Below are 175,345 nucleotides of genomic sequence, written 5' to 3'. Positions count from 1 at the left end.
CACTTGGATCGCCATCGCGTACTATTCCCTGATCGCCACCGCTGGCGCCTATCTGCTTTACTACCGGGTTCTGGCCATGGCCGGCAGCGGCAACCTGATGCTGGTCACGCTGATCATTCCGCCGGTCGCCATCGTTCTCGGGGCTGTTCTGCGCGACGAGGCGCTCGGCCCACAAGCCTTTGTGGGTTTTGGCCTTCTCGCCCTCGGCCTTGTCATCCTCAACCGTTCGGGCCGCAATTGACGCCGCCTGCCCCCCGAATTAGCAATGACGCAAAGGAAAGGTGGGGCATGATCTACGGCTCGGCGAAGGATTGGTGCGACGCGGCGCGCAAGAAGGTGCTGTTCTTTGGCATGTCGGGGCTGGGCAAGACCTATGTCTCGAACATCCTGCGCGACCAGGGCCAATGGTTCCACTACTCGATCGACTACCGCATCGGCACCCGCTACATGGGCGAGTACATCACCGACAACGCCAAGGCCGAAGCCATGAAGGTGCCGTTCTTGCGCGATCTGCTTCTGTCGGATTCGATCTACATCGGCTCGAACATCTCTTTCGACAATCTGACGCCGGTCTCGACCTATCTCGGAAAACCGGGCAACCCCGCGCGGGGCGGGCTCGAGATCGCCGAGTACCGCCGACGGCAGGAACAGTTCCGCATGGCCGAAATCCACGCCCTTCTGGATACCGAGTATTTCATCGACCGGGCGCGGCGCCTTTATGGCTACCCGCATTTCATCTGCGACACCGGCGGGTCGATCTGCGAATGGGTGGATCCCGACGACCCCAGGGATCAGGTGCTGTCGGAATTGTCGCGCCATACGCTCATGATCTGGATCAAGGGCGACGACGCCCATACCGAACGGCTGATCCGGCGCTTCGACAAGGCGCCCAAGCCGATGTCCTATCAGCCGGAATTCCTGACCCGCGTCTGGGACGAATACCTTGCCCGGAACGGTTGTGCCGAGAACGAGGTCGATCCGGACGCCTTCATTCGCTGGACCTATGCCAAGGCCATGGCGCACCGTCAGCCACGATACGAGGCGATGGCGCGCAACTGGGGCGTCACGGTCACGGCGGATGACATGGGGAATGTGCGCGATGCCTCGGATTTTGACGAATTGATCGAGCGCACCCTTGAGGCCCAGCCCCTCCGCCCCTAGTTTCCCAGGTTCACCCGCAGCGAAGAAACCCCGACAGATGCCCATCAAGATCCCCGCCGACCTGCCCGCCTATGACGTCCTCACGCGTGAGGGCGTCATGGTCATGTCCGAGGATCAGGCCATGCGGCAGGACATCCGTCCGCTGCATATCGGCCTGCTCAACCTGATGCCCAAGAAGATCCAGACGGAAAACCAGTTCGCCCGTCTGATCGGCGCCACGCCCCTGCAGATCGAGTTGAGCCTGATCCGCATGACCGAGCACCAGACAAAGAACACCGCCGCCGAACACATGGAGGAGTTCTATCGCCCCTTTCAGGAGGTGAAGGGCGAGAAATTCGACGGTCTCATCATCACCGGCGCGCCGATCGAGCATCTGGAATTTGCCGAGGTCACGTATTGGGACGAACTGCGCGAGGTCTTCGACTGGACCCAGACCAACGTGCATTCCACCTTCGGGGTCTGCTGGGGCGGTATGGCGATGATCAACCATTTCCATGGCGTCCGCAAACACATGCTGGATGCCAAGGCTTTCGGGTGTTTCCGGCATCAGAACCTCGCGCCCGCCTCGCCCTTTCTGCGCGGGTTTTCGGACGACTGCGTCATTCCCGTCAGCCGCTGGACCGAAATGAAACAGGCCGAGATCGACGCGGTTCCGGCTCTGCGCACGCTGCTCGGCAGCGACGAGGTCGGCCCTTGCCTGGTCGAGGATCTCGCGCATCGCGCGCTCTACATCTTCAACCACTTCGAATATGACAGCGACACGCTGAAACAGGAATACGACCGGGACGTGGCGAATGGAACGCCGATCAACGTGCCGATCAACTACTACCCGGGCGACGACCCCACCCGTACCCCGCAGAACCGGTGGCGCAGCCACGCCCACCTGCTCTACGGCAACTGGATCAACGAGATCTATCAGACCACACCTTTTGCCCTGGACGAAATTGGCCGGTAAGCTGCTGATATTCCTGGCCCTGGCGATCCTGGGCCTGACCGTGCTGACGCTCTGGCGCGCGGCCCGGCACGAAGCCCGCGCCGAAGCCGAATTTCCGCCCGAGGGGCAACTGATCACGGTGGACGGTACTCAGGTTCATGCCGTCGTGATGGGCGACGGACCCGATGTGGTTCTCATCCACGGATCGTCCGGCAACACGCGGGACATGACCTTTGCGCTGGCGCCGGCTTTGGCCGAAAACTATCGCGTCATCGTCTTCGACCGTCCCGGCCTGGGCTATTCCGAGAGTTTCAATCCCGATGGTGAGACCATCTGGGAGCAAGCCGACATCCTGCAGAAGGCGGCGGCACAACTGGGGGCCGAGAAACCCATCGTCGCGGGCCAAAGCTATGGCGGCGCCGTGGCGCTGGCCTGGGCGGTCGAACACCCCGACAAGGTGGCCGCGCTGGTTCCCATCGCGGCGGCCTCGAACCCGTGGTCAACGCCGCTGGATCTCTTCAACCGTGTGGCCTCCAACCCGGTCGGGTCCAGACTGGTGCCGCCGCTGGTCACGGCTTTTGTCCCGGACTCGTTCGTCAGCAGCGCCCTCGCCTCGGTCTTTGCGCCTCAGGCCGTGCCCGAAGGCTACGCCGACCATTTTGGTCCCGGCCTGACGCTGCGCCGCGAGTCAATGCGCGCCAATGCCCGGCAGCGGGCAAACCTGCTGGACGAAATCATCGCGCTGCAACCGCGCTATGGCGAAATCACCGTGCCGGTCGAAATCATCCACGGAACCGCCGATGACACGGTCGATCTGAACCTGCATTCGGACGCGCTGGCCCGCCAGATTCCCGGCGCTCACCTGACCGTCGTCGAAGACATGGGGCACATGCCGCAGGTGGTTTCGGTTCCCGAAACCGTCGCGGCCATAGATCGCGCCGCGACACGTGCGGGTTTGCGTTAATCGGATTCACATCCCATAGTAAGATACGGAAATCATTGGGAGGCACCCCATGGCCCGGCCAAAACACGGCGCGATTGCAACCTACTACAAGAAAAAGGCCCCGGCCGATGTCAGAAAGGCCATCGACCAAGGTGGAAAGGACGACATCCTGTCGGAAACCTATCCCTATCGCGAAGAGATGAAGGGCTCGGACTACGACGACGAGATGGAGGCCCTTCAGATCGAACTCGTCAAGATGCAGTCCTGGATCAAGGAAACCGGCCAGCGCATCGCCGTCATTTTCGAAGGTCGCGATGCCGCGGGCAAGGGCGGGACCATCAAGCGGTTTCGCGAGAACCTGAACCCGCGTGGCGCCCGCGTCGTCGCGCTCGCGAAACCCTCGGACGCCGAGCGCACGCAATGGTATTTTCAGCGCTACATCCATCATCTGCCCTCGGCCGGCGAGATCGTGTTTTTTGACCGCAGCTGGTACAATCGCGGGGTGGTCGAGCATGTCTTCGGCTTTTGCGAAAACGACGAACGCGAACGATTCTTCCGTCAGGTTCTGCCCTTGGAAACGGGTCTTGTGAACGACGGAATCCGCCTTTTCAAGTTCTGGCTCAACGTCGGCCGCGCCGAGCAGCTCCGCAGATTTCTCGCGCGCGAAGAAGATCCTCTAAAACACTGGAAACTCAGCCCTATTGACGTGGCGGGCCTGGAGAAATGGGACGAATACTCCGCCTCCATCGCAGAAACCCTGACCCGGACCCATTCCGAGACCTGCCCATGGACCGTCGTGCGCTCGGACGACAAGAAGCGCGCCCGCCTTGCCGCGATCCGAACCGTGTTGCACGCCATGGACTATGACGAAAAGGACGCGAAAGCGATCGGTGCGATCGACTCCAGGATTTGCGGAGGACCGGAAATCTGGGATGTCTAAACGCGGCTACCACCACGGCAATCTCAAACAGGCCTTGATCGACGCGGCGCTGAAGCTGATCGAAGAAAAAGGGCCGACGGGTTTCACCCTTTCCGAAGCGGCCAAGACTGCGGGCGTGACGCCGGCTGCGGTCTATCGCCATTTCGAAGGGCGCGAAGACCTGATCGCCGAAGCCGCACGGCAAGGGTTCGAGATGTTCGCCGACCTGATGCAATACGCCTATGACAAGGGCCAGCCTTCGGCGCTGGCCGCTTTCGAGGCCACCGGTCGCGCCTATCTGGCCTTTGCCCGCAAACACCCAGGTCATTACATCGCCATGTTCGAAAGCGGCGTTTCCTTCAACCGCACGCCGGAGCTCGCCGCGGCGGCTAACCGCGCCAGGAATGTGCTGGAAAAGGCGGCCGCGGACCTGTCCGAACACATCCCGCCGGAAAAACGCCCCCCTGCGTCGATGTTCAGCGCGCATATCTGGGCGATGAGCCACGGTGTGGTCGAGCTTTATGCGCGCAACACCGGGACCGCCTCGCCGTTCCCGCCCGAAGACCTTCTGGAAACCGGGATCGGTATCTATCTGCGGGGTTTGGGCCTGATCCCACCCGACGGATAGAGCTTGCCTGCCCGATTTGGTGCCTAGAAGCGCGAACCCGGCTGCGGCGACCGCAGCGGGGCGCTGACGTTGATCAATTCCACCTCGCCCATGCCCTTGATGTCCACCGCCCCCAGGTCAGACACCTGGAACTCGTCGATCAGGGCGAATTTCATTTCTTCCGGGGCGACGATGTTCATCGGATTGGCGAACACCTGCAGGCGCGAGGCCATGTTCACCGCCGGCCCGAACACGTCATAGACGTATTTCTGAATCCCGACGACGGACCCGACCGCCGCGCCGGTCCCCAGGCCGATGCGCGCCCGCCACTTGTGCGGATGGCTTTCGTTGCGGCGTTCCAGATAGCGCAGGAAGCGGATCGCGCAATGCGCCACGGCCGTGGCGTGGTCCGGCGTGGGGTCGGGCATTCCCGACACTGCCAGATAGGCGTCCCCGATGGTCTTGATCCGTTCGCAGCCATATTGCTCCACGATCCGGTCGAACGCCGTGAAGATATCGTTCAGTTCCCCCAGCGTGATCGTGGGGTCGGTTCTTGCCGCGAAGTCGGTGAAATCGACGAAATCCAGCATCACCACCGACACGTCCTTGTAGAGCTGCGGCGTCACGACGCCGAAGGTCTTGAACTCCTCATAGACCGATCTGGGCATGAGGTTGAGCAACAGCCGCTCAACCCGCTCCTTTTCTCTCTCCAACTCGCGCGTGTTCCGCTCGACCATGGTCGAATAGCTGTCGATCATGCTTTCGAGTTCGCGGATGCGCGTGATGTTCTGGCACTCGATGACGAGGATCTTTTCATCCAGGGAATTGGCCAGCGAAATGGTGATCGCAAAGATCAACGTGCGCCGTTTCGGCTTGATCTGCAGTTCTGCCGTGTACCGCAAACCGGTGTTGCGGACATTGTCCAGTTCCGCCTCATCCAGACCTTCGATCACATCGATCAGGGTTGCGCCGACTTCCGGCGTGCCGAACCACTCCGCGAAGGGTTCGTTCTGGAACACGAAACTCAGGTCCGAGGCGCGAACGACCGCAATACCGACCCCGATCGCACGAAGAAGGTGTTCGTTGATGGCGGAAATGCTCATGCCGCGTTACGAACGACGATGATGGAGCGCTTTTCCTCGATCGCAGCCAAGGCGCTTCGGATATCCTCGTCGGCCATGCCATGCTGCTTCAGGGCCTCGGCGAACAACTCGGCCATTTCGTCGAAGTCCGCGTGGCTGATGTTGAGATGACGATGAACCGCCTCGATCCGATCATCGCTGAACGAGGCAGGACCGCCGACCAGCGAAGAAATGAACTTGGTCTGGTGATCGATCAGCCGCGGCAGGTCGATATCGGCGAAATAGTCTCCTATCTGTTCGGAATCCAACGCCATTTCGTAGAACCTCATGACGATGCGGCTGATCGTCTTGAAGCCGCCGTACTTCTCGTAAATCGTCTGGCCCATCGCCCTCAGCCGCTTTGTTTCCAAAATTTCCAAGCAACATAATGCAATAAGCATGGATTGTTAACTAAATTACGGGCGAGCCCGAGCGACCGGCCGAACAAGATGCCAAGTTCAATGCATCGCGAATTCCAGAGCGGTTACACCCGCAGGTCTTCGGCGCAGGGAATGTAGCCCGCGTGTCCACCGTCGCGGATCAGACGGCTTTCGGCGCCCAACCTCCACCGCACCTTGCGGCCCGCAGCCAGAAGCTCCCGGCGCAGGCGGAACCAGATCGGGCCCTTTTCGAGACCGCGATTGAGGGCCGGATCGGACTCCCGTTCGCTGGTCCTGATGACCTCGGCGGACTCGCTGCCGGATTTCGACCAGATCAGTTGCACGCCGACCGCCGGAAAGACCTGATACATGCGCCAACCGGCACGAGGGAGAGAGATGAAATCATCCAGATGGTCCGAATAGCGCACCGACCAGTCCAATAGTTTGCGGCATCCCTGCTTCGACAGGACGTAGGCCGCGGCACTTGGGGCCATCTCCAGCATCGGGCGCAGCGTGACGCCGTTCAGCACGGTTTCAGGACCGAACCGCAAAGCGCGCGGTGAATAATCCAATTTGACCAGATCGAAACCGTCCGATGCATCCAAGACCCGCACCAGCACCCGGCCCAATCCGGACGACATCTCAACGTCGTCCTCAAAGACCGCTACCGCAGCAAGCCCATCCGCGAGCGCGCGCTTCCATATGGCCCGATGGCTTTCAAAGACCGCGATCTCGCTGCGCTTGAGACCCCACCGAGCACCACTGCCGGGCACGTAGCCACTGGCGTCAAGGGCTCCGGACTGGCTGGCATCCACGGCGGCGAAGCGGACCGCGTTCACACCCTGGGCGCGAAACTGCGCCTCCATGTAATTCCGCCGCTCCGGCACACGGTCGAGATTGATGAAGAATATGCCCGGTTTCGATCCTGCTGCGTCTGATTGCACAACCATCCCCTTAGCGGCCTGACGATCGGCCCGTCTGCGGTTTCGCCTGACTGCATAGCCGCACCCGCCGTCCCCTGTCGATAGAGCCGCGGACAAAAGAAAGGGCCGCGAAAACCTCGCGGCCCTTTCGGAATTGCCGGATTCGAACCTTAACGCTTCGAGAACTGGAACGAGCGGCGGGCTTTGCGCTTGCCGTACTTCTTGCGCTCCACGACGCGGCTGTCGCGGGTCAGGAAGCCGGCGGCTTTCAGCGCGCCGCGCAGGTTCGGGTCGTACAGTTGCAGAGCCTTCGAGATGCCGTGCTTGACCGCACCGGCCTGACCGGTCAGGCCACCGCCCTTGACGGTTGCGACCACGTCGAACTCGCCTTCGACGCCGGCAACCTGGAACGGCTGGCGCAGGATCAGCTGCAGCACCGGGCGCGCGAAGTATTCGTCCTGGTCCTTGCCGTTCACGGTGACCTTACCGGAACCCGGCTTGATCCACACGCGGGCCACGGCGTCTTTCCGCTTGCCGGTTGCATAGGAGCGGCCAAGTTCGTCACGCACGGGCTCGCGCACGACGGTTTCTTCGGCCACGGTTTCAACGCCTGCGACGGCGCTCAGCTCTTCGAGAGTGTTGATCTGATCAGCCATCGGTCATTAGCTCCGGGTGTTTTTCTTGTTCATGGATTTGACATCCAGAACTTCGGGGGCCTGGGCTTCGTGCGGGTGCTCGGCACCGGCATAGATGCGCAGGTTGGTCATCTGCTTGCGCGACAGACGGTTGCCCGGCAGCATGCGCTTGACGGCCTGATAGACCACGCGCTCGGGATGCGCACCTTCCAGGATCTGCTGCTTGGTGCGCGACTTGATGCCGCCCGGATGGCCAGTGTGCCAGTAGAAGTTCTCTTCGCGCTTCTTGCCGGTCATCTGGATCTTGTCGGCGTTGATGACGATGACGTTGTCGCCCATGTCCATATGCGGGGTGAACGAGGGCTTGTGCTTGCCACGCAAGCGCATGGCGACGATCGAGGCAAGACGGCCCAGAACAACGCCCTCGGCGTCGATCAGGATCCATTTCTTGTCGATGTCTGCAGGAGTTGCAGAAAAGGTTTTCATGTCAGGACAATCCTGTTTGATGTGAAAGACCGGCCTGAGGGCCAGACCGGTCCGAATTCGATGCAGGGGTTTTATTTTTGTCACGCGCTCACGTCAAGTGCGGTTTGAATAGATTATCTATGCTGTTTCAATAACTTAACAAATAGGTATCATTTTACCCCACGCCAGAACCCTATACGCTGATCTGTTCGGGCGGGTTGTCGAGCAATCCGCGCAGCCGCAGCATCGCGTCTTCGAATACGTCCAGCGGGACATGCCCGTTCATGGCGATGCGCACGGCATTCGGCGCGCGCCCATCGCGCAATGCAAATTCGTCGGCCGACCGCAACTGTATGCCCTCGCGTTCCGCGGCACGGCTGAAGGCGGCCGAACGCCAGCCCGAAGGCAGTTTCAGCCAAACGAACGGCACCTGCGGATCCCAGATCAGATCGAATCCGCCCAAGGCGTTGACGGCCACGCGAACATAGTCGGCCATCCTGTCGCGCACGTCCTGCGCCAGTTGTCGCGTCCGCGGATCACAGAGCAGCAGGCGGGTCAATTCCGCCAGGGGCTGCGCCAGCCCGAAATACCCGTACTCCGCCGAGCGGCGCAGATCGGCGCTGCGACCCTGCGGCGCGATGGCGAAACCGACGCGCAGCGCCGGTGTCAGGGTCTTCGAGATCGACGAGACATGCCAACCCCGCTCGGGCGCAAGGGCGCGATAGCTCGGTGCGCGCGCGTCGCCCATCCGATAGCAGTCATCCTCGATGATCTGCAGACCGTGGCGGCGGGCGACTTCGACCACCTCTTTGCGCCGCTCCAGCGGCGAATGGCTGCCGGTCGGATTCTGGACTTCGGGCGAAACACAGACGGCTTGGGCCGGCGTTTGACGCAGAGTCCGGTCCAGATCGCCGGGTTCGATACCCCATTTGTCCATCCGGATGCCAACGACTTCGGCCCGCATCAATTCGCCCGCGCGGCGGAAGCCGGCATAGGACAGATCCTCGACCAATACGACGGGCTTCGCACCGCTAAAAACGGTCTGGAACACCACGCACAGCCCGTTCTGGCCGCCATGGGTCAACACCACGTCTTCGCTGGTCAAAGGCCCCAACGGCAGATCCGACAGCCAGTCCACCACCGCCTGCCGGACCGGTTGGTAGGCATCCCGGGTCGGGTAGTTGAGAAACAGGTTCGGATCGCCCTGCGCCACCTTCTGCAGGCATTCCCGGATCAATGAAACCTGCCCCACATCGGCCAGGCGCGGGCTGAACAGGCTCACGTTTGCGTCATACTTGTCATCCCGCAGGTGCAGCTGGCGCGACCAGACATCGTCCAGCAGCGGTGCCTTTGGCGGCGCCACGAATGTGCCACGTCCCACTTCGGCGTGCAGAACGCCTTCATCGGTCAGGATGGAATAGGCCCGCGCCACCGTGCCCGGCGTTATACCCAGCCGATAAGCGAGTTCCCGCACCGGCGGGAGCCGCGCCCCCACCTCCAGCGTCTTTTCCTGCACGGCTTTTCGAATTGCATCGGCGACGAGCGTGTATTTCGGCCCCTTGGATTTCGGTAAGGCATCCGGCCAAATTGTACCCATTACAATTCTTCCTTTGATCGCGATATTATTCAGAGTGTATCAGGTGCGTGTATCAATATCACGCATATTGTGTCAATACAATTTGGAAAGGACATCCGTCATGACACGCGCAATGCACACCACCGCTCTGACCCTGCTGAACGCCAGCCCCCGGCTGCCGTTGCTGGCTGCTGTGGCCGTGCGTTTTGCCGCGGCCGTGACCAGATGGGAGCAACGTCGCCGTAGCCGGATAAACCTGAGCCACCTGGACGACCGGTTGCTCAGGGATGTCGGCCTGACCCGCATGCAGGCGCGGCAGGAATCCGCGCTGAAGTTCTGGCAGATCTAGGGTTCCCCTGTCCCGCTTCGGGACCGCTTCCTGGGCCGGGGTCTTCCCCGGCCTTTTTTCAACCCGCCGCCGCAGCCGCCGATCCGGCAGGCGGGATCGAATAGGTCATCGTCGCCCGGGCCACGGGTTTGTCGGATCCGTCCGAATACATCAGGATATCCCCCACCGCGAGAGTTCGTCCGAGCTTGAGCAGCCGGCATTCCGCGATCATCTGCGCCCCACCCAATGGCTTGCGCATGAAGTCCATGGAACAGCTTGTCGTGACCGCCAGCGCCATGCGACCCAGCCGCGCCAGAACCATGGCGTAGACGCAGACATCGGCCAAGGCGAACATGGCCGGCCCGGACACCGTCCCGCCCGGCCGCAGATGCCGCTCGGCGGTCAACAGCCGCATGGTCACGGCGTCCTCGGTCAGTTCTTCGATGGCGAAATCCTCTTTGACCTGCGGAAACACCTCGGACAGGTATTCGGCCAGTTCCTCCTTGTTCATCGCCAACGTCATTCTTTTCCTCCTGCGCTGCTGGGCTTAGAGTTGTCCCGAGATTCCGGGGGAGAGCAAGATGACAATATTGGAACGTCACGACACCGGCGCGGTGCGCCATCTGCGCCTGAACGCGCCCGAGCGCCTGAACGCGCTCAGCGACGAGATGCTGGCCGCGCTGCAGTCGGAACTGGACGCGCTGCGCGACGACAGATCCGTGCGCGCGGTGATCCTGTCCGGTGCCGGCAAGGCTTTTTGCGCGGGCCACGACCTGAAACAGATGACGGCCGGGCGCCAGGCCGAGGATCGCGGTCGCGCCTATTTCAAGGATCTCTTCGACCGGTGCGCCCGCGTGATGATGACGATCCAGCAGATACCCCAGCCCGTGATCGCCCAGGTGCACGGAATCGCCACGGCGGCCGGATGCCAGATGGTCGCCACCTGTGATCTGGCCATCGCCGCCGAGGGCACCCGGTTTGGTGTCAACGGCGTCAATATAGGCCTGTTCTGTTCGACGCCCATGGTGGCGCTCAGCCGCAACATCCCCCGCAAACAGGCTTTCGAGATGCTGACCACCGGACAGTTCATCGATGCGCGGCGCGCCGCCGAACTCGGCCTCATCAACCGCGCAGTTCCCGCGGATGCCCTCGAAGAAGAAACCCGCACCCTGGCCGATACGCTGGCGGACAAGCTGGGCAGCGCCGTGAAGATCGGAAAACAGGCGTTCTACCAACAGGCCCAGATGCCGCTGGAACAGGCGTACGCCTATACCGGAGAGGTCATGGTGGAAAACATGCTGAACCGCGACACCGAAGAAGGAATCGCCGCTTTCATCGAGAAACGCGACCCGAATTGGCGCCAATAGGTCAACGTTTTTGGCGAAAAGCTACGATTGTCGGCAGTTTTTCCTTTTCAAACCGGCAATACTGTGGCAGTCGTTTGTTCAGGCAATGGCCTTGACGACACTTTTGGGTCGCCGTGGGCGGAAGGTCCCTCCGACCGGTTTCTCTCACCGGCAACGACATTCCCGCAGCGGCGACCCCAAGTTCCCCGAACCGCACAGACTCTCCGCCTCCCTCTCCGCCTCCGGCGTTGCATGAAGCGTTGCGCTGTCCTATTTGGCACGGCATGAGCGAATCATTGCATATCGTGGGCGGCGGCATGGCCGGGTCCGAAGCGGCCTGGCAGGCCGCCGAGATGGGCGTAATCGTGGTCATTCACGAAATGCGGCCAAAGGTCGGCACCTTTGCGCACCAGACCGGCAACCTGGCCGAAATGGTCTGCTCCAACTCGTTTCGATCCGACGATCACGAGCAGAACGCCGTCGGGCTGCTGCATTGGGAGATGCGCGCCGCCGGCAGCCTGATCATGAAGACCGCCGATGCCCACCGTCTTCCGGCGGGCGGCGCCCTTGCCGTGGATCGCGACCCCTTCGCCGAGACCGTCACCGCCGCGCTCCGCTCTCATCCCCGGATCAGCGTAGCCGAGGAAGAAATCACCGGGCTGCCGGAAACGGGAAACTGGATCTTTGCCACCGGCCCCTTGACCTCGACCGCGCTGGGTGAAGCGATCCGTGCGCAGACCGGCGCCGAGGCGCTCGCCTTTTTCGACGCGATCGCACCCATCGTCTATGCCGATACGATCGACATGAGCAAGGCGTGGATGCAGTCGCGCTATGACAAGGGCGAGACCGAGGAAGAGCGCACAGCCTATCTGAACTGCCCGATGGACCGCGACCAGTACGAGGCCTTCATCGACGCCCTGCTGGCCGCCGACAAGACCGAGTTCCACGAGGGCGAAACCGCCGGCTATTTCGACGGCTGCCTGCCGATCGAGGTGATGGCCGAACGCGGCCGCGAAACCCTGCGCCATGGGCCGATGAAGCCGGTGGGTCTGACCAATCCGCACCAGCCGGACATCAAACCCTATGCCGTGGTGCAGCTGCGCCGCGACAACGCCTTGGGCACGCTGTTCAACATCGTGGGCTTCCAGACCAAGATGAAATACGGCGCGCAGACCGAGGTGTTCCGGATGATCCCTGGGCTGGAGAATGCCAGCTTTGCCCGGCTGGGCGGCATTCACCGCAACACCTTCATCAACTCGCCCACCTTGCTGGATGCACAGATGCGGCTGAAATCCAGGCCGAACATCCGCTTTGCCGGGCAGATCACCGGGGTCGAGGGCTATGTCGAAAGCGCGGCGATGGGTCTGCTGGCCGGACGCCTTGCCGCGGCCGAATTCCTGGGCCACCGCCTGCCCCCGGTTCCGCAGGACAGCGCCATGGGTGCGCTGATCCACCACATCACCGGCGGGGCCGAAGCCAAGACATTCCAGCCGATGAACGTGAATTTCGGCCTGTTCCGGCCGGTCGATGGGTTGAAAGGCGGGCGGCGAGGCCGCAAGGACCGGTACAAGGCCTATACCGACCGCGCCAAGGCCGCCTGGTCCACCTGGCTTGCGCATTCCCGACTGGACGGAATTCCAGCACCCGCCTAACATGCCTGCATGAGCGACAAATTTCTGAAAGACACCTACAATCTCGAATCCCCACAGGCGACCAAGGCGCATTACGAAAAGTGGGCGGGCACGTATGACGACGAGGTCGGGGAACAGGGCTATGCAACACCCGGTCGCGTGGCCGAGGCGTTGTGGTCGAAACTGCCCGAACCGGACACGCCGATACTCGATTATGGCTGCGGCACCGGGCTGTCGGGCGCGGCGCTGTCCCGCGTGGGATACCGCGTCATCGACGGCATGGACCCGACGCCGCAGATGCTGGACGGCGCCCGTGACAAGGGCGTCTATCGCAACCTCGCCAGCTTTGAAATCACCGATCCGGAACCGCTGACCGAGGGCGCCTACAAGGCGATCACCGCCATCGGCGTGATCGGGGTCGGCGCCGCGCCACCGGAAACCTTCGACCTGCTGATGAAAGCCCTGCCAAAGGGCGGTTTGCTGGCATTCTCCTTCAACGACCACGCCCTGGCCGACCCCGCCTATGTCGGCCGGTTGAACGAGTGGCTCGATATGGGCGCCGCGCGGCTGCTGTTTCGGGAACACGGGCCGCACTTGCCGGGCATGAACTTGAAGTCCGACGTATACGTTATTGAGAAAGCGTGACTTTCACCACTCGGTTTGCGCCATCTCCCACCGGTCCGCTGCATCTGGGGCATGCCTTCTCGGCGCTGCTGGCATCTGACATGGCCGCGGATGCGGGCGGCAGGTTCATGTTGCGGATCGAGGATATCGATCAATCCCGCGCACGCCCCCAATGGGAGGCGCAGATTTTCGACGATCTGCACTGGCTGGGTCTGACATGGCCCGAACCGGTGATGCGCCAGTCCGAACGCCTGCCGCGATACCGCACGGCGGTGGACCGCCTTGCAAGGATGGGCCTTGTCTATCCCTGCAAATGCAACCGGGCCGATATCGAAGCCGCCGCCGGTGCTCCGCAAGAGGGGGTGCCGCAATTCGGTCCGGACGGGCGCATCTATCCCGGAACCTGCCGGGCCCGGTCCCTGAGCGATGCAACGCCCGACGACTCTCTGCGGCTGGACATGGGCAAAGCCCTCGCCCGCGTCGGAGAGCTTTCGTTTCACGAGACCGGCCCTGGCCATGCCGGGACGCACCAATTGGACGCGGATGCGCTCGCTTGCGCCGTGGGCGACATCGTTCTGGTGCGCCGGAACATGGGCGGTTCCTATCACCTTTCGGTCGTCATCGATGACGCCGACCAGGAGATCACGCACGTCACGCGCGGCGAGGATCTGTTCGACGCGACCGCGATTCACGTTCTGCTTCAGGCACTTCTCGGCCTGCCCACGCCGGTCTACCACCACCATCGCCTGATCCGCGACGAAAACGGCAAACGCCTGGCCAAACGCGACGACGCCCGCGCCATCGCGAAATACCGTGCCGACGGCGCGGCGCCTGGCGACATCCGCTCGATGGTGGGGCTCTGACCCCTCCGGGCCTTGGTTCAAAAAGAGTGGATTCCCAAGCACCCTGACCTTGGCGGTCACGTCATCGGTTTCATCAACTCGACTTCGTCGCCTTCCCGCACCGCGGTATAGAAGCAGCTCCGCCGATTGGTGTGGCAGGCCGGCCCGGTCTGGCGAACCCGCAGCAACAGACAATCCCGGTCGCAATCCACGCGCAAATCCACCAATTCCTGCACATGGCCCGAACTTTCGCCCTTGATCCAGAAGGCCCGCCGCGACCGCGACCAGTAAGTGACCCGCCGCGTCTCCAGCGTTTGCGCCACCGCTTCGGCATTCATCCACGCCATCATCAGCACCTCGCCCGAGGCATCATCCTGTGCGATCGCCGGGATCAGCCCAGCATCGTTGTACGTCAGCGAAGAAGGGTCGAAGGGCATGGGAAAAACCTTTTGCATCCCGGAACTCGGCCACTATGTATTGGGAACAGCCATCGAGGGAAACCCATGTCCGGCGAGACCGACCTGATCAAGCTCTATTCCGGCCGAATTCTGGCGCTTGCGGCGGATATTCCGCATCTCGACCGGCTGGACGATGCAGACGCAACGGTCAAGAAACGGTCGCCCCTGTGCGGTTCGACCGTCACCGTGGATGTCAAGGTGCGGGACGGCCGAATCGTCGATTACGGTCAGGATGTGAAAGCCTGCGCGCTGGGTCAGGCTTCGGCATCGGTGGTGGGCGGCGCCATCATCGGCGCCACGCGCGAGCAGGTCGAAACCGCGCGCGATCAACTCAAGGCCATGTTGAAGAATGACGGACCGGTTCCCGACGCGCCTTTCGACGGGCTGGAAGTACTGATGCCCGCGCGCGACTACAAGAACCGGCACGCCTCGATCATGCTGACCCTCGAAGCGACGGCCGAGGCCATGGAAAAGGCGGAACAGGCCAACTGTGCCTGACCATGGCATTTTCGTCTTGAGTTTCGTAGACTTCCCTCAAGTCATGAGGGGGCAGTCATCTTGGCGCATCTGCTGGAATCCTTTGTCACGCTCTGGGTGGTGATCGACCCGATCGGCACCGTTCCCGTCTTTGTCGCAGTCACGGCTTCCCTCGATGCCGCCGCGCGCCGCCGCACGGCGATGCAGGCCGCCCTGGTCAGCGCCGGCATCCTGCTTTTCTTCCTGGTTCTCGGTCAGTTGCTGATCGACGCGCTGGACATCGGGCTGAATTCGTTCCAGGTCGCCGGCGGGATCATTCTGTTCCTGTTCGCGCTGACCATGATCTTCGGAGAAAGCAAGCCGAGCGCGGATCAGCGTCAGGTCGCCGAGGACACCGCCGAGGACCAGCACAAGCCCAACCCCGCCATCTTTCCGCTGGCGGTTCCGTCGCTCGCATCGCCCGGCGCCATGCTTGCCATCGTGGTGCTGACCGACAACAGCCGGTTCTCGCTCGTCGATCAGGGCATCACCGCATTGGTCATGTTGGTCGTACTGGCCGCGGCCTTTGTCCTGATGCTGTTGGCCGAGCCGATCATACGCCTCATCGGCCATGCCGGTTCGGCCATCATCAGCCGGGTCATGGGCATGATTCTGGCCTCGGTCGCGGCCAATTCGGTACTGTCGGCAATGCTCGACATCATCCAGACCGGGCAACTCTGACAAAAAAACCGCCGCTCCTCCCGGGCGGAGAGGGCGGCGGCAGGTTGTGCGTGTCTCGTGAGGGATCCGGATAGCCGTTCCGGGGCCGAGGCATGGCCCCTCAAGGGTCTTGGGACAGGTCGTCACCCTCGCATCACATGGGGAAAAGATGCAGGCGGGCCGGCACGAGATCGCAGGCAGAAACCGTCAGAATCCTCCGGGCAGGTGCAGTACGACCATCAGCATGACCGCCAGCGAGGCAACACCCACCGCATCCTGCAGCAGCGTGCCCTGGCACCGCGACATCACCGTTTTGATCTGGGTCAGCATGGTCTCACCTCCGGTCAGGGTTCAATACTTTGTTGACCTTTTGTTCTCATGTTTGAGCGAGTCTGTAAAGAACTTTTTAGGAACATTTGCGAACTTTTCGTGCTTTTTCGTTCAACCGACTGAAATCAAACGGATCGCCTGGTCCTGTTTCATCAGCCAGAGAAGAACACGCGCCGCCCTGCCCCGGTCCGAGGTCAGCGTGGGATCGGCGGCCAGCAGCGCACGGGCGTCGGATTGCGCCACCGCCATGAGACCGGCCTGCCGTTCGAGGTCGGCAATACGGAACTTGGGCAATCCCGATTGCGCGGTGCCGATCAGGTCGCCCGCGCCGCGCATCTCCAGGTCGGTCTCTGCGATGCGGAACCCGTCTTCGGTCTCGCGCAGCACTTCCAGCCGCCGGCGCCCGCCCTCGCTGAGCGGCGGCTGGTACATCAGCAGACAGGTCGATTCGGCATCGCCCCGCCCGACTCGCCCTCGCAGCTGATGCAGTTGCGCGAGGCCAAAGATCTCGGCCCGCTCGATCACCATGATGGTGGCGTTGGGCACGTTGACGCCCACCTCGATCACCGTCGTGGCCACCAGCACCTGGGTCCGGCCCGCCTGAAACGCGGCCATCGCCGCATCTTTTTCCGCCGGCGGCATCTGGCCGTGAACCAGGCCAACCACCCCCTCTCCCAGCGTGGCCCGCAGCCGCTTGAACCGCTCCTCTGCCGCAGTCAGGTCGGAAACCTCGGATTCGTCCACCAGCGGGCACACCCAGTAGCATTGCCGCCCCGCCTCGATGGCGGCGCGCAGATGCGCCACGACTTCGTCCATGCGCTGCGTGCTGACAATGGCCGTCTTGACCGGCTTGCGCCCCGGCGGCTTTTCGTCAAGCACCGAAACGTCCATGTCGCCGTATTGCGCCAACGCCAGGCTGCGCGGGATCGGCGTGGCGGTCATCACCAGAACGTCGGCCGCGACGCCTTTTTCGGCCAGTTCCATCCGCTGCCGTACCCCAAACCGGTGCTGTTCGTCGATGATGGCAAGGCGCAGATCGTGAAACGTCACATCGCCCTGGAACACCGCGTGCGTGCCCACCAGAACGTGGATGTCGCCATTCCTCAGGGCCGCCAGCTTGGCCTTGCGCTCGCTCCCCTTGTCGCGCCCGGTCAGGATTTCCAGCACCACCCCCGCCTCTTCGGCCAGCGGACGCAACCCTTCGAGATGCTGCCGCGCGAGGATCTCGGTCGGGGCCATCATCACCCCCTGCCCGCCCGCTTCCACGGCGACCAGCAGCGCCATGAACGCCACCAGCGTCTTGCCCGACCCCACGTCCCCCTGCAGCAAACGGTTCATCCGCGCATCCGAGGCCATGTCGGCGGCGATCTCCTCGATGGCGCGCACCTGCGCGCCGGTCGGGCGATAGGGCAAGCTGCCCAAAACCTTCGATTGCAGGGCGCCAGTACCGACACTGACGATCCCGCGCGCCTTGCGCTCGCGCAGACGCGCCAGCGCCAATGTCAACTGGTGCGCAAACAGCTCGTCATAGGCCAGCCGCGCCCGCGCGGGCGCCGTCGCGACCACATCGTCAAGCCCGCGCGGCGCGTGGGCCGCCCGGATCGCCGGCAGCCAGCCTGGCCAACCTTCGCGGGCGATCTGGGCCGGATCGATCCATTCGGCCAGATCGGGCGCCCGCGCCAGCGCACTTTGCGCGGCCTTGTAGGCGGTCTTTTGCGTGACCCCTTGCGTCAGGTGATAGACCGGCTCGAAATCCGGGATGCTGCCCGCCTCTTCCACCGGCAGCATGTGATCGGGATGCACCATCTGGGCCATCCCGTCGAACAGTTCGATCTTGCCCGACACCACCCGGCGCGCGCCCTGCGGCAAGACGCGTTTCACATAGTCGCCGCGCGCGTGAAAGAACACGAGCTGGAAATCCGTCTGCGAGTCCTCCACGAAGACCCGATAGGCCCCGCCCTTGCTGCGCGGCGGTCGATGCGCGCCCACCGTCACCTCCACCGTCAGGGTGGAGGGTATGTCGGCACCCTTGATCGTGTCCCGCCGACGGCGGTCCACCACCGCATAGGGCAACGCGAACAGCACGTCGCGCGGCGTTTCGATATCAAGCTGGGCCATCAACCGGGCGGTCTTTGGCCCCACGCCGTCCAGCGTTTCCAACCCCGCAAACAGCGGGAAAAGCTGTTCCGGCCGCCCCTTCATGAGTCCCCGATCAGCCGCAGCCACTCGTCTTCGTCAAGCGTCTCGATTCCCAAGTCAGCCGCCTTTTTGGCCTTGGAGCCGGCCCCCGGGCCGGCCACCACCAGATCGGTGTTCTTGCTGACCGAGCCGGCGACCTTGGCGCCCAGGGCCTCGGCCCTCGCCTTGGCCTCGGCCCGTGTCATCCTTTCCAGGGTACCGGTAAAGACCACCGTCTTGCCCGCGACCGGGCTGCCCTCGGTCTCGGGCCTGCGCGCCTCTTGCACCGTCAGCTGCGCGACCAGAGCGTCGATGCTTTGACGTTCGGCTTCCTGTGCAAAGGCAGAGACCAGCGCGCGGGCCATCACTTCGCCCACGCCGTCGATGCTCAGCAGGTTTTCCCAATCCGGACCTTCGAAGTCGCGCGCGGCGGTGATCGCGCGTTCGAATTCTTCCCAAGTGCCGTAGTGGTTCGCGATCAGGTTCGAGGCGGCCTCGCCCACATGCCGAATACCCAAGGCGAAAAGCAGGCGGGCAAAGGGAATGGTGCGCTTTTCCTCGATCGCCGTCCAAAGATTCGCGGCACTTTGCGCGCCCCAGCCCTTGCGGTTCGCCAGTTTGGTCAGGTTGGCGGCGTCCCGCTCCCGCAGGGTGAAGATGTCCACCGGCGTTTTCACCGGCAGGTCGGGATCGTCATAGAACATCTCGATCTGCTTGGCCCCCAGACCTTCGATGTCGAACGCCTTGCGCGACACGAAATGCTTGAGCTTCTCGACCGCCTGTGCCGGGCAGATCACGCCGCCGGCGCAACGCCGCACGGCATCGCCCTCTTCACGGATGGCATCGCTGCCGCATTCCGGGCATTTGGTCGGAAATTCATAGGGCACGGTATCCTGCGGCCGCTTGCTTAGGTCCACATCCGCGACCTTGGGGATCACGTCGCCCGCGCGATAGACCTGCACCCAGTCGCCAACGCGGATGTCCTTGCCGTCGCGGATCGCATTTCCCTTGGCATCGCGGCCGGCGATGTAATCCTCGTTGTGCAGGGTCGCGTTCGACACGACCACGCCGCCGACGGTCACGGGCGACAGCCGCGCGACCGGGCTGAGTGCGCCGGTGCGCCCCACCTGGATGTCGATCGCCTCAAGCCGGGTCCAGGCCAGCTCCGCCGGGAACTTGTGCGCGATGGCCCATCGCGGAGTCGTGGAGCGGAACCCCAGACGCGCCTGAAGGGCCAGATCGTTGACCTTGTAGACCACCCCGTCGATGTCATAGCCCAGGGTCGCGCGTTGTGCCTCGATCTCGCGGTAATGGGCGATCAGATCCGGCAGCGAGTCGCACAACACCGTCAGAGGATTCGTCGGGAACCCCATGTCCCGCATTCGTGCGATGGCGTCCATCTGGGTGTCTGCCAGCGGCTCGGATACCGCACCCCAGGAATAGGCGAAGAATTTCAACGGCCGCGACCGCGTGATGTCCGCATCCAGCTGTCGCAGGGATCCTGCGGCGGCGTTGCGGGGATTGGCAAAGATCTTGCCGCCGTTCTCGGTCTGGCGTGCATTCAGCGCCTCGAAATCCGCGTGCGCCATATAGACTTCGCCACGCACTTCCAGAATGCCCGGAGCGCCGTCGATGCGATCCGGAATATCGGCAACGGTGCGGGCATTGGCGGTGACGTTTTCCCCCACTTCGCCGTCGCCCCGCGTTGCCGCCTGGACAAGCGCGCCGCCTTCGTAGCGCAGGGACAGGGACAGACCGTCGATCTTTGGCTCGGCGGTGTAGGCCAGCGGCGCGGCATCGTCCAATCCAAGGTACTTTCGCACCGAACGGTCGAAATCTGCCACGTCCTCTTCATCGAAGGCGTTGCCCAGCGACAACATGCGAACCGCATGGGTGACTTTGGCGAATCCGTCGGCCGGGCGCGCGCCGATCTGGTCGGACGGGCTGTCGCCGCGTTTGAGATGGGGAAACCGGACCTCGATCTCGGAATTGCGACGCTTCAGCCGGTCATACTCGGCGTCTGATATCTCCGGTGCGTCGTCGATGTGATAGCGTTTGTTCGCCCGCTGCAACAGCGCCGCAAGGCGCGCCAGTTCGTCTTGCGCCTGCGCTTCGGTCAGTGCCGCCACCGCCAGTTCGTCGTTCATGGCCTCGCCCTGTCGCTCGATCTCATCCCTCAGTGATAGGGCGAGGCCATGTGCAGGTCCAGATGTGCTGTCTCGTGAGTGGTGGATGCCGTCCCGGACCCCCGACGGCCGAATATCGCCGGCTCAGGCGCCGATGGCCATGCGTGCGCCATCCATCGACTTGGGCTGCGGATCGCGCAGGACATAGCCGCGTCCCCAGACCGTTTCGATGTAGTTCTCGCCACCGGTTGCGTTGCTGAGTTTCTTGCGCAGCTTGCAGATGAAGACATCGATGATCTTCAGTTCCGGCTCGTCCATGCCGCCGTAAAGATGGTTCAGGAACATTTCCTTGGTCAGCGTCGTACCCTTGCGCAGGCTCAGAAGCTCCAGCATCTGGTATTCCTTGCCGGTCAGATGCACCGATTTGCCGTCCACCTCGACAGTCTTGGCGTCCAGGTTCACCGCGATGCGCCCGGTCTGGATCACCGATTGCGAATGCCCCTTGGACCGGCGGATGATGGCGTGAATGCGCGCCACCAGCTCCTCGCGGTGGAACGGCTTGGTCAGATAGTCATCCGCGCCGAAGCCGAATCCCTTGATCTTGCTTTCGGTGTCGTCGGCCCCCGACAGGATCAGGATCGGCGTTTCGACACGGGCGATCCGCAATTGGCGCAGAACTTCGTGACCGGTCATGTCGGGCAGGTTCAGGTCCAGAAGGATCAGGTCATAGTCATACAGCTTGGCAAGGTCGATCCCCTCTTCCCCGAGATCGGTCGCATACACGTTGAGGTTGGCATGCGTCAGCATCAACTCGATGCTCTTGGACGTTGTTGGATCATCCTCGACAAGAAGTATGCGCATTTTCAACTCTCCGCTTCAATCGCAGTCCAGGTTTCAAGGCGAGCCTGAACAAGAATGGTTAATCTCACGTTACCGCTGAATCGAATACTATTGTTCTACTTTAGGTTGTCTATATTTTTTTAGACTCGTCACCTTCAGCGCCTCCACACCGTGGTCCGCGACGGCGGCGATCCAGCCATTGAGTTCCTCGTCGCTCAGCCCATAACGTTTCTTGGCTTCCGACAGCGTCATCAAGCCATACAAAACGGCCCGAACGACGATGGCCTTGCGCGAGGCGACCCAGCGCGTCGTGTCCGACGGAGGCAGATCGGCGCGCGTCAGAATCGTGCCGTCGGGCAGCGTGACGGATCGGGGGCCATCGACCTTGTGCAGATACATCTGCCTGCTCCTCATTCTGAATTAATGCAAGATTTGGCCAGCCTACTTAATGTCCGGTGAAACGGCCCCTTGAGAGTGTCTAGGATTTTCCTATATTCTGCCGGTCTTTCTTAACCCGGACCGGAACCTCGCCCATGGCCCTCGCTACCGAGACACCGCTCAACTCGCTCGGCTTTGCCAAACTGCCCTCGGAAACGCGGGTGGTGGTGGCGATGTCGGGCGGTGTGGACAGTTCCGTGGTCGCCGCGCATCTAGCCGACCAAGGCTATGACGTTGTGGGAGTCACGCTGCAGCTTTACGACCACGGCGCGGCGCTGGCCAAAAAGGGCGCCTGCTGCGCCGGGATCGACATTCACGACGCGCGCCGCGTCGCCGAAGAGCGCGGTTTTCCACACTATGTGCTGGACTACGAAAACATCTTCAGGGACGCGGTGATCGACGAGTTTGCCGACAGCTATCTGGCCGGCGCGACACCCGTGCCATGCATCCGCTGCAATGAACGGGTCAAATTCAAGGATCTGCTGGAAACCGCCAAGGATCTCGATGCCGACTGCATGGCCACGGGACACTACATCCAGCGCAAGGCGGGTCCGAACGGGCCGGAACTGCATTGCGCGACCGATGCGGCGCGGGACCAGTCCTATTTCCTGTTCTCGACCACGCCGGAACAGCTGGACTATCTGCGCTTTCCCCTGGGCCATCTGCCGTCCAAGGACGCGACCCGAGAAATGGCGGCGCAGTACGGCCTTTCGGTCGCGGACAAACCGGACAGCCAGGACATCTGTTTCGTACCAAACGGCAACTATGCCAGCGTGATCGAAAAACTGCGGCCGGGCGCTGCGGAACCGGGCGAGATCGTGCATGCCGATGGCCGCGTTCTGGGCCAGCACGAGGGCGTGATCCACTACACGATCGGCCAGCGCCGCGGGCTCGGCATCGGCGGGCTGAGCGAGCCGCTCTATGTCGTCAAGCTGGACGTGGACAAAAAGCAGGTCGTCGTTGGCCCGAAAGAGATGCTGGCCACCCGCACCGTTCCCGTGCGCGAGATCAACTGGCTGGGCGACCAGCCCTTCACCTCGCGGACGGAATGGCACCTTTCGGTCAAGGTCCGTTCGACCCGTCCGCCGCGCGAGGCGATCGTCCGACCCCTCTCGGAAACCACGGCCGAGGTGGAGCTGCTGACACCCGAGGAAGGCGTTTCGCCCGGTCAAGCCTGTGTCTTCTACGAGACCGGCGGCACCCGCGTCTTTGGCGGCGGCTGGATCTGGCGCGGATTTTAGACCGCGTCGGTCGAGGAGTTGCTCAGAATGTACAGGCCGGCGCAGATCATCACATAGGGCACCAGTTTCTCCAACCGCCGGGCCAGTCCTCCACTCACGAACGGTGCCTGCGTGCCGAACATGGCTGCGGCCGCCATGCCGATCGCGGCCAGCACGGCACCGATCACGCCTGCCAGGCGAAAACTCGGCGCGGAATCGGCAAGCAATGGCGCCAGAATCGCGAACGTGTCCATCGACAGGCTCAGAAACAGCAGCATGGTGACAAGGACGGACGCGGAGGAGGAGGCAGGCGCGGCAGCCGCGTTTTGGTCGTTGCGGAACTGGCGCAACACGCCCAAGGCGCCCAAGGTCAAGGGGACCAGGCCCAGATACCCGGCCCATTGCGGAACGACGTCGTCGACACCCATGGCAACGGCGACCGACGCGACGATCACGGTCGTCTGTGCCAGCAGAAACCCCGAAACCGCACGGCCTGTGCCCGCGACGAGCATCAACGCAACCAGAGCGGCCAGATTGTCGAGATTGGTCAGGATCTGGGCCAGAAAGGCTGAAAAGGCAAAGACCGCGTGATCGGCCATGATCACCGCATCCGGCTCAGGACGGCGCGCGCCGCGCGAAGCCCCGGCGCTTCGCCGCCGCGGCCGAGCCTCTCCATGGTCACACGCATCGCCTCTTCCTGCGCAGCCGGAGTGGCCTGAACCCGGGCCAGAGCCTCCGAGATGGGTTCGGGTCGGCAATCCGGGCCTAGGCATTCCGGCACCGCCCGCGTTTCGCTGACCAGATTGACAAGCGTCACGGTATCCAGCTTGACGAGCCGTTCGGCCATCTTCTGGGTCAGCCAGCTGAGCTTGTAGGCGATCACCATCGGCGTGGCTTGCGCGGCGAGTTCCAGCGACACCGTGCCGGAGGCCGCCAGCGCCAGGTCGCCCACCGCAAAGGCCGCGCGTTTCCACGCCGCCGCCTGCGCGGGAACGATCCCGCGCGGATCGACGATCACCGGGCGGCCCGGCCAATCCCGCGTCCGTTCGGTCACGTGATCGGCCATATGCGCGACCGTCGGCACGACGACACGCATCTCCGGTCGGTCACTCAGATACTGCGCAAGGGTCTGTCCGAAGACCGGAGTCAGCCTGTCCACCTCCCCTCTCCGAGACCCCGGCAGAACCAGGAGAACCGGTGCGTCGCCCAACCCGAATTCCGAGCGGAACGCAGCAATCTCGTCTTGCGTCGCCACCGGCTCGCTGACCACGGGATGACCGACGAAATCGCATTCCATACCCGCGCGTTCCATGTAGGGCGGTTCAAACGGCAGCAGGGCCAGCACGTGATCGATGACCTTGGCCATCTTGTCAGCGCGACCCGGACGCCAGGCCCAGACGCTTGGGGCCACGTAATGGACCGTTCGGATGCTGCTTTGAGATTTGACGATCTTTGCCACCCGCAACGAAAAATCCGGGCTGTCGATGGTGATGAGGACATCCGGTTCGGTGTCCAGAACCGCCTGCGCCGTTTCGGCAATCCGGCGCTTGAGGTGAAAATAGCGCGGCAGAACCTCGACCAGCCCCATGATGCTGAGTTCGGACATGGGAAACCGGCTGACCAGGCCCTGGGCTTCCATCATCGGCCCGCCGATCCCGTCGAACTGCGCATCCGGCACCAGGGTTCTGAGCCCTTCCATCAGCGCCCCGCCCAGCCGGTCGCCGGAGGGCTCGCCGGCCAGCAGGAACACCCGCATCAGACCGCCCGCTCCCGCACCAACAGAAAAAGACCCAGCCGATTGCATTCCGCAACCACCGTGTCGCGGTCCAGAACGATCACCCCGCCCTTTTCGATCACGATGCCCGAAAGCCCCGCGGCGACGGCACCAGTGACCGTGTCCGGGCCGATCACCGGCAGGTCGGCGCGGCGGTCCTGACCGGGTTTCGGCGCCTTGAACAGGATACCACCCCCGGCGTCCGGTCGCTGGCTGAGCGATGCCAGCATCCAGGCGGTCCCGAATACCCCCTCGATGGCCAGCGCCTGACCGCGCAGGACCACGCAGGCCTGACCGATATCGGCATCGCTCATGGCGCGCAGGATCCCGGCGGCGCGGTCGGCATCGGCCAGATCGGCCTCGACGGGTTTCGCCTCGGTCAGGCAGCCGAGCGGCGGCAGGATGTCCGGTGCCAGATCCTGCGCGGCGCGCACCTGCAACCCGGCCTCTTCGAAAATGCCGATCACCGCCCGCAACGCCCCGTCATCACCGGACAGGATTGCGCGTTGCAGGATCGGAACCAGCGGCATCGTTTCGGCATCGATGCGCTGCGGGTCGATTGTCGGCCGGCGCACCGTCCCGACCATGCAGATCTCGGTAACGCCGCGGGACTTGAGATCGGAAATGAAGCTGCCCAGGTTTTCCAGCGGAAAGGCGCGATCCACCGCGAGCCTGTCCGGCTCGAACCCTTCCATCGCGCAGATCAAAGGGCGTTCGGGAAGCCGTGACACCACCTCGTCCGGCAGCGCGCCGGTTCCGGCGATCAGAGCCAGCATCGGATCAGCGCCCCGGGGTCAGAAACGACCGGTCGGAGTCGCCGGTCACGAAATCGACGATCCGGCGCACATAGTCGCTGTCTGCCGTCTCGCCCAGACGCTTGGCGCGCTCCATGAATGTGCCCTCCCCTTCGGACAGTTCGCGAAACGCCGCGCGCAGGGCCGCGATATCCTCGCGCGAGACACCGCGCCGTTTCAACCCGACCAGATTCAGGCCATCCAACTCGCCGCGCGGACCCTGAACGAGACCGTAGGGTATCACGTCATTTGCGACCATGGTCAGCGCACCGATGATCGCGCCGCGCCCGACGCGCACCCATTGATGCAGCCCCGAGATGCCGCCGACGATCACGTCGTCCTCGATGATGCAGTGGCCGGCCGCGCCGGCATGGTTCACCATGATCACGCGGTCGCCGATCTGAACGTCATGCGCCACATGCACGCCCGCCATCAACAGACAGTCATCGCCGATGCGGGTCACGCCGCCGCCGCCGTCCGTACCCGTATTCACCGTGACATGCTCACGGATCCGGTTGCGTTCGCCGATTTCCAGGCGGGTGTTCTCGCCCTGGAATTTCAGATCCTGCGGAATCTCTCCGACGACCGCGAAACTGAAGATAACCGTGTCCGCGCCCACCGTCGTCTGTCCGGTAACGACCACGTGCGACTTCAGTTCGACCCGCGCGCCGAGTGTCACCTGCGCCCCGACGTAGCAGAAGGGGCCGATCACGCAATCCGGCCCGATGTTTGCCCCGTCTTCGATGATCGCACTGGGGTGGATTCGACTCATGCGCTCTTTTCTCCGGTCAGATCGACATAGGCCGAAAACTCGGCCTCGGCGGCAACATCCCCGTCCACGGTTGCGCGCCCGTTGAACTTGAAGATCTTGCCACCCATCTTGCCGCGCACGGTTTCGACATGCATTTCCATGACGTCGCCTGGCACCACCTTGCGACGGAACTTGCACTTGTCGATATTCATGAAATAGATCAGCAGTTCGCTGTCGATGATGTCCATACCCACACCCAGCATGACACCCGCGGTCTGCGCCATCGCCTCGACGATGGTCACGCCTGGCATGATCGGAGTGCCTGGGAAATGGCCTTGGAAATGCGGCTCGTTCATGGTCACGTTCTTGATGCCCACGGCCGAGTGATAGCCCTGAATATCGACAACCTTGTCAACCAGCAGAAACGGGTAGCGGTGCGGAAGAATGCGCTGAATCAGCTGAATGTCGGCACTCTTGGATTCCGTGGTCATCGTGCGGGTTTCCTGTCCTGATTGGTCTTTTCTTGAGTGGTTAACAATCCCGCCCGGTCAGGGCAAGCTTGCCTAATCCGTGTCGCCGTTTTCCAACGCGCGCCCATCGCCGATCGCGGCGTCGATCCGGGTGATGGCCAAATCGGTTATATCGGTGGAATCCGAACTCAGAAAGACGCTCGAGCGTTCCAGAATGACGCCCGCGCCGGTTTCCTGCATCAGCGCCGCCAGAACCGGGCGCACCATTTCGCGAAACACCGCCCGCGCGCGGTCCGAGCGCGCCGTCAGCGCATCCAGCTTGGCCCGCTGACTGTCGCGATGCGACTGAACCTTTTCGTCGAAATCATCCGCCAGCGCGCGAAACTCGTCAGGCGACATCTCGGCGCGGCGCTCGGTCAGTTCCTTTTCTTCCCGGCTAAGGTCGGCGATGATCCGTTCGTTCTCCGCGGCCAGAACCGCACCCTCCGCCTCGATCTCGTCGATCACCCGGCGCCCAAAGGCGGATTCGGCAAACAGCTTTTCGCTGGAGATTGTAAGGATTTCGCCCTGCGGCAGGCCAAGTTGCTGGGCCGTTGCCGCAAGCGGCGCGCAAAGGAACAAAACCGCACACAGGGCCCAGACCGGACCCTGTGGCAGGACGAACCGGAGGCAAGGGCTCATTCGCCCTCAGAACCGCGCCTGAATGGTCAGGTCAAAGCTCTGTTCCTTGTCGAAGTCTTCCTTGACCAGCGCCTTGGAGAAGTTGAAGCGCAGCGGGCCGAAGGCCGTGGTCCACAACAACGAGAATCCGACGACCTGGCGTACCGATCCGTCCGCACCGACGATGTTGCCGCCGGCCGTGTTCACGTTGTCGAGATTCCACAGGTTGCCGATGTCATAGAACAGACCGCCGCGCAGGCCGATCTCTTCGGGCAGACCCAATGGGAAATCGGCCTCGAACCGCGCAACCCAATAATAGTTGCCACCGATCGCGTCGTCCTGACCGTTCGACAGGTCGCGCGGGCCCAGACCGGCCGGCTCGAACCCGCGGAAGGTGCTGGGGCCCAGCAGGAAGCGGTCGATGGTCCGGCTGAAGTCGTCGCCGGTCCAGGACAGAGCGCCGACTTCCAGATCGGCCCGCAAGGTCACTTCCTCGTTCAGAATGCGCTGCTGGGCAATCGCCCGCGCGCTTGTCTTGATGAATTCGTTGTCCCCGCCGAGACCGGCCGCATCGACACCCAGCGACAGAAGCACGCCGGCATTCGGATTCAACCCGCCGATCCGGCTGTCATAGGTATAGGACAGGCCCAGGGAACTCGTGGACCGCTCGCCCTGATCGATCTCGGACTGAATCACCGATCCAACCGCCTGGTTTTCGCGGGCGATCATCTCGCTGTTGTCCCAGTTGTAACGCAGCGACAGCGTCGAAAGCTCGCCGATGGCGTAGGTCAGCTCGGGATTGAAGAACACCCGCTTGGTGTCGTAGTTGGCAAAGCTCGAATTCCGGCGGGCCAGACCCAGCCCCAGATCGAACCGCAGGCGACGGCCCAGCAGGTAAGGTTCCGAGAAGTTGATGACATACTGTTCGCTGTCCTGGGCGGTCGACAGCGTCAGGCCCAGTGTCTGGCCACGGCCAAGGAAGTTCGACTCCTGCAATCCGACCGCGACACCGAAGCCGTCGGCGATCGAGTAGCTGCCGCCGAGTTGCAGCGACCCGGTGGGCTGTTCCTCGACATCGACATCGACGATGACCTGGCTGGGGGATGACCCTTCCCGCGTTTCGATATCTGCGGTCGAGAAGAAACCGAGCGCCCGAATGCGTTCCGCGCTCTGCCGGATTTCACGCGGGTTGAACGGATCGCCTTCCACCGTGTCGAACTGACGGCGGATCACCCGGTCGAGCGTCGTGGTGTTGCCTTCGATGTCGATGCGCTCGACGAAGATCCGCGGCCCCTTCACCAGAGCAAACTGCACATCCAGCGTCAGATCGCGGTTGTTGCGCGTGATGCGCGGTTCCACCCGCAGGAAGTCGACACCCTGACGGATGCCCAGCCGCTCCATCCGGGTCAGCGAGTTCTCGATGAGCGACGGCGAATAGACGACGCCGGGCCGGATCTTCAAGGTTTCCTGATAGGGTCCGGGGTCAACGCCCGGTATCTCGCTGACCGTCGTGATGTTGCCGAACTTGAACTGCTGGCCTTCGGTCACGTTCATGACCAGAAAGAACGCATCCCTTTCGCGGGTGAATTCGACATTGGCGCTGTTCACGCGGAAATCCACATAGCCGCGCGACAGGTAGAAATCCCGCAAGACCTGCTTGTCGAATTCGATGCGGTCGCCGATGAAGGTGTCCGAGCGGATGAAGGTGCGCAGGATGTTGGCTTGCTTGGTTTCGAGCACGCGGCGCAACCGGCGGTCGGAAAAGACGCGGTTGCCGACGAAACTGACCCGTTCGATCTCGATCGTGTCGCCCTCGGAGATCTCGAAGACAAGATCGACGCGGTTGTCGCTGCGGCGGATGATCCGCGGCACCACCGTTGCCGCGACCCGGCCCTGGGCCGAGTAGATTTCGGCGATGAGGTTGGCGTCCTTCTCGGCCTGTTCGGGCGTGAACACGCGGCGCGATTCCGAGACGATCGCATCCTGAAGCTGTTCGTCCTTGATCCGGCGGTTGCCCTCGAAACTGATCCGGTTGATGGTCGGGTTCTCCTGGACGGAGATCACCAGTGTGCTGCCGCGCGGCGTCAGTTCGACTGTCTCAAAAACACCACTGTCAAGCAGACGTTGATAGGCGTCGTTCAATTGACCGGCCGTGATCTGCTGACCCCTTTGGATTCCGGCGCGCGAGATGATCGTACCGGTATCGATCCGCTGGTTGCCCTCCACCTGTACCGAATTGAAGGTGTATGTCTGCGCCTGTGCCGGCCGCGGTGCCGTATAGGCAGCCACTGCAAAAACAAGAAAAATCGAAAATATTGCTCGAAACAAGATATAGCCTTGCGAATTGCCGTCGCCGCAGGATGTGCCCGCCCCTCTGCCGTCACTCATGTTATCAACCCAAGTTTCTTATGGCCTCAGAAAGGTCACTAACGGCATACAGGCAGGTTGTCAAAAGCGCAAAAACACAGCGCGGCCAAAAGACCGCGCCGAACATGTTCAAAACTGTGTCGAAAGAATCACAGAGTCAGGATGTAGGCCCCCGCAACTAGGGCGAGCGCAATGGTTCCAAGGCTCAGGAACCGGTCCCAGTTGAGGGTCATGATCAGGCTCAGGCCCCGGTAGGAATGTTGCAGATTCTCAAGCATGATCCGCCCTTGGAAGTCTCATTCTGTCCGGGCCGAACATAGGCGCGAATTGTGACCGCACTTGGGCAAGACTTTGACAAACCCTTGCCACAATTCCCGGTCAGCAGAAGAGATCGTTGCTGAGCGAAAAGACCATCAGCGACAGGATCAGGGTTATTCCGACCGCCATGAGAACCCGCAGCGCCGCATCGCTGGGCGGGCGGCCGGTCACGGCCTCGTAGGCGTAGAACACCAGATGTCCGCCATCCAACGCCGGGATCGGAAACAGGTTGAGCAACCCGACCGCCGTGGACAACACGGCGATGAACCAGATGAAGCTCTGCGCCCCCTGGCTCGCCATCGCCCCCGAGGTTTCGGCGATACCGATCGGACCGGAAATGTTGCACGTGCTGATGGCGCCGGTGATCATGTGCCAGATCCCGGACAGCGACCCTTCGACGATGCGCATCGTCTGCGCCGCACCGCCAGCTAGCGCAGTGAAAAACCCGGTGGGTTCGGTCGCCGGTTCCAATGCCATCCCGCCGACGATCCCGATCCGCCAGTGGGTCACGAACCCGCCTTCGGGGCGCGGCTCGTCGGTGCGGCGCGGCGCGAGGGCGAATTCCAGGGTCTCTCCGTCCCGCCAAATGTCCAGCAGCAGTACCCGCCCGTCCGACGCTTCGACCCGTTCCTTGAGCTGTGCGAAGGCAAAGATCGGATCCCCGTCTACTGCCGAAATGACATCCCCCGGCGCAAGCTGGATGTCCATCGCTGCGCTGCGCGGCGCGATCTGTTGAATCAGCGGTGGAAACAGCCATGGTCCCCTGACCGTCATTTCCTGACCGTCTCGCAAGATCGAATAGTTCAGAACCGGCGCGACCGGCAGCTCCTCGATGAAGGCCGCCCATTCCGTGCCCTCGTCGAAATCGGGTGTCGCGATACCGTTGATGGCGCGAATTTCATCGCCTTCGCGCAGTTCCTGGACCGCGCCCGGAAGGGGAAACAGCTCACCAACCGTCAGTGGGCTTTTGGCCTGGCCCTGAAACATGAAGATGAGCCCGAAGACGGCGATCGACATCACGAAGTTGAACACCGGTCCCGCGGCCACCGTCGCCGTTCTGGCCCAAAGCGGCGCGCCATGCATTGTGTGACGCAGATCCTCGGGGTTCTTGCGATATATCTCGGCCATGGTCTCGCCATCCTTGCCCGAGGCGGCGTTCGCATCGCCCAGAAACTTGACATAACCGCCAAAGGGCAGCGCCGCGATCTGCCAGCGGGTTCCGCGCTTGTCCACGCGGCTCCACAGAACCGGTCCGAAACCGATCGAGAAGACCTCGGCATGGATCCCGGACCAGCGGCCGACGATGTAATGGCCGTATTCATGCACGGCGACGATGACGGACAAGGCCACGATGAAAGCCAGAATCGTGTATACGAGGCCGCCAAACTGCGGGATCAGTGAAATAAAGTCCAAACTGCTATCCTGCTCGCTGCATTATGACGTCATCCGTCCACTTACGTGCCAGATGGTCCGTTTGCCGCACGTTATCAAGGGTCATTGGGGCATCAATGAGACCGGATGCGCCCTCGAATCTGTCCAGAACCATCTCGACGATCGCGGACATTTCGACAAAGCCGATCCTGCGCGCGATGAATAGGTCCAGCGTCCGCTCTTTCGCGGCGTTGAAGACCGCTCCTGCCAGACCGCCACGCTCCATCACCGCCCGTGCAAGCCGCAGCGCCGGATAGCGGGCCTCGTCCGGCGCATGAAAGTTCAGCCGCCCGAGCCGCGCCAGATCCAGACGTTCCACCGGCAGATCGCGCCGTTCGGGCCAGTGGAGGGCGTATCCGATGGCGTGGCGCATGTCCGGCGCACCAAGATGCGCCATCAGTGCCCCGTCGCGAAAACCGACCAGCGCATGGACCATGGATTCGGGATGGACCAGCACCTCGATCCGGGATGGTTCGACGCCAAAAAACTCTTTTGTCTCTATCAGTTCCAGGGCCTTGTTGAACATGGACGCGCTGTCGATCGTGATGCGCTGCCCCATGTCCCAGTTCGGGTGGCGCGAGGCCAGTTCGACCGTCGCGCGTTTTAGATCCTCCAGCGGCCAGTCGCGGAAGGCGCCGCCGCTGGCGGTGATGATGATGCGCTCGACCGCCGCGATGTCCTCTCCGGTCAGGGCCTGAAACACTGCCGAGTGCTCGCTGTCCACCGGCAACAGGCGCGCGCCGTGCGTCTCAGCCGTTTGCAGCACCAGCGGCCCGGCGCAAACCAGAGTCTCCTTGTTGGCGAGCGCCAGAGTCGCCCCCTGCTTGAGCGCTTCGAGGCCGGGAGCGAGGCCCGCCGCGCCCACAATGGCGGACATGGCCCAATCGACCGGGCGCGCAGCCGCCTCGGCCAGGGCCGCCTGCCCCGCCGCCGCCTCGATGCCGGTGCCGGAAAGCGCCGCGCGCAGGTCGTCAAGCCGGTCGTCATGGGCCGTCACCGCGATCTGGGCGTTCAGCCGTCTTGCATCCGCCGCGAGTCGAGCGATGTTTGCGCCGCCGGTCAGCGCGACCACCTCATAGGCATCACGATCGCGGTATATGAGATCGATGGTGTTCTGCCCGATCGAACCGGTCGCGCCAAGGATGGAAACTCTGCGCATCATTGGGCTCCGGGGGCGTAGAACAGGCTGGCAAACAGCACGAACAGCGCCGCACCCATCATCCCGTCGAACCGGTCGAGCACGCCGCCATGCCCAGGCACCAGGTTCGAGCTGTCCTTGACCCCCAGCCGGCGCTTGACCGCGCTTTCCGCGATATCGCCGGCCTGGCTGGCCATCGAGGTAAAGACCGAAATGATCACGAATCCAAATCCGTATCCCAGATGAATGGCGAAACCCAAGCCCACCAGAGCGGCCGCGAGCCACCCCCCGGCAGTGCCCGACCACGTCTTTTTGGGACTGACCCTGGGCCAGAATTTAGGGCCACCGAGCGATTTGCCCACGAAATACCCGGCCACATCCGTCGCGACGACCACAAGGATCAGCCAGAGCATCCAGTCAAAACCCATGTTCTCGCGGATCAGGATGAAGCCGAGACCCGCCGCCGCAATCCAGAAGGCAAACACGGCATATGTGCCCCGCTCGCGACTGACCTGCCCTGCCCCCACCAATGCCGGCGCCAGCAGGACGGGCAGCCGGAAAAACGGCGGCAGATGATAGCTCAGAAAGACCGCAAACCCGGTCAGGATCGCCAGCTGTATCGCCACGGCGGAACGGTCCGGTTCGATCATCCGGGCCAGTTCCCAGATCATCAGGGCGCAGGCCGCCGCGATGAAGGTTTCGAACCAGATGCCCCCCAGCCAGACCTCGATCGCACCAATTGCGACCAGAACGACGGCCGAGACCACGCGCGTGGTCAGGTCAGACCATCGCCCCTCGGTCATGCCTTGACGGCCCCGAAGCGGCGGTCCCGGGCTCCGAAGCTCCGGCACAGGCGCGTCAGTTCTGCCGCGGTGAAATCGGGCCAAAGCGTGTCTATGAACTCGTACTCGGAATAGGCCGACTGCCAGAGCAGGAAATTCGAGATCCTGGCCTCGCCGCTGGTGCGGATCACCAGATCCGGATCGGGCAGAACGCGGGTGTCGAGGTATCTGGGCAGGGTTTCCTCGTCAACGTCCTCGGGCTTGAGCCGTCCCGCGGCCACGTCCCGCGCCAGTCGCTTGGTCGCGCGGGCAACCTCGTCCCGCCCGCCATAATTTATCGCGATGGTCAGGTTCACGCCGTCATTGTCGCGGGTCTTTTCCTCCAGCCCGTCCATCAGCGCGATCAGCTTCTCGTCCAGGCGAACCCGGTCGCCGATGAAGCGCACACGCACGCCTTCGGCATGCAAGGCCATGGTTTCCTTGATGATGTAGCGCCGGAAGAGGCTCATCAGACCAGCCACCTCGACCTGTGTCCGCTTCCAGTTCTCGGTGGAGAATGCGAAGATCGTCAGATACTTGATGCCGAGTTCCGGACAGGCCTCGACCACCTCGCGGACCCGCCGCGCGCCGGCATGGTGGCCGTAGAGGCGCGGCCGCCCCCGCGCCTGCGCCCAACGTCCGTTGCCGTCCATGATGATGGCAACGTGGCGCGGCCCTACGGGCGGTTCGCTGAAGGGATCCTTTGGCATCCGCCGCTCAGACCTGCATGATTTCGGATTGTTTGTGCTCCAGCGCCTCATCGACGGACTTGATCATCGTGTCCGTGAGATCCTGCACTTCCGACTCCCAGAATTTCTGGTCGTCCTCGGACACCGTTCCGTCGCTCTTGGCCTTCTTGATCTGATCCATCCCGTCGCGACGCACGTTTCGGATGGCGACCCGCGCATGTTCCGCATACTGCCCCGCAACCTTGGTGAGTTCGCGGCGTCGCTCCTCGTTCAGCTCCGGGATCGGCAACATGATGATCGTGCCGTTGAGTTGCGGATTGATGCCCAGGCCGCTTTCGCGGATCGCTTTTTCCACCTTTCCCACCAATGACTTGTCCCACACATTTACAGTGACCATGCGCGGTTCGGGTACGTTGACGGTGCCGACCTGGTTGATCGGTGTCATCGCGCCATAGGCATCGACCATGATCGGGTCTAGCATCGATGCCGAAGCCCGGCCCGTGCGCAACGAGGCGAATTCGGTGCGAAGATTGGCCATTGCACCTTCCATGCGGCGCTTCAAATCGTCGGTATCCAGTTCGAAATCGTCAGACATGCTGCTCACTCCCCGTAATCAGGTGCTGTTCGGATGGGTCATAAGCCATCGAAAAAGGGTTGTATAGCAGTCTTGGCCCGGAAATCAGGCAAAGGCGAGACCGGTTTCGCCGGTTTTGGTGAAATTCCGTGGCAGGCGGCCGCGACCCATGCGGTGACACGGGGTCCGGACAGGTCGCGCCGCCTGGCGGGTCGTCAGGCGTTCACATCCACGACCACGCGCCCTTTGACCTTGCCCGCAAGGATGTCGGCGCCAAGCCCCGGCAGATCGGTCAGTTTTGCTGGCTGAACCATCGCCTCGAGTTTATCCATAGGCAGGTCGGTCGCGATGCGCTGCCAGGCCCGCACGCGGTTGTCGTAGGGCTGCATCACGCTGTCGATGCCCAGCAGGTTCACACCGCGCAGCAGGAACGGAATCACCGAGGCCGGCAGCGCCGCGCCGCCCGCCAACCCGACGGCGGCGACGGACGCCCCGTACTTCATCTGACCCAGAACCCGCGCCAGCATCGCGCCGCCGACGGCATCCACGCATCCCGCCCAGGTTTCGCTTTCCAGCGGCCGCTTGGTGGTTTCGTTGAGTTCCTCGCGCGGCACGATCTGGGTGGCGCCCAGCGACTTGAGATAATCGGCGGTTTCCGGCCGTCCCGTCACCGCCGCCACGTCGTGACCCAGCTTGCCCAGAATGGCGGTGGCGACAGATCCGACCCCCCCGGCGGCGCCCGTCACCAGCACCGGTCCGTGGCCCGGTACAAGGCCGTGATCCTCCAGCGCCATGACCGCCAGCATCGCGGTGAACCCTGCGGTCCCGACCGCCATCGCCTGCCGTGTGTCCAGCCCATCGGGCAGCGGCACCAGCCAATCGGCCAGAACGCTGGCCTTTTGCGCATAGCCACCCCAATGCGCTTCGCCCACGCGCCAGCCGGTCAGAACGACCTTGTCACCGGGTTTGTACCGGTCGTCGTTGGACGACTCGACCGTTCCGGCAAAGTCGATCCCCGGAACATGCGGGTACTTCCGGACCAGACCGCCGCCGCTGGCGCTCAGGCACAGCCCGTCCTTGTAGTTCACGGTCGAGTACTCGACGGCCACGATCACTTCGCCATGCGGCAGTGCATCCACGCCGATCTGCTTGACCGAGGCGCTGGCCTTGCCGCTGGCCTCATCCTTTTCCATCACCAAAGCATTGAACATCCTGTCACTTCCCTTGCTTGAATTCAGTCCCGATGTCTTTCCTCACCAACTCGCCGGGCGGTCGTGCAACGGAACAACCACAGCCCCCGCAGCCGATCACCGCCAGAACCGGTCCTGCACGACGGCCCAGCGCATGCCGTGTTCGGTCAGAACCTCGACCCGCGTGCCCGGATCCCAATGCGACCGATCCACCATGCCGATGGCGACATTGACCTGAAACTCCGGGGAAAACGCGGCCGACGCAATCTGTCCGACTTGTGTGCCGCCCGCAAGCAAAGGCCACGAGCCGGTGCATGGTCCGATCTCGCCCTCGATCACCATCGGCCGGATCTGTCGCGGCGGACCGTTCCGGGCCTGATCCGCCAGGGCGGCCTTGCCGATGAAATCGACCGGCGAATTGCAGAATTTGCCCAAGCCGCATTCATAGGGGGTGTTCTCCCGCCGCATGTCCGACCCAAAGCTCAACAGCCCGCTTTCGATCCGCTCGATGCCGTTCGGGCAACCCGCGCGTACTTTCAGATCGCGGCCTTCCGCGAACAACGCGTTCCAGAGCGGCATCCCGTAGTCTTCGCCCTCCACATAGATCTCGAAACCACCCTGCTTGGACCAGCCGGAACGGGCCACCACGAAATCCCGATCCTCGAACCGCAGCCGCTTGTAGCGAAAGAACCGGATGTCGCGTACCGCGTCGCCGAACACACGTGCCATCAGATCCTCGGCCTTGGGGCCTTGCACCGCCAACGGCGACACGTCGGGCTCGCCGATATCCACGTCCAGGTTCAGGGCGACGGCGATGCCAAGCGCGAACTGCCACAGATCGCCATCGGCCACCGACAACCAGTAGTGGTCGTCGGCCAGCTTGATGGCCACGGGGTCGTTGAGCATACCGCCGTTCTGATCCACCACAGGCACGTAGTAGCACTGATCGGCCGCCATTCGGCCCATGTCACGCGGACTCAGCATCCTCATCAGGCGCAGCGCATCGGACCCCTTGATTTCCACCTGCCGTTCGCAGGACACATCCCAGACCTGAACGTGCTGTTTGAGATGCGCGCAGTCGGCCTCGACGCTTTCAAAGACCGTGGGCAGAAGCATGTGGTTGTAGACGGTGTAACCCTTTACACCCTCGGCCTCGACGCCGGGAGTGAAGGGGGTCTTGCGGACGCGGCGGTTAGGAACGATGACGGCCAAGTCACTCCTCCTCGGGCATGAACACAAGGTCGCTGACCGGTGCTCGGGAGCCGGTTTCGGTCAGCATCTGGTGAAGTTGTCCCCGGTGATGAGTCTGGTGGTTGAAGAAATGCATGACGCATTGAGCATAGCTGCGCGTGACTTCGCGCCCGAGGGCCGAAGACGTCCAGGTGAACGCGTCTTGCAACGTGGCGTCCTCCAACCGGTCCGCCCATTCGCTGATCCGGGCGTCGGTCTGGCGCCGCATCGGCAGCCAGGTGTCCAGACCGTCGCAGATCGCGATGCTGTCGGGGATGCCGCCATCGGGTTCGGGGCCGCCGTCGAAACGTGCGATCCAGATCCAGTCGCCCCACAAGAGATGGTTCGCTGTACCCAGGATGGATCCGAAGAACGCCCCGCGGTCACGGGTTAACTCCGCAGCCGGCAGCGCCGAAAGAAATCCCGCCAACTGGATGTTCTGCCAGTGATTGTAACGCGCCATCTCGCGGGCATAGGCGGCGGTGATCATCACTTTGGCCCGTGCCAGTCGATCTGGCAGATCTCGGCCGAGCGGCCGTCGAAATCCCAGACCCGGCCAAAGGCGCGCACCTTGCCCTTGGTCGCGGTGGCCACGGTGATGTCGGGGCCCATCCAGTATTCGGTATTGGTGACGACGATATCCTTACCGTCCTTGCCCTCAACCGGAACAACCGAACCCTGGATCTTCTTGCCGACCATCAGGCGACGTTCCTTGCCCACGGTCTCGAACTGCACCGGAGACCGCTCGGCCCCCAGAAATTCACTGACCAGCAGCGAAAACAGGCCCGTCGTGCCCCGCGCCGCGCCCGAGAAGATGTTGACCAGTCCCTCGTAGGCTGCGTCGGATGCGCGATCGTCGATGAAGGCCGCGGCCTTCCAGTTGCCGCGCCCCATGTTGCCGGGGATTTCAAGGAACAGGCCGACGTTCAGACCCGACAGATCCTCGTCGCCATATTGCCCTTCGTCGATGCGAATGCCCGCCCAGGCCTGGCAATGGCCCTCGGTCGGGGGGTGCTTGCCCAAGCTGACCACGCAGGGACAGAACACCGTGCAGTTGCAGTTCAGGATCAACTCGCCCTTGATGGTCCAGGGCACCGTGCCCACCGTATCCAAAGCCATGTCTGTCTCTCCTCTTGTCAGACTGTCGCAAGCGCGACCCAGGCAGACCCGACCAGCAAGGCCACGCCCAGCGGGCGTGTCACCAGTCGGCCCAGGTCGGGCAGTTTCTCGAAAACCATCAGCAGCGTGGCCAGCCCCATAAAGGCCAGGTTCATCACGCCGCCCACGAAGGCCAGCAGCATCAGCGCCCAGCAGCAGCCAAGGCAGACCAGCCCCAGCCGCAGCCCGTTGCGCCAGGGGCTTTCCTCCCAATGCTGGATGAAGAAGGTCAGCGGATGGCGGCACCTGCTCAAGCAGGCCTCCTTGATGGCCGAAAACTGGTACAGACCGGCCACCGCCAGCAGTCCGGCCGACAGCACACCCGACACGCTTTCGCCCAGCCCATCCACTGCACCGATCCGATAGAGCCCCATCTGTGCCAGCGCGGCCAGCACGGAAAAGCCCAGCCAGACCGTCAGATACCCCGACAGCAGGTGGCCGAGCCGGGTACCATGCGCCGCATGGGAAAGGTCGTCATAGGTGGCAAAGGCCGGCAGCGCGGTCGGTGCCATCATCGCCGCGGACATCAGCGCCCACATGGCCACCATCTTGATCAGGCCCGCCGCATCAGGGGTGACGGTGCACAGGCTGCGCCAGAAATCCTCTCCGTAGACCGCGCCCAGGGCACGCACCTCGGCCGGCACCGCCATGAGGTACAACATGATCCAGGCCGACAGGATCGTGGCAAACAGAGCCAGCCAATGCGGCGCTGTCATGGCTCTTATCCTGTCCACGGTCACGGCCCTCCCTGCGACTCACTTCTTGCTTTTCAAATGTCAGACTTTTAAATGTCAGACAAATAAAAAGTGGCCGGCAATGAAGATTGATCCCCAAAACCCCGCCGACCTGTCGGCCCAGATCGCCCAGGCGATCCGGGACGCGATCGTTTCGGGCGAGTTGATCGTCGATTCGCGCCTGCCCTCCGAGGCGGAACTCGCCGACCAGTTCCGGGTGTCGCGCCCGACGGTGCGCGAGGCGCTCAAGCGGCTGGCGGCGCAATCGCTGATCCGCACCCAGCGCGGCGCGTCGGGCGGCGCCTTCGTCAACCGGCTGAGCTTCGAGGACGCCTATTCGCAGCAGATTACCACCTCGACTCTTCTGCTGTCGATGAACGCGGTCAGTTTCGACACCGCCTGCGAAGCGCGCTATGCCCTGGAACGGGCCTGCGCGCCGCTTGCGGCGCAAAGGCGCACGGCGGACCATCTGGCAACCATGCGGACCGAGATCTTTCGGCAAGCGCAGCCTGGACTGACGGACGAGGCGTTCTGCGCCTCGGACGTGGCGTTCCACCGGGCGCTGGTCGACGGAGCGGGGAATCCGGTTCTGTCCTATCAACTGGCCGGTGCGGTCGAAGCGATGCAGCCGCTGATGAACATGATCACCTTCTCGGCGCGCTCGCGCGAGGCGATCATCGCCCTGCACAGCCGGATCGCGGATGCGCTGGACGCGCAGGACGCTCCGGAGGCCGACCGGGCGCTGGTCGAACTGGAGGCGTACACCCGCCAGCTTGCCCGCGATGTAGTCGAACGCCGCCGCAACCGGCCAAGATGAGAGCGCACCACAGAACAGGCTTGACGCGACCGTTCCGTGGACCCGACACTCAGACAGGCAGCACCCGCCCGGCGTCAAGACCGGTTTTCCCAATAAGTATTGCGTATCAATTCCTTACGGGAGGAACCTATGAATCTCAGACCGGACCCGACCTTTTATCCCTCACCAAGGATCGCAATGGAGGCTCCGGCGGAAACGCTGGCCTTCACTCTGATGCTCAGCCCGGACTTTTCCCAGCCTGACGGGTTGGCGGTTGTGAATGTCGATCCGAAATCCGACGATTACGGCAAGATCGTCCACAGCGTCATCATGCCGGAAAAGGGCGACGAGTTTCACCATTTCGGGTGGAACGCCTGTTCGTCGGCCCTGTCGCCGCTCTCGGGCCATGCCTTTCTGGAACGGCGTTATCTGATCATTCCCGGCATCCGCTCGAGCCGGATCTACATCATCGACGTGAAAGACCCGCTGAACGCGAAGATCCACAAGATCATCGACCCCGAGGAAGTCTTTGCAAAAACGGGATATTCCCGCCCGCACACCATCCACTGCGGTCCCGAGGGCATCTATGTCAGCACCCTGGGCGGCGGCGGGCCGGACGGCACCGATGGCCCACCCGGCATCTTCATCATGGATTGCGAAACCTTCGACATCATCGGCCGCTACGAGATCGAGCGCGGCGTGCAGGACAAGCACTACGACTTCTGGTGGAACCTGCCGCGCGACTACATGGTGAGTTCGGAATGGGCACTGCCGCCGCAATTCGAGAACGGCCTCGTGGCCGAGGATCTGCTGTCGAACAAGTATGGGCACCGCATCCATTTCTGGAACCTGCGCGAGCGCACCAACATCCAGACCATCGACCTGGGCGAAAACCATCAGATGGCGCTGGAAATCCGCCCGGCGCACGACCCGGTCAAGCAGCACGGGTTCTGCGGCGTGGTGGTGGACACGACGAACCTGCAAGGTTCGGTCTTTACCTGGTGGCGCAACCCGGACGGCACGTTCGAGGCCAAGAAGACCATCACCATCGACCCGCAGCCGGCCGACCCCGACGATCTGCCCGACCTGCTCAAGGGTTTTTCGGCGGTGCCGCCGCTGGTCACGGATATCGACCTGAGCCTAGATGACAGGTTCCTCTATGTCTCCTGCTGGGGCATCGGCGAGATGCACCAATACGATGTCTCGGACCCGATGAAGCCGAAACTCGCCGGCAAGGTTGAGATCGGGGGCATCGTCAAAAAGACCAAGCATCCCAATGGCAAGGATTTCGGCTATGGCCCGCAGATGGTGGAGATCAGCCGCGATGGCAAACGCGTCTATTGGACCAATTCGCTCTATTCGACCTGGGACGATCAGTTCTATCCCGGCGACCGGGGCGGCGCGATGGTCAAGGCGGATGTGGGAGAGAACGGCGGGCTGACGCTCGACCCGAACTTCTGGGTCGAGTTCCCCAAAGGCTATCGCTCACATCAGATCCGACTGGAGGGCGGCGACTGTTCGACCGACAGTTTCTGCTATCCGTCGGCCTGAATTGGAAAGCCTGATGACAACGACGGCCGGCCTTTGGCTGGCCGTCGTGCTGAGCGGGCTTTATCACGGCCTCAATCCCGGCATGGGCTGGCCGCTGGCGGTTTCAGCCGCCCTGATGGAGCGCAAGCCGGCCGCCCTGTGGCGCGCGCTGGCGGCGCTGGGCACGGGGCATTTCCTGGCGATGCTCGCCATTCTGTTGCCCTTCGCCCTGCTGGTCGCCCTGGTGGATTGGCAACGCGAGATCCGCATCGGCGCGGCGCTGTTGGTGATCGCAATGGGGCTCTATCTGGTCGTCACCCGCCGCCACCCGCGATTTCTGTCTCGGATCCCTCCGGCTCGGCTGGCGCTCTGGTCCTTTCTGGTGGCGCTGGCGCATGGCGCGGCGCTGATGCTGGTTCCGATTTATCTGGGTCTTTGCAACCTTGCCGAAGAAGACGTCGGGCATCAGGCGGCGGCGGAACTGATGAGCGGCACCATGGGACTGACCCTGACCGTCGCGCTTCTGCACACGGCGGCCATGATCGGCGCCGGCGGAACACTGTCCTTCGCCGTGTATCGCTGGCTGGGCCTGAAATTCCTGTCCAAAGGCTGGTTCGATCTGGAACTGGTCTGGGCGCTGAGCCTGGTTCTGGTCGGTGGTCTGAGCCTTTGGGCCGCGTCCTGAGCGCCGTTTGAAACGAGAGAATTTTCGCAGCTTCGCTCTTTGCATCGCTGGGCGAACCTCTTATATTTACCTCGTTCCTTTCGGAACTATGGACATAAACGCGCTCGTAATAAGCGGATCGGACCCGGGGGCGGTACCCGGCGGCTCCACCAGACTCCCTTCATTGGCGGGAAGACGGGGCCGAAACAGGATCGACGGACGTCTAAAGGAGTTTGCTTTGTCTCGGTGAGGTACCACCGTTATCGGTCCGACAAGCATAATTGCCAATGACAATCGTGCTCCGGTGGCAGTCGCTGCGTAAGCAGTGCCTAATACCGAAAACTAAGTCCTTCCGCCTAGCCGCGTAAGGCGGGGTTCGCAGGTACCTGGCAACAGAAACCTGCATCTTTTCCGAAAAACTTGCATCGCCTGGGCAAACCTGTCGAAAAGCTGAACCCGTTGCCTTCGGATTCAGCAAATCTTCACCGTTCCGACCCAAGCTCAAGGCACAGGACGGAGATCTGAACATGAACAAATCCGAAGTGCTCAAAGCCTGGTATCGCGAAGTCTGGGAGCAGGGTGATACCGACGCGATCGACCGCTACTTTGCGCCCGACACGATGGCCGACGGCCTGATTCCCGAAATGCAGGTCGGGCCGGACGATTTTCGCGATCTGGTCATGGCCTTCCGCTTCATGCTGGGCGAGATCCGTGTCGAACTGCCCAAGATCATCGAAGACGGCGAATGGCTGGCGGCGATCCTGCACGTTCACACCTCGCGCGCCGACAATGGCGCCCCGATCGAGGTGACGGGCCAGGTCATGGCGCGGTTTCGGGACGGCAAGATGGTCGAAGCCTACAACCAGTTCGATTTCGTGTCGTTTTTCGAACAGCTCGGCCAGTTCCCCAGGGACACGCTGCCGGTTTGCATGACCGGCCAGCGTCTGGAATTCGCCTGAACCCGACGCCCCGGAGATTGACCGGCATCCCGATTTCGCGCTAGCAAGAGGGTAAGGGGCCATGTTGCGAACGCCCCGTGAGGCGCCAGCCCAAGGTTCGCATGTATCCACAGAAAAGGGATTCATGCCATGGCCGCACCCAATGCAATCACCGTTACCCAACTGCTGCGCCTCATCGGCACGCCGCAATGTCCCGCCATTATCGACATAGCGACGGATGAAGATTTCACGGCCGACCCATTTCTGATCCCCGGTTCGGTCCGCCACCCTCATACCGACCTGGACGGTCTCGACCGGGTCGTTGCCGGACGGCACGTCGTCGTTGCTTGCCAACAGGGCAAAAAGCTCAGCCAGGGTCTGGCGGCCTGGTTGCGAAACGATGGCCATAGGGCGGAATACCTGGAAGGCGGGATGTTTGCCTGGCGCGATCACCCGGCGGCTCCGCGGGTGCCCGCGGCCGCCATCCCCGCCCGGATCCAGGGCAGCACGCTGTGGGTGACGCGACACCGGCCGAAGATCGATCGCATCGCCTGCCCGTGGCTGATCCGCCGTTTCGTCGATCCGGGGGCGCGAATCCTGTTCGTCGCGCCTGCGGAAGTGGCCGGCGTTTCCGAACGGTTCGGGGCAACACCCTTCGATGTCGAAGGCGCGTTCTGGAGCCATCGTGGCCCCAATTGCACATTCGACACGATGCTCGACGAATTCCAGTTGCACACCGCGGCCCTGGACCGTCTTGCCACCGTAATCCGCGGAGCCGACACCAATCGCCACGACCTGGCGCCCGAAGCGGCCGGACTGCTTGCGGTTTCGGTCGGGCTGTCGCGCCAATTCCGCGATAACCAGGAGCAATTGCAAACCGGTCTGCACCTCTATGATGTGCTCTACCGGTGGGCCCGCGACGGATATGACGAAGGCCACGACTGGCCCGCGGACCGCAACGCATGACCCCGTCCTATCAAGAGCTATTCCGGGTCTTTGGCGGCATCGGCCTGATGTCCTTTGGCGGGCCGGCCGCGCAAATCTCGCTGATGCACCGGGAACTTGTCGAACGGCGCCCCTGGCTGGACGAGCAAAACTATCTGCGCGCCCTGTCCCTTTGCATGCTGCTGCCCGGTCCCGAAGCGATGCAGCTTGCAACCTATGCCGGCTGGCGGCTGCGCGGCGTGCCCGGCGGGTTGCTGGCCGGCGGGCTATTCGTCTTGCCCGGTGCGCTGGTCATCGCGGTTCTCGTCGGTCTCTACGCGGCTTTCGGCACGCTGCCTTTGGTCCAGTCGGCGTTTCTGGGGGTCAAGGCGACGGTGATCGTCATTGTCCTGCAGGCGCTTCTGAAACTGTCGCGCCGCGCGCTCTCCGGCACCGGCGCTCGGGTGGTCGCGGCCTTGGCCTTTGTCGCGATCTTTGCACTGAACCTGCCTTTTCCGCTGATCATCGCCTTGGCCGCGATCTGGGGGTTCGCCACCTCGACCCGGTCAGCACCGCAGGCCGTCCCCGCCCCCCCTGCCGTCCATGCCACTCCGCTGCGAACGGCAGCACTCTGGGGCACGCTCTGGCTGTCGCCGCTGGTCGCTCTGACGCTCGCGGGCCAGCAGCTGCTGAGCGATCTTGGCTGGTTCTTCGCAAGACTGGCGGTCGTGACCTTTGGCGGCGCCTATGCGGTTCTGGCCTACATGACGCAAACCGTCGTGGACAAGTATCAATGGGTTTCGACCGGCCAGATGATCGACGCCCTCGGCCTGGCCGAAACCACCCCCGGACCGCTGATTCTGGTCACGCAATTCGTGGCCATGCTGACCGGGCAGATCCAGGGCGGTGCGCCCCTGGCGATTGCCGCAGGCATCGTTGCCCTGTGGGCGACCTTCGTGCCCTGTTTTCTCTGGATCTTCCTGGCCGCGCCGTATCTCGAACAGTTGGCGGCGCGCCCCCGTCTGACGGCTGCCCTGAACGGCATCACGGCGGCCGTGGTCGGAGTGATTCTCAACCTCTCGGTCTGGTTCGCCCTGAACGTCCTGTTCGGATCGGTGCTGGCATACGCGTTCGGTCCGTTTTCCGTTCCGGCGCCACAGATCGACAGCCTCGACTTCAAGGCCCTCATCCTCACCGTTGTTGCCGGGCTCTTGATCCTTGTGGGCAGGGTCGGCATGGGTGTCAGCCTGGTGCTGATGGCGGTCCTTGGCGCAATCCTGCATTTCTTCTGACAATAATGCGTGGGAAGCCCTTTTGTTTCCTTCCGAATCCCGTATGCTGAGACCAAGACACTTCGAGGAACAACCATGTCGCGAGACATCGATTACGGAAACCTGATGCACGCCGCGATGCGCGGGTTGATCAAGACCGTGCTCGCGGATGTTGCGCGCAACGGTCTTCCGGGCGCGCACCATTTCTTCATCACCTTCGACACGAAACAACCGGATGTTGAACTGGCCGATTGGCTGAAGGACCGCTATCCCGAAGAGATGACGATCGTCATGCAGCACTGGTTCGAGAACCTGATCGTCGACGAGGACGGGTTTTCGATCACGCTGAACTTCGGCGACTCGCCCGAGCCGCTGTATATTCCCTACACGGCGATCAAGACCTTCGTCGATCCTTCGGTCGAGTTCGGACTGCGATTCGAAACGACCGAGGACGATGGCGCCGAAGAAACTGCGCGGCCCGCACCGGAACCCGTTCCGATCCCCGAAGATCAGCCCGAAATCCATCACGACGCGGACATCGTCTCGCTCGACAGCTTCCGGAAATAACGCGCACCGCACAGTTCAAAAGCGTGATCCGGAAAGCGGCGGAGCTATTCTCGGGTCAGAAAGGTCTCGACCGACCGCGACTGTTCACCGTTGCGAAACCGGCTGAAAGACAGGCTCAGACCGCCCTCGGCCAACGTCCTGTCGAACTGCTGCATTTCGTAGCCGCCGACATCGTCAATGAACAGCGAATAGACCGTCAGCGTGTCGCCAGTGATGCGGCCCCAGACAAACGGCTCACCCTTCATCGGATCGAGTTGAACCTCATGCCCAAAGACATTTCGGCGCATGGCGGCGGAAAAGACGTTGGGGCGGTCCGTCGGCACGAAATCGACGGAATATTCCTGCTCTTTCACGCGACCGTCATCCTTGTAGGTCGTCGTCTTCCAACTGACGTTGAATCCGTTCCTGGTCTCTTCGATCGTGACGCTCATGTCGCGCGGTGTCGTCGTGCCGTCCGCATCGACCAGTTCGGCCGACCCGCTGTAGGCCCCGACGAAAGGCGCGATCTCGGTCGCAAACGCCGGAATGGCAAGGGAAATCGTCAGAAGAATGGCTGCCGCCAAGTGCCTCATGACCGGAACTTGTCGGAATTGGACCAGCGGTTCCATTCGGTGTCTCCAAACCTCATTCGAACTACATTCTACAGGTGGAGGGGGCCGGCACAATCTCACACTGCCGCCCGACCACGAAAAATTGACGCGGCCGCCCGACTGTACCCGGCAGCGCAGGACGCCTATGGTGCGCGCAACTGGCCGATTGCGTCACGGCCATGACCCGGCTAAACGGCATACAACCGCATACAAGACGGAGTGACAGATGTCTCAGACCCGCACCGAATCCGACAGTTTTGGCCCGCTCGAAGTTCCGGCCGAGAAGTATTGGGGCGCCCAGACCCAACGCTCGATCATGAACTTCCCCATCGGCTGGGAAAAGCAGCCCGTCGCCATCGTGCGCGCGCTGGGCGTGGTCAAAAAGGCCTGCGCCATGGAAAACAAGGCTACCGGCAAGCTGGACGCGCGCATCGCCGATGCCATCATCCAGGCCGCAGGCGAAGTGATCGAGGGCAAGTTCGACGACAACTTCCCCCTGGTCGTCTGGCAGACCGGATCGGGCACTCAGTCGAACATGAACGCCAACGAGGTCATCGCCAACCGCGCTATCGAGATTCTCGGCGGCGTCATCGGCTCGAAGGATCCGGTGCACCCGAACGACCATTGCAACATGGGCCAGTCCTCGAACGACACCTTCCCGACCGCCATGCACATCGCCACCGCGATGAGCGTGCGCGACGTTCTGCTGCCCGGTCTGGAGAAGCTCGCCGCCGGGCTCGAACAGAAATCCGAAGAGTTCAAGGACATCATCAAGATCGGCCGCACCCACACCCAGGATGCGACCCCGCTGACCCTGGGCCAGGAGTTCAGCGGATATGCCCATCAGATCCGCCAGGGCATCGAGCGTGTCATGCTTGCAATGCCTCACATCTACGAATTGGCCCAAGGTGGAACGGCCGTGGGCACCGGCCTGAACACCCAGAAAGGCTGGGCCGAGGCCGTTGCCGCCAACATGGCCGAAATCACCGGCCTGCCCTTCGTCACCGCGCCCAACAAGTTCGAGGCGCTGGCCGCCCATGACGCGATGGTGTTCCTGTCGGGCGCCTTGGCCACGGTTGCGGGCAGCTGCTACAAGATCGCCAACGACATCCGCTTGCTGGGTTCCGGCCCGCGCTCGGGTCTGGGCGAGCTGATCCTGCCGGAAAACGAACCCGGCTCGTCGATCATGCCCGGCAAGGTGAACCCGACCCAGGCCGAGGCGATTACGCAGGTTGCTGCCCACGTGATAGGCAATGACGCAGGGATCAAGTTTGCCGGCAGCCAGGGCCATTTCGAGTTGAATGTGTACAACCCGATGATGGCCTACAACCTGCTGCAATCGATCCAGTTGCTGGGCGATGCGGCCGACAGCTTTACCGAACGCATGCTGCTGGGCATCAGGGCCAATGAAGAGCGTATCGAAAAGCTTATGCAGGAATCCCTGATGCTGGTCACAGCGCTGGCGCCCACCATCGGCTATGACAACGCCACCACGGTCGCCAAGACCGCGCACAAGAACGGCACCACGCTGAAGGAAGAGGCCATCAAGCTGGGCTTCGTCGACGAAGAGACCTTCGAGGCCGTCGTGCGCCCCGAGCACATGATCGGACCCAAGGGCTGATGGGCAAGCCGGTCAATCTGAACCGGTATCGCAAGGAGAAGGCGCGGGCCGAGAAAAAGGCCTGTGCCGACCGGAACTCGGTGGCGTTCGGGCGCAGCAAGGCGGAAAGGCAGCTGGACAAGGCCCGCGCCGACAAGGCCCGCGCCGACAAGGCCCGCCTCGATCTGGACAATCACGAGCTGGATGAATGAGCGGCCCGCCCGTGAAACGCTCGCTGACCCTCAAGGGGCACCGCACCTCGGTCTCGCTCGAGGATGAGTTCTGGCAGGCGTTCCGGGAAATCGCCAAGGAAAAAAGAATGCCAATCAATGTCTTGGCATCCGAAATTGATGTGGCGCGCGATCCGGAAACTGGGCTGGCTTCGGCCATTCGCGTCTTTGTCCTGAACTGGTACTGGTCGCCGGACCGCAACCCTTGATCTGATCGCTGTCGGTATCTAGGCTGACAGTGAACAAAAAGGGTACATTTCATGCGCGATCTTGTGACCGGCCCCGATGGCCTACCGCGATGTGGCTGGTGCCAGGTAGCGCCGGAATTCTTTGACTATCACGACAATGAATGGGGCTATCCGGTCGGAGACGACCAGCGCCTGTTCGAGAAACTGTGCCTCGAAAGCTTTCAGTCCGGCCTCAGCTGGCGCACCATCCTGGCCAAGCGCGAGAACTTTCGCAAAGCCTTTTCCGGTTTTGATTTCAACGTCATGGCCGGTTTTTCCGAAGGGGATGTGGAGCGGCTCTTGCAAGACTCAGGCATCATCCGCCACCGCGGCAAGATCGAAGCCGTGATCAACAACGCCCGCCGCGCGCAAGAGCTGGTGGCGGAAACCGGCTCTCTGGCCGCCTATGTCTGGCGGTTCGAGCCCGAACACTCGCCCGCGCCGCAGACGGCTTCGATCTCGCCCGAGTCGGTCGCCATGTCCAAGGATCTAAAGAAGCGCGGCTGGAAATTCGTCGGCCCCACCACCGTATTCGCTTTCATGCAGGCGATGGGGCTGGTGAATGACCACGCCACAGGCTGCGCCATGCGCGAGAAAGCGGCGCAGTTGCGCCGCTCGTTCACCAAACCGGTCTGACCTCAGACCGAGGCGCGGTAGATCTTGTCGATATTGCTGCCCAGGGCCGCGTTGAACTCGGCATCCGACTGCTGTTTCGAAAGCCCCTCGGTCAGCGCGCGCGAGAAGGAGGCGATCATCTTGCCGTTCTGCGCCAGCAGCGCACAGGCCTCGTCGGTCGAATAACCGCCCGACAGCGCCACGACCCGCAGAACGCGCGGATGGTCGGCGGCCTCGTCATACAGGTTGGCCTTGCTGGGCAGGGTCAGCTTCAGCATGACGTCCTGCCCCTCGCCCAGATCGTCGAGGTTCTTCAGGATTTCGGCCTTCAGGATCTCTTCGGCCTCGGCCTTGGTGTCCGACTTGATGTTCACCTCGGGCTCGATGATCGGCACCATGCCGGCGGCGATCACCTCGCGGGCCACGTCGAACTGCTGTTTCACCACGGCGGCGATGCCTTCGGCATTGGCCTCGTGGATGACCGAGCGCTCCTTGGTGCCGAACACGCCTTCGGCCTTGGCCAGCGTCTCGGCCAGGCCCGGGATGGGCTTCATCAGCTGCACGCCGTTGGCGGTGTCCTCAAGCCCCTTGTCGATCTTGAGGAACGGCACGATGCCTTTGACCGACCACAGGTAATCGGCCACCTTGCGGCCCTCGATTTCCTCGCCAAGCGTGCGTTCGAACAGGATCGCGCCGATCACCTTGTCGCGGGTGAAGTCATCGGCCAAGATGATGCGCGCACGCATCTTCTGGATCTCGGCAAACATCTCTTCTTCGGACGTGTAGTCCGAAGCATCCACCCCGTACAGCGCCAGCGCCTTGGGCGTCGAACCGCCGCTCTGATCCAGAGCGGCGATGAACCCCGCCCCGTTCTTCATCTGTTCGCGCTGGTCTGCCTTGGACATATCACTTTCCCCGTTCACTCTGATTCCGTTTTCAGCAACCGCATACAGCAAGCCGTTGATCGATGGTAGTTTGTTAGCGCTCAAGAACCCGGAGCCAGATGCCGTCGCGCGCCCGCACCGTCAGATGCGCGACCGGCACCGGATCGCGGCCCTCGATGCGGTCGAACCGGAAACGACGCAGAAGCGTGGACAGGATCAGCGGCCCCTCGACCATGGCGAATCCGGCCCCGGTGCAGACCCTCGGACCGGCGGAAAACGGGATGAAAGCCTCGCGCTGGCATCGCTGGCCGTTCTCGCTCTGCCATCGCGCGGGGTCAAAAGCATCGGGCCTTTCCCACAGCCGTTCATGGCGATGCAGATGCCAGGGGCTGAGAACGATCTGGGCGCCTTTCGGAATATCGCGGTCGCGGAACCTTTCCGCACGAGTTGCCTCACGCACCATCATCGGCACCGGAGGGTAGAGGCGCAACGCCTCGCGGAACACATCCTGGCTGAGCTTCAGGCGCGACATGACGGCAAACCCGCGGTCCTCCTCCAGCGCCCGCGCCTCTTGTGCAACCTTGTCCTGCCAATCCGGATACAGCGCCATCAGATACAGCGTCCAGGCCAATGCAGAAGCGCTGGTTTCATGGCCGGCCAGAAAGAAGATCGCCACCTGATCGACCATCTCGGAGGTGTCGAACCGCCGGCCGGTTATCGGATCGGCCGATGTCATGATCTTGGTGGCCAGATCGTCGGGGGCGTGCCCGGCCTCGATCTCGGCCATGCGCCGGGCCGTCAACGTCTCGATCAGCGCCCGGATCGCGGCGGCATTTTCCCGCGTCTGCCGTGCGTGAAACCGGGGAAACCAGCGCGGCACCGGAATGAAAGCGGCGAGGTTCAACAGTGGCTGCGCCCGCTGATAGGCGCGAAACCGGTCGAACACGCGCGTGGCGATCTCGTCGTCGATGGGAATCGAGAACAGGGTGCGAAATATCACATCCGCCGCAGCATGGCTCGTGACCTCTTCGATCTCGGTTTCCTGCCCGACCGCGTCCTGCAACCGCGCGGCACAGGCATCGGCCGCCGCCCGCATCGCCGGAAATGTGTCCTTCAACCGTCCCCCTTCAAAGGCAGGGTCGATGATGCGGCGCTGGCGTTTCCAGGTCTCGCCGTTGGTCACGAAGACCGAGTTGCCCAGCAGCGGCTTCAAGCCTTCGCGTATCCGGTCTGACTTGGGGAAATCGTCCGGCCGTTTCTTGAGGACGGTCTCGATCAAGTCCGGCTGGTTGACAAGAAACGACCGAAAGAACGGCGTACGAAACTCGGCCATCCAGGCGCGGTAGAGGCGCTGCGGCTGGGCCGACAGCAGATCCTGCCGGAACAGCCGCAGATACCGCCAGAGTGACACCCTGTCTGGCCGCGCGGGCGGTTTTGGCGGGTTCATGCCGCCACCGACGTGTATTTGGACACCGGCTCGTCAATTCGGGATTTCGACGCCGCGCGCCCAGCGAACCGCGCCCCGAGGGTCATGGGGCCGGCGGTGATGCGAAAATAGTCGTAGTCGCCCGGCCGGTCGAAAGCGCAGAGATACTGGAAATGCAGCCGGAAGAACCGCCAGCGCAATTCTGCCCAGCGCGCCGGCGATAGGGTCCGGGAAAAGGCAGCCGACAGAACCAAGGGCCAGCGCTTGCCTTGCGCCGCGACGCCGCTGACCGTCACGGGATCGCACAGGGCAAAGGCGCATCCGTCGCCCGGGGCCGACACGTCGATCCAGGTCAATTCGTCCCGGGCGCAAAGGTAGTGCAGATCGGACCGCAGACGGTGCGCCTGCGGCAGGAACGACACCATCGGCATGACCTGCCCCAGGGTCAGAAAGCCCAGCGCCGGTCCATCCTTCGAAACCCGCCCGCTTCGGATCAGATCGGCCAGAACGGAGACGCCCAGATGCGCGCCCGAACTGTGCCCGACCACCAAGACCTCGTCCACATCCTCCCGCAAGGCTTCGGCGATCTGCGCGGCGAAGGCGGACAACCGCGCCTCGAGCTCGGGCGGGTTCGCACCCCACAGCTGCGCCGAATAGATGTAGTTGTGCAGCAGGTAGTACACCAGCAGCCGGTTGTCCAACTGTCGGAACCAGTGGAGCATCGCCCCGGCAACGAGCAGCCCGGGGACAACGCCGAACCAGCCCAGCAACGGCCGGGACACCATGGCGATCCCCCACGCCGCGGCGATTGCAAGCGCCAGTTCCAGGGTCAGCATCCCCACCGGATAGAGCGCCGCGATCACCGGCCCCTTTCGCAGGCGCATCAGCCGCCAGAGCGTACCGGAGGCGATATAGATCCACGCCATCCGAACCGTGCGCAGATAGGTGGCGAAGATCGAACTGGCCATGCTCTCGCGCACGATGTCCGACCAGACCAGGACTTCGACCCGCGTCTCGACCCGCTGTCCTTCCTGCGTCGAGTCCACCTCCCAACCATAGGGGCCATCTCCCGACTTGGCCCGCAAGCTGATGTCATAGCCCGAGATGCACGCCTGCGCGGCCGCTTCCTTGCGGTAGAGTTCCCGATACCGTCTGGAATGCATGGGATCGTAGCCGGGAATGTAGAACACCCGGCGCCTTCGCACCTGTTTCTGCGACGGTTTGCTGCTCATGGCCTCGACCTCTGCGCTCAGACTAGCGCAGGTTCGCGGCGAGCGTAAGGCCGGTCCGGCCAAGGTTTTGACGCAAGTCCGGTGGCAATTTGCGGAACGATCAGCCCAGCGTGGCGAGCGCCGGGAATGTCTCCAGCAGCCACCAGCTGAATTCTGTGAACAGCCCGGTGATCAGCATGATGCCGACGAACAGCAGCAACCCGCCCATGACCTTTTCGATGGTGCCCATGTACGGCTTGATCCGGTTCATCACCGACATCGACCGGTTCAGGAACATCGCCGCCAGCAGGAAGGGAATCCCCAGTCCTGCGGCGTAGAGTCCCAACAGCAGAGTGCCGCGCGCGACCGAAGCTTCGGATGCGGCCAGAGACAGGATCGCTCCCAGTTGCGGACCGATGCAGGGGGTCCAGCCAAAGGCAAAGGCCAGCCCAAGAATGTAAGCCCCGAATACCGACCCGCCCGCATCGCCGGTTTCCATCCGCGCCTCGCGGTCCAGAATCGGAATGCGGAAAACGTTCAGGAAATGCAGCCCGAACACGATCACGACGGCGCCGGAGATCTTGGCGAACAGCACCTGATTGGACAGAACGAAGGCGCCGAAGGCCGACGCTGTGAACCCCAGCAGCAGAAAGACCGTCGAGAGGCCCAGAACGAAGAACAGCGCCGCCAGGGTCGCCCGCCGCCGCGCCTGCGCCTGGTCCTGCATTTCGTGGATCGTCACCCCGCTCATATAGGCGAGGTAGGGCGGCACGATGGGCAAGACGCAGGGCGACAGGAAACTGATGATCCCGCCGAGCATCGCGATGAACATGGCGGGCAACAGCCCCGCGTCGATGATATCGATTCCGAACATGCCTCAGCACATATGTCATGATTGCGGCAACGTCACGAGGCCATGCGGTCACATCCCCGTGCCCAGGCCGCGGGCTGGACAGAGGTGAAACATCGGAATATCTCGCCTTCATGACCGACGTCACCGATACTCTGGACGCATTGGGGCTGTTGTGCCCCCTGCCCGTTCTCAAGGCCCGCAAGCGGCTGAAATCCCTGCCCGAGGGCGCGATTCTGCGCGTTTTGGCAGATGATCCCGCCGCGATCGTGGACGTGCCGCATTTCTGCGCCGAAGCCGGGCACGCCCTGGTCTCGCGATCGGATGCCGATGGCCATCAGGTCTATCTGATCCGCAAGGGCGGATAGCAAAAGGGCGGGATGCTTGCTCCCGCCCATTTCGCTTGCCTCAGTTGCCCAGCGACCACCAGCCGCGCCGTTTCGGCTTGGGTGGCTCTGCCGCCTGTGCGGGTTCCTCCGCAACGATTTCCAGAACGGATCCTGCCGCGGTGTCTTCGGCCTGCTGCGGAACCGTGGCGTCGTCATCCGCGCGTTCTCCTTCGTCCTCAGCCGTCTCCGGCTCGGCCGATGCCATCACGGGCTCGGCCGGTTCCGGGACCACTTCGGTTTCGGGTGCCTCGACGGGTTCCGGCGCAGGGGTGTCTACAGCCTCTTCGACAGGCGCGGCCTCATCATCCGGCACATGCGCCTCCGCTTCGGCCGCGGTCTCCTCCGCCACTACGGCCTCCGTCGTTTCGGCCAGTTCATCCTTTTTCTTGCGCCGTGGCGCGCGGCGCTTCTTGCGCTTGGGCGCCTCTTCTTCAGCGGTGGCTTCTGCAGGCTCCTCAGACACCGCTTCCGCCTGCGGCTCCTCGGTCGCGTCACTCTCGGACGGCTCAGCAGACGTTTCCGTTCCTTCCGTCACCTCCGGCGCGTCGCCATTGTTGCCGCCCTTCTTGCGCCGCCGACGGCGACGCTTGCGCTTGGGCTTCGCCTCTTCTTCGGTCGAAACGGGGTCTTCCGTGATGTCGTCCTCGTCGATCTGATCCATCAGCGCGGCATCGGCCGAAACCACCGGAGTTGCGGGTTCGGGCACCACACGGCTGGCTGTCTTGAACTTCTCCATCGAGAAGTCCGGGCTGACCAGATGCACGTCGCCTTCGATGCGTACCGAGAGGCCGTAACGCAGCTCGATCTGGGCGATGTGCTCGCGTTTCTGGTTCATCAGGAAGTTGGCGATCCCGACCGGGCAGCGCACCAGAACCTCGCGCGACCGGCGGCGTGTGCCCTCCTCCTCGATCTGACGCAGAATGCTGAGCGCCATGTTGTCGTCCGAACGGATCAGACCGGTTCCGTGGCAGGACGGGCACGGCTGGGTCGTCGCCTCGATCATGCCGGGGCGCAGACGCTGCCGGCTCATCTCCAGCAGGCCAAAGCCCGAGATCCGGCCGACCTGAATGCGCGCCCGGTCGGTCTTGAGCCGGTCCTTCAAACGTTTCTCGACCGCGGCGTTGTTCTTGCGCTCGTCCATGTCGATGAAATCGATGACGATCAGCCCGGCCAGGTCACGCAGACGCAGCTGGCGCGCCACCTCCTCGGCGGCCTCCAGGTTGGTCTTGAGCGCCGTTTCCTCGATCGAGCCTTCTTTTGTGGCCCGGCCCGAGTTCACGTCGATCGCCACCAGCGCCTCGGTCACGCCGATCACGATGTAGCCGCCGGACTTCAGTTGAACCGTCGGGTTGAACATCGAACTCAGATAGCTTTCGACCTGATACCGCGCGAACAGCGGCAGCGGGTCTTCATACCGTTTCACGTTCTTGGCGTGCGACGGCATGATCATCTTCATGAAGTCCTTGGCGATGCGATAACCGGCTTCGCCTTCGACCAGAACCTCCTCGATATCGCGGTTGTAGAGGTCGCGGATCGACCGTTTGATCAGATCGCCTTCTTCGTAGATCCGCGCAGGCGCGATGGATTTCAGGGTCAGTTCCCTGATCTGTTCCCACATGCGCTGCAGATATTCATAGTCGCGCTTGATCTCGGACTTGGTGCGCTTGGCGCCGGCGGTGCGGATGATCAGGCCGGCACCGGCCGGCACGTCGATCTCCGAGGCGATTTCCTTGAGCTTCTTGCGGTCGGCCGCATTGGTGATCTTGCGGCTGATGCCACCGCCCCGCGCGGTGTTGGGCATCAGAACGCAGTACCGGCCCGCCAGCGACAGATAGGTGGTCAGCGCCGCACCCTTGTTGCCGCGCTCTTCCTTGACGACCTGCACCAGCAGAACCTGGCGCACCTTGATGACTTCCTGGATCTTGTAGCGGCGCGGGCGCGGTTTGCGCGGCGGACGGATGTCGTCGCTGTCATCCTCTTCCGCGACCGACTCGATCGTGTCGTCCTTCTCGGCCGCGTCAAAGGCGGCTTCACCGTCCTCGTCGTCGGACTCGGGTGCATCCTCGCCGTCCCCTTCGCGGTCTTCGTCCAGAGTGTCCTCGGCTTCCGGCGCCTCGGCGGCGGCGATGTCTTCGCCCTCCGGCTGCTCGGGGGATTCGGCGGCGCCTTCTTCGGCCGAGTCATCCTCAAGCGTGTCCTCCGGTTCCTCGACCGGCGTCTCGGCGACCAGTTCCATGGGCGACGTGCCTTCGGGCACTTCGGCGTCCTCGTCCTCGTCGCCCAGATCGATGGTCTCCATGCCCGTGGGCTCCGAGGCCAGGTCCCTGGTCTCGACCGGATCGTTCGACTTCAGATCCTCAGCCTTGCTGCGCGACCGCGACCGACGCTTTTTGGGTTTGCTTTCCTCGGCCTCGTCCCGCGCCCTCATCGCCTCGGCATAGGCGCGCTCTTCTTCCATCAGCGCCTCGCGGTCGGCGACCGGGATCTGGTAGTAGTCCGGATGGATTTCGGAAAAGGCCAGAAACCCGTGCCGGTTCCCGCCATAATCCACAAAGGCCGCCTGCAGCGACGGTTCGACCCGTGTTACCTTTGCGAGATAGATGTTGCCGGCAAGCTGCCGTTTGTTTTCGGATTCAAAGTCGAATTCCTCGACCTTGTTGCCGTCCACCACCACGACGCGGGTTTCCTCCGCGTGGGTGGCATCGATAAGCATCTTCTTGGCCATGTGTCCTTCGTGCACCGCGCCAAAGGCGTTGTCCTACCCGATCCGGGCGGACGGGCGCTTTTGGGGTGGTGTCTTGTCAGGGCGATATCGGACGGCGCACGGCAGGGTGCGGCGCAATGGCCCCCTGCCCGTTCACTCAATCGTTGCGCGCGCGTCATCGCGGTTCTTCTCCGACAGACGCGGCCTGGCCGGCGCCTGCCCATTCATTCCTTTCACCCGATTGCCCGGGCGAAGGCATTCCAGCACCCCTGAAAAGGGGCTCAATCAGCCTGCATTGCCTCGTGGGGATCATCGCCATCCGCGGCAGTGCAGCGAAACTCAAAGATTCGGGGCTTAGGGGCGCAGAAACGGCCCGGCCCGTCCCGCCACAATAAATGCAGTCCGGTGGAAAAGACAATGGGCAAACTGCACGGCAACCCCGGCGCGCCCCGCCAAGCACTTCATCTGGCCCGAAATATCCCGGGGGTGAATTGGCCTGAAAGGCCAAGAGGGGGCTGGCCCCCTCCCCGCTACAGGTAGTCCGAGCGCTGCAACCCGTATTTGGCCATCTTCTCGTTCAGCGTCCGGCGCGGCAGGCACAGCTCCTCCATCACCGACGCGATCGACCCCTTGTGGCGCCGCATCGTGTTGTCGATCAGCATCCGCTCGAAGGCTTCCACATACTCCTTCAGCGGCTTGCCCTCGGTGGTCATCACCGGTTGCATCTCTTCATGATCCGACATCAAGAGCGACGCGATGGTTCCCGACCCGCGCCGCGACTGCAGCACCGCGCGTTCGGCGATGTTGATCAACTGGCGCACGTTGCCCGGCCACGGGGCCTGCAACAGCTGCGCAGCCTCCTGCGCGCTGACCTGGGGCGCATCACAGCCATATTCCTCGGCGAACTGCTCGCTCAGGCGGGTGAACAGGGTCAGAATGTCTTCTCCGCGCTGGCGCAGCGGCGGCATCGTGATCCGCAGCGCCGCCAGGCGATAAAACAGATCGGGGCGCAGCACGTCCTCGCTGGTCTTGCCCGCCTCCTGCAGGTTCGAGATGGCGACGATCCGCGTTTCGGCCGGCGTCCCCTGCTCGTTCATCACGCTCAGCAACCGTGCCTGCAGCGTATCGCTCAGCGCCTCGACATCTTCCAGAACCAGCGTTCCGCCGCGCGCCTCCTCGATGGCCGGAAGCTGGGTGTCCTCGGGCAGCATCGGGCCGAAAAGGCGCTTGGACAGGGCCTGTTCCTCCAGCGCGGCGCAGGAGACCAGAACGAATTTCTTGCCCGCACGGCTGCCCACCGCATGCAGCGCGTGGGCCACCAGCGTCTTGCCGGTGCCTGTCTCGCCGTCGATCAGCACGTGCCCGTCCGCCTGTCCGAGATCGAGGATATCCTCGCGCAGGCGTTCCATGACCGGGCTCGCGCCGATCAGCTTGTTCATGATCTGGGTGCCGCCCGACAGTTCCCGGCGCAGAGCGCGGTTGTCGAGCGTCAGGCGGCGCATGCTGCTGGCCCGTTTGGCCAGTTCCGACATGCGGTCCGGGTTGAACGGCTTTTCCAGGAAGTCGAAGGCACCGACGCGCATCGCCTCGACCGCCATCGGCACATCCCCGTGACCGGTGATCATGATGACCGGCAGGGTGCTGTCCGAGCCCATCAGCTTCTTGAGGAACTGAATCCCGTCCATGCCGGGCATCTTGATGTCCGAGATCACGATCCCCGGATAGTCCGGCCCCAGAACCTTGAGGGCCTCCTCGGCGCTTGCGAAGGTTTCCGTGTCATATCCTGACAGCGCCAGCCATTGGCTGATCGACTGGCGCATGTCCTGTTCGTCATCCACAATGGCGATCTTCATGGCCTGTGCCATAGTCATTCCTCGTCATTCGGCGGCCTCCAGGCCGTCCTTGTCCAAAATCGGCAGCTGCATCTCGAACACCGCGCCGCCGTGCTGCCCGTTGCGGGCCGTCAACCGTCCGCCGTGGTCGTTCACGATCCCGGACGAGATGGCAAGACCCAGACCGACCCCGTCGCCCGGCTGCTTGGTCGTGTAGAACGGCTCGAACAGGTTCTCGATATCCTCGATCCCGTGCCCGTTATCGCGCACCGTGAGAACCGCCATGTCCCCGGCCGCAAGGATGATTTCAACGTCCGGCTCAGGCACTGATTTGGTAGCGTCGAGCGCATTGCGCAAGAGGTTCACCATCACCTGCTCGATCCGCATCCGGTCGCCCATCACCAGGACCGGCTCTTCGGGCAGGATCTGGGTGATCTTGACATGCCGCTGACGCAGTTGCGGCTCCATCATCGACAGGGACGAGGCCAGCGCATCGCCAAGATTTACTGGGCTGAACGCATCTGCTCCCTTGCGCGCATAGGACTTCAGCTGGCGGGTGATCGCCCCCATCCGTTCGATCAGGCCATCGATGCGGCCAAAGCTGGCCAGGGCCTCCTCGGGACGGTTGCGCCGCAGTAAAAGCCGGGCGCCGGCCAGATAGGTCTTCATCGCAGCAAGCGGCTGGTTCAGTTCGTGACTCACCGCGGCCGACATCTCGCCCAGCGCGGCCAGTTTCGAGCTCTGCGCAAGGGTTTGTTCGGCCACTTCCAGGGTTTTCTGGACCCGTTCCCGTTCAGCAATTTCCCGCTGCAGCCTTGCGTTCAATGCGCGAAGCTCCGCCGACTCGCGTTGGAACAAGGCCATGCGCAGCGCCGTGCGGCGGCTCAGCGCATAGAAGGCCAGAGCCAGCAGAATCGCAAATCCCATGATCTCGAGCGCCAGAACGCTGTTCACCCGCTCGCGGATCGAGGAATAGGTGGTGAAGGATGTCATCTGCCAGCCGCGGAACGGGATGCGCGTTTCCATCCGCATCACGGCTTCACCCTGCAGATAGGCATCCGGAGGCAGCCCGGTCCAATCGGTCGTCGCCCGGATGGCGCGCTGAATCGCCGATTGGGGCGGCTGACGCAGCAGCGCCTCGTCCTCGTTCAGCCCGCGCCAGCGCGGCTCGGTGGACAGAATGATCGTGCCCGTGCTGTCGGCCACCATCACCGCATCCGAAATGCCTGCCCAGGCGCGTTCGAATTTCTGCAAGTCAACCTCGACGACGATGACGCCCAAGACCTCGGGTCCGGCATCGATTCGCCGGGAATAGGCAAAGCTGTATCCGCCGGCCTCGCGCGGGATCACCGAGAAAATCGTCGAGTTCGAGCGCAAAGCTTCCACGAAATAGGGCGAGCTGCGGTGTGTTTCGCCCAGCCGGTTGCGATCGGTCGCCGCGACCGAGCGGCCATCGCGGTCCAGCAGCATCAGGGACGCCGCGCCGATCTCCTCGACGAATGAAATCAGGCGCTGGGTGGACAGAGAGAAATCGTTCGACTGCAACGCCGCGATCAGGGTCGGATCGCGCGCCAGAAGCTGCGGCACGATGGCGTTTCGGCGCAACTCGCTCAGCAGGTTGCCGGAATAGAGCGCCAGCCGCAACTCGGCGCGGTTGCGGGTGCTTTCGGTGAACCGCTGGGTCAGCAGGTGGTTGGTGATCCAGACCGTAAAGACCGCAAGAACCAGCAGCGCCAGGATGACGGTGCGCAGACGCCACCCGATCGAACTGGATTGCACCCAGGACTCGGTCGCGGCGCTCTTCTTTCGGCCTTCGGAACTCATTTCCAGAAGCTACGCCGCCTTGTGCAGCGACTCAAGTCAAGCCGGCGTCAGAACGCCCGCCAGTGCGCGGAAGAGCGCCGCACCGTCCGTGCCGCCATGACCTGGATCGGCGGCGCGTTCGGGATGCGGCATCATTCCCAGAACCCTCCGGTTTTCCGACAGGATTCCGGCAATGTCGGCGCGCGAGCCGTTGGGATTCTCGCTATAGGTGAAGGCCACCCTGTCCTGATCGCGCAAGGCCGCAAGGGTGTCATCGTCGGCAAAGTAGTTGCCGTCGTGATGCGCGATCGGAATGTCGATCACGTCGCCCGCGTTGTACCCCTGCGTGAAGGCGCTGTCGCTGGTGGTCACTTTCAGCCCGACGGTCCGGCAGATGTACTTGAGGCCGGCATTGCGCAACAGCGCCCCTGGCAAAATCCCGGTCTCGGTCAGGATCTGGAACCCGTTGCAGATCCCCAGGGCATAACCGCCGCGTTCGGTATGTTCCACGACGGCCTTGCAGATCGGCGACTGTGCCGCAATGGCGCCGCAGCGCAGATAGTCGCCATAGGAAAACCCGCCGGGCACGCCGACGATATCGACACCTGCGGGCAGCGCCGCGTCCTTGTGCCAGACCATGTCCACCTGAAATCCCGCCCGTTCGAACGCCACCGCAAGGTCTCTATCGCAGTTCGATCCGGGAAAAACGACAACGGCTGCACGCATGGCGGCGTCTCCTAGTTTGCAAAATCGGTGATGACGGCCACGCCCGGAGGCGCGGGGCGGTCAAAGGCGGCAAGCTCGTCGCTTGCCTGGCTCAGGGCGATGGTTCGGGTCACGAGCGGGCCAAGTTCCACTTGCCCGCCTGCGATCAGGTTCAGAAGCGACGGGTAGCGCCAACTGGGCATGCCGCGGGTTCCGTGAATGGTCAACTGGCCGGCATAGAGCGCATCCATCGGCAGCGTCATTTGCGCATGATCGCCGGCTGGCATCCCGATCTGGACCATCCGGCCCAGTTTTCGCAGCGACCGCAGGGTGGCGACCGTTGTGGTTTCGATCCCCAGCGCCTCGATCGCCACATGCGCCCCGCCGCCGGTGATCTCTCGCACCGCACCCGGCGCGTCGGCGGTTTCGGCGTTCACGACCGCATCTGCGCCGAGCGCGCGGGCATAGTCCAGTTTTTCATCGCTGACATCCACGACCACGACGCGGGCACCAAGCGCCCGGCCCAGCAGCAGCGCCGAAATCCCGACGCCACCTCCACCGAACACGGCCAGCCACTCGCCCGGTCCGATCCGCGCCCGACCCACCAGCGCCTGCCAGGCCGTGGTCACACGACACCCCAGCGCCGCGGCGATTTCGGGCGCAAGCGTGTCGGGCAAGGCGGTCAGATTGGCATCGGCATGCGCCACGGCGATCAACTCGGCAAAGGCGCCGTCGCAGGTGAAACCGGGCACGACCTGGTCGGTGCAGACCGTCTGATTACCAGCCGCGCAGTCGCCGCAACGGCCGCACGCCAGGATGAAGGGCGCAATCACCCGGTCTCCGATCCGCCAGCGCGTCACGTCCCTGCCGACGGCGACCACTTCACCGCAGAATTCGTGGCCCGGCGTGATCGGCATGACGACATCCGGGTCCGACCCCGTCCAGGCGTGCCAGTCCGACCGGCACACGCCGCAGGCCAGCACCCGCAGCACCACGCTGTTGGCCTCCGGCTCAGGGTCCGGCACGGTCGTCAGGTCCAGCGGCTGACGGTAGGCGATCAGACGCGCGGCCCGCATGAGTCAGCCAAGCTCGATCTCGTAGCGTTCGATCACGGTATTCGCCAGCAGCTTTTCGCACATCTCGGCAACGTCCGCCTCGGTCGTGCCCTCGGCCAGTTCCAGGTCGATCACCTTGCCCTGCCGGACCCCTTCGACCTTGTCGAAACCCATGGCGCCCAAGGCGTGACGCACGGCCTCGCCCTGCGGATCGAGCACCCCGGTCTTGAGCATCACATGCACCCGTGCCTTCATTTCCTGCAACTCCACTATCGCCCGCCCCAAACCGGGCTTTTCCGTTGCGCGGGGGATACCCTGCTTCCCTCCCGTGAACAAGCCTTCGATGGCGGCACGGGCGGTCGTTCGCGGCGCAGGGATCCGGCCGCGCTAGCTGGATGGGGAGACCTGAAACGAGGTGGAGAGCCCCGGATACCGGGCGTCGATCGCGTCGAACACGCCGGTCAGCACCATTTCGATGGCGACCGCCACCAGAATGATGGCCATCACCCTCGTAATCACGCTGATCATCGTCGTTCCCAGAAACCGCGAGATGCGATCCGCAAAGATGAGGCCCAGGCCGACAAGAGCGCAGGCGATCAGAACGGCCGAACCCAACGTCACGATTTCGGCCCCGTCCGGCAGCATATGGGCGAAGACGATGGCGGTCGCGATGGTACCCGGACCAATCGTCAGGGGAATGGCAAGCGGTACGACGGCGATGTTGCCCTTGCCGGCGTGACCTTCGCTGACTGCCTCTCGATCGCCTTGGGAACGGTCCGAGGCGTTCAACATCGTCAACCCGACGCCCAGAATGACGATCCCGCCGGCGACACGGAACGACGGGATGTCAATTCCGAAGATCGCGAGAATCTCTTCTCCCACGCCGACTGCGATCAATGCGACGACCGTCACGGTTGCCGTCACGATCAACGCCACCCTGCGGCGCTCGGCCGCGGAATAGCCCTCGGTCATGCCGAGGAAGATCGGGATTCCGTACAGAGGATTGAAGATCGCCAGCAAAGCCGCGAGAAACTTGAGGAAAATCGCCTGATCGAAAAGCTCGCCCATGTCTTCCTGGCCTCCAGACGGCAGCATCCGTCCATCGTTGAACCAGGCCAGCCGTGCCGCGGATCATACTGCACCAAGCAGCCAAGAAAAGCCCGGTGCAAGCCGAACCTGAGACAAACGCGGGATACGCGACGACTTTCGGACCGGGCCGCAATTCACAAAGGCTCCGATGTCCCGCCCACGCGTGTACCGCCCACGCGCGCAAGGCAAGGCCATGGCGCGCCGCCCTCTGGCTCAGTTGATCAGGGTTGGCTTGGCCACCGCGCTCTTGGGCAGAACGCCAAGGCGGCGCGCGACTTCGGAATAGGCGTCCGTCAGATTGCCCAGATCACGGCGAAACACGTCCTTGTCAAGCTTCTGACCGGTTTCGATGTCCCACAGACGGCAGCTGTCAGGGCTGATCTCGTCCGCCACGATCAGCCGCTGGAAGTCGCCGTCATAGACGCGGCCGATCTCGATCTTGAAATCGATCAGCCGGATGCCCACGGCCAGCATCACGCCGCTCATGAAGTCGTTGACCCGCAGCGCCAGGCTCACGATGTCGTCCATGTCCTGCTGGCTGGCCCAGCCGAAGGCGGCGATATGCTCCTCGGTCACAAGCGGATCACCCAGCGCATCGTCCTTGTAGCAGTATTCGATGATCGGTCGCGGCAACTGGGTGCCTTCGGCGATTCCCAACCGTTTGGACAGCGATCCGGCCGCATAGTTGCGCACGATGACCTCCAGCGGAATGATCTCGCAGCTGCGCACAAGCTGTTCGCGCATATTAAGGCGGCGGATGAAATGGGTCGGGACGCCGATCTGGTTCAGGCCATTCATGAAGAATTCGCTCAGACGGTTGTTCAAAACGCCCTTGCCCTCGACCACGTCTTTCTTTTCGGCGTTGAAGGCCGTGGCGTCGTCCTTGAAATACTGAACGATGGTCCCCGGTTCCGGGCCTTCGTACAGGATCTTGGCCTTGCCTTCGTAGATTTTCTTGCGACGCGCCATGTGCGACCCTTTCAGACTGCGGCCAGGGATCGACTCCCTCAGCCTTGGCGCCCTCTTAAGCCAAGCCCCCCTTTCCCGCAAGTTCATGCGCCCCGAGAGGCTTTGTCACAGCGCAAACACCTTGCACCCGGCGTCGCGTATGGTCATATCATCAACAAAGACACCGTTACTGGAAGAGGCCCAACTCCGATGACCACGTTCGACGAACGCGAAAACGCCTTTGAAGCAAAATTCGCCCATGACGAGGAAATGCAGTTCAAGGCACAAGCCCGGTGTAACAAGTTGCTGGGCCTGTGGGCAGCAGAAAAGCTGGGCAAGACCGGAGACGAGGCCGCCGAATACGCCAAGGCGGTCGTGATTGCCGACTTCGAGGAAGCCGGCCACGAGGACGTTGTGCGCAAGGTCGCAGCCGATCTGGGCGACCTGTCGAGCCCGGATGAAATCCGCGCCAAGATGGCCGAGCTGTTGCCGCAGGCGAAGGCAGAGGTTCTGAGCGAGACCGGATAAGGCTCTGCTGGAAACCTCATGATCTTCATGAGTTTTATGAGTTTGATTTGACGCCCCGTTCGTGAGACACGGGGCGTCTCAGTTTTGGTCCCGGACCATGTTCAACGGATCCCATAGATGACGAACCCGCTTTCCGAACTTCTCGCGCGCAACGGCGTTCTGCTTGCCGACGGCGCCACTGGCACCAACCTTTTCAACATGGGGCTGCAATCCGGCGATGCTCCGGAATTGTGGAATACCGACGCCCCGGACAAGATTCGCGCGCTGTATCGCGGTTCGGTCGATGCGGGCAGCGATCTGTTTCTGACCAACACCTTCGGCGGCACCGCCGCCCGGCTGAAACTGCATGATGCGCAGGATCGGGTTCGTGAACTGAACCGCATCGGCGCCGAACTGGGACGAGAGGTTGCCGACGCCGCGGATCGCACGGTGATCGTTGCAGGCTCGGTCGGGCCGACGGGCGAGATCATGGAGCCGGTCGGCAGCCTGTCGCACGCCGCCGCGGTCGAGATGTTCCACGAACAGGCCGAGGGGCTGAAGGAAGGCGGCGCCGACGTGCTGTGGCTGGAAACCATCAGCGCGCCCGAAGAGTTCCGCGCCGCCGCCGAAGCCTTTGCCCTCGCCGACATGCCCTGGTGTGGCACCATGAGCTTCGACACCGCCGGCCGCACGATGATGGGCGTCACCTCGGCCGATCTGGCGCAGCTGGTCGAGACCCTGCCCAACCCGCCTATCGCCTTCGGCGCGAATTGCGGCACCGGCGCATCGGACATTCTCCGCACGGTTCTGGGGTTTGTCGCGCAGGGCACCGAAAGACCGGTGATCTCCAAAGGCAATGCGGGCATTCCGAAATACGTGGACGGCCATATCCACTATGACGGAACGCCGGAATTGATGGGACAGTATGCGGCCATGGCGCGCGATGCCGGCGCCAGGATCATCGGCGGCTGCTGCGGCACCATGCCCGACCATCTGCGCAAGATGCGCGAGGCCCTGGACACCACCGCCCCCGGTGATCGCCCGACGCTGGATCAGATTACGGCAGCGCTGGGTCCGTTCACCTCGGCCTCGGATGGAACCGGCGATGCCGAACCGGGCAGCGAGCGCCGCACGCGGCGCAGGCGGCGGGCCTGACCGGCAGTACCCCTACTGGCTGACCGGAGGCGCATCGAGCAGCGCACGCAGCTGCGCCACCGGAACCCCGAAATTCGAACCGCCGAATTCGGGAATGATCGCCGCATTCACCGCCACCACTTCGCCCTGCAGGTTCAGGACCGGGCCACCGCTACCCCCATGCGTGGTCTCGGCGTCATAGACCACGGCGGCGGCCGTCGTCTGCCCGACGATCCCGCGGCTGGACAGCGGCGACATGAGGCCCGCCTCGGACAGGCGCGCCGCGACCTGCCAGAACCCGGTTTCCCCCCGCTCTCGCAACTCTTCGACGAAAGCCTCGCCGGATTGCGCCAGCAGCGACATCAAGCCAGTGGGATAGCCCATGACCAGGATTTCCTGTCCCGGCGCGGGCGGCGCATCTGCCAGCGCGATGCCGGCGGGCAGCGTCGTGTCGTCGGCCGGCACCAGCAGCGCCAGATCCGCCGTATCGCTGACGGACTGGCTCGCCAGGTCGATCGGGCCGATGCCACCGGGAAAATAGGCGACAAAACGGATCATGACCGGCTCCATCACCTCGCCGCCCATACGCACGCCCGGCTCGTCATCCCAGGGCACGGCCACGTGACGGTTGGTCACGATCACGCCGTGGTCGCGCAGCACGAACCCGGTGCCGTTGAACTGAACCTCGGCCACGGGCCCGTTCCCGTCGAGCGAGAGCATCGGCTGCCCGTTGGGCAAACGTATGGGCACATCATCGGCATCCACCACCTGGCGCAGCATCCGGCCGCTGTCGCGGTGACGCAGCCCGTACCCGCCCTGAAGGAACCCCACCGAAGCCGCTGCCTCGCGCACCACGCGCATGGCGGCGCCCGACCGCGCCTCGAGCGTCTGTAGCCGCTCGGTATTGACGGACAGCCGGTTGCGCAGCTCCTCCTGCAAGGCCGCAAGGTCGCCGGGGCGGATGGCCTCGCGCTGCGCCTCGTTCAGGGCGGCCGCCACCGAATCGATCTGCAACTGGCCGCTTTCGAGCTGCGCGCGAAGCGTAACATCCGCCCGGAACTGCAGAACCACCGCAACCGTCAGCGCCGCCAGCGCCGCCAGAACGCCCGCACGGAACAGGAGCGTCGTATCGGTGGCAATCCGGCGCACCGCACCCGCGACCGCCCGGCTGGCTCGGCTCAACAGAGGCCGCCGACTGGTACGCAGATAGCACAGTGCATCGTCGAGGATTTCTCCGAAGGTGCTCTTGGGCCGGGTCCGGTCATCGTAGACCCGAAACCGGGACAGCGGCCCGGTCTCGCCGAACTCGATCATGTCGCCCTGTTTCAGAGCGCAATCACGCACTTGCTCCCGGTTGACCCAGATCCGGGCATCCGCCGCTTCGACCGAGAATCGATCGCCATCGCGGAGAACGCGCGCGGCGAACACGCCATCCGGCAGTTGTGCGCCCGGAGGCAGAACCCGCAGGGTTCCCGCCTCGTCCAGCCAGATGTCCATGGCATCGGCGGTGATCCAGGAATAGTGGCCGCGATTCCGTCCCGTGAGGTGTTCCAGAACCGCAGCGCAGGGGCTGGGCGTCGGAGCGGTCATGCTCCGATCATGACGCCGCACCGCCCCCGTGTGTCAATGGGTCAGCGCCCCTCGAACCGCGCCGGACGCTTTTCCAGGAACGCCACGACACCCTCGGCAAAGTCGCGGGTGCGGCCACATTCGCCCTGCAGATGGGCTTCGGCCGCCAGCTGTTCGGTCAGGCTTTTTCCATAGGTGCCGCGGATCGCCTTCTTGATCGCGGCAAATCCTGCGGTGGGACCGTTCGCAAGATAGGCCGCGCGTTTGCGCCAATGCTCCTCGAAGGCGTCGTCGGCAACCGCTTCCCAGATCAATCCCCAATCATCCGCCTGCCGGGCGCTGATCTTGTCGGCAAACAGCGCCGCGCCCATGGCCTTGGCAAACCCCATCTGGCGCGGCATGAACCAGGTGCCGCCCGCATCGGGCATCAGCCCGATCCGGGCAAAAGCCTGCAGAAAATAGGCGCTTTCGGTCGCGATCACCACATCGGCGCAGAGCGCCAGGTTGGCCCCCGCCCCCGCCGCCGGACCATTCACCGCCGCGATCGTCGGCACCGGACAGTCATAGACCGACTCCAGCATGGGCTCATATTCGTCCCGAAGCGCCCGCTCCAGGTCGATCTTGCCGGTGCTGGAGGCGTCGCCCAGATCCTGGCCCGTGCAGAACGCGCCCCCCGCGCCGGTCAGCACGATGGCGCGGGCGTTGCGGGCGCCGTGCTTCATGGCATGCGTGATCTCGGCGCGCATCTGGGTGGTCAGCGCGTTCATCTTTTCCGGCCGGTCCAGCGTCAGAACGGCCAGATTGTCGGTGATGTCGAATGTGATCGTTTCGTACTGCATGAAGATGCCCCTCGCCCGCGTTCCGCTTCGACGCAAATTGGCGCAAGCCGACCAGCAGGAAAAGCGAAACCGCGCGTCACTCTTCCAGAATTCGGCGCAAGCGTTCCTTTTCCTCTTCGCTCAAGGCCGCTTCGGCGGCGGCGGTCCGGCTGGCCGAGCGGTTGCGGACAAATCGCCATCCCACAAAACCGGCCGCCAGCAGCATCGCCGGCCCCGCCAGCCACAGCATCCAGTTCGCGCCCGTGGCCGTCGGCTTCAGAAGGACGTATTCGCCATAGCGGGCCACGATGAAGTCGATCGCCTCTTCATCCGTGTCCCCGGCCACCAGGCGCTCGCGCACCAGGATTCGCAGATCACGCGCCAGTTCGGCATTGCTGTCGTCGATGCTTTCGTTGCGGCAGACCAGACAGCGCAACTCCTTGCTGAGTTCGCGCGCCCGTTCTTCCAGCACCGGATCGTCCAGCACTTCGTCGGGTTGCACGGCCCAAACCGGCGCGGCCAGCAACAGCAGGGTCACAAGCAGCCTTTTCATTCCGCCGGCACTCCCCCGCTCGGCGCCTTGCGCGCACCGGCGGCGACGCGGAACCGACGGTCCGAAAGGCTCAGAAACCCGCCCAGCGCCATCAGGATGGATCCGCCCCAGATCCAGTTGGCGAAGGGTTTGATATAGGTGCGCATGGTCCAGCTGCCGTCCTGTTGGCGGTCGCCGATCACCACATAAACGTCCCTAAGAATGCGATAGTCGATGGCGGCCTCGGTCGTGGGCATGCGCGCCACCGGATAGTCGCGTTTTTCTGGATAGAGCGTGTCCACCGGACGGCCGTTTTTTTCGAGCGTCACGGTGCCCATCGTCGAGAAATAGTTCGGCCCTTCAACCCGCCGTACCTCTTCGAGAGTCAGGGTGAACCCGCCCACGTCAAACGACTCGCCCAGACGCGCGACGCGGATATCCTCGACTTCCCACGCCAGGAGCCCGGCAACGGCGAACATGGTCACACCCAGTCCGGTATGGGCGACCGCCTTGCCCCAGTCGGCCCGCGGCAAGCGCATCAGGCGCGCGAAGCTGCGCGACTTGCCGGTACGGCTCCAAAGATCGATGACCGCGCCAAAGGTGACCCAGGCGCCCAGGAACAGCCCCACCGGCCCCAATGCGCTGCGCCCGGTCTGCATGGCCCAGACCAGCAGAGCCAGCGCCAGCGCCAGCCCAAAGGCATAGCGCAACGACCAGGCAACCCGTCCCAACCGGCCGCGCTTCCACGGTAGCATCGACCCCAGCGGCAGTGCCAACCCCAATGCGACCATGAACGGCGTGAATGCCGCGTTGAAGAACGGCGCACCGACCGACAGTTTGCGGTCGAACGCCATCTCGGCCACGATTGGCCAGAGAGTGCCGAAGAAAACCACGAAACAGCTCACCGCCAGCAGCACGTTGTTCACCACCAGCGCGCTTTCGCGGCTGACGAGCCCGAACACGCCCTTGGCTTCCATCGCCTGAGCACGAGCCGCAAACAGCGTCAGCGCGCCGCCGATGAAGAACGCGAGAATGGCCAGGATGAACACGCCGCGCTCCGGATCGGTGGCGAAGGCGTGAACCGAGGTCAGGATGCCGGACCGGACGATGAAGGTTCCGATCAGCGAGAACCCGAACGCGATGATGGCCAGCAGGATGGTCCAGCTTTTCAGCGCCTCGCGCTTTTCCACCACGATCGCCGAATGCAGCAGCGCCGCCGCCAGCAGCCACGGCATGAACGACGCGTTCTCGACCGGATCCCAGAACCAGAACCCGCCCCACCCGAGTTCATAGTAGGCCCACCAGGATCCCAGCGCGATGCCGATGGTCAGAAACACCCACGCGGCCAGCGTCCAGGGTCGCACCCAACGGGCCCAGGCCGCGTCGACGCGCCCCTCGATCAGGGCGGCGACGGCAAAGCTGAACGCCATGCTGAGACCCACATAGCCCAGATAGAGAAAGGGCGGGTGCAAAGCCAGTCCCGGATCCTGCAGCAGCGGGTTCAGATCCTGACCGTCGAAAGGCGCCACGATCAGACGCTGGAACGGGTTGGATGTGAACAGGATGAAGGCAAAGAACGCGACCGCGATGGCCGACTGAACGGCCAGAACCCGGGCCTTGAGGGTTGGCGGCAGCCCGCCCCCGAACCAGGCGGCCATGGCTCCGAACAGGGTAACGATGAGAACCCAGAGCAGCATCGACCCTTCGTGGTTGCCCCACGTGCCGCTGATCTTGTAGATCATCGGCTTGGCCGAGTGGCTGTTCTGCACCACGAGGCGCAATGAGAAATCCGAGGTGACGAAGGCCCAGACAAGCGCTCCGAAGGCAAAGGCCGTCAACAGGAATTGCGCCATGGCGGCGGGCTCTGCCATCGCCATCCAGCCCGACCAGCGTTTATGCGCACCGATCAGCGGGATGACGGATTGCAGGATCGCCACCATGAAGGCGAGGACCAGGGCAAAGTGACCGAGTTCAGTAATCATGCCCCGAGGTATAATGCGCCACCGGGGCGGGTTCCAATCACTTTCGTTCGCCCCCCGCGCACATAGTGTCGCGGCTCACCACTGTCGAAGCTTGCGCCAGTGCTCCAGCGCCGGATTGTCTTCGTGGTCCACTGCGTCAGGAATTGCCGCCGCATCGCCGCCCGGGTCGGCGGCACCGGGGTTGTCGGTGCGCAACGATTTCAACGCCGCCACATTGTCCATCACCAGCGGGGCGCGGGCGACGACACCGGCGATTTCTTTCTGGAAGTCCTGGGACTTGGCTTGATGCCGCGCGCCGAAATAGAAGGATACGATGACGCCCAGCAGCCACCACAGCGGCTCGGGCACCAGCGCGATGCCCTGCATGCGTTCCGCAAACCATAGCGGATCCACCATCGCCGCGGTGAACAGACCCAAGGTGGCCAAGGCCATGGCCGGGCGCGGCAACCGGTTCAGCCCATCCATGAATCGGTCGAATCGGCCCTTTCGGGACACGGCGAATTCTGCGCCGAACTGCGCCATTGCCTGGGCGCGCGCGGCGGCCACCCGTCCGGCCTGCGCTTCGGCATTCTCGCGAAACACCTCGGCGGTTTCGATGACCGCGTTTCTGCCGTTGCCGAACAGCAGACCAAAAAGCGTTGAAATCAGCCCCATGCCGCGACCCTCTGCTGGAATGCGTCGTCATCGAGGTGGTAGCGCGGCGAGATGAAATCCTCCGCCCTCCGGATCCACCCCCCCTTGCCACCGGCGCGCGTGCGCACGTACTTGCGGGACGCGGGTCGCCGATCGGCCAGGCGAAAGTAGAAGTTGCGCCGCGCGATCCCGTAGGCGTCCCGCAACACGACGGGATCGGGCCGGCCCGCAGCCTGCGCGGCCGCCACGGTCTGTGGTCCGATCACCCCGTCCACCACGATGTCGAACCCCATGTCGCGCAGGAGTTTCTGCAAAATCCGGACGGCCTGCGCACCGGCATTAACATACATGTCAAAAAGCGGAGCCCACAAGGATTCGGGCAATTCTCCGATCCGGGGTCGCCTGAAATAGTGTTCCAGAAAGATTTCGACCGCTTGTGGGCGTTGCAACGCTTTCACGTCGGCCTCGTCAACCTGCCCGTCCCCGGTCAGGTCCAGCCCCAACCGACGCAAGGTGTGGATCGTCACACCATGTTTCGTCGCTCCGCCCGGATCGTCCGGATCATCGACAAACCCACCCTCGCGCGCCACGATTTCTTCGGCAAACTGTTTGACCGACTGCATGTCCGAACCCTCCGCATAGGTGCGGAAACGCTCCGTCAGACCGGTTAACATCGCCAAAGCAGAAGGAGCGCTGCAAGTGCAACGCCCGCTTCACTGCGAAAAACAGAAGACGGGTATGGCCCCGGCAGGCGGTGGTCAGCTTTCGCCGGGTTCCTTGTAGACGCCCTGTTCCTTCAGCGCGTCCATCACCTCTTTCGGCATGTAGGTTTCGTCGTGTTTCGCAAGTATTTCAGTGGCTTCAAAGACACCGTTCACGTAACGCCCGGTGCCGACCATACCCTGGTTCTCGGCAAAGAGATCCGGCAGGACGCCGGTATAGACGACTGGCACGCTCTCGCCGCCATCGGTCACGGAAAAGCGCACGGTCTCTCCCTGCCCGCGCACCAAAGAGCCCTCTTCGACCAGACCTCCGATCCGGAACACCTCTGTCGGTTCGGGCGGTTCGGCGATGATCTGGCTCGGCGCACGGAAGAAGTTGATGCCGTCGCGCATGGCATAGCCTATCAACCCGGTCGCAAGGACCAGGGCCACGATGGCCACCAGGATTACTTGAATGCGACGCCGTTTCTTGAGCGATTTCATGTCGTCCTCACGGGAACAGAGGGGCCATCATGAGCCCCGTCGTTTCGGTTTCACCTAACATCAGGTTTGCATTCTGCAAGGCCTGGCCGCTGCTACCTTTCGTCAGGTTGTCCAGTGCACCCACCACGATGGCGCGTCTTTCGATCCGGTCGCCGGCCACGCCCAGATGGCAGTAGTTCGAGCCGCGCACATGATGGGTCGAAGGTGTCTCTCCATAGGGCAGGACATGAACGAAGGGTTCGGCCTCGTAGGCCTGGCACAGCGTTTCATAGACGCTGCGCGGGTCGCCCTTGACATAGGAAGTTGCCAGAATGCCGCGATTGGCGGGGATCAGGTGCGGCGTGAACTGCACGTGCACCGTCTGCCCGGCCAGTTTCGAGAACTCCTGGTCGAACTCGCCCAGATGCCGATGCGTGCCGCCGATGGCATAAGCATGGTAGCCCTCGCTCAACTCGGCATGGAGCAGGTTTTCCTTCAGCGACCGCCCCGCCCCCGACACCGCGCATTTCAGGTCGAGGATGATATCGTCCAGATCGATCACGCCCGCAGATATCAACGGGCGCAGCACATATTGCCCGGTGGCCGCGTTGCAGCCGGTTCCGGCCACCAGCCGCGCGGCCCGGATTTCGTCGCGATAGAACTCGGTGAGGCCATAGACCGCCTCTTTCTGGTGTTCCAGCGCGACGTGGGGGTTGCCGTACCATTTCTGGTAGGCTTCAGGATCCTGCAGCCGGAAGTCGGCGGACAAGTCGATGATCCGCAGGGTCTTTGGCAGGGCGCGGATCACTTCCTGGCTGGTCTTGTGCGGCAGCGCGCAGAAACAGAGATCGACCCGCGCAAAGTCGATGTCCTCGATCCGGCACAAATCCGGCAGGTCCAGATGCCGCAGATGTGGAAAGACCTGCGCCATGGACTGGCCCGCCTTGCGTTCGGCGGCCAGCGCAACGATCTCAAGGTTCGGGTGCCCGGCAATGAGCCGCACCAGTTCCGCGCCGGTATAACCCGAAGCGCCCAGGATTGCGATCTTGTGGGTCATATCAGACCTCTTCCTTCGTATGTCACTTGTCTTGACCGCCCGTGTGACGGTCAGGGGAATAGAAAATGGGGTGGGAACCGTCCTTGACCGAAGTCAGGCGGCCTCAAAGGCGATCCGTCGTCGGAGGAACTGCGTCGCCCGGTCGGAGACCTTTCCGGGTTGCCCGGTGGTCAGATACCCGCCGGGACCGTTGCCCAGCATGTTGGGATGGCGTTGCAGATAGTCCGCCAGGCTGTCGGCCACCAGCGCGCCCTGGCTGAACACCTTGACCTCGGCGCCCAGCGCCGCCTGAAAGGCGTCTTCGACCAGCGGATAGTGGGTGCAGCCCAGGACTGCCGCCTCGGGATGCGGCATCTTGCGTTTGAGCGCATCCACATGCGACCGAACCAGCGCCTCGGCGAGGATCATGTCTCCTTCCTCGATGGCATCCACCACCCCGCCGCAGCTTTGCGCCTCGACATCCACGCCGATGGCCCGGAAGGCCAGTTCGCGCTGGAACGCGCGGCTTGCGACGGTGGCCGGGGTGGCGAACAGCGCCACATGCTTGACCGCAACCTCGCGCGGGGGCGAGTTGTCGCCCCATTGCCGCTCGGTCAGGGCCTCGATCAGCGGCACGAACACGCCCAGCACGCGCTTGCCGGTCGGCACGCCGGCCTCCTGCATCCGGCGCAGCGCGGCGGCGCTGGCGGTGTTGCAGGCCAGAATCACCAGATCACAGCCGCGATCCCACAGATCCTGCACCGCCTTGCGGGTCAGCTGATGGATATCGTCGGCATCCCGAACGCCGTAAGGCGCGTGCGCGCTGTCGGCGTAATACAGGAAATCCACGTCCGGCAGACGTTTCTGCGCGGCGTCCAGGACGGTCAGTCCGCCCAGACCTGAGTCAAAGATACCTACTGCCATGTGCCCCTTCAGGCGCGATGCCGTTCCTCGAATTCATAGCCGTAGTCATAGGACTTCAACGGCTTCGGGGACAGCTCATACGTGGCTTTGCGCAGAAAATCCATCATCCTGCGCGAATCCCTCGACAACGGGTCCAGCACGTCGCGTCCGATGGGTTTGCCGACGACGATCCTGACGGGGGTATCGACACGCTTCTTGAACTCCTTGATCAGAAGCCCCATCCGCAACGTGTAGTGCAGATGGCTTGCAATCTGGAACAGGCGCGACGTGTGACCATCAAAAAACACGGGCACCACCGTCGCCCGCGACTTTCCGATCATGCGCGCGGTGAATCCGCGCCAGCCGGGATCCATGGGATGCGAGAAAGGCTTGGCCGCGGTGCTGACGGTTCCGCCCGGGAAGATGCCGATTGCGCCACCCTGCCCCAGATAGTCGAGCGCGGTCTTGCGGGTTTCCAGATTCAGCTTCATCGCCTCCTTGGTCTCGTCGAACGAGATCGGCAGGATGATGCGGTTCAGATCCTCGGCCTTGCGGAAGACGCGATGGGCCAGAATGCGGAAATCGCCGCGGGTCTGCGACAGTATATACCCCATCATCAGCCCGTCGAGGATGCCGTAGGGATGATTCGCGATCAGGATCAGCGGACCGTCCTTCGGGATGTTCGACAGCGATCCGCCCATCACATCCAGCGTCAGACCATACCGTTCGGCCATCACGGCCCAGAAGTCGCGGCCGTTGGCGACTTCTTTCTCATAGCCATCGGCCCGCTTGATCAGACGCAATCGGCCGGTGGTGTTCTCCATCAGCTTGATGACGAGCCTGCCGCTCTTGGTTTCCGCGGAATAGGCGTAGGTTATGTCACGTGCAACATGTCGGCGCGACGGCATGCGAGTCTCCGAATTGGTGCCTGCTAAATAGGGGCAGGCAACAATTTTGCATAGCTTTCGTGACGCGCATGTGACGAATTATTCCGCAGCCTTCCTGATCTCCGGCCCGCCCTGGCGAATGACCGCCAGAAGCTCCTCGCGCCGTTTCGCGGCCTTGCCCTCGTTGGCCGCCTTCACCGGACCAAAACCGCGAATGTCGAGCGGCAGTTGCGCCAGGGCAATGATCGCGTCGCGCGTTCCGGAGGCGAGTTTCGGCAGAACCTCCTTCATGTCCTTCTCATATTGCCGGATCAGCGCGCGCTCCATCCTGCGCTCGGCGCTGTAGCCGAAGACGTCGAACGGCGTGCCGCGCAACCCCTTCAATCGCGACAGAAGCTTGAGCGGCCCAAGCATCCACTCGCCGAATTGCCGTTTCCTCGGACGCCCGTCCGGCCCCGTCCCGCCAAGAATCGGAGGAGCGAGGTGGAAGGTCATCTTCATTTCGCCATCGAATTCGGCCTCTGCCTTGTCGCGGCTCGACAACAGCAGCCGTGCGACCTCGTATTCGTCCTTGTAGGACAGCAGCTTGTGATACCCCTTGGCGACAGCCTCCTTCAGGGCCGCATCCTCGATCCCGTCCAGCATCCGGCGATACCGCTTGGCGAGCCGCTTGCCCTGATAGGCGACCAGATGGTCGGTACGGAACGCGATTTTTTCGTCCGGGGTTTTCGGCAGTTCCGCGACGTTCGGTTTCAGGATTGCGGCCACCTCGTCGGGGTGCAGCACCGCCCAGCGTCCGACTTCGAACGCACGCTTGTTGCGCTCCACCGCGGCGCCGTTCAATTCGATGGCCTGCAGGATCGCCTCGTGGCTGATCGGCAGCAGGCCCCGCTGCCAGGCGGCGCCAAAGACCATCATGTTGGAATAGATCGAGTCGCCCATCACCATCCGCGCCAGGTCGGTGGCGTCGAAAAGGTCCAGCTTGTCCTTCAGCCGCGCCTCCAGCGCCAGCGAAAGCTGGTCGGCGGGGATTCGGAATTCGGTGTCGCGGGTGAAATCCCCGGTGATGATCTCGTGGCTGTTCACGACGCCCCCGGTCTTGCCGGTCTGGGTCAGGCCCAGCGTCTTGGCGCCCGCCGACACGACCAGATCGCCACCGATCAGGGCGTGGGCCTCGCCGGTCGCCACCCGGATGGCGCTGATGTCCTCGGGCCGGTTCGCCAGACGGCAGTGGATATGCACCGCCCCGCCCTTTTGGGCCAGGCCGGCCATCTCCATCATGCCTGCGCCCTTGCCGTCGATCTGCGCCGCCTGGGCCAGAACCGCACCGATGGTCACGACGCCGGTGCCGCCGACACCGGTGATGACCACGTTGTGAGTGCCGTCGATCTGCGGCAAGTCCGGGCTCGGCAGGTGTGGAATGTCGATCTCGGTCGTCGCCTCCTTGCGGATCTTGGCCCCTTCGAGCGTGACGAAAGACGGGCAGAAGCCTTTCAGGCAGGAAAAATCCTTGTTGCAGCTGGACTGGTCGATGGCCCGCTTGCGGCCCAGTTCGGTTTCCTTGGGCACGATCGAGACGCAGTTCGACTGCACCCCGCAATCGCCGCAGCCCTCGCAGACATCCGTGTTGATGAAAACCCGCTTGTCCGGATCCGGAAAGGTGCCGCGCTTGCGCCGGCGGCGCTTCTCGGCGGCGCAGGTCTGGATGTAGACGATGGCGGACACGCCTTCGATCTCGCGGAATTTCTTCTGCACGTCCATCAATACGGCGCGCTCGTGCGTTGCCACGCCGGACGGCAGCGCCTTGAAGTTCACGTCCTCCTTTTCGTCATAGACGACCGCGATGTGCCGGACGCCCATGGCATCCAGTTCCCGCACGATGCGCTCGGCGGTCAGGCCGCCCTCGTTGGTTTGGCCACCGGTCATCGCGACTGCGTCGTTGAACAGGATCTTGAAGGTGATGTTGGTGCCCGCCGCCAGCGCCGCCCGGATCGCCTGCACTCCCGAGTGGTTGTAGGTACCGTCGCCCAGGTTCTGGAACACATGCTTGGTGGTCGAAAACGGCGCCTCGCCGATCCAGTTGGCGCCCTCGCCGCCCATCTGGGTGAACCCGGTCGTGTTGCGGTCCATCCACTGCACCATGTAGTGGCACCCGATTCCGGCATAGGCCCGGCTGCCGTCCGGCAGCTTGGTCGAGCTGTTGTGCGGGCACCCGGAACAGAAATACGGCAGGCGCGCGGCGATTTCCTGCGCGTTGTCGGCACGGCGCGCATCGGCAAGCTTGGCCAGGCCGGCCCGGATTCCGTCGGTGTCGTGGCCTTCTTCGATCAGGATCTCGCCGATCCTTTCGGCAATCATCACCGGGTCCAGCGCGCCGCGGGTCGGGAACAGCTCATCGCGGTGCATGGTCCCGGCCCCGCCCTTGTACCAGCCATAGACGCGGCGCCCGCGGCGGTCGTCGAAAATCGCTTCCTTGACCTGCACCTCGATCAGCTTGCGCTTTTCCTCGACGATGATGATCAGATCGAGTCCTTCGGCCCAGTCGTGGAACCCCTTCATGTCCAGCGGGAAGGTCTGGCCGATCTTGTAGGTGGTGATGCCCAACCGCTCGGCCTCGGCCTCGTCGATATGCAAAAGCGACATGGCGTGGACGAGATCCAGCCAGTTCTTGCCCGCCGCCGCGATGCCGATCTTGGCGCCGGGCTTGCCCCACATGCGCTTGTCCATCTTGTTGGCGTGCGAGAACACCTCGGCCGCGAAACGCTTGAAATCGATGATCCGCGCCTCTTGCGCGTGCGGGGTGTCGCCCAAGCGGATGTTCAGACCGCCTTCGGGCATGTCGAATTCCGGCACGACCAGTTGCATCCGTTCGGGCCGCCCATCCACGACCGAGGTCACTTCGATCGTGTCCTTCATCGTCTTGAGACCCACCCAAAGGCCCGCAAACCGGCTGAGCGCGAATCCGTAAATCCCGTAGTCCAGGATTTCCTGCACCCCGGCCGGGCTGACCACCGGCATGTACATGTCAACCAGAGACCATTCCGATTGGTGCAGCACGGTCGAGCTTTCGCCGGTGTGGTCATCCCCCATCGCCATCAGCACGCCGCCATGCTGCGCGGTGCCCGCCATGTTCGCATGGCGCATCACGTCGCCCGAACGGTCCACGCCGGGGCCCTTGCCGTACCAGAGCCCGAAGACGCCGTCATACTTGCCGTCGCCCCGCAGCCCGGCCTGCTGACTGCCCCAAAGCGCAGTGGCCGCCAGATCCTCGTTCAGCCCGTACTGGAACAGGATGTCGTTTTCAACGAGCTGTTTCTGAGCCCGGCTCATCTGCAGATCCACGGCACCCAGCGGCGAACCGCGATACCCGGTGACCAGACCGCCGGTATTCAGGCCCGCCTGCCGGTCGCGTTCCTTCTGCATCAGCATCAGACGCACCAGCGCCTGGGTTCCGTTCAGCAGAACCGGGCTCTTGTTCAGATCGAAGCGGTCGTTCAGCGATATTTTCGGCTGACTCATCTGACGTCTCCCCTCGTCAGGCTAGTGTGCGATAAATTGCCTCAATATTAGGTCATAATTTCTGACCTGTATAGGCATATTTTGTTGTTTTCGTTTCGTCACCCTCGTTTGAATGTGGAAATTGTTACCTCTTTCATATAGGGCTGCTGGCTCATAACGAAAGTTGCGGCGATGGATTGGGACAAGCTCAGAATCTTTCACGCGGTTGCCGACGCGGGCAGCCTCACCCATGCGGGCGACAAGCTGAATCTCTCGCAATCCGCGGTCAGCCGGCAGATCCGCGCGCTTGAGGAATCGCTGAATTCCACCCTGTTTCACCGCCATGCACGCGGGCTGATTCTGACGGAACAGGGCGAATTGCTGTTCGACGCCACCTCCGCCATGACCAAGCGGCTCGATGCCGCCGCCGCCCGTATCCGAGACAGCGAAGAAGAAGTGTTCGGCGAGCTTCGCGTGACCACGACATTCGGCTTCGGCACCTTGTGGCTGGCGCCGCGCCTGCCGAAACTCTACGAGAAGTTTCCCGAACTGAACATCGATCTGATGCTGGAAGAACGTGTACTCGACCTGCCGATGCGCGAGGCGGACGTGGCGATCCGGATGAAGGAACCCAGCCAGGCCGATCTCGTGCGCAAACGCCTGATGACAGTGCAGATTCAGCTCTATGCAACTTCCGAATACCTGATCGCCAAGGACGGGCCGCCCGAAACCCTCGACGACATCAAGCACCACCGCCTGATCTGCCAGAGCCCCTCCTCGGCCCAGGTCGGTGCCGGCGCGTCACTGGTCCAGCACTTGATGACCTACAATCCCGGCTCTCTGCTGACGGTGAACAACTATTTCGGCGTATTGCAAGGCGTCCTGCACAATCTCGGCATCGGCGTGCTCCCCGACTACGTGACCGAGGATTTTCCCGATCTCGTGCGCGTCCTGCCCGACATCGAAAGCGCCGATGTGCCGGTCTACCTCGCCTATCCCGAAGAACTCCGGCACTCGCAGCGCATCGCGGCGTTCCGGGACTTCGTTCAAGACGAGATCATCGCCCACCGCAAACACTTGAGACAGATGGGAAAACTCTAGCTATGCGCGCAGGTCATATCGGACTTGAACTGAGCGCACCCTAGTTTTTCTTGAACGCACCGGAACTGAACCCTAAATGAGCACTCGAAGGCGATGATGCTGAAACGCTCATCATCTTCATACCTCCCTGTTGGACTTCGGCCGAGCTTAGTGCTCGGCCTTTTTTTGTCTCGCCCTCTGTGCGAGGGGGCGCCTGCCCCGGGGGAAAGTTCTGGAAAATTGATCTCACGCCCTTATGATCGCGGAAAACAAACACATTTCCGATGTCGAGGGCGCATTGATGTTCCACCTACTCCGCCTTTTCACGGCCGCCGTGCTGCTGGCACTGATGGCCTCCATCTCGGTCGCACAGGAAAGCGCGGAATCGTCGTCAGGTGCGGTCGCGGCTCCGGTCGTCCCCGAAGATCTCACGCCCGAACAGGTTGACGACCTGGTGGCGCGGATGTCCGACGATCAGGTGCGCGCCCTGTTGCTGGAGCGTCTCGACGCGGTTGCGGCACAAGACAGCGAAGCTCAACAGTCCCGACGGGGCTTTGTCGCCTCCTTGACCGATACCGCCAATGCCATGATCGCATCCTGGCTGGATGTCATCCGCAAAGTCCCCACCCTCGTCACCAAACAGATCGAGGCGTTCGCCAATTTCGGGGCCGCCTTCGGAGCCGCCGGTCTGGCCACCTTGTTCGGTTACACCTTGCTGGCCCTTGCCATCGGCTATGCCGCCGAAAAGGCAGTCGGTCTCTGGACCAGGCGCTGGACTCGGGCCGAGCCGGGCGACGCCAATACCGACCTGCGCGGCGCCGTGACCTTTCTGTTTCGCCGCTTCTGCCGCGAGTTGCTGGGTCTGATCGTGTTCTACTACGTGCTGGTCTTCGTGGGCCGGCGCCTGCTGGACGAACAGCAGATCGCGCAGGTCGCGCCGTTTGTGTTCTACCTGATCTGGATTCCGCGGGTGGGAGCCGCGATATCCCGGTTCGTGCTGGCGCCAGAACGGTCGTCCCTGCGACTGGTGAACGTGAATGACCATTGGGCCAAGTATTTGCACCGCAACCTGATCGGGCTCTTCCTGCTGATCGGGTTCACCTTGTTCATCATCCGGTTCAACACGCTCAACGGCGTGCCGATGGAAGAAACGCGGATCGGTTTCTGGCTGAACACCTCGATCCACATCTACATCGCGCTGATCGCCTGGACCGCGCGCGAGGGACTGAGCGCCATGATGCGCGGGACCGACCCGGACCGGACCGAGTTCGATGAGCGGGTGGCGGATTACTATCCGTATTTCGCCATCGCCGTGTCGGTCGTCATGTGGCTGGTCGTCGAGTACATCGCCGCCACGAAAAACGCGACCATGCTGGCCGCTGCGGCCGGGGGCGCGCATTTCGAAACCATGTTCTGGCTGCTGATCGCGCCGGCGCTCGATACGCTGATCCGCGGCCTCGTGCGCCACCTGCAGCCGCCGATGATGGGCGACGGGCCGATTGCCGAGCGCGCCTACAAATCCACCAAGCGCAGCTATATCCGGATCGGCCGAGTCGTCGCCGGGATATTTGTCATCCTGATGATCGCCAATGCCTGGGATCTCGACCTTCAGGAAATCGCCGGCGCCGGAACCGATGCGGGCGGCAAGGTGATCCAGTTCTTCATCATTGCCGCGGTCGGTTACATCCTCAACGAAGTCGTGTCGCTGTGGATCAACCGCCGCCTGGCCAAGGAACAGACTGCCGCGGAGCAAAGCCCGGACGAGGAAGCCGGCGAAGGCGGCGGCGCGGGCGGATCGCGCCTGGCGACGGTGCTGCCGCTGCTGCGCGTGACTGCACAGGTCGCGATCGCGGTCATCTTCGGCCTGCTGGCGCTTGGCGCGCTCGGGCTCGACATCACCCCGCTTCTGGCCGGTGCCGGTATCCTGGGCCTGGCCATCGGCTTCGGCGCGCAGAAACTGGTATCGGACATCGTGGGCGGCATCTTCTTCCTGATAGACGATGCCTTCCGCGTGGGCGAATATGTCGATGTGGGCGGCACCACCGGCACGGTCGAGAAGATCTCGATCCGCTCGATGCAGCTGCGCCACCATCGCGGGCCGGTGCACACCATTCCCTATGGCGAGATCCAGAAACTGACCAACTACAGCCGCGACTGGGTCATCATGAAGCTGAAATTCACCGTGCCCTTCGACACCGACCCGAACAAGGTCAAGAAGATCTTCAAGAAGATCGGTGCCGAGATGATGGAAGATGAAACCCACAAGGACGGGTTCCTCCAGCCGTTCAAGTCGCAAGGCGTGTTCGACTTCGATGACGTAGGAATGATCATCCGCGGCAAGTTCATGGCCAAGCCGGGCAAGCAGTTCACCCTGCGCAAGGAAATCTTCAACCGGGTCAAGGCCGCCTTCAAGGAAAACGGCATCGACTTTGCCCGCCGCGAGGTGCGCGTTGCGATCCCCGGCCTGGACGAGGCCGAGCATCTGAGCGAAGAACAAAAAGCCTCCATCGGCGCGGCGGCCGCCGAAGCGGCCAACCAACAGGCTGCTGCGGAAGAAGGAAAGAAATAGCCGTTTCCACCCCGTCAGGCGGGAGCCAAAGGCGTGTTCAAAACCTTTATTCGAAGTGCCGCTGCAACCTGCCTGATCGCACTTTGCGGCACTGCGTATGCGCAGGACGCACATGGCGTCGTGGACACGCAGGTCGGCGATCTGGGCAGCAGCCCGGAAACCGAAACGGTCGGTTTTAGGCGCGGCTCGTTCGTCGTGGCCCCGATCCCGTTTTCCAACCCGACGATCGGATCGGGCCTGATCCTGGGCGCCGGGTACCTGTTTCAACTCGACGAGGGGTCCGACCCATCGGTCATCGGCGCGGGCGGGCTTCGGTCCGACAACGGGAGCAAGGCCGGCGGGGCCTCGGTGAGCTTCAAGTTCAACGACAATCGGTGGATCATCAAGGCGTTCTACGGCAAGGCCGACGTGCGCTATGACCTCTACACCGATGTCGGCATCCTGCCGATCCGCCAGGATGGCGTTCTGGGCCGGTTGAGCCTGTCCTACGGTGTCACGCCCGACCTGTCGTTCGGGGCGTCGGTCCGCTATCTCAACACCACCATCAACCCGGTCTTTCCCAACCTCCCGCCGATTCCGCCTCCGTTCAATCAGTTCCTGAACACCGAAATCGGCAACCTGGGGGTCGTCTCCGACTGGGACACGCGCGACGACACGATCTATCCGACCAGCGGCCACAACCTGCACTTTGAAGCCTACAAGGGATACGCGCTGAGCGGACTGGTCGATGACTATTCCAAGGCTTACGTGAATTTCACCAAGTATTTCAGCCTCGGTGCGAAAAGCGTTGTCGCCGGGCGCGTTTCCGTCTGCGGCTCTTCTTCGGAAACGCCGTTCTTCGACCAATGCGGCCTTGGTCCCGTGGACGCGTTCCGCGGTTTCTCGGCCACGCAATTCCTGAACCTGAACTCCGCGTCGCTGCAGGTCGAGTTCCGACAGCGTGTGACGGAGCGTATCGGCCTGGTCGCCTTCGGCGGCGCAGGTCAGGCCGGCCCGAGTTTCAGCGAGCTGAACGACGCCGGCACCCATGTGGCCTATGGCGTCGGCGCGCGCTATCGCGTCTCCAAGAAGTTTCCGTTGGATTTCTCGGTCGATCTCAGCCGCAACGACCAGCAGGAAAACAACCTATACATCTATGTCGGCCAACGGTTCTGACGCGTCTGCGCGTTCTTGCCACTTTCCCCCGGCGCGGCCATGGCCTAAAAGGCGCGAAAATCGGCCAGCTTGGGGACAGGACAGACGATGCAAGAGCCCGCGATCACACCAGACCTGATTGCCGCGCACGGGTTGAAGCCCGAGGAATACGACATGATCCTCGAAATCATCGGGCGCGAACCCACCTTCACCGAGCTCGGCATCTTTTCGGCCATGTGGAACGAGCACTGCTCGTACAAGTCCTCCAAGAAATGGCTCCGCACCTTGCCCACCTCGGGCCCGCAGGTCATCTGCGGCCCCGGTGAAAATGCGGGCGTGGTGGATATCGGGGACGGCCAGGCGGTCGTCTTCAAGATGGAGAGCCACAATCACCCGTCCTACATCGAGCCCTACCAGGGTGCGGCGACCGGTGTCGGCGGCATTCTGCGCGACGTGTTCACCATGGGTGCCCGCCCCATCGCGTCGATGAACGCGCTCAGTTTCGGCGAGCCCGCGCACCCCAAGACCCGACGGCTGGTCAACGGCGTGGTCGAAGGGATCGGCGGCTATGGCAACTGTTTCGGCGTGCCCTGTGTCGGCGGCGAGGTGCGGTTTCACCCCGCCTACAACGGCAACTGCCTGGTCAACGCCTTTGCGGCCGGCCTCGCGGACAGCGACAAGATCTTCTATTCCGCCGCCTCCGGCGTCGGCATGCCGGTCGTCTACCTGGGCGCCAAGACCGGGCGCGATGGCGTCGGCGGCGCGACCATGGCCAGCGCCGAATTCGACGACAGTATCGAGGAAAAGCGCCCCACCGTTCAGGTTGGCGACCCCTTCACCGAGAAACGCCTGATGGAGGCCTGCCTCGAACTGATGCAGACCGGGGCCGTGATCTCGATCCAGGACATGGGCGCGGCGGGACTGACCTGCTCGGCAGTCGAGATGGGCGACAAGGGCGGTCTGGGCATCCGGCTGGATCTGGACTCGGTGCCTCAGCGAGAAGAACGGATGACCGCCTACGAGATGATGCTGTCCGAAAGCCAGGAACGCATGTTGATGGTGCTGAAGCCCGAGAAAGAGGCCGAGGCCCGCGCGGTGTTCGAGAAATGGGATCTCGACTTTGCCATCGTCGGCGAAACAATCGCCGAGGATCGTTTCCAGATCATGCACAACGGCGAGATCAAGGCCGATCTGCCGTTGTCCAAACTGTCTTCGACCGCGCCCGAATACGACCGCCCCTGGGTGCCGACGCCGCCTGCCGCGCCGCTGGCCGAAGTGCCGCAGATCGACCCGATCGACGGCCTGCGCGCCCTGCTCGCCTCGCCCAACTACGCGGGCAAACAGTGGGTCTATGAACAATATGACACCATGGTCATGGCCGACACCGCCCGCACGCCGGGTCTGGGCGCCGGCATGGTCCGCGTGCACGGCACCGACAAGGTGCTGGCCTTCACCTCGGACGTGACCCCGCGCTATGTGCGGGCCAACCCCGAGGAAGGCGGCAAACAGGCGGTGGCCGAAGCTTATCGCAACCTGACGGCGGTGGGAGCCAAACCGCTGGCCACAACCGACAACCTGAACTTCGGCAACCCTGAAAAGCCGGACATCATGGGCCAGTTCGTCGGTGCCATCAAGGGCATCGGCGCGGCCTGTGCGGCTCTGGACATGCCCATCGTGTCGGGCAACGTCTCGCTCTACAACGAGACCGACGGTCAGGCGATCCTGCCCACACCAACGATCGGCGCCGTGGGCCTTCTCGATCACAGCGACCACATCATCGGCAACGAGGTGCGCGAAGGCCACGTCGCCTTGATCGTGGGCGAGACCCGGGGGCATCTGGGCCAGTCCGCTCTGCTGGCCGAGGTCTTCAACCGCGAGGACGGCGATGCCCCGCATGTCGATCTGGACGCCGAAAGGCGCAACGGGGACTTCATTCGCGCCCATCGCGACCTGATCAAGGCCTGCACGGATCTGGGCGACGGGGGACTGGCCCTGGCGGCCTTCGAACTGGCCGAGGCATCCGGCGTCGGCGTTCATCTGGACGATGCACCAACTGAAGTCCTGTTCGGAGAGGATCAGGCCCGATACCTGGTCGCCTGCAATTTCGATCAGGCCGAAGCCCTGATGATCGCGGCCGGACGGACCGGCGTGCCGATCGCCGCCGTCGGCCGGTTCACGGGCGACACCGTGCGCATCGGCGGCTCCGAAGCGCCCCTGGCGGAGCTGAGCCAGATCTTCCGCACGAGTTTCGCGGCGGCGGTGGCCTGATCGCGCGATCTCTTTTGGCCATTGGAAACACGGATGCCCTGCGGCGAAATACGCGCGAGGGCATTTCGATTTGCGACAGGCGCGCGCCCTTGCGCGGTCTGCCGCATCACTCTACATCTTGCTCAAGACATCAGGAGACACCCCACATGGCCATGGAAGCCCATGAAATCGAAAAGCTGATCCGGGAAAGCTTTCCACAGGCGAAGATCACCATCACCGATCTGGCCGGCGACGGGAATCACTATGCCGCCGAAGTGATCGATGAAAGCTTTCGCGGCAAGAACAGGGTCCAGCAGCAGCGCGCGGTCTATGCCGCCCTCAAGGGCAAGATGGATGGCAGCAATGGTGAGTTGCACGCGCTGGCCTTGACGACGAAAGTGCCTGAATGACCCCGTCGGTCTGGATGGCCCTGACCTGCGGCCCAGTTGCCGCGACAGGCTCGATCCGGAACTTTCGCATGGCGCTTGACCTGGAACGACACGCGGCGCCGATCCGTATGGCACTGTTTCTCGGGGGCTACCGGCCAAGACCGGCGGCGGCCATCCCAGGGTAACTGGTGCAACCCGCGACCGCCCGCACGACTCGAAAGGCATGATTCCGAAACAATGATGACCTGGCCGATCTGGATCGGTGCTTCGCTTGCGGCCCTTGTGGTTGCCGCCGCCCTGATCGAAGCCTATGTGAAATGAAACGCCGGACGCCCCCTGTCGGACATGCGCCCCGATCTGGAAGATGTGCACAGGGTTGCCGGGGTGGAACGCTCGGATCTTGACCCCGTTACACGGAAACGGGCAGAAGATCTGGGCTTGACGACTGTAACTGGCGGACCCTCAGCCGACCGCGATGACGAGCCGCCGCAGCGCAAAGGACAAGGAAACGCGAGATGACCGACGCAAAGAACCGGATCGACGAAACCGTCAAGGCCAATGACGTGGTGCTCTACATGAAGGGCACCAAGGAAATGCCGCAATGCGGGTTCTCTTCCCGCGTGGCCGGCGTGCTGAACTACATGGGCGTCGAATATGTGGATGTGAACGTTCTCGCCGACGACGAGATCCGGCAGGGCATCAAGGACTATTCCGACTGGCCCACGATTCCGCAGCTCTACGTCAAGGGCGAATTCGTCGGCGGCTGCGACATCATCACCGAAATGACGCTCTCGGGCGAACTGGACACCCTGTTCGAGGAAAACGGCGTCAGCTACAGCAAGGACGCGGCCGACAAGATCCGCGAGGCGAACGCCTCCTGACCCGGCCTATTCAGGACTCACGCAATCCTTCAGGACGATCTGCTCGCCGGTGTTATCGCCGGCGGGTTCATAACTGATCGTCGCGTCCCGGCCCTTGGAACGCAGCACATACCGCCCGCCGTCCCCGGCCGACACATACCGTATTCCCGAACCGCTGGGCGCCTGTTCGAGCACCACAAGCTCGCCGTCGATCATCATGAGGGCCAACCCGGTGCCGGAACCTGCTCGGACATATGTCACCGGCACGTCAACGCCCCGTTCGCAGGTGAACGTGACCGAGATGTAGTCCGGTTCGGCCTGCGCGTAGGACGCAGCGGCCAAGGCGGCCGCTCCCATCGCTGCCCGGGCCATCAAACCCTTCATCCTGACGCCTTCTCCTCGACCAGCGCGGCCAGCGCCTCGGCCCGGGCGGCAAGTTCGGCCAAGGTCTCGGTGACCAATGGCGGCACAACCGCCACCTCGATCCGCTCCGGTTGCGGCGCGGGCGCATTGCGGAGCTGCTGCAATTCGGCATCCCGTTCGGCCAGCTTCGCCTCGACCGCCTTGATCCGGTCCTCGGCCGCCGCCGCCTTGTCCGCCAGCATCAGGCCAGCCATCAGCAGCATCCGCGCCTCGGGCATCCGGCCGATCTGATCGGACAGAACCTGGGCCTCGTCATCCAGCATCTTGGCCGCTGCGAGCAGATAGGATTCCTCGCCATCCTGACAGGACACCTCAAAGGCCCGCCCGCCGATGTGAATGGTCACGTCGGGCATTATTCCACCTCCCCTTCCGCCAGATTGGCATTGGCCAGCAACGGCTCCAGCCGCGCCAGCACGGCGCGCGCCTCGGCGGCATCCGTGGCACGGACGGCCCGCAGCGCCTCCAGTTCCGTTTCGGTCGCGCGATTGAGCAGTTCGGGATCGGTAAGGCCGGATTCGGCGGCGGCCTTGAGTTGCGCGATCGTTTCGCGCAGTTGCTCGTTGGATTTGCGCAACCGCTGCAAATCGCCGTCCAGCCGCGCCATCGCCTCGCCGTGGCTCACCCGCTCCGCCCGCAGCATTTCGAGTTCGGCGCTGAGTTCCGCGACACGTTCCGAATTGGCCAGTTCCGCCTTGAGAGCGGCGATCTCGGCCTTGAGAGGTTCTGCATCCTCCACTGCCTCGAGCTTCTGGCGCAGCGCCGCGTTTTCGGCGGAAAGCCGGTCATTGTCGCCATTGTCCTCCAGCGCGGCTTCGGCGGCCCGGAGCCTCGCCGTGGTCTTGGCCAACTGCTGCTTGAGCTCGCCCACGTCCTCGCCCGCACCGATTTCGGCGCGCAGCGCCTCGATCTCGGCGCTGTGACGCTCCTTGAGGGCCTTGAGCCGTTCTTCCAGCTGGGCATTGGCAAGCTTTTCCTCGCGCAGTGCCTCTCTCAGCCCCGGATCCTGGCCGTCATTTGCCGGCATCTGTCCACCCAGCGCCTCGACGCCCGTGCTGATCCGCTCCATCGCGGCGGTGATGCGCCGGTGCAATTCCTGGATCTGGCTCATGCCTCTGCCACCTTCTGCCCAGAGTTGGTTTAGTTGGTACCGGGGTTCCGAATCGGAGCCGGCCGCCCATAGCACTAGTCTAACCAAACGGGGCGGAAAATACCCCCCCTTTGCTTTCAACGGCTTGCAGCGCACAGCTGACGCGTGTGCCGGCCACTGCGCCGGGTTCCGCTTGCACTTTGAGGGTTGAATGGTATTGAGCGCGCAATCCGCCGTAACTCAAAGGAACATCGCCCGTGGACCTGACTGCGCTGCGCAATGCCAATCCCGAACACTGGGACAAGGCTGCGGCTATCCGCACCCTGACACTCGACGCTGTCGCCGCCGCCAATTCCGGCCATTCCGGCATGCCGATGGGCATGGCCGACGTTGCCACCGTCTTGTTCGAAAAACACCTCAAGTTCGATGCCTCGGCCCCGAACTGGCCTGACCGGGATCGCTTCATCCTTTCGGCCGGGCACGGTTCGATGCTGATCTACTCGCTGCTCTATCTGACCGGCCATGCGGATGTGACGCTGGACGAGATCAAGAACTTCCGACAGCTTGGCGCCCGTACCGCAGGCCACCCCGAGAACTTTCTGATCGACGGCGTCGAGACCACCACCGGCCCGCTGGGCCAGGGCATCGCCAACGCGGTCGGCTTTGCCATGGCCGAGGAAATCCAGCGCGCGCATTACGGCAAGAAGATCGTCGATCACTACACCTACGTGATCGCGGGCGATGGGTGCTTGATGGAGGGCGTCAGCCAGGAGGCCATCACCCTGGCGGGTCGCCATGAACTGAGCAAACTCATCGTGTTCTGGGACAACAACAACATCACCATTGACGGGCCGGTGGACCTTGCCGACCGCACCGACCAGGTGAGGCGCTTTGCCGCCTCGGGCTGGCACGTCATCGAAATTGATGGCCACGACCCGATTGCGATCGACGCAGCCATCGCGCAGGCCAAGGCCTCCAGGAAGCCCACGATGATCGCCTGCGAAAGTCACATCGCGCTGGGTCATGCCGCGCAGGACACGGCAAAAGGCCATGGCGCACTGACCGATCAGGAGCAACTGAAAGCGGCCAAGGCAGCCTATAACTGGCCCCACGGCGCCTTCGAGGTTCCGGCTTCGGTCAAGTCCGCCTGGGAGGACATCGGCGCCCGCGGTGCAGCCGAGCGCAAAGCCTGGGAAGAACGCTTTGCCCAATTGTCCGAGCGCAAACAGGCCGAGTTCAACCGCGCCTACGCCTTCGAAGCGCCCAGGAAACTCGCCGGCGTGATCCGCGCGCTCAAGAAACAGGTTTCGCAGGAACAGCCCAAACTCGCCACGCGCGCCTCGTCCGAAAAGGTATTGAGCGTCGTGAACCCGGTAATGACCGAAACCGTCGGCGGCTCGGCCGATCTGACCGGCTCGAACAACACCAAGACTGGCGATCTGGGCGTCTTCGCGCCGGAAAACCGCAAGGGGCGCTACATCCACTACGGCATCCGTGAACACGGCATGGCGGCGGCGATGAACGGCATGGCCCTGCACGGGGGCATCCGCCCCTATGGCGGCACGTTCATGGCGTTCACCGACTATGCGCGCCCCTCGATGCGCCTGGCGGCCCTGATGAAGATCCCCAGCGTTTTCGTCATGACGCATGATTCCATCGGCCTGGGAGAAGACGGGCCGACCCACCAGCCGGTCGAGCACCTTGCCATCTCTCGCGCAACACCGAACACCTATGTGTTCCGCCCCGCCGACACCGTGGAAACCGCCGAAGCCTGGGAACTGGCGCTGACCTTCAAATCCAGCCCGTCGGTCCTGTCGCTGACGCGCCAAGGCGTTCCGACCGTCCGGACCGAGCACAAGGCCAAGAACCTGGTCGCGCAGGGCGCCTATGTTCTGGCCGAAGCCGAGGGCAAGCGTCGGGCCATCCTGATCGCCACCGGGTCCGAGGTCTCGATCGCGCTGGAGGCGCGCGCAGCCCTTCAGGCCGAAGGCATCGGCACCCGCGTGGTCTCGATGCCCTGCATGGAGCTGTTCGCCGAGCAGGACGAAGCCTATCGCAAACGCGTGCTGCCGGCCGGTCCCGTGCGCGTCGGCATCGAAGCGGCGGTGCGCGCCGGCGGTTGGGATCGCTGGCTTCTGGGCGAGCGCGGGCGCGAGGCCAAGGCAGGTTTCATCGGTATGTCGAGCTTCGGCGCGTCAGCACCGGCAGGCGATCTCTACAAGCATTTCGGGATCACCGCCGAAGCCACGGTCGCCAAAGTGAAAGAACTGTTGGGCTGACCGGCACTACCTGTCGAAAAACAAACGCCGATCCTGAAGGGGTCGGCGTTTTCTGTCTCAATCCGCAGAACTATCCCGGAGGCGAATAGACCTCTTTCACCTTTTCGAACGTCTCCAGCGCGTCCTTGAAATCGTTCCAGTCATAGAGCGGGATTGTCTTGATGTCCTCGTTGGACCCCAAGACGTTTGCGACCAATTCGACAGCCAGGTAATCGCTCGTCTTCGGAACATCGCAGATAAAGGCGATGTGATGGTCCTGTCCGATCAGGCCGTAAAGCCCCACCAGTTTCCCGCCCGCGGCCTCAACCGCCTTGCGCGCCATCTCTTCGCGGTTGAGTTCTCCTTCGACAATTGCCGTCAAGGCGTCCGGTGTGTACCGGGCCATCAACATGAACAGTGCCATACGCTCCTCCCAAAACGGAACCGTGCGACGCTCACCAAACTTCGCGCACACCCGATCATATCATCGAAGCGCGGATGGCGCACCGATGCGCCGGACCTGAGAGCCCAGCCCGCGTCAGTGCGGAGATTTCTCCGACCCGAACCTTGCAACAAGCGGTGCGACCGCATTGGTCGCGACAGGGATCAGGAGCAGTCCGAGGGCAAGTCCGAAAACCCCATCCATGGTCGCCTTCGCCAGCCATTCCACGACGGACGCCCATTGTTTCGGCACCGCGTGCCCCACGGCATAGGCCCAATCGTGAATGAGATGTCCCAGCCAGCCATAGCCCAGTTCCTCCAACCCGTGCACCACGATCGATCCGCCGACCCACAGCATCGCCGCGGTTCCGATGATCGTCAGCAGCCGCATGAAACCTGGCATGGCCCGCACCACCCCGCGCCCCATCGCGCGGGTGAAACCGAACCGACCGTTCTGCGCGACGAACAGCCCGACATCGTCGGCCTTCACGATCAGTGCAACGGACCCGTAGACCGCCACCGTGATGCCCACCCCGGCCACGGCCAAGGTCGCCGCCTCCATCCAGAAACTGCTCTGCGGAATCGCGGCGAGGATGATGGTCATGATCTCGGCCGACAGGATGAAGTCTGTCTTGATCGCCCCCGCCGCCTTCTTTTCTTCCAGATGCAGGGGATCGCCCGGTTCGTCCTCCTTGAACACGTGGGTGTGGTCATGAGGCACCAGCGCATGATAGACCTTTTCCGCCCCCTCAAAGCACAGATAGGCCCCCCCCAGCATCAGAAGCGGCGCGATCAGCCAGGGCGCGAAATTCGACAGGGCGAGCGCCACCGGCAACAGGATCAGCAGCTTGTTGCGGATCGAGCCCCGGGCGATCTTCCAGATGATCGGCAGCTCGCGCGCCGGCGCGAAACCTTGGACGTATTTCGGCGTGACCGCCGCATCGTCGATCACGGCCCCGGCAGCCTTGGCGCTGGCCTTGGCCGCGTTTGCGGCCACGTCATCCACCGACGCCGCCGCCACCTTGGCGATGCCCGCCACATCGTCCAACAAGGCCAGAAGACCGCTCATCCTCACATCCTTCCGTTCAACCCGCCGCCCTCGAACCCTACCCGATCCAAAGCTTAGCGCAAGCGTTAGCGCAACCGGACAAGGTTTGCGCTAACATGTTCATTTTGCGGCCTTTTTGCCCTTTTTGCCGGCGCAAGGCCCGTCTATACGGCCAGCAAGTTTTTCGTCTTTCGGAGTCGCAATATGACCATCAAGGTTGGCATCAACGGTTTTGGCCGTATCGGCCGCTGCACCCTCGCTCATATCGCCGCATCGGGCCGCGACGACATCGAAGTGATCAAGGTGAACGCCACCGGCCCCTTGGAAACCGCCGCTCACCTGATCAAGTATGACAGCGTCCATGGCCGCTTTCCCGGCGACGTCACCATCGGCGACGGCACCATGAACCTGGGCCGCGGCGACATGCAGATGTTTTCGACCTACGATCTGAACGAGCTGGACTGGGACGGCTGCGACGTGGTGCTGGAATGCACCGGCAAGTTCAACGACGGCACCAAGGCCAAGGTGCATCTGGAACGCGGCGCGAAAAAAGTGCTGCTGTCCGCCCCAGGCAAGAACGTGGACAAGACCATTGTTTTCGGCGTGAACGAGGATCGGCTCGAACCCGGCGACCGGATGATCTCGAACGGTTCCTGCACCACCAACTGCCTGGCCCCTCTGGCCAAGGTTCTGGACGAAGGCATCGGCATCGAACAGGGCATCATGACCACGATCCACGCCTATACCGGGGACCAGCCGACGCTCGACCGGCGCCACAGTGACCTCTATCGCGCACGGGCCGCTGCCATGTCGATGATCCCGACCACCACCGGCGCGGCGAAGGCGCTGGGCGAGGTGCTGCCGCGTCTCAAGGGACGGTTGGACGGATCGGCCATCCGCGTTCCGACCCCGAATGTCTCGGCCGTCGATCTGACGTTCCGCGCCGCCCGCGACGTCACCGTCGACGAGGTCAACGCGATCGTCCGGGAAGCGGCCGAAGGTCCGATGAAGCGCGTCCTGGGTTATGAACCCGCGCCGCTGGTCTCGACCGACTTCAACCACACCGAGGAAAGCTCGATCTTCGCCCCGGACCAGACCCGCGTGGTCGAAAACCGTTTGGTGCGCGTACTGGCCTGGTACGACAACGAGTGGGGGTTCTCGGTCCGCATGGCCGACGTGGCCGTGGCCATGGGCAAACTCGGCTGAATTTCATCCAACTCCTTGAAAGAAAACGCCCGCTCGGGTTATCTGGGCGGGCGAAACCTGTTCCGGACCCCCAATGACAAACCAGATCGCCATTTGGTTCCTGGTTCTCCTGCTCGGAGCGGTCATGCTCGACTATGCCCTGTTCGGTCCCGAACACCTTCTGTTTCTCGGCAAAAAGCTCTTCGCCCTGCTCGACTGGCTGGCGTTCTGGCGCTAGCCGGAGCTTTCGCTTGACTTTTTGCCAATAATCCTCATGTTAGCGCTAACCTTCCACGGCGGAAAGATACGAAGGAGCGGGCCATGACACTCAATCTTGCGATCAACGGATTTGGACGCATCGGACGCGGAGTGTTGCAGGCCGCCATGGAAAGCCGCCGCGACGATGTTCGGATCGTGGCGATCAACGATTTGGCGCCGGCCGAGACCAACGCGCATCTCTTCGAATTCGACAGCGTCCATGGGCGCTATGCCGGACCCGTGGAGTTGACCGCGGACCATCTGGATGTCGGTGGCGGCCCGATCCGCCTCAGCAGCCAGCGCAACCCCGAAGACCTTGCCTGGTCCGACGTGGATGTGGTTCTGGACTGCACTGGCGTGTTCCGCACATACGAGACCGCCGCCCGCCATTTCGAGAATGGATCGGGCAAGGTGCTGATTTCGGCTCCCGCGCGGGGCGATACGCCGGTCAAGACCGTGGTCTTCGGGGTCAACGATGCCGAACTGACCGCCGAGCACCGGATCGTATCCAACGCGTCCTGCACCACCAACTGCCTGGCTCCGGTTGCGGCAGCGCTGGATGCCGGGCTGGGCATACGGCACGGATCGATGACGACCGTGCACGCCTATACGGTCAGTCAGCCGGTGCATGACACGGCGACGAAAGACCCCTACAGATCCCGCGCCGCGGCCTTGTCGATGATTCCCAGCACCACCGGCGCGGCAGCCGCGGTGGGTCTGGTTCTGCCGCAACTCGCGGGCAAACTCAGCGGGCAGGCGATCCGCGTGCCGACCCCGAACGTCTCGGTCGTCGATCTGGTCGTCGAAGTGGCCCGTCCGACATCGGTTGACGAAGTCAACGCCTTGCTGACCCGGACGGCCGAACGCATTCCGGCCGTGCTCGCGGTCGAGACCCGCCCCCTTGTGTCGGTCGATTTCAACCACGATCCGCACAGTTCCATCGTGTCTTTGTCCGAAACCACCGTGACCGACGGCACCCTTGTGCGCGTGCTCGCCTGGTACGACAACGAATGGGGGTTTTCCAACCGGATGCTCGACACCGCCGCGCGGATGGGCGCGCTATCCAAGCCGGTCGGTCAGAGCCTGGTTAACGCGCGGCGTGACGAATTTCGACACATCCCCGCCTAGGCGCGCAATCTCCTTGACCAGTTTCGAGGCAATGGCCTGACGCCGTGCATCGGCCATCAGGAACACGGTTTCCACCGTATCATCCAGCGCACGGTTCATGCCGACCATCTGGAACTCGTACTCGAAATCCGCCACGGCGCGCAGACCGCGCACGATGATCTGCGCGCCCACGTCGTGGGCGCAGTCGATCAGCAGATTTTCGAACGGATGCGCGACGATCTCGGTTCCGGTCTGTTCCGACAGATGCACGCTTTCCGCTTCGATCATCGCGACACGTTCTTCCAGCGTGAAGAGCGGACCCTTGTCCCGGTTGATCGCGACGCCGATCACCAGCTTGTCCACCAGAGCGGCCGCGCGGCGGATGATGTCGATGTGGCCCAAGGTGATCGGATCGAAGGTGCCGGGATACAAACCCACCCGCATGACGCTCTCCTGCGCAAGAATATTTCTGCGGAGGCAAACACATCTTTGCTGCGGGTGCAAGGGCGCGCCCCGGCCGGCGCGTCCCGGGTTTTCGGTCGGGAGGGGTCAGTGCCCCATGATCATGCCTTCCAGCGCGTCCTTTTCCATGGCGAGTTCAGTCAGTTGCGCCTTGACCGCGTCGCCCAGCGTCACGATGCCGACCAGCTTGCCCTCTTCGACCACGGGCATGTGGCGGAAACGCCCCTCGGTCATCTGGGACAGGATGTCCTGAACGCTGGACTGCGTGGTGCATGTGACCAGTTCGCTGGTCATGTAGGCGCTGACCGGCTGCGTCAGACAGCCGCTGCCGCTGGCCGCGAGTTCCCGGACGATGTCGCGCTCGGACAGGATCCCGGCGGCCGTCTGCCCGTCGTCATCCGAAACCACGACCGTGCCGATCCGTTTCTCGGCAAGGATCCTTGCGGCCTCGGATACGGTTGCCGAAGAGCCGACGGTAACCACCTCCGAGGTTGCCTTGGATTTCAAAATGGCCTGTACGAGCATATGCCACACCTCCGGAATATCATTACCTTTAACAAAGCGTTGCCGGATTGCCCCGCCCTGTCAAGCAGAAGCGAGCGCCTCGAGCCGCGCAACCTCGTCGCGGATGCCACGGCTCAACGCTTCGGCAAATCGGTTGAGTCGTTCGTTGCGTTTGTCCCCCAGGTGCCGGACCAGATAGAAGCTGCGCGTCAGGCTGATCTCCCGCGTCAGAATCCGCGCCAGCTCGGGATGAAACGGCAACGTGAAGTCATGCGCGACACAGACGCCCGAACCAAGCGAGACCTGCCGCAACTGGACCGAAACCGAGTTCGAGGACAAGGCCACCCGCTCGATGCCGATGTCGTTCAAGTAGTCCAATTCCCTGTCAAAAACCATGTCGGGGATGTAACCGATCATCCGGTGCCCGCTCAGATCCTCCAGCGTCGCTATCGGCGGGAACGCGGCCAGATAGCCGCGCGTCGCGACCATGTGCAGCTTGTAGTCGGTGATCTTCTGGACCAGCAACTGCCCGGCCGTCGGCGCGCTGACGGTGATCGCCATGTCGGCCTCGCGCCGGGACAGGTTGATGATCCGCGGCAGCGCTAGGATCTGAATGTCGAGGTCGGGATTGGAGTCGCTGATTTTCGCGCAGACCTGCGGCAAAAGGTAGTTGGCGCTGCCATCGGGCGCACCGATGCGGATCTGGCCCGACAGTTTTTCCGCCGGCCCGGCCATTGCGCCCGCAGCGGCGCGCATCGCCTCTTCGGCCTGTTCCCCGTGCGTCAGCAACCGCTCCCCGGCGGCCGTCAGCACATATCCCTGGGGCGATCTCGTGAACAGCGGCGCGGCCAGGGCGGATTCCAGCCGTGAAATGCGCCGTCCGACCGTGGCCGGATCCAGTTTCAACTGCTTGCCCGCCCCCGACAGGCTTTCCTGCCGCGCGACGGCCAGAAATACCTTCATGTCGTCCCAATTCGGCTCCATCCCCGACGCACCTGCAATTCTGCAAAACCACTTTGGAATATTGCCTCTGTTCAGTTGATTTCTGCAAGCCTATGGTGCGCGCAAAGTCACCGGAGGAGTCTGAGATGCAGGAATTGACCCATTTCGTGAACGGCAAGCAGGTCGCTGGCGCGTCCGGCCGGTTTTCCGACGTTTACAACCCCGCGACCGGCGAAGTGCAGGCGAAATGCCCGATGGCCAGCGCGGCTGAAACCACCGCCGCCATCGAAAAGGCCGCGGCGGCGCAACCCGAATGGGGTGCGACCAACCCGCAGAAGCGCGCGCGCGTGATGATGGCCATGGTCGGTCTCATGAACCGCGACATGGACAAGCTGGCCGAGGCGCTGTCCCGCGAACACGGCAAGACCCTGCCGGACGCCAAGGGCGACCTGCAGCGCGGGCTGGAAGTGATCGAATACTGCATCGGCGCCCCGCAGATGCTGAAGGGCGAGTTCACCGACAGCGCCGGCCCCGGCATCGACATGTACTCCATGCGCCAGCCGCTGGGCGTGGTTGCCGCGATCATGCCGTTCAACTTCCCGGCCATGATGCCGCTGTGGCATGTCGGCCCGGCGCTGGCCTGCGGCAACGCGGTGGTTCTGAAACCGTCCGAACGCGACCCCTCGGTGCCGCTGATGCTGGCGGAACTGTTCGTCGAAGCCGGACTGCCCGAGGGCGTGTTCCAGGTGGTGAATGGCGACAAGGAAGCGGTCGATACCCTGCTCGACAGCGAGATCATCCAGGGCGTGTCCTTCGTCGGCTCGACCCCGATCGCGCAGTACATCTATGCCCGCGCCACCGCGAACGGCAAACGCGCGCAGTGCTTCGGCGGGGCGAAGAACCACATGATCGTCATGCCCGACGCCGATCTCGACCAGGCCGCGGACGCGCTGGTCGGAGCCGGGTTCGGCGCGGCGGGCGAACGCTGCATGGCCGTGTCCGTCGCCGTGCCGGTGGGCGAGGAAACCGCCGATGCGCTGATCGAGAAACTGGTGCCGCGCATCGAAAAGCTCAAGGTCGGCCCCTACACCGCCGGCGATGACGTGGACATGGGCCCGGTGATCACCGGCGCCGCCAAGGAGCGCATTCTCGGCCTGATCCAGTCCGGCGTCGATCAGGGCGCGGACCTGGTGGTGGACAACCGCAACTTCTCGTTGCAGGGCTACGAGGACGGCTTCTTTGTCGGCCCGCACCTGTTCGACAAGGTGACGCCCGACATGGACATCTACAGGACCGAGATCTTCGGCCCGGTCCTCAGCACCGTCCGCGCCGGTTCCTACGAAGAGGCGCTGGGACTTGCCATGAACCATGAATACGGCAACGGCACCGCCATCTTCACCCGCGACGGCGATACCGCCCGCGACTTTGCCAGCCGCATCAACATCGGCATGGTGGGCATCAACGTGCCGATCCCTGTCCCGCTGGCCTATCACACTTTCGGCGGCTGGAAGAAGTCGATGTTCGGCGATCTGAACCAGCACGGCCCGGACAGTTTCAAGTTCTACACCCGGACCAAGACCGTGACCGCCCGCTGGCCCTCGGGCATCAAGGAAGGCGGCGAGTTCAACTTCAAGGCGATGGACTGAACCCGCCGCGGCACCGTCGCCCGCGACCATCGGAGACACCCCGGCCGACCGGCCGGGGTTTTTCCCCTTCTGGTGCACCGATGCCAGTCCCCGGCGGCAACTTCGCCCGCTCACGCGGATTTCAGTTGCGAAATCTGGAAAACGGCGGTTTTACGACCTAACTATCCTCGCGGATAGGGTAACGAGCAGATCACGACGGAGGCATCTTTGTCCAATTCCCGCATGACCCGGCGCAGCGCCCTGATCGGCGTTGCCGCGACATTGGCAACCCCGGCCCTCGTCCGGGCGCAGAGCGCGTTTCCGACCGACGAGCCCGAAATCGAAACCAAGGTGCCGGTGCGGCGCAACATATCCTCGTTTTCGCAACAGCGCTGGCAGGACCATTTCGCGACGCTCGGCGTCGGCTGTCTGCTGGCGGACACGACCAGCCGTGCGGTTCACTACTGGGGCGGCGACGGCGTGACCTATCGGCTGTATCCCTCGTCCGTGCCGATGAGCGAGGAACTGACCAAGCGCGGCTACACCAAGGTGGTCCGCAAGGCCGAGAACCCCAGCTGGACGCCCACCGCCAACATGCGCGAACGCGATCCCACGCTGCCGGTTCGCATCGAAGGCGGCGATCCCGGCAATCCGCTGGGCACCCGTGCGATGTACCTGACCTGGCCTGCCTACCTGGTGCACGGCACCCATGACACCCGCAAGATCGGCCGGCAAAGCTCGTCCGGCTGCATCGGCCTGTACAACAGGCATGTGGAAGAACTCTATGAACTGGTCCAGATCGGCACCCAGGTACGCCTGATCTGAAAAAAATGCCCCGGCCACGACGGGCCGGGGCGGTCGCCTGAATACCGAGGTGATTATTCGGGCAACAGCACCGCGTCGATGACGTGGATCACCCCGTTCGACGCTTCGATGTCGGCCTGAACCACCTCGGCCTTTCCGACCTTGACGCCGTTGCGCCCATCGACGCTCAACCGGTCGCCCTGGACCGTCAGGACCTGGGTGCGCTTGTCCGCGATTTCGCCGGACATCACCTTGGCCGGCACAACGTGGTAGGTCAGGATCGACACCAGCTGGTCCTTGTTCTCCGGCTTCAGAAGGGTCTCGACGGTGCCTTCGGGCAGAGCCGCGAACGCTTCATCGGTGGGCGCGAAGACGGTGAACGGGCCATCGCCCTTCAGCGTTTCGACAAGCCCGGCCGCCTGTACCGCGGCCACCAGCGTGTTGAACGACCCCGCGGATACGGCGGTATCCACGATGTCCTTGTCCGAACCGGCCTTGACCGGCATTGCACCCATGGCCACCACGGCCAGGGCAGTCGTCAGTCCCAGAAAATTGCGACGAAACATAGCAGCGAACTCCTCTCCCGCTTGTTACGGAAAGAGGTACGGCGTCCGCGCGCAACCGGATCACATTTCGGTTCTTGCGTCGATCTTGCGCATCCAAAAGCTCTGTGCCCGGCCCTTCCTTAGGAATGGCAGGGACGCCACCGCATCCGGGCGGGCCTGCTGCAGATAGTATCCCGGCCAGAGGATTTCGTACCCGCCGGATTGCAGCAAGGCGTGCAGCACATATTGTTCGGCCCAGCCGGGGCAGTCATAGAAGAACCGCTTGGGATATTCATAGGGCAGAAAGACATCGTGGACGTGGATCACCACGCCCGGCTTCAGCGCCGGGATGATCCGGCAGAATAGGTGTGCCACGTCATTGCTCATCCGCACGACATGGCTCGAGTCGATGAACAGGATGTCGCCCGACTCGAGATCGGCAAAGACCTCGGGATCGACCTCCTCCAGCCGCTTCTGCTCGAACCGGTCCACCACATCGGCGATGTCGGCGCGCGGATAGGGGTCGATGGCGGTGATCCGTGTTTCGAGCCCCCCGTCCAGAACGGCTTGGCGCGTGACGCGGGTGGAGTTTCCGCAGCCGACCTCGATGACCTGCCGCGGCGCATGACGCCGGACCATCAGATACAGCGCCTCGGCATCCGGGCTGTCGAAATAGCCGTTGTTCGGACGGAATCCGGTCCGGTTGCGTTCGGGATCGTGCAACGCGTTCAGCGCGTCGGCATGGATGCGGTGCTCGGCCACCAGAGGCGAAACGTCGAACCCGTCCATTCCCGGCGACAGCGCATAGGCCGGGCCGTCCAGCCCGCCGGCGCGCTCGAACGCTTCCAGCCTGGCCCGCTCTTCGTCCTCGCCTGTCCTGTCACTCAACCTCACCCCAAATGGCGCCAGAAGGGCGTTGATCCGGGGGAACTTTCTGGGCTTCACGGAATTCGTCCTTTCACATCTCATCCAGGCGGCCCGAATGGCCGTCGCGGACCTGCTTCCGCAAGAACCAGACCCTCAACCCCTTGGCAAGGTAAACTTTTCCGTATTGACTGTGGGGAAATCCAGGCGGAGGTGCGGGATGCAGCAGGAATTCACGCTGGGCATCGAAGAGGAATACCTGCTGGTCGACAAGGACTCGCTGCAACTGTCCGAAGCGCCCGAGGCGCTGATGCAGGCCTGCCAGGCCGATTTCGAAGGTCAGGTCAGCCCCGAATTCCTGCAATGCCAGATCGAGGTCGGCACCCGCCCGCATGTCACCATCGCCGGTGCCCGCGAAGACCTCAAACGCCTGCGGTCCGGCGTGTCCAAACGCGCGGCCGAGCACAACCTGGCACCCATCGCGGTGTCCTGCCATCCCTTCGCCAACTGGAAGGACCAGCACCACACCCGCAAGGAACGCTATGACGCCTTGCACCATGCGCTTGGCGGCGTCGCGCGGCGGATGCTGATCTGCGGAATGCATGTACATATCGGCATCGAAGACTCCTCCTTGCGCGCCGATCTGATGCCGCAACTCTGCTATTTCCTGCCGCATCTTCTGGCCCTGTCCACGTCATCGCCCTACTGGAACGGAGAGGATACCGGCCTGTCCTCCTACCGCCTCACTATCTTTGACAACCTGCCCCGCACCGGCCTGCCGCCCATCTTCGGCAGTTGGGCCGAGTATGAACGCACCACCGGCGTTCTGGTCGATCTTGGCGTGATCGAGGACACGACCAAGATCTGGTGGGATCTGCGCCCCTCGCACCGGTTTCCGACCCTCGAAACCCGGATCATGGATGTCCAGCCCCGGATGGAGCACACGCTGTCGCTGGCGGCGATGAACCAGGCCCTGGTCCGGATGCTGTGCCGTCTCAAGGCGCGCAACCTGCGCTGGCGGCAGTATGACCGGCTGCTGATCGGCGAGAACCGCTGGCGCGCGCAACGCTATGGCGTGGGTGAGGGCCTGATCGATTTCGGAGAGCGGTCCATCAAGCCGATGACCGAATTGATGGATGAACTGATGGGGATGCTGGCCGAGGATGCCGAGGCATTGGGGACGCTCACCGAAATCGCCCGCCTGCGCCAGATCGCCGAGGGCGGCACCTCTTCCACCCGGCAGCGCCGCGCTCATGCCGAAGCCACGGCAAGGGGCGACGATCCCGGCCAGGCGGTGGTCCGCCACTTGATCGACGAGTTTCACGAGGATCTTTGATCCGACCTTTGCCGTTTCCCCGGTTGCAAAACTCCTGTAAGAATTCATAAATAAACAGTCGTTCAATTCAGCACGCCGGAGGGAGACAGGCCATGGATTTCGCACTGACCGAGGAACAGACAGCCATCTTCGACATGGCCTATGCCTTTGGGCAGGAAAACATCGCGCCCCACGCTCGCCAGTGGGAGGCCGACGGCACCATTCCCAAGGATCTCTGGCCCCGCATCGGTGAATTGGGCTTTGGCGGGCTTTATGTTTCCGAAGAAAGCGGCGGATCGGGCCTGACACGGCTGGACGCCACCTTGGTGTTCGAGGCGCTGTCGATGGCCTGCCCTTCGGTCGCGGCCTTCCTGTCGATCCACAACATGTGCGCCAAGATGCTCGACAGTTTTGCCGGTGACGCGCTGAAATCCCGCATCATGCCGGATGTGCTGAGCCTCAATACGGTGCTCAGCTATTGCCTGACCGAACCGGGCTCGGGCTCGGACGCGGCGGCGCTGAAAACCCGCGCCGAACGCACCAACGAGGGCTACACTCTGAACGGCACCAAGGCGTTCATCTCGGGCGGCGGCTATTCCGATGCCTATGTCTGCATGGTCCGCACCGGCGAGGACGGGCCGAAAGGCATATCGACCGTCTATGTCGAGGACGGCACCCCCGGCCTCAGCTTTGGCGCGCTGGAGCAGAAGATGGGCTGGAAAAGCCAGCCGACCGCGCAGGTCCAGTTCGACGACTGCAAGATCCCGGCCGAGAACCTTGTAGGCGTCGAGGGCGACGGGTTCAAATATGCGATGATGGGTCTGGACGGCGGGCGGCTGAACATCGCCTCCTGTTCGCTGGGCGCCGCGCAAACCGGGCTGGACATGACGCTGCAATACATGTCCGAGCGCAAGGCGTTCGGCAAATCCATCGACCAGTTCCAGGCGCTGCAATTCCGGCTGGCCGACATGGAGATCGAGTTGCAGGCCGCCCGAACCTTCCTGCGGCAGGCCGCATGGAAACTGGATCAGGGCGCGCCGGACGCCACCAAGTTCTGCGCCATGGCCAAGAAATTCGTGACCGAAACCGGCTCGAAAGTGGTCGATCAGTGTCTGCAGCTGCACGGCGGCTACGGCTATCTGGCCGATTACGGGATCGAAAAACTGGTCCGCGACCTGCGCGTGCATCAGATTCTCGAAGGCACGAACGAGATCATGCGGGTGATCGTCGCCCGCCACATGCTGGCCAACCGCTGAGGGAACCATGCCTGACATAGACATCCGCGTCACGGGCCGTGCGGGCCGGATCACCCTGACCCGCCCCAAGGCATTGAACGCCATGAGCTATGACATGTGCATGGCCATCGACACCGCCCTGCGCAACTGGCGCGAGGATGATGCGGTCGATCTCGTCATCTTCGATGCCGAAGGCGAAAAGGCGTTCTGTGCGGGCGGCGACATTGCCGAGCTCTACGAGACCGGCACCAAGGGCGACTATGACTATGGCCGCACCTTCTGGCGCGACGAATACCGCATGAATGCGCTGATCTTCGAATACCCCAAACCGGTGGTCAGCTTTCTGCAGGGCTACACGATGGGCGGCGGCGTGGGCATCGGTTGCCATGGCACACATCGCGTCGTGGGCGAAAGCTCGCAGATCGCCATGCCCGAGTGCGGCATCGGCCTGATCCCGGATGTGGGCGGCACGCTGATGCTGGCGCTGGCGCCGGGCCGGGTGGGCGAGTACCTGGGCCTGACCGCCGGGCGCATGGGGCCGGACGATGCCATCCTTGCCGGGTTCGCGGACCATTTCATTCCGCAGGACAAGTGGGGCGCGGTAATCGAAATGCTCGAAGCCTCGGGCGATCCCGGCCATGTCGAAACCCACGCCGAAACGCCGGAACCGGGTCCGTTGCGCGCGGCACGCGATGAGATCGACAGGCATTTCGCAGGCGAGGCGCTGGGCGACATCCTGACATCCCTGCGCGGCGACGACGGCGCGTTTGCGCAGGCGGCACTCAAGGCGATGGGGCGGAACTCACCGATCTCCATGGCCTGCACGGTCGAAATGCTGCACCGCCTGCGCGGACCATCGCTGACCATCCGCAAGGCGCTGGAGATGGAATACCGCTTCACCTATCGCGCGATGGAACATGGCGATTTCCTGGAAGGCATCCGCGCCCAGATCATTGACAAGGACCGCAATCCGCAGTGGCAATATGCCGACATGAACGTGCCCGCCGTGACCGTTTCCGGAATGCTGCAGCCGCTGGGCAAGGATGCGCTGACTTTCGAGGAGGAATGAGAGATGAAGATCGGGTTCATTGGCCTGGGCAACATGGGCGCGCCGATGGCCGCCAACCTCGCGAAGGCGGGGCACGACGTGACCGGATTTGACATGGCGGAGGTCTCGGTCGAAGGCGTCGCCATGGCCGGCTCGGGCGCCGAGGCCGCGGCGGGGGCCGATGTGGTCATCACCATGCTGCCCAACGGCCAGATCCTGCGCGCCGTCGCGGACCAGGTGATCCCGGTCATGACCGAGGGCGCCGCATTCGTCGATTGCTCGACCGTCGATGTGGACAGCGCCCGCGCGGTCGCAAAACAGGCCGCCGCAGCCGGACTGCTGCCGGTCGATGCCCCGGTGTCGGGCGGGGTCGGCGGCGCCACCGCCGGAACGCTGACCTTCATGGCGGGCGGCAGCGCCGAAGCCTTTGAAAAGGTTCGCCCGCTGTTTGAGATCATGGGCCAGAAGGCGGTGCATTGCGGCGACGCGGGGGCCGGGCAGGCCGCCAAGATCTGCAACAACATGATCCTCGGCGTCACCATGATCGCCACCTGCGAAGCCTTCGCGCTGGCCGACAAGCTGGGTCTGGATCGGCAGAAGATGTTCGATGTGGTCTCGACCTCGTCGGGATACAGCTGGACGATGAACGCCTATTGCCCCGCCCCCGGCGTCGGTCCGCAAAGCCCGGCCGACAACGACTACAAGCCCGGCTTTGCCGCCGAACTGATGCTCAAGGATCTGCGCCTCAGCCAGCAGGCGGCGGAAAGCGTCGATGCCGACACGCCCATGGGTCAGGCCGCCGCCGCGCTCTATGAACAATTCGTCGAGGCCGAAGGCGGAAAAGGCATGGATTTCAGCGCCATGCTGCCGCGGTTCGAAAAACGCGGGCGCGGCTGACCCGGTCGGATGGGCGGGTTCTTGCGCAGGGGTTGAATGCGAAGGCGCATTCGGCCGCCTGATGCGGTAAAGCGGAACCGACGGACCGGAGAACACCTCAAAGGAGCGCCCATGAAGCGGCTGGCCTGCCCCATCACGATCCTCGCCCTGGTATTGGCACCATCGTTAGCCATGGCCGGAAACGGCAAGGGCAAGGGACACAAGAAGAGCGGCATTCAGGTCGAGCGGGTCGCGCCGGGCTATGGCCGCGTCGAAACCCGCGCCGTCGGACATTGCCCGCCCGGCCTGGCCAAAAAGGCGGTGCCCTGCGTGCCGCCCGGTCAGGTCAAGAACCGCTATCGCGTCGGCGACTACATCTATCGCGATTATGTCTGGATCGACGAACCCTACCGTTACGGGTTGCGCCGCGACGGGTATTACGTGCGCGCCGGCGATTACGTCTACAGGGTGGACCGAGAAACCCATGAGGTTCTGAACCTCATCGGCGCGGTTGCCGACATCCTGAACTGAAGTCAGCCGTAAGGATCCTTGGGCTTGCGATCCTCCGACAACGAGTCCTGCCGCCGCACCACCAGCTCCTCGATCGCGTCTGCCAGGTGGGTGCGGTCGATGTTGTAATCGCCGCGTTCCACCCGCAGCCGGTGCGCGCGGATCAGCACGTCCGCATGCGTGCAGCCCGCCGGCGGCTCGAAGCGATAGCTGGCCAGTTCGATCAGCAGGCCCAGCGGATCCTTGAAATAGATCGAATCCATGAACCCTCTGTCCTTCGGCCCGGAATGCTGGATGCCGCGTTGGTCCAGCCGCGCGACCGCCTGCCAGAAGGTCGCCTGCGAGACGTTGAAGGCCAGATGGTGCACGCAGCCCGGCTCGGTCGGCGTACGGTCGGGCGTGCCCTTGCGCGCCTCGTTGGTAAAGACGGTGATCAGCCGCCCGTCGCCCGGATCGAAATAGACATGCCCCTCGTCCGGGTTGTCCAGATTGGGCTGATCGAAGACAAAGGGCATGCCCAGCACGCCCTCCCAGAAATCGATGGTGCTTTGCCGGTCGGCGCCGGTCAGCGTGATGTGGTGCACGCCTTGGGTCTGCAACTTGCGCATGTCCGCCTCCCTCCGCGGTGTCAGCGATGCCCGGCCTCCGAACCGCCAAGGGCGATGACGGCCTGCCGCGTCGCGTCGTCGGCGGGAAAGAACATTTCGATCTTCAACTCCGACATCGCGATATCGCCGGTCGCCCCAAACTGCGCGATCGTGGTGAAAAAGGAAAGCACCGCCTCGCCCACCCGGTAGCGCGCCGGGATCACCGCCGGCATCTGGAAACCTTCGGGATCGCCCTGGCGCGCGACACGCTGGGCCAACTGCTCCACCGCCCGCTCCAGAACCGCGTCGCGGCCGAAATGGGCAAGTTCCGTCCTGAGCCGCCAGAGGCTGTGCCGCTCCACCTCGTCCAGGTTGTCGATGGCGGAGCGCATCCTGTCGTTCCCCAGAAGCGCGTCGATCAGGCTGGTGCCCACGCCCACCCCGACCACGCCAAAGATCGATCCGGCGGGACCGTTCATGGCCTGAATGCACCAGTGCCGGTCGATCGCGATTGCCGGATAGGGCGCGTGCCGCTCAAGAATCCAGTCCACGGCCCGTCGCAACGGCGCAAGCTCGGGCGCGGATTTCGGATGCGTGCGATAGGCCGGCGCCAATCCGGCAGCGGCGAGCATCTGGTTGCGGGCGCTTCCGGGCACGCTCAGTTCCTCGCATAGCCGCAGCACCATCCCCCGGCTCGGCTGCGACCGGCCGGTTTCCAGAAACGATATGTGCCGCGCCGAAACCCCGGCCGTCAGCCCCAGTTCCATCTGGCTGAGCCGACGGAGCGACCGCCATTCCCTGAGTGCCGCGCCGAATTCCATGGTCATGCCTCCCGCTGGTCATGGTCACTATACCCCCGGCTTTCGCACAGGCACTTACCTGGCAGGTAATTGTTTTGCCGAACTCAGGCGCGTTACCCAAAGGCCGGCACACCAACCGGAGGATGACCGATGACCCTGTTCCAGACCGCTCCCCTGATTGTCCTGATGGGCTTTGTCGCATTTTTGGCCCTGCTTCTTTCGGGAAAGCGCATCGCAGGCCGCAATCGATGGATGATCCCCGCCGCCTTGTCGGCCGCCTACCTCGTGTGGACGCTGATTGCCGCGGCAACCGAGGGCCTTCTGGGTTTCTGGCCGGTCCTGACACAAGACTTCTGGGGCAATCAGGTCGCGTTCGATCTGATCTTCGCCATCGGGATCGCGCTCTGCTTCCTCGTGCCGGCGGCGCGGGATTGCGGTGTGCGGGTTCTGCCCTGGTCGCTGTTTGTGCTCTGCACCGGCTGCATCGGCCTGCTGGCCTTCCATGCCCGCGTTCTCTATGTCCGCGACCACGCCGCAGGCCACGCAATGGCTTGACCGATCATTCGGCGGCGACCCGTTCGGCCTTCAGCATCGGCTTCAGATAGCGCCCGGTATGGCTGCGCTCGACCGCCGCCACCTCTTCCGGCGTTCCCTCGGCCACGATCCGGCCGCCGCCGTCGCCGCCCTCGGGGCCGATGTCGATGATGTGGTCAGCGGTTTTCACCACGTCGAGATTGTGCTCGATCACCACGACCGTGTTGCCCTGATCGACCAGTTCATGCAGCACTTCCAACAGCTTGCGCACATCCTCGAAATGCAGCCCCGTGGTGGGTTCGTCGAGAATATACAACGTTCGGCCCGTGGACCGCTTGCTGAGCTCCTTCGACAGCTTGACCCGCTGCGCCTCGCCGCCCGACAGCGTGGTGGCCTGCTGTCCGACCTTGACATAGCCCAGCCCCACGCGCGCCAGCGCATCCATCTTTTCCCGGATCGCAGGCACCGCCTTGAAGAACTCCTGCGCATCTTCGACCGTCATGTCCAGAACGTCGGCAATGGACTTGCCCTTGAACTTGATCTCCAGCGTCTCGCGGTTGTAGCGGGCGCCCTTGCAGGTTTCGCAGGTGACATAGACGTCTGGAAGAAAGTGCATCTCGATCTTGATGACGCCATCGCCCTGGCAGGCCTCGCACCGGCCGCCCTTGACGTTGAAGCTGAACCGCCCCGGCTTGTAACCGCGCGCCTTGGCTTCGGGCAGTCCCGCGAACCAGTCGCGGATCGGAGTGAAGGCCCCGGTATAGGTGGCCGGGTTCGAGCGCGGCGTGCGCCCGATGGGCCTCTGGTCGATGTCGATCACCTTGTCGAGATGTTCAAGCCCCTTGATCGTCTCGCAGGGCGCCGGTGTCTGGCGGGCCCCGTTCAGCCGCATCGAGGCGGTCTTGAACAGGGTCTCGACCGTCAGGGTCGATTTTCCGCCCCCCGACACGCCGGTGACGCAGATGAACTTGCCAAGCGGAAAACCGACGGTCACGTCCCTGAGGTTGTTGCCGGTGGCCTTGACGACCTGAACGGATTTGCCGTTGCCCTCGCGCCGTGTGCCCGGCACCGGAATCTTCCGCGCCCCGGACAGGTACTGGCCGGTGATCGAGGCCGCATCCGCCGCGATGTCCCCCGGTGTGCCCTGGCTGACGACCTGTCCGCCGTGCACCCCGGCCCCCGGACCGATGTCGAACACGTAATCGGCCTCGCGGATCGCTTCCTCGTCATGCTCGACCACGATCACGGTATTGCCCTGGTCGCGCAGGTTCTTGAGCGTGCCGAGCAGACGGTCATTGTCGCGCTGGTGCAAGCCGATGGAGGGTTCGTCCAGAACATAAAGCACCCCGGTCAGGCCCGAGCCGATCTGCGATGCCAGGCGGATCCTCTGGCTTTCGCCGCCACTTAAGGTGCCACTTGAACGTGACAGCGTAAGATATTCCAACCCCACGTTATTCAGAAATCCAAGCCGCTCGCGGATTTCCTTGAGGATGGCCCGCGCGATTTCGTTCTTCTGCTCACTCAGATGGTTCGGCGCATCCTCGATCCAGTCCAGCGCCTCGCGGATGGACATCTGCACCACGTTTCCGATGTGACGGCCCGCGATCCTGACCGCAAGCGCCTCTTCGCGCAGACGGTGCCCCCGGCAGGTGCCGCAGGGCCGGTTGTTCTGGTATCGCTCAAACTCCTCGCGGATCCAGGCGCTGTCGGTTTCGCGGTACCGGCGCTCCATGTTCGGGATCACCCCTTCGAAGCTTCGTGTCACCTGATAGACCCGGCCGCCCTCGTCATAGCGGAACTGGATCTCGTCGTCGCCCGAACCATACAGGAATACCTGCTGCACATGCGCCGGCAAGTCCTTCCACGGGGTGTTCTTGTCGAACTCGTAGTGACGCGCGATGGCCTCGATCGTCTGCAGGAAATAGGGCGACTTACCCTTTCGCCAGGGCGCCAGCGCCCCATCGTACAGCTTCAGTGTCTGGTCGGGCACCACCAGCCGTTCGTCGAAGAACAGCTCGACCCCCAGCCCGTCACAGTCCGGGCAGGCTCCGAACGGCGCGTTGAACGAAAACAGACGCGGCTCGATCTCGGGGATGGTGAAGCCGCTGACCGGGCAGGCAAAATTCTCGGAGAACGTGATGCGTTCGGACTCGCCCTCTTTCGGCGCGGTTTCCAGGATCGCGATGCCATCCGCCAGATCCAGCGCGGTGCGCAGGCTGTCGGCCAGGCGGGTTTCCATCCCTTCGCGCACCACCAGACGGTCCACCACCACGTCGATGTCGTGGCGGAACTTCTTGTCCAGGGTCGGGGGTTCGTCCAGTTCATGGAACTGGCCATCCACCTTCACGCGCTGGAACCCCTGTTTGCGCAGCTCCAGGAACTCCTTCCTGTACTCGCCCTTACGATCCCGGACGATGGGCGCCAGGAGATAGCCGCGCGTCCCCTCCTCCATCGCCATGATCCGGTCCACCATGTCCTGCACCTGTTGCGCCTCGATCGGCAGGCCGGTCGCCGGGCTGTAGGGCGTTCCGGCACGGGCAAAGAGCAGCCGCAGATAATCGTATATTTCCGTGACCGTCCCGACCGTGGAACGCGGGTTCTTCGAGGTCGTCTTCTGCTCGATCGAGATGGCCGGCGACAGACCGCTGATATGGTCCACATCCGGCTTTTCCATCATGTCGAGGAACTGCCGCGCATAGGCCGACAGGCTTTCGACATAGCGCCGCTGCCCCTCGGCATAGATCGTATCGAAGGCCAGGCTGGACTTGCCCGAGCCGGACAAGCCCGTGATCACCACGAGCTTGTCGCGCGGAATGTCCACGTCGATGTTCTTGAGGTTGTGCTCGCGCGCGCCGCGCACCTCGATGTTCTTCTGTTCGCCCATGGCCCACCTCGGCAGCAATTCCTAACAGATAGTTGATGGCGGCTGAGTCTCCAACCAAAAAATGAGAACTTTTGGTGAACATTTGGGGCGATCACGGAACGGAATGCCGCGACCCCACCGCTGATCCAAGCGCCGGTGAAATGCCCGCAACACCTGCCGACCGAAAGCGCATCCACCGCAGGCACCTGCCCCGACCGATTGACCAAAAAAGCCGCACCCGCCGGGCACGGCCTTGTGCATTGCAGCCGACCGGAACCGGTCACATGTGGATCACGCGGCCATAGGCGTCCAGAACGCTTTCGTGCATCATTTCGCTGAGCGTCGGATGCGGAAAGACGGCTTGCATCAGGTCTTCCTCGGTCGTTTCCAACTGCCGGCCGACCACATAGCCCTGGATCAGTTCGGTCACTTCGGCACCGATCATGTGGGCGCCCAGAAGCTCTCCGGTCTTGGCGTCGAACACGGTCTTGATGAGTCCCTCCGGCTCGCCCAGGGCAATCGCCTTGCCGTTGCCGATGAACGGGAAACGGCCCACCTTGATGTCGTAGCCCAGTTCCTTGGCCCTCGCTTCGGTATAGCCCACCGAGGCGACCTGCGGCTGGCAATAGGTGCAGCCGGCGATGCTTTCGGGCTTCACCGGATGCGCATGTTTGCCCGCGATCAGTTCCGCCACCATGACGCCCTCGTGACTGGCCTTGTGCGCCAGCCAAGGCGCGCCCGCGATGTCGCCGATGGCATAGAGCCCCTCGACCCCGGTGCGGCAGAACTCGTCCGTCACCACATGGGTGCGGTCGATCTTGACGCCAAGAGCTTCAAGCCCGAGGTTCTCGACATTGCCGACGATGCCGACGGCGGAAATCACCGTGTCGAACGCGTGCTTCTCGACCTTGCCCTTGACCTCGATATGCGCGGTGACCTTGCCCTTGGCGCGGTCCAACTGCTTGACCGTCGCCTTTTCCATGATGGTCATGCCCTGCTTGGCAAAGGCTTTCTTGGCAAAAGCGCTGATCTCGGCATCCTCCACCGGCAGGATCCGGTCCATCACCTCGACCACGGTCGTATCGGCGCCCAGCGTGTTGAAGAAACTCGCGAATTCGATCCCGATCGCGCCCGAGCCGATCACCAGCAGTTTCTTCGGCATCCGCGGCGGCATCAGCGCGTGCTTGTAGGTCCAGACCAGATCGCCATCGGCCTCCAGACCCGGCAGTTCCCGCGCCCGGGCGCCGGTGGCCAGCACGATGTTCTTGGCGCTCAGGTCTTCGGTGCCCTTGTCGGTCTTGACGCTGACCTTGCCCTTGGCGGGGATGGTCGCCTCGCCCATGAAGACGGTGACCTTGTTCTTCTTCAGCAGATGGCCGATGCCACCCGAAAGCTGCCCGGCCACCGCGCGCGACCGCTTGACGACCGCATCCAGATCATAGCCGACCTTTTCCGCGCTCAGGCCGAAATCCTTGGCGCGTTCCATCAGGTGGAACACTTCCGACGACCGAAGCAGCGCCTTGGTCGGGATGCAGCCCCAGTTCAGGCAGATGCCGCCCAGATGCTCGCGCTCGACCACGGCGGTCTTGAGGCCCAGCTGGGCCGCGCGGATGGCGGCGACATAGCCGCCCGGGCCCGCGCCGATTACGATCAGATCAAAGGAATGTGCAGCCATGATACCCTCTCGGCGCCGGTCGTCCAGAAATTAGTTTACCATTAAACTATCTTTTTCCCCACATCAACAGCAGCCCCCCGCGACAAATGCGACGCAGGGTCAAAGCGCGTGACGGAAACCGATTGCAGCCTATACGCGGCCATCCGGTTTGGCTAGAAAAGAAGCAATACCGAACCGCTTCCGACATCCACATTCATGAACGAGGGGCTGAAATGGCCAAGACACTCAAGGACTTGTTGCTCGCCATGATCAATGCGACGTTGATCCTGGTGGCGCTTTGCCTGTTTCTGGGATGGAAGCTCGTCTCGACGCTCGACGATTTCAAACAGGATTTCGCGCAACGGCTGGACCAGCTGCAACCGCTGCGGGCACAGGCCGACGAAGTCACGGACGAATTGAAAGGGCTTCGGCAGGATCTGAAGGATCTGGGCGCCGAAGGTGGCGAAATCACTCCCGCCGTCGCGCAGCGGATTCTGAGCGTGCTGGCCCGGACGAATGTCATCGAGCAAAAGCTCGAGGCCACCCAGGCAAGGCTGGCCGAACTGGCCGAGTCACCGGATGAGCTGATCGATCACGCCATCACCACCTCGGCCGAGGCGTTTGCCACCAGCCTCAACGACCTTCGCGGGTGCAGACCCGCCTCCTAGATCGCCGCCTGGATCTCGCGCACGGTCTGGCCGTAGCCGCCGTTGCTCACATAGTCGGCTTCCTGCTCGGTCATGTCGCGATGCAGGGCCTCGTTGCGATACGGGAACCGGCCGAACTTGCGGATCACTTCGCGATGCGCCTTGGCGTGCAACAGGTTCGCGGCGCCGGCTTCGGGCATCCGCTGGTGCATGAGACGCACGCACCGCTCCTGATCGCACAGGTTCTCCGAATGCATCAACGGCATGTAGAAGAACTGTCGCGCAGGTTCATCGATCTTGAGATCCCATCCCTTGTCGATCGCGCATTTCGCCGCCGCCAGCGCCGCCCGATCCGAGGCAAAGGCCCGGCCCTCGCCGCGGAACATGTTGCGCGGGAACTGATCCATCAGAATGATATAGGCCAGTGTTCCGCTGGGATATGTCAACCACAGCGAAAACCTGCCCTGACAGGCCGCGTTCCAGGATTCCTGAAATTTGTCACGGATCTGCGCATCCAGCGCGTCGTCCTGCTTGTACCACCCTTCGGGGCCAACCTCGTCCAACCAAAAACTCAATACAGCTTCAGGACCAACCATTGCCCTTACTCCACTTCAATTCCCCCCCAGGGGCACCTTGCATTAAAATGACTTTTACATTCCTGTTACAGTAACATATTGCAACATTGGCGACACAAATCCAGTCTCTAGGCGACATCGTGCGCCTGCTGCTCCTCCTGATCGGCTTCGATCGCGAGTTCCTGCGCGACCTCCAGCGCCACCGGAGAGGCCGTGGGATAGACCGGCGCCATCGTGCCGGTCTCGTCCACAGGGACCGATGCGCGCTGGGTCATCCGGTACAGCGCATAGCCGCCCATGACGAACATCAGCGCCGCGATGAACAGGAAAAAGCCCGCCGGGCCAAAGGCCGTATCGCCCATCAGCCAGCCCGTGATCACCGGTCCGGCGATCGCGCCCAGCCCGTTGATGAAGATCAGCCCGCCCGATGCGGCGGCCATGTCCTCATGCGCAAGATAGTCGTTGGTATAGGCGATCAGCAGCGAATAAAGCGGGTTGGTCATGCCGCCGATCAGGAAGGCGGCCGCCAGAAGTACCGGAAAACTCACGCCAAATAGCATCCCGATCAAGGCGCCGCACCCGCCGATCACCGCGACCGTCAGGATCAGGAAACGCCGGTCCATGCGGTCCGAGAACCAGCCGATCGGATATTGCAGGATGATCGCGCCGATATAGAAGGACGCGATGAAGGTCGAGATTTCCGGCAGGCTCAGGCCCGCCTGCGCGCCATAGACCGCGGCCATGCCGAACTGCGCCGAGAACACGCCGCCCAACAGGAACAGGCCGACGCAGCCCAGCGGCGACGTCTTCATCAGCTGCTTCAGCGTCATCGGCTTGGTCCGGTCGAAGGCCGGGGTCGGCGAAATCGACAGAAGGATCGGCGCGAACGAGATCGAGACCAGAATCGAGGCGATCACGAAAGTCTCGTAGCCGGCCGGATCTCCGACCAGCATTAGTGCCTGAGCTGCAACAATCCCCAGGGTCTGAACGATAATGTAGAGCGAAAGCGCCTGCCCCCGGTTCTCGTTGTTGGCCGCATTGTTCAGCCAGCTTTCGGCGGTCACATACACGCCGGAAAAGCAGAACCCGATCACCACCCGGCCCAGCGACCACGCGATCGGATCGGTCAGCATGGGATACATGATCATCACCGCCGAGATGAACGAGGCCAGCGCGGCGAACACGCGCACGTGCCCGACCCGGCGGATCATTTCCGGGGCCAGGCGCGAGCCGCCGAGGAAGCCCACGAAATAGGCCGACATCACAAAGGACATCTCAAGCGTCGAAAACCCTTCGATCTCGCCGCGCACGCCCAGCAGCGTGCCCTGCAGGCCGTTGCCCACCATCAACAGGCCCATGCCCAACAAGAGCGCCCATGCGCTGGAAAGAACCTGAAGCATTCGACGTCTCCGACCTCAGCCTTCGTGTGTTGCCGCCATGCCCGATCAGACACCGCCCTCAGGGGGCTTTTCCACGACTCGCGCAGACACTTACCCGAGAATCGCGCCATTCAGGGAATCAAAAGCGACGCATCCCCGTACGAGAAGAACCGGTATTTCCGTTCGATCGCGTGAGCATAGATCCGCCGCACCCGGTCCTGCCCCATCAGTGCCGAGACCAGCATCAGAAGCGTGGATTTCGGCAGGTGGAAATTCGTCATCAGGGCGTCGGTGACGTGGAATTCGAAACCGGGATAGATGAAGATGTCGGTCTCGCCCTCCCAGGCTTCGATCCGGCCGCCCCGGGCCGCGCTTTCGATCAGGCGCAGCGCGGTGGTGCCGACCGGCACGATCCGCCCGCCCGCCGCCTGGGTGGCCCGGATTTCCGCCGCCGCCGCCTCGGTCACGCGGCCCCATTCGGCGTGCATCCGGTGCGTGGTCACGTCCTCGACCTTGACCGGCAGGAACGTGCCCGCCCCCACATGCAGCGTGACATGGGTGAACGACACCCCCCGCGCGTCCAACGCTTGCAACAGCGCCGCATCGAAATGCAGCGATGCCGTCGGGGCCGCCACCGCGCCGGAATGGCGTGCCCAGACGGTCTGGTAATCCGACTTGTCCCTCTCGTCCGCGGGCCGCTTGGCGGCGATGTAGGGCGGCAGCGGCATCGCACCGGCCTCGTCCAGCGCCCGGTCGAAATCCTCTCCGGTCAGGTTGAACCGCAGATGGGCTTGCCCGTCCTCGACGCGCTCCAGCAAGGCCGACAGCGCCGGCGAGAACACGATCTCCTCTCCGGGCCGCACCTTTTTCAGCGGTTTGATCAGCGCCGCCCAGGTTCCGTCCGCCTGCGGGTCCAGCAGGGTCGCTTCGATGGCGGCCGAGACCGGCCCCTGCGCGCTGTCCCGGTGGCGGCGGCCGTTCAGACGCGCGGGGATCACGCGGGTGTCGTTCAGGATCAGCCGGTCGCCGGGCCGCAGCCAGTCCGGCAGACGGATCACGGTGGAATCGGATATGTCGTCGCCCTGCGCCACCAGCAGCCGCGCCGACGACCGCGGACTGGCCGGGCGCGTGGCGATCAGGTCTTCGGGCAGGTCGAAATCGAAGTCGCTCAGTTTCATGCGCGCGCCTTAGCGCGAAGCGAAGGATTCGGCCACAGCCGGATCAGCGGTTTTCGACGCCGGTCCCGAACGAGCGTTCCTGGCGCGGCGGGTCCGGCACGACGATGCGGCTGCCGCCGCCCGGCACGGTCGGTCGCGGCTTGCGCAGCAGGTCGCGCAGGAACACCGGCGCAAGCCCGGACAGCGGATTGACGGCAACCTTTGGGTCGGCGATCGGACCGGTCAGGGTGTAGTTGAACGCGAACACCCCTTCGCCCTTGCGGGTCAGCACGCTGCCGATGGCGTTGACCAGATAGATCGGCGAGACCGCGCCACGCAGATCCAGCCAACCCCGGTCGGTGTTCACCCGACCGTCGAACGACAGGCCGATCGACGGCCCGACCGCGCTGCCGCTGAGTATTGTCACCTCGCCGGGCGCAATCCGCATCTGGCTGTCGATGGCGGTGAAGTTGATCCCCTGCCCCGACATTTCGTCGATCAGGCCGACCACACTGATCGCGTTCAGCAGCGCCGCCATGACCGGCGCATCCTTGATGCGGGTGTTGCTGATCTTCATGGCCGCGTCATAGACCCCCGGCCCCTGCACCGGCTCCAGAACCACGTTCAGATCGCCGCCATGCGCTTGCGGCAATATCCCGGCCGCGCGCAGGACCGAACCGGCATTCTTCGATTGCAGGGTGACACTGCTGCGCGCGCCCCGCGGCGTGACCTGTCCCGAAACCGGCGCCGCCCCGTTCACGTTGGCGGTGAAACCGCCGCGCAGCCCGCCTGCGGTCTCGAACACGCCCTGCAGCCCGGTCATCGCGATCGTTTCGGTGATCTGCAACCGGTCCAGCCGCACGTCGAGCCGCGGGCTGCTGCCCGGCGCTACCGGTCCGGCCTGGCCGTTACCGGCCCCGAAGGTCGAACGGCGCATGTCCAGGGTGCCGCCCAGAATCCGGATGTCAGGCGCCCGGCTGCCGCGCGCCACCAGTTCCGCCGGAACCGCCAGCCAGTTGCCGAGGTCGAAGGAAGACAGGCTGACCCGCTCCATCGTCCCGTCCTCCGCGAACGAGATGGTACCGGTGGTGCGCAGCCCGGCGGCCTCGACCTTGAGTTCATCGACGCGCAACTCCGACCCCAGCGTGGCCGCGACGGTCAAGGCGCCCGGCGTGTTGCTTGCCTTGCGCCAGCCCAGCTCCGGAATGGCCAACCCCACCCCGACCAGATCGGACTGCGCCACAAGCGCGGGCGGCTGACCCCCGCCCAGATCGACGGTCACATCCGCCAGCCCGGCGCCGGTCAGCATGCCCTGCGGCAGTCCCGCGCGTATCTCCGTCATCAGCCGCGGAGACAGTTCGATCTGCCCGGTCAGCCGGCTGCGGGTCGGTTCCGGACGCCCGATGGGCTGCTGCCACCGCCCCTCCATCGGCACCGCGCCGAACAGGCCGACGCCATGGATCGTCACCTGCGTCTGATCCCCACTAAGGTGCAGCAGGTCCGCGCTGACCGGGATTCCGGGCACCAGCTTGTCGCTGCGCATGTCTCCCAGGCTGCCGGTGAAGTGGTATTCCATGTCCTCCAGCATCACCCGGTCCTTGAGCGGCAGGGCCAGCGATCCTTCGACCACCACGTTGCCTTGGCCCAGATCGACGGGCAATCCGGCCTTGGTCATCACCTCCAGCGGCGGCCGATCCAAAAGCGACAGCGCCGCGGTCGCGCTGCCGCTGGCGCGAATGCGGGCGATGCCCGGCGCGGCCTTGGGGATGCCGACATCCGGAATGATGAAGGACGTTCCCGCCGCATCCACCGGCCCGCCATGATCCGGGGTCACGAACCCCTGTTGCGCCGTGACCGAAAAGCGGCGCCCGACAAGGCTCGCCTGCCCTTGTGCGTCGATCAGCGGCGGCAGGGTCTTGGCGAACTTGATGGTGGCCTGATCGAAATCGAAATCCGCATAGAGGTCGGGCGGTTCGTCCGGCCGGATCCTCACCGCCAGGTCGAGATCTTCCAGCACCCCCTCGGTCAGGTTCTCCGTCACCCATTCGCGCGGCTTGATCGCCGCCCTCTCGGGCCAGTAGTTCAGCAGCTGCGCCGGTGTCAGCCGGTCGATCTGCGCATCCAGCCCGACATGCCATCCCTCGGGCGAGCCGGTCAGGCTGCCCCAGGCGCGCAGGCGGCGGTCCGCGTCCTCGACGATGATCTGCCCGATCTGCAACCGGAACGGCGCCAGCTTCATCTGGAAATCGACCGAGGCACGGGAGAATTCGAGCGGCGCGTGATAGACACCGGCCGGATTCGCCTTGATCCCGGACGATTGGAACTGCGCGGTCAGGTTCCGCAACTCGCCCGTGTCCACGCCCTCCAGAAAGGCGTCCCCCTCGATCAGGGCCGAGCCCCAGGCGGAGTCGATCGAGATCTCGTCGAAATCGATCTCCTGCCGGCTGGGGTGATAGGTGAAATAGGTGCGCGCGGTCTCGAACGGGATCGGGCGCGTCTCGGTGGTCGGCTGCACGACGCCCTTGCCGATCTGCAGCGTGGCAAAGACCGGGCCGATGGCCGCCTGCGCATCGACGCTGCCGCGCAGCGCCCCCGAGATCGGGGCGCGCAAGACCTGCAGCCAGGCCAGTGCCGGGGTCTGCAGCGCAATGTCCTCGGCCGGCAGATCGGCGACGTTGACGCCGAAACTCGCCTCGGGCGAGCCCAGTTGACTGGTATAGTTCATCTCCACCGTGCTGGCATAGTCGCGCCCGCCCAGCAGCGAGAACCCGGTCGCGATCCGAATCTCGCCGGTTCCGCGCGTGATCTGGATATGTCCTCCGTCCAGCGTCCAGGACCGCCCCTGCCGCAGGTCGGTGTAATCCAGCGTCACCGAGGTCAGTTCGAACGAGGTCAGCGCCGACAGCGACGGCGCCAGGAACACGTTGTCGGCTTCTTCGATCAGTTCGCGCAGGCTGGGTGCCCGCTCGACCGGCGCGCTCTCCGAACCGACGGTCAGCGAGATATGACCGTTCACATCCCGCTGCAGAACGATATGCGCCCCGCTCATGATGATGCGCTTGGGCCGGACTTCACCGCGCAGCAACGGGCGCATCGCCAGGCTGGCGCGCATGTCCGCCAGCTGCGCGATCTGGCGGCCATCGGCATCGCTGAGCGTCACATCCTGCAAGCGCAGACGCGGACGCCAGCCTTCGTGGATGATGAAACTGACATCGCCGAACCGGATCTGCAAACCGCCGGTGATCTCTTCCAGCCTGCGTTCCACCCGGTCGCGCACCCATTCCGGCGCGTGCATCCTCTGGCCGACGACCATCAGGGCCGAAAAGACCGCCAGGATGATCAGGATGAACACACCCCGCATCGCCCACAACGCAGCCGCCCTTCGGCGCGACCGGCGCCGCGCGGGCCTGGCCCCTTCGGGCCGCGCCTCCGCCTGTCCTGACGGGGCGGAATTTTCCTCTGCGTCTTTCAACTTGCCCGTCCCGGCCTAGTATGGTGAGCAACGAGGTGAACAATCTGCCGGAGTACGCTCATGCCCGAAATTTCCGATCCCGCCCCAGACTTCACTCTGCCCCGTGACGGCGGCGGAGAAGTGACGCTGTCCGACCTGCGTGGCAGCGCGGTTGTCCTGTTCTTCTATCCTCGCGATGATACTCCGGGCTGCACCAAGGAATCCATTGGATTTTCCGAACATCTGGCCGAGTTCGAGGCGGCCGGCGCCAAAGTCTTCGGCATTTCCCGCGACAGCGTGGCCAAGCATGACAAATTCGTCGCCAAACACGGCCTGACCACGCCGCTTCTGTCGGACGAAGGCTCGACCGTGTGCGAGGATTACGGCGTCTGGGTCGAAAAGAACATGTACGGCAGGAAATCCATGGGGATCGAACGGTCCACCTTTCTGATCGACGCCCAGGGCCGCGTCGCGCGCATCTGGCGCAAGGTCAAGGTGCCCGGCCACGTGGAAGAGGTGCTCGAAGCGGTGCGCGCGCTGGCCTGAGGCCCGGCCGCTCTCGACCCGGGCACGGCCAGCGTCTATGACACCGGTCCGAGGTACACCGAGCGGAGGCGGCACATGGCCCAGACCCTGACCGAAATGGCGACCGAGGTTCTCGAAACCGCCGACGGGCGCGCCAAGGCCGCGCTGTCGCAGAAACATGCGGCGGCATGGGCCGCCGCGCGTCAGGGCGCAGGCCCCGCCATCGACGTCGGCACCGCCGAACCGCCCCTGCATCCGGCCCGGCCTGATCGGCCCGCTCTGTTGTCGCCGCGCGAGGTGCCGAAACGGCGGCCCGGCTCCGAGGCGGGGCGGATCGCCCTGCTGCACGCAGTGGCGCATATCGAACTCAACGCCGTCGATCTGCACTGGGATATCATCGCGCGATTCGGACACGTGCCGATGCCGATGGGTTTCTATGACGACTGGGTGAAATGCGCCGCCGAGGAATCGCGCCATTTCGAGATGGTCTGCGACTGCCTCGAAGCGATGGGCAGCCATTACGGCGCTCTGCCCGCACATGCCGGCATGTGGCGTGCGGCCGCGGACACGGCCGAGGATCTCATGGGCCGGCTGGCGGTCGTTCCCATGGTGCTCGAAGCACGCGGACTGGACGTAACCCCGGGCATGATCGAGATATTCCGCAAGGCCGGGGCGCAGCAGGCGGTCGCGGCGCTGGAGGTGATCTATGCCGAGGAAGTCGGGCACGTGGCCTATGGCTCCAAGTGGTTCCACTTTCTGTGCGGCCGGGACGACGCGGACCCCAAGGATGTGTTCCACGCCCTCGTCCGGCGCTACTTCCACGGGGCGCTGAAGCCCCCGTTCAACGAGGAAAAACGCGCCGAAGCCGGCCTGCCGCCCGACTTCTACTGGCCCCTGGCGGAAGACCTGCCGCCCCCCGGCGACACCGCGCGCTGACTGGCTGCAGCGGCCCGGAACCTGAGGTTTTCGGCAAAATCCCGCTCATCCTGCGCGCGAAATTCCCCGCTTCCCCGACCGGGCGGTTAACGAACTTGCCCCGCGGCGTCGGCGCGGTTATGCAGGCGCCCCAAGGGACGGACACTCACTCACGACCGGTCCCGACCAGGGGAAAAACGAGGAAAGGCGCGTGCGGACACGTCTTGCGATCAGAATACACGCTCTGCTGGAAAAGCACTTTCCCGAGCGCAGGGTCTTTCTCAAATCGGACACCGACACCCGCTTCATCCGGCTCCGGCCGGAAACCCAGATCGTCGCCGTCGCCGGCGTGGCCGTCATGGTCGGCTGGACCATCGTGGCCACCGCGATCATCCTCATGGACAGCATCGGATCAGGCAATTTCCGCGAGCAGGCAAAAAGAGACCAGGCGACATATCAGGAACGGCTCAACATCCTGTCGCAAGAACGGGATGCCCGCGCCGAAGAAGCCTTGGCCGCGCACGAACGGTTCAACGCCGCCCTCGAACAGATTTCGGCGATGCAGTCGGAACTGCTGAAGTCCGAAAACCGCAGGCGCGAGCTGGAAACCGGGATCGAAGTGATCCAGACGACTTTGCGCGAAACCATGAAACAGCGCGAAGAAGCCCGTGCGGCACTGGCCAAATACGAGCAGAATGCAGGCGAAGACGCGGCCGGCCCACGGCTGGCCGCGTCGGCCCCCGTCCAGATGGCCTTCATGTCGGACGCTCTGCTGCGCACGGCGCAGGAGCGCGACTCCATCGCCGCCAACGCCCGGGCGGCGCTGGATCAGCGCGCCGAGCTCGAGCTGGAAATCCAGCTCATGCGCGAGCGGAACGACCAGATCTTCCGCCAGCTGGAAGAGGCGATGACCATCTCGGTCGAACCGCTGGACAAGATGTTCCGTCAGGCCGGGATGCCGACCGACCGGATCATCGAAGAGGTGCGGCGCGGCTATAGCGGCCAGGGCGGTCCGCTGACCCCTTTATCCTTCAGCACGCGCGGTGAGGAACTGTCTGCCGACGAGATCCGCGCGAACAATCTGCTCCAGCAGATGGATCAGCTGAACCTGTACCGGATCGCGGCGGAAAAGGCGCCGTTTGCAAGCCCGGTCCACGCCACGGTGCGCTACACCAGCGGCTTCGGCTGGCGCCGCGACCCCAAGACCGGCGGCCGGCGGATGCACAACGGCTCGGATTTCGCCGGCGCGCACGGGACGGATGTCTTTGCCACGGCCGATGGCGTCGTCACCCATGCCGGCTGGCAATCGGGTTTCGGCCGCCTCGTCAAGATCAAGCACGCCTTCGGGATTGAGACACTTTACGCTCACAACACCAATATCCGCGTGAAGGTCGGCCAAAGGGTCTCGCGCGGAGATCACATAGCTGATATGGGTAGCACCGGACGGTCCACCGGCACGCATCTGCACTATGAGGTGCGCGTGAACGGAAAACCTGTGAATCCAATGACTTACATCAAGGCTGCGAAAAATGTTTTCTAAGAGCAAAGTCACCGAGCCCGCCTCCAAGGCCCCCGAAGCGGCCAAGCCGGCCGCGACCCCGGCGCCTGCCTCTCCTGCACCGTCGGACACCAAGCCCAGCACCGCGCCCAAGCCCAAGCCGCCGGCATCGGTTCTGTCGTCGGATCTGCACATCACCGGCAACCTCAAGACCTCGGGCGATATCCAGGTCGAGGGCACCGTCGAAGGCGACATCCGTGCGCATCTGCTGACCATCGGCGAAACCGCCACCATCAAGGGCGAAGTCACCGCCGATGACGTGGTTGTCAACGGCCGGATCGTCGGCCGCGTGCGCGGCCTCAAGGTGCGTCTGACCTCGACCGCGCGGGTCGAAGGCGACATCATCCACAAGACGATCGCCATCGAAAGCGGCGCGCATTTCGAAGGGTCGGTTCAGCGTCAGGACGACCCACTCAATCCCGGCCGTTCGAATGCCAAGGCCGCCGGCAATCCGGCAGCGGCAACCGCCGAAGTCAAGCAATAAACGCCCGCGGCCCGCTTGAGCCGCACCTGTTGCAAAGCGCCCGGCCCGGTCTGCGGCGCTTTCTTTTTGCGCTCCCGCCCGGTTTGCCCGCTCCGACCGGCGGCGCGCCGAAAATCTTCTTCCCAAATGAAAGACCCGCCGCCTAAACTCGGCCCATCGCATTTGGGAGGATTGTTGATGACTTCAAAGCTTTTGGCGGAGTTTCTGGGCACGTTCTGGCTGGTGCTGGGCGGCTGCGGCAGTGCCGTGCTTGCCGCCGGCGTGGCCGATGTCGGGATCGGCTGGCTCGGCGTGTCGCTGGCCTTTGGCCTGACGGTGCTGACCATGGCCTATGCCGTGGGGCACATCTCCGGCGGACATTTCAACCCCGCCGTCAGCCTTGGTCTGATGGTGGCGGGCAAATTCGAAGGCAAGGATCTGCTGCCCTATTGGGTGGCCCAGGTGGTCGGCGCGATCGCGGCCGCGATCGTGCTTTACGTGATCGTTTCCGGCGCGCCCGATTTCACCGGCGTCGGCAGTTTCGCCTCCAACGGCTATGGCAGCGCCTCGCCCGGCGGGTATTCGATGATCGCCGGATTCGTGACCGAGGTGGTGATGACCGCGTTCTTCCTGCTCATCATTCTCGGTGCCACGTCGCGCGGGGCGCCCGCGGGCTTTGCCCCGATCGCCATCGGCCTGGGGCTGACCCTGATCCACCTGGTGTCGATCCCCGTCACCAACACCTCCGTCAACCCGGCCCGTTCGACCGGCGTGGCGCTGTTTGCCGATGCGCCGGCGCTGGCGCAGCTCTGGATGTTCTGGGTGGCTCCGCTGATCGGCGGCGCCATCGGCGGGCTGATCTGGAAGGCGCTGTCGTCGGACGACTGAGACCCGGCAATTCGGACAGCACGCAAAGCAATGGGGCGCCGCCATCGGGGCGGCGCCCGGCTGTCTTGCATTGACCACATCCGGCCATGATTTCGCCGCCCGTCGGCATGGCCGGTTGATCTCCGGGGCGTTTCCCCGAACAGTGCGGCAACCGCAACAAAGACGCAAACCATGCTGGCACGGCCCAAGTTCAAGCGCCCGAAATCCTCCATTCCGGCCCTGACCGGGCTGATCGCCGTGGCCGCGATCCCGTCGGTCCACTATCTCTGGCCCGAGATGCCGGACGTGTCCTACCGCGACCAGGCGGCCCTGTTCGCGCTCTGCATCTTCGCGCTGCTCGCAGCCTCCGAGATCGCGTTCTCGAAGGTCCACAGATCCCTCGGCACCGGGCTGGTCTATCGCGCCGCAAATGTCACGAACCCGCGGTACATCCAGGATTTCCAGATCAAGCTGGTCGGTCTGGCGGTCAGTTTTCTGCTGCTGGCCGGATACTATCTTGCCGCCGATCTCTATCGCGACGCGTGGTATGCGCCGTTTTTTTCGTTCCTGTCGGATTATTGGCCGATCATCCTGGCGGCCACCCTGATCAATGTCACGGTGGTCCATTTCGCCATGCGCCACCCGCGTGACGGGCTTTGGCACCTTGGGCATGCGGTGCTGACCCTCGGGCGGCAACCGGTGCGGGCGCGGGAACTCAAGACCTATCTCCTCAGCCTGGCGATCAAGGGGTTCTTCCTGCCGCTGATGTTCTGCTATCTGGTCGAGGACTGGACCTATCTGGCCTCTGTCTCGCTCTGGGCCTCGGCCGATTTCGCCGAGGTCTATCAGTACCTGTTCCGGTTCTCCTTCTTCTTTGACCTGACCATCGTCGTGATCGGATACGCGATGGCGACCCGGCTTCTGAATACCCACATCCGCTGGACGGAAACCACGGTCGGCGGCTGGCTGGTGTGCATCATCTGCTACGCGCCCTTCTGGCAGCTGCTCTCGCGGGACTACTTCAACTATGTCGAAGACGGCTTTGCCTGGGGCGTCTGGCTGTGGGACCATCCGGTGCTCTACGGGCTGTGGGGCGGCGCCATCCTGTTTCTTCTGGCAATCTATTCGCTGGCCGAGGCCCGCATGGGGCTGCGGTTCTCGAACCTGACCTATCGCGGCCTGGCCTGCGCCTTTCCCTACAGCGTCAGCAAACACCCCGCCTATCTGAGCAAGAACCTGACCTGGTGGCTCATATCCATTCCCTTCATCGCGACGGAGTTCTGGGTCGGGCTGGCCAACTGCCTGGCGCTGCTGGGCGTCAACCTGGTCTATTTCCTGCGCGCCTGGCACGAGGAACGGTGCCTGTCGGCGGCCCCGTCATACCGCGCCTACAAACGCCACATCAACCGCCATGGCCTGTTGGCGCAGATCCGCAGCCGGATGCCCGGCGGCAACCGCAACGTCCCGGCCCGGACGAACTCGCTTTCGTGAAAATCGGATCGGACGCGAAGGGTCAGTCTCCCAGCATCCATCGCCCGTCCGGCCAGAAGGCATGGAAGGCAAAGGCGAACATCACGTCATGCGCCACGTCCCGCCCCTGCCCGTCGCGAACCCGGATCGAGCCCACGTCGCGGCCCTTGCCGATCGATCCGGTATCCAGCGCCGAGGCCTGGCCCGCCGTCCAGGTGATCCGCACCCCGGCCTCGCGCACTTCGCCCTGCGCGCTCAGGCGCGTCATCGGCCAGGCCCTGTCATCGACCCGGACCACCCGCTCCAGCGGGTGAATGCCGTGCGGCGGCATCTCGCCGGAATAGAGGAACGGTTTGCGCGAAGTGTCGTAGCCGCGATAGGGATTGCGCCCGTAGGCCCGGTTGTGCGGCGGCTCGGCCATCACCAGCCCGTCCCGGTTGCGAGCCTGGAACTCGGCCCAGCTTTCCATCCAGGAGGGCAGCGTCTTCAACCGCGTTCCCGTCAGCTCGCCCACGATCGCCTCGCCCACCGCCTGCTGCCACCAGCTTTCGGTCTGGCGGTCATACATCACCATGTCCGAATGGCGCAGCTTGCCGCTGACGCCGAAACTCAGCTCCCCGTGCCGGGTGCGCCGGTCAAAGGTGACGGCCGAATTGCAGAGCGGGCAATAGGTGACGGCCACCGGCACATTGCCGATGCGGTCGTTCACGATCTCGTGCCAGATCAGATAGCGGATGGGATAGGCCCGCGGCGTCGCCCCGGCGATCTCAACCGTGATCACCGGCTCGCGCGATCCGATGCCCCGCTTGTCCGCCGCGCGCACGAATTGCGGATCGTCCAGCGCCGGTATGCCGTCCTTGGGCGGCCCGCCCGACTGGATCTCGGCCCAATCGGCAACGCTGGTGCGGCTGAAATCGGTCTGGGGCCACTCGCCTTGCCAGAACCGCGGGTTGGCCCAGACGGGGACTGCGGCGACGAGAAACAGGACAAGTGTCAGGATACGCATGCGCATGCTCCGAACCGATGCGCAATCCTGCGAAACACCCGGCGGCAAAGCCAGCCCCTTGCACACAGACGTGATGGGTCGTGCGGGCGCCGTCACGCCATGTGCGACCGACGGACAACCGAAACCTCTGTGCGGCAGGGCCGTCCGTCAGCGCAGGCGCGGGATCACTCGGTCACTGTGACCTTTTTCATCATGTCGGGCTGGCCGATGACCGCGCCGTTCGGCCCGGTGCCGCGCTTGATCGCATCCACCACGTCCATGCCGCCCGTGACCTGGCCCACCACGGTATAGTCGCCGTCCAGGAACGGGCCCGGCGCGAACATGATGAAGAACTGCGAATTGGCGCTGTCGGGATCCTGCGCGCGCGCCATGCCCACGGTCCCGCGATCATAGGTGATGTCCGAGAATTCGGCCGGCAGGTCCGGGCGATCCGATGCGCCGGTGCCCGCGCGGCGCATGTCGCTGCCGATCCGGCCATGCTGAACGTCGCCGGTCTGGGCCATGAACCCGTCGATCACCCGGTGAAACATCACGCCGTCATACTGGCCTTCGCTGGCCAGCGCCGTGATCTGCTCCACATGCTTCGGCGCGACATCCTCGAACAGGTCGATGGTGATGATGCCGTTGGCCTCGCCTTCGACCTCGATCTCGAGCCCCGTCGCCAGCGCGGGGCTGGCCAGCAGGGCAAATGCGGCTGCAAGCTTATGCATCGGCGGCCACCTTGACGCTGATCATGCGGTCGGGATTCGCGGGCGGTTCGCCGCGGGTGATGGCATCGACATGCTCCATTCCCTCGATCACGCGGCCATAGACGGTGTATTGGCCGTTCAGGAAATGGTTGTCCTTGAAATTGATGAAGAACTGCGAATTGGCCGAGTTGGGGTTGGCCGACCGCGCCGCCCCCAGTGTGCCCCGGTCATGCGGCAGTTTCGAGAACTCCGCCGGCAGGTCCGGCAGCGCCGAACCGCCCGTGCCGGCCATGCGGATGTTGAACCCGTCCTCCATGTCGCCGTGCTGGACATCGCCGGTCTGGGCCATGAACCCGTCGATCACCCGGTGAAAGCACACATTGTCATATTCGCCCGCCCGCGCCAGTTCTTTCATGCGCTCGGAATGCTTCGGCGCCACGTCCGGCAGCAGTTCGATGACCACGTTGCCGCCCGCAAGCTCGATGATGATGGTGTTTTCGGGATCCTTGATCTCGGCCATTTGGCCCTCCTGTCGATGGATATTGCGCGAATACCTAAGCCCCATGGGCCTGAATGCCAAGTGACGCATTGACCTTGGGACCAAATGCAGGAAAAGAACCGCGCAAATCCTTTCAACGCAGCGGAGTGGACGCGATGGGCTGGAAAACACTCGACGACATGGATCTCAGCGGCAAGCGCGTGCTGGTGCGCGTCGATATCAACGTGCCGATCGTGGATGGCGTCGTCACCGACTCGACCCGCATCCGCCGCATCGCCCCCACCGTGCGCGACATCCTGGCCGCCGGCGGCAGGCCGATCCTGCTGGCGCATTTCGGACGCCCCGGCGGCGAACGGCGCGAGAACCTGTCGCTGAAACAGCTGATCCCGACGCTGGAACGCGCCTTCGAGACGCCGGTGCGCTTCGCCGCCGACTGCGTCGGCCCCGCCGCCGAACTGGCGGCGGAGTCGCTGCAGCCGGGCGAGGTTCTGCTGCTGGAAAACACCCGCTTTCACGCCAGCGAAACCAAGAACGACCCCGCGCTTGCGGCCGGCATGGCGCGGCTGGGCGATGTCTATTGCAACGATGCCTTCTCGGCCGCGCACCGGGCGCATTCCTCGACCGAAGCCATCGCCCGCCTGCTGCCCGCCTGCGCGGGGCGCCTGATGCAGGCGGAACTGGAGGCGCTGGAAAGCGCGTTGAGCCACCCCCAGCGCCCGGTCACGGCGGTCGTGGGCGGCGCCAAGGTCTCGACCAAGCTGGAGCTGCTGAGCAACCTGATCGAGAAGGTCGATTACCTGGTGATCGGCGGCGGCATGGCCAACACCTTTCTCGTGGCCCAGGGTCATCCCGTGGGCAAATCGCTGGCCGAGCGGATCATGAAGGACACCGCCGCCGAGATCCTCGCCAAGGCCGAGATGCTGGGCTGCAGCATCGTCCTGCCCCGTGACGTGGTGGTGGCCAGGAAATTCGAGTCGCACGCCCCGCACGAAGTCCTGCCTGCCGATCAGTGCCCCGAGGATGGGTTGATCCTGGATGCCGGCCCCGAAAGCGTCGCCGCCATCGTGGACATCTTCGCCAAAAGCCGGACGCTCATCTGGAACGGCCCGCTGGGTGCGTTCGAACTGGAACCGTTCGACGCCGCCACCAATGCGGCGGCCCTGAAAGCCGCGGCGCTGACCCGCGCGGGCAAGTTGACCTCGGTCGCGGGCGGCGGTGACACGGTGGCGGCGCTCAACGCCTCCGGCGCGGCGGGAGATTTCTCGTACATCTCCACCGCCGGCGGCGCGTTTCTCGAGTGGATGGAAGGCAAGACGTTGCCGGGCGTCGCGGCCCTGAACGGCGACTGACGCCCGGCCCGGCGGTCAGCGTCGAACGGGCCGCCGCACCGCCTCCCCGTCCGGGCGATCGGGCCGCACCGACGGGCTGCCGCCATCCGGACCGTCATCATCGCCATTCACGATCGCGTCGCGCATGTCCTGGATATCCGAACTGTGCATCCAGCGCAGCCCGGTAGTGCGAAATACAACGTCGAACATTGTCGTCTCCTTCTCCCCGTCGGCGGGTCATCCGGGCCGGATGGTCTGTGCCCGTGGCGTCATTGCATCGAGCGTGCGCAGGATGCCCTCGTGGCGCGCAAGATCGTCCTTGATCCGCAGCTTGCGGCGCTTGAGCTGTTGCAGCGTCGCGCTGCACGGCGCCGGACGTTTGAGTTCCTCCATGATCCTGGCCTTGAGTTCCAGCTGCCGCTGGCGCAGCTTGGCCATGCGAACCTTGAGCGAGAATTTCTTGACGCGCGGACTGGTTTTCATGAGACCTCCCGAATTCTGCATTGCCCGGTTTCATTGATTGCACTTCAGATATGGGACCGCGGGGGCTTTAAACGAGACAATCCAGTAATGATTTAGGATAGGAAAAACCTATCGAACCGGAGCCGCCCGCCCATGCCGACCGAAATCACCCTGCGCCAGATCCGCTATTTCGACACGCTGGTCCGGGTCGGCCAGTTCCGGCGCGCCGCGCAGCAGCTGGCGATCAGCCAACCCTCGCTGAGCCTGCAGATCAGCGCCTTCGAAGAGGCCCTGGGCGTACGGTTGCTGGAGCGCAACCGCAGCGGGCTGATCCTGACCCCGGAAGGCCGCGACGTGGCCGCCCTGGCCGAAAACGTGCTGCGCGAAATCGAGCTGCTGGCCAGCTACACGTCGCCGTTGCGCGGCGGGCTGCGCGGCACGTTGCGGCTGGGCGCGACCGCCACGATCGGTCCCTACCTCCTGCCGCGCGTGCTCCAGCGTCTGCACGCCGCGCATCCCGACCTGCGCCTGCTGGTGCGCGACGGCACCCCGCGCGAACTGGCCGAGGATCTGGCCGCCGGTCAGCACGACATGATCCTGACGCAACTGCCGGTGCAGGGCGAAATCTATCGGGTGCGCCCGCTGTTTCGCGAACCGCTGCATCTGGCGGTCGCGCCCGAGCACGAATTCGCCGGACGCCAGCAGGTCGAGCGCGCCGAACTGTCCGGGCAGACCATGCTGAGCCTAGGCCCCGAGCACCGGCTGCACCGGCAGATCGCCGATCTGTGCGACGACACCGGCGCGGTCCTGCGCAGCGATTTCGAAGGCACCAGCCTCGATGCCCTGCGCCAGATGGTGTCCATGAACATGGGGGTGACGCTGCTGCCGGCGCTCTATGTCCGTTCCGAGGTCCGGGATCGCGGCGGCGACGTTTCGGTGAGCAAGCTGCGCGGCATGTACCGCACCGTCGGCCTGGTCTGGCGCAGCGCCAGCGGCCGGCCCCGCGCCTTTTCGGACTTTGCCGGGGTGATCGACGCGGTGATCCGCGAGAACTATGCCGGCATCGTGTCCCCGCAGGGCTGAATGCCCGGCGCGAAGAAATTCAAGCCCTTGTTGCAGAACGGGGATTCACAAGCCGAATCACCTGTGACATAGTGGCAAGAGATGTCCGCAAAGGGCACGTTTCTTGAGGCAGTGATCATACGGCGGTAAGCAGAGTGTCCCGTTCCCACCGGCCCGGTCTGGGCGCAATCCTGTTCTTTGCATTGGCTTTCGCGCTGGGTGTCTATTTCACCTTCGCCGCCGTGCAGGGCGACTATGGCCTGTTCCGGCGGGTCGAGATTGCGGCGGAACGGGATGCTCTGTCGCGCGATCTGGAGCGCCTGCAGGCCGAAATCGCGCGGATGGAGAACCTCACCCGCAGGCTGTCCGACACCTATCTCGATCTCGACCTTCTGGATCAGCAGGCGCGCTCGGTCCTGGGCATGATCCGGGCCGACGAAATCGTCATCCACTGACCGCCCGCCTGTTGCATCGCCGAGCGGGGCCGTTACCGTAACGGGCATGTTCACCGCATCCGACGCCCTGCGCCGCGCCCGCGCCTTCGCCGACACCCATGCCCTGCAGATCCCGGTGCTCCTGGCCCCGATGGCGGGCGCATGCCCGCCCGACCTGTCCATCGCCGTGGCCCGCGCCGGCGGCATGGGCGCGGCCGGCGTGCTGATGATGTCGCCCGACCAGATCGCCGACTGGACCCGGTCCGTGCGCGCGGCCACCAACGGCGCCTTCCAGCTCAACACCTGGATCCCGGATCCCGACCCCGAACGCGACCCCGCGCACGAGGCGGCGGTGCGCCGGTTTCTGGCCGGCTGGGGACCGGAGGTGCCGGACGAGGCCGGCGACGCGCCCGGCCCGGATTTCGAGGCGCAATGCGCCGCAATGCTGGCGGCCGGGCCGGCGGTGATTTCGTCGATCATGGGGCTTTATCCGCCGGATTTCGTGGCCGGGATGAAGGCGCGCGGCATCCGCTGGTTCGCGACCGTGACCACGGTGGCCGAGGCCCGCGCCGCCGTCGCCGCCGGGGCCGATGCCGTGGTGGCCCAGGGCATGGAGGCCGGCGGCCATCGCGGCGCCTTTCAGGCCGACCAGGCCGCCAGCCGGCTGGTCGGGCTGTTCGCCCTGCTGCCCGCCGTGGCCGATGCCGTCGATGTTCCGGTCATCGCCACCGGCGGCATCGCCGACGCGCGCGGCGCGGCGGCGGCGCTCATGCTGGGGGCGTCGGCGGTCCAGATCGGCACCGGTTTCCTGCGCACGCCCGAGGCGGGCACGACACCCGTCTGGGCCGACGCGCTGGGCCGGGCGGCCCCCGAGGACACGGTGCCCACCCGCGCCTTTTCCGGCCGCCTGGGCCGCAGCCTCCGCACCGCCTACGCCACCGCCGCCGCCGCGACCGACGCCCCGGCGCCGGCCCCCTACCCGGTGCAGCGCAACCTGACCGCGCCGATGCGGGCCAGCGCCGCCGCGGCCGGGGATCTCGACCGGATGCAGGCCTGGGCCGGACAGTCGGCCGGGCTGGCGCAGGCGCGTCCGGCGGCGGACATCCTGCGCGATCTGTGGCGCGACACCGAGCGCGCCCTGGGCGGCTGACCCTGCGGACTGCCCCCGCGTCATATTAACGCTCGCAACTCGATGGAAAATCGATTATGAAATAGTTTAACGCTAAACTATCCTGCCGCAATGGGGAGGGCGCCACAATGGCCGCGCGAAAAACCGCAAAGAAACCAAATGTTTCGGCGGACGAGCTGAAACTATACTACCGCGAGATGCTGTTGATCCGCCGATTCGAGGAAAAGGCAGGTCAGCTGTACGGCATGGGTCTGATCGGCGGCTTCTGCCACCTCTACATCGGACAGGAGGCGGTCGTCGTCGGTCTCGAAGCCGCGGCCGAAGATGGCGACAAGCGCATCACCTCGTATCGCGACCACGGCCACATGCTCGCCTGCGGCATGGACCCGGACGGCGTCATGGCCGAGCTGACCGGCCGGATCGGCGGCTATTCCAAGGGCAAGGGCGGCTCCATGCACATGTTCTCGAAAGAGAAGCATTTCTATGGCGGCCACGGCATCGTCGGCGCGCAGGTGCCGCTGGGCGCGGGCCTGGCCTTTGCCGACAAGTACAAGGACAACGGCCGCGTGACCTTCACCTATTTCGGCGATGGCGCGGCCAACCAGGGCCAGGTCTACGAAACCTTCAACATGGCGGCGCTCTGGCAGCTGCCGGTGGTCTTCGTGATCGAGAACAACCAGTACGCCATGGGGACCGCGCAGGCGCGCTCGACCTCGACCAAGGACATCTACCACCGCGGCGAAGCCTTCGGCATCCCCGGCGAGATCGTTGACGGCATGGACGTTCTGGCGGTCAAGGCGGCCGGGGAAAAGGCGGTCGCGCACTGTCGCGCCGGCAAGGGCCCCTACATTCTCGAAGTCAAGACCTACCGCTATCGCGGCCACTCGATGTCCGACCCCGCCAAGTACCGCACCCGCGAGGAGGTGCAGAAGGTGCGCGAACAGCACGACCCGATCGAGCATGTCCGCGAAATGCTGCTCTCGGGCAAGCACGCGACCGAGGACGATCTCAAGGCCATCGACAAGGAGATCAAGGAGATCGTCAACCAGGCCGCCGAATTCTCGAAAGACAGCCCCGAGCCTCCGGTCGAGGAGCTCTGGACCGACATCTACGCCTGAGAGGACGAATAAGACATGGCAACCGAAATTCTCATGCCCGCCCTTTCGCCCACGATGGAAGAAGGCACCCTGGCCAAATGGCTGGTCAAGGAAGGCGACACCGTAAGCTCGGGCGACATTCTGGCCGAGATCGAAACCGACAAGGCGACGATGGAGTTCGAAGCGGTCGATGAAGGCATCGTCGGCAAGATCCTGATCGGCGAAGGCACCGAAGGGGTCAAGGTCAACACCCCCATCGCGATCCTCGTCGAGGAAGGCGAAGACGCCTCCGCCCTGCCCTCGGCTGCGCCCGCAGCCGACGCGGGCAACGAGGCCGCCGCGCCAGCGGCGCCCGAGGCGCCCGCCCCCACCCCGGCCGCCGCGCCGGCCGCGCCCGCGGTCGATCTGTCGCCGGACTGGCCGGCGGACGCGCCCATGAAACAGCAGACGGTCCGCGAATCCCTCCGCGACGCCATGGCCGAAGAGATGCGCGCGGATGAGGACGTCTATCTGATGGGCGAGGAGGTCGCCGAGTATCAGGGCGCCTACAAGGTCAGCCAGGGTCTGCTGGACGAGTTCGGATCCAGGCGGGTGATCGACACGCCGATCACCGAGCACGGCTTCACCGGCATCGCCGTCGGGTCGGCCTTCGGCGGGCTGAAGCCGATCGTCGAGTTCATGACCTTCAACTTCGCCATGCAGGCGATCGACCAGATCATCAACTCCGCGGCCAAGACGCTCTACATGTCCGGCGGCCAGATGGGCTGCCCGATCGTGTTCCGCGGCCCCAACGGCGCCGCCGCGCGCGTGGCGGCCCAGCACAGCCAGGACTATGCCGCCTGGTACATGCAGGTGCCCGGCCTCAAGGTGGCGATGCCCTATTCCGCCGCCGACGCCAAGGGCCTGCTGAAAACCGCGATCCGCGATCCCAACCCGGTGGTGTTCCTGGAAAACGAAATCCTCTACGGCCGCTCCTTCGACGTGCCGCAGATCGACGACCTCGCCATTCCCTTCGGCAAGGCCCGCATCTGGCGCGAAGGCAGTGACGTGACCATCGTCAGCTTCGGCATCGGCATGCAATTCGCGCTCGAGGCCGCCGACAGGCTGGCCGAAGAGGGCATAAACGCCGAGGTGATCGACCTGCGCACGCTGCGCCCGATGGATACCGGTGCCATCATCAACTCGGTGATGAAGACCAACCGCCTGGTCACGGTCGAAGAGGGCTGGCCGCAGGGCTCGGTCGGCAGCTACATCAGTTCCGTGGTGATGCAACAGGCGTTCGACTATCTCGACGCGCCGGTAGTCACCCTGACCGGCAAGGACGTGCCCATGCCCTATGCCGCCAACCTCGAAAAACTGGCGCTGGTGACCACCGACGAGGTGATCGAAGCCGTCAAGCAAGTGACCTATCGGTAAGGAGCGACAGACAGATGCCCACCGAAATCCTGATGCCTGCGCTCTCCCCCACCATGGAGGAAGGCACGCTCGCCAAATGGCTGGTCAAGGAAGGCGACACCGTCTCCTCCGGCGATCTTCTGGCCGAGATCGAAACCGACAAGGCCACGATGGAATTCGAGGCGGTCGATGAAGGCACCGTCGGCAAGATCCTGATCCCCGAGGGCACCGAAGGGGTCAAGGTCAACACCCCCATCGCCGTACTGCTGGAAGAAGGCGAAAGCGCCGATGACATCGCCGCGGCTCCGGCCAAGGCGCCCGAGGCTGCGCCCGCAGCCGACGCGGGCAACGAGGCTGCCGCCCCCGCGGCACCCGAGGCGCCCGCCCCGGCTCCGGCGGCCCCTGCAAAAGCCGATGGCGGGCGCATCTTCGCCTCGCCGCTGGCCCGCCGGATCGCCGCCCACAAAGGGCTGGATCTGGCGCAGATCACCGGCTCCGGCCCGCATGGCCGCATCGTCAAGGCGGATGTCGAAGCCGCAACCGCGACGGCCCCGGCGGCCACGCCTGCCGCGGCGGCAAGCGCGGCGCCCGCACCCGCGGCGGCCCCCGCCGGCCCCTCGGCCGACATGGTGGCCCGCATGTACGAAGGCCGCGAGTACCAGGAGGTCAAGCTGGACGGCATGCGCAAGACCATCGCCGCCCGTCTGGCCGAGGCCAAGCAGACCATCCCGCATTTCTACCTGCGCCGCGACATCAGGCTGGACTCGCTGCTGAAGTTCCGCAGCCAGCTGAACAAGCAGCTGGAAGCCCGCGGCGTCAAGCTCAGCGTCAACGACTTCATCATCAAGGCCGTCGCCAACGCGCTGCAGCAGGTGCCCGAATGCAACGCCGTCTGGGCGGGCGACCGGGTGCTGCAGTTGAAACCCTCGGACGTGGCCGTGGCCGTGGCCATCGAAGGCGGGCTGTTCACCCCGGTCCTGCAGGACGCCGACACCAAGTCGCTCTCGGCCCTCTCGACCGAGATGAAGGATCTGGCCGCCCGCGCCCGCGAGCGCAAGCTGGCCCCACACGAGTATCAGGGCGGCACCTTCGCCGTTTCGAACCTGGGCATGTTCGGCATCGACAATTTCGACGCCATCGTGAACCCGCCCCATGCGGGCATCCTGGCGGTCGGCACCGGCCTGAAGAAACCGGTCGTGGGCGAGGACGGGGAGCTGACCGTGGCCACCGTCATGTCCGTCACCATGTCGGTCGATCACCGGGTCATCGACGGGGCGCTCGGCGCGCAACTGCTGCAGGCCATCGTGGACAATCTGGAAAACCCGATGGTCATGCTGGCCTGAGCCGGAACGCAGGAATGAAAAAGCCGCCCCGGACTCCGGGGCGGCTTTTTCGTTTCCGGTCTCGGGCGTTACTGATCCTTGCCCAGCATGTGATCCATCGAGATGGCGGGCTGATCGCAGCCGGCCTCGCCCACGATCTTGGCGGGGATACCCGCCACGGTCTTGCAGGGCGGCACGTCCTGCAGCACCACCGAGCCGGCGGCGATGCGGCTGCACTTGCCGACCGTGATGTTGCCCAGCACCTTGGCCCCGGCCCCGATCAGAACGCCGTCGCCGATCTTGGGATGGCGGTCCTCTTCTTCCTTGCCGGTTCCGCCCAGCGTCACCGAATGCAGCATCGACACGTTGTCGCCCACCACGGCGGTCTCGCCAATGACGATGGAATGCGCGTGGTCGATCATGATTCCCTTGCCGATCCGCGCGGCGGGATGAATGTCGATCCCGAAGATCTCCGAGGACCGCATCTGGAAGAAATAGGCCAGGTCGTGCCGGCCCTTGCGCCACAGCCAATGCGCCACGCGATAGGCCTGCATCGCCTGATAGCCCTTGAAGTAGAGCACCGGCTGCAGCAGCCGGTGGCAGGCCGGATCGCGCTCGAACACCGCCATCAGATCGGCCCGCGCCGCCTCAAGCAGGCTGGGATCGTTCTCATAGGCTTCGTCCACGATCTCCCGCAGCACCATCATCGACATCTCGTTCGAACACAGCTTGGCCGAAATGCGATAGGACAGCGCCCGTTCCAGGCTCTTGTGGTGCAGGATGCAGGCGTGCACCAGCCCGCCCATCAGGGGTTCCTTCTCGACCGCGGCCTCGGCCTCGGTGGTGATGCGATCCCAAACGGGATCGACCGGAGTGAGCTTTCTGCGCGTTTCGATCATGGCCTTTCGTCCTCTGCTCCGTCTAGAATACCCATCTAGGCCAGAAAAGGCCAAACGCAAACCCTTGATGCGCGGCGCAACAAAAATGAATGAGACCGAGATCGACCGCTTCCGGGCCCTGATCCGGCACCGGCTTGCGGAGCTGGAGGCCGGCTCCGAGGCCGGGCGCGCTGCGCAGGCGGTCGTCGAACTCGACCAGCAGGCGGTGGGCCGCCTCTCGCGCATGGATGCCCTGCAGAACCAGGCCATGGCCAAGGCCCAGCAGGCGCGGCGCGACGCCGAAACCAATCGCCTGCACGCCGCCCTGCGCCGCATCGAACAGGGCGATTACGGCCATTGCGACGAATGCGGCGACGAGATCGCGCCCGGGCGACTGGAACTCGATCTCGCGGCCACCAGATGCGTCAGCTGCGCCTCCGGCTGAGTGCGTGCCGGATCAGCTGGCGCAGCACCGTCTCGAAACAGGAACAGTAGTCGAGATCGTCGAATCCCGGCTCGTCCGCCAGCCGGCGCTGGCGGGCCGCCGCCATCAGCGACCCGTTTCCGAACAGCGGATGCAGCCGCCCGGTCGCCCGGACATGACGATCCGCGATGTCGGCTTCCTCGATCAGACGCCGGCACAGGCGCGCGCGCTGCCCGGGCGCCGCGTTCAGCAGCGCCCGCGCCGCCGCGCTGACATCGCCGTGAAGAACCGGGCGCATGGCCGCTCACGCCACCGTGGCGCGCGCGAACGGCCCGGTCCCGAAGGTGGCCGAGATCTGCGCGACTTCGACATCGAAGGGCCGGGCGACCCCGTCCGCCGCCTGCGCCGCCGCGTCATAGACCCAGTGCGGCGCGGCCGTCACGTCCTCCCGCACGAGGGCGCCGTTGCGGCGCACCCGCACCAGATAGGCTTCGCGCTCCTCGCCCAGCGGCACGTCCAGCGCCCCCCAGTCGTCGCCGTCGAGCCGCGTGCGCCGCACCCAGTTCACCGCGACATCCCCGCCCGTCTGCGCCAGGCGCAGATGCACGGGCGCATAGGGCCGCAAACCGTTGCCCGCAAAGGCTTCGATCCGGTGGCTGTAGGACGCATCGTCATACCCGCGCCGGGCCGGGCCGATGCGATAGTGCCGCGCCAGCAGCCGCTCGACCCGGGTCAGCCCGATCTGCGCGACCGCCTCGTTCAGCAGCACGAACGTCGATCCGGCCGGCCAGATCGGCGGCATCAGCGCGTCGCTGCCCAGTTGCCCGCGCAGCCGCCCGGACAGCAGGTATGTGCCTTCCGCCACCAGCTCGGCTTCGCGGAACTGGAACAGCTCCCAGTTCCCGGCGCTGCCATCCCCGATCGCCGCCAGGTTGGCCCCGTTCAGCACCGCCGACGCCGGGCGCGACTCCAGCGTCCCATCGACCAGCCGCACCCGCAGCGCCGCGCCCTCGTCCCAAAGGCCCGGCGCCGCGCGGACCAGCCCGGTCTCGGTCCTGCCGATCACCGCGCCGCGCGCCACGATCCGCTCCAGCCGGTAATCCTCGTCCCGGTCCGAGGCATACACCGCCACCGTTCCCGGCCAGGGCTTCGCCGCCACGGCCAGATGCGGCGCATGCGGCACCTCGTCCCCGGTGATCAGGGGCAGGTCCAGGAACACCGGCAGCACCGGCAGCGGCGGCACGAAGGGTCTGGCGCTCGGCAGAACATCGTCGAATTCCGCCGCGCGATAGAAGTTCGGCTCCACCCGCACCGCCTCGACCAGCTGCAGCTCCGCCTGCTCGACCCGGTCGATCCGGAACAGGATCGGGCTCTGGCCGTCCTCGCGCGGCAGCCGCACCACGTCGCCCGCGCCCAGCGCCAGCATCGACGGCGGCAGGGCGAACCGGACCGTCTCGCGCGCGGCGCGCGCCTCGGTCAGCCAGCGTTCGACCGTCTGCTGCCCCTCGGCGCGGGTCATCGACAACGGGAATTCGCTGGTGGCCACCGCGTGGGTTGCGGAATCCGGCAGCACCGCTTCTTCCGCGACGATCTCGTGATCGGCATCGGACTGCACGAATTTCAGCCGCACGCGGCCCGCCATCTCGGCCTCCGCCTCGCGCCGATGCGCCACCGTGCCCTCGATCTCGTCGCTCAGCGCGAAGCGGTCCGCGCCCAGATCGACCGGGCGCGCGCCGGTGCGCATCCGGAATTTCAGCACCCCGTCCCGTTCGATGGCATCGAACCCGTAGCGCAGCATCAGCGGCTGCAGCAGCGTCCGCGCATCCGCCACGTCCTCGGCCAGATAGCCGCGCACGATGCCCCACAATTCCGACACGTCGATCGCGGTCACGCCCGAGCGGCGGCACAGTTCGGCCACCACCGAGGCCAGCGTGCGGCTGCCCGCCCGCCCGTTCAGCCAGTGACCGCGCGGGTAGTTGGCGCCGTCGCTCCACAAGTCCTGCCGGTTGGGAAAGGCCGGAAACGGCCGCAGATCCCACGCCCAGACATAGGCGTTCGCCATGTCGATCATCGGGCCGCCGTAAAGCGGCGAGACCGGGTTGTTGTCGGGATCGTCCCAATAGCCCAGAACCGCCTTCAGGTACTGCACCTGGATCAGGTCGTCGCGTGTCCCGCGCGAGAACTTGGGCAGCCGCGATTCCGAGGATTTCGGATCCAGGAACTTGTTCGGCTGATTGGTGCCCTTGTCGATGGCCGCGCAGCCCAGCTCGGTGAACCAGATCGGTTTCGACCGCGGCTCCCACGCCGTCGCGACCGGGTTTCGAACGCCGCCGATCCGCTCGTGATGCGGCTTCGACCACCAGTTGCGCAGATCCTTGTAGCGCCAGATCCACGGCTCGTCATGCGCGCCATCGGTGATCGGCGTGCGGATCTGCGCCTGCTCCGCCTCGGGCGAGTGGTAATACCAGTCATACCCCTCGCCGCCTTCGATATTGCCCCGCAGATAGCCGAGGTCATAGATCGAGCGCGCCCCCGCGCGGGCGTCAAGATGGTCGTCGCCGTCCCGCCAGTCCGAAAGCGGCATGTAGTTGTCGATGCCGATGAAGTCGATGTCGTCATCGGCCCAGAGCGGATCGAGGTGGAAATACCGGTCGCCGCTGCCATCCTGCGGCTGATAGCCGAAATACTCCGACCAGTCCGCCGCATAGCTCAGCTTCACCTCCGGCCCCAGCAACGCCCGCACTTCGGCGGCCAACTGCCGCAGCGCCGCAACCGCCGGGAACCCCGCCGCATCGCGGATCTGCGTCAGCCCCCGCATCTCCGAGCCGATGCAAAAGGCGTGAACGCCCCCCGCCGCAGCGCACAGCGCGGCATAGTACAGGATGAACCGGCGGAAACTCCATTCCTCCGGCCCGGTATAGGACACGGTGCCGTCGCCCACCACGAAATCCGAAGCCGAGGCCGTGCCGAAGAACTGCGCCACCTCGGCCGCCGCCGCCGCGCTCCTGTCGGGCGACCCGTCCCGTCCGGGCGCGACGCTCAGCGTGATCCGCCCCCGCCACGGCAGGGGCGGCTGCCCGGCCGCGCCGGTCCAGGGATCGGGCAGGCCGTTGCCCGCCATCTGGTCCATCAGGATGAACGGATAGAACATCACCCGCTTGCCGCGCGCCGCCAGATGCCGGATCGCCTCGATCACCGCGGCATCCGCCGGCGTGCCGCCATAGATCGGCTCGCCGTTCTCGCGCGGGACTTCCGGCGCGGCCGCGCGGGTCACGCCGGACACCTGCCAGGGCATGTTGGCGCCCTCGACGTTGCGGCGCTCCACCTTGGGCCGCAGCGTGCACTGGCCGCAGCGCAGATCGTCGCCGAACCACGACACCACCAGCGAGGCCGCCTCGCAGCCCGGCAATTCCGTCTCCAGCGCCTCCACCGACGCCACCAGATCGGTCCGCCCCGAAGGCGCGTTGGTGTTCGCCGCCCAGAAGCTGCCGGGGCCGTCCGAGTAATTCACCTGCGTCCGCGCCAGCGCGTATTCCCCGGTGCCGGGCATCAGCGCCACCCCCCGCACGATCCGCGCCAGCCGGTCGTCATAGCCGGGCTCGCCCGGCTGTTCCTGCCGCACCACCTCGAACGAGAACTGCGGCACGCGGTTTCCGAACGGCGCCAGTTGCAGGTCTTCGATCACCACATAGGCGGTGCCGCGATAGGCCGGCACCCGCCCCGCCCCCTCGATGGACTCCATCAGCGGATCGGGCAGCTGATCCCGCGTCCCGCGATAGACGCGCAGGTTCAGATCCGCATGGGCGATCTCTTCGCCATCGGCCCAGACGCGGTTGATCCCGGCGATCTCACCGGCCCCCACCGCAATCGCCAGCGACACCGAATAGCTGTGCTCGGTCGTCGTCACCGTCGGCTGCCGGGGCTCACCCTTGCCGCTGCCGCCCCCGCCGCTGACATGGGTTGTGGTCGTCGCCAGGAAATCCGACGCCCAGATCACCTGCCCGCCGACCCGCATCCGCCCGAACACCTCGGCAACCGGCGCGCCCTCGCCCGAGCCGGTCAGGCGGAACCGGTCCACCTTGCCGGTCTCCACCGCCTCGCTGCCGCCGCCCATCACCCGCTGGTCGATCAGCCGGCCCAGGGTCGCGCCCACGGCCCGGCCGATGACGGCGGTGGAAAGTCCGGCCACCGTGCCGCCGATCGACCCGCCGATGGCCGCGCCCGCCGCGGAAAGAAGAATGGTCGCCATCTACTGCACCTCCACCGGAAATTGAAACCGGGCGACGATCCGCCTCCGCCACGGCTCGCTGAGCGGGCTTTCGACGACACCGCGCCCCGAATAGGCGTGAATGAAACTGGGCCTCTCGCCGATCTCCCCGACCAGGCCCAGATGCTTGGCCACCGTCCCCGCGCGCATCCGGAACAGCAGCACATCGCCCCGCTCCAGCGCTCCCGAGGGCCGTTCCCGCAGGTGCCGCCGCGCGGCCTGCCACAACCGCTCCTCGCCCTGCGGTTCGGACCAGTCCATGCTGTAGGGCGGCACCGGCTCGGGCTCGGCCCCGTTCAGGTCGCGCCACACCCCGCGCAACAGGCCGAGACAATCCGCCCCCACGCCCCGGACCGACGCCTGGTGGCGATAGGGCGTGCCCAGCCACCGCCGCGCGGCCGCCACGACATCCGGCCGGCCGCCCGTCATCGGCGGCTCCCGCCGGTGTTGGCGCCGGTCGATTTCGGCACCGCCATCACCCAGTCCTCGCTGGGCAGGTCGGGAAAGCCCCGAAAGTTCACAAGGTTGTCGAACTTCAGCCGGCAGGTCTCGAACCGCTTGTCACAGCCCGCCTCCAGCCGCACCCGATCGCCGGGCACCAGATCCGGGCGCATCGGCTCCCACAGCTCGATCACCCGGTGCCCGTCCTCGAAATGGTCGCGCTTGATGGTGCCCCACAGCCCCTTGGCCGCGCCCTCGGTGACGCCGAGCCGCCCGCGTTGAAACCAGCCCGGCTCGAACCCGGTCAGGTCGGGCCAGCGCAGGATCCGCGCCTCGTGCACCTGCCCCACCGCCAGCTCGGCGGAATAGCCCGGCCGGGACAGGTCGAACCGGCAGGCCGCATCGCCCAGAACGGCGGTGCAGGGCTTCTGATAGATCCGCCCCAACGGCCGGTTCAGCGCGTCGGTCAGCCCCCGGATCTCGGCATGGAACGCCCCGCCCGACCGGCGGATCTCCCCGATCGAGCCGCGAAACTGCAGCCACCGGTCCGCCGGATCGGCCCAGTTGACCAGCCAGATCCGCACCTCGGCGCCATCGAAGCGGCCCGCCTCGATATCCTCCTCCCGGATCGCCGCATCCGACAAAAGGCCCATCGCTTCGGAATTGTCGATGGACAGGCCCGTGGACTGCTCGACCGCCATCGCGGTCAGCCCGCTGTCGGCCTTGAAGGTGAAGCCGTCGAAGGACAGCGCCCGGTCGTGATCGGTGAACCCGAACCGCGCGCCATCCGCGCGGGTGATCGCCCAGCACCGGCACAGGGTGGTGATCCCGCTTTCCAGATGCGCCTGCAAGCTCTCGCCGATCCCCGCCATCAGACCCGCACCTCCACCACCGGAACATTGGGCACGTCGCCGGCCTGAAAGCTCGCGACGCTGGTCTGGATGCGGTCGGTGTCGAAGCGCACCGGCACGTCGAACTCGAACCCGGCGGTGATCTGCGCCTCTTCCACCGGCGGCACCGCAAAGGTGACGAGACCCGTGGCGGTATCGACCTCGTAATCGACGCCCTCGCGCATCTCGTCCTGCTCGACCCCGATCCGCACCGTGCCCAGAACCGGCTTGGTGATCGGCCGCTCATAGGAAAACCCGCCCGAGCGATAGGTCTTGACCAGCTGGAACACCGTCGTCTCGCCATCGCCGCGGGCGATCACCTGATCCCCGAACGCTGTCCCGGCCGAGGCCAGCCCGGATTTGTAGTCCGACCAGTCCTTCCAACGGAACCCGTACAGCTGGCCGCGCCGCGCCTCGAAAAAGGCGATCAGCGTCTCGATGTCGTCCAGCGACCGCATCCCCAGCCCGGCGTCATAGCGCCGGCGCGAATGCGCCCAGGGCGTGTTGCGTTCCTCGTACCCGTTGGCCAGCGTCACCACGTCGGTGCGCCGCTCGGGTCCGCCGACCGACCCAAAGCTCAGATTGGCCGGAAACCTCACCTCGTGAAAATTCATCGCGCGCTCCCTCCCCGATCAGCGATTGCGGTTGCCGCGGCTCAGCGCGCGGCTCATCTGCGCCGCGATCTGCCCCTGGCTGCGGCGAAAGCCCTGCACGTCCGGCGTGGTGATGTTCATCACCACATTGACCGCCCGGCCCCCGCCCGATGTGCGCACGCCCAGCTTGCCGTCGGGGCCGCGCGCCAGCGGCATGATCGCCTCCGGCCCCGCCTCGCCCATCAGGCCGACGCCACCGCGCATCGGAAACGCCACCGGGCCGCTGACCACGCCGCCGCTGGCAAAGGGCATCACCCGGCCCTGGGCGAACCCGGCGCCGTCCGCGAAGGGCAGGATGCCTTCGACCAGACCGCCGACACCCTTGGCCAGCAGGCCGCCGAAATGGTCAGTGACGGGCTTGATCGCCGCCGAATAGGTGGTCTGGATCATCGACCGCGCGATGGTGTCCAGTGCGTCCGACAGCTTCATTCCGTCGAACACCACCTCGTCAAAGGCCCGCCGCAGCCCCCTGGACAGGCCGCGCTCCAGCGTCGCCACGTCCCTGCCGGTCTCGGCAAAGGCGGAGCGGACCCGGCGCAGTTCGGCGTCGAACCCCGCCGCCATGCGCGCCGCGTCGCCCAGCGCATCGCCCAGCGCCTCGCTCTGCGTCTCCAGATCGTCGAACCCGTCACGTTCGGTCATCGCTCTTCCCTCCTGTCTCGTCCGGATAGGCCGCCAGCAGCGCCTCCAGCCCCTCGCGGGTCATCGCCGGGCCGCCCGACACCTGGCCCAGCATCAGCCGCAACTCCGCCGGCGTCAGTCGCCAGAACTGCTCGGGCGTCAGGCGCAGGCCCAGCAGCCCGGCCCGCATCAGCGCCGGCCAGTCGAACTTGCTCATGCCGCGCCCGGCACCATGAAGGCGCGCGCCAGCAGCTCGGCCGCCGCCCGCGCCGCCGCCATCGGCCCGCCCTCGATCTCGGCGCGCAGCAGGTCGGCGCGGCGCAGATCCGCCCCGCCGCCGCGCAGCCCCGCCACCACCAGCGCCAGCACGTCGCGGCTGGAATAGCCGCCGCTCTCGAAGCGCTGCACCAGCTCGACCAGCGAGCCGCTCTCCAGCTCCTGCTCCAGCTCGGCCAGCGCCCCCAGCGTCAGCTTGAGCACCCGCCGCTCTCCGTCGATGGTCAGCGCCACCTCGCCCGTCCAGGGATTCGCCATGGCTCAGACCGCCGTGAAGCCCAGCGCCCCGGCGCTGGCCAGGCTCAGCTCATAGGTCGCCTCGCCATTGTGGGTTCCGGCATATTCGATCCCGGTCACCTGAAACGGGCCTTCCACGATCCCGAAATCCGGGATGATCACCTGGAAATCCGGGGTTTCGCCGTCAAAGAACAGCTGCCGCGCGCGTTCATCCGTGCCTTGGTCCTTGAACACGCCCGATCCCGAGATCGCCGCCGACTTGACCCCGGCGCCCGACAGCAGCTCGCGCCAGCCGCCCTGACTTTCCAGGCTGGTCACATCCACGCTCTCGGCATTGAAGCTCACCCGCGTGGCGCGCAGCCCCGCGATGGTCTCGAACAGCCCCGTGCCGTTCATGTCCACCTTCACCAGCAGGTCTTTTCCGTTCTGGGCACCCATATGCTCTCTCCAAATGTTGATTGCTCAGTCGTCTTCCACGCGGGCGCGGAATCTCAGGTCGATCTGGCGGATCGCGCCGCCGGTGCCGGTGCGCCGGGCCGAGGCCCGCTCGAACCACAGCCCCACCAACCGCCCGCGCGCCAGCGTCAGCGGCGCGCCCTCCAGCGCGTCGCAGATCGCCCCGGCCAGGGTCTTGGCGGCACCGAACCCGGCCGCCTCCGACACCACCGACACGGTCAGGCGGTGCACCGCCCCGGCGCCGGACCCGTCCGAGGCTTCACGCACCTCCTCGGGGCCCAGCGTCACGTAGGTCTCCGGCACCGGGCCCGCGGGCATGGCGTCATAGACCGCGCCCCCCGCCAGGGCGCTGACCGCGGAATCACCCACCAGATGCTGATAGATCGCCGCCTGCAGGGCGGCGGACATGCCGAAACTCATGCCGCCACCTCCTCGTCCGCGTAGCAGACCAGAAAGCGCCCCGCCGCGTCCCACTCGGTCACCGCCCGGATCACGAAACGCCGCGCGCCGTCGCTGAACCGCTGGTCCGGCATCGGCCGCATGGTCGAGCCCACCGGCGCGGCCCGCACCACGATCCGGTAGCCCACGCGCGACACCGGCACGCCGCCGACCGGGCGCTCCGAGCCGCCGCGCCCGCGCAGCTCCGCCCACAGGGTGCCGCGCTGGATCCAGCGGTCGGCAAAGCCCCCGGCCCCGTCCGGGCTCCGCAGCGGCGCCTCCAGCACCAGCCGCCGGGTCAGATTCGGAACAATCATTGCACCACCCCCGCGCCGAACCGGACCATGCGATAGCGCTGGATCAGGCTGGTCACGCCAAAGGGCATGCAGCCGTCGCCCAGCGCGGTCTCGTGCCGGTATTCATAGTAATGCGCCGCCAGCAGCAGCACCGCCTGCCCCAGATCGGCGGGCAGCCCGCCCCAATCGGCGGCCATCCCGGCGGTGAACGCGATCCGCACCGCACCGCCGGTGGCAATCGCCGGCAACAGCGCGCCCGCGGGCTGCAGGCGCGGCCGCTGGCCGTCGCGCAGCAGCCGATAGGCCGCCGCGTCCAGCACCGTCTCGGCCCCCGCGGCATCGACCAGCACCACCGAGTCGACCGTCACCACCGGCGCCACCGGCAACACCTCGCCGCACCGGTCCCGCCAGGCGTGCAGCGTCCAGGTGAACGCGCGCGCGATCAGCACCTTTCCCGTCCGCGCCTCGATGGCCGCGATCGCGGCCCTCAGGAACCCCTTCAGCACCTCGTCCTGCACGTCGTCCTCGGCAAACCCCGAGCCCAGCCGCAAATGCGCCTTGAACTGATCGACCGGCAACGCCGCGTCCGCGACGGCGGTTTCTTCCATCAACATCATCCCTTCACTCCGCAAGCTCGACCCGGCGGGGCCGCATCCTCAGAAAAAAGCGGGCACGTGCCGCCCCACGTTGCTCGGACGGAGGGGAGCAGCTAGACAACGCAGGGGTCTCACCCCGGCCCGCGCCCGCCTGCCGGGGCGGATCAGCCCGCCCCGGACCCGGCCCCGCCTCAGGCGGTGCCGAATTTCACCAGCTTGATCGCGGCAAAGTCGCTCACGTCGCCGCCCACGCGCTTGGTGGCGTAGAACAGCACATGCGGCTTGGCGCTGAACGGATCGCGCAACACGCGCAGGTCGGGACGTTCGGCGATGGTGTAGCCGGCCGAGAAGTCGCCGAAGGCGATGGAATGGCTGTCGGTCGCCGCATCCGGCATGTCCTCGGCGATCAGCACCGGATACCCCATCAGGCGCGCCGGCTCGCCCGAGGCCAGCCCGTCCGACCACAGGAACCGCCCGTCGGCATCCTTGAGCTTGCGGATCAGGCCCGCGGTCTTGGAATTCATCACGAAGGTGCCGTTCACCCGGTACTGCGCGCCCAGCGCATAGACCACATCGACGATCGCATCCGCATCGACACCGCCCGCGATGCCGGTCGGCACATAGCCGATATTGCCCCAGGCCCACACATCGTTGTCCACCGCCGGATGGGCGAGGATGCCCCTGGGCTTGTCGATCCCGTCGCCGGTGATGAAGGCCGCCGCCTCGGCACGGGCGAACTTGTCGGCGATCCGGCCCGCCAGCCAGCCCTCGACATCGAAGGCGCTGTCGTCCAGCAGCCGCTGCGACGCCTTGGGCAGCGCGCTCAGCTCGTGCAGCGGGATCGAGATGCGGTCGATCGACGGCGTCCCGGTCTCGGACGTGGCCGAGGTTTCGTCGGCCCAGCCCGCGCCCACATCCGTATGGTCGATCAGCACGTCGAAGGAATTCGCTTCGACATTGACCACCGACGCGATCGAACGGATCGAGGCGGTGGATTTCAGCACCGACTTGATCAGCTCGGCGGTCTGCGGATCGACCAGGTAGCCGCCATCGCTGTTGACGGTGGTGGACAGCGACTTGGCCTCCACCTCCAGCCCGCGCAGCGCGTCGTCGTCGCCCGAGCGCAGATAGGCGTTGAACGCCTTGCGATGCGGCGCGCCCACGTCGGTGGAGGCCGCCAGATGCGGACGCGCCGCGGTTTGAGATTTACGATCCAGCATGGTCACTCGCTCTTCTGCCTGTTTCAATCTGGTTTCAATGTCGGCCTGAAAGCCCTTGAATTCGTTCACGAATCCGGCCATCGCCTGCTTGACCTCCTGAACCGGGGGCATACCCGCTCCGGTCAAGGCCGGCATTTCGGTCTTGCTCATCCGCTGTTCCTTCCTGGGGTGGGTTTGCGGCGCGCTACCGTCGCGCCAGTTCCAGCCGGGCGTCTCTGATCACCGCGGCAATACTGCGCCAGGTCTCCTCGGCGTCAGGGTCCGCCCCCTTCGCCGCCACCCGCGCACTGGGCAGCATCGGAAATGTCACCAGCGACACCTCCCACAGCTCCAGTTCCGTCAAGAGCCGCCGGCCCTTCTCGTCCTTCACGGCCCGCTTGGTGCGATAGCCGATGGACAGCCCGTCCAGCGCCCCGGCGCGCACCAGTTCCGCCGCCTCGCGGCCCTTCTGCGTGCTCTCCAGCAGCCGCCCTTTGACCCACAGGCCCCGGTCGTCCTCGCGCACCTCGTCCCACACGCCGATGGGCTGTGCCGGGTCGTGCTGCCACAGCATCTTGACCCGCTGGCCCGCCGCGGCCAACGCCCCCAGCGAGGCCCGATAGGCCCCTTTCTGCACCCGGTCGCCGCCCTGGTCGGTCTGGCCGAACAGGCTGGCATAGCCCGCGATCACCGCATCCTCATCGACCGACAACGTGTCGCCGAAACGGGCGAATTTATGCTCAAGCCCGGTGTCCAATTGCATGAACGACTCCTCGTATCCCGTTGAAATCTCAATGCACCGTCGCCAAAAGCGACTGGAACGCCTGCGCCAGGATCACCGCGACCACGCCATAGACGGTCAGCCACAGCCGCCGTTCAAGCCGCTCGATCATCTCCTCGATCTGGTCCAGCCGGCGGCACAGATGGTCGTGCTGGATCGCGGCCACCCGCTCATGCGCCGCCAGACGCAATCCGGGCGCGCAGTCAAAGGGCGGGTATCCCGGCGCCTCAGCCATCCTCCGGCTCCTTCTGCGCCGGCAGGCCCAGCAGGGCGCGTTTCTCGGCATCGGTCAGGAAATCGGCCCGGCACACCCGCGCCCATTGCGCATCCCGCTCGGCCGCCAGCGCCGGCACCTGGTCCAGATCGGGCTTCAGCTCCAGCGCCTCTTCGGCAAAGCCTGACAGCCAGTCCGACACCGCCGCCGCCACCCGCGTCACCAGGGGCAGAACGGTCAGGCGATAGAACGCCCTATTGGCCTCCTGATAGTTCGAATAGGTCGCGTCACCCTGGATCCCCAGCAGCATCGGCGGCACCCCGAAGGCCAGCGCGATCTCGCGGGCGGCGGCTTCCTTGGTCTTCTGAAACTCCATGTCCGAGGGGGAAAAGCCCATCGGCTTCCAGTCCAGCCCCCCTTCCAGCACCATCGGCCGCCCGGCATTGCGCGCGCCCCGGTAATTCGCCTCGATCTCGTCGCTCAGGCGGCGGAACTGCTCCTCGGCCATCACGCCCTGCCCGTCGCCGCCCTTCCAGACCAGCGCCCCCGAAGGCCGCGCCGCATTGTCCAGCAGCGATTTCGACCAGCGCGACGCGCTGTTGTGCACGTCCACCGCCATCGCCGCCGCCTGCATCGGCGACAGGCCATAGTGGTCGTCCTGCGGGTGGAACGACTTGATGTGGCAGATGTCCTCGGCCATGAACCGGTGCTTCCGGCCGCCGAGCGCATAGTCATAGGCCACCGGCCATCCATCGCTGCCGGGCACCACGCTCATCCGGTCCGAGCGCAGCACATGCAGCTCCGCGGGCAACCCGCCCTCGACCCGGACCGCCTCGACATAGGCATTGCCCGACAGCAACAACTGCCCGAACAGCGCCTCCATCAGCTCCGCCCTGCCCTGCGCCGGGTTCGGCCGACGCAGCAGCGACAGCACCGGATGGGTGTCATAGCGCCGCTCCCGGTCCTGCAGCACCAGCGGCAGCGCCGCCGCCGCCTCGGCGATCAGCTTGACCGACCGGAATCCCACCGGATTGCCGGAAAACCCGGTGCGGGTCAGCGAAACCGTGTCGCGCGGGCTCCAGGCCACGCGCCCACCGGTCTGCCACGCGACGACCGGCCCTGCCGCGCTCGCCTTGGTCTCTGACGCCGGTTCCGCCGACCCGCGACGCAAGAAATCGAAAACCATGAATAGATGCCCCTTTCTGCCGCCGCTCAGCCCGGCTCGTTGCAAGCGTTATCCCGCAAAGAGATTGAAGCCTTCGGAACCCACCGCGCGACGCTCCGGCAACGCGGGCGGGACAGGCGGCGCGCGAATCAAAGGCTCAACAACCACGCTCAAGGCCGCTAGACTGGGCGCAGTCCCGCACCCCACGTGCGCCGGAAACCAGCGAAAGGGCCAGGCATGTATCAGGATGCAATCAAGGCAGGCGGCGTCGCCGTCGTGACCGGCGCCGCCAGCGGCGTCGGCCGGGTCGCCGCCACGCGGTTTGCCGAGGCCGGGCTGTCGGTGCTGCTCGCGGACCTGCCCGGCGCCGAGCTCGACGCGGCGGTGGCCGACATCCGTACCCGCGCCGCCGAGGGCGCCGAGGTGATCGGCGTGCCCACCGACGTCACCCGCGACACCGATCTCGCGGCGCTGGCCGACCGGGCCTTCGCCACCGGCCCGGTGGCCGTCCTGATGAACAATGCCGGCATCGCCCTGCCGACCACCGCCTGGAGGCAGATGGACAACTGGCAGCGGCTGCTCGACGTGAATTTCCTCGGCGTGCTGCGCGGCGTGCACGCCTTTCTGCCCCGCATGATCGAAGCGGACCGCCCCGCCGTCGTCATCAACACCGGCTCGAAACAGGGCATCACCACGCCGCCGGGCAACCCCGGCTACAATGTCTCGAAAGCCGCCGTGAGGGTTCTGAGCGAACAGCTCGCGCACGAATTGCGGCAGGCGGGCGCACCGATTTCGGTGCATCTTTTCGTGCCGGGCTTCACCTATACCGGCATGATCGCGTCGTTCATCCCGGAAAAGCCGGCCGCCGCCTGGACCAGCGAACAGACCGTCGATCACTTCCTCGACCGCATGGCCCGGGGCGATTTCTACATTCTCTGCCCCGACAACGACGTGGACGAAACCTGCGACCGCCGTCGCGTTCAATGGGCGATGGAGGACATCACCCGGAACCGCCCCGCCCTCTCCCGCTGGCACCCCGACCATGCCGAGGCGTTTGCGAAATTCGAAAACCCCGGCGGCTGATCAGACCACCCGCAGCCGCGGCCGCCGGTATTGCGCCGCCGGGGCCACGATCAGCTCGTGCAGCGCCCAGACCAGCGCGTCCACCCGGTCGGGCGAGCCCACCCCTTCGAAGCCGCGCACGGTCATCTGGCACATCTGCTCCTCCAGCGCCGCCAGCCCCGGCAGGTGAAACACCCGCCCCTGTTCATACAGCGCCGCCACCGGTTCGGCCCGTGCGACCTTGCCGCGCGCGGCCCGCACCGCGCGGAACGGCACCAGCGGCGCAACCTGCCGCACCACCTCCTCGACCAGTTGCCCGCCCTGGTTGACCTCGGCCACCAGCCGCTCGGCCCCGAAGTCGTCCATCGCCGCGATCGCCGCCCTTGCCCAGCCCGCCGGGCCGACCCCCTGCACGGTGCGATCCGCCAGCACCCAGGCCCGCCAGTCCTCGGGCGGTCCCTGCACCTGCGCCCCCGCAACCACGATCCCGCAGGCATCCGCGCCCGCTCCACCCGTCACCGCCGGGTCCAGCGCCACCACCACCCGGTCCAGCTCCGGCGCCCGCGCCGCCCGCGCCGCCTCCAGCATCGATCCCGTCCACAACGCGCCGTCCGCATCCGCCAGCAGCACCCCGTCCAGCTCCTGCCGCCCCAGCCTTGTGCCCGCATAGCGCGCCCGCACCTCCTGCAGGAACGACTCGGCCAGATTGGCCCGGTTCGCCTCGGTCGGCGCATGCGTCACCACGGTGGAGGGCGCCGCCAGCAGATCCTTCAACGCCTGCACGTTGCGCGGCGTCGTCGTCACGCAGACCTGCGGGCGCTCGCCCAGCCGCAGCGCGAATTGCAGCATGTCCCAGCTTTCGCCGGCCTTCTTCCACTTGGCCAGCTCGTCCGCCCAGGCCGCATCGAATTGCGGCCCCCTGAGCGCCTCGGGATCCTGCGCCGAAAACGCCTGCGCCTCGGCCCCGTTGGGCCAGATCAGTTTGCGCTCCGACGCCTTCCATTGCGGCCGCCGATCGGGCGGCGAACACTGCAATAGGCCGCTGTCGCCAAAGATCATCACGTCCCGCACCTGATCGTATGTCTCGCCCAGCAGCGCCACCCGCCGCGCGCATCCCGCATCCAGCGGTTTCGCCCCCTCGACCATCGACCTGACCCACTCGGCCCCGGCGCGCGTCTTGCCCGCGCCGCGCCCGCCCAGGATCACCCAGGACCGCCAGTCGCCCTCGGGCGGCAGCTGATGCGGCAGCGCCCAGAACTCGAACAGGAAAGGGAGGGCGCACAGCCCTCCCTCCCCGATCTCACTCAGAAACCTCTCCCGCACCGCAGCATCGGCGGAGGCGAGCCAGCCTGCACCCGATCTCAGATCGGGCCTGTTCCAGGTCGAGCGCATAGCCCCCCTGGGCGATTCCGGCCTGTCTTTGATGGTATTCGACAAAATGCGCCTCCACTTTCTGACAGCTGCGGATCAGGCCCTCGACCTGACCGAGCTGCTTGCTGGTGCCAGCAAGATCTGCATCCTCCCCGGCCTCGATCCGCTTGCGCAGGTCTTCCGCCGCTTGCCGCAGACCGCGAATGGACGTTTCCAGCGACTGCAACAGGTCAGCCGTCCGGGCGATCCTCTCTTCCGGGGTTATCGTATTCATATGTGCGTTTGACCTCATGCGTGAGTTTGCTCCGCACGAGAGAAATGAAAAACGGCCGCCGGGTCGCCCCGGGGCCGTCGCCCACTTCTTCTAGCATGCCACAACCTATACGCGAAACCGACCGCGGAGTCAAGCGATTTCGCAACAGGCGCAACGGGCAACGCACTGTAATTCTTTACAAATAGTGAATTCTGGGGAACTCGCGCCCGAGAGCCGGAACAGCGATGGCCCGCAGGGCAAGCTTGATGGTATGACCCTAGCGAAAACCGCACCCGTTCCGAAAGCGATCCGAATGACAGAGCTCCGGGCCATCGGGCTGTCCGTCCTCGCGGTGGATATCGTCAACCCGGTTCTGCTGGCCGCCGTCATCCTCGCACTGACGCAACCGCAGCCCATTGCCAAAAGCATCGCCCTCGTCGCCGGCCACACCGCCGCCTGCACTCTTGCCGGCGCCTTGGTCCTCTATGGCCTGGCCGAAATCCTCGAAGATCTCACTGCCCCGCTTGTGCGTTGGTTCAAGAACCGCAATCCCGAAGACTACGCCATGGAACTGGTCGCAGGCGTTCTTCTGATCTTCGTGGCCGTCCGGTGGAGAGTTTCCCCGCCCGAACCTTCGGTTCCAAAGACCGGGTCGGCAGAAGGCGGCGTGCTGTCCAGCTTTGTCCTCGGCGCAGTGGTCAACTTTTTGGGCATCCCCTTCGCGACAAATTCTGTGTAATGTGCCGACCCCTGAAGAGGCTCAAACCGGGAGATCAAACCTCAAGGAAAGTCAGCACATTCCTAAGTCGGGTTTCGATTCAGCTGCACACCTGCTTCCCGCAACAGGTCGAACTTCACTGCGGTTGCGCTGACCTGACGGTAAAACGTGATCAGCTGTTTGGTCGGCCCCTGAAGACGGGCAAGACCAACCGTTGCGGCGACGACAGTACCGACATCCGTGCTGCCGTCTAGGACGTGCAGGCCTCCGACAACCAGCACTCCCACGGTACCGGCGCCATTGATGGCGCTCAGGACAAATTTTGACGACAGCTTCCAGAGGAATATGCGCGAACGGGTCTCGTAGATATCGTCGAATCCTGCAGACAGCTTCGAGGCCGGGCTAACGCCGGACACCAGTTTCCTGGTTGTGGCCCGAAGGGTGTGAACGCGCTCGGCGACCAAGGCGTTTACTCGACCCTGCACGGTCAGGACGATGACGACCTGAGGTAGTATCATGGACAGGGCAATGAGTCCCAGCGCTGCGTCATTGCCAGCAATATACGCAATGATCACAACCAGAGTGCCTGCCTGCAAGAGCGGCTCAGACAGGGCGCTGCCGGAAAACTTGCCAACCTGTTCCGCCTCAGCAGAGATCATGGTCGCCATTTCACCATGCGTAACCGTTGGATTGACTTCTTCGTCGTCACCGGTTGTGTGGCAAACCGAATTGCGAAGCCTGCGGATCATATCCTCACCCAATCGGCTGGATAGGAAGCCGAGCGCCCACTTCAGTGCGAGGCTCAAGAGAATGACCGCGCCCATTGTCAATCCAAGCGACAGCAGTTCGTCTGTTGAAAGCGTCTCATAAGTCAGGCCATTGACGATGTTTTTTGAAAATTCAGCGGTAGTGCTGCAAGCCCTGCGATGGCGAGCGACAGCAGAATATTGACAAGCTGCCTATGTCCGGTCGCGGACCAGATGGCACTGTAAAACTGGATCATTCGAACTTCCCTTCTTCAATCAATGTGCCCCGACAGACATTGGCAGGAGGCCACATTTGCCGCGCCTGTGCCCTTTCTAGCAAAAGCCCGAGCTTACAGTTGAAGTCCAAGGCCGTTCGAGAGCCTTAAATGCGCAATGTTGCGACTTAGGTTCCCGGCGGCAGCAGTTCGCGTGAGTCAATTGCGTGTTCCGAACGGCCGGTCAGGGCTGGAAGCGGCCCGTCGCGGCGAGTTCGTCAGGGATGGAAATTGACCCCAAAGAGATATTCAGATTTCCCGCGTTGCCCGACGGTGCCTCTTGCCACCGGAAACGCCAAACTCCGGAAAGCGTCGGACGACCCGCGCTGAATTCGGCTGTGCAGCGCCATTTCTGGTTCGTACAAACCGGACAAACCGCCCCGGCGGCCCGGTACAAAACGGACGAAACCCGGAACCGGCTCAGTTGCTCGATTCCTGCCGCTGCGCCTCGATCTCGCGCCATTTGGCGACGTTGCGATTGTGTTCCTCCAACGTCTCCGCAAAGGCGTGCCCACCCGTCCCATCGGCCACGAAGAACACGAAATCGGTCTCATCGGGCGCCACCGCCGCTTCCAGGCTGGCCAGCCCCGGATTGGCGATCGGGGTCGGAGGAAGTCCGTCGATAAGGTAAGTATTCCAAGGCGTTGAGCGGCGAAGTTCACTTTGCCGCAATCCCCGCCCAAGACTGCCCTGACCCTTGGTGATGCCATAGATCACCGTCGGGTCGGTCTGCAGTTTCATGCCCCGCTCCAGCCGGTTGACGAACACGCTCGCCACTTGGCGGCGCTCATCCGGAACGCCGGTCTCCTTTTCGATGATCGAGGCCAGGATCAGCATCTCCTCGGGACTGCTCAACGGCAATCCCTCCTGCCGGCTTTCCCAAACCGCATTGACACGAAGCTGTTGTTTTTCTTGCATTTTTGCAAGCAGTTCCGCGCGGTCCGCACCCGGCGTCACCTCGTAGGAGTCCGGTGCCAGCGTCCCCTCGGCGGGGAATTCTGCGATCTCGCCGGTCAGCACATCCATCGCCTTGAGCGCCTCGACCACCTGCCAGCTGGTCACGCCCTCGGCCATGGCGATGCGATACCGCGTGTCCCGCTCGGCGCGCTTTTCCGTATATTCTTCAGGCACTTGCCCTTCAGCCGGGTCGAATTCCGCAATCTCCACGAACTCCAGTGTCGCCGGGTCCAACTCGCGCACTTCGGTCAGGTTGCGGGTCACGCCGATGCGATAGACGATCTCGGTGCCGCAGGTGCTGGCGCCGCTGCGGGTGATCTCATCGACGATCTCCTGCATCGACGCGCCTTCGCGGATCAGGAAACTTCCCGCCTTAAGTTGTTGGGATTTATCGGAATAATCCGCCCCCAAGCGAAAGATGGTGCCACTGGTGATGGCGCCCTGGTCCTCCAGGTCGCGGCTCACCCGCGTCATGTTCGACCCGCTCGCCACGCGCAGGCAGATCGCCGAGTCGAGCGGCCCCTGCGCCGTGTATTGGGTCTGGCCCCAGATGACCACGCCCGCGATCAAAAACAGCCCGACTACGAGGACGGTCAGCATGTTCGAGGCCAGGCTCCGCCACATCTAGCGCACCTTTCCGAAGATCACGCTCGCATTTGTGCCGCCGAACCCGAACGAGTTGGACAAGGCCACGTCGATCCCGCGCTCGCGCTTCTCGTTCGGCGCCAGGTCAAGCGGCGTTTCCACCTCGGGGTTGTCCAGGTTGATCGTCGGCGGGGCCACCTGATCGCGGATCGCGAGGATCGAAAAGATCGCCTCGATCGCGCCCGCCGCCCCCAGCAGATGGCCGGTTGCGGATTTGGTCGAGGTCATCGTGGCGTTGGCAGCATGGTCGCCCAGCAGACGTTCCACCGCGCCCAGTTCGATCGTATCGGCCATGGTCGACGTGCCGTGGGCGTTGATGTAATCCACGTCCTTCGGCTCCAGCCCCGCGTTTTTCAGCGCCGCCCGCATCGACCGTTCGGCGCCGTCGCCATCCTCGCTGGGCGCGGTGATGTGATAGGCGTCGCCGGACAGGCCATAGCCCAGAACCTCGGCATAGATCCTGGCGCCACGCGCCTTTGCGTGCTCGTAGTCTTCCAGCACCACCACGCCGGCGCCCTCGCCCATCACGAAACCGTCGCGGTCCACGTCGTAGGGGCGGCTGGCCGCCTGCGGGTTGTCGGCGAATTTGGTGGACAGAGCCTTGCAGGCGTTGAACCCGGCAATGCCGATCTCGCAGATGCAGCCTTCGCCGCCGCCCGCGATCATCACGTCGGCATCCCCGGCACGAATGATCCGGCTGGCGTCGCCGATCGCATGCGCGCCGGTCGAGCAGGCCGTCACGACCGAGTGGTTCGGCCCCTTGAACCCGAAGCGGATCGAGACCTGGCCGGATGCCAGGTTGATCAACGCGCCGGGAATGAAGAACGGCGACACCCGGCGCGGTCCGCGCTCCTTGATCAGGTTGGCGGTCTCGGCAATCGACCCCAGGCCACCGATGCCGGATCCGATCATCACGCCCGTGCGCAGACGATCCTCTTCGTCCTCGGGCAGCCAGTTGGCGTCCTTGCAGGCCATTTCGGCGGCGGCGATCGAGTAGAGGATGAAGTCCTCGATCTTGCGCTGTTCCTTGGGCGGCATCCAGTCGTCGGGGTTGAACGTGCCATCCGTGCCGTCCCCACGGGGCACTTCGCAGGCATAGGTCGTGGCCACGCCGCTGGCCTCGGCGTCGAACAAGGTGATCGGGCCGGCGCCCGATTGCCCGGCGAGCAACCGCGACCACGTTTCCTCGACCCCGCTGGCCAATGGCGTGACCAATCCAAGACCGGTAACAACGACTCTGCGCATGAAATGCCTCTTGCCTGCTTCCTGTTTGAGAAACGCTCATACCCCGGCCAAGGGTCCGGGGGCAAGAGCGAGGGTAGGCGCGCGGTCAGCGCATTTCGGCCACCTGACGGCCGATCAGCCCCACCACGGTTGTCACCAGTGACGCCGCGGTGCGTGCGCCCATCCCGTCGCGATCCGCCTCGGGCATGAATTCGACCAGATCGAAGCCGGCGATCCGGGCCTTGGCCGCGACACCCCGGATCAACGCCAGCGCCTGGCCGTAGGTCAAGCCACCCGCCGTCGGCGCGATGACGGCCGGCAGGATACTGGGATCGAGCGCATCGCAGTCGAAACAGATCACCACCTGCGACCCATCGGGAATCAGATCCAGGGCCTGTCGCAGACCGCCGTTGTCGAGCTCGTGCGCCGGAACAATGTGAGCACCCCAGTCTCGGGCCGCTTCCAGCGCATCCATCCCCGCCGAGCCGATCCCGCGCGCACCGACCTGCACGATGCGTTCGACATGCCCCATCTCGCTGGCCCGGCGCATGGTCGAACTCAGGCCCATCCGTTCCCCCTGCACTTCGTCGCGCCAGTCGATATGGGCATCGACCTGAAGGATCGTGATCGGGCCTGCCGCTTCAAACGCCTGCAGGAACGGTATCGGCACCGAGTCGTCGCCGCCGAGCAGCACGGGAACGGCGCCCGCGGACACGACCTTGTCCGTCGCTGCGCGGATGTGCGCCCGGTTGCTCGGCGCGTCCGCGGCGTCAACATCGAGATCGCCGGCATCCACCGCCCGGATGCCGGGCGGCAGAATCGGGCCGCCAAGGTCGAAATTCACCTTGCCGGTATCGCCGGCATAGGCCGCCGCCGCTTGCCGGATTGCCGCCGGCCCGCCCGCGCAATAGGCCCCGACCGAGGCATAAGGCGTGGCGCAGTCCGCGCCGAAAATCACGATATCGGCCGCAAGTTCGTCGAACGTGGACCTCGGCAAGCCGAGATACGTACCGGCTTCGCCACCCCCGCCGAACATGTCCTTGAGATCCACCATCCGCGCCGTCCCTTGCCCTTCCGGCTCAGAATGCAGAGCCGGAAGGGCGCGGACAAGAGCTATTGAAAATCCGCCACCGGCTCATGCGCCGCCCTGGCGACAGCCAGCGCCTCGGACAGGTCCACCGTCTTGCGGAACAGGGCCCGCCCGACCAGCGCACCGGAAATGTTATGGATGTAGGCCAGGCGCGAAATGTCATCGACGGTCCGCACGACACCGCTTGCGATCACCGGCGTCTTGGCTGTCGCGGCCAGTCCGGAGATCAGACCCAGCTGCGCCTCGACATCGACCATGTCGCTGTCGATATCGGTCACGATGATCGCGGCGAAGGGCGTATCCGAGAACGCCTCGATGAATGCGTCGGGCGTCCAGGCGCTCTGGCTGCGCCAGCCTTCGGTCATCACGTAGCCCTGCCAGACATCCACCGCCAGCACGATCTGATCCGGATGCAGCTTGGCCAGCTCCTTGACCGTGTGCGGATCGCGCGCGGCATAGGTGCCGACGACGACCCGGCCCGCGCCCTTGTCGATCCAGTATTCGACATTCTCGCGCGTCCGCAGGCCGCCGCCCAATTGCACGGGGATCTCGGCCCGGCGGATGATGGTTTCGATCAGTTCGGCGTTTTCGTGACTGCCTTCGATCGCGTCGAAATCGGTGACGTGAATCCACTCGGCACCCGCCTGTGCCCACGCGCGGGCCGTCTCGACCGGGTCCACGTGCCACAGCATCGCCGAATCCAAACGCCCCTTGTCGAGCGTCACGCACCGCCCCTGTTTCAGTTCCAGCGTGGGATAGATGATCATGAGCCTGTTCCTCCGCTCAATCGCCCTGCAAATCGAGCATACCATAGCGCGAAGCGAGTCGCTCCCATCACTCAGGATCGGCATCGTTTGCGCCATTTGCGGCGCATCCGTCGTTCAAGTGTTTCAGGCTGTCGTCGGCGGGCCGTTCCGGCGAAACAGGAGAACGGGCGTGTCGCGGTACTCGGCCTCGCGCAACAACGTGTAGCCGAGTTTTTCCGCCAGCCGCCGCGACACGTGATTGGCGGCATCGACCAAAGCCACCAGCGGGCCGGGGATGACCCGGTCGAACCAGTCATGCGCGGCCTTCGCCGCCTCGTATCCCAACCCCTGCCCGTGCACCTCGGGCGCCAGAACCCAACCGGCCTCGGGAAAGGTGTCGAAGTCTTCGCCCAGGCACCGGTTGCCATAGAAGAACCCGGCCTGGCCCACCATCCGGCGGTCGGACTGGAGCACCACCGCCCATTGTCCGAACCCTGTCATCTGCCAGTGACCGGCATTGCGCAGAAACGCGTCCCAGGCCTCGCCGCGCGTGCGCGCCGCGCCGCCGACATAGCGAACGACTTCGGGTTCGCACCAGATTTCGGCGAACCGCCGGAAGTCCTCCGGCCGCATGGCGCACAGCGTCAGGCGCGCCGTGTTTATCATCGGGATGGATCGTTTCATGCCCTGCCCGCTCTGATTGTCTTGCCTCGGCAAAAGACTGCCGGGCGCAGAGCGACAGGACAAGGCGGATTTCGTTGGGGCAAAGAAAAACGGCGCTTCCGTTGCCCGGAAGCGCCGTTTATGCGTTCACCGGCCCGTTCAGGAGGCTTCGGTGATGAATTTCACGGCGTCGCCGAAGGTCTGGATGGTCTCGGCCGCATCGTCCGGAATCTCGATGCCGAATTCCTCTTCGAAGGCCATGACCAGTTCAACGGTGTCCAGGCTGTCCGCGCCCAGGTCGTCGATGAAGGACGCGTTTTCGGTCACTTTGTCCTCTTCGACACCCAGGTGCTCAACAACGATCTTTTTCACGCGATCTGCGACGTCGCTCATGTCTTATCCTCATTCCTTCAGGGCGCTCTGCCCGGTTCTGCCCTTGCCCGATCCGGGCGGCTTGGATGTGCCCGTTCCGGGCGGTTTGGATCCCGGATGCCCGGGCCGTTCTGAGCCAATCTTCGAGACCGGCCTGTGCAAACATGCGCCGCCTATAGCACAGACAACGCAAGAGGCAAACGCTTTCCGCCTACGCCCGATTGCGCCTACAACATGGCCATGCCGCCATTCACATGCAAGGTGCTTCCCGTGACATAACCCGCCTCGGGACTGGACAGATACAGGACCGCTGCGGCGACCTCGGTCGGCTCGCCCATGCGGCCCATCGGAACCTTGGCCAGCAGGCCGGCCTTTTGATCTTCGGTCAGGTTTTCGGTCATCGCAGTGGTGATGAAACCGGGCGCAACGGTGTTGACGGTGATTCCCCGCGTCGCCACCTCATGCGCGATGGCCTTGGACAGGCCGACCATGCCGGCCTTGGAGGCGGCATAGTTCGCCTGGCCGGGATTGCCGATCGATCCGACGACGGATGCGATGTTGACGATCCGGCCCCAGCGCGCCTTCATCATGCCGCGCAGCACGCCCCGGCAGAGCCGCATGGTGGCGCTGAGATTCACGTCGATCACGCTGTCCCATTCCTCGTCGGACATCCGCATGAACAGGTTGTCGCGCGTGATGCCGGCATTGTTCACCAGAATGTCCACCGACCCCATGGCCTCGGCCGCCTGCTTGGGCAGCGCCGCGACAGCCGCGGGATCGCTCAGGTTGCAGGGCGTCACATGGGCGCGCGCGCCCAACTTGTCCGCCAGCGCCTGCAGCGGTTCGACCCGCGTTCCCGACAGCGCCACGGTGGCGCCCGCCGCGTGCAGCACCCGGGCGATTTCGCCGCCGATGCCGCCCGAGGCTCCGGTGATCAATGCATTCTTTCCGGTCAAATCAAACATTCGCGTTCCCTTTCCAGGCGCCGGATCACCGCCCGGTCGCCACGTTGTCCTGTTTCGGTCAAGCGTCTTGCTGCGTCACTTTCTGAACGTCGTCAGGGGTTCCGACCGCCTTGGTGGCGATTTCTCGGTCGATCTTGCGGATCATGCCCGAAAGAGCCTTGCCCGCGCCGATTTCCCAGATCTCGGTCACGCCCTGCGCCGCCATGTACTGGACGCTTTCGCGCCACCGGACCGAACCGGTCACCTGCTCGACCAGCATTTGGCGGATCACGCCGGGGTCGGTGACCGCCTGGGCGCGAACATTGGCCACGAGCGGTACAGATGGCGCCTGAATCTCGACGCCTGCCAACGCCTCGGCCATCGCGTCCGCGGCGGGCTGCATCAGCGCACAATGGAACGGCGCGCTGACCGGCAGCATCACTGCGCGCTTGGCCCCCTTGGCCTTGGCGATTTCGGCGGCCCGTTCGACCGCCGCCTTGCTGCCCGACACCACGACCTGAGTCGGGTCATTGTCGTTGGCGGCCTGACAGACCTCGCCCTGCGCCGCTTCTTCGGCCACGGCGCGCACGGCGTCCAGATCGAGCCCGAGAATGGCCGCCATCGCCCCTTCGCCCACCGGCACCGCGCTTTGCATCGCCAGTCCGCGGGTCCGCAGCAACCGCGCCGTATCGGCCACCGACAGGGCACCGGCGGCGGCCAGCGCCGAATACTCGCCCAGAGAGTGACCCGCGACGAAGGCCGCACCGGACACGGAAGCCCCTTCGGTCTCCAATGCCCGCATCGCGGCCATCGAGGTCGCCATGAGCGCGGGCTGCGCGTTCTGCGTCAGCGTCAGTTCTTCGATTTCGCCGTCCCAGATCAACGCGCTCAAGTTCTCGCCCAGCGCCTCGTCCACCTCGTCGAATACGGCACGTGCCGACGGATAGGCGTCAGCCAGCGCCTTGCCCATGCCGATCGTCTGGGCGCCCTGCCCCGGAAAAACGAATGCGGTTGTCATTGCGACCTCTTACCTGACCTTGGGTTGCCGCGCGGTGTAAACTGCCCGGACGCCCGGCACAAGTTCTGCATCCAGACACGACGCCTGTGCGCAAGTTGCACTTGCGCCGATGAAGCCTTCGCATAGGTTTCGCCCAGAGACCCAACCGGGAGCCGACCGTTGCCTGTTTCGAATTCCCAGCGCGCCTATGGCAGCATTGCCAAGACATTTCATTGGCTTACCGCCCTTCTGATTTTCGCGGCGATCCCGTTGGGATGGATCGCGAACGAGCTTGCGCATGACGTCTTCGATCCGGCGGTTCCGACCACCATCGACGACATCAGCCGCGCCGCAACGCTGTTCTCGCTGCACAAGACGGTCGGCGTGACCATCTTTTTCGTGGCGCTCGCCCGAATCCTCTGGGCCCTGATCCAGACCAAACCCGGCCTGCTGAATGCCGGGAACAAGCCCGAAGCCTTTGCCGCCGAGACCGTGCATTGGCTGTTGTACGGATCGCTGGTGCTGGTGCCGCTGACCGGCTGGATCCATCATGCATCGACCGAAGGCTTCGCGCCCATCCTGTGGCCCTTCGGCCAGAACCTGCCCCTGGTGCCGAAATCGACCATGCTTGCCGAAGTGACCAGCGGTCTGCATCTGGTGTTTCTGTGGGTCTTGATCGTCGCGGTGGCCCTGCACGTCGCGGGCGCGCTCAAGCATCACGTGATCGACCGCGACGCGACTCTACGCCGGATGCTGCCCGGCCGCGCCGGTGACTTGCCTGAACCGCCCAGACAAAAGCACAGCCTGCTGCCGGCCGCCGCCGCCGCGGTACTCTGGGTCTCCGCGCTGGGCGTTGGGGCGTGGTTCGGAGCCTATTCGCACGAAAGCGATGCGGCGCAACCCGCTTCGGACCTGGCCGAGGTGCAATCCGGCTGGCAGGTGGAAACCGGGACTCTGGCTATCTCCATCACCCAGATGGGCAACGCGGTTCAGGGTCAGTTCGCCGACTGGACTGCCGCCATCACCTTTGAGGACCGGGCCGACCCCGGTTCCGCCGGATCGGTGGACGTCACGGTTGCGGTCGCCTCACTCACCCTCGGGTCGGTGACGGATCAGGCCAAGGGTGCCGACTTCTTTGATGTGGCGCAGTTTCCGACCGCGCGGTTTCAGGCCGAGATCTTCAAGACCGAAACCGGTTGGGAGGCGCGCGGTCCACTGACCATTCGTGACCGGACTCAGCAAGTGACGCTGCCGTTTTGGCTGGAACTCGACGGCGACACTGCGATCATGGAGGGCCAGATGGATCTCAACCGGATGGATTTCGGGATCGGCGCCAACGTGACCGACGAGGGCGCGTTGCAATCTGGGGTCGCGGTGACGATCGAGCTGACCGCGCAGCGGGTCCGCTGAACGCGAAAACGGCGGCCACCCGGGCCGCCGCGTCGATTGAGATGTGGCCGAACCTAGTCCGCCTTCTGCGCCTCGATCGAGATGGCGACGGCCACCTCGTCGCCGACATAGGGCGCGAACTTGCCCAGATTGAAGTCCGAGCGGACCAATGTGGTGGTGGCGTCGAACCCGGCCCAGGGCTTGCCGGCCATCGGGTGGTCGCCCATCTGGTTCAGCTTGGCATCTAGCACGACCGACTTGGTCACGCCGTTCATGGTCAGATCGCCGGTGATCTTGGCTGTGTCTTCGCCGGTCACTTCGATCCCCGTAGAGGTGAAGGTGATCATGTCCCCCTCGGCGGCGCCGAAGAAATCCTCGGACATGAAATGGTCTTCCCGCTTTTCCCAGCCGGTGAACATCGATACCACCGGCATCGAGACCGTGACGCTTGACGCTTCGGGGTTGTCCTTGTCGAACATGATCTCGCCCTCGAAGCCCGAAAACATGCCCGTCGTCGTCGAAAAGCCCAGGTGGTCATAGGAAAAGACGACCTGGCTGTGGCTGGAATCCAGGACGTATTTTTCCGGATTGGCCATCGCGACCGACGCGGCGCCGATCAGGGTTGCGGCAAGGAAAGTGGTTTTCATGTGCTCTGCTCCACAAATAGATTGCAAGCGGCCGGTCCTGACCGCGCAACAAAAGAAATGTGCCGCCAAAAGGCGGCACGCAATCTTCGTTTGCTCACAGAATATGTTGGCAGATGAACAGCGGCGTCATGCCGTTACGGACATCGACTTGCTCAGCTGCCCCTTCAGCGCCCGTGCAACTTCGGCCGAGTCCAGCGGCAGCTTCATCAGCAGGCTGCCGTCGAGGTCGAACAGCTCGACCTGGCGGTCGGTGAAGCGGGCGCCGCCGAGGGTTTCGTAGCTGCGGCGCAAGACGGTGTGCGGGCGGCCCTTTTCGTTCTTCTGCAGCACCCGAACCTCGCGGCGGATCGGGTCGAAATAGGCGTCCGGCCGGTTGTTGACGTGCTTGAGCGTCAGCAGGCCGACGCCAAAGGCCAGCACCAGGATCGACGGCGCCGCCTTGAAGGGCAGGATTTCCCATTCAAAGGATGCGCCGGGCAGGAACCAGAGCGCCAGGACGCTCAGGATCATCAGGATCCCGACGGACTTGATCAGGACCATGCGCGCCCGCCAGTTCGGAGCGAAGGCGATCTTGACCGGGACGGATTGCTCAAAGACCGGAGTAGCGGCCGACGGCTGATAAGTGTTGGTGTTGATCGCGGTCATGTTCTGCGTCCTTACGGCGAAGTTACTCTTCTGAGGTTCAACTCGTGGTAGCCAGAACTTCGGCGGCAAAAGCGTCAGCATTTGGGCAGGCACGGGGAAATTGGGCGGCACCTTGGTGACATCATTCTGGACTTGCCCGCGGCGCTCAAACGTGTATATGGGGCCATCCTTTCGCAAAGCTTTGTGAACCGCGCAGCCTCTCGTGGCAGGGTCGCGAAAGGGTTTTGACCCCGCCTTTGAAATGCGCCTCGACAGAAACAGGAGTAAACATGCCGCTTTACGAGCATGTCATGATCGCGCGTCAGGATCTTTCCAACGCGCAGGCCGAGGGCCTCATCGAACATTTCGGCACCATACTCGCGGACAACGGCGGCAAGGTCGTCGACAGCGAGTACTGGGGCGTCAAGACGATGGCCTACAAGATCAACAAGAACCGCAAGGGTCACTATGCCTTCCTGAAGACCGACGCCCCCGCCGGCGCGGTTCAGGAAATGGAACGTCTGATGCGCCTGCATGACGACGTGATGCGCGTTCTGACCATCAAGGTCGATGGGCACGAGGACGGCCCGTCGGTCCAGATGCAGAAGCGCGACGACCGCGAACCGCGCCGCGAGCGTCGGGCGTAACCCAGAGGAAGGAGAATAAACCATGGCTGCAAAACCGTTTTTCCGCCGCCGCAAGGTCTGCCCCTTCTCGGGAGATAACGCGCCCAAGATCGACTACAAGGACACCCGTCTGCTGCAGCGCTACATTTCCGAGCGCGGCAAGATCGTTCCTTCGCGCATCACCGCCGTTTCGGCCAAGAAGCAGCGTGAACTGGCCCGCGCCATCAAGCGCGCCCGCTTTCTCGCCCTGCTGCCCTATGCCGTGAAGTAAGGAGAGACTGACATGCAAGTTATCCTTCTGGAACGTGTCGCGAAACTGGGTCAGATGGGCGATGTCGTCGATGTCAAACCCGGCTTTGCGCGCAACTACCTGCTGCCGCAGGGCAAGGCGCTGAGCGCATCCGAAGCCAACATCGCTTCTTTCGAAGCCCAGAAAGCGCAGCTCGAAGCGCGCAACCTGGAAACCCGGAAAGAAGCCGAGGCCCTGGCCGAGAAGCTGGACGGCCAGCAATTCATCGTGATTCGCTCGGCATCCGAAGCTGGCGCGCTCTACGGTTCGGTCACGCCGCGCGATGCGGCCGACGCCGCGACCGAAGCGGGCTTTTCGGTGGACAAGAAGCAGATTGCGCTGATCGCACCGATCAAGGAACTGGGCCTGCACTCGGTGACGGTCAATCTGCATCCCGAAGTCGCGGTGGAAATCAAGCTGAACGTCGCCCGTTCGCAAGAGGAAGCCGAGCTTCAGGCCTCGGGCAAGTCCATCCAGGAACTGGCCGCCGAGGAAGAGGCCGCCGCGGAATTCGAGATTGCCGAATTGTTCGACGACATCGGCTCGGCCGCGTCGGAAGACCAGGAACTGGCCGCCGTGGCTGGCGAAGAGACTGCAGCGGACGAAGAGTCGGACGACACCAAGTCCTGAGTCCGGACCGATGTGAAATACGGGCCGCGCAGTTCCTGCGCGGCCTTTTCTTGTTCGCGCAAGGGTTGCATCGGCGGATTTCGGCAAGGCGTGTCCTCAAGGTTTGCGGCTTGGCCCAGCGCCGACTATACACGTCGGCAGGACGGAGGTGCCCGATGCCAAACCTGACACGCCGGACTTTGATTGTCGCCCTTGGGGCAGCGGCAGTTTCCGCCTGCGCCCGCAGGGACGATCGACTGAGCAGCCGAAATGCGCAATTCGATCCCCCGCTCTATCCCAATGAAACGCCGGAACTGCGCCAGCTCATCAACAAATGGGCCGATCATTACGAACTGCCGCGCGAACTGGTTCACAAGCTGGCCATCCGCGAAAGCACACACCGTCCCTGGGCAGTCAACCGCCCCTATTATGGCCTTCTGCAAATCCTGCCGGCGACCGCGCGTTCGATGGGGTATCGCGGTACGCCCGACGGTCTGCTGGATGCAGACACCAACCTGAAATATGCCGGAAAATACCTGCGCGGCGCATGGATGCTGGCTGATGGAGACCAGCAACGCGCGATATTTCTCTACGCAAAAGGCTACTATCCCGAGGCAAAAAAGCGGGGAATGCTTGTCGAAACCGGGTTGAGAAAGTCCTGAAACCCGTCGCCGGCCCTACAATTCGACAAATCGGCCACAGCAAGCGGCACCAGATTTCGACGGTTTTCGGTAATTCGTGCTAGATATTTGTGGCGCGGCAGGGTTAGACTTGTTCATGAAACAATCAAGCAACAGGCTGCTCCAATCGTTAACTTCATTGGCTTGTCACATACGATAAAGTATGGTGTTCTGACATCTGTCGCAGTTAAACAGGCATCGCGCGACCTTATAGGGCTATTGCAGCACGCAAAACCAAGTTCACGCCCACGGTTGTGTTGGTAACGGCCAATGGAAATAATTGATCTCAGCACGCTGCCTCAGCCGGAAGAAGCTCAGTATACTGAGTTTCTCAAGCAGATTTGCGACAAATTCGAAATGGATCATGCAGCCTATGCCGGCATCAACCCGACGGCGGGATCCATTCACGGCCACGTCACCTATGGTGACGACTGGAAGTCCCATTATCAGGAGCAGGGCTTTCACCTGATCGACCCGACCCTGCACATGAGCCGGCGCAGCATCGCCCCGGTCGACTGGAGTCGCCTGGAGCGCAGCGAAGAGTTCCAGAAGGTGTTCCGCGATGCCGGCGATTTCGGAATCTGCGATCAGGGCATCACCATTCCGGTACGCGGACCCTATGGGGATGTCGGCTTGCTGAGCGCAACCCGTGATTGCACCCGCGAGGAATGGAACAAGCTGATCGGCCATGTGATCAGCGACCTGCAATCGATGGCGGTTCACATCCATGACTCGGTGATGACATCCGACGCGCTGACGCGGGTTCTGTATCATCCGACGCTGTCCAGCCGCGAGATCGAGATCCTGCAATGGGTCGCTGCCGGCAAGTCCCAGCAGGATATCGGCGACATCCTGTCCATCTCGCACCGCACCGTCGAGGTGCATCTGCGCTCGAGTCGCGAGAAGCTGAGCGCCCTGACCACGCCTCAGGCCGTCGGCCGAGCCATCGGAATCGGCCTTATCTATCCCGGATAACGCCTGGTAACCCTCTAAAAAGTCGCAGAATACGGGAAATCCCCAATAGTCTCAGTTTCAAAGTTGGGTAACCATGTGTTCACGGACATTCACTCGAAGGGGGAAATCATGATCATCGTAATCGACGCCTTGAACAAGCATATGTTCGGCGATGTGCTGGACGATATGTTCGAATTGCGCGCCCGTGTCTTTGGCGGGCGTCTCGGATGGGACGTGAAGATCGAGGACGGCAAGGAGATCGACGACTTCGATCATCTCGACCCGGCTTATGTGGTCGGGCTCGACGATGATGGGAACGTCGTCGCCGCCGTCCGCGCCTTGCAGACGACCGGCCCACACATGTTGTCGGACGTGTTCCACGCGATCCTCGACGGCGAACCGCCCCTGCGCAGCGCAACGATATGGGAATCCACTCGTTTCTGTGTCGATACGCAGCGGTTGAACCGGGGCAAGGACAAGAACTCCGTATCCTACGCCACATGCGAACTCATGATCGGGTCGCTGGAATTCGCGCGCAGGGCCGGGATCAAGGACATCATCACCGTGATCGACCCGGTGATGGATCGTGTGTTGAAACGGTCGAACAACGCGCCCTACGGCTACGTCGGCAAGACCGTTCCGATGGGCAAGGTGGCCGCCCTGGCGGCGCTGCTGGATTGCACGAAAGAGCGGATCGCGGGCGTGCGGGATTTCTCGGGCATCACGCATGACGTGTTCCTGGAAGAAAGCGAAGCCCTCGCCCTGGTCGAACGCAGGAAGGCCCTGCAGGCCGCTGCACATCCGGCCAACCAGGATCACAAGCCACTCAGCACGCTCGAGAGGTATTTTGTCGAACAGATGCAATCGGCCAGAACCGAAAAAGAGGTGCAGGCCGTGCTGGATCTGATCGAAGCCCTCTCGGATACCTTCACGCCAGAGCAGAAATTCGCTCTGAAACAGACCCCCCGTGCTTTTGCTCATGAGGCCTGACCCCCTCACCTCCTGAGTTCAAAAGCCACCCAGGCGGAGCTGCCGCCCCTACCCGGCGGCTCCGCTTCCTACCCCCGTGCTTTTGCCTGCGAGGCCTGACCCCCTCATCTCGCGGGACCAAAAGCCACTCAGGCGGAACTGTCGCATTTCCGGCAGTTCCGCCCCTGATACCCGACGCTTTTGACTGCGTGGACATCCCCCTCGCCGCGCAAGTTCAGAAGCCACAAGGGCGAAGCTGCTGACCGGCCAGCGGCTTCGCCTTTTTCTTCTCCGGCATCACGCAGAGACCGAGGATGAAAAACCGGAGCCGCCATGTCCGATGGCAGCTCCGGCTCCTGGTTCAGTTCCGGCGCGGGTCGGATGCCCGTCTATTCGTCTTCCAATGCGTCAACGGCCTTTTTCAGGTCGTCCTTGCTGGCCTCTTTTTCCGTCACGTTGGCCAGCTCAAACACATAGTCCACGACCTTGTCTTCGAAGATCGGCGCGCGCAACTGCTGCTGCATCTGCGGGTTTTTCTGGACGAATTCGAAGAACTGGCGTTCCTGTCCCGGGTACTGCCGTGCCTGCCCCATGATCGCCTGGGTCATCTCGGCATCGGTCACTTCGACTTCGGCCTTCTGGCCCAGATCCGCCAGCAGCAGGCCCAGACGCACGCGGCGCTCGGCCAGCTTGGTGTGCTCTTCCGTCGGTTCGATCTCGCCGTGGTTGTGATCGGTCACTTCCGGATTTTCCTCGTGCCACAGCTGATGTGCGATCTGCTTGGCCTCGGCCTCGACCAGCGATGGCGGCAGGTCGAAGGACACCTTTTCGTCCAGCGCATCAAGCAGGCCGCGCTTCATCACCGCGCGGGCGGCGCCGACATATTCGGCCTCCAGGCGCTCGGTGATCTGCGCCTTCAGCGCGGCCAGATCCTCGGCACCGAATTTCTTGGCAAGCTCGTCGTTGATCTCGGCCGCGACGGGTTCCTTCACCTCTTTCACGGTGCAGGTGAACACGGCCTCCTTGCCGGCCAGGTGTTCGGCGCCGTACTCCTCGGGGAACGACACCGTCACGTCCTTGACCTCTTCGGCCTTCACGCCGACCAGCTGATCCTCGAAACCGGGGATGAAGCTGTTGGAGCCCAGGACAAGCGGGTAATCCTCGGCCGAGCCGCCGTCGAAAGGCTCACCGTCGATCTTGCCGACGAAGTCGATCACGACCTGATCGCCGTCCTTGGCCTTGGACCCCTTGCGCCGCGCCTTGAAATCCTGGGCGGTTTCCGCGAGGTTCTCGAGCGCCTCGTTCACGGCGGCCTCGTCGGCCTTGACCACCAGCTTTTCCAGCTCGATCGACTTCAGGTCGACCTCGGGGATCTCGGGCAGCTTCTCATAGCTCATCTCGACGTGAACGTCGTCGCCTTCCTTCCAGTCCTCGTTGGTCATCTTGACCTCGGGCTGCAACGCCGGACGGTCGCCGCTGTCCTCGAAATGCTTGTTCATGGCGCCGTCGATGGTTTCCTGCATGGCTTCGCCCAGCAGACGCTGGCCGAACTGCTTCTTCAGCAGCGCCATCGGCACCTTGCCCTTCCGGAAACCCTTCATCTCGATTTCGGGCTGAGCCTCGGTCAGCTTCTCGTTCACCTTGTCGTCCAGTTCGGCCGCGGTGACGGTGATGTTGTAGCTGCGTTTCAGACCTTCGTTCAGAGTCTCGGTTACCTGCATTATGGCATTCCCCATAGGATTCGGGGCGCGCGAGACCGCGCGCCGGGCAAATTTGACGCCTTCTATTTGCCCTGTCGTCCCGGTGCAAGGGGCATCTTGGGCGCGACCTTCGATTGCCGGTGTCCGGGACGAAAAAACGCCCCGGTTGAACCGGGGCGTCCATCATCGCGCGGAACCACAGATCAGAATTTCCAGAGCGCGCCCAGAACCCAAGTGTCGTTCTTCTGGAACCCGGTGGTGCCATCGTCAAAGTCGTGATTGCGGTATTTCAGGTAGGCGTCGGTATTGAGGCTGTCGATCCTCTGCACCAAAGCAATGCCCCACACCTTGGTGTCCGAGCCGTCGTTCTCGAAATCGGCGCCGCTGTAGTAATCGACACCGATACCGGTCTTGCCCCACGAGACCCAGTCGCCCTCATAGGCGACCTTGCCGTACCAGTAGCTGGGATCGCTGGCCCCTGCACGCTCGTCATCTCGGGTTCCGCCCGCGACGGTAAAGCTCAGGCCGCTCGGCAGCAGGACCGAGGCCGACCCGATCGTGTCCTTGCGGTCGCCCGAATTGTCGTCGCGGTCCCGAACGGCATAGGCCACGCCGGCCGCGAATTCGGCACCGCCGGCAAAGGTGTTTTCGTAGAACAGGCCGACATCGTAGTAGGTGTCGTCATCGCTGGACGACAGGATGTTCTTGCCCCAGGCGATACCGGCAGAGAACCCGTTAAAGCTGGGCGTGTCATAGCGGATACGGCCGCGGCGTGACCCGTCAAAGTTGCTGGTGGAGTCGCCGATTGTGATGCCGCTCAGCATCCCGCCGAACTCCCGGTAGAAGAAGCCCAGGTTTTCGTCCGCGGTGAACGAGTACAGCGTGGTGCCGACATAGGACAGGTCAACCTCGGAAGCGCCATCCGAAACCATGCTGCCCTGACCGGTATACGCCTTGCCCCAATCGCCTTCGAGAGTGAAATCGACAAAGCGGATTTCCGAACGAGACCAGCCGTCGAAGTCGGTGCCCAGCTGGTTCCAGTGCGAGGAGCCCGGAAGACCAAGGCCGGTCTCGAAGCGGAACTGGAACTCGTTCGCGCCGAAGGGCTGCATGAGCCGCATCCCGACACGGCTGTTGGACAGGTCGTTGTCCAGCACACGGGTGTCGGTTTCCTGCCCGTCATCGACGGAAATGAGCGCCGGGTGCAGTTGCCCGTAGAGCAGGACATAGCCGCCCGTGTCGTTCTCGTATTTCAGCTCGGCCGCAGCGGGGATGGCCGTGGTGGCCGCCAGCACCGCGGCCAGTGAACGAATGCGCAAAGTCGGTTTCATCAGTCTCACCATGAAAATTCAGGTTTCGTGGGCACGAAAAAGATGTGTGCAGCTGCAGAAAGTACCAGCGTTTGGTCCGATGTACCGGGCAACCATGACAATTCGGCAACAGGCCAATTCGCGGCCAGTACTCGAAAACACTTGAATGCAGCGACATGGCCGGGATTCGCCGATGTCTCGGCTGATCGGAGCAAGAAAATTCTGCCCAGAAACCTGTGCGATACGCAAATAGCCGCTATGCATTTTTTTGAAAACTCGGCGGCATGTCGCCGACCCGTTTGCAAGAGGACCGATCCCGTCGCGAATTCCCCAAGGATTTCCCGAATGCGGCACCTCAACTCTATCCTGCTGGAACTCATGCCATCAATCTCCGGACCTCGGCGCGCCGCGCAGGCGCGCAATCCGGTCCATTGGGCCGCGCCCGTTCGCCGCCGCATGGCTTGGGCGACCAGAAAAGACTTGCGATTTCCGTAACGTGCGGGAACACTGAAAGTCTGTACTTTGGATCGAACGAATTGACGATCGAACCGAATTCCGAACGGTCGCCGCTCGACAGCGGCAACGGCCCAAGAACCAGAAAAATCTCACACGCATATTTTGATAGGGAGAATGGCTTTATGGCTGGAACAGGACTTCGAAAACTTCTGTCCGCGGGATGCCTCATACTTGGTTTTGTTGCAGGACCACTGGCCGCACAGGACAGCAGCGCATCTTCGGACAAGCCCAACATCCTCGTGATTTGGGGCGACGATGTCGGACAATCCAACATCTCCGCCTATACGATGGGCCTTGTCGGGTACCGCACGCCCAATATCGACCGGATCGCCAAGGAAGGCATCATCTTCACCGACTACTACGGCGAGCAATCCTGCACCGCCGGCCGGTCGTCCTTCATCACCGGCCAATCGGTGTTCCGCACGGGCCTGTCGAAAGTGGGCATGCCAGGCGCGGAGCAAGGCATGCAGATCGAGGATCCCACCATCGCGGGCCTGCTCAAGGCGCAGGGCTATGCTACTGCCCAGTTCGGCAAGAACCACCTCGGCGACCGCGACGAGCACCTGCCCACCAATCACGGCTTCGACGTGTTCTTCGGCAACCTCTATCACCTCAACGCCGAGGAAGAGCCCGAGAACGAGGACTATCCGCAGAGCGCCGAGTTCCGCGAGCGTTTCGGGCCGCGCGGCGTGATCCGCTCCTCCGCGGATGGCGCCATCGAGGATACCGGCCCGCTCACGCGCCAGCGCATGGAAACGGTCGACGATGAAACCGTCGCCGCCGCGCTCGACTGGATTCGGACGCAGCACGAACAGGGCAACACCTGGTTCTGCTGGTGGTCGGGAACACGGATGCACTTCCGCACCCATGTCAGCGACGAGCGCCGGCAGATGGCCAACGAGACGGTGGGCAAGCATGTCGACGAATATGCGGCGGGCATGATCGAGCACGACATGCATATCGGCCAATTCCTCGACCTTCTCGACGAGCTCGGCATCGCCGAGAACACCATCGTGCACTACTCGACCGACAACGGCCCCCACATGAACACCTGGCCCGATGCCGCCCAGACGCCGTTCCGCGGCGAGAAGAACACCAACTGGGAAGGCGGCTGGCGCGTGCCCTCGATGGTGCGCTGGCCGGGCAAGTTCGAAGCGGGCCGCATCTCCAACAACATCATGCACCACATGGACTGGCTGCCGACCTATCTTGCGGCGGCGGGCCGTCCGACCGTCAAGGAGGAACTGCTCGACGGCATCACCGTTGCCGAGGTCGGCGGCGGGCGCGACTATCGCGTGCATCTCGATGGCTACAACTTCCTGCCCTACCTGCTGGGCGAAGAGGAAACGTCGCCCCGCCGGGAGATCTTCTACTTCTCCGATGACGGCGACCTGACGGCGCTGCGCTATGACGACTGGAAGGCGGTCTTCCTCGAGCATCGGTTCCCGCAGACGCTGCGCGCCTGGGCCGAACCCTGGACCGAGCTTCGGATCCCGCTGCTGTTCCACCTCCGCCGCGATCCCTATGAGCGGTCGCAGATCACGTCGAACACCTATTACGACTGGTATATCGACCGTGCCTATGTGCTTCTGCCGGCGGCCGACTACGTGGGACAGTTCCTCGCGACCTTCGAGGAGTACCCGCCGCGTCAGGCACCCGGCAGCTTCACGATCGGCAACGCGAGGGACATGATCCTGTCCAACGTCGGCGGCCAATAAGGCTGGCACGCTTCCCGTCCTCTCCGGCCCGGCCGGGGAGGACACACCGGAACATCGCATCGGATCATTGAGACCACATGACGGACCAGACCCCGCACGCCCGTGTGCAAGACCTCGTGACCCGCATGCAGGGCGCGATCATCGGCCAGACCCAGGTCATCGAACGGCTGATCATCGGCCTTCTGGCCAATGGCAACCTTCTGGTCGAGGGACTGCCGGGCCTGGCCAAGACCCGCGCGATCAAGGCGCTTGCGAAGAACCTCGAGTGCGACTTTTCCCGCATCCAGTTCACGCCTGACCTGCTTCCGTCCGACGTGACCGGTACCGAAGTCTATTATCAGGCAGATGCCGGTGGGCAGTTCCGGTTCGAGCCCGGACCGATCTTCGCCAACATCGTTCTGGCGGACGAGATCAATCGTGCTCCGGCCAAGGTGCAGGCCGCGTTGCTCGAAGCCATGGAGGAAAGGCAGGTCACGGTGGCCGGCAAGACTCACACCATGCCGCCGCTGTTCATGGTGATGGCGACCCAGAACCCCATCGAGCAGGAAGGAACCTATCCCCTGCCCGAGGCCCAGATGGACCGGTTTCTGATGCATGTGAACATCAACTACCCACCGGTCGAGGATGAGGTTGAAGTCATCCGACTTGTCCGGGGCGAGGAACAAGCCGCGCTGGCCGAGACCGCTGGCGGCGGGGCCTCCGGTGCCAAGCCCGAGGCGGTGCCTCAGGACGCCGTTTTCGCCGCCCGCCGCGAAATCGCCGCGCTGCACGTGTCGGACGCGATGGAGAGGTACATGGCCGACCTCGTGAACGCGACGCGCGTGCCGGAGCAGTTCGGGGACGACCTGAAACGCTGGATCGAGGTTGGCGCCAGCCCGCGCGCCAGCCTGGCGCTGGACAAATGTGGGCGCACCCATGCCTGGCTTGCCGGGCGGGACTATGTCGATCCCGAGGACGTGCGCGCCATCGCGCCGGACGTGCTGCGCCACAGGTTGGGCCTGAGCTACGAGGCGCAGGGCGAAGGGGTCGCCCCCGATCAGGTGACGGCCGAGATCATCCGGCAGGTGGCCCTGCCGTAAGGAGGAGGAGATGGCGCGGGACAGGGCAGCCCGGATCAGAACCGGCACGATGCCACGAACCGGAACCGCCGAAAGCGGTGACGCGCGCATACATGTCACGCTGCCCCATCTTCGCGCGCTCGAAAGCCGCGCCCGCAGCCTCAGCTTCATGCCCCGTCAGCCCGCGCGTTCGGTTCTGAACGGGCGGCACGCCTCGCGCCTGCGGGGGCGCGGCCTGAACTTCGAGGAACTGCGCGAATACCTGCCGGGCGACGACATCCGCGCGATCGACTGGAAAGTGACCGCGCGCACCGGCACGCCGCATGTGCGGGTGATGACCGAGGAACGCGACCGGCCCGCCCTGATCGCCGTGGATCAGCGGATGTCGATGTTCTTCGGCTCGGTTCTGAACATGAAATCCGTCACCGCCGCCGAAGCCGCGGCGCTTGCCGCCTATCGCATCCTCGATCAGGGGGACCGCGTGGGCGGCATCGTGTTCGGCGACGAGCGGATCGCCGAGATCCGGCCGCAACGCAGCCGCGTGGCATTGAACCGGTTTCTGACCGCCCTGGCCGACGCCAACAGCCTGCTTCATGCCGAGGTGCCGCCGGTCGAGGCGCCTGTGTCGCTGACCCGCATCCTGCGCGCGGTCGCGCGGATCGCACCGCGCAACCACCTGATCATCGTGCTGAGCGACTTCGACGTGATCGACGCGGAGACCGAAAAACTGGTTTCGGGCCTGTCGCGGCACAACGACCTGATCCTGGGGCTGGTCAGCGATCCGATGGCCGACAACCTGCCCGCCGGGTTGAAACTGGTGGTGTCCGACGGCGCGCTTCAGGCGGA

General features: G+C 64.1%; 184 protein-coding genes and 1 other RNA gene (1 of these 185 running past the window's edge). 75 read left to right on the top strand and 110 right to left on the bottom strand.

Annotation, left to right across the window (positions count from 1 at the left end; all coding sequences use genetic code 11):
- The 6 genes from AC2FNJ_RS02825 to AC2FNJ_RS02800 all read left to right on the top strand — a co-directional run.
- Positions 1–241, top strand: a 241-nt coding sequence (locus AC2FNJ_RS02825) for an EamA family transporter (protein WP_496762247.1), incomplete at its 5' end; no start/stop codon positions are given.
- A 47-nt stretch (positions 242–288) separates the two neighbouring features.
- Positions 289–1,161, top strand: coding sequence for an ATPase (locus tag AC2FNJ_RS02820; RefSeq protein ID WP_496762245.1), 873 nt, complete (start codon positions 289–291; stop codon positions 1,159–1,161).
- A gap of 37 nt (positions 1,162–1,198) precedes the next feature.
- Entirely contained in the window at positions 1,199–2,116 is a 918-nt protein-coding gene (gene metA, locus AC2FNJ_RS02815) for a homoserine O-acetyltransferase MetA (RefSeq protein WP_496762244.1), read from the top strand.
- Entirely contained in the window at positions 2,106–3,059 is a 954-nt protein-coding gene (locus AC2FNJ_RS02810; RefSeq protein ID WP_496762242.1) for an alpha/beta fold hydrolase, read from the top strand. Before metA ends, AC2FNJ_RS02810 begins: the two co-directional genes overlap by 11 nt.
- A 49-nt stretch (positions 3,060–3,108) precedes the next feature.
- Entirely contained in the window at positions 3,109–3,978 is an 870-nt protein-coding gene (gene ppk2, locus AC2FNJ_RS02805; protein ID WP_496762241.1) for a polyphosphate kinase 2, read from the top strand.
- Positions 3,971–4,585, top strand: a complete 615-nt coding sequence (locus tag AC2FNJ_RS02800) for a TetR/AcrR family transcriptional regulator (RefSeq protein ID WP_496762239.1) — start codon at positions 3,971–3,973, stop codon at positions 4,583–4,585. The genes ppk2 and AC2FNJ_RS02800 overlap by 8 nt, the downstream gene beginning before the upstream one ends.
- A 23-nt stretch (positions 4,586–4,608) precedes the next feature.
- On the opposite strand, the gene AC2FNJ_RS02795 is transcribed toward AC2FNJ_RS02800, so the two are convergent.
- The 6 genes from AC2FNJ_RS02795 to AC2FNJ_RS02770 all read right to left on the bottom strand — a co-directional run bounded on the left by AC2FNJ_RS02795 (position 4,609) and on the right by AC2FNJ_RS02770 (position 9,685).
- Positions 4,609–5,667, bottom strand: coding sequence for an adenylate/guanylate cyclase domain-containing protein (locus AC2FNJ_RS02795; RefSeq protein WP_496762238.1), 1,059 nt, complete (start codon positions 5,665–5,667; stop codon positions 4,609–4,611).
- The gene (locus AC2FNJ_RS02790; RefSeq protein ID WP_496762237.1) at positions 5,664–6,032 is read right to left on the bottom strand and encodes a group I truncated hemoglobin; all 369 of its coding nucleotides are present in this window, start codon (positions 6,030–6,032) and stop codon (positions 5,664–5,666) included. The genes AC2FNJ_RS02795 and AC2FNJ_RS02790 overlap by 4 nt, the downstream gene beginning before the upstream one ends.
- Before the next feature lie 137 nt (positions 6,033–6,169).
- Complete coding sequence (locus tag AC2FNJ_RS02785; protein WP_496762235.1) at positions 6,170–7,009, bottom strand: glycosyltransferase family 25 protein; 840 nt, start codon at positions 7,007–7,009, stop codon at positions 6,170–6,172.
- Between the two features lie 149 nt (positions 7,010–7,158).
- Positions 7,159–7,644 carry a 30S ribosomal protein S9 gene (rpsI, locus tag AC2FNJ_RS02780; protein WP_496762233.1) on the bottom strand — a complete coding sequence of 162 codons (486 nt, stop codon included), beginning with the start codon at positions 7,642–7,644 and terminating at the stop codon, positions 7,159–7,161.
- A gap of 6 nt (positions 7,645–7,650) precedes the next feature.
- A complete protein-coding gene (rplM, locus tag AC2FNJ_RS02775) occupies positions 7,651–8,109 on the bottom strand; it encodes a 50S ribosomal protein L13 (protein WP_496762232.1) in 459 nt (152 codons plus the stop codon).
- Positions 8,110–8,281: 172 nt separating this feature from the next.
- Positions 8,282–9,685: an aminotransferase-like domain-containing protein gene (locus AC2FNJ_RS02770; protein ID WP_496762231.1), complete on the bottom strand. Its 1,404-nt coding sequence runs from the start codon at positions 9,683–9,685 to the stop codon at positions 8,282–8,284.
- A 100-nt stretch (positions 9,686–9,785) separates the two neighbouring features.
- On the opposite strand from AC2FNJ_RS02770, the gene AC2FNJ_RS02765 reads away from it, so the two are divergent.
- Positions 9,786–10,013 (top strand): DUF1127 domain-containing protein, encoded by a 228-nt coding sequence (locus AC2FNJ_RS02765; RefSeq protein WP_496762229.1) that lies wholly within the window; start codon positions 9,786–9,788, stop codon positions 10,011–10,013.
- A gap of 58 nt (positions 10,014–10,071) precedes the next feature.
- On the opposite strand, the gene AC2FNJ_RS02760 is transcribed toward AC2FNJ_RS02765, so the two are convergent.
- Entirely contained in the window at positions 10,072–10,515 is a 444-nt protein-coding gene (locus AC2FNJ_RS02760) for a PaaI family thioesterase (protein WP_496762228.1), read from the bottom strand.
- Between the two features lie 58 nt (positions 10,516–10,573).
- Between AC2FNJ_RS02760 and AC2FNJ_RS02755 the strand changes: the two genes are divergently transcribed.
- The 4 genes from AC2FNJ_RS02755 to gluQRS all read left to right on the top strand — a co-directional run bounded on the left by AC2FNJ_RS02755 (position 10,574) and on the right by gluQRS (position 14,456).
- Positions 10,574–11,359, top strand: a complete 786-nt coding sequence (locus AC2FNJ_RS02755) for an enoyl-CoA hydratase (RefSeq protein WP_496762227.1) — start codon at positions 10,574–10,576, stop codon at positions 11,357–11,359.
- 263 nt (positions 11,360–11,622) lie between these two features.
- Positions 11,623–12,990 carry a methylenetetrahydrofolate--tRNA-(uracil(54)-C(5))-methyltransferase (FADH(2)-oxidizing) TrmFO gene (gene trmFO, locus AC2FNJ_RS02750; RefSeq protein WP_496762226.1) on the top strand — a complete coding sequence of 456 codons (1,368 nt, stop codon included), beginning with the start codon at positions 11,623–11,625 and terminating at the stop codon, positions 12,988–12,990.
- 9 nt (positions 12,991–12,999) lie between these two features.
- Positions 13,000–13,614, top strand: a complete 615-nt coding sequence (locus AC2FNJ_RS02745) for a class I SAM-dependent DNA methyltransferase (RefSeq protein ID WP_496762224.1) — start codon at positions 13,000–13,002, stop codon at positions 13,612–13,614.
- The gene (gene gluQRS / locus AC2FNJ_RS02740) at positions 13,611–14,456 is read left to right on the top strand and encodes a tRNA glutamyl-Q(34) synthetase GluQRS (protein WP_496762222.1); all 846 of its coding nucleotides are present in this window, start codon (positions 13,611–13,613) and stop codon (positions 14,454–14,456) included. The genes AC2FNJ_RS02745 and gluQRS overlap by 4 nt, the downstream gene beginning before the upstream one ends.
- A 56-nt stretch (positions 14,457–14,512) precedes the next feature.
- On the opposite strand, the gene hisI is transcribed toward gluQRS, so the two are convergent.
- On the bottom strand, positions 14,513–14,872 hold the full coding sequence (gene hisI, locus AC2FNJ_RS02735) for a phosphoribosyl-AMP cyclohydrolase (RefSeq protein ID WP_496762220.1): 360 nt from the start codon (positions 14,870–14,872) through the stop codon (positions 14,513–14,515).
- A 66-nt stretch (positions 14,873–14,938) separates the two neighbouring features.
- On the opposite strand from hisI, the gene AC2FNJ_RS02730 reads away from it, so the two are divergent.
- Together AC2FNJ_RS02730 and AC2FNJ_RS02725 are read left to right on the top strand one after the other, a co-directional pair.
- Entirely contained in the window at positions 14,939–15,391 is a 453-nt protein-coding gene (locus AC2FNJ_RS02730; RefSeq protein ID WP_496762218.1) for an iron-sulfur cluster assembly scaffold protein, read from the top strand.
- A 60-nt stretch (positions 15,392–15,451) separates the two neighbouring features.
- Positions 15,452–16,090, top strand: coding sequence for a MarC family protein (locus AC2FNJ_RS02725; protein WP_496762216.1), 639 nt, complete (start codon positions 15,452–15,454; stop codon positions 16,088–16,090).
- A 186-nt stretch (positions 16,091–16,276) separates the two neighbouring features.
- Here AC2FNJ_RS02725 and AC2FNJ_RS02720 read toward each other — a convergent pair whose 3' ends face one another.
- The 5 genes from AC2FNJ_RS02720 to sciP all read right to left on the bottom strand — a co-directional run bounded on the left by AC2FNJ_RS02720 (position 16,277) and on the right by sciP (position 21,942).
- Positions 16,277–16,399, bottom strand: a complete 123-nt coding sequence (locus AC2FNJ_RS02720) for a hypothetical protein (RefSeq protein WP_496762214.1) — start codon at positions 16,397–16,399, stop codon at positions 16,277–16,279.
- A gap of 111 nt (positions 16,400–16,510) precedes the next feature.
- Positions 16,511–18,601 carry an ATP-dependent DNA helicase RecG gene (recG, locus tag AC2FNJ_RS02715; protein WP_496762253.1) on the bottom strand — a complete coding sequence of 697 codons (2,091 nt, stop codon included), beginning with the start codon at positions 18,599–18,601 and terminating at the stop codon, positions 16,511–16,513.
- A complete protein-coding gene (ligA, locus tag AC2FNJ_RS02710) occupies positions 18,598–20,724 on the bottom strand; it encodes an NAD-dependent DNA ligase LigA (RefSeq protein WP_496762212.1) in 2,127 nt (708 codons plus the stop codon). The genes recG and ligA overlap by 4 nt, the downstream gene beginning before the upstream one ends.
- A gap of 123 nt (positions 20,725–20,847) precedes the next feature.
- Entirely contained in the window at positions 20,848–21,564 is a 717-nt protein-coding gene (ctrA, locus tag AC2FNJ_RS02705; RefSeq protein WP_496762211.1) for a response regulator transcription factor CtrA, read from the bottom strand.
- An 87-nt stretch (positions 21,565–21,651) separates the two neighbouring features.
- Positions 21,652–21,942 carry a CtrA inhibitor SciP gene (sciP, locus tag AC2FNJ_RS02700; RefSeq protein WP_496762209.1) on the bottom strand — a complete coding sequence of 97 codons (291 nt, stop codon included), beginning with the start codon at positions 21,940–21,942 and terminating at the stop codon, positions 21,652–21,654.
- A 134-nt stretch (positions 21,943–22,076) separates the two neighbouring features.
- Between sciP and mnmA the strand changes: the two genes are divergently transcribed.
- Positions 22,077–23,222, top strand: coding sequence for a tRNA 2-thiouridine(34) synthase MnmA (gene mnmA, locus AC2FNJ_RS02695; protein ID WP_496762207.1), 1,146 nt, complete (start codon positions 22,077–22,079; stop codon positions 23,220–23,222).
- Here mnmA and AC2FNJ_RS02690 read toward each other — a convergent pair.
- From AC2FNJ_RS02690 to AC2FNJ_RS02605, 18 genes are all read right to left on the bottom strand, one after another.
- Positions 23,219–23,800 carry a cadmium resistance transporter gene (locus AC2FNJ_RS02690; protein ID WP_496762205.1) on the bottom strand — a complete coding sequence of 194 codons (582 nt, stop codon included), beginning with the start codon at positions 23,798–23,800 and terminating at the stop codon, positions 23,219–23,221. The genes mnmA and AC2FNJ_RS02690 overlap by 4 nt on opposite strands.
- Before the next feature lie 2 nt (positions 23,801–23,802).
- Positions 23,803–24,957, bottom strand: coding sequence for a lipid-A-disaccharide synthase (gene lpxB, locus AC2FNJ_RS02685; protein WP_496762203.1), 1,155 nt, complete (start codon positions 24,955–24,957; stop codon positions 23,803–23,805).
- The gene (locus tag AC2FNJ_RS02680; protein ID WP_496762202.1) at positions 24,957–25,751 is read right to left on the bottom strand and encodes an LpxI family protein; all 795 of its coding nucleotides are present in this window, start codon (positions 25,749–25,751) and stop codon (positions 24,957–24,959) included. Before AC2FNJ_RS02680 ends, lpxB begins: the two co-directional genes overlap by 1 nt.
- 4 nt (positions 25,752–25,755) lie before the next feature.
- The gene (gene lpxA, locus AC2FNJ_RS02675) at positions 25,756–26,541 is read right to left on the bottom strand and encodes an acyl-ACP--UDP-N-acetylglucosamine O-acyltransferase (protein ID WP_496762200.1); all 786 of its coding nucleotides are present in this window, start codon (positions 26,539–26,541) and stop codon (positions 25,756–25,758) included.
- Positions 26,538–27,011: a 3-hydroxyacyl-ACP dehydratase FabZ gene (fabZ, locus tag AC2FNJ_RS02670; protein ID WP_496762198.1), complete on the bottom strand. Its 474-nt coding sequence runs from the start codon at positions 27,009–27,011 to the stop codon at positions 26,538–26,540. The genes lpxA and fabZ overlap by 4 nt, the downstream gene beginning before the upstream one ends.
- Before the next feature lie 72 nt (positions 27,012–27,083).
- Positions 27,084–27,671, bottom strand: coding sequence for an OmpH/Skp family outer membrane protein (locus AC2FNJ_RS02665; protein WP_496762197.1), 588 nt, complete (start codon positions 27,669–27,671; stop codon positions 27,084–27,086).
- 6 nt (positions 27,672–27,677) lie between these two features.
- Positions 27,678–30,038 carry an outer membrane protein assembly factor BamA gene (gene bamA, locus AC2FNJ_RS02660; protein ID WP_496762195.1) on the bottom strand — a complete coding sequence of 787 codons (2,361 nt, stop codon included), beginning with the start codon at positions 30,036–30,038 and terminating at the stop codon, positions 27,678–27,680.
- 128 nt (positions 30,039–30,166) lie between these two features.
- The gene (locus AC2FNJ_RS02655; protein WP_496762194.1) at positions 30,167–30,295 is read right to left on the bottom strand and encodes a hypothetical protein; all 129 of its coding nucleotides are present in this window, start codon (positions 30,293–30,295) and stop codon (positions 30,167–30,169) included.
- A 100-nt stretch (positions 30,296–30,395) separates the two neighbouring features.
- A complete protein-coding gene (rseP, locus tag AC2FNJ_RS02650; protein ID WP_496762193.1) occupies positions 30,396–31,748 on the bottom strand; it encodes an RIP metalloprotease RseP in 1,353 nt (450 codons plus the stop codon).
- A gap of 4 nt (positions 31,749–31,752) precedes the next feature.
- A complete protein-coding gene (dxr, locus tag AC2FNJ_RS02645) occupies positions 31,753–32,925 on the bottom strand; it encodes a 1-deoxy-D-xylulose-5-phosphate reductoisomerase (RefSeq protein WP_496762192.1) in 1,173 nt (390 codons plus the stop codon).
- A complete protein-coding gene (locus tag AC2FNJ_RS02640) occupies positions 32,925–33,707 on the bottom strand; it encodes a phosphatidate cytidylyltransferase (protein ID WP_496762190.1) in 783 nt (260 codons plus the stop codon). The genes dxr and AC2FNJ_RS02640 overlap by 1 nt, the downstream gene beginning before the upstream one ends.
- Positions 33,704–34,435 (bottom strand): undecaprenyl pyrophosphate synthase, encoded by a 732-nt coding sequence (gene uppS, locus AC2FNJ_RS02635; RefSeq protein ID WP_496762188.1) that lies wholly within the window; start codon positions 34,433–34,435, stop codon positions 33,704–33,706. The genes AC2FNJ_RS02640 and uppS overlap by 4 nt, the downstream gene beginning before the upstream one ends.
- A 7-nt stretch (positions 34,436–34,442) precedes the next feature.
- On the bottom strand, positions 34,443–35,009 hold the full coding sequence (gene frr / locus AC2FNJ_RS02630) for a ribosome recycling factor (protein ID WP_496762187.1): 567 nt from the start codon (positions 35,007–35,009) through the stop codon (positions 34,443–34,445).
- A gap of 194 nt (positions 35,010–35,203) precedes the next feature.
- Positions 35,204–36,199, bottom strand: a complete 996-nt coding sequence (gene acuI / locus AC2FNJ_RS02625; RefSeq protein WP_496762185.1) for an acryloyl-CoA reductase — start codon at positions 36,197–36,199, stop codon at positions 35,204–35,206.
- Positions 36,200–36,295: 96 nt separating this feature from the next.
- Positions 36,296–37,390 carry a dimethylsulfoniopropionate demethylase gene (locus AC2FNJ_RS02620; protein WP_496762183.1) on the bottom strand — a complete coding sequence of 365 codons (1,095 nt, stop codon included), beginning with the start codon at positions 37,388–37,390 and terminating at the stop codon, positions 36,296–36,298.
- Position 37,391: 1 nt separating this feature from the next.
- Entirely contained in the window at positions 37,392–37,898 is a 507-nt protein-coding gene (locus AC2FNJ_RS02615) for a DinB family protein (RefSeq protein ID WP_496762182.1), read from the bottom strand.
- On the bottom strand, positions 37,898–38,527 hold the full coding sequence (locus AC2FNJ_RS02610; RefSeq protein WP_496762181.1) for a DUF1326 domain-containing protein: 630 nt from the start codon (positions 38,525–38,527) through the stop codon (positions 37,898–37,900). The genes AC2FNJ_RS02615 and AC2FNJ_RS02610 overlap by 1 nt, the downstream gene beginning before the upstream one ends.
- A gap of 17 nt (positions 38,528–38,544) precedes the next feature.
- Entirely contained in the window at positions 38,545–39,282 is a 738-nt protein-coding gene (locus tag AC2FNJ_RS02605) for a DUF2182 domain-containing protein (RefSeq protein WP_496762180.1), read from the bottom strand.
- 100 nt (positions 39,283–39,382) lie between these two features.
- Between AC2FNJ_RS02605 and AC2FNJ_RS02600 the strand changes: the two genes are divergently transcribed.
- From AC2FNJ_RS02600 to AC2FNJ_RS02565, 8 genes are all read left to right on the top strand, one after another.
- Positions 39,383–40,117 carry a FadR/GntR family transcriptional regulator gene (locus tag AC2FNJ_RS02600; protein ID WP_496762179.1) on the top strand — a complete coding sequence of 245 codons (735 nt, stop codon included), beginning with the start codon at positions 39,383–39,385 and terminating at the stop codon, positions 40,115–40,117.
- Between the two features lie 129 nt (positions 40,118–40,246).
- Positions 40,247–41,647, top strand: coding sequence for a selenium-binding protein SBP56-related protein (locus AC2FNJ_RS02595; RefSeq protein ID WP_496762177.1), 1,401 nt, complete (start codon positions 40,247–40,249; stop codon positions 41,645–41,647).
- A 13-nt stretch (positions 41,648–41,660) separates the two neighbouring features.
- A complete protein-coding gene (locus AC2FNJ_RS02590; protein ID WP_496762175.1) occupies positions 41,661–42,311 on the top strand; it encodes a hypothetical protein in 651 nt (216 codons plus the stop codon).
- Between the two features lie 34 nt (positions 42,312–42,345).
- Positions 42,346–42,697, top strand: a transfer-messenger RNA (tmRNA) gene (ssrA, locus tag AC2FNJ_RS02585).
- Positions 42,698–42,817: 120 nt separating this feature from the next.
- Complete coding sequence (locus AC2FNJ_RS02580) at positions 42,818–43,249, top strand: ester cyclase (RefSeq protein WP_496762174.1); 432 nt, start codon at positions 42,818–42,820, stop codon at positions 43,247–43,249.
- Positions 43,250–43,378: 129 nt separating this feature from the next.
- The gene (locus AC2FNJ_RS02575; protein ID WP_496762172.1) at positions 43,379–44,194 is read left to right on the top strand and encodes a chromate resistance protein ChrB domain-containing protein; all 816 of its coding nucleotides are present in this window, start codon (positions 43,379–43,381) and stop codon (positions 44,192–44,194) included.
- Positions 44,191–45,444, top strand: coding sequence for a chromate efflux transporter (chrA, locus tag AC2FNJ_RS02570; protein WP_496762171.1), 1,254 nt, complete (start codon positions 44,191–44,193; stop codon positions 45,442–45,444). Before AC2FNJ_RS02575 ends, chrA begins: the two co-directional genes overlap by 4 nt.
- Before the next feature lie 75 nt (positions 45,445–45,519).
- On the top strand, positions 45,520–45,990 hold the full coding sequence (locus AC2FNJ_RS02565) for an SspB family protein (protein ID WP_496762169.1): 471 nt from the start codon (positions 45,520–45,522) through the stop codon (positions 45,988–45,990).
- A 44-nt stretch (positions 45,991–46,034) separates the two neighbouring features.
- On the opposite strand, the gene AC2FNJ_RS02560 is transcribed toward AC2FNJ_RS02565, so the two are convergent.
- Entirely contained in the window at positions 46,035–46,598 is a 564-nt protein-coding gene (locus AC2FNJ_RS02560; protein ID WP_496762168.1) for a hypothetical protein, read from the bottom strand.
- Between the two features lie 208 nt (positions 46,599–46,806).
- Between AC2FNJ_RS02560 and fumC the strand changes: the two genes are divergently transcribed.
- The 4 genes from fumC to AC2FNJ_RS02540 are packed head-to-tail and all read left to right on the top strand — an operon-like array spanning position 46,807 to position 49,273.
- Positions 46,807–48,201 carry a class II fumarate hydratase gene (gene fumC / locus AC2FNJ_RS02555; RefSeq protein ID WP_496762166.1) on the top strand — a complete coding sequence of 465 codons (1,395 nt, stop codon included), beginning with the start codon at positions 46,807–46,809 and terminating at the stop codon, positions 48,199–48,201.
- A complete protein-coding gene (locus AC2FNJ_RS02550; RefSeq protein WP_496762165.1) occupies positions 48,201–48,392 on the top strand; it encodes a DUF4169 family protein in 192 nt (63 codons plus the stop codon). Before fumC ends, AC2FNJ_RS02550 begins: the two co-directional genes overlap by 1 nt.
- Positions 48,389–48,619: a ribbon-helix-helix domain-containing protein gene (locus tag AC2FNJ_RS02545; protein ID WP_496762164.1), complete on the top strand. Its 231-nt coding sequence runs from the start codon at positions 48,389–48,391 to the stop codon at positions 48,617–48,619. Before AC2FNJ_RS02550 ends, AC2FNJ_RS02545 begins: the two co-directional genes overlap by 4 nt.
- 51 nt (positions 48,620–48,670) lie before the next feature.
- Positions 48,671–49,273 carry a DNA-3-methyladenine glycosylase I gene (locus AC2FNJ_RS02540; protein ID WP_496762162.1) on the top strand — a complete coding sequence of 201 codons (603 nt, stop codon included), beginning with the start codon at positions 48,671–48,673 and terminating at the stop codon, positions 49,271–49,273.
- A 2-nt stretch (positions 49,274–49,275) separates the two neighbouring features.
- Here AC2FNJ_RS02540 and AC2FNJ_RS02535 read toward each other — a convergent pair whose 3' ends face one another.
- The 4 genes from AC2FNJ_RS02535 to AC2FNJ_RS02520 form a co-directional block, all read right to left on the bottom strand.
- Positions 49,276–50,157, bottom strand: coding sequence for a fructose bisphosphate aldolase (locus tag AC2FNJ_RS02535; protein ID WP_496762161.1), 882 nt, complete (start codon positions 50,155–50,157; stop codon positions 49,276–49,278).
- Between the two features lie 73 nt (positions 50,158–50,230).
- Positions 50,231–51,583: a cytochrome P450 gene (locus tag AC2FNJ_RS02530; RefSeq protein WP_496762160.1), complete on the bottom strand. Its 1,353-nt coding sequence runs from the start codon at positions 51,581–51,583 to the stop codon at positions 50,231–50,233.
- Complete coding sequence (locus AC2FNJ_RS02525; RefSeq protein ID WP_496762158.1) at positions 51,580–52,794, bottom strand: hypothetical protein; 1,215 nt, start codon at positions 52,792–52,794, stop codon at positions 51,580–51,582. The genes AC2FNJ_RS02530 and AC2FNJ_RS02525 overlap by 4 nt, the downstream gene beginning before the upstream one ends.
- A gap of 100 nt (positions 52,795–52,894) precedes the next feature.
- On the bottom strand, positions 52,895–53,647 hold the full coding sequence (locus tag AC2FNJ_RS02520) for a cytochrome c biogenesis CcdA family protein (RefSeq protein ID WP_496762156.1): 753 nt from the start codon (positions 53,645–53,647) through the stop codon (positions 52,895–52,897).
- Between the two features lie 110 nt (positions 53,648–53,757).
- On the opposite strand from AC2FNJ_RS02520, the gene AC2FNJ_RS02515 reads away from it, so the two are divergent.
- The gene (locus AC2FNJ_RS02515; RefSeq protein WP_496762155.1) at positions 53,758–53,991 is read left to right on the top strand and encodes a sulfurtransferase TusA family protein; all 234 of its coding nucleotides are present in this window, start codon (positions 53,758–53,760) and stop codon (positions 53,989–53,991) included.
- A 40-nt stretch (positions 53,992–54,031) separates the two neighbouring features.
- Here AC2FNJ_RS02515 and AC2FNJ_RS02510 read toward each other — a convergent pair whose 3' ends face one another.
- The 8 genes from AC2FNJ_RS02510 to purC all read right to left on the bottom strand — a co-directional run bounded on the left by AC2FNJ_RS02510 (position 54,032) and on the right by purC (position 64,169).
- Positions 54,032–56,737 (bottom strand): ribonuclease E/G, encoded by a 2,706-nt coding sequence (locus AC2FNJ_RS02510; RefSeq protein WP_496762153.1) that lies wholly within the window; start codon positions 56,735–56,737, stop codon positions 54,032–54,034.
- 509 nt (positions 56,738–57,246) lie between these two features.
- Positions 57,247–58,581, bottom strand: coding sequence for a sigma-54-dependent transcriptional regulator (locus AC2FNJ_RS02505; protein WP_496762151.1), 1,335 nt, complete (start codon positions 58,579–58,581; stop codon positions 57,247–57,249).
- 12 nt (positions 58,582–58,593) lie between these two features.
- On the bottom strand, positions 58,594–60,372 hold the full coding sequence (locus AC2FNJ_RS02500) for a sensor histidine kinase (protein ID WP_496762150.1): 1,779 nt from the start codon (positions 60,370–60,372) through the stop codon (positions 58,594–58,596).
- Positions 60,373–60,408: 36 nt separating this feature from the next.
- A complete protein-coding gene (gene purQ / locus AC2FNJ_RS02495; protein ID WP_496762148.1) occupies positions 60,409–61,077 on the bottom strand; it encodes a phosphoribosylformylglycinamidine synthase subunit PurQ in 669 nt (222 codons plus the stop codon).
- Between the two features lie 11 nt (positions 61,078–61,088).
- Complete coding sequence (locus tag AC2FNJ_RS02490; protein WP_496762147.1) at positions 61,089–62,132, bottom strand: zinc-dependent alcohol dehydrogenase family protein; 1,044 nt, start codon at positions 62,130–62,132, stop codon at positions 61,089–61,091.
- Positions 62,133–62,135: 3 nt separating this feature from the next.
- Positions 62,136–62,366, bottom strand: a complete 231-nt coding sequence (purS, locus tag AC2FNJ_RS02485; RefSeq protein ID WP_496762145.1) for a phosphoribosylformylglycinamidine synthase subunit PurS — start codon at positions 62,364–62,366, stop codon at positions 62,136–62,138.
- A 132-nt stretch (positions 62,367–62,498) separates the two neighbouring features.
- Positions 62,499–63,206, bottom strand: a complete 708-nt coding sequence (locus AC2FNJ_RS02480) for a MarC family protein (protein ID WP_496762144.1) — start codon at positions 63,204–63,206, stop codon at positions 62,499–62,501.
- Between the two features lie 207 nt (positions 63,207–63,413).
- Positions 63,414–64,169 (bottom strand): phosphoribosylaminoimidazolesuccinocarboxamide synthase, encoded by a 756-nt coding sequence (purC, locus tag AC2FNJ_RS02475; protein ID WP_496762142.1) that lies wholly within the window; start codon positions 64,167–64,169, stop codon positions 63,414–63,416.
- A gap of 189 nt (positions 64,170–64,358) precedes the next feature.
- Here purC and AC2FNJ_RS02470 point away from each other — a divergent pair, with 189 nt between their 5' ends.
- Both AC2FNJ_RS02470 and bmt read left to right on the top strand, forming a co-directional pair.
- The gene (locus AC2FNJ_RS02470; RefSeq protein ID WP_496762140.1) at positions 64,359–64,676 is read left to right on the top strand and encodes a DUF1476 domain-containing protein; all 318 of its coding nucleotides are present in this window, start codon (positions 64,359–64,361) and stop codon (positions 64,674–64,676) included.
- Positions 64,677–64,793: 117 nt separating this feature from the next.
- On the top strand, positions 64,794–65,810 hold the full coding sequence (bmt, locus tag AC2FNJ_RS02465) for a betaine--homocysteine S-methyltransferase (RefSeq protein WP_496762139.1): 1,017 nt from the start codon (positions 64,794–64,796) through the stop codon (positions 65,808–65,810).
- A 12-nt stretch (positions 65,811–65,822) separates the two neighbouring features.
- Here bmt and AC2FNJ_RS02460 read toward each other — a convergent pair whose 3' ends face one another.
- The 11 genes from AC2FNJ_RS02460 to AC2FNJ_RS02410 all read right to left on the bottom strand — a co-directional run bounded on the left by AC2FNJ_RS02460 (position 65,823) and on the right by AC2FNJ_RS02410 (position 78,852).
- Entirely contained in the window at positions 65,823–67,379 is a 1,557-nt protein-coding gene (locus tag AC2FNJ_RS02460) for a trypsin-like peptidase domain-containing protein (protein ID WP_496762137.1), read from the bottom strand.
- A gap of 41 nt (positions 67,380–67,420) precedes the next feature.
- Entirely contained in the window at positions 67,421–68,197 is a 777-nt protein-coding gene (locus AC2FNJ_RS02455) for an enoyl-CoA hydratase-related protein (RefSeq protein WP_496762136.1), read from the bottom strand.
- A gap of 76 nt (positions 68,198–68,273) precedes the next feature.
- Positions 68,274–68,729, bottom strand: a complete 456-nt coding sequence (locus AC2FNJ_RS02450; protein ID WP_496762134.1) for a cytochrome c-type biogenesis protein — start codon at positions 68,727–68,729, stop codon at positions 68,274–68,276.
- Positions 68,726–70,690: a heme lyase CcmF/NrfE family subunit gene (locus AC2FNJ_RS02445; protein ID WP_496762132.1), complete on the bottom strand. Its 1,965-nt coding sequence runs from the start codon at positions 70,688–70,690 to the stop codon at positions 68,726–68,728. The genes AC2FNJ_RS02450 and AC2FNJ_RS02445 overlap by 4 nt, the downstream gene beginning before the upstream one ends.
- Before the next feature lie 75 nt (positions 70,691–70,765).
- The gene (locus AC2FNJ_RS02440; protein WP_496762131.1) at positions 70,766–71,344 is read right to left on the bottom strand and encodes a holin family protein; all 579 of its coding nucleotides are present in this window, start codon (positions 71,342–71,344) and stop codon (positions 70,766–70,768) included.
- Positions 71,335–71,946, bottom strand: coding sequence for a holin-associated N-acetylmuramidase (locus AC2FNJ_RS02435; RefSeq protein ID WP_496762129.1), 612 nt, complete (start codon positions 71,944–71,946; stop codon positions 71,335–71,337). The genes AC2FNJ_RS02440 and AC2FNJ_RS02435 overlap by 10 nt, the downstream gene beginning before the upstream one ends.
- A 135-nt stretch (positions 71,947–72,081) precedes the next feature.
- Positions 72,082–72,528 carry a cytochrome c maturation protein CcmE gene (gene ccmE / locus AC2FNJ_RS02430; RefSeq protein ID WP_496762127.1) on the bottom strand — a complete coding sequence of 149 codons (447 nt, stop codon included), beginning with the start codon at positions 72,526–72,528 and terminating at the stop codon, positions 72,082–72,084.
- 7 nt (positions 72,529–72,535) lie between these two features.
- On the bottom strand, positions 72,536–73,564 hold the full coding sequence (gene argC, locus AC2FNJ_RS02425) for an N-acetyl-gamma-glutamyl-phosphate reductase (RefSeq protein WP_496762126.1): 1,029 nt from the start codon (positions 73,562–73,564) through the stop codon (positions 72,536–72,538).
- 93 nt (positions 73,565–73,657) lie between these two features.
- The gene (locus AC2FNJ_RS02420; RefSeq protein WP_496762124.1) at positions 73,658–74,467 is read right to left on the bottom strand and encodes a glutamate racemase; all 810 of its coding nucleotides are present in this window, start codon (positions 74,465–74,467) and stop codon (positions 73,658–73,660) included.
- Between the two features lie 8 nt (positions 74,468–74,475).
- Complete coding sequence (locus tag AC2FNJ_RS02415) at positions 74,476–75,354, bottom strand: lysophospholipid acyltransferase family protein (RefSeq protein ID WP_496762123.1); 879 nt, start codon at positions 75,352–75,354, stop codon at positions 74,476–74,478.
- A gap of 78 nt (positions 75,355–75,432) precedes the next feature.
- Entirely contained in the window at positions 75,433–78,852 is a 3,420-nt protein-coding gene (locus tag AC2FNJ_RS02410) for an indolepyruvate ferredoxin oxidoreductase family protein (RefSeq protein ID WP_496762121.1), read from the bottom strand.
- 171 nt (positions 78,853–79,023) lie between these two features.
- Between AC2FNJ_RS02410 and AC2FNJ_RS02405 the strand changes: the two genes are divergently transcribed.
- From AC2FNJ_RS02405 to grxD, 6 genes are all read left to right on the top strand, one after another.
- Positions 79,024–79,932 carry a LysR family transcriptional regulator gene (locus AC2FNJ_RS02405; protein ID WP_496762120.1) on the top strand — a complete coding sequence of 303 codons (909 nt, stop codon included), beginning with the start codon at positions 79,024–79,026 and terminating at the stop codon, positions 79,930–79,932.
- A gap of 280 nt (positions 79,933–80,212) precedes the next feature.
- Positions 80,213–82,480 (top strand): mechanosensitive ion channel family protein, encoded by a 2,268-nt coding sequence (locus AC2FNJ_RS02400; protein WP_496762118.1) that lies wholly within the window; start codon positions 80,213–80,215, stop codon positions 82,478–82,480.
- Positions 82,481–82,513: 33 nt separating this feature from the next.
- On the top strand, positions 82,514–83,635 hold the full coding sequence (locus tag AC2FNJ_RS02395; protein ID WP_496762116.1) for a BamA/TamA family outer membrane protein: 1,122 nt from the start codon (positions 82,514–82,516) through the stop codon (positions 83,633–83,635).
- An 87-nt stretch (positions 83,636–83,722) separates the two neighbouring features.
- On the top strand, positions 83,723–85,882 hold the full coding sequence (gene purL / locus AC2FNJ_RS02390) for a phosphoribosylformylglycinamidine synthase subunit PurL (protein ID WP_496762114.1): 2,160 nt from the start codon (positions 83,723–83,725) through the stop codon (positions 85,880–85,882).
- Positions 85,883–86,028: 146 nt separating this feature from the next.
- Positions 86,029–86,271, top strand: coding sequence for a BolA/IbaG family iron-sulfur metabolism protein (locus AC2FNJ_RS02385; protein WP_496762112.1), 243 nt, complete (start codon positions 86,029–86,031; stop codon positions 86,269–86,271).
- 494 nt (positions 86,272–86,765) lie between these two features.
- A complete protein-coding gene (grxD, locus tag AC2FNJ_RS02380) occupies positions 86,766–87,131 on the top strand; it encodes a Grx4 family monothiol glutaredoxin (RefSeq protein WP_496762111.1) in 366 nt (121 codons plus the stop codon).
- 6 nt (positions 87,132–87,137) lie between these two features.
- On the opposite strand, the gene AC2FNJ_RS02375 is transcribed toward grxD, so the two are convergent.
- Genes AC2FNJ_RS02375 through AC2FNJ_RS02365 form a run of 3 tightly spaced genes read right to left on the bottom strand, consistent with a single transcriptional unit; the run spans position 87,138 to position 88,641 of the window.
- Positions 87,138–87,494, bottom strand: coding sequence for an MliC family protein (locus tag AC2FNJ_RS02375; RefSeq protein WP_496762109.1), 357 nt, complete (start codon positions 87,492–87,494; stop codon positions 87,138–87,140).
- Complete coding sequence (locus AC2FNJ_RS02370; protein WP_496762108.1) at positions 87,491–87,886, bottom strand: cell division protein ZapA; 396 nt, start codon at positions 87,884–87,886, stop codon at positions 87,491–87,493. Before AC2FNJ_RS02370 ends, AC2FNJ_RS02375 begins: the two co-directional genes overlap by 4 nt.
- Positions 87,886–88,641, bottom strand: a complete 756-nt coding sequence (locus AC2FNJ_RS02365) for a hypothetical protein (RefSeq protein WP_496762107.1) — start codon at positions 88,639–88,641, stop codon at positions 87,886–87,888. The genes AC2FNJ_RS02370 and AC2FNJ_RS02365 overlap by 1 nt, the downstream gene beginning before the upstream one ends.
- Positions 88,642–88,877: 236 nt before the next feature.
- Here AC2FNJ_RS02365 and tkt point away from each other — a divergent pair, with 236 nt between their 5' ends.
- Positions 88,878–90,899: a transketolase gene (gene tkt / locus AC2FNJ_RS02360; protein WP_496762105.1), complete on the top strand. Its 2,022-nt coding sequence runs from the start codon at positions 88,878–88,880 to the stop codon at positions 90,897–90,899.
- A 70-nt stretch (positions 90,900–90,969) separates the two neighbouring features.
- Here the strand turns inward: tkt and AC2FNJ_RS02355 are convergent, their stop codons facing one another.
- A complete protein-coding gene (locus tag AC2FNJ_RS02355) occupies positions 90,970–91,302 on the bottom strand; it encodes a GYD domain-containing protein (protein ID WP_496762104.1) in 333 nt (110 codons plus the stop codon).
- Positions 91,303–91,416: 114 nt separating this feature from the next.
- Positions 91,417–92,388, bottom strand: coding sequence for a DUF808 domain-containing protein (locus tag AC2FNJ_RS02350; RefSeq protein WP_496762102.1), 972 nt, complete (start codon positions 92,386–92,388; stop codon positions 91,417–91,419).
- Between the two features lie 183 nt (positions 92,389–92,571).
- Between AC2FNJ_RS02350 and gap (AC2FNJ_RS02345) the strand changes: the two genes are divergently transcribed.
- The 3 genes from gap (AC2FNJ_RS02345) to gap (AC2FNJ_RS02335) all read left to right on the top strand — a co-directional run bounded on the left by gap (AC2FNJ_RS02345) (position 92,572) and on the right by gap (AC2FNJ_RS02335) (position 94,938).
- Positions 92,572–93,573 carry a type I glyceraldehyde-3-phosphate dehydrogenase gene (gene gap, locus AC2FNJ_RS02345; protein WP_496762100.1) on the top strand — a complete coding sequence of 334 codons (1,002 nt, stop codon included), beginning with the start codon at positions 92,572–92,574 and terminating at the stop codon, positions 93,571–93,573.
- Between the two features lie 73 nt (positions 93,574–93,646).
- Positions 93,647–93,790, top strand: a complete 144-nt coding sequence (locus AC2FNJ_RS02340; RefSeq protein WP_496762099.1) for a hypothetical protein — start codon at positions 93,647–93,649, stop codon at positions 93,788–93,790.
- Between the two features lie 83 nt (positions 93,791–93,873).
- The gene (gap, locus tag AC2FNJ_RS02335) at positions 93,874–94,938 is read left to right on the top strand and encodes a type I glyceraldehyde-3-phosphate dehydrogenase (RefSeq protein ID WP_496762097.1); all 1,065 of its coding nucleotides are present in this window, start codon (positions 93,874–93,876) and stop codon (positions 94,936–94,938) included.
- On the opposite strand, the gene coaD is transcribed toward gap (AC2FNJ_RS02335), so the two are convergent.
- The 3 genes from coaD to AC2FNJ_RS02320 form a co-directional block, all read right to left on the bottom strand.
- On the bottom strand, positions 94,870–95,361 hold the full coding sequence (gene coaD, locus AC2FNJ_RS02330) for a pantetheine-phosphate adenylyltransferase (RefSeq protein WP_496762096.1): 492 nt from the start codon (positions 95,359–95,361) through the stop codon (positions 94,870–94,872). The two genes, gap (AC2FNJ_RS02335) and coaD, sit on opposite strands and share 69 nt — an antisense overlap.
- Before the next feature lie 105 nt (positions 95,362–95,466).
- Positions 95,467–95,904 (bottom strand): CBS domain-containing protein, encoded by a 438-nt coding sequence (locus AC2FNJ_RS02325; RefSeq protein ID WP_496762094.1) that lies wholly within the window; start codon positions 95,902–95,904, stop codon positions 95,467–95,469.
- A 60-nt stretch (positions 95,905–95,964) separates the two neighbouring features.
- Positions 95,965–96,867, bottom strand: coding sequence for a LysR family transcriptional regulator (locus AC2FNJ_RS02320; protein WP_496762092.1), 903 nt, complete (start codon positions 96,865–96,867; stop codon positions 95,965–95,967).
- A 104-nt stretch (positions 96,868–96,971) separates the two neighbouring features.
- Here AC2FNJ_RS02320 and AC2FNJ_RS02315 point away from each other — a divergent pair, with 104 nt between their 5' ends.
- Complete coding sequence (locus AC2FNJ_RS02315; RefSeq protein ID WP_496762091.1) at positions 96,972–98,471, top strand: CoA-acylating methylmalonate-semialdehyde dehydrogenase; 1,500 nt, start codon at positions 96,972–96,974, stop codon at positions 98,469–98,471.
- Between the two features lie 222 nt (positions 98,472–98,693).
- Positions 98,694–99,275 carry a L,D-transpeptidase gene (locus tag AC2FNJ_RS02310; RefSeq protein WP_496762251.1) on the top strand — a complete coding sequence of 194 codons (582 nt, stop codon included), beginning with the start codon at positions 98,694–98,696 and terminating at the stop codon, positions 99,273–99,275.
- Between the two features lie 53 nt (positions 99,276–99,328).
- Here the strand turns inward: AC2FNJ_RS02310 and AC2FNJ_RS02305 are convergent, their stop codons facing one another.
- Positions 99,329–99,820: a fasciclin domain-containing protein gene (locus AC2FNJ_RS02305; RefSeq protein WP_496762089.1), complete on the bottom strand. Its 492-nt coding sequence runs from the start codon at positions 99,818–99,820 to the stop codon at positions 99,329–99,331.
- Between the two features lie 60 nt (positions 99,821–99,880).
- Positions 99,881–100,693 carry a class I SAM-dependent methyltransferase gene (locus AC2FNJ_RS02300; protein ID WP_496762249.1) on the bottom strand — a complete coding sequence of 271 codons (813 nt, stop codon included), beginning with the start codon at positions 100,691–100,693 and terminating at the stop codon, positions 99,881–99,883.
- Between the two features lie 190 nt (positions 100,694–100,883).
- Between AC2FNJ_RS02300 and AC2FNJ_RS02295 the strand changes: the two genes are divergently transcribed.
- From AC2FNJ_RS02295 to AC2FNJ_RS02275, 5 genes are all read left to right on the top strand, one after another.
- Positions 100,884–101,999, top strand: coding sequence for a carboxylate-amine ligase (locus AC2FNJ_RS02295; RefSeq protein ID WP_496762088.1), 1,116 nt, complete (start codon positions 100,884–100,886; stop codon positions 101,997–101,999).
- A gap of 92 nt (positions 102,000–102,091) precedes the next feature.
- A complete protein-coding gene (locus AC2FNJ_RS02290) occupies positions 102,092–103,234 on the top strand; it encodes an acyl-CoA dehydrogenase family protein (RefSeq protein ID WP_496762087.1) in 1,143 nt (380 codons plus the stop codon).
- 7 nt (positions 103,235–103,241) lie between these two features.
- On the top strand, positions 103,242–104,282 hold the full coding sequence (locus AC2FNJ_RS02285; protein WP_496762085.1) for an enoyl-CoA hydratase/isomerase family protein: 1,041 nt from the start codon (positions 103,242–103,244) through the stop codon (positions 104,280–104,282).
- Positions 104,283–104,285: 3 nt separating this feature from the next.
- Positions 104,286–105,158, top strand: a complete 873-nt coding sequence (gene mmsB / locus AC2FNJ_RS02280) for a 3-hydroxyisobutyrate dehydrogenase (protein ID WP_496762084.1) — start codon at positions 104,286–104,288, stop codon at positions 105,156–105,158.
- Positions 105,159–105,269: 111 nt separating this feature from the next.
- Complete coding sequence (locus AC2FNJ_RS02275) at positions 105,270–105,668, top strand: hypothetical protein (RefSeq protein ID WP_496762083.1); 399 nt, start codon at positions 105,270–105,272, stop codon at positions 105,666–105,668.
- Positions 105,669–105,670: 2 nt separating this feature from the next.
- Here the strand turns inward: AC2FNJ_RS02275 and AC2FNJ_RS02270 are convergent, their stop codons facing one another.
- Together AC2FNJ_RS02270 and AC2FNJ_RS02265 are read right to left on the bottom strand one after the other, a co-directional pair.
- On the bottom strand, positions 105,671–106,255 hold the full coding sequence (locus AC2FNJ_RS02270; RefSeq protein ID WP_496762082.1) for a VOC family protein: 585 nt from the start codon (positions 106,253–106,255) through the stop codon (positions 105,671–105,673).
- A 20-nt stretch (positions 106,256–106,275) separates the two neighbouring features.
- Positions 106,276–107,061: a helix-turn-helix domain-containing protein gene (locus tag AC2FNJ_RS02265; RefSeq protein ID WP_496762080.1), complete on the bottom strand. Its 786-nt coding sequence runs from the start codon at positions 107,059–107,061 to the stop codon at positions 106,276–106,278.
- 123 nt (positions 107,062–107,184) lie between these two features.
- Here AC2FNJ_RS02265 and AC2FNJ_RS02260 point away from each other — a divergent pair, with 123 nt between their 5' ends.
- Positions 107,185–107,589, top strand: a complete 405-nt coding sequence (locus tag AC2FNJ_RS02260; protein ID WP_496762078.1) for a hypothetical protein — start codon at positions 107,185–107,187, stop codon at positions 107,587–107,589.
- Between the two features lie 4 nt (positions 107,590–107,593).
- On the opposite strand, the gene uvrA is transcribed toward AC2FNJ_RS02260, so the two are convergent.
- Positions 107,594–110,452, bottom strand: a complete 2,859-nt coding sequence (uvrA, locus tag AC2FNJ_RS02255; RefSeq protein ID WP_496762076.1) for an excinuclease ABC subunit UvrA — start codon at positions 110,450–110,452, stop codon at positions 107,594–107,596.
- 259 nt (positions 110,453–110,711) lie between these two features.
- Positions 110,712–112,106: a dihydrolipoyl dehydrogenase gene (lpdA, locus tag AC2FNJ_RS02250; protein WP_496762074.1), complete on the bottom strand. Its 1,395-nt coding sequence runs from the start codon at positions 112,104–112,106 to the stop codon at positions 110,712–110,714.
- Positions 112,107–112,318: 212 nt separating this feature from the next.
- Here lpdA and AC2FNJ_RS02245 point away from each other — a divergent pair, with 212 nt between their 5' ends.
- On the top strand, positions 112,319–112,753 hold the full coding sequence (locus AC2FNJ_RS02245; protein WP_496762072.1) for a hypothetical protein: 435 nt from the start codon (positions 112,319–112,321) through the stop codon (positions 112,751–112,753).
- On the opposite strand, the gene AC2FNJ_RS02240 is transcribed toward AC2FNJ_RS02245, so the two are convergent.
- The 4 genes from AC2FNJ_RS02240 to AC2FNJ_RS02225 form a co-directional block, all read right to left on the bottom strand.
- Positions 112,750–113,328, bottom strand: a complete 579-nt coding sequence (locus AC2FNJ_RS02240) for a DUF924 family protein (RefSeq protein WP_496762070.1) — start codon at positions 113,326–113,328, stop codon at positions 112,750–112,752. The two genes, AC2FNJ_RS02245 and AC2FNJ_RS02240, sit on opposite strands and share 4 nt — an antisense overlap.
- A 107-nt stretch (positions 113,329–113,435) precedes the next feature.
- Positions 113,436–114,707 carry an MFS transporter gene (locus AC2FNJ_RS02235; protein WP_496762069.1) on the bottom strand — a complete coding sequence of 424 codons (1,272 nt, stop codon included), beginning with the start codon at positions 114,705–114,707 and terminating at the stop codon, positions 113,436–113,438.
- A gap of 110 nt (positions 114,708–114,817) precedes the next feature.
- Entirely contained in the window at positions 114,818–115,864 is a 1,047-nt protein-coding gene (queA, locus tag AC2FNJ_RS02230) for a tRNA preQ1(34) S-adenosylmethionine ribosyltransferase-isomerase QueA (RefSeq protein ID WP_496762068.1), read from the bottom strand.
- A gap of 43 nt (positions 115,865–115,907) precedes the next feature.
- Positions 115,908–119,204 (bottom strand): YhdP family protein, encoded by a 3,297-nt coding sequence (locus tag AC2FNJ_RS02225; RefSeq protein WP_496762066.1) that lies wholly within the window; start codon positions 119,202–119,204, stop codon positions 115,908–115,910.
- 171 nt (positions 119,205–119,375) lie between these two features.
- Here AC2FNJ_RS02225 and AC2FNJ_RS02220 point away from each other — a divergent pair, with 171 nt between their 5' ends.
- The 6 genes from AC2FNJ_RS02220 (at position 119,376) to AC2FNJ_RS02195 (ending at position 125,113) form a co-directional block, all read left to right on the top strand.
- On the top strand, positions 119,376–119,840 hold the full coding sequence (locus tag AC2FNJ_RS02220; protein ID WP_496762064.1) for a peroxiredoxin: 465 nt from the start codon (positions 119,376–119,378) through the stop codon (positions 119,838–119,840).
- 75 nt (positions 119,841–119,915) lie between these two features.
- On the top strand, positions 119,916–120,755 hold the full coding sequence (locus AC2FNJ_RS02215) for a ferritin-like domain-containing protein (RefSeq protein ID WP_496762063.1): 840 nt from the start codon (positions 119,916–119,918) through the stop codon (positions 120,753–120,755).
- A 190-nt stretch (positions 120,756–120,945) separates the two neighbouring features.
- On the top strand, positions 120,946–122,274 hold the full coding sequence (locus tag AC2FNJ_RS02210; RefSeq protein WP_496762062.1) for a DUF5930 domain-containing protein: 1,329 nt from the start codon (positions 120,946–120,948) through the stop codon (positions 122,272–122,274).
- The gene (locus AC2FNJ_RS02205) at positions 122,264–122,776 is read left to right on the top strand and encodes a bactofilin family protein (RefSeq protein ID WP_496762061.1); all 513 of its coding nucleotides are present in this window, start codon (positions 122,264–122,266) and stop codon (positions 122,774–122,776) included. Before AC2FNJ_RS02210 ends, AC2FNJ_RS02205 begins: the two co-directional genes overlap by 11 nt.
- A 177-nt stretch (positions 122,777–122,953) precedes the next feature.
- Positions 122,954–123,643 carry an aquaporin Z gene (gene aqpZ / locus AC2FNJ_RS02200; protein ID WP_496762059.1) on the top strand — a complete coding sequence of 230 codons (690 nt, stop codon included), beginning with the start codon at positions 122,954–122,956 and terminating at the stop codon, positions 123,641–123,643.
- A gap of 171 nt (positions 123,644–123,814) precedes the next feature.
- Positions 123,815–125,113 carry a hypothetical protein gene (locus tag AC2FNJ_RS02195; RefSeq protein ID WP_496762058.1) on the top strand — a complete coding sequence of 433 codons (1,299 nt, stop codon included), beginning with the start codon at positions 123,815–123,817 and terminating at the stop codon, positions 125,111–125,113.
- Between the two features lie 22 nt (positions 125,114–125,135).
- Here the strand turns inward: AC2FNJ_RS02195 and AC2FNJ_RS02190 are convergent, their stop codons facing one another.
- The 3 genes from AC2FNJ_RS02190 to AC2FNJ_RS02180 all read right to left on the bottom strand — a co-directional run bounded on the left by AC2FNJ_RS02190 (position 125,136) and on the right by AC2FNJ_RS02180 (position 127,307).
- Positions 125,136–126,098, bottom strand: a complete 963-nt coding sequence (locus AC2FNJ_RS02190) for a DUF3179 domain-containing protein (protein WP_496762056.1) — start codon at positions 126,096–126,098, stop codon at positions 125,136–125,138.
- Positions 126,099–126,262: 164 nt separating this feature from the next.
- Positions 126,263–126,808, bottom strand: coding sequence for a peptidylprolyl isomerase (locus tag AC2FNJ_RS02185; RefSeq protein WP_496762055.1), 546 nt, complete (start codon positions 126,806–126,808; stop codon positions 126,263–126,265).
- Positions 126,801–127,307, bottom strand: coding sequence for a peptidylprolyl isomerase (locus AC2FNJ_RS02180; protein ID WP_496762053.1), 507 nt, complete (start codon positions 127,305–127,307; stop codon positions 126,801–126,803). The genes AC2FNJ_RS02185 and AC2FNJ_RS02180 overlap by 8 nt, the downstream gene beginning before the upstream one ends.
- A gap of 134 nt (positions 127,308–127,441) precedes the next feature.
- Here AC2FNJ_RS02180 and AC2FNJ_RS02175 point away from each other — a divergent pair, with 134 nt between their 5' ends.
- Positions 127,442–128,635: a phosphoglycerate kinase gene (locus tag AC2FNJ_RS02175; protein WP_496762051.1), complete on the top strand. Its 1,194-nt coding sequence runs from the start codon at positions 127,442–127,444 to the stop codon at positions 128,633–128,635.
- Positions 128,636–128,650: 15 nt separating this feature from the next.
- Here the strand turns inward: AC2FNJ_RS02175 and AC2FNJ_RS02170 are convergent, their stop codons facing one another.
- Together AC2FNJ_RS02170 and AC2FNJ_RS02165 are read right to left on the bottom strand one after the other, a co-directional pair.
- Complete coding sequence (locus AC2FNJ_RS02170; RefSeq protein ID WP_496762050.1) at positions 128,651–128,824, bottom strand: hypothetical protein; 174 nt, start codon at positions 128,822–128,824, stop codon at positions 128,651–128,653.
- Between the two features lie 27 nt (positions 128,825–128,851).
- Entirely contained in the window at positions 128,852–129,097 is a 246-nt protein-coding gene (locus tag AC2FNJ_RS02165; protein WP_496762049.1) for a YdcH family protein, read from the bottom strand.
- 132 nt (positions 129,098–129,229) lie between these two features.
- Between AC2FNJ_RS02165 and AC2FNJ_RS02160 the strand changes: the two genes are divergently transcribed.
- From AC2FNJ_RS02160 to AC2FNJ_RS02135, 6 genes are all read left to right on the top strand, one after another.
- On the top strand, positions 129,230–130,159 hold the full coding sequence (locus tag AC2FNJ_RS02160; protein ID WP_496762048.1) for a hydrogen peroxide-inducible genes activator: 930 nt from the start codon (positions 129,230–129,232) through the stop codon (positions 130,157–130,159).
- Positions 130,160–130,293: 134 nt separating this feature from the next.
- Entirely contained in the window at positions 130,294–130,593 is a 300-nt protein-coding gene (locus AC2FNJ_RS02155; RefSeq protein ID WP_496762046.1) for an FtsB family cell division protein, read from the top strand.
- 46 nt (positions 130,594–130,639) lie between these two features.
- Positions 130,640–131,722 carry an NAD(P)H-dependent flavin oxidoreductase gene (locus AC2FNJ_RS02150; protein WP_496762045.1) on the top strand — a complete coding sequence of 361 codons (1,083 nt, stop codon included), beginning with the start codon at positions 130,640–130,642 and terminating at the stop codon, positions 131,720–131,722.
- 107 nt (positions 131,723–131,829) lie between these two features.
- Positions 131,830–132,819, top strand: coding sequence for a pyruvate dehydrogenase (acetyl-transferring) E1 component subunit alpha (pdhA, locus tag AC2FNJ_RS02145; protein WP_496762043.1), 990 nt, complete (start codon positions 131,830–131,832; stop codon positions 132,817–132,819).
- A gap of 15 nt (positions 132,820–132,834) precedes the next feature.
- Positions 132,835–134,214, top strand: a complete 1,380-nt coding sequence (locus AC2FNJ_RS02140; RefSeq protein WP_496762042.1) for a pyruvate dehydrogenase complex E1 component subunit beta — start codon at positions 132,835–132,837, stop codon at positions 134,212–134,214.
- A 14-nt stretch (positions 134,215–134,228) separates the two neighbouring features.
- Positions 134,229–135,536, top strand: coding sequence for a pyruvate dehydrogenase complex dihydrolipoamide acetyltransferase (locus tag AC2FNJ_RS02135; RefSeq protein ID WP_496762041.1), 1,308 nt, complete (start codon positions 134,229–134,231; stop codon positions 135,534–135,536).
- A 68-nt stretch (positions 135,537–135,604) separates the two neighbouring features.
- Here the strand turns inward: AC2FNJ_RS02135 and cysE are convergent, their stop codons facing one another.
- The gene (gene cysE, locus AC2FNJ_RS02130) at positions 135,605–136,414 is read right to left on the bottom strand and encodes a serine O-acetyltransferase (RefSeq protein WP_496762040.1); all 810 of its coding nucleotides are present in this window, start codon (positions 136,412–136,414) and stop codon (positions 135,605–135,607) included.
- An 85-nt stretch (positions 136,415–136,499) separates the two neighbouring features.
- On the opposite strand from cysE, the gene AC2FNJ_RS02125 reads away from it, so the two are divergent.
- Positions 136,500–136,838, top strand: coding sequence for a TraR/DksA family transcriptional regulator (locus AC2FNJ_RS02125; protein ID WP_496762038.1), 339 nt, complete (start codon positions 136,500–136,502; stop codon positions 136,836–136,838).
- Here AC2FNJ_RS02125 and AC2FNJ_RS02120 read toward each other — a convergent pair.
- The 16 genes from AC2FNJ_RS02120 to AC2FNJ_RS02045 form a co-directional block, all read right to left on the bottom strand.
- The gene (locus AC2FNJ_RS02120) at positions 136,819–137,115 is read right to left on the bottom strand and encodes a DUF7742 family protein (RefSeq protein ID WP_496762036.1); all 297 of its coding nucleotides are present in this window, start codon (positions 137,113–137,115) and stop codon (positions 136,819–136,821) included. The two genes, AC2FNJ_RS02125 and AC2FNJ_RS02120, sit on opposite strands and share 20 nt — an antisense overlap.
- Before the next feature lie 6 nt (positions 137,116–137,121).
- Positions 137,122–141,066 carry a baseplate multidomain protein megatron gene (locus tag AC2FNJ_RS02115; protein WP_496762035.1) on the bottom strand — a complete coding sequence of 1,315 codons (3,945 nt, stop codon included), beginning with the start codon at positions 141,064–141,066 and terminating at the stop codon, positions 137,122–137,124.
- Positions 141,067–141,513, bottom strand: a complete 447-nt coding sequence (locus AC2FNJ_RS02110) for an NlpC/P60 family protein (RefSeq protein ID WP_496762034.1) — start codon at positions 141,511–141,513, stop codon at positions 141,067–141,069. It abuts the gene before it with no gap.
- Positions 141,510–142,397: a phage/gene transfer agent baseplate hub protein gene (locus tag AC2FNJ_RS02105; RefSeq protein WP_496762033.1), complete on the bottom strand. Its 888-nt coding sequence runs from the start codon at positions 142,395–142,397 to the stop codon at positions 141,510–141,512. Before AC2FNJ_RS02105 ends, AC2FNJ_RS02110 begins: the two co-directional genes overlap by 4 nt.
- Positions 142,397–143,029 (bottom strand): phage distal tail protein, Rcc01695 family, encoded by a 633-nt coding sequence (locus tag AC2FNJ_RS02100; RefSeq protein ID WP_496762032.1) that lies wholly within the window; start codon positions 143,027–143,029, stop codon positions 142,397–142,399. Before AC2FNJ_RS02100 ends, AC2FNJ_RS02105 begins: the two co-directional genes overlap by 1 nt.
- 18 nt (positions 143,030–143,047) lie before the next feature.
- The gene (locus AC2FNJ_RS02095) at positions 143,048–143,710 is read right to left on the bottom strand and encodes an RcGTA-type gene transfer agent tail tape measure protein (RefSeq protein WP_496762030.1); all 663 of its coding nucleotides are present in this window, start codon (positions 143,708–143,710) and stop codon (positions 143,048–143,050) included.
- The gene (locus AC2FNJ_RS02090) at positions 143,697–143,906 is read right to left on the bottom strand and encodes a rcc01693 family protein (protein ID WP_496762029.1); all 210 of its coding nucleotides are present in this window, start codon (positions 143,904–143,906) and stop codon (positions 143,697–143,699) included. The genes AC2FNJ_RS02095 and AC2FNJ_RS02090 overlap by 14 nt, the downstream gene beginning before the upstream one ends.
- Positions 143,903–144,223 (bottom strand): gene transfer agent family protein, encoded by a 321-nt coding sequence (locus AC2FNJ_RS02085; RefSeq protein ID WP_496762028.1) that lies wholly within the window; start codon positions 144,221–144,223, stop codon positions 143,903–143,905. The genes AC2FNJ_RS02090 and AC2FNJ_RS02085 overlap by 4 nt, the downstream gene beginning before the upstream one ends.
- Positions 144,224–144,226: 3 nt before the next feature.
- Positions 144,227–144,640 (bottom strand): phage major tail protein, TP901-1 family, encoded by a 414-nt coding sequence (locus AC2FNJ_RS02080; protein WP_496762026.1) that lies wholly within the window; start codon positions 144,638–144,640, stop codon positions 144,227–144,229.
- A gap of 24 nt (positions 144,641–144,664) precedes the next feature.
- Positions 144,665–145,078 (bottom strand): DUF3168 domain-containing protein, encoded by a 414-nt coding sequence (locus AC2FNJ_RS02075; protein WP_496762025.1) that lies wholly within the window; start codon positions 145,076–145,078, stop codon positions 144,665–144,667.
- A complete protein-coding gene (locus AC2FNJ_RS02070) occupies positions 145,075–145,413 on the bottom strand; it encodes a head-tail adaptor protein (protein ID WP_496762024.1) in 339 nt (112 codons plus the stop codon). The genes AC2FNJ_RS02075 and AC2FNJ_RS02070 overlap by 4 nt, the downstream gene beginning before the upstream one ends.
- Positions 145,410–146,009, bottom strand: coding sequence for a head-tail connector protein (locus AC2FNJ_RS02065; protein WP_496762022.1), 600 nt, complete (start codon positions 146,007–146,009; stop codon positions 145,410–145,412). The genes AC2FNJ_RS02070 and AC2FNJ_RS02065 overlap by 4 nt, the downstream gene beginning before the upstream one ends.
- Positions 146,010–146,179: 170 nt before the next feature.
- Complete coding sequence (locus AC2FNJ_RS02060; protein WP_496762021.1) at positions 146,180–147,358, bottom strand: phage major capsid protein; 1,179 nt, start codon at positions 147,356–147,358, stop codon at positions 146,180–146,182.
- A 34-nt stretch (positions 147,359–147,392) separates the two neighbouring features.
- Positions 147,393–147,950: an HK97 family phage prohead protease gene (locus AC2FNJ_RS02055; protein ID WP_496762019.1), complete on the bottom strand. Its 558-nt coding sequence runs from the start codon at positions 147,948–147,950 to the stop codon at positions 147,393–147,395.
- A 28-nt stretch (positions 147,951–147,978) separates the two neighbouring features.
- Positions 147,979–148,203 (bottom strand): GTA head formation protein, RCAP_rcc01685 family, encoded by a 225-nt coding sequence (locus AC2FNJ_RS02050; protein ID WP_496762017.1) that lies wholly within the window; start codon positions 148,201–148,203, stop codon positions 147,979–147,981.
- Positions 148,196–149,368, bottom strand: a complete 1,173-nt coding sequence (locus AC2FNJ_RS02045; RefSeq protein ID WP_496762016.1) for a phage portal protein — start codon at positions 149,366–149,368, stop codon at positions 148,196–148,198. The genes AC2FNJ_RS02050 and AC2FNJ_RS02045 overlap by 8 nt, the downstream gene beginning before the upstream one ends.
- A gap of 216 nt (positions 149,369–149,584) precedes the next feature.
- On the opposite strand from AC2FNJ_RS02045, the gene AC2FNJ_RS02040 reads away from it, so the two are divergent.
- The gene (locus tag AC2FNJ_RS02040) at positions 149,585–150,430 is read left to right on the top strand and encodes an SDR family NAD(P)-dependent oxidoreductase (protein ID WP_496762014.1); all 846 of its coding nucleotides are present in this window, start codon (positions 149,585–149,587) and stop codon (positions 150,428–150,430) included.
- Here AC2FNJ_RS02040 and AC2FNJ_RS02035 read toward each other — a convergent pair whose 3' ends face one another.
- A complete protein-coding gene (locus AC2FNJ_RS02035) occupies positions 150,431–151,801 on the bottom strand; it encodes a DNA-packaging protein (RefSeq protein WP_496762013.1) in 1,371 nt (456 codons plus the stop codon).
- Between the two features lie 31 nt (positions 151,802–151,832).
- Here AC2FNJ_RS02035 and AC2FNJ_RS02030 point away from each other — a divergent pair, with 31 nt between their 5' ends.
- Positions 151,833–152,066, top strand: a complete 234-nt coding sequence (locus tag AC2FNJ_RS02030; RefSeq protein WP_496762011.1) for a hypothetical protein — start codon at positions 151,833–151,835, stop codon at positions 152,064–152,066.
- Between the two features lie 280 nt (positions 152,067–152,346).
- Positions 152,347–152,772 (top strand): sulfite exporter TauE/SafE family protein, encoded by a 426-nt coding sequence (locus tag AC2FNJ_RS02025; RefSeq protein ID WP_496762010.1) that lies wholly within the window; start codon positions 152,347–152,349, stop codon positions 152,770–152,772.
- A gap of 62 nt (positions 152,773–152,834) precedes the next feature.
- Here AC2FNJ_RS02025 and AC2FNJ_RS02020 read toward each other — a convergent pair whose 3' ends face one another.
- The 10 genes from AC2FNJ_RS02020 to fabD all read right to left on the bottom strand — a co-directional run bounded on the left by AC2FNJ_RS02020 (position 152,835) and on the right by fabD (position 161,431).
- On the bottom strand, positions 152,835–153,575 hold the full coding sequence (locus AC2FNJ_RS02020) for an ABC transporter ATP-binding protein (RefSeq protein WP_496762008.1): 741 nt from the start codon (positions 153,573–153,575) through the stop codon (positions 152,835–152,837).
- Between the two features lie 47 nt (positions 153,576–153,622).
- On the bottom strand, positions 153,623–153,754 hold the full coding sequence (locus tag AC2FNJ_RS02015; RefSeq protein ID WP_496762007.1) for a hypothetical protein: 132 nt from the start codon (positions 153,752–153,754) through the stop codon (positions 153,623–153,625).
- A gap of 438 nt (positions 153,755–154,192) precedes the next feature.
- Positions 154,193–155,353 (bottom strand): endolytic transglycosylase MltG, encoded by a 1,161-nt coding sequence (gene mltG, locus AC2FNJ_RS02010; protein WP_496762006.1) that lies wholly within the window; start codon positions 155,351–155,353, stop codon positions 154,193–154,195.
- Entirely contained in the window at positions 155,354–156,619 is a 1,266-nt protein-coding gene (gene fabF, locus AC2FNJ_RS02005) for a beta-ketoacyl-ACP synthase II (RefSeq protein ID WP_496762005.1), read from the bottom strand.
- 85 nt (positions 156,620–156,704) lie between these two features.
- The gene (locus AC2FNJ_RS02000; RefSeq protein ID WP_496762004.1) at positions 156,705–157,652 is read right to left on the bottom strand and encodes an arginase family protein; all 948 of its coding nucleotides are present in this window, start codon (positions 157,650–157,652) and stop codon (positions 156,705–156,707) included.
- Between the two features lie 59 nt (positions 157,653–157,711).
- Positions 157,712–158,455, bottom strand: a complete 744-nt coding sequence (locus AC2FNJ_RS01995) for a 1-(5-phosphoribosyl)-5-[(5-phosphoribosylamino)methylideneamino]imidazole-4-carboxamide isomerase (protein ID WP_496762003.1) — start codon at positions 158,453–158,455, stop codon at positions 157,712–157,714.
- A 123-nt stretch (positions 158,456–158,578) separates the two neighbouring features.
- Positions 158,579–159,118 (bottom strand): GNAT family N-acetyltransferase, encoded by a 540-nt coding sequence (locus AC2FNJ_RS01990; protein ID WP_496762001.1) that lies wholly within the window; start codon positions 159,116–159,118, stop codon positions 158,579–158,581.
- A 138-nt stretch (positions 159,119–159,256) separates the two neighbouring features.
- Complete coding sequence (locus AC2FNJ_RS01985) at positions 159,257–159,490, bottom strand: acyl carrier protein (protein ID WP_028091986.1); 234 nt, start codon at positions 159,488–159,490, stop codon at positions 159,257–159,259.
- Positions 159,491–159,696: 206 nt separating this feature from the next.
- Positions 159,697–160,434, bottom strand: coding sequence for a 3-oxoacyl-[acyl-carrier-protein] reductase (fabG, locus tag AC2FNJ_RS01980; RefSeq protein ID WP_496761999.1), 738 nt, complete (start codon positions 160,432–160,434; stop codon positions 159,697–159,699).
- 58 nt (positions 160,435–160,492) lie between these two features.
- On the bottom strand, positions 160,493–161,431 hold the full coding sequence (gene fabD, locus AC2FNJ_RS01975; protein WP_496761998.1) for an ACP S-malonyltransferase: 939 nt from the start codon (positions 161,429–161,431) through the stop codon (positions 160,493–160,495).
- A 159-nt stretch (positions 161,432–161,590) separates the two neighbouring features.
- Here fabD and AC2FNJ_RS01970 point away from each other — a divergent pair, with 159 nt between their 5' ends.
- Complete coding sequence (locus tag AC2FNJ_RS01970; protein ID WP_496761996.1) at positions 161,591–162,820, top strand: cytochrome b/b6 domain-containing protein; 1,230 nt, start codon at positions 161,591–161,593, stop codon at positions 162,818–162,820.
- A 53-nt stretch (positions 162,821–162,873) separates the two neighbouring features.
- On the opposite strand, the gene AC2FNJ_RS01965 is transcribed toward AC2FNJ_RS01970, so the two are convergent.
- Positions 162,874–163,446: a YceI family protein gene (locus tag AC2FNJ_RS01965; protein WP_496761995.1), complete on the bottom strand. Its 573-nt coding sequence runs from the start codon at positions 163,444–163,446 to the stop codon at positions 162,874–162,876.
- 126 nt (positions 163,447–163,572) lie between these two features.
- On the bottom strand, positions 163,573–164,091 hold the full coding sequence (locus tag AC2FNJ_RS01960; RefSeq protein ID WP_496761993.1) for a hypothetical protein: 519 nt from the start codon (positions 164,089–164,091) through the stop codon (positions 163,573–163,575).
- A 269-nt stretch (positions 164,092–164,360) separates the two neighbouring features.
- Here AC2FNJ_RS01960 and rpsF point away from each other — a divergent pair, with 269 nt between their 5' ends.
- The 6 genes from rpsF to AC2FNJ_RS01930 all read left to right on the top strand — a co-directional run bounded on the left by rpsF (position 164,361) and on the right by AC2FNJ_RS01930 (position 168,218).
- Complete coding sequence (gene rpsF, locus AC2FNJ_RS01955) at positions 164,361–164,717, top strand: 30S ribosomal protein S6 (protein WP_496761992.1); 357 nt, start codon at positions 164,361–164,363, stop codon at positions 164,715–164,717.
- Between the two features lie 22 nt (positions 164,718–164,739).
- Positions 164,740–164,967: a 30S ribosomal protein S18 gene (rpsR, locus tag AC2FNJ_RS01950; protein WP_005982441.1), complete on the top strand. Its 228-nt coding sequence runs from the start codon at positions 164,740–164,742 to the stop codon at positions 164,965–164,967.
- Between the two features lie 12 nt (positions 164,968–164,979).
- Positions 164,980–165,615 (top strand): 50S ribosomal protein L9, encoded by a 636-nt coding sequence (gene rplI, locus AC2FNJ_RS01945; protein ID WP_496761990.1) that lies wholly within the window; start codon positions 164,980–164,982, stop codon positions 165,613–165,615.
- Between the two features lie 155 nt (positions 165,616–165,770).
- The gene (locus tag AC2FNJ_RS01940; RefSeq protein ID WP_496761988.1) at positions 165,771–166,256 is read left to right on the top strand and encodes a transglycosylase SLT domain-containing protein; all 486 of its coding nucleotides are present in this window, start codon (positions 165,771–165,773) and stop codon (positions 166,254–166,256) included.
- A gap of 288 nt (positions 166,257–166,544) precedes the next feature.
- The gene (locus AC2FNJ_RS01935; RefSeq protein ID WP_496761986.1) at positions 166,545–167,249 is read left to right on the top strand and encodes a LuxR family transcriptional regulator; all 705 of its coding nucleotides are present in this window, start codon (positions 166,545–166,547) and stop codon (positions 167,247–167,249) included.
- 108 nt (positions 167,250–167,357) lie between these two features.
- Positions 167,358–168,218 carry an acyl-homoserine-lactone synthase gene (locus tag AC2FNJ_RS01930; protein WP_496761984.1) on the top strand — a complete coding sequence of 287 codons (861 nt, stop codon included), beginning with the start codon at positions 167,358–167,360 and terminating at the stop codon, positions 168,216–168,218.
- A gap of 368 nt (positions 168,219–168,586) precedes the next feature.
- On the opposite strand, the gene tig is transcribed toward AC2FNJ_RS01930, so the two are convergent.
- On the bottom strand, positions 168,587–169,918 hold the full coding sequence (gene tig / locus AC2FNJ_RS01925; protein ID WP_496761982.1) for a trigger factor: 1,332 nt from the start codon (positions 169,916–169,918) through the stop codon (positions 168,587–168,589).
- A gap of 182 nt (positions 169,919–170,100) precedes the next feature.
- Complete coding sequence (locus AC2FNJ_RS01920; RefSeq protein WP_496761980.1) at positions 170,101–171,228, bottom strand: porin; 1,128 nt, start codon at positions 171,226–171,228, stop codon at positions 170,101–170,103.
- 617 nt (positions 171,229–171,845) lie between these two features.
- Here AC2FNJ_RS01920 and AC2FNJ_RS01915 point away from each other — a divergent pair.
- The 3 genes from AC2FNJ_RS01915 to AC2FNJ_RS01905 form a co-directional block, all read left to right on the top strand.
- Positions 171,846–173,441 (top strand): arylsulfatase, encoded by a 1,596-nt coding sequence (locus tag AC2FNJ_RS01915; RefSeq protein WP_496761978.1) that lies wholly within the window; start codon positions 171,846–171,848, stop codon positions 173,439–173,441.
- Between the two features lie 77 nt (positions 173,442–173,518).
- Entirely contained in the window at positions 173,519–174,520 is a 1,002-nt protein-coding gene (locus AC2FNJ_RS01910; RefSeq protein WP_496761976.1) for an AAA family ATPase, read from the top strand.
- 10 nt (positions 174,521–174,530) lie between these two features.
- Positions 174,531–175,345: the 5' portion of a DUF58 domain-containing protein gene (locus AC2FNJ_RS01905; RefSeq protein ID WP_496761974.1), read on the top strand. The gene runs 172 nt beyond the window's last position; the window shows 815 of its 987 coding nt (coding positions 1–815); its start codon is at positions 174,531–174,533; the stop codon falls past the right edge of the window.

It is taken from the genome of Ruegeria sp. BHSB196, assembly GCF_059613135.1.
This window is presented reverse-complemented; position numbering and strand designations above follow the sequence as displayed.

What these genes read in the sequence shown, in the direction of transcription:
- trmFO (WP_496762226.1), top strand. Translation starts at nt 11,623, where the DNA reads ATGAGCGAATCATTGCATATCGTGGGCGGCGGCATGGCCGGGTCCGAA.
- fabG (WP_496761999.1), bottom strand. Translation starts at nt 160,434, where the DNA reads ATGTTTGATTTGACCGGAAAGAATGCATTGATCACCGGAGCCTCGGGC.
- gap (WP_496762097.1), top strand. Translation starts at nt 93,874, where the DNA reads ATGACACTCAATCTTGCGATCAACGGATTTGGACGCATCGGACGCGGA.
- AC2FNJ_RS01930 (WP_496761984.1), top strand. Translation starts at nt 167,358, where the DNA reads ATGATCATCGTAATCGACGCCTTGAACAAGCATATGTTCGGCGATGTG.
- AC2FNJ_RS02180 (WP_496762053.1), bottom strand. Translation starts at nt 127,307, where the DNA reads ATGGCCGAGATCAAGGATCCCGAAAACACCATCATCATCGAGCTTGCG.
- tig (WP_496761982.1), bottom strand. Translation starts at nt 169,918, where the DNA reads ATGCAGGTAACCGAGACTCTGAACGAAGGTCTGAAACGCAGCTACAAC.
- AC2FNJ_RS02040 (WP_496762014.1), top strand. Translation starts at nt 149,585, where the DNA reads ATGTATCAGGATGCAATCAAGGCAGGCGGCGTCGCCGTCGTGACCGGC.
- AC2FNJ_RS02285 (WP_496762085.1), top strand. Translation starts at nt 103,242, where the DNA reads ATGCCTGACATAGACATCCGCGTCACGGGCCGTGCGGGCCGGATCACC.
- AC2FNJ_RS02520 (WP_496762156.1), bottom strand. Translation starts at nt 53,647, where the DNA reads ATGTTCGGAATCGATATCATCGACGCGGGGCTGTTGCCCGCCATGTTC.
- pdhA (WP_496762043.1), top strand. Translation starts at nt 131,830, where the DNA reads ATGGCCGCGCGAAAAACCGCAAAGAAACCAAATGTTTCGGCGGACGAG.
- fabZ (WP_496762198.1), bottom strand. Translation starts at nt 27,011, where the DNA reads ATGACCACGGAATCCAAGAGTGCCGACATTCAGCTGATTCAGCGCATT.
- AC2FNJ_RS02460 (WP_496762137.1), bottom strand. Translation starts at nt 67,379, where the DNA reads ATGACCGCTCCGACGCCCAGCCCCTGCGCTGCGGTTCTGGAACACCTC.
- recG (WP_496762253.1), bottom strand. Translation starts at nt 18,601, where the DNA reads ATGAAGGGGCGGCCGGAACAGCTTTTCCCGCTGTTTGCGGGGTTGGAA.
- hisI (WP_496762220.1), bottom strand. Translation starts at nt 14,872, where the DNA reads ATGCCCTTCGACCCTTCTTCGCTGACGTACAACGATGCTGGGCTGATC.
- grxD (WP_496762111.1), top strand. Translation starts at nt 86,766, where the DNA reads ATGACCGACGCAAAGAACCGGATCGACGAAACCGTCAAGGCCAATGAC.
- AC2FNJ_RS02235 (WP_496762069.1), bottom strand. Translation starts at nt 114,707, where the DNA reads ATGCTTCAGGTTCTTTCCAGCGCATGGGCGCTCTTGTTGGGCATGGGC.
- AC2FNJ_RS01960 (WP_496761993.1), bottom strand. Translation starts at nt 164,091, where the DNA reads ATGACCGCGATCAACACCAACACTTATCAGCCGTCGGCCGCTACTCCG.
- AC2FNJ_RS02445 (WP_496762132.1), bottom strand. Translation starts at nt 70,690, where the DNA reads ATGATTACTGAACTCGGTCACTTTGCCCTGGTCCTCGCCTTCATGGTG.
- AC2FNJ_RS02175 (WP_496762051.1), top strand. Translation starts at nt 127,442, where the DNA reads ATGGGCTGGAAAACACTCGACGACATGGATCTCAGCGGCAAGCGCGTG.
- AC2FNJ_RS02365 (WP_496762107.1), bottom strand. Translation starts at nt 88,641, where the DNA reads ATGAGCCAGATCCAGGAATTGCACCGGCGCATCACCGCCGCGATGGAG.
- AC2FNJ_RS02105 (WP_496762033.1), bottom strand. Translation starts at nt 142,397, where the DNA reads ATGGCGGGGATCGGCGAGAGCTTGCAGGCGCATCTGGAAAGCGGGATC.
- gap (WP_496762100.1), top strand. Translation starts at nt 92,572, where the DNA reads ATGACCATCAAGGTTGGCATCAACGGTTTTGGCCGTATCGGCCGCTGC.
- fumC (WP_496762166.1), top strand. Translation starts at nt 46,807, where the DNA reads ATGTCTCAGACCCGCACCGAATCCGACAGTTTTGGCCCGCTCGAAGTT.
- AC2FNJ_RS02550 (WP_496762165.1), top strand. Translation starts at nt 48,201, where the DNA reads ATGGGCAAGCCGGTCAATCTGAACCGGTATCGCAAGGAGAAGGCGCGG.
- AC2FNJ_RS02480 (WP_496762144.1), bottom strand. Translation starts at nt 63,206, where the DNA reads ATGCTGCCGTCTGGAGGCCAGGAAGACATGGGCGAGCTTTTCGATCAG.
- lpxA (WP_496762200.1), bottom strand. Translation starts at nt 26,541, where the DNA reads ATGAGTCGAATCCACCCCAGTGCGATCATCGAAGACGGGGCAAACATC.
- AC2FNJ_RS02690 (WP_496762205.1), bottom strand. Translation starts at nt 23,800, where the DNA reads ATGGCCGATCACGCGGTCTTTGCCTTTTCAGCCTTTCTGGCCCAGATC.
- AC2FNJ_RS02510 (WP_496762153.1), bottom strand. Translation starts at nt 56,737, where the DNA reads ATGGCCAAGAAGATGCTTATCGATGCCACCCACGCGGAGGAAACCCGC.
- AC2FNJ_RS02205 (WP_496762061.1), top strand. Translation starts at nt 122,264, where the DNA reads ATGTTTTCTAAGAGCAAAGTCACCGAGCCCGCCTCCAAGGCCCCCGAA.
- AC2FNJ_RS02540 (WP_496762162.1), top strand. Translation starts at nt 48,671, where the DNA reads ATGCGCGATCTTGTGACCGGCCCCGATGGCCTACCGCGATGTGGCTGG.
- AC2FNJ_RS02545 (WP_496762164.1), top strand. Translation starts at nt 48,389, where the DNA reads ATGAGCGGCCCGCCCGTGAAACGCTCGCTGACCCTCAAGGGGCACCGC.
- AC2FNJ_RS02195 (WP_496762058.1), top strand. Translation starts at nt 123,815, where the DNA reads ATGCTGGCACGGCCCAAGTTCAAGCGCCCGAAATCCTCCATTCCGGCC.
- AC2FNJ_RS01995 (WP_496762003.1), bottom strand. Translation starts at nt 158,455, where the DNA reads ATGATCATCTATCCCACGCTGGAACTGAAACAGGGGCGGTGCGTGACG.
- AC2FNJ_RS02100 (WP_496762032.1), bottom strand. Translation starts at nt 143,029, where the DNA reads ATGAATTTTCACGAGGTGAGGTTTCCGGCCAATCTGAGCTTTGGGTCG.
- AC2FNJ_RS02525 (WP_496762158.1), bottom strand. Translation starts at nt 52,794, where the DNA reads ATGAGCAGCAAACCGTCGCAGAAACAGGTGCGAAGGCGCCGGGTGTTC.
- AC2FNJ_RS02165 (WP_496762049.1), bottom strand. Translation starts at nt 129,097, where the DNA reads ATGAAAACCAGTCCGCGCGTCAAGAAATTCTCGCTCAAGGTTCGCATG.
- AC2FNJ_RS02000 (WP_496762004.1), bottom strand. Translation starts at nt 157,652, where the DNA reads ATGGTGGATCTCAAGGACATGTTCGGCGGGGGTGGCGAAGCCGGTACG.
- AC2FNJ_RS02745 (WP_496762224.1), top strand. Translation starts at nt 13,000, where the DNA reads ATGAGCGACAAATTTCTGAAAGACACCTACAATCTCGAATCCCCACAG.
- coaD (WP_496762096.1), bottom strand. Translation starts at nt 95,361, where the DNA reads ATGCGGGTGGGTTTGTATCCCGGCACCTTCGATCCGATCACCTTGGGC.
- lpxB (WP_496762203.1), bottom strand. Translation starts at nt 24,957, where the DNA reads ATGCGGGTGTTCCTGCTGGCCGGCGAGCCCTCCGGCGACCGGCTGGGC.
- AC2FNJ_RS02070 (WP_496762024.1), bottom strand. Translation starts at nt 145,413, where the DNA reads ATGATTGTTCCGAATCTGACCCGGCGGCTGGTGCTGGAGGCGCCGCTG.
- AC2FNJ_RS01940 (WP_496761988.1), top strand. Translation starts at nt 165,771, where the DNA reads ATGCCAAACCTGACACGCCGGACTTTGATTGTCGCCCTTGGGGCAGCG.
- AC2FNJ_RS02115 (WP_496762035.1), bottom strand. Translation starts at nt 141,066, where the DNA reads ATGGCGACCATTCTTCTTTCCGCGGCGGGCGCGGCCATCGGCGGGTCG.
- AC2FNJ_RS01910 (WP_496761976.1), top strand. Translation starts at nt 173,519, where the DNA reads ATGACGGACCAGACCCCGCACGCCCGTGTGCAAGACCTCGTGACCCGC.
- AC2FNJ_RS02575 (WP_496762172.1), top strand. Translation starts at nt 43,379, where the DNA reads ATGGCCGCACCCAATGCAATCACCGTTACCCAACTGCTGCGCCTCATC.
- cysE (WP_496762040.1), bottom strand. Translation starts at nt 136,414, where the DNA reads ATGATCGAAACGCGCAGAAAGCTCACTCCGGTCGATCCCGTTTGGGAT.
- AC2FNJ_RS02060 (WP_496762021.1), bottom strand. Translation starts at nt 147,358, where the DNA reads ATGAGCAAGACCGAAATGCCGGCCTTGACCGGAGCGGGTATGCCCCCG.
- AC2FNJ_RS02185 (WP_496762055.1), bottom strand. Translation starts at nt 126,808, where the DNA reads ATGCATAAGCTTGCAGCCGCATTTGCCCTGCTGGCCAGCCCCGCGCTG.
- AC2FNJ_RS01915 (WP_496761978.1), top strand. Translation starts at nt 171,846, where the DNA reads ATGGCTGGAACAGGACTTCGAAAACTTCTGTCCGCGGGATGCCTCATA.
- AC2FNJ_RS02580 (WP_496762174.1), top strand. Translation starts at nt 42,818, where the DNA reads ATGAACAAATCCGAAGTGCTCAAAGCCTGGTATCGCGAAGTCTGGGAG.
- AC2FNJ_RS02665 (WP_496762197.1), bottom strand. Translation starts at nt 27,671, where the DNA reads ATGAGCCCTTGCCTCCGGTTCGTCCTGCCACAGGGTCCGGTCTGGGCC.
- bmt (WP_496762139.1), top strand. Translation starts at nt 64,794, where the DNA reads ATGACGAACCCGCTTTCCGAACTTCTCGCGCGCAACGGCGTTCTGCTT.
- AC2FNJ_RS02610 (WP_496762181.1), bottom strand. Translation starts at nt 38,527, where the DNA reads ATGGCTTTGGATACGGTGGGCACGGTGCCCTGGACCATCAAGGGCGAG.
- AC2FNJ_RS02370 (WP_496762108.1), bottom strand. Translation starts at nt 87,886, where the DNA reads ATGCCCGACGTGACCATTCACATCGGCGGGCGGGCCTTTGAGGTGTCC.
- AC2FNJ_RS02450 (WP_496762134.1), bottom strand. Translation starts at nt 68,729, where the DNA reads ATGAAAAGGCTGCTTGTGACCCTGCTGTTGCTGGCCGCGCCGGTTTGG.
- AC2FNJ_RS02150 (WP_496762045.1), top strand. Translation starts at nt 130,640, where the DNA reads ATGTTCACCGCATCCGACGCCCTGCGCCGCGCCCGCGCCTTCGCCGAC.
- purL (WP_496762114.1), top strand. Translation starts at nt 83,723, where the DNA reads ATGCAAGAGCCCGCGATCACACCAGACCTGATTGCCGCGCACGGGTTG.
- fabF (WP_496762005.1), bottom strand. Translation starts at nt 156,619, where the DNA reads ATGCGCAGAGTCGTTGTTACCGGTCTTGGATTGGTCACGCCATTGGCC.
- AC2FNJ_RS02560 (WP_496762168.1), bottom strand. Translation starts at nt 46,598, where the DNA reads ATGGAACCGCTGGTCCAATTCCGACAAGTTCCGGTCATGAGGCACTTG.
- AC2FNJ_RS02505 (WP_496762151.1), bottom strand. Translation starts at nt 58,581, where the DNA reads ATGGCACAGGCCATGAAGATCGCCATTGTGGATGACGAACAGGACATG.
- metA (WP_496762244.1), top strand. Translation starts at nt 1,199, where the DNA reads ATGCCCATCAAGATCCCCGCCGACCTGCCCGCCTATGACGTCCTCACG.
- AC2FNJ_RS02350 (WP_496762102.1), bottom strand. Translation starts at nt 92,388, where the DNA reads ATGAGCGGTCTTCTGGCCTTGTTGGACGATGTGGCGGGCATCGCCAAG.
- purS (WP_496762145.1), bottom strand. Translation starts at nt 62,366, where the DNA reads ATGAAGGCACGGGTGCATGTGATGCTCAAGACCGGGGTGCTCGATCCG.
- AC2FNJ_RS02760 (WP_496762228.1), bottom strand. Translation starts at nt 10,515, where the DNA reads ATGACGTTGGCGATGAACAAGGAGGAACTGGCCGAATACCTGTCCGAG.
- queA (WP_496762068.1), bottom strand. Translation starts at nt 115,864, where the DNA reads ATGAAACTGAGCGACTTCGATTTCGACCTGCCCGAAGACCTGATCGCC.
- AC2FNJ_RS01935 (WP_496761986.1), top strand. Translation starts at nt 166,545, where the DNA reads ATGGAAATAATTGATCTCAGCACGCTGCCTCAGCCGGAAGAAGCTCAG.
- AC2FNJ_RS02305 (WP_496762089.1), bottom strand. Translation starts at nt 99,820, where the DNA reads ATGTTTCGTCGCAATTTTCTGGGACTGACGACTGCCCTGGCCGTGGTG.
- AC2FNJ_RS02530 (WP_496762160.1), bottom strand. Translation starts at nt 51,583, where the DNA reads ATGAACCCGCCAAAACCGCCCGCGCGGCCAGACAGGGTGTCACTCTGG.
- AC2FNJ_RS02470 (WP_496762140.1), top strand. Translation starts at nt 64,359, where the DNA reads ATGACCACGTTCGACGAACGCGAAAACGCCTTTGAAGCAAAATTCGCC.
- AC2FNJ_RS02415 (WP_496762123.1), bottom strand. Translation starts at nt 75,354, where the DNA reads ATGCCGTCGCGCCGACATGTTGCACGTGACATAACCTACGCCTATTCC.
- AC2FNJ_RS02790 (WP_496762237.1), bottom strand. Translation starts at nt 6,032, where the DNA reads ATGGGCCAGACGATTTACGAGAAGTACGGCGGCTTCAAGACGATCAGC.
- AC2FNJ_RS02045 (WP_496762016.1), bottom strand. Translation starts at nt 149,368, where the DNA reads ATGGTTTTCGATTTCTTGCGTCGCGGGTCGGCGGAACCGGCGTCAGAG.
- AC2FNJ_RS02410 (WP_496762121.1), bottom strand. Translation starts at nt 78,852, where the DNA reads ATGAGTCAGCCGAAAATATCGCTGAACGACCGCTTCGATCTGAACAAG.
- AC2FNJ_RS02245 (WP_496762072.1), top strand. Translation starts at nt 112,319, where the DNA reads ATGGCCAAGACACTCAAGGACTTGTTGCTCGCCATGATCAATGCGACG.
- AC2FNJ_RS02240 (WP_496762070.1), bottom strand. Translation starts at nt 113,328, where the DNA reads ATGGTTGGTCCTGAAGCTGTATTGAGTTTTTGGTTGGACGAGGTTGGC.
- AC2FNJ_RS02355 (WP_496762104.1), bottom strand. Translation starts at nt 91,302, where the DNA reads ATGGCACTGTTCATGTTGATGGCCCGGTACACACCGGACGCCTTGACG.
- AC2FNJ_RS02090 (WP_496762029.1), bottom strand. Translation starts at nt 143,906, where the DNA reads ATGAGCAAGTTCGACTGGCCGGCGCTGATGCGGGCCGGGCTGCTGGGC.
- AC2FNJ_RS01985 (WP_028091986.1), bottom strand. Translation starts at nt 159,490, where the DNA reads ATGAGCGACGTCGCAGATCGCGTGAAAAAGATCGTTGTTGAGCACCTG.
- AC2FNJ_RS02035 (WP_496762013.1), bottom strand. Translation starts at nt 151,801, where the DNA reads ATGCGCTCGACCTGGAACAGGCCCGATCTGAGATCGGGTGCAGGCTGG.
- AC2FNJ_RS02190 (WP_496762056.1), bottom strand. Translation starts at nt 126,098, where the DNA reads ATGCGTATCCTGACACTTGTCCTGTTTCTCGTCGCCGCAGTCCCCGTC.
- AC2FNJ_RS02295 (WP_496762088.1), top strand. Translation starts at nt 100,884, where the DNA reads ATGCAGCAGGAATTCACGCTGGGCATCGAAGAGGAATACCTGCTGGTC.
- AC2FNJ_RS02405 (WP_496762120.1), top strand. Translation starts at nt 79,024, where the DNA reads ATGGATTGGGACAAGCTCAGAATCTTTCACGCGGTTGCCGACGCGGGC.
- AC2FNJ_RS02680 (WP_496762202.1), bottom strand. Translation starts at nt 25,751, where the DNA reads ATGCTGGCTCTGATCGCCGGAACCGGCGCGCTGCCGGACGAGGTGGTG.
- mmsB (WP_496762084.1), top strand. Translation starts at nt 104,286, where the DNA reads ATGAAGATCGGGTTCATTGGCCTGGGCAACATGGGCGCGCCGATGGCC.
- AC2FNJ_RS02385 (WP_496762112.1), top strand. Translation starts at nt 86,029, where the DNA reads ATGGCCATGGAAGCCCATGAAATCGAAAAGCTGATCCGGGAAAGCTTT.
- rplI (WP_496761990.1), top strand. Translation starts at nt 164,980, where the DNA reads ATGCAAGTTATCCTTCTGGAACGTGTCGCGAAACTGGGTCAGATGGGC.
- AC2FNJ_RS02310 (WP_496762251.1), top strand. Translation starts at nt 98,694, where the DNA reads ATGACCCGGCGCAGCGCCCTGATCGGCGTTGCCGCGACATTGGCAACC.
- AC2FNJ_RS02490 (WP_496762147.1), bottom strand. Translation starts at nt 62,132, where the DNA reads ATGCGGGCCGCGCGTCTGATCGCCTACCGTCAGCCGCTGGACCTGACG.
- rplM (WP_496762232.1), bottom strand. Translation starts at nt 8,109, where the DNA reads ATGAAAACCTTTTCTGCAACTCCTGCAGACATCGACAAGAAATGGATC.
- AC2FNJ_RS01990 (WP_496762001.1), bottom strand. Translation starts at nt 159,118, where the DNA reads ATGAAACGATCCATCCCGATGATAAACACGGCGCGCCTGACGCTGTGC.
- AC2FNJ_RS02315 (WP_496762091.1), top strand. Translation starts at nt 96,972, where the DNA reads ATGCAGGAATTGACCCATTTCGTGAACGGCAAGCAGGTCGCTGGCGCG.
- AC2FNJ_RS02055 (WP_496762019.1), bottom strand. Translation starts at nt 147,950, where the DNA reads ATGCAATTGGACACCGGGCTTGAGCATAAATTCGCCCGTTTCGGCGAC.
- AC2FNJ_RS02615 (WP_496762182.1), bottom strand. Translation starts at nt 37,898, where the DNA reads ATGATCACCGCCGCCTATGCCCGCGAGATGGCGCGTTACAATCACTGG.
- ligA (WP_496762212.1), bottom strand. Translation starts at nt 20,724, where the DNA reads ATGAACGACGAACTGGCGGTGGCGGCACTGACCGAAGCGCAGGCGCAA.
- AC2FNJ_RS02325 (WP_496762094.1), bottom strand. Translation starts at nt 95,904, where the DNA reads ATGCTCGTACAGGCCATTTTGAAATCCAAGGCAACCTCGGAGGTGGTT.
- AC2FNJ_RS02160 (WP_496762048.1), top strand. Translation starts at nt 129,230, where the DNA reads ATGCCGACCGAAATCACCCTGCGCCAGATCCGCTATTTCGACACGCTG.
- chrA (WP_496762171.1), top strand. Translation starts at nt 44,191, where the DNA reads ATGACCCCGTCCTATCAAGAGCTATTCCGGGTCTTTGGCGGCATCGGC.
- uvrA (WP_496762076.1), bottom strand. Translation starts at nt 110,452, where the DNA reads ATGGGCGAACAGAAGAACATCGAGGTGCGCGGCGCGCGCGAGCACAAC.
- AC2FNJ_RS02270 (WP_496762082.1), bottom strand. Translation starts at nt 106,255, where the DNA reads ATGCGCAAGTTGCAGACCCAAGGCGTGCACCACATCACGCTGACCGGC.
- AC2FNJ_RS02565 (WP_496762169.1), top strand. Translation starts at nt 45,520, where the DNA reads ATGTCGCGAGACATCGATTACGGAAACCTGATGCACGCCGCGATGCGC.
- AC2FNJ_RS02320 (WP_496762092.1), bottom strand. Translation starts at nt 96,867, where the DNA reads ATGGAGCCGAATTGGGACGACATGAAGGTATTTCTGGCCGTCGCGCGG.
- AC2FNJ_RS02765 (WP_496762229.1), top strand. Translation starts at nt 9,786, where the DNA reads ATGACACGCGCAATGCACACCACCGCTCTGACCCTGCTGAACGCCAGC.
- fabD (WP_496761998.1), bottom strand. Translation starts at nt 161,431, where the DNA reads ATGACAACCGCATTCGTTTTTCCGGGGCAGGGCGCCCAGACGATCGGC.
- AC2FNJ_RS02600 (WP_496762179.1), top strand. Translation starts at nt 39,383, where the DNA reads ATGAAGATTGATCCCCAAAACCCCGCCGACCTGTCGGCCCAGATCGCC.
- mnmA (WP_496762207.1), top strand. Translation starts at nt 22,077, where the DNA reads ATGGCCCTCGCTACCGAGACACCGCTCAACTCGCTCGGCTTTGCCAAA.
- ctrA (WP_496762211.1), bottom strand. Translation starts at nt 21,564, where the DNA reads ATGCGCATACTTCTTGTCGAGGATGATCCAACAACGTCCAAGAGCATC.
- AC2FNJ_RS02025 (WP_496762010.1), top strand. Translation starts at nt 152,347, where the DNA reads ATGACAGAGCTCCGGGCCATCGGGCTGTCCGTCCTCGCGGTGGATATC.
- AC2FNJ_RS02095 (WP_496762030.1), bottom strand. Translation starts at nt 143,710, where the DNA reads ATGACCGAACGTGACGGGTTCGACGATCTGGAGACGCAGAGCGAGGCG.
- ccmE (WP_496762127.1), bottom strand. Translation starts at nt 72,528, where the DNA reads ATGAAATCGCTCAAGAAACGGCGTCGCATTCAAGTAATCCTGGTGGCC.
- AC2FNJ_RS02215 (WP_496762063.1), top strand. Translation starts at nt 119,916, where the DNA reads ATGGCCCAGACCCTGACCGAAATGGCGACCGAGGTTCTCGAAACCGCC.
- AC2FNJ_RS02110 (WP_496762034.1), bottom strand. Translation starts at nt 141,513, where the DNA reads ATGACGGGCGGCCGGCCGGATGTCGTGGCGGCCGCGCGGCGGTGGCTG.
- rpsR (WP_005982441.1), top strand. Translation starts at nt 164,740, where the DNA reads ATGGCTGCAAAACCGTTTTTCCGCCGCCGCAAGGTCTGCCCCTTCTCG.
- AC2FNJ_RS02120 (WP_496762036.1), bottom strand. Translation starts at nt 137,115, where the DNA reads ATGCGCCCGGTTCTTCACGGCGATGTCAGCGCGGCGGCGCGGGCGCTG.
- dxr (WP_496762192.1), bottom strand. Translation starts at nt 32,925, where the DNA reads ATGCGCAGAGTTTCCATCCTTGGCGCGACCGGTTCGATCGGGCAGAAC.
- AC2FNJ_RS02720 (WP_496762214.1), bottom strand. Translation starts at nt 16,399, where the DNA reads ATGCTGACCCAGATCAAAACGGTGATGTCGCGGTGCCAGGGCACGCTG.
- AC2FNJ_RS02515 (WP_496762155.1), top strand. Translation starts at nt 53,758, where the DNA reads ATGACCGACGTCACCGATACTCTGGACGCATTGGGGCTGTTGTGCCCC.
- frr (WP_496762187.1), bottom strand. Translation starts at nt 35,009, where the DNA reads ATGTCTGACGATTTCGAACTGGATACCGACGATTTGAAGCGCCGCATG.
- rpsI (WP_496762233.1), bottom strand. Translation starts at nt 7,644, where the DNA reads ATGGCTGATCAGATCAACACTCTCGAAGAGCTGAGCGCCGTCGCAGGC.
- AC2FNJ_RS02535 (WP_496762161.1), bottom strand. Translation starts at nt 50,157, where the DNA reads ATGTCCAAGGCAGACCAGCGCGAACAGATGAAGAACGGGGCGGGGTTC.
- AC2FNJ_RS02820 (WP_496762245.1), top strand. Translation starts at nt 289, where the DNA reads ATGATCTACGGCTCGGCGAAGGATTGGTGCGACGCGGCGCGCAAGAAG.
- AC2FNJ_RS02065 (WP_496762022.1), bottom strand. Translation starts at nt 146,009, where the DNA reads ATGATGTTGATGGAAGAAACCGCCGTCGCGGACGCGGCGTTGCCGGTC.
- AC2FNJ_RS02400 (WP_496762118.1), top strand. Translation starts at nt 80,213, where the DNA reads ATGTTCCACCTACTCCGCCTTTTCACGGCCGCCGTGCTGCTGGCACTG.
- AC2FNJ_RS02795 (WP_496762238.1), bottom strand. Translation starts at nt 5,667, where the DNA reads ATGAGCATTTCCGCCATCAACGAACACCTTCTTCGTGCGATCGGGGTC.
- AC2FNJ_RS02080 (WP_496762026.1), bottom strand. Translation starts at nt 144,640, where the DNA reads ATGGGTGCCCAGAACGGAAAAGACCTGCTGGTGAAGGTGGACATGAAC.
- AC2FNJ_RS02595 (WP_496762177.1), top strand. Translation starts at nt 40,247, where the DNA reads ATGAATCTCAGACCGGACCCGACCTTTTATCCCTCACCAAGGATCGCA.
- AC2FNJ_RS02340 (WP_496762099.1), top strand. Translation starts at nt 93,647, where the DNA reads ATGACAAACCAGATCGCCATTTGGTTCCTGGTTCTCCTGCTCGGAGCG.
- AC2FNJ_RS02140 (WP_496762042.1), top strand. Translation starts at nt 132,835, where the DNA reads ATGGCAACCGAAATTCTCATGCCCGCCCTTTCGCCCACGATGGAAGAA.
- purQ (WP_496762148.1), bottom strand. Translation starts at nt 61,077, where the DNA reads ATGCGTGCAGCCGTTGTCGTTTTTCCCGGATCGAACTGCGATAGAGAC.
- argC (WP_496762126.1), bottom strand. Translation starts at nt 73,564, where the DNA reads ATGACCCACAAGATCGCAATCCTGGGCGCTTCGGGTTATACCGGCGCG.
- aqpZ (WP_496762059.1), top strand. Translation starts at nt 122,954, where the DNA reads ATGACTTCAAAGCTTTTGGCGGAGTTTCTGGGCACGTTCTGGCTGGTG.
- AC2FNJ_RS02640 (WP_496762190.1), bottom strand. Translation starts at nt 33,707, where the DNA reads ATGACCGAGGGGCGATGGTCTGACCTGACCACGCGCGTGGTCTCGGCC.
- uppS (WP_496762188.1), bottom strand. Translation starts at nt 34,435, where the DNA reads ATGCCAAAGGATCCCTTCAGCGAACCGCCCGTAGGGCCGCGCCACGTT.
- AC2FNJ_RS02375 (WP_496762109.1), bottom strand. Translation starts at nt 87,494, where the DNA reads ATGAAGGGTTTGATGGCCCGGGCAGCGATGGGAGCGGCCGCCTTGGCC.
- AC2FNJ_RS02500 (WP_496762150.1), bottom strand. Translation starts at nt 60,372, where the DNA reads ATGAGTTCCGAAGGCCGAAAGAAGAGCGCCGCGACCGAGTCCTGGGTG.
- AC2FNJ_RS02420 (WP_496762124.1), bottom strand. Translation starts at nt 74,467, where the DNA reads ATGGCAGTAGGTATCTTTGACTCAGGTCTGGGCGGACTGACCGTCCTG.
- AC2FNJ_RS02605 (WP_496762180.1), bottom strand. Translation starts at nt 39,282, where the DNA reads ATGACAGCGCCGCATTGGCTGGCTCTGTTTGCCACGATCCTGTCGGCC.
- AC2FNJ_RS02770 (WP_496762231.1), bottom strand. Translation starts at nt 9,685, where the DNA reads ATGGGTACAATTTGGCCGGATGCCTTACCGAAATCCAAGGGGCCGAAA.
- AC2FNJ_RS02075 (WP_496762025.1), bottom strand. Translation starts at nt 145,078, where the DNA reads ATGAGTTTCGGCATGTCCGCCGCCCTGCAGGCGGCGATCTATCAGCAT.
- AC2FNJ_RS02755 (WP_496762227.1), top strand. Translation starts at nt 10,574, where the DNA reads ATGACAATATTGGAACGTCACGACACCGGCGCGGTGCGCCATCTGCGC.
- AC2FNJ_RS02085 (WP_496762028.1), bottom strand. Translation starts at nt 144,223, where the DNA reads ATGGCGAATCCCTGGACGGGCGAGGTGGCGCTGACCATCGACGGAGAG.
- acuI (WP_496762185.1), bottom strand. Translation starts at nt 36,199, where the DNA reads ATGTTCAATGCTTTGGTGATGGAAAAGGATGAGGCCAGCGGCAAGGCC.
- AC2FNJ_RS02050 (WP_496762017.1), bottom strand. Translation starts at nt 148,203, where the DNA reads ATGGCTGAGGCGCCGGGATACCCGCCCTTTGACTGCGCGCCCGGATTG.
- AC2FNJ_RS02135 (WP_496762041.1), top strand. Translation starts at nt 134,229, where the DNA reads ATGCCCACCGAAATCCTGATGCCTGCGCTCTCCCCCACCATGGAGGAA.
- AC2FNJ_RS02220 (WP_496762064.1), top strand. Translation starts at nt 119,376, where the DNA reads ATGCCCGAAATTTCCGATCCCGCCCCAGACTTCACTCTGCCCCGTGAC.
- mltG (WP_496762006.1), bottom strand. Translation starts at nt 155,353, where the DNA reads ATGTGGCGGAGCCTGGCCTCGAACATGCTGACCGTCCTCGTAGTCGGG.
- AC2FNJ_RS02015 (WP_496762007.1), bottom strand. Translation starts at nt 153,754, where the DNA reads ATGATCCAGTTTTACAGTGCCATCTGGTCCGCGACCGGACATAGGCAG.
- AC2FNJ_RS02590 (WP_496762175.1), top strand. Translation starts at nt 41,661, where the DNA reads ATGACAACGACGGCCGGCCTTTGGCTGGCCGTCGTGCTGAGCGGGCTT.
- AC2FNJ_RS02225 (WP_496762066.1), bottom strand. Translation starts at nt 119,204, where the DNA reads ATGCGGGGTGTGTTCATCCTGATCATCCTGGCGGTCTTTTCGGCCCTG.
- lpdA (WP_496762074.1), bottom strand. Translation starts at nt 112,106, where the DNA reads ATGGCTGCACATTCCTTTGATCTGATCGTAATCGGCGCGGGCCCGGGC.
- AC2FNJ_RS02170 (WP_496762050.1), bottom strand. Translation starts at nt 128,824, where the DNA reads ATGTTCGACGTTGTATTTCGCACTACCGGGCTGCGCTGGATGCACAGT.
- AC2FNJ_RS02260 (WP_496762078.1), top strand. Translation starts at nt 107,185, where the DNA reads ATGACCCTGTTCCAGACCGCTCCCCTGATTGTCCTGATGGGCTTTGTC.
- AC2FNJ_RS02800 (WP_496762239.1), top strand. Translation starts at nt 3,971, where the DNA reads ATGTCTAAACGCGGCTACCACCACGGCAATCTCAAACAGGCCTTGATC.
- rpsF (WP_496761992.1), top strand. Translation starts at nt 164,361, where the DNA reads ATGCCGCTTTACGAGCATGTCATGATCGCGCGTCAGGATCTTTCCAAC.
- sciP (WP_496762209.1), bottom strand. Translation starts at nt 21,942, where the DNA reads ATGTATCTGCACAAGGTCGATGGCCCCCGATCCGTCACGCTGCCCGAC.
- purC (WP_496762142.1), bottom strand. Translation starts at nt 64,169, where the DNA reads ATGGCGCGTCGCAAGAAAATCTACGAAGGCAAGGCCAAGATCCTGTAC.
- AC2FNJ_RS02730 (WP_496762218.1), top strand. Translation starts at nt 14,939, where the DNA reads ATGTCCGGCGAGACCGACCTGATCAAGCTCTATTCCGGCCGAATTCTG.
- AC2FNJ_RS02455 (WP_496762136.1), bottom strand. Translation starts at nt 68,197, where the DNA reads ATGCAGTACGAAACGATCACATTCGACATCACCGACAATCTGGCCGTT.
- AC2FNJ_RS02125 (WP_496762038.1), top strand. Translation starts at nt 136,500, where the DNA reads ATGAATGAGACCGAGATCGACCGCTTCCGGGCCCTGATCCGGCACCGG.
- AC2FNJ_RS01920 (WP_496761980.1), bottom strand. Translation starts at nt 171,228, where the DNA reads ATGAAACCGACTTTGCGCATTCGTTCACTGGCCGCGGTGCTGGCGGCC.
- AC2FNJ_RS01965 (WP_496761995.1), bottom strand. Translation starts at nt 163,446, where the DNA reads ATGAAAACCACTTTCCTTGCCGCAACCCTGATCGGCGCCGCGTCGGTC.
- AC2FNJ_RS02265 (WP_496762080.1), bottom strand. Translation starts at nt 107,061, where the DNA reads ATGACCATGGAATTCGGCGCGGCACTCAGGGAATGGCGGTCGCTCCGT.
- AC2FNJ_RS02435 (WP_496762129.1), bottom strand. Translation starts at nt 71,946, where the DNA reads ATGCAGTCGGTCAAACAGTTTGCCGAAGAAATCGTGGCGCGCGAGGGT.
- bamA (WP_496762195.1), bottom strand. Translation starts at nt 30,038, where the DNA reads ATGAGTGACGGCAGAGGGGCGGGCACATCCTGCGGCGACGGCAATTCG.
- AC2FNJ_RS02030 (WP_496762011.1), top strand. Translation starts at nt 151,833, where the DNA reads ATGGTATTCGACAAAATGCGCCTCCACTTTCTGACAGCTGCGGATCAG.
- AC2FNJ_RS02290 (WP_496762087.1), top strand. Translation starts at nt 102,092, where the DNA reads ATGGATTTCGCACTGACCGAGGAACAGACAGCCATCTTCGACATGGCC.
- ppk2 (WP_496762241.1), top strand. Translation starts at nt 3,109, where the DNA reads ATGGCCCGGCCAAAACACGGCGCGATTGCAACCTACTACAAGAAAAAG.
- AC2FNJ_RS02275 (WP_496762083.1), top strand. Translation starts at nt 105,270, where the DNA reads ATGAAGCGGCTGGCCTGCCCCATCACGATCCTCGCCCTGGTATTGGCA.
- AC2FNJ_RS02020 (WP_496762008.1), bottom strand. Translation starts at nt 153,575, where the DNA reads ATGGGCGCGGTCATTCTCTTGAGCCTCGCACTGAAGTGGGCGCTCGGC.
- AC2FNJ_RS02655 (WP_496762194.1), bottom strand. Translation starts at nt 30,295, where the DNA reads ATGCTTGAGAATCTGCAACATTCCTACCGGGGCCTGAGCCTGATCATG.
- AC2FNJ_RS02440 (WP_496762131.1), bottom strand. Translation starts at nt 71,344, where the DNA reads ATGGGGCTGATTTCAACGCTTTTTGGTCTGCTGTTCGGCAACGGCAGA.